The sequence below is a fragment of the Roseomonas sp. TF40 genome (genome assembly GCF_057219975.1).
This window is the reverse complement of the sequence record NZ_JBXVVR010000003.1, coordinates 222,841-441,615: the sequence shown is the minus strand read 5'-3', so window position 1 is coordinate 441,615 and position 218,775 is coordinate 222,841. Positions and strand designations below refer to the sequence as shown.

Sequence of the window (218,775 nt, the reverse complement as noted above, 5' to 3'; positions counted from 1 at the left end):
GCCGGCCCGGCTGCAGCCCCGCGACCTCGACATGCACGGCATGGCCGAGCTCGGGCCGGGCGAGCGCGGTGCCGCGCGCCACCACCTCGCGCATCTGCGGATCGGTCGCGACCTCCCAGCCCACCTCCATCGCCACCCGCGGCAGGCCGCCGCCGGCCAGCGGCTCGGGGGCGAGGCGCGTCCAGATCACAAAGCCATCGGGCAGGGGATCGCCGGAGGCCACGCCGAGGGTGAAGGGATAGGCCCGGAACACGGGCTGGGCGAGCACGCTGCGGCTGAAGGCCGGCTGCAGCGCCGCCAGCGCCGCCGCCGCCGTACCGCCGCGCAGCAGGCCGCGGCGCGAGAGATCGAGGATGTGGCGTCGCACGCTGTCCATGGCGGTTCCCCCTGAGGCGCGCCAGGATAGCGCGGCCCGCTCGCGGCGGGATGACGTCCTGATGATGCCGCGGGTGGCGGGGCGGCCAGCCGTGGCCTATCTGTGCGCCACCATGCGCATGCCTTTCCTCGCCCTCCCGGTCCTGCTGGCGCCCCTGGTCCTGCTCGCAGGCTGCGGCCAGCGCTTCTCGCCCGACGCCTACGCCACCGGCGCCGTGCAGCAGGTGAACCGCGTCGAGCAGGGGGTGGTCGTGGGGCTGCGCCGGGTCGTGGTGCAGGCCGATGGCGCCACCGGCGCGGCCACGGGCGGTGCGGCAGGCGGCATCGTCGGCTCCCAGACGCCGGGCGGCAACATGGCGGGCGCCATCGGCGCGGTCGGCGGGGCGCTGGTCGGCGGGCTGATCGGCAGCGCGACCGAGCGCGTGGCGGGCGACACCACGGCCATCGAATACATCGTGCGCCGGACGGATGGCACCCTGGTCTCGGTGACGCAGCGCGACGCCACGCCGCTGGGTCTCGGCACGCGGGTGCTGGTCATTGCCGGCACCCAGGCGCGGATCGTGCCGGACTACACGCGTGAGCCGGAGCCGCCCGCCGCCCCGGCCTCTACCCCGGCCCCTACACCGGCCCCTACCCTTGCGCCCAGCCCGGCGGGCGCCGCGCCGGCCGAGCCGCCCACCCCGGCCCCTGCCCCCGCCGAGGCACCCGCCGAGCCGCCGGCCAGCCTGCCGGTGCCCTGATCTGGCATGGCGCTTGCGCCAGAGAGCGCATGCGCCCTTTGCTGACCGCCCTGATCCTCCTGCTGTCCGCCCCCGCCGCCGCCGAACCCGGCCGGCTCTGCCGCGCCGCGATCCAGGCCGCGGAGCGCGCCGCGAACCTGCCCGCGCATCTGCTGAGCGCCATCGCCCGCGTCGAATCCGGCCGCCGCGACCCCGAGACAGGGGCCTTCCACCCCTGGCCCTGGACCATCAATGCCGAGGGGCGCGGGCAGTTCTTTCCCACCAAGGCGGCAGCGATTGCCGCGGTGCAGGCCGAACAGGCGCGCGGCGTGCGCTCCATCGATGTCGGCTGCATGCAGATCAATCTGCGCCACCATCCCAACGCCTTCGCCTCGCTGGAGGAGGCCTTCGACCCGGCGGCGAATGCCCGCTACGCCGCGCGCTTCCTCACCGAATTGAACGCCACGCGCAACGACTGGCCGCGCGCCGCCAGCGCCTATCACTCCCAGACCCCCGAATTCGCCGAGCCCTACCGCGCCCGCGTCATGGCCGCCTGGGCCGAGGAACAGGCCCGGCCGCACCCGCCCCTCGCCCTGCCCGCACCGCCGGTGCTGGCCCGCGGCGGCGGCGGGGCATTCCTCAACAACGGGGCGGAGCGCGCCGCGACCATCGCCGCGCCGCCGGGCAGCACCGGGCGGGGCCTCGACGCCTATCGCAGCCTGCCCGTGCCCATCGCCGGCCGTGGCGGGGCGGGGCGCATGGCGCTGCTCGCCGCCCGCTGACCGGAGCCCGCTGCGTTCTGATGAACGCAGCTTGTGCTCTGGAAATCATTGAATCTAGAGCAGGAAATGCGTTCAGCGTCGCGGCGGCGCCGCGACCCATCTGAACGCATATTGCTCTAGCCACGCCAGGCGGGGTCCGGCGCGGCGAGGCCGCCATGCGCGGCCGACCAGGCGATGGGATCCGCCAGGTAGCGGCGCAGCGCCGCCAGCGACGCCTCCGGCAGCGTGCCGCGCGCGGTCGCGACCGGCAGCACATCCTCCCAGGTGGCGAGCGCGAAGAGCCGCGCGCCGAGGTCCTGCTCCGCCGTCACCACCTGGTCGAAGACGCCGTACTTGAACAGCACGAAGATGTGCGAGACCGTCGCCCCGGCCCGGCGCAGCGCGCGGCAATAGGCGATCTTGCTGCGCCCGTCGGTGGTCACGTCGCTGACCAGCAGGCAGCGGCTGCCGGGGCGGAGCGCGCCCTCGATATGCGCATCCGCGCCGAAGCCCTGCGGGCGGCGGCGCACCGTGACGAAGGGCAGGTGGAAGCGCGCGGCGAGCATGGCGGCCACCGCCACGCCGCCCTGCTCGGTCGCCGCCACGGCGTCGAAGCCGTCGAAGCCCACCGAGGCCAGGATCCGCGCCTCCGCCCCTTCCAGCAGCGCGCCGCGCGCCAGCGGGAAGGAGAGCGCGCGATGCACGTCGACATAGACAGGGCTGGCCCAGCCGGAGCTGAACATGAAGGGCCGCTCGGGGCGCAGCAGGATCGCGCCCGTGTCGAGCAGGATCTGCGCGGCGCGCGCGCCATGGTCGTTCATCGGTCGAGTTCCTCCGCGCCCTGCAGCAGCAGCCCCGTGAGCACCCGCGCCCCTTCCAGGAAATCCGCCATCGCCATCGCCTCATGCGGGTTGTGGCTGCCATGCTCGTTGCGCACGAAGACCATGGCGGCGGGCACGCCGGCATTGGCGAAGATCGCCGCGTCATGGCCGGCGCCGCTGGCCAGCACCTCATGCGCCAGGCCCGCCCCGGCGCAGAGCCGCTGGCCGAGCGCGAGCAGGCGCGGATCCATGCGCGCGGGTGGCGTGCGCACCGGCGCGCCGAGGCTGATCCGCACGCCGCGCTCGCGCGCGATCTCGCCGGCCTCGGTCTGCGCGAGGGCGAGGAAATCCTCCAGCGTCGCCTCGCTCTCGGAGCGGTATTCCAGGCTGAAGCGCACCTCGCCGGGCACGCGCGTCATGGCATGTTCGCGCGGGTCGGTGGTGAAGATGCCCAAGGTCATCACCAGATCCTCGCCGCGTTCCAGCAGCACGCGCCAGCTTGCATCCAGCCGCATGGCGAAATCCGCCGCCGCCAGCACCGCGTCGCGGCGCAGCCAGCGCGGCACCGCGCCGGAATGCGCGGCCTCGCCGAGCGCCCGGGCCTGCGGGTGGCGATGATTGCCGCGGATGCCCGAGACCAGGCCCACCGGCACGCCGCGCGCCACCATCACCGGGCCCTGCTCGATATGCAGTTCGACGAAATGCGAGACCTCCTCGGGCCGGAGCAGCGCCTGCCCGGCGGCGAGGGCGGCGACATCCGCGCCCTCCCGCGCCATGGCGGCGCGCAGCGTCAGGGCAGGATCCTGCAGGCAGGGCAGGTCGAGCCAGGCCGGATCGAAGGCGCCGAACAGCGCGGAAGACCCCAGATAGGGCCGGCCATACCAGGCGCTCTCCTCGCCGCGCATCACCAGCAGCATCAGCCCGCGCGGTCGCGGCCCCGCGCGCTGGGCGGTGAGCAGCGCCATCAGCCCCGCGATCACCCCCGCCGCGCCGTCGAAATTGCCGCCCTGGGGCACGCTGTCGAGATGCGACCCGCAACAGGCGAGCGGCAAGGCGGGGTCGGTGCCCGGCAAGGTCACACGCAGATTGGCCGCTGCATCCCAGGCGGTGTGCAAGCCATGCGCCTGCGCCACCGCGGCGATCCGCTGCATCGCGGCGGTCTCGCCGGCGCCATAGGTCTCGCGCGTGATGCCCACGCCATCGTGATGCGCGGCGCGCAAATCCGCGAACAGCGTTTCGGCGAGATGCGCGAGGTCGGGCGCGAGGGGCGGCAGGGTCATGCGGTGATGCTCGCCCGACCGCCCGCGCAGGTCCATGCTTGACTTCGCCCGCCCGCCCGCAAACATCTGTCACAACCCTGACGGAACCGGACCATGGATCTCGGCGCGGCCGCCTTTCCGGTGGCCGAGGACAGCCTGACGGTGCTGGAAAGCGCCCCCGTCGGCCGGCGCTATCACCGGCTGCTGCTGGAGGCGCCAGCCCTCTCGGCGCGCGCCCGGCCGGGGCAATTCTTCCACCTGCTCTGCCGCGACGGCGCGGGCAACGGCCCCTATCTGCGCCGGCCGATGAGCATCTGGCGCTGCGGCGTGGGCGAGCCGCTGGGCTTTCTCTTCCATGTGAAGGGCAAGGGCACCGCCGCGCTGGCACGGCTGCGCGCCGGCGATACGCTTTCGGTCGTCGGGCCGCTCGGCGTGGGTTTCACCCTCGACCCGTCCTGGCGGCGCATCCTGATCCTGGCGCGCGGCGTGGGCCTCGCCACCCTCGCGCCGCTGACCGAGGCGGCCGCCGCGCAGGGCATCGCGGTGCAGGCGGTGCTTTCGGCGCAAGCGCCCAAGGATCTGATGGCAGAGGAATTCGCGGGCCGCTCCGGCGCCACGGTCACTTCGGTGTTCGATGAGGATGGCAGCAGCGATGTCGCGCGCGTCGAGGCGCTGCTGCGCGCGCAATGGCGCGCGGCACGGCCCGATGCGGTCTTCACCTGCGGCTCCAACCGGCTGTTCCTGATGCTCCAGCGCCTCGCCGCCGAATACGGCATACCGGGGCAGATCGCGCTCGAGCAGCAGATGGGCTGCGGGTTGGGCATGTGCTTCTGCTGCGTGCGCCAGATCCGCGATGCGCAGGGCAAGGTCGTGAATCTGCGCGTCTGCGCCGAGGGACCGGTCTTCGACCTGCAGGCCGCGCTGGCATGGTAGATCTCACCACGCGCATCGGGGCGCTGACGCTGGCCAACCCGGTGATGCCCGCCTCGGGCACTTTCGGGCCGGAACTCGCGCAGGTCTTCGACCTCGATGCGCTGGGCGCGCTGGTGACGAAATCCATCACGCCCGAACCCCGTACCGGCAACCCGCTGCCAAGGCTTTGCGAGACCGAGGCGGGGGTGCTGAATTCCATCGGCATCCCGGGCAAGGGGCTCGCGCATTTCTGCGCCGTCGCGATGCCGGAGTGGCGGCGCTTCCGCGCGCCGCTGGTCGTCTCCCTCTCCGCGCCGAGCGTCGCGTCCTTCGCCGAGGCGGCCGCGACGCTGGCGGCGACGCCGGGCATCGCGGCGATCGAGGCCAACATCTCCTGCCCCAATCTGGAGGAGGATGGCCGCGCCTTCGCGATGCATCCGCACAGCGCGGCCGCCGCCATCGCGGCGATGCGCGCGGCCTGCGCGCTGCCGCTCTGGGCGAAGCTCTCGCCCAACACCGCCGACATCGCCGCGGTGGCGCGCGCGGTCGAGGATGCCGGGGCGGATGCGGTGGTGGTGGCGAACACGATCCTCGGCCTCGCCATCGATATCGAGCGCGCGACACCCCGGCTCGGCTCCGGCATGGGCGGCTTCTCGGGCCCGGGCTTCAAGCCCATCGCGCTGCGCCTGGTCTGGCAATGCGCGCAGGCGGTGCGCGTGCCGGTGATCGGCGTAGGCGGCATCGCCACCGCCGAGGATGCGGTGGAGTTCCTGATGGCCGGCGCCTGCGCGGTGCAGGTGGGCACGGCGAGCTTCATCAGCCCGAAGGCGATGATGAACGTTCTCGACGGCATCCGTGATTTCTGCGCCCGGCGCGGCTTCGCCCGCAGCGCGGACCTCACCGGCCTCGCCCTGCCCCGGCCCGACCGCGCGGCGGCGGAATAGGCGTGGCCCTCGACTTCCTCGGGCTGGAGGCCTTCCTCTCGATCGCCGAGCGCGGCTCCTTCCGCAAGGCGGCGGCGCATCTGAACCTGTCGCAGACGGCGCTCTCCCATCGCATCCGGAAGTTCGAGGAAGGGCTCGGCCTGCGGCTGCTGGCACGCACCACGCGGCAGGTCACGCTCACGCCCGCGGGGCTCGACCTTGCAGCCCGGGCGCGTGGGCCGGTGGAGACGCTCACCGATGCGCTGGCGGAGCTGCGCGCGCGCGTCGGCGCGGGGCAGCAGAGTGTCGCCATCGGCTGCCTGCCCACCATCGCCGTGCACCATGTGCCGAAGCTGCTGGGCGAATTCGCGCGGCTGCATCCGGGCGTGACCGTGAAGGTCTTCGACAATTCCGCCAACGAGATCGCCGAGCGCGTGGCCCGCGGCGAGGCCGAGTTCGGCATCACCATCGTCAGCGCCAATCGCTGGGACCTCGACATCACGCCGCTGCTGACCGAGGCCTTCGTGCTGGCCTGTCCCGCCGGCCACCCTTTCGCGAAGCGCGCGCATCTGGCCTGGGACGAGCTGCAGGGCGTGGCGCTGGTGCGCGTCGCCCCCCACACCGGCAACCGCGCCCTGATCGATGAGGCGCTGGGCGCGCGGCGGGAGGCGATGGATTGGCGCTTCGAGGTGCAGCACCTGGCGACCGCGATTTCCATGGTCGAGGCCGGCATCGCGCTCGCCGTCGTGCCACGCCTGGCCGTGGATGCCGCCGGCTCGCCCGGCGTGGTGGCGGTGGCGCTGCGCGACCCGGGGGTGGTGCGGCGCCTGGGCGTGGTCTCGCGCCGCGGCGTGCCGCTGGGCCCGGCGGCGGAAGCGCTGATGGGGCTGCTGCGGCGGCACTTCCGGCAGCAGGCCGCACCGGTCCGGATGAGAAAAACGGCACAATCCGGTTAATTTTTCCATTTGTCACATGACGCAGCGGCGCTAGGTATCGCGCCCAAGGCTCAGAGGATCGCCCATGCCCAAATCAGGTCTCGTCGTCACCGCCCATCCGGGTGATTTCGTCTGGCGCGCCGGCGGCGCCATTGCGCTGCATGCCAAGCGCGGCTGGCGCATGAAGATCCTCTGCCTGTCCTTCGGCGAGCGCGGCGAGAGCCAGTTCGCGTGGAAGGAGCCCGGCGCCACGCTCGAAGGCGTGAAGGCCGCGCGCAAGGCGGAGGCCGAGGCGGCCGCCGCGATCCTCGGCGCGGAGATCGAATTCATGGATGCCGGCGACTACCCGCTGGTCACCACGCCCGCGATGATGGACCGCGCCATCGACATCTTCCGGGAGATGAACCCGTCCTTCGTGCTGACGCACTCCTTGAACGATCCCTACAACCTGGATCACCCGGAGGCGACGCGCTTCGCCCAGGCCGCGCGCATCGTCGCCCAGGCGATGGGGCACAAGCCCGGCCCGAACTACAGCTACGCCGCGCCGCCGGTCTTCCTGTTCGAGCCGCACCAGCCCGAGCAGTGCAACTTCCAGCCCAACGTCATCCTCAACATCGATGAGGTGTGGGAGACCAAGTACAAGGCCTTCCAGTGCCTGCCGGCGCAGAAGCACCTCTGGGCCTATTATGAGCGCGTGGCGCTGAACCGCGGCATGCAGGGCGGGCGCAACTCCGGCAAGAACATGATCCATGGCGAGGCCTATCAGCGCCTCTTCCCCATGATCCTGGACGAGCTGGCCTGAGGCAGCCCATGCAGGATCTCGCCGGCTGGATCGGGCGGGCGCGTGAGGTGGCGGATGAGATGACCGCGCCCGCGGCGCGGCGTCTTTGCGCGATGCTCGATCGCGATCCACCCGACCTGTCGGCAGGGGCGGAAGTGCCGGCGCATTGGCTCGCGCTCCTGTTCGACGACGCGCAGCGCCAGTCGCTGCTCGGCCCCGATGGGCACCCGGCGAAGGGCGAGTTCCTGCCGCCCATCGACCTGCCGCGCCGGATGCTGGCGGGCCGGCGCATCAATTATGCCGGGGCCCTGCGGATCGGCGATGCGCTGCGCCGGCGTTCGGAGATCGCGGCCATCACACCGAAGGAAGGGCGCAGCGGGCGGCTGTGCTTCGTGACCGTCCGCCACAGCATCACCGGCCCGCAGGGGCTGGTCGCGGTGGAGGAGCAGGACATCGCCTATCGCGAGGCCGCGACGGGCGAGGCCGCGCCGAAACCCGCGCCCGCGCCGCTGCCCGAGGCCGCCTGGCGCGAGAGCCTCACCCCGGACACCGTGCTGCTGTTCCGCTACTCGGCGCTGACCTTCAACGGCCATCGCATCCATTACGATGTCGATTACGCCCGCGATGCGGAGAGCTATCCGGGTCTCGTCGTGAATGGCGGGCTGTCCACCATGCTGCTGCTCGACGCCGCGCTGCGCCACGCCCCCAGCGCGCGGCTGCGCGACGCCCCCAGCGCGCGGCTGCGGAGCGCCGAAATCCGCACCTTGAAGCCACTGATCTGCGGCCGCCCCCTGACGCTAGCGGGCACCGCCCCGGATGAAAAGGGCCAGCGCCTGCTCTGGGTGGAAGACGAAACGGGTGCGATGGCGCTGCGCATCCAGGCGAGGATCGACTGATGGCCGGACCGCTCGCGGGCCTTCGTGTGCTCGATCTCTCCTCCGTCGTCGTCGGCCCGGTCTGCACCGGCGTGCTGGCGGAACAGGGTGCGGAGGTCATCAAGCTCGAGGCGCCGGAAGGCGATCTGCTGCGCAAGCTCGGCGGCAAGGGGCGCAACCCCGGCATGTCCGGCAAGTTCCTCAACTTCAACCGCGGCAAGCGCTCGATCTGCCTCGACCTCAAGCATCCGCGCGCAAAGGCCGTGCTCGCGCGCATCGCCGCGCGCTGCGACATCCTGGTGACCAACATCCGCCCCGACGCGCAGGCGCGGCTCGGCGTCGATGCGGCGAGCATGGCGCAGGCCGCCCCGCGCCTGATCCATTGCTCCATCGTCGGCTTCCGCACCGATGGGCCTTATGCGGGCAAGCCGGCCTATGACACGGTGATCCAGGGTGTCTCCGGCATCGCCGGCTGCTTCGAGGCGAGCACGGGCGAGCCGCGCTACGTGCCCATGCTCATCGCGGACCATGTGTGCGGGCTGATCGCCGCCCAGCAGATCGGCTTCGCACTCTATCGGCGCGAGAAGACCGGGCGCGGCGAGAGCCTCGAGATCCCGATGTTCGAGAACATGGCCGCCTTCGTGCTGCAGGAGCATCTGGGAGCCATGTCCTTCCGCCCCGCGCTCGGCCCGCCCGGCGATGCGCGCGTGCTGAGCCCCGAGGCGCGCCCGCTCAAGACCGCGGATGGCTTCATCGCCGTATCTGCCAACACGGATGCGCAGGCGCATGGCTTCTTCCGCGCCATCGGCCGGCCCGAGCTGATCACCGATCCGCGCTTCGCCACCGTCGCCGCGCGCACCGCCCACACCAAGGACTACTTCGCTTTGCGCGCCACCGCGCTGGGCGGCCGGACCACGGCGGAATGGCTTGATCTCTTCGCGCGGGAAGACGTGCCCGCCATGCCCTACAACACCATCGAGGGCCTTCTGCGCGACCCGCATCTGCGCGCTACCGGCATGGTGCGTGAGGAAGACCACCCCAGCGAGGGCCCGACCTTCGCCATCGGCGCGCCCAACATCCTCTCGGGCGGCATGGCACCAAGCCTGCCGCCGGCCTCGCGCCTGGGCGCCGATGGGTGCCGCGTGCTGGCGGATGCCGGGCTCGACGCAGGCGAGATCGACGAATTGGCGCGGAACGGCGCGCTGCTGCAACCGGGAGAAACGACATGACCATCCTCACCCGCCGCCTGCTGCTCGGCACCGGCACGGCGCTGCTCGCTGCCCCATCCATCGCCCGCGCCCAGGCCGCCTGGCCGGATCGGCCGGTGCGTGTGGTGGTGCCCTTCACGCCGGGCGGCACCACGGACATCCTCGCCCGCGCGCTGAGCGGCGAGTTGCAGGAGGTCTTCGGCCAGCCCTTCGTGGTCGAGAACCGCCCCGGCGCCGGCGGCACGCTGGGCAGCGAGCTGGTGGCGCGCGCCGCACCCGATGGCCACACGCTGATGATGGGCCATATCGGCACGCTCGCCGTGAATCCCGGCCTCTACCGCAACCTCAGCTTCGACACCGTCACCTCCTTCCAGCCGATCGGCCTCGCGGCCATCGTGCCGAACATCCTGGTGGTGAATCCGCGCAAGGTGCCGGCGACCAACGTGCAGGAGCTGATCGCGCTGGCGAAGGCGCGGCCGAACGCGCTTTCCTACGGCTCGGGCGGCAATGGCTCGGCGGCGCATATCGCCATGGTCGCCTTCAACGTCGCGACCGGCACGCAGATGGAGCACATCCCCTATCGCGGCACCGGCCCGATGGTGAATGACCTGATCGCCGGCACCATCGACCTGACGCTGACCGGCGGCCCCGCCGCGCTGCCGCCAGCCCGCGCGGGGCTGGTGCGGGCGCTGGGCGTCTCTTCGCTCACGCGCCTGTCGAGCGCGGCCGACATCCCGACCATCGCCGAGCAGGGCGTGCCGGGCTTCGACGCGACGCAATGGTACGGCTTCGTCGCCCCGGCCGGCACGCCGCGACCGATCGTCGATCGCCTGAACGCCGAATGCGCGCGCATTCTGAATGGCGACAAGCTGCGCCCGCGCCTGGCCGGCGAAGGGGCCGAGGCCGCGACCGGCACGCCCGAACAGTTCCGCGACTTCATCATCGCCGAGCGGGCGCGCTGGGCGGAGCTGATCCGCCGCGCCAATGTGCGGGCCGACTGAGCAACAAACAGGGAGGACAACGAAGATGAGCATCATCACACGTCGCGGCGCCGGGCTTGCCGCCCTCGCCGCCGCCACGCTGCCAGGTGCAGCCCTGGCCCAGGCGCTGGCCCCGGCGGCCGCGCCGGCGCCGGTGGGCTTCCACCGCTTCAAGGTCGGCAGCTTCACCGTGACCACGCTGTTCGACGGCACGGCGCGGCTGAACCTGCCGGGCTTCGTGGCCAACGCCACGCTCGAGCAGGTGCAGGCGGTGCTGGCGGAGAGCTTCCTGCCGACCGACCACTACCTCACGCCCTATACCGTCACCGTCGTCGACACGGGCCGCGCGCTGGTGATGTTCGATGCCGGCACGGGCGGGCAACTCTCCCCCCAGGCCGGGCGCATGGCGGCGAACATGGCGGCTGCCGGCATCGACCCGGCGCGCATCACCCATGTGGTGTTCACGCATTTCCACGGCGACCACATCACGGGCCTCACCACGCGCGAGAATGCGGCGGTGTTCCCGAACGCCGAGATCGTCGTGCCGGAAGGCGAGTGGCGCTACTGGACCGACCGCAGCAATGAGGGCGCCGCGCCCGAGCGCCAGAAGCCCAATTTCGCCAATACCGCGCGCCGCTTCGGCCCCTATGCCGGCCGCGTGCGCCAGGTGCAGGACGGGCAGGAGGCCGTGCCCGGCATCCGCGCCGTGCTCGCGGCCGGCCATTCGCCCGGCCATACCTGCTACCACATCGCCGATGGCCCCGCGCAGTTCATGGTGGTGGGCGACATCACCCACCGGCCCGAGCTGTTTGCCCGTCGCCCGGATTTCCAGGTGATGTTCGACTTCGACCCGGTGGCCGCCGCCGCCACGCGCGTGCGCCTGCTCGACCGCATCGCCGCCGAGCGCATGCATGTCAGCGGCTACCACTTCCCCTTCCCCGCGCATGGCTTCTTCGCGCGCGAGGGCAATGGCTTCCGCTACGTGCCCGCGGATTGGGCGGCATGAGCATGACCACCCGCCGGCTTCTCCTCGGCGCGGCGCTGGCGATGCCGGCGCTGCGCGGCGCGCGCGCCCAGGCCTTCCCGGCGCGCCCCATCCGCATGATCGTGCCCTTCGGCGCGGGCGGCGTGGCGGACCTCACGGCGCGCGCCGTGGGCAGCCGCATCGCTGAAACACTCGGCCAGCCCGTGGTGATCGACAACCGCCCCGGCGCGGGCGGCATCGTCGCGGGCCAGCAATTGATGGCCGCACCGGCGGATGGCCACACGCTGCTGGTCGCCTCGAACGGCACGGCGATCAGCCGCGGGCTGTTCCGCACCCTGCCCTTCGACCCGCTGCGCGATTTCGCGCCGGTGGTGACGATGGGCGCCTTCCCCATCGCGGTCGTCGTCGCGCCGAATTCGCCGGACCGCGACATGGCCGGGCTGCTCGCGCGGCTGCGCGCCAATCCGGGACGGCTGAACATCGGCACCATCACGGCCGGCAGCACGCAGAACCTCTCGGCGGAGCTGTTCAAGATCCGCAGCAACACCCGCTTCGAGACGGTGGCCTTCCCCGGCACGCCGGCGCTGATCACCGCGCTGCTGCGCGGCGATGTCGATGCCGCCTTCGAGATCACCGGCCCCATCGCGGGCCAGATCAGCAGCGGAAATCTGCGCCTGCTGGCCGTGACCTCCGCGCGGCGCGCCGAGGCCTATCCGCAGGTGCCGACGGTGCAGGAGGCCGGCGTGGCGGATTACGACGTCGCCTCCTGGAACGCCCTCGTCGCCCGTGCGGGTACCCCGCCCGAGGCCATCACGGCCATCAACGCGGCGGTGAACCGCGCGCTGGCCACGGCGGAACTCCGCGCCGCGCTGACGGCGGTGGGCGTGGAGCCCCGCGGCGGCACGCCCGCCGAGATGGGCGCGCTGCTCACCGCCGATACGGCCCGTTGGACCGAGACCATCGAGAAGGCAGGAATCGAACGCCAGTGACCATCCCCACCTGCAAGGGCCCCGATCCCGATACCCGCACGCCGAAGCTGAAGCTGCCGCCCGGGGCCTGCGACGCGCATTGCCACATCTTCGGCCCCGACGCGGTGTTTCCCTATGCGCCGGACCGGTCCTACACGCCGCCCGACAGCCCCTATGAGGGGCTGGTGAAGCTGCACGCGACGCTGGGCATCGAGCGCGCCGTCATCGTCCATGCCTCCTGCCATGGCAGCGACATGCGGGTGACGCTGGATGGCATCGCGCGCTCCAACGGGGCCATGCGCGGCGTCGCGGTGGTGGATCCCGGCGTCACCGATGCCGAGCTCGCGCGGCTGGATGTGGGCGGCATCCGCGGCGTGCGCTTCAACTTCGTGAAGCATCTGGGCGGCATGCCGGACATGGCCTTCTTCCACCGCGTGCTGGCGCAGGTGGAGCCGCTCGGCTGGCATGTCGTGCTGCACCTGGATGCGGAGGACATCGTGCCCCTCGCCCCGGTGATCGAGGCCATCCGCATCCCCTTCGTCATCGACCATATGGGCCGGGTGAAGGCGAAGAACGGCGTCGGCCAGCCGGCCTTCCGGCAATTGCTGGAGCTGATGAAGAACCCGCTCGCCTGGGTGAAGATCTGCGGCTCCGAGCGCGTATCCTCGGCCGGCGCGCCCTTCCATGATTCGGTGCCCTTCGCCCAGGCGCTGCTGGCCGCCGCGCCCGATCGCTGCCTCTGGGGCACGGATTGGCCGCACCCGAACATCGCCGGCGACATGCCCAATGACGGCGATCTGGTCGATCTGCTCGGCGTGATCACCTCCGACGCGGCGTTGATCCGCCAGGTGACCGTGGAGAACCCGACCCGGCTCTACTGGGCGCGCTGAGCGCGTGCCGCCGCGCGGGCCTGGGCGGAGGGCGAGGGCGCCTTCAACTCCGCCCAGGTGATGAGCGGGTGCGGGCCGGGGTTGAGCCGCCAGACCGCACCGTTCAGCACCACCGCGAAGCTCACCCAGAGCAGATAGGGCACCATCAGCCAGGCGGCCAACTCGCTGACCGGCATGAACAGCACCACGCAGGCGAGGATGGAGGCCCAGAGCATCCCGGCCTCGGCCATCGCCAGTTCCAGCCGCCGCACGCCGAAGAAGATCACCGACCACAGCGCGTTCAGCACCAGCTGAAGCCCCCAGACCGCCAGCGCGAGGCCGATGCCCTGCGCCCGCCAGACCAGCCAGCCGGCGATGGCGATCATCAGGTAGAGCGCCGCCCAGGCGACCGGGAACAGCCAGTTCGGCGGGTTCCAGCTCGGCTTGGCCAGGCCCTCATACCAGGCGCCGGGCTTGAAGACGGCGCCCGTCGTCGCCGCGGCGAAGCAGGCAGCGAAGCAGGCGACAAGGCCGAGGATCGCGGACCATTCCATGCGCCCCTAGATGGACGCTCGGGCCGCGCCTGTCCACCATTGATCGCCTGTTGCGCGGGCGGGCCAACCCTCCGCACTCTTGGCCCGAGCTTCGGAGTCGCATGATGTCCCCCGTTCTCTATCTCGGCAGCGCCTGGTCCTCCTCCTGGTCGGTGGTGGGCTGGATGGCCTGCCGGCTCGGCGGGCTGGCGGTGGAGGAAAGGCGCATCTTCCTCTCCCGCCCGGACAGCCCGGCGAAGCTGAAGGCGATCTCCCCCAGCGGGCGCGTGCCGGCGCTGCATGTGGAGGGCATGGTGCTGTGGGACAGCCTCGCCATCGCGGAATGGCTGTGGGAGCGCGATCCGGGCTGCGGCATCTGGCCGCAGGACCCCGTGCGCCGCGCCTATGCGCGCTGCGTCGCCGCTGAGGTGCACAGCCATTTCGACGAGGTGCGCAACGGCTTGCCGATGAACCTCATCAAGCGCTGGCCGGTGCGTGATGGCCTGCCGAGCCACGTCAAGCTGATGAACCGCCCCGGCGTGCGTGCGGGCACGGAACGCATGGAGGCGATGTGGCGCGACGCCCGCGCCCGGTATGGCGGGCCCTACATCGCCGGCGCGCAATTCTGCTTCGCCGACGCTGCCTTCGCGCCGATGTGCAGCCGCTATGTCACCTATGGCGTGGAACTGGCACCCGACAGCATGGAATTCATCGCGACCCAGATGGAAAGCCCCTTGATGCGCGAATGGCGCGCGCGCGCCGAAGCGGAGGCCGATGAGGTGGGGCGCGACATCGTGCTGCAATATCCATGAGCCCGCTTGATCCGGCACTGATCGCCACCCTCTCCGGCGTGGCGGTGCCCACCATCTCGGCCGTGCTCTATGCGCGTGGCCTGCGCAGCCGCTTCCTGCACGGCGTGGCGCCGGCCAACCCGGCCGGCCCGCGCATGATCGGCCCGGCCTTCACGCTGCGCTGCATCCCGGTGCGCGAGGATCTGCGCGATGCCGTGGCCGCCGGCCGCGCGCCGAACCTGCACCGGCAATTCCTGGGCGCGGTGCCGGAAGGCGCGGTGCTGGTCGCGGCGGTGGGGGCGGGGCATGTCTCCGTGCTGGGCGACATCATCGCCACCGCCCTGCATCGCCGCGGCGTGGCCGGCGTGGTGATGGATGGCGGCGTCTCCGACCTGCCGATCGTGGCGCGGATGGAGTTTCCGGTGTTCCATGGCGGCGGCTCCGCCCCGGTGCCCTCGGGGGCGGCGACGATGGTGGTGGACCATTCGCTGCCCATCGGCGTCGCCAATGTCGCGATCTTCCCCGACGACGTGATGGTGGGCGATGCCTCGGGCGTGATCTGCATCCCCCGCGCCATCGCCGCCGAGATCGCCGAGGAAGCGGCGGAGAAGGAACGGCTGGAGGAATGGATCCTGGCCGAGATCAATGCCGGCGCGCCGCTCGAGGGCACCTACCCGCCCGATGCCGCGACCAAGGCTCGCTACAAGGCGATGCAGAGGGGTGACCGCGGCGGATGAAGCCACGCGCCGCCCCCCTGCCGCTGGAAGACAGCCTGGGCTTCCAGATCCGCGACCTGAACCGCGCCATGCAACGCGCGCTTCAGCAATTGATCCAGCCGGGCGGCGTGACGCTCGGCGCCTGGTATTTCCTGCGCGTGCTGTGGGAGGAAGACAGCCTCACGCAGCGCGAACTCGCCAGCCGCACCGGCATGCAGGAGCCCACCGCCGTCATCGCGCTGCGCGGCATGGAGCAGGCGGGCTGGATCACGCGCGAAAGAAGCACGGATGACCGGCGGAAGGTGCATATCCGCCTGACGGACTCAGGCCGCGCCCTGCGCGAGACCATGCTGCCCGCCCCGCGTGCCGTGATCGCCCAGGCAACCGCCGGGATGAGCGCGGAGGAAGTCGCGACCCTGCTGCGCCTGTTGCGCCAGGCCCGCGCCAACCTCGCCGCGGCGGATCAGCCCAGCAGGCGCTGAGCGGCCGCCGCCACGCAGCGCTCGAACACCGCCAGCGAATCGAAGGGCAGGTCGCCCGCCTCGGGCAGGAAGATCGGCAGCCCGCCGCCCTGCTCCACCGCGCCGGGGATCATGAGGTTGTCCGGCAGGCCGAAGCCGCCGACCGTCAGCCCCGGCATCGGGTCCGGCTGCACGGCGAGCAGCGCGGCGCTGCGGGCGGCGAAATTCGTGGCCGTGTTGGAATAGGCGAAGATCGGCCGCCCGCGCCCGAGGAACCAGCCGAGTTCCACCAGCGTGCCCGAATCGGCCGAGGCGCCGCGAAAGGGGGTGAGGTTGGCGATGACGAGATCCGCCTGCTCCATCATCGCCAGATCCTTGGCGTAGATGACGCGCCAAGCCTCTTCCTCGGGCATGGCGGCGAGGCTTGCGACATCCTCGTTCAGCGGCGGCAGGGCATGGATGCCGTGGTGCGCGCAGATCGCCGCCTTGCGCGCCGCCTGGGCGGGCGCATCGGGCAGGAAGACGTCGGGGCCGGCGAGGTAGGCGCGGGGGGGCATGGGCCGAGGTGACCATGCGGGCAGCAGGCTGCGCAAGCCGGGGGCAGCAGCCTGCTAGGCGGGCGCGAGCGCCCCGAATCCCCCCCTGTTCGCACCGGCCCCTGATCTGCCACCCTGCCGCGCATGAGGAGCCCCGCGTGAAGCCCGCCCCCTTCGATTGGCACGCCCCCGCAACGCTGGCCGAGGCGCTGGCCCTGAAGGCCGCGCATGGGGAGGCCGCACGCTTCCTCGCGGGCGGGCAATCCCTGGTGCCGGCGATGAATTTCCGCGTCGCCCAGCCCGAGGTGCTGGTCGATCTCAACCGCGTCAACGGCCTCGCCGGCCTCACCTGGGACGCGGACGGCACGCTTCGCATCGGCGCGATGACGCGCTACCGCGAGATCGAGCGCAGCGCCGAGGTCGCGCAGCGCCTCCCCTTGCTGGTCGAGGCGCTGGCCGAGGTTGCGCATCCGCAGATCCGCAGCCGCGGCACGCTGGGCGGCAACCTCTGCCATGCCGATCCGGCGAGCGAGATGCCTGCCGTGATGCTGGCGCTGGAGGCGCGCTTCCGCCTGGCGAGCCTGCGCGGCACGCGCGAGGTCGCGGCCGCGGATTTCTTCGCCGGCCCGCTGACCACCATCCTCGAACCGGACGAGATGCTGGCGGAGATCCGCATCCCGCCCCTGCCGGCGCCGAGCGGCACGGCCTTCCTGGAAGTCGCGCGCCGGCGCGGCGACTATGCGATGCTCGGCGCCGCCGCGGTGGTGCGGCGCGATGCGGCGGGGCGCTGCGCCGAGGCGCGCCTCGCCTTCCTCAGCGCCGGGCCAACGCCGCTGCGCACGCCGCGCGCGGAGGCGCTGCTGCGGGGCAGGACGCTCGACGACGCCACGCTGGAAGACGCCGCCGCGCTGGTGCGGCAGGAGGTCGAGCCGATGGGCAGCGTGCAGGCCAACCCCGCCTATCAGCGCCACCTTGCCGGCGTGCTCGCGCACCGCGCCCTCGCCCTCGCCTGGAGTCGCGCATGAGCCAGCGCATCGCCATCACGCTCGAGGTCAATGGCACGGCATATCGGCGCGAGGTCGAGCCGCGCCTGCTGCTGAGCGACTTCCTGCGCCATGAAATCGGCCTGACCGGCACGCATGTCGGCTGCGAGCACGGCGTGTGCGGCGCCTGCACCATCCTGTGGGATGGCGTGCCCGCCCGCGCCTGCCTCGTCTTCGCCGTGCAGGCCGAGGGCCACGCGATCCGCACCGTCGAAGGACTCGCCCCCGCGCCGGGGCAGTTGAACCCCTTGCAGCAGGCCTTCCAGGACGCGCATGCGCTGCAATGCGGCTATTGCACGCCGGGAATCCTGATGACGATGACGGCCTTCCTCGCGGAGAATCCGGCGCCCAGCGAGCATGAGGTGCGCGACGCGCTCTCGGGCAATCTCTGCCGCTGCACGGGCTATCAGCACATCGTCGATGCGGTGCTGTTGGCGGCGGAGCGCATGCGACAGGGCGAAGGTGAGCGGATGCGATGACAAGCTTCGGCCGCCCCCTGACGCGCAACGAGGATCCGCGCCTGCTGCGCGGCGAGGCGCTGTTCGTCGATGATGTCGAACTGCCCGGCCTGCTGCACGCGGCCTTCCTGCGCAGCCCGCATGCCCATGCGCGCATCCTTTCGGTGGATTTCACCGCCGCGCGGGCGCGGCCGGGCGTGCTGGCGGTCTACGCCGCCGCTGATCTCGGCGATTACTGGAAGCCGGGCCCGCTGCTGGTGCCGCCGCCGCCCATCGCGGGGATGGAGTTCCACCAGCGCTGCCAGGTGCCCCTCGCGCACGACAAGGTGCGCCATGTCGGCGAACCAGTCGTGATGGTGGTGGCGGAGAGCCGCTACATCGCCGAGGACGCGCTGGGCGACATCGCGATCGAGTGGGAGATGCTCGACGCCGTCGGCGATCTGGAAGCCGCGCTCGCGCCGGGCAGCGTGAAGGTGCATGACGACCTCGAGAGCAACGTGGCCTCCAAGGTGCGCCAGGCGCGCGGCGACTACGCGGCCGCCGCCGCCGCCGCGCATCGCGTCATCGCGCGGCGCTTCGTCTATGACCGCGGGGCCTCCATCCCGATGGAGACGCGCGGCGTCGTCGCGCAATGGGACCCGCGCGCGGACAGGCTGACGGTGTGGGATACGACGCAGGCGCCGGTCGTCATCCGCAACGGCCTCGCCGCCATGCTCGGGCTGAGCGAGCGGCAGGTGCGCGTGGTCGCGCCCAATATCGGCGGCGGCTTCGGGCCGAAGATGATGATGTTCTACCCGGAGGAGGTGCTGGTGCCCTGGGCGGCGATGCGCCTCGGCCGCCCGGTGAAATGGATCGAGGACCGGCTGGAGCATTTCTTCGCCACCACGCATGAACGCGCGCAGATCCACGATGCCGAGATCGCGCTGGATGCGCAGGGCCGCATCCTCGGCGTGCGCGATGTCTTCCTGCACGACACGGGCGCCTATGATCCCTATGGGCTGACCGTGCCGATCAACAGCCAGTGCACGCTGCTCGGCTGCTATGTCGTGCCCGCCTATGACAGCACCTTCACCGCCGTCTTCACCAACCGCACGCTGGTGACCCCCTATCGTGGCGCGGGGCGGCAGCATGGTGTCTTCGTGATGGAGAGGCTGCTCGACATCGCGGCACGCGAATTGGGGCTGGACCGCGCCGAAATCCGGCGGCGGAACTTCATCCCCGCCGATGCCTTTCCCTACGACCAGAACGTGATCTACCAGGATTTCTCGCGCCTTTCCTATGACAGCGGCAATTACGCGCCGATCCTGGAGAAGGCGCTCACCGCCATCGGCTACGAGCATTTCATCACGGTCGAGCAGCCCAAGGCGCGCGCCGAAGGCCGCGCGCTCGGCCTCGGCGTGGTCTGCTATGTCGAGGGCACGGGCATCGGCCCCTATGAGGGCGCGCGCGTGCAGGTGCAATCGAGCGGGCGTGTCAGCCTCGCCACCGGCATCGGCAGCCAGGGCCAGGGGCATGGCACGACCTTCGCGCAGGTGGTGGCGGAGCAGCTCGGCGTGGATATCCGCGACATCGATGTCACCACCGGCGACACGGACCAGTTCTACTGGGGCGTGGGCACCTTCGCGAGCCGCGGTGCCGTGGTCGCCGGCAGCGCGACGCATGAGGCGGCGAAGCTCGTGCGCGCGAAGATCCTCAAGACGGCGGCCCAGCATTTCGAATGCGCGGAGGAAGACCTCGTGCTGGCCGATGGCCGCGTGCACATCGCGGGCGTCGAAGAACGGAGCATCACGCTCGGCGCGCTCGCGGGTCTCGCCAACCCGATGCGCGGCGCGGTGACGCCGGGCACGGAGCCAGGGCTGGAAGCCACCAGCTATTTCGGCCCCGCCAGCGGCGCGACCGCGAGCGGCGTGCACGCCATGATCCTCGAGGTCGATCCCGAGACGCTGCGCCCGACCATCCGCGACTATGTCGTGGTGCATGATTGCGGAGTCGTGATCAATCCGCTGATCCTGGCGGGGCAGATCCATGGCGGCGTCGCGCAGGGCATCGGCAACGCCTTCTTCGAGAAGCTGGCCTGGGACGAGCAAGGCCAGTTGATGAATGCGAGCCTCGCCGACTACCTGCTGCCCACCGCGCTCGACGTGCCGCGCATGGTGCTGGATCACACCGTGACCCCCTCACCGCTCAACCCGCTCGGCGTGAAGGGCGCGGGCGAGGCGGGGGCCATTCCCGTCGGCGCGCTCTTCGCCCAGGCGCTGGAGGACGCGCTGCAGCTGCCCGAGAAGGGCATCGAGATCCGGGAGATTCCGCTGAGCCCCTCGCGCCTGTGGGAGTTGCTGCATGAGCGCGATTGAGGCGCGCGGCCTGTCGCTGACCTTCCGCACCAATGACGGCCCGGTGCAGGCGCTCTCCGACATCAACATCAGCATCGCCCCCGGCGAGTTCATCTCGCTGATCGGCCCCTCGGGCTGCGGCAAGACGACACTGCTGCGCGTCATCGCCGACCTCGAACGCCCGACGGGCGGCGAGATCCGCGTCAATGGCGCCACGCCGGAAGCGGCAAGGCTGCGGCGCGACTATGGCTATGTCTTCCAGGCGCCCGCCCTGTTCCCCTGGCGGACCATCGAGGGCAACGTGATGCTGCCCCTGCAGATCATGGGCCTGTCCAAGGCCGAACGGCGCGAGCGCGCGCGCAAACAGCTCGCGCTGGTGAACCTCGAAGGTTTCGCCCGCAAGTTTCCCTGGCAGCTCTCGGGTGGGATGCAGCAGCGCGCCTCCATCGCCCGCGCGCTCGCCTTCGAGCCGCAATTGCTGCTGATGGACGAACCCTTCGGCGCGCTGGACGAAATCGTGCGCGACCACCTCAACGAGCAATTGCTGAAGCTCTGGGCGGCGACGCGCAAGACGGTGGTCTTCGTCACGCACTCCATCCCCGAGGCGGTGTTCCTCTCGACGCGCATCGTGGTGATGTCGCCGCGCCCCGGGCGCATCCAGGACATCATCGATTGCGACCTCGGCCCCGACCGCCCGCTCGAGATCCGCGAGACGCCCGAATTCCTACGCATCGCGCAGCGCGTGCGCGAGGGGCTGCGCGCGGGCCATTCCTATGAGGGCTAGCGCCGCGCTGCCGGTGGCGGTGGTGTCGCTGGGCATCGTCGCGCTCTGGTATCTCGCCGCCATCGGCCTGAACTGGCAGGTGGTGGCGGATATGCAGGCGCGCGCCGGCGCGACGCCGGGCCTGGCGGAGATGCTCACGCTCACCCTCTCGCACAACCGCCCGCTGCTGCCCGCGCCGCACCAGATCCTGGTCGAATTGTGGAACACCACCGCGGCGCTGCCCGTCACCTCGCGCCGCAGCCTGGTGCATCATGCCGGCATCACGCTCTCCGCCGCGCTGACCGGCTTCGCGATGGGCTCGGCGCTCGGCATCCTGCTGGCCATCGCCATCGTGCATCTGCGCGCGCTCGAGCGCAGCCTGATGCCCTGGATCATCGCCTCCCAGGCGATCCCGGTGCTGGCCCTCGCCCCCATCGTCATCGTCGCGCTGGGCAGCCTCGACCTGCCCGATGTCATGCCCAAGGCGATCATCAGCGCCTATCTCTGCTTCTTCCCGGTCACCATCGGCATGGTGAAGGGATTGGCCGCGCCCGACCGGCTCGCGCTCGACCTGCTGCGCACCTATTCGGCGACGCGCGCGCAGGTGTTCTGGACGCTGCGGCTGCCGACCTCCCTGCCCTATCTCTTCGCCGGGCTGAAGGTGGCGGTGGCGGCCTCCATCGTCGGCGCCATCGTCGCGGAACTGCCGACCGGCGCGCAGGCGGGGCTCGGCGCGCGGCTGCTCGCGGGCTCCTATTTCGGGCAGACGATCCAGATCTGGTCGGCGCTGACCGCGGCCGCCATCGTCTCGGCCAGCCTCGTCGGGCTGCTCGGCGCGCTGGAGCGGCTGGTGGCGCGGCGCATGGGCGCGCGCGCATGAGCCCCGGCCTGCTCGCATTGCTGGTCGCCGGTATCGGCATCCTGCTGATGCAGCGCACGGCGCGCTTCACCGGCGGCTGGCGCGGCCTGCTCGCGCCGCTGATCTTCGGCGCGACTCTGCTCGCGCTGTGGGAGATCCTGGTGGTGGGCTATGCGGTACCGATGGTGCTGCTGCCCGCGCCCTCCGCCATCGCCGCGCGCATGGTGGCTTCCTGGCCCGTGCTTGCGCAGGACTTCACGCAGACATTCCTGAAGGCCGTGCTCGCCGGCTACGTCATGGGCTGCGGGGCGGGCTTCGCGCTGGCGCTACTGGCGGACCGCGTGCCCTTCCTGCGCCAGGGGCTGCTGCCGATCGGCAATCTCGTCGCCGCCCTGCCGGTGATCGGCATCGCGCCGATCATGGTGATGTGGTTCGGCTTCGACTGGCAGAGCAAGGCCGCCGTCGTCGTCGCCATGACCTTCTTCCCCATGCTGGTGAACACCGTCACCGGCCTTGCCGCCGCCGGCGCGCTGGAGCGCGATCTGATGCGCAGCTATGCGGCGAGCCACCGGCAGAGCCTGCTGCTGCTGCGCCTGCCGGCGGCGCTGCCCTTCATCTTCACCGGTCTGAAGGTGAACGCCCCGCTCGCGCTGATCGGCGCGATCGTGGCGGAGTTCTTCGGCTCGCCCACCCATGGCATGGGCTTCCGCATCGCCACCGAGGCGGCGCGGCTGGCGCTGGACATGGTCTGGGCGGAAATCATTGTCGCGGCGGTCGCGGGTTCGGCATTCTATGGCCTGCTGGTGCTCGCCGAGCGCGCCGCGACCTTCTGGCACCCTTCCATCCGCGGCTGAGGCCGCCCAACGCAGGAGCTTCGCATGCAGACGACACGACGTGGGGTAATTGGCGGCGCCATGGCGCTCGCGAGCGCGCCGGTGCTCGCCCAGGGGCTCGAACGCGTGACGCTGCAGCTGAAATGGGTCACGCAGGCGCAGTTCGCGGGCTACTACGTGGCGCAGGCGCGCGGCTTCTACCGTGCCGCCGGGCTCGATGTGCGGATCCAGCCCGGCGGGCCGGATGTGGCCCCGCCGCAGGTCATCGCCGGCAACCGCGCCGATGTGGTGGTGGAGTGGATGCCCGCCGCGCTCGCCGCCCGCGAACGCGGCGTGCCGCTGGTCAACATCGCGCAGCCCTTCAAGCGCTCGGGCCTCATGCTCACCTGCCGGGCGGAGACGGGCATCCGCACGCCGGCGGATCTGCGCGGGCGCACGCTCGGCGTGTGGTTCTCGGGCAATGAATACCCCTTCCTCGCCTGGATGGCGCGGCTGGGCCTGCGCACCGATGGCTCGGCGCAGGGCGTGCGCGTGCTGCGGCAGGGCTTCAACGTGGATCCGCTGCTGCAGCGCCAGGCGGATTGCGTCTCCACCATGACCTACAATGAATATTGGCAGGTCATCGATGGCGGCTTCCGGCCCGAGCAACTCACCGTCTTCCGCTATGAGGAACAGGGCGTGGCCACGCTGGAGGATGGCCTCTACGTGCTGGAAAGCCGCCTGGCGGATGCCGCCTTCGTGGCGCGCATGGCGCGCTTCGTGAAGGCCTCGATGGAAGGCTGGGCCTGGGCGCGGGCGAACCCGGACGCGGCGGCGCAGATCGTGCTCGACAACGATGCCTCGGGCGCGCAGACGGCCGCGCATCAGCGCCGCATGATGGGCGAGATCGCGCGGCTGCTCGACACGGAGAGCAATGGCCGCCTCGCGGTCGCGGATTACGAGCGCACGGTGCAGACGCTGCTCTCCTCGGGCGGCGATTCGCCCGTGATCAGCCGCCCGCCGACCGGCGCCTGGAGCCACGCCGTGATGGACGCGATCCGGTAGAGCAATTTCCGATCAGATGGAATCATCTGATCGGAATTCTTGCTCTAGAAACAATAAGTTATAGAGCACGAAATCCGTCCGAGAGGACGGATAGTGCTCTAAACCGCGCGCGAGAACACGCACACCAACCCGCCGCCCGGCGGGCCCTGGTGTTCCGCCCCGCCGGAGACGAAGACGCGCCCGTCTCCGGCGACCGCGGCCACGATGGCACCCAGCGCGCCGCGCAGATGGCGCTGCGCATCGATATCGGTATCGCCGAGCATGGTGTGGCGATGCCCGCGGATGTGGCCCGAGACATCCGGCTCGCCCTTCGCGATCACGCCCAGTACCTCGCCCGGTGCGGCGGCGAAGGCGGCCTGCACGCCGGCGAGGTCGAGCAGGTCGCGCATCGGCGCCACGCCCGCGGTGAGGCCCGCCGCCCAGCCCGGCGCGCGTCCGAAGACGATCACCTCATTGCACACCACCTCGACGCCGGAGGAGATGCTCGCGCGGTTGCTGTAGAGCGCGTAGTCGCTGAGCAGCGCTTCCTCCCGCCCCGCCTCGGGCGCGATGTCGCCCAGCGCGCGGGCCACGCCGAAGGCCGCCGCCGCACGGCTGAGGGCCATCAGCAGCTTCGCATCGCGCGTGCGCGCCCCCGCATCGCCGCCGCGCCCGGCCGGCGCCTTCACCTGCACCAGCGCGACATCCTCGGCGCGCGCGATCCCGGCATCGGCCATCGCGGCACGCACGGCCCCGGCCACGGCGGCGATCTGCGCCTCCCGCCCGATCGCGGCATTGGGCATGACGGGGCTGAAGGCGGTGCCGAGCGCGAGGCCGGTCTCCGCCGTCGTCGCCTCCGCCACGCTGAACACCATGTAGTGCGGGCAGAGCGCGCCCTCCGTCCCGCCCGAGAGCACGCAGGGCAGCCGCGCGGCCAGCGCCGCCGGATCCTCGCCCGTCGCGCGGCCGAGCAGCAGCATGAGGGACTGCGTGAAGAAGCCCCGCGTGAAATCGTTCAGCCCGCCATTGCCCTCGGTCTTGCCGATCACGGCGCGCACATCCCCGGCGCGCAATCGCCCGGAGTCGATCAGCGCGGCCAGCGCGGAGAGGTCGCCCGGATGGGCCATGGGCAGGCGGTGGATGGCAAGGCTCGGCATGGGCGCAGCATAGTGCGGCTGGCGCGCGGCTTGCACGGATTCGCGCGGCGGAGACAGGAGATCCTGATGCGGATCGGCATCATCGGCACGGGCGTGGCCGGCAGCCTGCTGGCGGAGGCGCTGCTGGGCGTGCCCGGCCATGCGGTGACGGCCTTCGAGCGCGTCGCCCCCGGCGACCATGCGGAGGCCGGCACGGGGCTCAACATCGGCCCCAATGCGCTGAAGGCGCTGCGCCTGCACATGCCCGCGCGCCACGCCGCGCTGCGCGCCGCTTCCCTGCCCTGGCAGCGCTGGTTCGTGGATCTCACCGACGGCACGCGGCTGTTCGACCTCGACATGCTCGAGGTGGCGGAGGAGCCGGGCGTGCGCATCCGCTGGTCGGAACTCTATGCGCTGCTGCGCGCGCCACTGGCCGAGTGCACGCGCCATGGGCATCTGCTGGAGGCGCTGGAGGAGGATGCGGCCGGGCGCCTCGTGCCCGTCTTCCGCACTGCCTCGGGCCTGCAGCGGGATGGCGGCTTCGACCTGCTGGTGGGGGCGGATGGGCGCTACAGCCAGCTCCGCGCGCTGACGGCCGGCACGCCGGAGAGCACGCCGCTCGGCGTTTGCATCTGGCGGCTGCTGGTCACGGCGGCGGAGGACTGCCCCTATGATGATTACGGGCAATGGTTCAACGGCAATGCGCGGCTGCTTTCCTTCCGCGTGCCGGGCGGGGCCGTCTACATCGCCGGCACCTTCCCCCTTTTCGGCGCCGAGCAGATCCCCGAGGCTGTGAAGACCGCCGCCGCCCAGCGCGCCCTGTTCACGCCGCAGGGCGCGCCGCCCTGCCCCGCCGTGGCCTGGATGCTCGACAAGATCGAGGCGCATGTCGCGGACATCCACTGGGCGCGCAGCGCGACCGCGCCGATGCTGCGCCAGGCGGCCGGCGGACGCGCGCTGTTCCTGGGCGATGCGGCGCAAGCGATGGTGCCCACGCTCGGCCAGGGCGCCACGCAGGCGGTGGAATGCGGCGTGGTGGCCGCGCAGGTGCTGCGCCGCGGCGGCAGCGTGGCGGAGATCGCCGCGCTCCGCGATCCGCGCGTCGCCTTCGTGCGCGACTTCTCCTGGGAGGCCTCGGACACGCTCGTGCCGCCCTGCGACGTCGTCGCCGCCACGCGGGCCAAGGCCGAGCCGCCCTTCCTGGCGAAGCTGCGGCGCCTCTACACGGACCTTGCCTGACGGCGCAGTCTCCTCGCCGCCATGCCCGAGATCCGCAGCCTCGAGATCTTCTACTGGACCGCCCGGCTCCGCTCCTTCCGCGGCGCGGCGGAGCGGCTGAACACGACCCAGCCCGCCGTCTCCCAGCGCATCGCGGCGCTGGAGGCAGAGCTGCAGGTGCGGCTGTTCGAGCGCGGCGCGCGGCAGGTCACCGCCACGGCGGCCGGGCGGCGGCTGCTGGACTATGCCGAGCGCATGCTGCGCCTGCGCGCCGAGATGCTGGCCGAGATCGCCGGCGGGGCGGCCAGCGGCGTGCTGCGCCTGGGCGTGGCGGAGACCATCGTGCACACATGGCTCTCCGCCTTCATCGAGCGCGCCCATGCCGCCCTGCCGGGTGTGACCATCGACATCGAGGTCGATGTCTCCCGCAACCTGCGGGAGGCGCTTGTGGGCCAGGCGCTCGACCTCGCCTTCCTGATGGGCCCGGTGGCGGAGCCGAGCATCGCGAACCTGCCGCTCTGCCGCTACGACATGGCCTTCGCCGCGAGCCCCGCCCTGGCTTTGCCGGCCGAGCCGCTGCCGGTCGCCGCCCTGCTCGACCTGCCCATCATCACCTATCCGCGCAGCACGCGGCCCACCATGGCCCTGCTGGCGGCGCTGCGCGGGGCGGATCATGCGGCGCCGCGCCTGTTCGGCAGCGCCTCGCTCTCCACCATCCTGCGCATGGCGCGCGACGGCATCGGCCTTGCGGTGATCCCGCCCGTCGTCGCCACGCGCGAACTGCATGAGGGCACGCTGCGCCTGGTGCGCACCGCGCTGGCGCCGCCCGAACTCGCCTTCACCGCCTGCTGGCCGATCGGGCCGGAGGATGCGCTGGCACAGCGCCTGGCCGGCCTTGCGCAGCAGGTCGCCGCCGAGGCCGGCCACGCATAACGCTGGCTTATCGAAGCGCATTCGGAATCACGATTGGCGCGGCCGGTGGCGCTGGTCATCATGGGGGGAGAAGCAGGGACCAGCCGATGCCCGATGATGCCGTGCCGCGCGAAACCGCCCCGCCGCCGCCCACCGGCCTCACGGTGCGCCAGGCGGCGCGGGCCGGGCGGCTCGCGGCCCATAGCGCGGGACTCGCGCCGGGCTTCGTGCAGGGCAACCTCGTCATCCTGCCAGAGGCGCAGGCCGGCGATTTCCTGCGCTTCTGCCAGCGCAACCCCAAGCCCTGCCCGGTGCTGGGGGTGAGCGAGCCGGGCAGCCCGCATATCCCGGAACTGGGCCTCGATCTCGACCTGCGCACGGATCTGCCGCGCTACCGGGTCTGGCGGCAGGGGGCGCTGGCGGCGGAGCCCACCGACATCCGCGCCCAGTGGCGCGACGACCTGGTTGCCTTCGTGCTCGGCTGTTCCTTCACCTTCGAGCACGCGCTGCTGGAGGCCGGCATCCCGCTGCGCCATGTGGCGCAGGGCCGCAACGTGGCGATGTGGCGCACGAACATCGCCTGCGCGCCGGCCGGGCGCTTCGCCGGGCCGATGGTGGTCTCGATGCGCCCCTTCGCGCCGGCGGATGCGATCCGCGCCATCCAGATCACCTCCCGCTTCCCGGCCGTGCATGGCGCGCCGGTGCATCTGGGCGACCCCGCGCTGATCGGCATCACCGACCTGACCCGGCCGGATTACGGCGATGCGGTGGAAGTGGCGCCCGGGGAGGTGCCGCTCTTCTGGGCGTGTGGCGTCACGCCCCAGGCTGTGATCTCATCGGCCAAGATCGATTTCGCCATCACCCACGCACCGGGCGCGATGCTGGTGACCGACCTCCGCAACAGCGACCTCGCGGTGCTGTAGCGGCCACGACCACGCCGTTTGGCACACAGGGAGAGACAGAGAGATGACGCGTTTCGCAACCATGGGGCGTGCCCTGCTCGGCGCGCTGGCCGGCGCCGGCATGGCGATCGGCGGCGCCCAGGCGCAGGGGCCGCAGGTGAACATCCAGGCGGTGACCCAGCCCTCGCCCGCCATCCCGCAGTATACGCGCGTGGACATCCCGCTGCTGCGCGATGGCCTTGCCGCGCGCAGCAACGGGCGCTTCCGCGTCACGCTGTCGAGCTGGCCGGAGCGCAACCTGAACGGCCCCGAGATCGTGCGCCTGGTGCGCTCCGGCCAGGTCGAGATCGGCGCCGTGCCGCTGAACACGGTGGCGGGCGACGTGCCGATGCTCGACATGGTGGACCTCGCCGGCCTGAACCCCACCATCGGCCAGGCACGCCGCGTGGCGGAGGCGCTGACGCCCGAGCTGAACCGCGCGCTTGAGCGCTTCGGCGTGCGCATCGTCGCCATGGCGCCCTATCCGGCGCAGGTGCTGTTCTGCCGCGAGCGCGCGAATTCGCTGGCCGATCTGCGCGGCCGGCGCATCCGCACCGGTGGCGGCAGCATCAACGACTTCGTCTCCGCCATCGGCGGCCAGGCGGTGGGCATCGGCTTCCCCGAGGTCTATGCGGCGCTCGAGCGTGGCGTGACGGATTGCGCCATCACCGGCACCGGCTCGGGCAATGGCGCGCGCTGGTATGAGGTGACGACGCACATGTATGCGCTGCCCGTCGCCTGGAGCACCTATGGCTACTTCGTGAACCTCGCCTGGTGGAACCGCCTGGACGCGCCGGCGCGCGACATGATCACCGCGACCTTCGCGGAGCTGATGGACCAGCAGTGGAAGCTCGGCGAGGACGCCAGCGAGGACGGCATCGCCTGCAACACGGGTGATCGCGCCGGCTGCTCGATCGGCCGCCTGGTGGAGAACCGGCCGATGACCGTCTCGCGCCCCACGCCGGCGGACCTCGCCTCGCTGCGCACCATCCTGACGGACAACGTGCTGCCCGCCTTCGTGCGGCGCTGCGGGGCGAATTGCGGCGAGACCTACAACCGCGTCGTCGCGCCGATCTCGGGCGTGCGGTTCGAGGCGCGGTGACGTGTGCGATGACAGAAGGACGCAGGGGCGAAGCGCCCCGGGCACCGCATGTCTGAACCGGACATGCCCATGATGCTCCTGCGCGCGGCCACCGGCCTGAGGCGTGCCGTCGCGGCGCTCGCCACCGTGATGGGCATCGTCGCCGGCTGGGGCTTCGTGCTCTGCGCCTTCTTCATCGCCTTCGAGGTGCTGGCGCGGTCCATCTTCCGCGTCAGCACGCAATCCACCACCGAGATCACCGGCTACATGCTGGCCTTCGGGCTCTCCTGGGGGCTGGCGCACGGCCTCGCGACCCGCAGCCATGTGCGGATCGACATGCTGGTGAACCGCCTGCCACAGCGCGCGCGGGTGCCGCTGCACCTGATCGCGCTGGCCTTGCTGGGCATCTTCGTGGGCTTCCTCGCCAAGGGTGCCTATGACCTCGTGGATGAATCGCTGCTGTTCAACGCCACGGACATCAGCCTGCTGCGCACGCCGCTCGCCATCCCGCAGGGGCTCTGGGCGGCGGGGCTGGTGGTCTTCCTGGTGCTGATCGTCGCCATGCTGCTCGAGAACCTGCTGCTGGCGCTGCACGGCCAGGCACAACAGGTGGAGCGCAACCTCTCCTCGCGCGGCTATGACGAGGAAGCGCAGGAAGCGCTGGAAGCGCTCGGCATCGCGGCCGGCAAGGAGGGCGGCCGGTGATCGCCGTCGTCTTCATCCTCATCCTGCTGGCCGTCTTCCTCGGCCTGTCGCTGAGCGGCATGGGCGGCGGCACCGAGATCCCGATCGTGCCGATCCTGGTGCTGCTGGGCGTCTTCGGCGCCTTCTTCGCGGCCGGCATCTATATCGGCGCCGCACTCGGCGTGCTCGGCCTGCTGGCCGGCTTCGCCTTCTCCGACCGGCCCTTCTGGCTGTTCCTCGGCCAGACCGTGTGGGGGCCTTCATCCTCCTTCGTGCTGGTGGCGGTGCCGCTCTTCCTGCTGATGGGCGAGATCCTGCTGCGCGCAGGGCTTTCGGAGCGGCTCTACCACGCGCTGAACGTCTGGCTGAACCGCATGCCCGGCGGCCTGCTGCACACCAACATCGTGGCCTCGGGCGTGTTCTCCGCCATCAGCGGCTCCTCCGTGGCGACGGCGGCGACCATGGGCTCGGTCGCCATGCCCTTCTTCCAGGGGCGCGGCTATGATCCGCGCATGGTGATGGGCTCGCTCGCCGCCGGCGGGGCGCTGGGCAACCTGATCCCGCCGGGCATCACCTTCATCATCTATGCGCTGATCACGGAGACCTCGGTCGGCGCGCTCTACCTCGCCGCGGTCGGGCCGAGCCTGCTGGTGATGGGGCTCTTCATCCTGGTGATCCTGTTCAAGCGCGGCGCGGCGCCACCGCCGGGGCCGCCGATCCCGCTGGGCGAGAAGCTGCGCGCGCTCTGGGGCCTGCTGCCGACGCTGATCCTGATCCTGGTCGTGCTCGGCACGATCTATGCGGGCCTTGCCACGCCGACGGAATCGGCCGCGCTCGGCGTGGTGGCGGCGCTGTTCATCGCTGTCGTGGAAGGGCGCTTCTCACTGCGCATGTTGCATGCCTGCGCCGAGGCCACGGCACGCAACACGGCGCTGATCGGCCTGATCCTGCTCGGCGCCTATGTGCTGAACTACGTCATCACGCTGCTCGGCGTGCCACAGATGATGGCGGGCCTTGTCGGCGGGCTGCCGCTGCCGCCCTGGGTCATCATGGCGCTGATCATCGGATTCTACCTGGCGCTCGGCACCTTCATGGAGGGCTTCTCCATGATCATCACCACCATCCCCGTGATCTTCCCGGTGGTGACGGCGCTGGGCTACGACCCGATCTGGTTCGGCGTGGTCGTCACCATGCTGGTCGAGATCGCGCTGATCAGCCCGCCGGACGGCACCGTGCTCTATGTGCTGCAGGGCATGCGCAAGGATGGCGGGCCGATCGGCGACGTCTTCGCCGGCGTGCTGCCCTTCGTGCTGGTCTACATCCTGGCGATCGTGCTGCTGATGATCATGCCCGGCATCGCCCTGTGGCTGCCCGGCGCGGTGGGGCCATGACCATGCTGACCTTCGAGCGCCACGCCGCGGCGGGCCGTGACAACGTGGCTGTCGCGGTCACGGATCTCATCATCGCCGGCTGGGCCGCGCGGGATGAGGCCGCGGTGCGCCACCATATCGAGGAGCTCGCGGCCATCGGCGTGCCGCCCCCCTCTTCGGTCCCGGTCTACTACCGCGCCGCCGCCGCGAACCTCACCCAGGCGCCGGTGCTGGAGGTGCTGGGCCCCGACACCTCGGGCGAGGTCGAGCCGGTGCTGCTGGCGATGGCGGACGGGCTGTGGCTCGGCCTCGGCTCGGACCATACGGACCGCAAGGCGGAGGCAACCGGCATCGCGCTGTCCAAGCAGCTCTGCGGCAAGCCCGTGGGCACCGCGCTGTGGCGCTTCGAGGAGGTGGAGGCGCATTGGGATGCGCTGACGCTCACCGCCCATGCCACGATCGAGGGCAAGGAAGTGCTCTACCAGCAGGGCGCGCTCGCCACGCTGCGCCACCCGCGGGACCTGATGGCGCGCCGGCCGGGCGGCCCCGCCCTGGCGCCGGGCACGCTGATGTTCTGCGGCACGCTGGGCGCCCTGGGCGGCATCCGCCCCGCCACGCGCTTCCGCATGAGCCTGCACGACCCGGTGCGCGGCCGCACCCTGCGCCACGCCTATGACATCCGCGACCTGCCCGTGGTGAGCTGACCAAGGCCGCAGTTGTCCGGACAAACCGAAGAGGCTAGCCTGCCCGCCTTCGCGGAGGATGGCATGACGGACAGTCTCGGCTGGCGGCACAAATTCGGCGTGATCGCCCCTTCGACCAACACCTCGGTGCAGCCGGAATTCGACGCGATGCGCCCGGTGGGCGTCACCAACCATTTCTCGCGCATCGTCATCCCCAACATGAAGATCGCCGGCGACGACGACTTCAACCGCCTGATGGACGCGATCCGCGGCACCATCATGGATGCCGTGGACAGCGTGATGTCGGCCGAGCCCGACTACCTCGTGATGGGCATGTCGGCCGAGACCTTCTGGGACGGGCTCGAGGGTTCGGTCGAGCTCGAGCGCCGGATCGAGGCGCGCGCCGGGGTGAAGGTGGCCATGGGCAGCGATGCCTGCCGCGCCGCGCTGCGCACCCTCGGCCCCTCGATCCGCCGCATCGCCGTCATCACCCCCTACCAGCCGGTGGGCGACCGGCAGGTGGTCCGCTTCTTCAACGATTGCGGCTATGAGGTCGCGGCGCTGAAGGGGCTGAAATGCGAAAGCCCCGTCGCCATCGCCCATGTCAGCGAACGCACGCTGCGCGATGCGATCATGGAGCTGAACGATTCCTCGGTCGACGCCATCGTGCAGGTCGGCACCAACCTTGCCATGGCGCGCCTGGCCGCCATCGCGGAATTCTGGCTCGACAAGCCGGTGATCGCCATCAACACGGCCACCTATTGGTGGGCGCTGCGCCAGAACGGCATCCAGGACCGCGTGCAGGGCTTCGGCGCGCTGCTGGAACGCCATTGAGCGGAGCCGCGCCCAAGGCGCCGCTCTACGCGCGCATCGAATCGCTCCTCCGCGACGCGATCGCGGAAGGGCGCTATGCCGTGGGCGCGCTGCTGCCGACCGAGGCCGAGCTGTGCGAAACGCTGCGCGTCTCCCGCCACACCATCCGCGAAGCCCTGCGCCGCCTGGTGGAGGCCGGGCTGGTCGAGCGCCGCCAGGGGGCGGGCACCGTCGTCGTCTCGCGTGAGCCGGTGCGTGGCATGGTGCAGTCGCTGCGCAGCATCGAGGCGCTGTTCCAATACGCCGCCGATACGCGGCTGAAATCCACCAGCCGCCGCCTGCGCGCGCTGAGTGTCGAGGATGCAGCGCAGATCCCCGCCGAACCGGGCGCCCGGTGGCTGCACATCGAAGGCCTGCGGGTGGACGAGGCCAACCGCCCCATCGCCGCCGCCGAGGTCTTCGTCCATCCGCGCTTCGCCGCCATCGCCCTGCCGGCCCAGGGCGCGATCTACGCCGCCATCGAGGCGCGCTTCAATGTCGAGGTGACCGAGGTGGTGCAGGAGATCTCGGCCGGCGCCATGCCGCCCGCGGTCGCCGCCGCGCTCGGCCGCAAGCCGCGCGCCATCGGCCTGCGCTTCCTGCGCCGCTACCTGCTGGCCGATGGCAGCACCATGCTGGTCTCCCGCAACTGGCACCCGGCGGAGCTGTTCACCTACACCACCAAGCTGAGGCGCGCGGCGGAGAGGTAGCCAGCCGCGACGCGCCGGTTTATGCATTTGTCCGGACAAAGGAAGGGACGACCCATGCCCGGCATCTGGCCGCAGGATGCGCGCCTTGCGCTCTCGATCGTCGTCAATGTCGAGGAAGGGGCCGAGATGTCGGTGGCCGAGGGCGACAAGGGCCCGGAGCCGGTCGATGAACTCGGCGTTTCCCTGAAGATCCCGATCCGCAATTTCGGCAATGAGAGCAACTACCTCTACGGCATCCGCGCCGGCGCGCCGCGGGTGCTCGGCCTGCTCGACCGCCATGGCGTGCGCGCCACCTTCACCGCCGCCGCCGTCGCGCTGGAACGCGCGCCCGAGATCGGGCAGGCGATCCGCGCCGGCGGGCATGAGCCCTGCAGCCATGGCTGGCGCTGGGTGCACCAATTCTCCTTCGACGCGGCGCGCGAACGCGACTTCGTGCGCAAGGCCGTGAGCAGCATCGCCACCACCACCGGCACGCGCCCGCTCGGCTGGCTGTCGCGCTACCTGCACACGCCGCGGCTGCGCGCCGTGCTGGCGGAAGAGGGCTTCCTCTACCACATGGACGACTACGCCGATGACCAGCCACGCTGGGATGTGGTGGAGACCGAGGCCGGCCCGCGCGCCATCGTCATCGTGCCCTATGCGCTCGACACCAACGACATGAAGTTCTGGCTCGCACCCGGCTACACGCCGCAGCAATGGCTGGACTACGCCATCGAGACCTTCGAGGTGCTCTACGAGGAAGGTGCCGCTGCGCCGCGCATGATGTCGCTGGGCCTGCATCTGCGCATCATCGGCCGCCCCGGGCGCATCCGCGCCTTCGAACGCTTCCTGCAGCATGTGCAGGGCAAGCGCGGCGTCTGGTGCGCGACGCGCGCCGAGATCGCGCGCGCCTTCGCCGCGCACAACCCCGCCCCCGCCGAACCCGCTGCACGCTGAGGACCACGCGCATGACCTTCGACATCGCCGAGGCCTTCGCCGCCCACGCCGTGCGCGTGCGCCATGCCGACCTCTCGCCCGGCGCCATCGCCGCGGCGAAGACCTTCCTGCTCGACACGATCGGCGTCGCCATCGCCGGCAGCAGCGGCGCGAATGTGGAGACGGTGCGCGACCTCGCCGCGAATTGGGGACCCGGCGAGGAGGCGACGGAATGGCTCGGCGGGCGGCGCATTTCGGCCGGCAGTGCGGCCATCGTCAACGCCTATCTGATCCACTGCCTGGAATTCGACTGCGTGCATGAGGGCGCGGTGGTGCACCCCATGGCCACGCTGCTCTCGGCACTCTTCGCCTGGAGCGAACGCGCGGCGATGCGCGGTGCGCCGGTCAGCGGCGAGCGCTTCCTCGCCGCCATGGCGGTGGGCGTGGATGTGGCGGGGCTGCTCGGCGTGGCGACGGATGGCGCGCTGCGCTTCTTCCGCCCCGCGACGGCCGGCGGCTTCGGTGCGACGGCGGCGATCGCCAACCTTGCGGGCTTCGACATCGCCACCACGCGCAGCGCCTTCGGCCACATGTATGGCCAGACCAGCGGCACCCTGCAGCCGCATCTGGAGGGCTCGCCGCTGCTCGGCCTGCAGATCGGCTTCAATGCGCGCGGCGCCATCGCCGCCTGCGATCTTGCGGCTGCCGGCATGCAGGGGCCGGTCGATGTCTTCACCGGCCGCTACGGCTACTACAAGCTGATCGAGGAGGAAGGCCCCCATGCCGAGCGCATCGCGCGCGCGCTGGGCACCGAGTGGCAGATCGAGAAACTGTCGCACAAGCCCTTCCCCTCCGGGCGCCTCACCCATGGCGTCGTGCATGGCCTGCGCGACCTGATGGCACGGCACGGCTTCGCCGCCGATGCGGTGGCGGAGGTGGTCTGCCGCGTGCCGCCGCTGGTGCGCCGTCTCGTCGGGCGGCCCGACATCGCAGAGCCTGCCTCGAACTATGCGAAGCTCTGCCTGCCCTTCGTCGCCGGCGTCTGGTTGGCGAAGGGCGGCTGCGACGTGCCGGATTTCCGCGGTGAGGCGCTGCGCGACCCGCGCGTGCACGCCTTCGCCGCGAAGGTGCGGATCGAACCCGACGGCAACACCAACGAGAACGCGCTCGACCCGCAGGAGATCAGCGTCACGCTGACCAGCGGCACGACGCACAGCATCCACCTGCCGCACACCTACGGCCACCCCGCGGTCCCGCTCACCGCCGCGGAGAACGAGGACAAGTTCCGCCGCTGCTGCGCGAATGCCGTGCCGCCCCGCCCCGCCACCACGGTCGAGCGCCTGCTGTCGCTGGTCGCCGACATGCAGGGCCTGCCCGATATCGCCGTGCTGGTGCGCGCCATGGCCGGGAAAGATTGACGGGGCGGCGCAAGCCCCCTTATTTGTCCGGACAAATCCCTGGAGAGCGCCCGATGAGCACGCCCACCGCCGACTCCGATGCCGAGATGCTCGATGCGGTCGAGAAGTGGCTGGCGCGGGACGTTCGGCCGCATGTGCTGAAGTTCGACCATGCGGATGAATATCCGCATGAGATGGTCGAGCAGATGAAGGAACTCGGCCTCTTCGGCTCGACCATCCCGGCCGAGTATGGCGGGCTCGGCCTCTCCGCCACCACCTACGCCAAGATCGTCGAGAAGATCGCCGAGACCTGGATGTCGCTGACCGGCATCTTCAACAGCCACCTCATCATGGCGGCCTGCGTCTCCCGCATGGGGACCGAGGCGCAGAAGCGCGCCTGGCTGCCGAAATTCGCGAGCGGCGAGATCCGCGGCGGCCTCGCCCTCACGGAGCCCGATTGCGGCACGGACCTGCAGGCCATCCGCACCCGCGCGCGGCGGGAAGGCGACCACTACATCGTCAACGGCACCAAGACCTGGATCAGCAACGGCATCCAGGGCAGCTGCTTCGCCCTGCTCGTGAAGACCGACATGGACGCGCAGCCGCGCCACAAGGGCATGTCCATGCTGCTCGCCCCCAAGGGGCCGGGCTTCACCGTCAGCCGCAAGCTCGAGAAGCTGGGCTACAAGGGCATCGACAGTGCCGAACTCGTCTTCGAGGATTACCGGGTGCCGGCCGAGAACCTGATCGGCGGCGTCGAGGGCCAGGGCCTGCAGGCCGCGCTCGGAGGGCTGGAACTCGGGCGCATCAACATCGCCGCGCGCGGCTGTGGCCTCGCGGCGGCGGCGCTGAAGGATTCAGTGCGCTACAGCCAGATCCGCCGCACCATGGGCAAGCCGATCTGCGAGCACCAGGCGATCCAGCTCAAGCTCGGCGAGATGGCCACGCGCCACCAGGCCGCGCGCCTTCTGACCTATGACGCCGCCCGCGCCTATGACGCCGGCGAGCGCTGCGACATGGAGGCCGGCATGGCGAAGTTCTTCGCCAGCGAAGCCGCGGTGGACAACGCGCTCGATGCCATGCGCATCCATGGCGGCTACGGCTATTCGAAGGAATACCATGTGGAGCGCTACTTCCGCGACGCGCCCCTGATGTGCATCGGCGAGGGCACGAACGAGATCCAGCGCATGATCATCGCCAAGCAGCTCATCGCGCGGAATCCCGCATGAGCCTGCCGCTGCAGGGCCTGCGGATCCTCAGCTTCGAGCAGTTCGGCGCCGGCCCCTTCGCGACCATGCACCTCGCCGATCTCGGCGCCGAGGTCATCAAGATCGAGCCACCCGCGACCGAGGGCGAGCCGCCCGGCGACATCGCCCGCCACACCGGCGGCTTCGCGCTCGGGGAGAATGACAGCCAGTATTTCCAGTCCTTCAACCGCAACAAGCGCAGCCTCACGCTCGATGTGCGCAAGCCCGAGGCGCGGGCGGCGCTGCATCGCCTCGTGCGCCAGGCCGATGCGGTGGCGAACAATCTGCGCGGCGACCTGCCGGCGCGGCTCGGCCTCGATTACGCCGCACTTTCGGCGGTGAATCCCGCGATCGTCTGCGTGCATCTCTCCGGCTATGGCCGCAGCGGCGAGCGCGCGGCCTGGCCGGCCTATGACTATCTCGCCCAGGCCGAGGCCGGCTTCTGCGCGCTGACCGGCGAACCCGAGGCCCCGCCCACGCGCGCCGGCCTCTCGCTGGTCGATTTCATGTCCGGCCTGACCGCCGCCACGGCGCTGCTCGCCGGCGTCATGGGCGCGCGCGCCAGTGGCAAGGGCTGCGATCTCGATGTCTCGCTCTACGATGTCGCGATGCACAGCCTGACCTATGTGGCGAGCTGGTACCTCAACGATTCGCACGAAGTGCCGCGACGCCCGCGTGGCGGCCACCCCTTCGTCGTGCCCTGCGAGATGTTCCCCACGCGCGACGGGCATGTCTTCGTCATGTGCATCAAGCCCGCCTTCTGGAAGCGCTTCTGCGAGGCCGCCGGCCTGCCCGAACTGCTCGCCGATCCGCGCTTCCGCGGCTTCGAGGCCAGGCTGGCAAATCGCGCGGCGCTGATGACGCTGCTCGACCCCGCGATGCGCGCGCGCAGCTCCGCCGAATGGGTGGCGCTGCTCGCGGGCAAGGTGCCCGTCGCGCCGGTGCTGAGCCTCGCCCAGGCGCTCGACAATCCCTATTTCCGCGCGCAGGGCGGCGTGCTGGACCTGCCGCATCCGGCGCGGCCCGACCTCAAGGTGATGGCGAGCCCGATCCGCCTCAACGGCGCGCGGCTCGCCGGGCGCGCAGGCCCCGCCTATGGCGCGGATACGGCGGCGATCCTGGCCGAGAATGGCTACACGGTGGATGAAATCGCGCAGCTGCGCGCGTTGGGGGCGGTGTAGCGGCATGAAGCTCGATGGCGTGCGGGTGCTCGATCTCTCGCTGTTCCTGCCGGGGCCCTACCTCACCACGGTGATGGCCGATCACGGTGCGGAGGTCATCAAGCTCGAACCGCCGACCGGCGAGCCGGTGCGCAACATCGGCCCGCGCGCGCAGGGCGAGAGCGTGTGGTTCCGCAACACGCATCGCGGCAAGAAGTCGATCGTGCTCGACCTCAAGAGTGCCGAAGGACTCGCCGCCTTCCACGATGTCGCCGCGACCTGCGACGTGATCGTCGAGGCCTTCCGGCCCGGCGTCGCCGATCGGCTCGGCATCGGCGCCGCGGCGATGACGGCGCGCGACCCGTGCCTCGTCTACTGCTCCATCTCCGCCTTCGGCCATACCGGGCCGCTGCGCAACAAGCCCGCGCATGATCTGGCGGTGGAGGCGCTGGCGGGGACGCTCTCGGTCAATCTCGGCCAGGATGGCAAGCCGACGCATCCGGCGGTGCCTGTCGCCGATGTCACGGCCTCGCTCCTCGCGCTGAGCGCCATCCTGATGGCGCTGCTGCGGCGCGAGCGCACGGGGCGGGGCGATGTGATCGACATGGCGATGCTCGACGCCACGCTCTCCTGGCTGCCGAACGCCACGGGCCTCGTCTTCGCCGAGGACCGCATGCCGGTGGTGAAGCAGGAACGCCAATGGGGCGGCGGCGCCTTCTACGGCATCTACGACACCGCCGATGGCAGGCAAGTCGTGCTCGGCGGCAGCGAGCACAAATTCGTCGAGACGCTGCTGCATGCGCTGGGAAGGCCGGACCTGATCGCCGCGGCCTCCGGCCCGCCGGGCCCCGCCCATGCACCCGTGCAGGACTTCCTGCGCGCCACCTTCGCCACGCGCACGCGCGCCGAGTGGGAGGCCTGGTTCGAAGGCCGCGATGTGTGCTTCGCGCCGCTGCTGGACCTGAAGGAGGCCTTCGCGCAGCCGCAGGCGGCCGCGCGCGAGATGCTCGTCCGCGACGAGGCGGGCAATCTGCATATCGGCCTGCCGATCAAGTTCCGCGACGAACCCGGCCGGCTGGATCCGCGCCTGCCGGGCCTGGGCGAGCATACGCAAGCCGTCGTCGCCGAGGCGCGCCGCAGGAAGGCCCGATAGGGCTACATCCGCCGTCGCATCGCCACCCAGGCCTCTGCAAGTCCCTCGCGGAAGGCGGGCGCCGCGATGGCGATCAACCGCGCCGCGCGCTGGTCGAGATCGGCATGGCGCAGTTCCGCCGCGCCGAATTCCGTGACCACGACATCGACATCCGCGCGCGTCAGCGCCACCGGCGTGCCCGGCGCGAGCATCGGCACGATTCGCGAGACGCTGCCGCCCCGCCCGGTGGCGAGCAGCACCGTCACGCCGCGCCCGCCCGCACTGCGGCGCGCGCCGCGCATGAAATCCGCCATGCCGCCATGGCCCGAGACCTGGCGCCCTTCCACCATCTCGGCATTCACCTGGCCCAGCAGATCGACCTCCACCGCGCCATTCACCGCGACCAGGCGCGGCAGCCCGGCGAGGACCGCGGCGTCATGGGTGTGTGAGACGGGGCGGAAGGCAAGGTTGCGCATCGCGGCGAGCCGCGCATAGAGCGAAGAACTGCCGAGTGCCACGCCCGTGGTCGCGCGCGTGATGACACCCGAATCGACCAGCGCCATCGCCGCGTCCCCGATCATGCCCGTGTGCAGCGTGAGGTCGCGATGCGTGCCGAGCGCGCCGAGCACGGCATTCACCGCCGCACCGATGCCCGCCTGCAGCGTATCGCCCGGCCGTACGAAAGCCGCCGCCGCCTGGCCCAGCGCCGCCAATGCCGGGTCGGCCTTGTCCGGCGGCATCTCGGGCGAGGCCGAGGGCCCATCGACCAGCGCCTGCAGATCCGACACGGCGAAGGTCACGCCATCCGCAACGAAAGGCAGGTTCGGGTCCACCACACCCACCAGCGCCGCGCCCGACCCTGCCAGCACCGGCACGAAATCATGCGCCAGCGCCAGCGAGACCCGCCCGGCGACCGGCGCGCTGCAGCGGAACCATGCCATGTCGCAGCGGGCCTCGCCGGCGAGGAAGGCGGCGCTCGCGCTGTAGTGCAGCGGGCGGTAGCGCACGCGGCCGGCGGCGAGGCCCTCACGCAATTCCGGCGTCATGAACAGCGCCTCCAGCGGCGCGAGGTGCGACAGGTCGCGGCGATTCACGCCGGCGATGGGCAGTTGCACGAAGGAAGCCCCCGCCAGCGCCGCGGGCTGCGCTGCCGCCGCATCGAGCAGGGCGAGTGGCTCGCCCGCGCAGCCTGCGACGAAGATGCGCAGGCCCGGGCGCAGACCGCGCAGAAAGGCGGCGGGCGAGAGCATCGGAACGGCTTGCGCGCGGGACATGCTTCCGTTGATATGTCCGGACAAGTTTCGTGGCAAATGGAACCGCGCTTGGGCTCGCTGACCGAGGACCTCACGTCGCTGCTGGCGCGGCCGATCAACACCGGCGATCGGCGCCGCGCCGCGTTGCATCTGCTCGACTGGCTCGGCTGTGCGACGGCCGGCGCGGCGAGCGAGGTGGGCGGGGTTTTCCGCCGCCATGCCGCGCAACAACCGACGGGGCCCGCGCGCGTGCTGCGCGGCGGCGCGCATGGGGCGCGCGATGCGGCTTTCGCCAATGGCGCCTTCGGCAATGTGCTCGAGATGGATGACGTGCATCGCGCCGCGATCCTGCATCCGGGCCCGGTCGTTGTGCCCGCCGCGCTCGCCCTCGCCACGGCGCGCGCCGCTTCGGGCACTGCGCTGCTCGATGCCATCCTGCGCGGCTATGAGGCGGAGATCCGCATCGGCCGCGCCATGGGTCCGGCGCATTACCGGCAATTCCACCCGACGGCGAGTTGCGGCCCCTTCGGTGCGGCGGCGGCCGCCGCCTCGCTGCTGGGGCTCGATGCCACGGCGACGGCCTGGGCGCTGGGCAATGCGGGCACGCAGGCGGGCGGCGTGTGGCAATGCCGGGCCGAGCCGGTGATGACCAAGCAGTTGCACACGGCGCGCGCCGCTGTGATGGGGCTGGAGGCCGCGCTGCTGGCGGCGGAGGGGCTGAGTGGCCCGCGCTTCATCCTGGAAGGCGCGCTTGGCTTTTTCGCTGGCCTCGCCCCGGATGCGCGGCCGGAGCGCGTGCTGGCTGCGCCCGAGGCACCCTGGCTCATGCATGAGACGAGCTTCAAGCCCTGGCCTGCCTGCCGCCATTGCCATGCGGCGATCGATGCCGCCCTCGCGCTGCGCGACCCCGCCGCCGCGCCGATCACGGCCATCACCGTCGCGACCTATGCCGATGCCGTCGCCTTCTGCGATCGCCTGACGCCAACGACGACGATCGAGGCGAAGTTCTCGCTGCAGCACGCGGTGGCCGTGGCGCTGCAGGATGGCCCGCCACCGCTCGACGCCTTCGATCCGCCGGCCCTGTCGCGGCCCGATCTCGCGGCGCTGCGTGGCGTCATCCGCGTGGAGGCCTCGGGCGACTTCACCGCGCGCTACCCGGCGCGGTTCGGCGCCGCCGTCACCCTCACCCATGCGGATGGCGCGGTGCGGCGCGCGGAGATTCCCGATGCGCTCGGCGACCCGGAGAACCCGCTCGCCGAGGCCGCGCTGGTCGAGAAGGCGCGCCTGCTGATGGCGAGCGCCGGCGTTGCGGCCCCGCAGATCGAGACGGTGATCGCGGCCACGCTCGCCCTTGCCGAGGGCGCGCCGCTCAGCGCCCTCAACGCCGCCCTGCCCTGAGGAGCCCGGCCATGCCCGCCTTCGACTACTTCACCGCGATGGATCATGCCGCGCTGGTGCGGGATTTCCCGATCGGCGCGGATTTCCCGCGCGCCCTGCAGGGGCTCTCCCGCGATGCGTTGCGGGCGCGGCAGGAACGCGATTTCGCGGCGGTGATGGCATTCGCCTGGAAGGTGCCCTTCTACCAGCGCCTCTGGGGGGCGAAGGGCATCGAGCCGGGCGACATACGCGGTCTCGACGACCTCGCGAAGCTGCCGAGCTACGACAAGTCGGATCTGATGGACAGCGTCGCGCGCTTCCCGCCGCTCGGCGATTTCCATGGACAGGAAGCGCACCGGCCGGAGCGCCGCCCGCAGATCATCTTCCAGACCACGAGCGGCACCACTGGCAAGCCGCAACCCCTGCTCTTCGGGCCGAAGAGCCGCGAGGTACAGAACCGCCTGCTCGCGCGCATGTACCTCATGGCCGGCATGACTCGCGACGACGTGGTGCACAGCGTCTATGGCCACGGCCTGATCAATGGTGGCCATTACGTGCGCGAGACGGTGACGCATTGGGTCGGCGCGCGCTTCATGAGCGCGGGCACGGGGGTGGAGACGCGCAGCGCGCAGCAGGTCTTCATGATGCGCGAATTCGGCGCCACCGCCATCGTCGGCTTTGCCGACTACATCAAGCGTCTCTCTGACGTGGCGCGGGAAGAAGGCTTCACCCCCGGGCGCGACATCCCCATCCGCCTGATCTGCGCACATCTGGGCAGCGAGAGCCAGGCGAGCCTCTCCGCCGCCTGGGGCGGTGCCGCCGTCTATGACTGGTACGGCGTGGGCGATACCGGGATCATCGCCGGCGAAGGCCCCGATCGCGGCGGCATGCATGTGATGGAGGACGCGCATCTGCTGGAGATCGCCGATCCCGACACGGGCCTGCCCGTGCCGCAGGGCACGCTTGGCGACATGGTCTGCACCTGCCTCTTCAAGGACGACGTCTTCCCGATCATCCGCTTCAACACGCATGACGTGACGGAGGAGGTGATCGGCGCCAACCCGCTCGGCATTCCCTTCCGCCGGATCCGCGGCTTCCTCGGGCGCAGCGACAACATGGTGAAGCTGCGCGGCATCAACCTCTTCCCCACCGGCATCGGCGCGCTGCTCGTGGAGCACTGCGCGGACGCCACGGGCGAGTTCATCTGCCGCGTGCACCGCGACGGCCCGCGCGATGCGATGACGGTGCATCTGGAGCATCGCGGCACGCCGGAGGCAGGGCTGCAGGCGCGGCTCGAAGGCGCGCTGCGCACGCGGCTCGGTGTCGAGATCACGGTGGCGCTCGAAGCCCCCGGCGCACTCGCGGCGCTGACGCAGGTGGAGAGCCGGCAGAAGCCGATCCGCCTGCTGGACGAGCGCAAGGCATGAGCACGGAGATCGCCGCGCGCCTCGCGAAGATCGCGCGCGAGGATGGCGCCATCGGCGCCTTCTGGGCGATCGATCCGCAGGCGGCCGCGCAGGTGCCGCCGGATGGCCCGCTCCGCGGTGTCGCGCTCGGGGTGAAGGACAATCTCGACGTTGCCGGCCTGCCGACCACGGCGGGCATCGCGGCTTTGCGGGGCCGCATCGCCACCGCGGATGCGCCCGCCGTGGCGGGGCTGCGCCGCGCCGGGGCGGTGATCCTCGGCAAGCTCGCGATGCATGAGGGCGCGCTGGGCGCGACGACCGACACACCCGGCTTCGGCCGCTGCATGAACCCGCTGCGTCCCGGCTACACGCCGGGCGGTTCCTCCGGCGGTTCGGGCGCGGCGGTGGCTGCGGGCTTCGTCACCCTCGCCATCGGCACGGACACGATGGGCAGCGTGCGCATCCCGGCAGCCTATTGCGGCGTGGTCGGGCTGAAGCCGACGGCCGGCCTCGTCTCGCGCCACGGCGTGGTGCCACTTTCGCCGAGCCTCGATCATGTCGGCATGCTCGCAGCCACGCCGCGCCTCGCCGCGCAGGGGCTGGAGGCGATGGTGGGCGAGGACCCCGCCGATCCGATGAGCCGCCCCACGCCGCCCGGCTGGCACGCCGTGCCGCGTGCGGCGCTGCACCACGCCACGCTGCGCCTTGGCCTGCCGCGCCCCGTGCAGGCCGCGCCGATGGAGCCCGCGATCCGCGAGGCCTGGGACGCGGCCATCGCCACCGCGCGCGGGCTGGGCATCGCCGTGTCGGAACTGGCGCTCGAGGGTTGGGATCCGGGCGCCGCGCGGCGCGCCGGCCTGCTGCTGATCGAGGCGGAGGCCGCCGCGCTGCATCCGGCCCTGATCGAGGATCCGCATGCCGCCTCGCCCGGCTTCCGGGCGGCCCTCGCCTATGGGCGCGATGCCCGCACCACGCGGCTGATGCGCGCCCTGTTCCGGCTCGCGGAAGTGCGCGCCGCGATGCTGCGCGCCCTCGATGCCTGCGACGCGCTGCTGCTGCCGACCGCACCGCAACGCGCCTTCGCGCATGGCACGCCCGCGCCGGCCGACCAGGCGGATTTCTGCGCGCCGGCCAATATCGCCGGCCTGCCCGCCATCGCCTTTCCCTGGCCCGCCGCCGATGGCGGCCTGCCCTGCTCGATGCAGCTCATCGGCCGCCCGCATGAGGAGGCGAAGCTAGTGGCGCTGGCGGAGGCGCTTGGAGCACTATCCGTCCAAATGGACGGATCTCGTGCTCCACCGGTTATCGATGCTAACGCGCGGTGAAGCGCGGCGGGCGCTTCTCGAGGAAGGCGCGGTAGCCCTCGGCGAAGTCCTCGCCGGCGAAGAGATCCTCGAAGAGCGCACGCGTTGCCGCGTTCTCCTCGGCCTCGCCCTGCGCGATCGCGGCGAGCATGCCCTTCACATGCCGCAGCGCGGGGCGCGAGGTCGCGGCGATGGCGGCGAGGCCCTCGGCGCAATCGGCCTCGAAGGACTCGACCGGCCAGAGCCGCTCGATGAGGCCAAGCCGAAGTGCCTCCGCGGCATCGATGGCGCGCGCGGTGAACAGCAGGTCGCGCGCCGGCCCCAGCCCGATGGCGCGCGCCAGGCGCTGCGTATCGGCATGGCTGTAGGCCAGGCCGAGGCGCACGGGCGTGACAGCGAAGCGCGCATCCGCCGCGGCGAAGCGCAGATCGCAGGCCAGGGCGAGCGCGACGCCGCCACCGACGCAAGCACCACGGATCACCGCCACGATCGGCTTCGGAAAGGCGGCCACGGCCTCCACCGCGCCTCGGATCGCGGCGTTGGTCGCCGCGCTGGCCTCGGGCGTGGCGTAGGACTCCGCGAATTCGGCGATGTCGGCGCCGCCGCAGAAATGCCCGCCCGCACCCTCGAGCCGCAGCAGGGCGATGGCCTCATCCGCCGCGGCCTCGGCGAGGAGAGCGGGAAGGGCGAGCCACATGGCCCGAGTCATGGCGTTGCGCCGGGCAGGACGGTCAAGCAGCAGCGTGGCCTGGGAGCCATCGCGAATCAGGCGGAGCGGCGCGGTCATGGGTGCAGCATAGCGCCACGCCTCGATTTGTCCGTACAAATTCCTTGTCGGACCTCGCGACCCGTGCTTGGCTTGCGCCCCACGATACCGAAACTGAGGAGTCTGGCGGCATGCAGCGACGCGACGTGATGCGGATGGCGGGCGGTCTCGCCCTGGCAGGTGCGGCCGGCGGTGCGGCGCGGGCGCAGGCGCCGACGCGCTGGGACGTCTCCATCCCCTGGGGACCCAGCGAATTCCACACCGTCAACGCGCAGCGCTTCGCGACCGAGGTGCGCAATGCGACCAATGGCGCGGTGCAGATGACCGTGCATCCGGGCGGCTCGCTCGGCGTGCGCGCCAATGAGACGGTGCGCGCGGTGGGCGACGGCGTGGTGCCGATGGCCGAATTTGCCGCCTTCCAGAATGTCGGCGACCTGCCGCTGCTCGGCATCGAGAGCATCCCCTTCCTCATCGCCAACTACGATGAGCTCGCGATCATGCACTCGATCGTGCGCGCGACCTGGGAGCGCGAGCTGGAGCGGCGCAACCAGCTGGTGCTCTACATCGTGCCCTGGCCGACGCAGAACTTCTACTTCAAGCGCCCGATCGCCACGGCCGCCGATCTGCGCGGCATCCGCATGCGCACCTATGACCGTGTGACGGCGGACATGGTGACGCGCCTGGGCATGGTGCCGCAGCAGCTGACCAACCCCGATGTCGTGCCCGCGCTGGCCTCCGGCCGCGTCGATGCGGTGATGACCAGCGGCACGACGGCGGTGGCGCAGCGCTACTGGGAGTTCCTGCGCCACACCTACACGACGAACCATTTGTGGGCGTCGAACCTGATGGTGGTGAACCTCGAAGCCTGGCGCCGCCTGCCGGCCGCCACGCGCACCCAGATCCAGGAGATCGGCAAGCGGCTCGAGCCGGAATTCTGGAACGTGTCGAAGGGCGAGCACACCACGCGCATGAACGAGCTGCGCCAGAACGGCATGACGGTGGATGAGCCCACGCCCGCGCTGGTGCAGGCGATGCGGGCCGCGACGGCCACGATGACGGATGAGTTCATCCGCACCAACCCGGCCGCAGGTCCGATCATCCAGGAATTCCGCCGCCGCGTCGGCCGCGGCTGACGGCGCGTCAGCCCGGCGGGGTGGTGAGGCGCTCGACATGGCGCATCACCGCCGCGCCGGCCCGCGCCCAGCATTGATGCCCATGCACCAGGATCGCGATGCCCAGCGCCTCCATGATCTGGCCCGCGGTGAGGCCGGCGCGCAGCCCGGCTTCCGCATGCGCGATGGCGCCCTCCACATGCCCCGCCGCCACGTCGAGCACGATGAAGACCAGCTCCTTGCTCGCCAGCGGAAGATGACCCTCCGGCGGCAGGCGATAGGCGGCCTCGCGCGCGGCGAGATAGGCAGCGAAGGCCTCGGGCGCATGGCGGGCGAGCAAGGCCACGCTCTCCGGCACGGTCCCGAGCGTGGATTCGAAATGCGCATCCGCTTCAGCCATCACGAACTCCTCTTCTGCCGCAAGCAGGCGATGTCGCCGCCGGGCAAGGCTCGCGCCGCCTGGGCTGCGAGCGCAAGTCCCCACACCATGGTGAAGGATCCGAGATGAACGGCATGGTCGAACGCCCGCCGGCCCCGGCCGCCTTGGCGGCTGCGCTGCGCGGCATCGATGCGGCCTGCGCGCTCGGCGCCTGGGTCGCGGCAATCGCCGCAGGGCTGCTGGCGGTGATCCTGATCGTCGAGGTCATCGTCACCTCCTTCTTCGCCTGGTCGCAGCCCTGGGCCGTGGAGTATGCGATCTACCTGCAGGGCATCGTGCTGTTCTGCGGCGCGGGCTGGACGCTGCGCCAGGGCGGGCATATCCGCGTGGCGATCCTGCTGCAGGGGCTGCCCGCGCCGGCGGCGCGCGTGCTCGACATGATCGGCTGCGCCTTCGCCATCGGCGTGCTCGGCTACGCGACCCATGCGCTCTGGCAGCAATGGTTCCGCACCTATGATTTCGGCTCGACCTCCTTCTACCCGATGGGGACGCCGCTCTGGATTCCGCAGGGCCTGCTGACGCTGGGCGTCACCCTGCTGCTGCTGGCCTTCGTTGCCCGGCTGGTGCGCCTGTTCCTGCGCGAGCAGGTGGAAGCCGTGCCGGGCGGCATCAGTGGCGGAGGGCATGAGTGATGACCGGCCCCGTCACCCTCGTCCTCGGCATGCTCTTCGTCACCCTTGCGGGTGGCGTCTGGGTGGGCATCGGGCTGATGTCGATCGGCATCGTGGCGCTCGAGGTCTTCCGCGACATGCGCGTGGATCGCTTCCTCGCCGGCGACATCTGGTCGAGCGTCACGGCGGTGGAGCTCATCACCCTGCCGCTCTTCATCCTGATGGGCGAGATCCTGTTCCACACGCGGCTGAGTGAAAATCTCTTCCGCGGCCTCTCGCCCTGGACGCGCCGGCTGCCGGGGCGGCTGGTGCATGTGAACGTGATGGGGTGCACGCTCTTCGCCGCCGTCTCGGGCAGCAGCGCGGCAACCACCGCAACGGTGGGGCGCATCACGCTGCAGGAATTGCTCGGGCGCGGCTATGACCGACGCCTTGCGGTGGGGTCGCTGGCCGGGGCGGGCACGCTCGGCTTCCTGATCCCGCCTTCGATTCCGATGATCGTCTATGGCGTGGTCGCCGACGTATCGATTCTTGAACTGTTCATGGCGGGCATCGTGCCGGGGCTCGGTCTCGCTGCGCTGTTCATGGGCTACATCGCCTGGCGTGCCTGGCGCGACCCCTCGCTGGTGCCGCCGCAGGAACCCGCCATTCCGCGCGCCGAGGCGATCCGCGCCCTGGGGCAATTGGCGCCGATCGTCTTCCTGATTCTCTTCGTCATGGGCAGCCTGTATTTCGGCTTCGCGAGCATCACCGAGGCGGCGGCGATTGGCGTGCTCGGCGCGCTGATGGTCGCCATCGGGCAGCGGACCCTGACGCTGGCGGGGATGTGGCAGGCGCTGCTGGGCACGGTCCGCACCTGCTCGATGATCGGGCTGATCCTGGTGGGCGCGCTGTTCCTCTCCAAGGCCATGGCGCGGCTCGGCCTGCCGGCGGAGATCGCGGGCGCCATCGAATCCTGGGGCCTGCATCCCTGGATGCTGATCTTCGTGCTGCTGCTGTTCTATCTCGCGCTCGGTTGCGTGCTGGATGGGCTGTCCGCCATCGTGATGACGCTGCCGGTGACGCTGCCGCTGGTGGTCGCCGCGGGCTTCGACCCTATCTGGTTCGGCGTCTTCCTCATCATCACCATCGAGATGGCGCAGATCACGCCGCCGGTCGGCTTCAACCTCTTCGTCATCCAGGGGCTGACGAAGGAGGGAATCTTCAAGATTGCCGGCTACGCTTGGCCTTTCTGCGTGCTGATGATGGTCTTCACGGCGCTGGTCACGGTGTTCCCCGAGATCGTCACCGCCCTGCCGCGCTCCATGCGCGGATGATGCGGGCGCTCGGCGCGGCGATCCGCCGGCACGGCCTGCTGCTGATCGCGCTGGGCGCGGGCATCGGCATCCTGCTGCCGGAGCTTGCCGCAATGACGCGGCCCTGGCTGCTGCTGCTGTCGATCCTGACCATGCTGCTCGCGCTGCTGCGCGTGGAGCCCGCCGCCTTCGGCGCGGTGTTGCGCCAGCCGCTGCACGCGCTGCTCATCCTGGCCTGGGTGACGCTGGGCGTGCCGCTGCTCATCTGGCTTGTGCTGTCGCCGATCCTGCCGGCGGGCTCCGCCTGGCTCGATGCGGCGGTGCTCATCGGCGCGACGCCGGCGCTGATGTCGGCGGCGGCCTTCGCGCTGCTGCTGGGCGCGGATGCGGCACTGCTGACCGTGGTGGCGCTGCCTTCCAACGCGCTCGCACCCGTCTGGCTGCCGAGCGTGGCGGCGATGCTCGGCGTCGGCGCGCAGGTGGAGCCCTGGGCCATGGCGCAGCGCCTGGGGCTGCTTGTCGGCGCGAGCTTCGCCGGGGCGGCGCTGGTCGCCCGCCTGGCCGGGCGCGCAAGGCTGCGCCGGGCGGCACCGGAGATCGACGCGCTGCTGGTGCTCTTCGTCTCGGCCTCCGCCATTCCCTGCATGGATGGCGTGGGTCTCGCGCTGCGGGCGCGCCCGCTGGACTTCCTCGGCATGCTGGCCTTCGCCCTGGTGCTCAACCTCATGCTTCAGGTGCTGGGCTACCTCGTGTTCCGACCCGCACCGGGCCGCACCGCGCTTTCGGCGGGGCTCGTCTCCGGCACACGCAACAACGTGCTGCTGCTGGCAGCGATCGGCCCGCCGGGCGAGAGCGATCTCGGCCTGCTGATCGCGGCCGCGCAGCTCACGCTTTTCGTGACGCCGATCCTGACCGCGCCCGCCTACCGGCGCCTGCGCCCGGCGCATGGTTGAGCGGGCAGGCGCCGCGCGATAGAGGATTGTCCGGACAAGGAAAGGAAGGCCAGATGGTCCAGACCCATGCGGCGATCGGCCCGCAGCGCTACCGCGAGAGCTTCGGCCGGTATTTCGAGGACTTCACCGTGGGCGACATCTATGAGCATCGCCCGAACCGCACGATCACCGAGACCGAGAACACCTGGTTCACGCTGCTGACGATGAACCAGCACCCGATGCATTTCGACGCCGAATACGCAAAGCACAGCGAGTTCGGCCGCTGCATCATCTGCTCACCCTTCACCGTGGCGCTGCTGGTGGGCATGAGCGTGTCCGACGTCTCGCAGAAGGCGATCGCCAATCTCGGCTGGAAGGAGATCAAGCTCACCTTCCCGCTCTTCGCCGGCGACACGCTGCGCGGCGAAAGCGAAGTGCTGGACAAGCGCGAATCGAAATCCCGCCCCAATGCCGGGATCGTCGGCGTGCGCACGCGCGGCTACAACCAGGATGGGAAGATGGTCTGCGAGTTCGACCGCACCATGCTGATCGCCAAGCGCGGCTTCGATGTGGAGCAGAAGGCCGGCTACTAGTCTGATGATCGCGAAATTCGCCTGTGAATTCCGCAATCTGAATCACACCGGTTTCGATAGGGTAGTGGCCTGCTCCTTGCGGGATTTCACAGGCGAATCTCAGGAGCAGGACACCAGAGCATTTCCCGATCCGATGGGAACATCCGATCGGAATTCTTTCCATGGAATCCGCATCCTATGGGGCAGGACATCCCTCTGACAGGACGGATAGTGCCCTGGGCGGCGGCACCGGCATCATCATCGACGCTGATGGTCACCATCCACGCGCCGTGATGGTGCGGCGGCCGCGCCATCCCCACCTTCGGGGGCAACGGCGTTCCGCCGCCCCGCACAAGGATAGCTCAGATGTCGCAGGACAGCCCGCTCTTCGCCCCGACCCAGCTTGGCCGCATCACGCTTGCCAACCGCATCGTCATGGCGCCGATGACGCGCAACCGCTCGCCCGGCCTCGTGCCCAACGCGCTGAACGCCGAATACTACGCCCAGCGCGCCTCGGCGGGCCTGATCATCACCGAAGGCACGGCGCCCGAGCGCATGGGCCATGGCTATATCGACATCCCCGGCCTCTACAACTCCGCGCAGGTCGAAGGCTGGCGCGCCGTGGCGGCCGCCGTGCACGCCAAGGGCGGCAAGATCGCCGCTCAGCTCATGCATGTCGGGCGCATCTCGCATCCGGACCTGCTGGAGGGCGAGACGCCCATCGCGCCTTCCGCCATCGCCGCCCAGGGCGAGATGTACACGCATGCCGGCCCCAAGCCGCTGCCCGTGCCCCGCGCCATGACCGAGGCCGAGATCGCGCGCGCCATCGCCAGCTATGGCAGCGCGGCGAAGAACGCCATCGCCGCGGGCCTCGACGGCATCGAGATTCATGCCGCCAATGGCTACCTGCCGAGCCAGTTCCTGGCCACCAACGCCAACCAGCGCAGCGATGCCTGGGGGGGGTCGATCCCGAACCGCGCGCGCTTCGCGCTGGCCGCCGTGGATGCGGCGGTGGCTGCGATCGGCGCCGACCGCGTGGGCATCCGCGTCAGCCCCGGCGGCACCTTCAACGACATCCAGGATGACGATGTCGAAGGCACCTACACGCATCTGTTCAAGGCGCTGGCGCCGAAGGGCCTGGCCTGGCTGCACATCATGGGCACGCCGAAGGACCTCGACATCGCGGCCCTGGCGCAGAAGCACTATGGCGGCAAGGTGATCCTCGCCGCGGGCTATGACCGCGCGAAGGCCGAGGCCGATATCGGCGCGGGCCGCGCCGAGGCCATCGCCTTCGGCGTGCCCTTCCTCGCGAACCCGGACCTGCCCGCGCGGCTGCGTGCCAATGCCACTCTGAACGCACCGGATGTCGGCAAGTTCTACGGCGGCGGCGCGGCCGGCTACACGGACTACCCCACGCTCGCCGCTTGAGTCTGGCGGCGTGCACGCCGCTCCCCTAGGCTGGACGCCAAGGCAGGGGGAGCGGCGCGTGCGCTTGGACGACCGGAATGCAGCCGTCTGGGCACCGCCCCTGGCAGAGGCCGCGCCGCGCGGTCTCTGCACCGATTGCGGCGTCTCGCGCATGGCGAACGCGAAGGCCTGCGGCCAGGCCTGCCAGTTCATCAAGCCGGACTACCCCGCGCTCGAGACACAGGTGCATGGCCGCGCGCGCGATCCGGCGCGGCCGGATGAGCTGCATTTCGGCCCCTTCCGCCGGATGCTGCGCGCCGCGCTGACGCCACCGCTTGAAGGCGCGCAATGGACCGGCATCGCCACACGCCTTGGCGAGAAACTGCTCGCAACCGGCGCGGTGCAGGCGGTGCTCACCATGGCGCCGCACCCCGAGGATCGCTGGCGGCCCGTGCCCGTGCTCGTCACCAAGCCCGAGGGCATGGCGGAATGCCGCGGCATGCGCATGGGCTACGCGCCGCTGCTCGCCCTTCTTGAGCCGGCGCGCGCGCAGGGCTTCACGCGCCTCGCCATCATCGGCATCCCCTGCCAGGTTTATGCGCTGCGCGCGCTGGAGAAGGAACTCGGGCTCGAGCGGCTCTACGTCATCGGCACGCCGTGCTCGGACAACACGACCACCGAGAACTTCCATCACTTCCTCGCCCTGCTCGACGAGGATCCCGACAGCATCACCTATCTCGAATTCCGCGCCGACTTCCATGTCGAGCTGCGCTTCGCCGATGGCCGCCGGCGCGAGATTCCCTTCCTGCAGCTGCCGATCAGCCAGCTGCCGCCCGACTTCTTCCCCCTCACCTGCCGCAGCTGCGTGGACTATACCAACGTGCTGGCCGACATCACCGTCGGCTACATGGGCGGCCAGGGCGCGCAATGGCTGCTGGTGCGCAATGAGCGCGGCGAGGAACTGCTCTCCCTGCTCGGCGCCGAGGTGCAACTGAGCGAACCGGGCAGCGCCGGCAAGCGTGACGGCGCGGTGAAGGGCTTCCTGGCGAACACCGAACGCGCCGCGGGCGGGCTGCCGCTGCGCCGCATGCCGAACTGGCTGCGCCCGATCGTCGGCTGGCTGATGCCGCGCATCGGTCCCCGCGGTCTCGAATTCGCGCGCGCCCGCGTGGAGATGAAGGCCGTGGAGACGGTGCTGCACCTTCGCCGACAACAACCGCGCCGCATGAAATCGATGATCCCCGCGCATATCTGGCACCTCGTCGCGCGCTACGGGCTGGCGCCACGCGAGGGCGAGCGACGGTGACTTGCGGGGGCGTTGCCCCCGCACCCCCACCAGAGGGCCAGTGGGCCCTCTGGACTCCCTTTATGTCAGAAGAGGGAGGGGCGCTTCGGCCCCTCCCTCTTCTGACATGAACGAATGGGTTCAAAGGGTCCACCGACCCTTTGCGGGGTGCGCGAGGGGCAGCGCCCCTCGCAGCGCCACCCCGCTCACACCGCGTCGCGCACCAATGGGCTCGTCGAGCAGTGGATGCCGCCGCCGCCGAGGCCGACCTTGTCGTAGGCGACCAGCCGGATCGTGATGCCCGCTTTGTCGAGTGCATCCTGTGTGCGTGGGCTGACCTGGTCGCTCATCAGCACGCGGCCCGGCGCGACGGCCAGGCAGTTCACGGCCCAGGAAGGATCCTCGTGGTTCAGCGTGATGAGGCGGATGCCGAGGCGCTTGAGTTCCTCCATGAAGACGAAGGGAAGGGTCGAGGGATTCACGATGGCGACGTCGTGGTGGATCATCACGAAAGCGCCGTCGATATGCAGCCGGAATCCCGGGATCTGCACGCGGATCAGGCGCGTGCCCTGCACGGCGAGCACCTCTTCCAACTGGCGCGCGCCTTCCTCATTCACCCGCGAGGAGACGCCCACCACCGCCACGTCGGGTCGGATATAGGCGAAGCTGCCGCCCTCGAGCAGGCCGGTGCCGTGGATGGTGCGCAGGATCGGCATGCCGAGCGCGCCAAGGGTCTCGGTGACCGGCGCTTCCTCGCCGCGGCGGATGCGCGGGCCCATGCGGGTGACGATGGCCCCGCCCTGGATCGCAATGCAGGAATCGCGCGTGTAGATGGATTTGTGCCGGCCCGCGGCGGCGCGCTTCAGGTAGATGACCTCCACCCCTTCCTCACGCAGCGCGGCGGCCAGGGCATCATGCTGCGCCTGCTGCTCGGCGAGGGTCGGGCGGACATTGCCGCGCCAATAGGCGCCCGTGGCGGGATCACCGAAGGCATTGAGTTCAGGGATGTGCGGCAGCGTGTCCACCACGCGCATCTCCTCGCCGGGACGGTGCATCAGCACGGCGCGCAGCCGCCCGACATCGGAGTTGCAGCCCCAGGCGCGGCCCCAGACGAAGCGCTGCTCGGAATCGGATTCGAAGCCGGGCGCGGGCTCGCTCGCGAAGCGTTCGATGAGCATGTTGTAGCGGTGGTCGAACTCGCTCATGGCGAAGGACATCGGCCTGTCTCCGTTCAACGGTCGCGTCGGCCGCGCAAAGCGAGGTCGGCGACGAGCAGCAGGATGGTGAAGACCACCATCAGCACGGCCACGGCGGCCATGGTGGGGTCGAGGTTCTCGTTGATGCCGTCCCAGATCCGGCGCGGCAGGGTGAAGACGTCGCGCGAGGCGATGAAGAGCACGATCACCAACTCATCCCAGCTGTGGATGAAGGCGAAGATCGCGCCGGAGACGATGCCCGGCGCGATGCGCGGCAGGATCACCCAGCGCAAGGTCTGGCCGAGGCTCGCCCCCATGCCGCGCGCCGCCTGCTCGAGCCGCGGATCGAAGGCCGCGAGCGCGGTGGCGACCGTGATCACCACATAGGGAATGCCGGTGACGCCATGCGCGATGGCAACGCCCAGGAAGCGATCCAGCAGGTCGAGCTTCGCGAAGTAGCGATAGAGCCCGATGGCGTAGACGATGGAGGGAATGATGATCGGCAGCAGCATCAGCGCACGCAGGATATCCGTGCTGCGCCGGCCGATGCGCCAGCAGCCGATGGCACAGAGCGTGCCGGCGACCACCGAGATCAGCGTCGCCGCCACTGCGATGGCGAGGCTCTGCCCGATCGAGGCCAGCCATTCGGGCGAGGCGATGAGATTCGCGTAGTGGCGCAGGCTCAGCCCGTCCTTGGGCAGGGAGAGGAAGCGCTGGTCCGTGAGCGAGACGGGCAGGATGATGCTGATCGGCAGCACGAGATACAGCGCCACCGCCCAGGCAAGGCCATTGGCGAAGGGGCCGGGCTTGTGCGTGCCCTCCATCAGGCGCCCGATCCGAAGATGCGCCGCAGATCGACGATGCGCGAGAAGATCGCGAGCGTGGCGAGGATGGCGACCACCAGCATCGTCGCCATCATCGTGCCCAGCCCCCAGCGGATGAGGTCGAGGATCTGCAGCCCGATCCACTCCGCCACCATCAGCGTCTTGCCGCCGCCGAGGATGGCGGGCGTGATGTAGAAGCCGAGCGAGAAGATGAAGACCAGCACGCCCGCAGCGATCAGCCCCGGCAGCGAGAGCGGCAGGAAGATGCGGAAGAACACAGCACCGCGCGCAGCCCCCAGCCCGCGCGCCGCGGCGAGCAGCCGCGGGTCGATCTCGCGCATGCTGGCCAGCATAGGCAGCACGGCATAGGGCACCATGTAGTGCACCATGCCGACGATGATGCCGAACTCGTTCCAGACCAGCGCGAGCGGTTCGCTGATCAGTCCGGCCTCGATCAGCGTGTTGTTCACCAGCCCCTGCCGGCGCAGCAGCGTGACCCAGGCGAAGGCGCGCACCAGCACGCTGATCCACAGCGGCACCAGCACGACCAGGATCCACCACCGCTGTGCGCGCGGGCTCGACAGCGCGATGCGATAGGACAGCGCATAGCCCAGCAGCAGCGCGAGCGCGGTGGTGATGACGCAGATGCGCAGCGTGGTCAGGATCACGCGCTGGATGCTCTCCGAGGTGAAGAGCCGTTCGTAATTGCCCAGGCCCGGCTGCGGCTCGGTGAAGGAGATGGCAAGAACCTGCAGGATCGGCGCGATGTAGAAGACGCTCATCAGCAGGAAGGCAGGCAGGATCAGCGCATACCAGCCGCCATCCCGCCGCAGCGCGTTCACGCCGCGTCGTCCATCACCGGCACGGAGGCATCGGCCGCCCAGCCGAGACGCACCGTCAGCCCCTCGACCGGCGCGATCGGCGCACGCCAGGTCGGCAGCACGATGCGGATCGCGCCGAGATCCGGCGTCTCCACCACCAGCGAGAAGCCGGCGCCGAGATAGGACCAGGTGGCGATGCGGCCCACCGCCTCATTCTCCGCGCTCTCGCCCTCGGCCAGCAGCGCGATCTTCTCAGGGCGCAGCGAGAGCAGCGCGGGCGTGCCGAGCGCCGGGCGTGGCGCTGAATCGGGAACCATCTGCATCAGCCGCGTGCCGCCGGCGGCGATGCCGATGCGCCCCGGCGCCATCTCGCGCACCGTGCCGCGCAGGAAGTTGGACTTGCCGAGGAAGTCGGCCACGAAGCGCGTGCGCGGCCGCTCATAGAGTTCGGCCGGCGCGCCCTGCTGCACCAGCCTGCCATGGTTGAGAATCGCCACGCGGTCGGAGAGCGCCAGCGCCTCCTCCTGGTCATGCGTGACGTTGACGAAGGTACGCCCGACGCGCCGATGCAGCGCGCGCAGCTCCTCCTGCAATTCGGCGCGCAGCTTCTTGTCGAGGGCCGAAAGCGGCTCATCCAGCAGCAGCAGCGCCGGGTCGAACACCAGCGCGCGGGCGAGCGCCACGCGTTGCTGCTGCCCGCCGGAAAGCTGGCGCGGCAGGCGATCGCCGAATTGCGAAAGCTGCACCAGATCGAGCGCGGCGCGGACCTTCGCCTCGCGCTCCGCCTGGCCCATGCGGCGCACGCGGAGCGGAAAGGCCACGTTCTCCGCCACGCTCATATGCGGGAACAGCGCATAGCCCTGGAAGACCATGCCGAAATCGCGCTTCTCGGGCGGCAGGGCGGTGATGTCGCGCCCATCGAGCAGGATCGCGCCCTCGCTCGGCGCGACGAAGCCCGCCACGCACATCAGGATCGTCGTCTTGCCGCTGCCCGAGGGGCCGAGCAGCGTCAGGAACTCACCCTGTTCCACCGCGAGGGAGACATCCTCCACCGCGGTGAAACTGCCATAGCGTTTCGTCAGGCCCCGGAAGGCAAGCGCGTGTCCCGTGATCGACATGCGCGATACGTAACCTCAGCCCGTGACCATGTCGATGTAGTCGGCATTCGCCTGCGCGTAGTTCTGGCCCCACCAGCGCCCATCCTGCGCCACCTGCACCGCGGCATTGGCGGGCTCGGTCGGGTTGAAGCGCTTGAACTCGGCCGGCACCAGCGCCGCGGCGCGCGGGTTGGTCGGGCCATTGCCGAGGAACTTCAGCAGCTCCACCTGCCCCGCCGCGTTGGAGAGCATGGAGGCGAGCAGTTGCTGCACCAGCGCCCCGCCGGGATTGCCGCGCGGGCTGACGAAGATGCCCGGCTGCAGGATCCCCTGGTTCCAGATGAACTTGAAGCGGCCATTGCTCTCGGCCTCCAGCACCTTCGCGCGGGTGTGCCAGATCTGGCCCATCACCGCCTCACCGGTGCGGATGAATTGTTCCGATTCCGATCCGCTGCTCCAGAACACCGTGTTGCGCCGGATCTCGCGCACCCGCGCGAGGCTCGCGCGGATGTCGAGCGGGTAGAGATTGGCGGGCGACTTGCCGAGCGACATCTGCGCCGCATCCAGCGCGCCGGCGGCGTCGCGGCGCAGCAGGCGCGTGCCGGGGAAGCGGCGGAGGTCCCAGAAATCCGCCCAGCTGGTCGGCCCGCCCTGCGGGAATTTGCTGCTGTCGTAGACCAGCACGTTGCTGAAGGAATAGGGCGCCGCGCCATGTTCCAGCGCGAAGGTCGGCCCGATCACGTCGTCGCGCTTCACCACGCTGTAGTCGATGGCGTTCAGCAGGTTCAGCCCGCCGAGCAGGAAGGCGGAGGTGGCGGAACTGTCGCAGATGTCCCAGGTCACGCGCCCGCTCTCGACCATGGAGCGGATGCGCCCCGCGGAAGGCCCGGTGCTGTCCTGCACCACGCGCACGCCCGGATTGGCAGCGGTGAAGGGGTCGCCATAGAACTGGCCGAAGCCCTGGTTGGCGATGCCGCCCCAATTGACCATCACAAGCTGCCGCACCGTCTGCGCCGCGGCCTCACCACCCAGCAGCGGCGAGGCGCCCAGCGCGGCCAGGCCGGCGAGCAGGGTGCGACGGCTGACGCCGCCCGCCCGGTACTTCTCGAAGGCCAGCTCGACGCAATCCTGCTGGAAGCTCTGAATCTCGCGCATCGCCCGATATCTCCCGACCTGGTTGCCCTGGTCCCTTGATCGGATCCGCGTCCGGCAGGAACCTACGCCGGCAAGTGAACAGCGGGATGCCGGCGACGGCAATGCAGGAAATGCAGGAACTCTTCGCGCCGGGCTTCAAGGCCCGTCCCTGGTGGTGGGAAGCAGCCGAACCCGAGGGCCGGGACACCCCCCTGCCCGACCGCGTGGCGGTGGCCGTGGTGGGCGGCGGCTATGCCGGCCTCTCCGCCGCGCTCACGCTGCGCCGGCTCGGCCATGAGGTGGCGGTGCTGGATGCCGAGCGCATCGGCTGGGGGGCGTCCTCGCGTAATGGCGGCATGGTCTCGGGCGGGCTGAAGGTGGCCTCGGCCGGACTCGCGCAGCGCTATGGCGAGGAGAAGGCGCGCCACATCACCCAGGCCGCCGCGGCCTCCTTCCCCTTCATCGAGGAGACCATCGCGCGCGAGGGCATCGCGTGCGACTATGTCCGCTGCGGGCGCTATGTGGGCGCCTGGTCGCGCGGCCACCATGCGGCGATGGCGAAGAAGGCGGAGTGGATCGCCGAGCTCACCGGCCTGCCGACGGAGATGATCCCGAAGTCGCGCCAGCGCGAGTTCCTCGGCTCGGATCATTACGAGGGCGGCATGGCGGCGGCGGCCACGGGCAGCCTGCATCCGGGCAAGTATGCGCGCGGCCTGGCGGCGGCGGCTTCGCGCGCGGGGGCGATCCTGGTCGATGGCGTGCGCGTGCAGGGCATCAAGCATGAGGGCAGCGGCGTGCGGCTTGCCACGGACAAGGGCGAGTTGCGCGCCGATGCCGTGCTGGTCGCGACCAATGGCTATTCGCTCGACAAGCGCGGAACGGCGATGCCCTGGCTGGCGCGGCGACTGGTGCCGCTCAACTCCTACATCATCGCCACCGAGGAATTGCCGCCCGAGACGATGGACCGGCTGTTCCCGGGCCGGCGCATGATCAGCGACAGCAAGCTCGTGCTGAACTATTTCCGCCCCTCCCCGGATGGCAAGCGCGTGCTCTGGGGCGGGCGCGCGAGCTTCCGCAGCGCGACCGCCGAGCAGAGCGCGCCGGCGCTGCATGCGATGATGTCGGCGGTGTTCCCCGAATTGGCGAAGACGCGCATCACCCATGCCTGGACGGGCAATGTCGCCTTCACCTTCGACTATCTGCCGCATATCGGCGTGCAGGATGGCGTGCATTTCGCGGCCGGCTGCCAGGGCAGCGGCGTGGCGATGGCCACCTGGCTTGGCCACAATGTCGCGCTGAAACTGGCGGGCGCGGCGAATGAGAAATTTGCGCTGGACGGGCTCGATTTCCCGACGCGGCCCTTCTACTTGGGCAACCCATGGTTCCTGCCGATCGTGGGCGGTTGGTACAAGCTGCGCGATGCGTTTGATCGGAGGGCGGCGTGACACCTTGCGTCAGCGCAGCGCCTCATTCTGGCGCCGTGTGCTTCGGCAGGCGCGCGACAACGGGGTCGGCATTAATCGAAGGGAAGCCAAAATGTTCAGACTGCCCATCCCATGAAAGCCGCTTCGTCAGGTTTTCCTCGGACACATCGGCTTCAGTGCCCAGAATGTAGATGACGTTCAACAGCGCCTGCATGCTGTCACCACCACAAAGGCTTCCCACATGCCGCGTCAGTGGTCCGTCCACTTCATACCGGCACCGCCAATAGCTTCCATCATCTTCGGGGACGGGGCGAAAAACCCGGAGCCTGAAGCGTGGTTCGCCGTCGACATCCAGCGTGCGCGAAACGATGACATCATCAGCATCACTCTGGCTCATGGCTAGCGTCCTGTGAACAGCGGTACGACGGGAACGCCACGCATGCATTGTTCGAGGCGCGTCATGGCGCTTTGCCAACATGCCTTCAAGCCAAGCGTCCTACAGCGCATTTCGTCAATATAAAGCTGTCGTTCGCAGGCCGCGCGTCGGCGCTCTGACCATACCGCGTACGACTGAGCCGGCGCCTGTGAGGGCGGAGGGGCATCAAACCCGCCGCCGAGCGCTGGAGATGATGTTGGCGCTTCGTCACCGCCGGGCGGGTCACTTCTCGAATGGGCAGCAACCTGGACAGGGGTGTCCATTGACCAGACGCGTGTAACTTCGCACCCTGACCACGCTTCCTGTCGGGGATTGGTGATTGAGGAGAGCCTGGGACATTGGGATATCTGCCTTTGTCTGATTAAGCCGCTTTTATTCCTATTGCCGCTGAAAGTCAATGGAATTCCCCCCGGTTCATCGCCGTCTTGATGTCGCAAGGAATCGCATGAACGCCGATTTCGTCCTGTTGAACGGCCGCGTCGCGACGATGGATGCGGCGAACACCCAATGCAGCGCCCTCGCCGCGCTGCATGGCCGCATCGTCGCCCTCGGCGATGATGCCGCGATCCGCGACCATATCGGTCCCACCACGCGCGTGCTGAATGCGGAGGGCCAGCGCGTCATTCCCGGCATCGTGGACAGCCACGCCCATCCGGATGCCTACGCCATCCGCCTGCGCGCCTGGACGCTGGTCTCGCCTGACCATGTGCGAACGCGCGACGAATTGCTCGCCACCATCCGCACGCGCTGCGCGGCCCTGCCGCCGGGACGTTGGGGCGCCTTCTACCGGCTGAATGAACGGCAATCGGGCGGCTATCCCACGCTCGCGGAACTCGACGCGGCCAGCCTCGGCCGGCCGATCTTCATCCTGCGCACCGATGGGCATCTCGGCCTCGCGAACAGCGCGGCCTTCGCCGCCTGCGGCATCACCGCCGATACGCCGGACCCCGCCTTCGGGCGCTTCGACCGGCTCGACGACGGCGCCTTCACCGGCCTGGTGCGGGAGACGGCGGCGCATGTCTTCCTCAACGCCGTGCACGGCCAGGACAGCGAGGCCGACATCGCCGAGGGCATGGAACTGGTGCAGGACCAGTGCCTCGCGCAGGGCATCACCTCGGTGGCGAATTCGCTCACCCCCTCGAAGGCCATCCGCGCCTATCAGCGCATGAAGCGCGAGGGACGGTGGCGGATGCGCATGGGCATTATCGCGAGCGGGCGCGACGAACCGCTCATCCCGCACCTCATCGGCGCGGGCATCCAATCCGGCTTCGGCGATGAATGGCTGCGCCTGATCGGCGTGGAATGGTGCCCCGACTGCTCCACTTCTGGCCGCACTGCCGCCTATTGGGACCCCTATCTCGGCACCCCCGTGCCCGGCGAGCCCGTGCCCAACACCGGCATGCTGCTCTACGAGAAGGAGGATCTGACGCGGCGCGCCACCGCCGCGCACCAGGCCGGCCTGCAGGTGATGATCGAGGGCGTGGGCGATCGCGGGATCGATTTCGCGCTCGACGTGATGGAGGCCGCCCTGGCCGCGCATCCCGTGGCCGATCACCGCATGCGCGTCGAGCATTGCTGCTACGTCACGCCGCCGATCCTGGCGCGCCTCAAGCGCGGCGGCTTCGTCGATTCCTCCGCCACCGGCTTCATGGACGAACTCGGCGAGGCCTATGCCGCCAATCGCGGGCAGGAGGCGATGCGCTGGATGTGGCCGCATCGCAGCCTGATCGATGCCGGCGTGCCCGCGCCCGGCCATTCCGATTTCGCCGTCTGCCGCGTCTCGCCCTGGACGGCGCTCGCCGCCATGGTCACGCGCCGCACCACGACCGGTGCGGATCTCGATGCGCGGGAGGCGATCTCGGCCCTGGAGGCGCTGCACGCCTACACCACGCTCGGCGCCTGGGCGCAGCGCGAGGAGCAGGAGAAGGGTTCGCTCGAGATCGGCAAGCTGTGCGACCTGGCGGTGCTGGACAGGGATATCCTCACCATCGACCCCGCCGGCATCGCCGAGACGAAGCTGCGCGCCACCGTGGTCGGCGGCGTGGAGCGCCACCGCGCATGAGCTTCGACCTCGTCCTGGCCGATCTGCGGATCGCGGGCGCGGCAAGGGATGTCGGCATCACCAATGGCCGCATCGCGCGCATCGGCGCGGCGGGCACGCTCACCGGGCCGGTGGTGGAATCCTGCGGCGGGCTGCTCGCCCTGCCGGGGCTGGTCGATGGGCATATCCATCTCGACAAGACCTTCCTCGGCCTGCCCTGGATTGCGCATCGCCCGGATGCGAGCATCGCCGGACGCATCGCCGCGGAACGCGCGCAACGCCGCGCGATCGGCGAACCCATGGCCGTGCGCGCCCGCCGCCTGGTGGAGCGCGTCGCCGCACAGGGCACGACGGCGATCCGCACCCATGTCGACATCGATGCCGATGTCGGCCTTGCAGGGCTGGAGGCACTGCTCGCGCTGCGCCATGAGGTGGCGCATCTGCTCGACATGCAGATCGTCGCCTTCCCGCAATCGGGCGTGGTGATCCTGCCCGGCGGCGCGGCGCTGCTCGAGGAGGCGGTGCGCGCCGGCGCCGATGTGGTGGGCGGGCTCGACCCCGCCTGCATCGACGACGACGTCGAAGGCCAGCTCGGCATCGTCTTCGGCATCGCGGAACGCCACGGCGTGCCGATCGACATCCATCTGCACGATCCGGGCGAGCTGGGTGCCTGGGAACTGCGCCGTATCGCCGCGCGGAGCAAGGCGGCGGGGTTGCAGGGGCGCGTGGCCGTCAGCCATGCCTATGCGCTGGGCGAGGTGCCGGAGGCGACGCTCGCGCGCACCGCCGCCGCGCTGGCCGAAGGCGGGGTCGCGATCATGACCAACGGCCCCGGCACCGCCGCCATGCCGCCGGTCCAGCGCCTGCTGGCGGAAGGCGTGCAGGTGTTCTGCGGCTCCGACAACATCCGCGACGCCTGGTCGCCCTATGGCGATGGCGACATGCTGCGCCGCGCCGGCATCGTCGGCTATCGCGCCGGGCTCGTGACCGATGCTGAGCTGCAGCTCGCGCTCGATCTCGTCACCCTGGCCCCCGCGCGCGTGCTGGGACGCGCGGCGCAGGGAATCGCGGAGGGCGCGCCGGCCGATCTCGTGCTGGTCGCGGCCGAGGGCGTGGCGGAAGCCGTGGCCACCGCCCCGCCGCGCGCGCTGGTGGTGAAGGCAGGGCGCATCACCGCCCGCCAGGGCGTGCTGGCATGAGGCGTGCGCCGCCCCTAAGCACTATCGACAACCACGCCGCGGCAGCGCCGCGACCAGCGTTTGTCGATTTTCTATTGTAGATTCAATATGTTCTGGAACACGCGATGGATCCATCAGGATCGATCGCGCTCTGGATGTCGTTGCCATGGAGGTTGTTCCTCCGGGGCTGAGGTGGCTGGTGATGGTTGCGAAGCCGACACCCAAAGGTTCGGCAGGGAAGGCGGCTGGCGCTGTCGCCGCCGTCGCGGGGCTGCACGCCGGGACGGCCGGCGAATGGCGCAGCAGCCATCCAGGTCGGCCGAGCGCCGGGAACCTACGCCTAAGATCTTGAAAAGAATGGTGCCGACTCGGGGAATTGAACCCCGGACCTACTGATTACGAATCAGTTGCTCTACCCCTGAGCTAAGTCGGCCCGCCAGGAGCGGCGCTATAGCGCCGACCGGGCGCGCGCACAACCCGCCTCCTGCACCCGCCCCTCTCGCCCCAGGCCGGAGCGTGCTAGCCTCTCCCGCATGGTGCGTCGTCTCCTTCTTCTGCTGGTGCTTCTCGCCCTCGCCGGCGGCGGGGGATGGGCCTGGTTCGCCATCCCGCCGAGCCTGCGCATCACCACCGCCACCCAGGGCCCGGCGCTGGAGGCGGTCTATGCCACCGGCGCCGTCGAACCCGTGAACTGGGCCCGCGTCGGCCCCGCCGTGCGCGCCCGCGTCACCCAGGTGCTGGTCGAGGAAGGTGCCCGCGTCACCGAAGGCCAGCCCATGGCGCGGCTCGACGACCGGCAGTCCCGCTCCCTGGCCGAGGAGGCCGAGGCGCGCGCCCGCTTCGCGCTGGAGGACCTCACCCGCACCCGCACCCTGGTGGCGCGCGACATCGCCGCCCGCGCCACGCTCGAGCGCGCCGAGCGCGATGCCCGCGCCGCGCGCGCGCTGGCCGATGTCGCCGTGCAGCGCCTGGACGACTACGTCGTGCGCGCCCCCAGCGATGGCCTCGTGCTGCGCCGCGACGTCGAGGTGGGCGAGGTGGTGGACACCCCCGCGAGCCTGTTCTGGATCGGCGAGCCGCGCCCCTTGCGCATCACCGCCGAGGTGGATGAGGAGGACATCGCCCGCATCGCCATCGGCCAGCGCGTGCTGCTGCGCGCCGATGCCTTCGCCGGCCAGGTGCTGCACGCCACCGTCGCGCAGATCACGCCCAAGGGCGACACCACCCGCAAGGCCTATCGCGTGCGCCTCGCTTTGCCCGACGACACGCCGCTGCTGATCGGCATGACGGTCGAGGCCAATATCGTGCTGCGCGACATCCCCGACGCCGTGCTGCTGCCACCCGCGGCCGTGGTGCTGCCCGCCGCCCCGCGCGGCGTGGCCCAGGCGCCGGGCCAGACCCGCCGTGGCCTCGTCTGGGTCCTGCAGGGCGAGGAAGTGCGCGCGCGGGAGGTCGAGATCGGCGTCCAGGCGCCGCGCGCCACCGAGATCCGCCAGGGCCTCGCCGCCGGGGAGGTGGTGGTACTGAACCCGCCCGCCGGGCTGCGGGAGGGCCAGACCATCCGCGCCCAGGCCGAGAGCACGGGCGCGCGCGCGGCCCCCACAAGGTGAGGCTCATCCTCGACCTCGCCGCGGGCATGCTCGGCAAGCGGCGGCGCCAGACGCTGGTCTCGGTGCTCGGTGTCGCGCTCGGCGTCGCCTTCTTCATCGCCATCGCGGCACTGATGCGCGGCTTCCAGACCTATTTCGTCAACCAGATCATCGATGTCGCCCCGCACATCACGGTGAAGGACGAAACGCGCTCGCCCCCCGCCCAGGCGGCGGAGGAGCTGCACCCGGCCGGCGCGGTGCTGGTGCATGGCGTGAAGCCGCGCGACCGCATCCGCGGCATCCGCGCCGCCGGCGACAAGGTGGCGATGCTCGAGGCGATGGAGGGCGTCGCCGCCGCGCCCGTGCTGCAGGGCCAGGCGCTGCTGCGCTACGGCGCGCGCGATGTCTCGGGCGTCATCACCGGGATCGAGCCGGCGCGGCATGTGCGCGTCTCCAACATCGCGAAGGACATGATCGCGGGGCGGCTCGAGGATCTGCGCAGTTCGGCCAATGGGCTGATCATCGGCGAGGGGCTCGCGCTGCGGCTCGGCGTGGGCATGGGCGATACGCTGACGGCCATCTCGCCGGCCGGGGTGGTGCTCTCGATGAAGGTGGTGGGCATGTTCCGCACCGGCATCCAGGTGGTGGACCAGGGGCATGGCTTCGCGCTGCTCAAGGTGGCGCAGGTGCTGCAGAACCGGCCCAACGTCGTGAACCAGATCCTGATCCGCCTCAACGACGTCACCCAGGCCGAACCCATGGCGCGCGCGATCGAGGCGCGCTTCGGCGACCGCTCCGAAAGCTGGGAGGAGCAGAGTGCCAACATCCTCACCGTCTTCATCATCCAGAACGCGATCATGTATTCGGTGACGGGGGCGATCCTGCTGGTCGCCGCCTTCGGCATCTACAACATCATCTCGACCGTGGTGTTCGAGAAGATCCGCGACATCGCCATCATGAAGTCGCTCGGCTTCACCGAGCGCGACATCCAGTTGCTGTTCCTGGTGCAGGGGCTGGCCGCCGGGCTGCTCGGCGCGATCCTCGGCAGCCTGCTGGGCGCGGGGATGATCGAGGGGCTGGCGCAGATCCGCTTCGGCACCGAGACGCCGGCCGGGCAGGACCGCTTCCTGATGGACCGCGACTGGCGGATCTACGCCGCCGCCTGCATCTTCGCGCTGCTCTCGGCGGGCATCGCCAGCGTCATCCCCGCCCGGCGCGCCAGCCGGCTCGATCCCGTGCAGGTGGTGCGTGGCGCTGCTTGAACCTGCGTCCGGTGGCCGCGCCGCCGAAGGGCGCGAAGGTCCGGATCGGCCGGGCCAGGCCCCGCTTCTCGAGGCGCGCGCGGTCACGCGGCAATTGCCCGAGGGCGCGATCCTGGTGCGCGACATCAACCTCAGCTTCGCGCCGGGCGAGTTCGTGGCCATCACCGGGCCATCGGGCTCGGGCAAATCCTCGCTGCTCTATCTGCTCGGGCTGCTCGACCGGCCGAGCAGCGGGGCGGTGCTGCTGGAGGGCGCGGATACCGCGCGGCTCACCGCGGCGCAGTTGGCGGCGCTGCGGCTTCGACGGCTGGGCTTCGTGTTCCAGTTCCATTTCCTGCTGCCGGAGTTCAGCGCACTCGACAATGTGCTGATCCCGATCCGGCGGCTGGGCGCGCTCGAGGGCCGTGCCGCCACGGCGAAGGCGATGGCGCTGCTGGACTCGCTCGGCCTCGGCCCGGCCGCGGCGAAGCTGCCGGAGCAACTCTCGGGCGGCATGCGCCAGCGCACGGCGATCGCGCGCGCGCTCGCGAACGATCCGGCCCTGATCCTGGCGGATGAGCCGACGGGGAACCTCGACACGGCGAACGCCGCGGCGGTGTTCGACATCTTCGAACGCCTGACGCGGGAGGAAGGGCGGACGGTGATCGTGGTGACGCATGACGCGGATCTGGCGCGACGGGCGACGCGACGGGTGCACCTGGTGGATGGACGGGTGGTGGAAGTGCCGGGGGCGCCGCCCCCGGGCCCCCGCCGGGGAGCCTGAGGCTCCCCGGACCCCACCATCTGTTTTCAACGCCGAAGGGGGTGGGGGGCACTTCGTCCCCCCACCCCCTTCGGCGTTAAACAGGATCGAGGTCCAGGAGGCTAAGCCTCCTGGCGGGGTCCAGGGGCAGCGCCCCTGGCCTACCCTACCGTCGCCGGCAGCTGCTGCGGGCTCGTCCACCCGATCGTGCCCACCGACTGGCACGACCCGCAGATCGGCGCCCAGGCCTCATGTTCCGTCCCGCAATGGCTGCAGCGCCAGCGGGCCTCGGGTGCCGCGGTGGCCGCGCTGCGCAGCCAGCGCGCCTGGGCAGCGCGGCCTTCGGGCGTATCGCCCTTCTCCTGCTCCTCCAGGTCGGCCAGCGCGAGGTAGGCGCGGCGGTCCGCCTGGCCGGTCGCCACCAGCGCGTCCAGTTCCTGGCGCGCGCGGCCGGTGAGCCCCGCCTCCAGCGCCGCGCGGGCCACCAGCAAATGGCTTTCCGGGTGGCGCGGCTTGCCCTGCACCAGCGTCTCCGCCGCCTTCATGCGCGGCAGCGGCTCGGTGATACCGTCCAGATAGGCCACGGCGAGGTCCGGGTGCGGCTGCTTCGCCCAGCCTTCCTCCAGCGTCGCCTTGGCGCGGCGCGGGCTGCCCTGTGCCTTGTGCCGCGCGGCGACGGCCAGCGCCGCCGGGGCGAAGCCGGGATCGGCGCGGAAGGCCTGGCGCTCGAGGTCGGTCGCCTTGCGCTCATCCTCCTCCTGCCCGGCGGCAGCCAGGGCGAGGCCGGCCTGCGCGGCGCCGGGCGGGGAGAGCGCCAGGGCCTCCCGCCAGTCGCGGGTGCGGATGGCCAGCGTCTCGCGCTCCTGGCGCAGCCAGGCGGCGCCGGGCTGGGCGGCCTCCGCCTCGCGCGCGAGGCGCTGGGCGGTGGGCCAATCCTGGCGCTGGATCGCCTGGCGCAGCAGGCCGCGCAGGCCGAGGAAACGCGCATCGGGCAGCTGGGCCAGCTTCTCGAAGGCGGCCGAGGCCGCGTCCTCGCGCCCGGCGAGGCGCTCGGCCTCCGCCACCAGCATCAGGGTCTGCGGCGTGTCGCCCAGGCCGATGCGGGCGCGCCCGGCCTCGAGCCGCGCGAGGTCCGGCGCGCCGGCGGCCAGCGCGATCAGGGTGCGGGTGACGGCGGCCTCGCCCTGGGCGTGTCGCTTGGCGGCGCTGCGGGCACGCAGCCGCGCCGGCCAGCGGCGCATCGCCGCGATGCCGACCAGCAGCAGGTGGCCCGCCAGGAACAGCACCGCCGCCAGCACCAGGGCGACCGGCAGGGTGATGGCGATCTCGGCATCGCCGACCCGCATCTCCACGATGCCGTCGAGGCGCACGAGCCAGAGCACGCCGGCCACGCCGGCGGCCAGCAGGACCAGATAGAGAAGGGCGCTGCGCATGGCTCTCCCCTCAGCCCGCGGCCAGAGCGCGCAACGCGGCGCGGGCCGCGACCAGCGCCTCGGCATCGCCGATCCAGGCCTTCATCGCCTCCTTCGCCGGGGGGGCGAGGCGGGCGAGGCGCGCCAGGGCGCCTTCCAGGTCGCCGGCCTCGACGGCGCGGCGGGCGCGCTCGATCTCGGCCAGGGCGGCGTCGCCCCAGACCACTTCCTCACCGCGGCGGATGGTCACCATGTTGCCCAGGCGGGCGAGCGCGGCGTCGAGGGTCGAGGCCCCTTCCCGCGCGCCGTCGCTGGCGGCGCGGCCGGCGCGGGCGGCTTCCTCGAAACCGAGGCGCAGCGCGGCCTCGGTGGTCGGCGCGGCGGTGGCGAAGCGGGCGAGCGCGGCGGGCGCGTTCGGCAGCGCGGCCAGCGCCGGGCCAAGCGCGCGGCCGGCCTCCAGGTTGCTGCGCAGCGTGTCGAGCGCGGCGAGGCGCGCCGCGCGGGCCTCGAGCGCGGTCAGGCGCTGGGCCATGGCTTCCAGCGCGGCGAGGCGCGCGGCCTGGGCCTGGGCCTGGGCTTCCGCGGCGGCGCTCCGCTGGGCGAGGGCGGCTTCCAGGGCCGTCAGGCGCCCGGCCTGCGCCTCGGCAGCGGCGGCGCGCTGGGCCAGGGTGGCCTCGGCGGCGGCGAGGCGCGCGGTCAGCGGGCCGAGATCGGTGGCGGGCGGGATCACTGGGGCGGGGCGCCCCTCCAGCGCGGCGATCCGCGCGGCGAGCGGGCCGAGATCCGGCGCGGCGGCGGCAGCCGGCCGGGCTTCCAGCGCGGCGAGGCGGGCGGTGAGCGGGGCGAGGTTCGGCGCGGGCGGGATCTCGGGCGCCGGGCGGGATTCGAGCGCGGCGACCCGCGCGGCCAGCGCGGCGTCCTGCGCCGGGGCGGGCGCGGGCATCGGCCGGCCGAGCAGCCAGAGGACGGCGCCCACCAGCACCAGGCCGGCGACCGCGATCGGCAGGGCGGCGGGGTCCAGGCGGAAGGCCTTGGGGCCCTCGCCGCGAGGGGATGGGGTCGGCTGGCTCATGGCTCTCCTGACACGTTTGGGCGGCCTGTCCGGTTGGCCCGGCCAAGCAGCGCCAGCAGCGCATCCTCCCCCGGGGATTCGGCGATGCGGATCTCCCGCCAGGTCAACGGCGCCAAGGACTTGGCGGCCGTAGCTGCGACCCGGGGCGAGATCACGACCGCCGCCAGCCGCGCGAGGGAGGCTGCGAGGCCGGCGGTTCGGAACAGGGTGATGGCACAGGCGGCGGAGCGTGGCGAGTGAAACAGGATTTGGCTGACGCCGCCTTGGGCCAGCGCGGTGAGGGCCGAGTCGGGCAGGGCGGTGGCCGGCGCGGCGGCATAGGCGATGCGCCGGATCACCCGGAAACCGCGCGCGCGCAGGGCCTCGGCGAGGTCCAGCGCATAGCCCTGCCCCACCGCCAGCAGCAGCGGCGGCCCCGCGGGGTCGAGCCGGGCGGCGGCCAGCACGGCGAGGCTCTCGGCCGTGCCCCCGGCAGCCTGGACATCCGCCCAGCCAGCCGCCCGCGCGACCTCGGCCGTGGCCGCGCCCACCGCCAGCACGGGCAGGCCGGGGATGGGCGGCGGCAAGGCGCGCGCCCCGGCGCGGCTCGTGACCAGCACGGCCTGGCAGCGGGGCATCGCAAATCGCCGGGGGGTCAGCACCAGGGCCGGGGCGAGGATCGGCGTGAAGCCCCGGGAGGCGAGCCGGGCCGCGGTCTCCGCCCCGCCGGGTTCGGGCCGGGTCACCAGGATGCCGGCCGCCTCGCTCATGCCGGGGTGCTCACCCGAAGATGTCGGCCGGGCTGTCGCGGCGCAGCCCCTCGCCCAGCTCGCGGCCGAGGGCGCGGGCATCGGTGGCGAGGCCCACGGCGCTGCGCTTGAGCAGGAAGCTGCCATCGGCGCGCGCCACCAGCCCGGTCAGGTGCAGCCGCCCATCGGGCAGCAGCCGGGCATGACCGCCGATCGGCGTGCGGCAGGAGCCATCGAGCGCGGCCAGCAGCGCGCGCTCGGCGCTGGAGACCGCCGCCGCCTCGCGGTCCTCGATGGCCGAGAGCAGGTCGAGCAGTTCGACGTCATCGGCCCGCACGGTCACGCCGACAATGCCCTGGCCGGCGGCGGGGACCATCGCCTCGGGGTCCAGCACCACCGCGGCCTCGGCTTCCAGGCCGAGCCGGCGCAGTCCCGCCAGGGCCAGCAGCGAGGCGGCGGGGCCGGTGCCGGCGCGCACCTTGTCGAGCCGCGACTGGACATTGCCGCGGATGATCTCGACGCGCAGATCCGGCCGCGCCGCCAGGATCTGGCTCTGCCGGCGAAGCGAGGCGGTGCCGATCACCGCGCCCGCGGGCAGGCAGGCATAGGGGTCGGCCGGGTCGGGGGCGTGGCAGTCGGGGCCCAGGATCAGCGCGTCGCGCGCATCCTCGCGCCGCAGCGTGCAGGCCAGGACGATGCCGGGCGGCAGCTCGGTCTCGAGGTCCTTGAGGCTGTGCACGGCGAAGTCGATCCGCCGGTCGAGCAGCGCCTCATGGATCTCCTTCGCGAACAGCCCCTTGCCGCCGATATCGGCCAGACGCTTGTCCTGGATCCGGTCGCCGGAGGTGGCGATGGCGTGTTCCTCGAAGGCCTTGGCGTCGCGCAGCACCGGGCAGAAATGCGTGATGATGCTGAGGAAATGCCGTGTCTGCCACAGCGCCAGCGGGCTGCCGCGGGTGCCCACGCGCAGCGGCAGGGCGCGGATATGCGCCTTCACGGCGCCGTGCGGCGGCGCATGGCCGTGTCCCGGGCCGGCGGGGTGGGAAGATGCGTGGGGATGGGCTACCGACATGGGGGCGGGACATAGGGCCTGCCTCGAAACTGCGGAAGTGGGCGAAGACCGGAATAGCATGCGCGCATTGCAGGACAGCGACCTCGTGCTCGGCATCGAATCCTCCTGCGACGAGACCGCCGCCGCCCTGCTGCGCGCCGATGGCACCATCCTGGCCGAGGCGGTGCTGAGCCAGCTGGCCGAGCACACGCCCTATGGCGGCGTGGTGCCCGAGATCGCGGCCCGGTCGCACCTCGCGCATCTGCCCGCTTTGGTGCGCCGCGTGCTGGATCAGGCGGGCCAGCGCCCCGCGGATCTCACGGCCGTGGCGGCGACGGCGGGGCCGGGGCTGATCGGCGGGCTGATCGTGGGGGCGACGCTCGGCAAGGGAATCGCCCTGGCGAACGGCATCCCCTACCTCGCCATCAACCATCTGGAGGGGCATGCGCTGACGCCCCGGCTGCCGGGCGTGCATCCCGGCGGGCTGGCATTTCCCTATCTGCTGCTGCTGCTCTCGGGCGGGCATTGCCAATGCGTGGCGGTGCTGGGGGTGGGGCGGCATGAACGGCTGGGCAGCACGCTCGACGACGCGGTGGGCGAGGCCTTCGACAAATCGGCCAAGCTGCTCGGCCTGCCCTGGCCGGGGGGGCCGCATCTGGAGCGCCTCGCGGCCACGGGCGATGCGTCGCGCTTCGCCCTGCCCCGGCCGCTGCTGGGCCGCGCGGGCTGCGATTTCTCCTTCTCCGGGCTGAAGACGGCCGTGGCGCAGATCGTGGCGAAGGGGCTGGATGAGCGCGGCCGCGCCGACCTCGCCGCGAGCTTCCAGGCGGCGGTGGCGGCGACGCTGGCGGATCGCGCCACCCATGCGCTGGCCATGGCGCCGGCCTCCACCGCACTGGTCGTGGCCGGCGGCGTGGCGGCGAACCAGGCGGTCCGCAAGGCGCTGGAGGGCGTGGCGCAGCGGGCGGGCCTGCCCCTGGTCGCGCCGCCGATCCGGCTGTGCACCGACAACGCCGTGATGATCGCCTGGGCGGGGATCGAGCGGTTGCGCGCGGGGCTGACCGACCCGCTCGACCACGCCCCCCGGCCGCGCTGGCCGCTGGCGGAGCTCGCAGGATGAGCACCCACCCCAGCCCCCAGGGCCGCGAATGCGGCCCCGCGCGCCGTGAAACCGCCTGGCCCGGTGCCCCAGCGCGTCGGCGCGCAGGCAAGGGCGCGGATGCGCCCGCCCGCCGCTTGAGGGCCAGGTAAGTGAACTACCGCCATGCGTTTCACGCCGGCAATTTCTGCGACGTGGTGAAGCACGCGCTGCTGGTCGCGCTGCTGCGGGGCCTGGGCGCGAAGGACAAGCCCCTCCGGGTGCTCGACACCCATGCCGGGATCGGCAGCTACGACCTGACCGCCACGCCGGCCACCCGCACCCAGGAAGCCGCCGAGGGCATTCATCGCCTCGCCACCATCACCGAAGGCCCGCTGGCGGATTACCTCGCTTTGGTCCGGGCCGAGGGCTATCCGCGCCACTACCCCGGCTCGCCCGCCCTGGCGCGCGCGCTGCTGCGCCCGCAGGACCGGCTGGTGCTCTGCGAACTGCACCCGGAGGACCACGCGACGCTCAAGGCCCGCTATGCGCGCGACCCGCAGGTGGCGGTGCATCGGCGCGATGCCTGGGAGGCGATCCAGGCCCTGACCCCCTTCCCCGAGCGGCGGGGCCTCGTGCTGATCGACCCGCCCTTCGAGCAGGAGGGCGAGTTCAACCGCCTTGCCACCGCGCTCGCCACGCTGCGGCATCGCTTCCGCGCCGGGGTGCTGGCGGCCTGGTATCCGATCAAGCACCGGACCCCGGTGCGCGGCTTCCACCAGGCGCTGGTCGATGCCGGGGTGGCGGATTGCCTCGCCGCCGAATTCACCCTGCGTGAACCGACCGATCCTACACGGCTGAATGGCTGCGGCCTGCTGGTGGCCAACGCGCCCTTCGGCTTCGAGACCCAGGGGCGTGACATCCTCGCCGCCTTGCTGCCCGCCCTTTCCCGTGGCGAGGATGGCGCCAGCGCCAGCCTCACCCGACTCACGGCCGAGTAGGAAACCCCCATGCCGCCACGCCGTTCCAGACGCATCGCCGTGCTCGGGGCCGGGGCCTGGGGCACGGCGCTGGCTGTGCAGGCGGCGCGGGCGGGCAATGCGGTGGGGCTCTGGGCGCGCGACCCGGCCCGCGCCGCCGCCCTCGCCGCGGCGCAGCAGAACGAGACCTACCTGCCCGGCATCCCGCTCTCCGGCGCCATCACCCCCACCGCCGAGGCCGCCGCCGCGCTGGAGGGCGCGCTCTTCACCCTGCTCGTCGTGCCCGTGCAGCATCTGCGCGGCGTGGTCGCCGCGCTGCCCGAGACCCAGGCGCCGCTGGTGGTCTGCGCCAAGGGCGTGGAGCAGGGCAGCCTGCTGCTGCCGCTCGAGATCCTGGCGGAACTCCGCCCCGGCCAGCCCGCCGCCGTACTCTCGGGGCCGAATTTCGCGCATGAGGTGGCCAAGGGCCTGCCCGCCGCCGCCGTGGTGGCCAGCGCGGATGCGGGGCTGCGCAACATGGTGGCCGAACTGCTCGGCAGCACCGGCTTCCGGCTCTATGGCGGGGATGACCCGGTGGGCGTGCAGGTGGGCGGGGCGGCCAAGAACGTCATCGCCATCGCCGCCGGCGCGGTAATCGGCGCCGGGCTCGGCGAGAATGCCCGCGCCGCGCTGGTGACGCGCGGCCTCGCGGAGCTGTCGCGCCTGACCGTGGCCCTCGGCGGCCGGGCGGAGACGGCGGCCGGGCTCTCGGGCCTGGGCGATCTGCTGCTGACCACCACGGGGCCGGGCAGCCGCAACACCTCGCTCGGCCATGCGCTGGGCCAGGGGGCGAGCCTCGATCACGCGCTGGCCGGGCGCGTCGGCGTGGCCGAGGGCGTGGCCACCGCCCCCGCTTTGGTCGCGCGCGCCGCCGCGCTGGGCGTCGAACTGCCGATCTGCCACGCCGTCGCGCAGCTCCTGGCCGGGGAGGCCACGCTGGGCGAGGCGATGGGAAGGCTGCTCGCCCGTCCGCGGCGTGACGAATAGGCGAATTGCCGCTTTCCCGCTGGACGCCACGGCGCGGGGCAGGATAGGCGAAGGGACATGGATACCTCGCCCCCCGCCTTCCCCGCCGGCCTGCGCCACGCCGTGCCGCACCGCGTCACCGCCGCCGAACTCGCCCCCGTCGCCGCGCTGATCGGCTCGGACGACCCGGCGCTGGCCGTGCGCTCGGCCGCCACGCTGATGACGCGCCTGCTGGTCAGCCGCTTCCCCGGCCCGGGCACGCGGCTGCTGCGGGAGGATTTCTCCTTCGACGGCACCCTGGCCGAGGGCGACGCCATCGAACTCGCCGCCGAGGTGGTGGAGAGCGGCAAGGGGCTGCTCACGCTGCGCTGCACGGTGCGGCACGCCGATGGCCGCGCCATCCTGGATGGGCTGGCGGAGGTTGTGCCCCCGGCCAAGGCGCCGGGCGGGCTCGACCAGCCCTTCGGCACGCATCCGCGCCGGCTGCTGAGCCTGCTGCTCGGCCAGGCCAAGGGCCTTGCCCCGACGCCGGTGGCGGTGGTGCATCCCTGCGATGTCGGCAGCCTGCATGGCGCGATGCTGGCGCGCGACCATGGGCTGATCGTCCCGATCCTGGTCGGCCCCGCGGCGCGCATCCAGGCGGCGGCGCGAGAGGGCGGCTTCGACCTCGGGGGCATCGAGCTGGTGGACACGCCGCACAGCCATGCCGCGGCGGAGGAAGCCGTGGCCCTGGTCGGCGCCGGGCGGGCCGAGGGCCTGATGAAGGGCAGCCTGCACACGGATGAGCTGATGGCCGCCGCCCTGCCCCGCGCCGCCGGGCTGCGCACGGAGCGCCGCGTGAGCCACGCCTTCGTGCTGGATGCGCCGCTCTACCCGCGGCCGCTGATCATCACCGATGCGGCGATCAACATCGCCCCGGACCTGGACGCGAAGGCCGACATCACGCGCAACGCCATCCGCCTGGCGCAGGCGATCGGCATCGCGCTGCCGAAGGTGGCGATCCTCTCGGCGGTGGAGACGGTGACGGCGAAGATGCCCTCGACCCTGGAGGCCGCCGCACTCTGCAAGATGGCCGATCGCGGCCAGATCCAGGGCGGCGTGCTGGACGGGCCGCTGGCCTTCGACAATGCCGTGAGCCCGGCCGCCGCGAAGGCCAAGGGCATCGCGAGCGCGGTGGCGGGCCAGGCCGATGTGCTGGTCTGCCCGGATATCGAGAGTGCGAACATGCTCGCCAAGCAGCTTGCGCATCTGGGCGGGGCGGAAAGCGCCGGGATCGTGCTCGGGCTACGCGTGCCCATCGCGCTCACCAGCCGCAGCGATGGCGCGACGGCGCGGCTGGCGTCAGCGGCGCTGCTGCGCCTGCTCGCGCCGCGCTGAAAAGCCGCGCAGCACCACAACCGCCAGCAGCAGCGCCGCCACCCACCAGGGCTGCCAGACGCCGAAGGAGAGCTGGCCGGTGACGCTGGCCGAGGCCACGGCGCCGATGCCCGCCGCCGCCACGGGCGAAGCGCCGGCCGCCAGCAGCACCGCGGCGGCGAGCGCGGCCGCCAGCGCCGCGCCCACCACGCCAAGCTCCAGCCAGAGCTGCAGCGCGGCATTGTGCGGGTGCAGCGGCAAGCGCTGCACGGCGCTCTGCGAGAACCAGGCGCGATCCTCGGGCGAGGTCAGGCCGAAGCGGGTCAGCGTCTCCGGGCTGGGCGGGCGCGTGCCCTCGGGCATGGCGCGGCTGGTCTCCATCCCCCAGCCGAGAATCGGGCGCTCGGCGATGCGGTCGGTGACGAAATCCCAGATCAGCACGCGATGCGCGGCTGAGTTCGGCAGGCCCGAGATGTCCGGCCCGCGCGCCGTGACGGCGCCGATGAGCGCGGGGGCGAGCAGGATGAACCCCGCCAGCGCCGCGGCGGCGAGGCGCGCGACGAGGCGCGGCGCGAGGCTCGCCACCCCCGCCGCGACCAGCCCGCCGACCAGCGCGTAGCGCGCCGCATCGCCCGGCAGCCAGGCCGCCAGCGCGAGGCCAGCGCCGATCAGCACCGCGCGCGGCAGCGCCGGCACGCCGGGGGCCGCCAGCACCAGCGGCAGCAGCAGCGCGAGGAAGGAGACGGCCGGCTTCAGCCCAAAGGCGATGAAGGGCATGTCCTTCGGGAAGCCGCGCACGGCGAGGCGAAAGGCGTTGCCACTCGCATGGTCGAAGGCCATCAGCGCCGCCCCGATCGCGAGCCCCGCCACCAGCGCCGGGCCGAGCCGGCGCAGCGCCGCCGGCGTGTCCTCGGACACGGCCCGCGCCGCCATCGCCCCCAGCAGGACCAGCACGGCGAGGCTCGCCGTGCTCTGCAGCGCGCGCATGCCTTCCGAGGACCACACCGCGCTCACCGCGCACCATCCCAGTAGCGCGAGCGCGAGGCCGAGCATCGGCGTTGGCGCCGGCCAGGGCAGGCGGCGATGCGCGCGGAGATGCGCCACGATGGTCAGCAGGAATGTCAGGGTGATCGCCACCGCCAGGGCGCGGAACTGCGCGACCGCGAGGCCGGGTGCGATCACCAGCAGCACCGCGATGGGAAAGCTCGACGCCTTCACCGCCGATGCTTCTCCGGCTCCAGCCGCGCCTTGAGGTAGGACAGCAAGGGAAAGGCCCCCGTGCAGAAGGCCAGCAGCACGCCCCAAGCGCCCTCCCGATACCCCTTGCGCGAGACATAGGATTTGAAGGCGCGCGAGACGAAGCGCCGCAGATTGCCCGCGAGCGAGCCGATATCGCCGCTCGCCAGCAGATCCGCCGCCTTGGCGGAGGAATACTTGTCCAGCCGCTTCAGCATGTCGGCGATGTCGCGATCCACCAGATGCACCAAGGCACCTTCCGTGATCTTCGGCCCCTCCTGCCCCACCCAATCGAGGCCCGGATGCACGCGCTGCGCGCGCCAGCTCTTCGCCCCGCGCCGGAACAGACGCGGCACGGAGGTGGTGCCGAAGCTGCCGGCCCAGCCATGCTTGAGCAGCTTGTCACCGACGTAATTGTCCACCGGCACCTGGTGCCAGGCGAAGCTGGACTCCCCGATCACGCGCCGCACCGCCACCGCCAGCGGCGGGCTGACCCGCTCATCGGCGTCGACCTCGAGGATCCAATCGCCCGTGCAGGCGGCGATGCCGGTATTCCGGCGCTCCCCTTCCAGCTCCCAGGCGCCCTCGACCACGCGCGCCCCTGCGGCTGCGCCGATCTGCGCACTCGCATCGGTGCTGCGATCGAGCACGACGACGATCTCATCGGCAAAAGCCACCGAGGCGAGGCAATCGGGCAGACGCTCAGCCTCGTTGCGGGCGACGATGAGGGCGGAGAGGCGGGGGGAGGTCAGGGCACGTGACGCAGGGGAGGCCTTGCCTCCCCCGCACCCCCTCCACCAAGGGCCAGTGGGCCCTTGGAACCCATGACATGGCTGAAAAAGGGAGGGGTAAAGCCCCTCCCTTTTTCAGCCATATGCCGGCGGTCCAGGGCACCCTGTGCCCTGGTGGGGGGTGCAGGGGGGCAAAGCCCCCCTGCGACCACGCGCCCCAACCTCACGCCGTCCTGTCTGTGCCGCCGCCCGACAGCGCCGCCTGTGCCGCCGCGAGGCGTGCGACCGGCACGCGGTAGGGCGAGCAGGAGACGTAGTCGAGCCCGACCTTGCCGCAGAAATGGATCGAGGCCGGGTCGCCGCCATGTTCGCCGCAGATGCCCAGCTTCAGCCCGTTCTTGGTCTTGCGGCCCTTCTGCGCGGCGATCTCCACCAGCGCGCCCACGCCTTCGAGGTCCATGGAGACGAAGGGATCGCGGGCGAGGATGCCCTTCTCGACGTAGAAGGGCAGGAACTTCCCGGCATCGTCGCGCGACAGGCCGAAGACGGTCTGGGTCAGGTCGTTGGTGCCGAAGCTGAAGAAATCGGCGCTCTCGGCGATGCTGTCGGCGGTCAGCGCGGCGCGCGGCAGTTCGATCATCGTGCCGACCTGATAGACGATATGGTAGTTGCTCTCGGCGAAGACTTCGCCGGCGATGCGGTCCACCAGCGCCTTGGAGATCTCGAGCTCGCGCTTGGTCATCACCAGCGGGATCATGATCTCGGGCACCGGCGCGGCGCCGGTTTCCTGCCCCGTGGCAACAGCGGCCTCGAAGATCGCGCGCACCTGCATCTCATAGATCTCGGGGAAGGTCATGCCGAGCCGGCAGCCGCGATGGCCGAGCATCGGGTTGGCTTCGGAGAGATCGGCCACGCGGCGCTTCATCGCGTTCACATCGGCGCCGAGGCTCTCGGCCACTTCCTCGATCTCGCTGTCCTTGTGGGGCAGGAATTCGTGCAGCGGCGGGTCGAGCAGGCGGATGGTGACCGGCAGCCCCGCCATGATGCGGAAGAGGTCGAGGAAATCCTTGCGCTGGAAGGGCAGCAGGCGGGAGAGCGCGTCGCGCCGGCCTTCCTCGGTCTCGGCCATGATCATCTGGCGCACGGCGCCGATGCGCTCGGGGTCGAAGAACATGTGCTCGGTGCGGCACAGGCCGATGCCCTCGGCGCCGAACTTGCGCGCCGTCTCGGCATCCAGCGGCGTCTCGGCATTGGCGCGCACCTTCATCTTGCGCACGCCATCCGCCCATTCCATCAGCGTCGCGAAATCGCCAGAGAGCTGCGGCTCGATCATCGGGACCGTGCCGACGAAGACCTCGCCCGTCGCGCCGTCGAGGGTGATGGTCTCACCCGCATGCACGATCTTGCCGCCGGCGGAGAGCGCCTGCGCGACATAGTCCACGGTGATGGAGCCCGCCCCGGCCACGCAGGGCCGGCCCATGCCGCGGGCGACGACGGCGGCGTGGCTGGTCATGCCGCCGCGCGTGGTGAGGATGCCCTTCGCGGCGTGCATGCCGTGGATGTCCTCGGGGCTCGTCTCGATGCGCACGAGGATGACGGATTCACCCTTCTGCGCGCGCGCCTCCGCATCCTCGGAGGTGAAGACGACGACGCCGCAGGCGGCACCGGGGCTGGCGGGCAGGCCCTTGGCCATCGCCTTGCGCGGCGCCTTGGGGTCGAGGGTCGGGTGCAGCAGCTGGTCGAGCGCCTTGGGATCGACGCGCTTGATCGCCTCGGTCTGGTCGATCAGCCCCTCGCGCGCCATGTCCACCGCGATCTTGAGGCTGGCGGCGGCGGTGCGCTTTCCGTTGCGGGTCTGCAGCATGTACAGCTTGTTCTGCTGCACCGTGAACTCGATGTCCTGCATGTCCCGGTAGTGCTTCTCGAGCTTGGCGCGGACCTCGATGAGTTCCGCGTAAGCCTTGGGCATCACCGTTTCCATCGACTTCTCGCCGGGCTTGGCGCGGGCCTCGGCCATGGGCTGGGGCGTGCGGATGCCCGCCACCACGTCCTCGCCCTGCGCGTTCACCAGGTATTCGCCGTAGAAGAAGTTCTCGCCGGTGGAAGGGTCGCGCGTGAAGCACACGCCGGTCGCGCAATCCTCGCCCATATTGCCGAAGACCATGGCCTGGACGTTCACCGCCGTGCCCCAGCTGGCCGGGATGTCGTGCAGGCGGCGATAGGTGTTGGCGCGAGGGTTCATCCAGCTGCCGAAGACCGCGCCGATCGCACCCCAGAGCTGGGCGTGCGGGTCCTGCGGGAAAGGATTGCCCGTGACCTCCTCGACCATGTCCTTGTAGCCGGCGACGACGCGGTGCCAGTCCTGCGCGGTGAGCTGCGTGTCCTCATCCACCCCGGCATCGAGCTTCACATGCTCGATGATCTCCTCGAAGCGGTGATGGTCCACGCCGAGCACGACGGAGCCGAACATCTGGATGAAGCGGCGATAGCTGTCCCAGGCGAAGCGGGCATCGCCCGAGGCCGCGGCCAGGCCATCCACCGTCCGGTCGTTGAGGCCGAGGTTGAGCACCGTGTCCATCATGCCGGGCATGGAGACGCGCGCGCCCGAGCGCACGGAAACCAGCAGCGGCTTGTGCGTGTCGCCGAACTTCATGCCCACCGCGGCCTCGACCCGGGCGAGGCCCTCGGCCACCTGGTCGCGCAGCACGGCGGGGTAGGTCTGCTTGTGCTCGTAGTAATAGGTGCAGACTTCGGTGGTGATGGTGAAGCCGGGCGGCACGGGCAGGCCGATGCTGGCCATCTCGGCCAGGTTCGCCCCCTTGCCGCCGAGCAGGTTGCGCATATCCGCGCGGCCCTCATTGTGGCCGGCGCCGAAGGAGTAGACCCACTTCGTCATTGGACGGCGTTCTCCTGCAAACTGGGGTGGCCGAGGGGCGGGATGGCGCTCAGCCTTCGATCTTGGAAAAGTCTGCAACGCCATCCATGGCGCCGCGCAGCCTTGCAAGCAAGCGCAGCCGGTTCAGGCGCAGCGAATTGTCGGCGTCGTTGACGATAACGCGGTCGAAAAATGCGTCCAAGGGGGGGCGGAGGGCGGCCAGCGCCGACATGGCCGAAGCGTAATCTTCCGCAGCCAGCGCGGTCGCCACGGCCGGCTCGGCCGAATCGAGCGCGGCGGCCAGGGCCTTTTCCTCGGGCAGGGCCAGCAGGGCCGGGTCCACGGCGCCGGTGTGGGGCCCGTCCTTCTTGTCCTCGATGCGCAGGATGTTCTGGGCGCGCTTGTAGGCGGCGAGGAGATTCTGGCCGTCGCTGCCCTCCACCAGCGTCTTCAGCGCCTCGGCCCGGGCGAGAATTCGGAGAATATCGTCATCGGCGCCGATGGAGGCGGCGACGAGGTCGTGGCGCCCGCCCTCGGCGCGAAGCTGCACGCGCAGGCGTTCGAGGAGGAAGTCGATGACATCGGAGGTCATAGCCGAACGAAAATTCGGGAAATTAAGCTTCACAAGGGGAACAAGAGCTTCATAGGCACCCCAAGGTGATCCATCATAAACAATTGAACCCTGCTCAGCGGTCGTCTGCTGCACGCTCGCAATCCATTTTGTAACAAAGACGCCCAGTTCAGCACCAACCTCGAGTGATGCGACCTGTTTTCCAGATTTTTGTTCAATCGTAACAGATAGATGGCTCGTCAAAATATCGAAGAAACCGTCCAATACAAAATCCGTTGCGAATTGCAGCAAAATTCGAAGCCCGTTTCCTCTCACTAAGCGAATGATGCCTAAAGCAGCACGTCTCAATGCGAAGGGATCACCACTACCGGTCGGGCGCTCATCCACGGTAAAGAAGCCCGCCAACGTGTCGAGCTTATCCGCTAGCGCGACCGCGATCGCCACCGGCTCGCTCGGCACCGAATCCACTGGCCCCACCGGCTTGTAATGCGCGGCGATGGCCTCCGCGACGCGCGGATCCTCGCCATCCTTCTTTGCGTAGTAGCGGCCAATGATGCCCTGCAATTCAGGGAATTCGCCGACGAGGCCGGTCGAGAGATCGGCCTTGGCCAGCTTCGCCGCGCGCGCCGCCAGATCGGGATCGGCGCCGACCAGCGGGGCGAGGAAACGCGCGAGGCGCTCCAGCCGCGCCACGCGCTGCCCCTGCGTGCCGAGCTTCGCGTGGAACACCACGGAATCGAGCTTCGGCAGATAGCTCTCCAGCGCATGCTTCCGGTCCTGGTCCCAGAAGAAACGCGCATCGGAGAGGCGCGCGCGCAGCACGCGCTCATTGCCCGCGATCAGCGTGGCGCCGCCATCGCTCGGCACGATGTTCGCCACCAGCCCGAAGAAGGGCGCGGCGCTGCCATCGGGCTTCACCATCGTGAAATAGCGCTGGTTCACGCGCATCGTCGTGCGCATCAGCTCGGGCGGGAGGTCCATGAAGGCCTCGTCGATGCGCCCCAGCAACGGCACCGGCCATTCCACCAGCCCGGCCACTTCCTCGAGCAGGCCCCGGTCCGGCACCACCGCCACGCCCTGCGCGGCGGCAAGGGCGGCGAGGCCTTCCTCGATGATCCGCATCCGCTCGGCCGCGTCCACCAGCACATGGCGCGCGCGCAGTCCGGACTCGTAGCCGGCGAAATCGCGCACGGCGAAGGCGCCCGGCGCGTGGATGCGGTGGCCCTCCGTCAGGTCGGCGCTGACCAGGCCCGGCACTTCCTCGATGCCGAAGGGCACCACCGCGCCGTCCAGCACGCAGAGGATGCGATGCAGCGGCCGCACCCAGGTGAAGGGGCCGTTCCAGCGCATGGATTTCGGCCAGCCGAAGCCGCGGATCAGCCCGGGCATGGCGCGCGCGACGAGGTCGCGCGCCGTGACACTTTCACCCGGCTTCTGCAGCACCCAGAAATCGCCCTGCTGCACCAGCATGTCCTTCGTCGCGCCATGCTTGCGCAGGAAGCCGGTGAGCGCGGCCTCGGGCGCGCTGGTGCGCGGGCCGCGTTCCTCCTTGCCCTCGGTGGTCACGCTGTCGCGCAGCGTGGCGACCAGGCCGATGCGGCGCGGGCCATGGAAGGCTCGCGGCGTGCCCTCCAGAACCGGCGCCACAGCGGCAGCGAAGGCACGGGACAGGTCCTCGGCGCCGCGCGCCTGCATGCGCGCGGGGATTTCCTCGCTGAAGAGTTCGAGCAGGATCTCGGGCATCAGCCGCGCTCCCCCGCCACCCAGGCTTCGCAACAGGCCTTCGCGAGTGCGCGCACGCGCCCGATATAGGCGGCGCGCTCGGTCACGCTGATCGCGCCCCGCGCATCGAGCAGGTTGAAGCGGTGGCTCGCCTTGATGCACTGGTCATAGGCCGGCAGCGCGAGAGGCGGGTCATGCGCCAGCAGCGACTGGCACTCGGCCTCGGCATCGGCGAAGTGGCGGAACAGCATCGCGGTGTCGGCGCCGGTGAAATTGTGGTGGCTGTACTCCACCTCGGCGCGATGGAAGACGTCGCGGTAGCGCACGCCCTTGCCGTTGAAGTCGAGCTCGTACACGTCATCCTTGTTCTGGATGAACATGGCGAGGCGTTCCAGCCCATAGGTCATCTCGAAGCTCGGCACCTCGCAGGCGATGCCGCCGACCTGCTGGAAATAGGTGAACTGGCCGACCTCCATGCCGTCGCACCAGACCTCCCAGCCCAGGCCCCAGGCGCCCAGCGTGGGGCTTTCCCAGTCATCCTCGACGAAGCGGAAATCATGCTTCAGCGGATCGAGGCCGAGGTCGCGGTAGCTCGCGATCAGCAGATCCTGCGCGTCGCGCGGGGAAGGCTTCATGATCACCTGGTACTGGTAGTAGTGCTGCAGCCGGTTCGGGTTCTCCCCGAAGCGCCCGTCGGAGGGCCGGCGCGAGGGCTGCACATAGGCCGCCGCCCAGGGCTTGGCGCCCAGCGCGCGCAGCGTGGTGGCCGGGTGGAAGGTGCCCGCACCGACCTCCATGTCATAGGGCTGGAGGATCAGGCAGCCCTGCGCGCTCCAGAAGCGGTGCAGGCGCAGGATGATCTCCTGGAAGCTGGGCGGCGTTTCGGTCATGCTCGGTCTTGCGATGAGGGGGCGTGCGGCCTCAATACCGCCGCTCACGAGCACCCCACAAGCCGCGGGACCACCCGATGACCGAGACCGAGCGCCTGATCCGCGCCTATTACGCCGCCTTCGCCGCCGGCGACCGGGAGACGATGTTCGCCCTGGTCGCCGAGGACATCGCCCATGACGTGAACCAGGGCGGCCGGCGCCGGGGCAAGCCCGCCTTCCGCGCCTTCCTCGCGCAGATGGACGCCGCCTATGAGGAGCGGATCGAGGATCTGGTGGTGATGGTGGATGCCGCCGGCACCCGCGCGGCGGCGGAATTCATCGTGGTCGGCCGGTATCTGCGCACCGATCCCGGCCTGCCCGAGGCGCGCGGCCAGGAATACCGCCTGCCGGCCGGCGCCTTCTTCGAGGTGCGGGACGGGCGGATCGGCCGCGTCAGCACGCATTACAACCTGAATGACTGGATCGCCCAGGTCAGCGGCTGACAGGTTTTCAGCGCGCGGCGGCCTCGATCTGCGCGCGGGTCATGAGGTCCGCGTATTTCTGGCCCATGTCGAAGAGGTTCGCCTCATGCGGGCCGAGCGCGCGGTCGCCCACGCAATCGGTCGCGACGATGGTGCGGAAATTGTGCTGCATCGAATCCACCACCGTCGCGCGCACGCAGCCCGAGGTGGTGCAGCCCGCCACCACCACCGTATCCGCGCGCTGCTGCTGCAACCACATGGCGAGGTTGGTGGCGAAGAAGCCAGACGCCCCCTGCTTGCGCACGATCAGCTCGCCCTTCACCGGGGTGAGCTGCGGGACGATCTGCGACAGCTTGCTGGCCTCCGTCAGCTTCAGCAGCGAGGGCGCCTTCAGGGTGAACACGCCCGCATCCGCGCCGTCATCGGCATAGACCACGCGGGTATGCGCCACCGGCCAGTGGTGGCGGCGCGCGAAGGCCAGCAGATGCACCGTCTGCTCGATCGCCGGGCCGATATTGCCCCCGCCGAAATGCGCCGGATCGGCGAAGCCCTCGACGAAATCGACGATGACCAGCGCCGGCCGCACGCCCATCCCGGCGGTCTGGCCCATGCCCTGGCGGTGATAGATCTCGGCCTCGGGGTGCCCGCTCATGCCACGTTCTCCAGATCGCGCAGCGACTGGATCATCGCGCTGCGCAGCAGATAGGCGCGGTGCCGCACCGGGTCGGCGACCGTGGCGCGCAGCTCGTCGTGATAGGCCGCGCGCGTCGCCGGGTCGCGCTGGTTGAGCAGCTGGCGGTTGCGCAAGGTCTGCGCCTGCACGACATCCAGCGCCACCTTGCGCCGCTGCCGGCCGTAGCGGCCCATGATGGCGATGTCCTCGCCCTTCCACACCCGCGTCAGCTTCTCGGCCAGGTTGAAGGCGTCGTGGATGCCGCCATTCATGCCCATGCCGCCGAGCGGGTTGTTGATGTGCGCGGCATCGCCGGCGAGGAAGACGCGGCCATGCACATACTCATCCGCCACGCGCTCATGCACCCGGTAGCCGGTGCGGTGCACCACGGTGTAGCCGGACGGGTTGGGCACCACGGATTGCAGCCGCTCCTCCAGCCGCGCGGGCGCCATCATCCGCTCTTCCGGCTCGGTCGGGTCGGTGGGGAACAGCACCCGCCAGAGCGAGGCGGTGCGCAGCAGCACGAACCATTCCTCGGGGTCCGAGATGTAGGCGATGTTGGAAAGCTGCTGGATGTGCTCGTGGAAGGGGAAGGTGGTGGAGAGCGAGAGGAAGATCTCCGGGATGGTCTGGCCGCGGAACTCCACGCCGATGGTCCGCCGCACGGCGGAACGCGCGCCATCCGCGCCGATCAGGTAGCGCCCCGCGAGTTCCTCCTTCGATCCGTCCGGCCGCTCGATCGTCAGCCGCACGCCATCTTCGTCCTGCACGAAGGACTCCACCTTGGCGTCGTAGAGGAAGGTGACGGCCGGATTGGCCGAGAGCCGGTCGCGCAGCATGCGCGTCAGGCGCCATTGCTCGCATTGCAGACGGAAGGGATAGGCCGTGTCGTCCTTCAGCCGCGCCATCTCGAAGGTGGCGATGACGCCCGTGTGGCGGTCGCGGAACTGCCAATAGGGGCAGACCAGGCCCTGTTCGATCAGCGCCTCCACCACCCCGAAGCGGGCGAGCATGTCGAGCGTGGGCGGGTGGAAGGTGGAAGCGCGCAGATCATCGGGCAGGTCCTGCGCCTGCTCGACGATCGTCACCGGAATGCCCTCACCCGCCAGATAGGCGGCGGCCACCATGCCGACCGGCCCGGCGCCGGCGATGAGGACTCGGTTCGCGTTGGGCATGCTGTTCCTCGATAGAAGCTGAGGCCCCTTCATGCCCCCGGCGCGGCGGCGGGGGAAGCCCGCACCACGGTGCGCTTGCCCGCGCGCTTCGCGGCATAGAGCGCCTCATCGGCCAGGGCACGGGCGGCGGAGAAGCTCGCCGCATCCTCCGGCACCAGGGCGACGCCGGCCGAGGCCCCCACGGGCAGGTTGCCGGCGGAGGTCTCCACCCCCTCGGCCAGCACATGGATCAGCCGCCAGGCAACCGATTCCGCGCTGGCCGCGGCGTCCTCCCCGGCGCGGGGCAGCAGCGCGAAGAGGAATTCGTCACCGCCGAGCCGCACCGCCGCATCGCCGGGGCGCAGCCGCGCCTGCATGGCGGTGGCGACGCCGCGCAGCACCTCATCGCCCACCGCATGGCCATGCGTGTCGTTGATCGGCTTGAAGCCATCGAGGTCGAGTGCCACCACCGCCACGCGCTGCCCTTTCGCGGCGGCTTCCCATACGGCGAGGCCGGCGCGGTTGCGCAGGCCCGTCAGCGGGTCGGTCTCGGCGCGCTGGCGGCTTTCGGACATCACGCGCTGCGCCAGATGCGCCAGCACCGCGGCCAGCATGCCCACCGCCAGCGAGATCACCAGGATGCCGATGCCGAGCCGCCAGGCGAAGGGGCGCAGCGGCGCGCGCACCGCGCTTTCCTCCAGGCTGGCGCGCACGGTGTAGCGGCGGCCCGGGATGGTGCCGGTGGCGGTGAGCACCGGGCCCTGCAGCCGCGGGGCCTCCTGCGGCAGCAGCAACTCCCCATCGGCGCCATGCACGGTGATGGTCGCGCCATCCAGGCTGTGCGCCTGGTGCGACGCCCGCAGGTTCTCCGCCCAGGCCAGCGACATCTGCGCGGCCAGCAGGCGCGTGGAGGTCAGCGGCACGGCGATGTCCACCACGAGGCCGGACGGCGAGTGCCGCGGCCCGGCATAGGCGACCCGGGCGCTCTGCCGGATCTGTGCCGCCATGTCCGCCCGCGCCGGCATGGCGTCGAAGACGTCGGAGGCGCGGATCACCGCGCCGTCATTGTCCAGCAGGCCGAGCCAGAGGATGTCCGAATTGGCGCCGGCAAGCTCGCCCAGCGCCGTGCGCAGCGTCTCGTTGTCGCCCTGGTCCGCGCGCATCGCATCCAGCGCACCGACGAAATACAGCAGGTCGCGCCAGGTCTCGAGCCGGCGATCGATCCGCTCGGCCATGAGGTCCGCCTGGTATTGCAGGATCGCCTGGGCGTCGCGGCGATGGATCGCGTCCTGCTCTCGGAACAGCAGGAGGGAATCCCCGCCGGCGACCAGGCCGGTGACGCCGGCACCCAGCAGGAAACCGAGCAGCCGCGCGGGCAGGCGGGGAAAGGGCATGCGCGAGATTAGGCAGTGTCGGCGCGGCATCGCAACAGGCGCGGGCTTGCCCCGGACGCGGCGGCACGCATCTATCCGCCATGGCCTTCTCGCTCTTCACCCGCCCGCCCCGCATCGCGCTGCTGCGCCTCAACGGCCTCATCGCCGCGCGCCCCGCCGGCTTCGCCGCGCCCGGCATCTCGGCCGCCACGACCGGGCCGCTCATCACCCGCGCCTTCGGGCTGAAGCGGCTCGCCGGCGTGGTGCTGGTGATCAACTCGCCCGGCGGCTCGCCCGTGCAATCGAGCCTGGTCGCCGCGCAGATCCGCCGCCTGGCCGACGAGAAGAAGGTGCCTGTCATTGCCTGCGTCGAGGATGCGGCGGCCTCGGGCGGCTATTGGCTGGCCTGCGCGGCGGATGAGATCGTGGCCGATGCCAGCTCGATCCTCGGCTCGATCGGCGTGATCAGCGCGGGCTTCGGCCTGGAAGGGGCGATCGGCAAGCTCGGCGTGCAGCGCCGCCTGCATACGGCGGGCGAGCAGAAGAGCTTCCTCGACCCCTTCGGCCCGGAACGCCCCGAAGACGTGGAAAGGCTGCGCGGCCTGCTCGGCCAACTCCACACCACCTTCCAGGACCATGTGCGTGCCCGGCGCGGGCCGAGGCTGCGCGCGCCCGAGGCCGAACTCTTCACCGGCCGCTTCTGGACGGGCACCAAGGCGGTGGAACTCGGCCTGGCGGATCGGCTCGGCGACGCCGCCACCGAGATCAGGAACCGTTGGGGCGAGAAGGCGCGGGTGATCACCATCGGCGAACGCCGCCCGCCCTGGCCGCTGCGCCTGCTCTCCGGCGCGGCCCTGGCGGAGGGCGCGCTGGCGGCCGTCGAAGAACGGGCGGCCTGGGCGAGGCTGGGGCTGTAGTTGTTGAGGGGGGCGTTGTCCTCCTCAAGCTCCCCCTACCAAGGGCCAGTGGGCCCTTGGAACCCATGACATGGCTGGGCAAGGGAGGGGTAAGACCCCTCCCTTGCCCGGCCATATATAACGGCGGTCCAGGGCACCCTGTGCCCTGGTGGGTGGGGTTTGGGGAGGGCAACGCCCTCCCCAACAACCACCAGCCCCAACCTCAGCCTCAGGCTGCCGCCTTCGGCAGGATCCGCCAGGTCGCCTCCGCCCAGTCGAAGTAGAGTTGCCGTGCCTTGGTGGCCAGCGGCCCGGGCTGCATGGCGCGGCCTTCGTAGTTCGTGCAGGGCAGCACCTTGCCGTAGTTGCCAGTGGAGAAGATCTCGTCCGCCGTCAGCAGTTCTTCCGGCCGCACGGCGCGTTCCTCCACCGGCACGCCGGCCTCGCGCAGCAGGCCCAGGATGCGCTGGCGGGTGATGCCGTTGAGGAAGGTGTGGTTCACCGCCGGCGTCACCACCACGCCATCCTTGGCGAACATCAGGTTGGCCGAGGCGAATTCCGCCACCATGCCGTTGGAATCGCACATTACCGCCTGGTCGAAGCCCTTCTGCGCGGCATAGGCGTTGGCGCGCGCGCCATTGGGGTAGAGGCAGGCGGCCTTGGCGTCGGTCGGCGCCTGATCCACCGCCGGCTTGCGGAAGGGCGTCATGCAGGCCGAGAAGCCGGTGAAGGCCGGCAGCGGGCTGTCATAGATCGAGAGGATGAAGTCGGTACTGTCCGGGTCCGGCCGGGCGCTGCCGATGCCCTTGCGGATGAAGAACATGGGGCGGATGTAGGTCACGGCCTCCGGGCCCATGCGGGTCAGGCCCTCACGGCACAGATCCTCGATCTGCTTGGCGGTGAGCTTGGGCTTCATCAGCATCTTCACCGCGCTGTCCACGCAGCGCGCGCAGTGCCGGTCGAGGTCCGGCGCGACGCCGCCGAAGGAGCGCCCGCCGTCGAAGATCACGCTGCCGAGCCAGAATGCGTGGTCCATGGGGCCGAGGATCTTGGGTTCCTCGGTCATCCACTTGCCGTCGTACCAGAACACCCCGGCCATGTGCCTGCTCCTCAAATCCTGGGCACCTTCATGCCACCGAAGCGGGGGGCGTTGAAGGGGGCGCGGGCGGCGGGCAGGTCCGGAGTTTTCTGAAAATTTCTGAAAATTCGCCCATGCCTCCCGCTGCCGATTACCACGCCGCCCCGAGTGCGGTAGGACTGCGCCGTTTCATAACCTCGAGGGGGAAAGCGATGACGATCCATTTCGTCGTCCATGATGAGGGCGACAGCGTGGGCGTTGTGGTGGTGGAAGGCCTGAAGGCCGGCGCCACGCTGAATGGCTGGATCATGGACCAGGACAAGATGATGACGTTCGACGCCAAGTCGGACATCCCCATCGGCCACAAGCTGGCCATCCGCGCCATCGCCAAGGGCGACACCATCATCAAGTACGGGGTCGATATCGGCCGCGCGATCGCCGACATCGCGCCGGGTGCCCATCTGCACGTGCACAACGTCAAGACGAAGCGCTGGTAAGGGGAAGGCGATCATGGGCATCAATCTGAAGAGCGCCACCTTCGAAGGCTGGCGCCGCGAGAACGGCCGCATGGGCGTGCGCAACCACGTCATCATCCTGCCGGTGGACGACCTGTCCAACGCCGCCGCCCAGGCGGTGGCCAACAACATCCAGGGTGCGATGGCGATCCCGCATTCCTATGGCCGCCTGCAGTTCGGCGCGGATCTCGATCTGCACTTCCTCACCCTCATCGGCACGGGCTGCAACCCGAACGTGGCCGGCGTGGTGGTGATCGGCATCGAGCCGGGCTGGACCGGCAAGATCGTCGAGGGCATCGCCAAGTCGGGCAAGCCGGTGGAGGGTTTCGCCATCGAGCAGAATGGCGACATCAACACCATCGCCTCCGCCTCGCGCGCCGCCTATCGCATGGTCAAGCACGCCTCGAAGCTGAAGAAGACCCGCGCGCCGATGGTCGATCTGTGGGTCAGCACGAAGTGCGGCGAGTCCGACACCACCTCGGGCCTGGCGTCCTGCCCCACCGTCGGCAACTCCTTCGACAAGCTCTGGGAGAACGGCAACACGCTGGTCTTCGGCGAGACGTCCGAGATCACGGGTGGTGAGCATCTGGTGGCGGCACGCTGCCGCACGCCTGAGATCCGCGCGCAGTTCATGGCGATGTTCGACCGCTACCAGGCGATGATCGAGCGCCACAAGACCTCCGACCTCTCCGACAGCCAGCCCACCAAGGGCAACATCGAGGGTGGCCTGACCACCATCGAGGAGAAGGCGCTCGGCAACATCCAGAAGATCGGCAAGAAGTGCCTGGTCGATGGCGTGCTGGACAAGGCCGAGGCGCCCACGCATTCGGGCCTGTGGTTCATGGATTCGTCCTCCGCGGCGGCCGAGATGGTGACGCTCTGCGCGGCCTCGGGCTTCGCGGTGCACACCTTCCCGACCGGGCAGGGCAACGTCATCGGCAACCCGATCGTCCCCGTGATCAAGCTGACCGCGAACCCGCGCACCATGCGCACCATGAGCGAGCATATCGACGTGGACGTGACCGGCCTGCTGCAGAAGCAGATGAACATGGACGATGCCGGCGAGGCGCTGATCGACTGCATCATCCGCACCGCCGATGGCGAGCTGACGGCGGCCGAACTGCTCGGCCATCGCGAGTTCAGCCTGACGCGCCTCTACGAGAGCGCCTGACGCGAGCCGGGGGCCGGCGCGGGCCGGCCCCCATCGCGGCGGCGTAGCGGCGAAACAGCGCGAAACCGAAGGAAGCGGGGCGGCAACATCGACCGGGCAGGGTGGCCTTGTCGCAACCGCCCCCCGACGGAGCCGCCGCCATGATCCGCACCGCCTTCCTCGCCGCCGCCGCCCTCGCCGCCCTGCTCGCCGCCGTACCGGCCGAAGCCGGGAACAAGCGCAATGGTGTCAGCATCAACGGCACTGGCACGAACGGCATTACCTACCAGGGCCTGAGCCTTCAGGGCCTGAGCTTGAACGGGCTTTGGCTCAACGGCCTCAAGAACAATGGCCTTGAGCCCAACGGCATCCGCCCGAACGGCACCACGGCTGAGAGCGCGGCGCCGATGCTCGAAAGCGTGATCCTGCCCTCCGGCGTCATCCTGCTGGCGCGCTGAGCGCGCCATGCACCGGGCCCTGCCGCTGCTGCTGCTCACACTGACAACCCCGGCGGCGGCGCAGCCGCGGCTGCTCGGGCTCAACGCCGAGGGCGGCGATTTCCGCGCCGAGCTCTCGGATGGCACCCATCTGCGCGGCGCCGACCTCGTCGGCGCCGTGCTGCGTTTCGACGGGATCGAGCTGCGGCTGGACACGGCCCGGCGCGACGCCGAGGTGCCGCAGGCGGGCGGCGGCCAAGCCACCGATGTCTGGCTCTTCGGCATGAGCGCGCGGGCCACGGGCGAGACCGCCTGGCAGCCCTATTGCAGCCCCGATCCGCAGGGCGAGAGGCTCGCCATGCCCTATCCGGGCGAGGATGGGTCACTGCGCCTGACCTGCTCCTCGGGTGCCATCGGCAAATGCATCCGCTTCGGCTACCGCCCCTGGGCGCGGCTGCCCGATGGAAGGTCGCTCGCGCCCTTCCACGCCGCCTGCGTCAACATGCTCCGCGGCGCCTATGGCGGGCCGGAGCGCGCCTGGACGCGCGATGGCATGTCGATCGACCTCTATGACCATGTCGGCATCCAGGATCCCGCGAATGATCCCGACCAGGAATTCGAAGCCGGCTGGACGCCCGAGGGCGCGGTCTGCCTCGCGCATGTGCGGGTGCCGGAGAATGGCGCGCTGGCCGAGGTGCTGGCCGCCCATCCCGGCCTCGCGGGGCGCAGCGGGCCGGCAGCCTGCACCGAGGATGCCGCGGCGGCGCAGGGTGCGCTGGTCTTCAACCGGTCGCGCCGCGGGTCGTGAAACAGACGCAATGCTGCGCGCAACGCGGCGCGACAGAACGATATCGGGCTGCAAACTTCGCCTGCGAGAACATCCCCACACGGCGCCACCCCCGACGCCCCCACCCAGGAGACCGCCCCATGTTCCGCACCGCCCTGATCGCCGCCGCTGCCTTCGCCACCCTGGCCGCGGCCCCCGCCTTCGCTGGCCCGGGCCTGGTGCTGCAGGGCGTCAGCCTGAATGGGGAGGCCCTCAACGGCCTGCAGCTCCAGGGCGTCAGCTTCAACGGCACGGGCACCAATGGCCTGACCTTGCAGGGCATCCGCCTGCAGGGCGTCAGCATCAACGGCGCCACCTGGAATGGCCGCGGGAAGAATGGCGGCCAGGCCGGTGAGGCGCTGGCGCCGGCCCTGCGCAGCATCACGCTCGGTGGCGGCGCCACGCTCTCCGTCACCGCCGACTGAAATCGACGCCAGCGGCGGGCCGGTCTATAGCGGCCCGCATGTCTGCCGCCCCTCCCCGCGACTGGATCATCCCCCCCGGCTATGCCGCCGGCGCGCCGGTGCCCTGGTGGGTGAAGTTCGGCGTGAAGCTGGCACTCGGCGGCCTGCCCGTGCCCCCCGCGCTGTGGCGCGCGCTCGGCCTGCGGCGCCACTCCTTCGAGGCCGAGAGCGCAGCCAAGCTGCTCGATCCGCTGGCCAGCCGCGCCCGGCTTTTCGAAACCCGCAGGGGCCATCCGGCGCGCAGCCTGCTCGAAGTGGGGCCCGGCGCCATGGTCTCCCGCGCCCCGGTCGCCGCCGCGCTGGGCTTCGGGCCGATCTGGTTCCTCGATGTCGAGGATGCGGCACCGCGCGACCTCGCCCCCTATCAACGCGCCGCGCAGGTGGCGCGCGAGGCCGGGCTCTCGCCGCCCGACATCGCCGGCTGCACCACGCGCGAAGAGGTGCTCGCCGCCTGCGGCGCCACCTATCTGGTTGGCGGCACCGAGCAACTTGCGAAGATCCCGCCCGGCAGCGTCGATCTCGTGATTTCCGAAGCGGTGCTCGAGCATGTGCGGCGCGACGCCATGGCCGGGCTGCTCGCGGGCCTGGCCGGGGTGATGGCGCCGGGCGGGCTGGCGCTGCACGCGATCGACTTCCACGACCATCTCGGCGGGCGGCTGCGCCACCTGACCTTCGCGCCCGACTTCTGGGAGGGCCCGGCCGTGGGCCGCGCCGGGCTCTACTGCAACCGGCTCGGCCTGTCGCAGCTGATGGACCTGTTCACGGCGGCCGGGCTGCACGCCGTGGTGACCGAGCGCGGGCTGTTTCCCGAGATCCCGCGCGACGGGCGCGGCCCGCACCCGGCCCTGGCCTGGCGCGCGGAGGACAGCCGCATCTGCTGCGCAGCGGTCGAGGCCACGCACGCCTCGACGGCCCATCCCTGAACTGGACGACGGGCTTCGCCTGCTGCCACTCTCCCGCCAACGACACCGAACGGGAGGTCTCCATGCTGCATCGTCGCACAACGCTTGGCCTCATGGCGGGGCTATCCCTGCCGGGCCTCGCGCAGGCCCAGACGCCCTTCCCGGATCGCAACCCGCGCTACATCGTGCCCTTCCCGCCCGGCGGGCTCACCGACATCATGGCGCGCTTCGTCGGCCAGAAGCTGAGCGAGATCTGGGGCCGCGCGGTGCTGATCGACAACCGCGCCGGCGGCAATGCGCTGATCGGCGCGGACCTTGCCGCCAAGGCGCCGCCCGATGGGCATACGCTGCTGGCGATCACCCTGACGCACGCCGTCAACGCCACGCTCTTCCCCAACGCGCCCTATGATTTCCGGCGCGATTTCTCGGTCATTTCGGTGCTGGGCTCGCTGCCGCTGGTCGTGGTGGTGAATGCCGAGAAAAGCCCGGCGCGGACGCTCGCGGACCTGCTGCAGCTGGCGCGCACGCGCTCGCTCTCCGGCGGCACCTCGGGCAATGGCTCGCCGCCGCATCTGGGGCTGGAACTGCTGCGCCGCGTGTCGCGCGCGGGCGAGAACATCGTCCACGTCCCCTATCGCGGCGGCGCGCCGAGTGTCACGGACCTCGCCGGCGGCAATCTCGACGTGATGGTGAGCAATCTGCCCGAATGCCTCGCGCAGATCCGCGGCGGGCGGCTGCGCCCGCTGGCCATCACCTCCGCCGAGCGCCACCCGCTGGTTCCCGATGTGCCGACGGTGCGCGAGCAGGGCGTGCCGGAGCTTGAGATCACCAACTGGACCGCGGTGCTGACCCAGGCGGCCGTGCCCGCGCCGATCCTGGCCCGGCTGGAGCGCGACGTGCAGGCCGCGATCCACGACGCCGAGGTCACCCGCCGCGCGCGGGAGGGCGGCTTCCAGGTGCTCGGCTGGGATGCCGCGCGCTCCACGCAATTCGTGCGCGCCGAGACCGATCGCTGGGCCACGCTGGTCACCGAAGCCCAGATCCGGCCCGACGCCTGATGCCGCGCTTGAGTCTGGCGGAGGCCGAGCGCCTCGTTCGCGATGCCCTGGCCCGCGCCGGCGCCAATGCCGCCATGGCGGAGGCCACCGCCCGTGCGCTGGTGGCCGGCGAGGCCGAGGGCCAGTCCGGCCACGGCCTTTCCCGGGTTGCGCAATATGCCGGCTTCCTCGCCAATGGGCGGGCCGATGGCGCGGCCGCACCCACCATCATCGCGCAGCGGGGCGGGGCGGCGCTGATCGATGCCGGGCACGGTCTCGCCTATCCGGCGGTGGAACTAGCCGTGGCCGAGGCCGCGACGCGTGCGGCGGCGCAGGGCGTGGCCTTCCTCGGCATCACCAACAGCCATCATGCGGGTGCGATGGGCCTGCCCGTCGCGGCCCTCGCGCGGCAGGGCTTCGTCGCGCTCGCCTTCACCAACTCGCCCGCCGCCATGCCGGTGCCGGGCGGGCGGCGCGCGCTGATGGGCACCAACCCGGTCGCCGCCGCCTTCCCCCGCCGCGACGCGCCGCCGCTGGTGATCGACATGGCGCTCTCCGAAGTGGCGCGCGGCAAGATCATGGTCGCGGCCAAGGCGGGAAAGCCCATCCCGCTCGGCTGGGCGGTGGATGCCGAAGGGCAGCCGACCACCGATGCCGAGGCCGCGCTGGGCGGCGCGATGCTCGCCATGGGCGGCACCAAGGGCGCGCTGCTGGCGCTGATCGTGGAACTGCTCTGCTGCGCGGTCACCGGTGCCGCTTTCGGCTTCGAGGCCGACAGTTTCTTCGAGGCCGAGGGCAACCGCCCGCGCCTCGGCCACGCGCTGATCGCCATCGACCCCGGCGCCCTGGCGGGGCGCGAGGCCTTCCTCGATCGTGTCGAATTCCTGCTTGCCGCCATGCAGGCTGACCCGGGCGTGCGCCTGCCCGGCGAACGCCGCCAAGGGCTCGCCGGGCGCGCCGCGACCGAGGGGCTCGACATCCCCCAGCCGCTGCTCGACCAGCTGCGCGCGCTGGCGGCCAGCGGGGTTTCCGTGGCATGACAGGAACGCAACAATCTGACGGGAGCCCGACCATGCGACCCCCCGCCTATACCCCCGGCGAGCCGATCCCGGCCTTCCACAGCCGCTCGGCCACCAATCCGCGCTTCGCCTTCGACACCACCGCGGGGCGCTGGCTGATGGTGCTGATCCCGGGCTCACTGGGCGAGCCGGGCAAGGCGGAACGGCTCGCCGCCATGGTCGGCCCGCATGCGGGGCTGCTCGACATCGACAACCGCTTCATGATCGTGATCGGCACCGACCCGGAGGATGAGGCCAAGGGCCGGCTGAAGGACGGGCATGGCCGCCGCGTGCTGTGGGACGACAGCCGCACCGCGCGCGAGGCCTTCCGCGCCGAGGAACCGGACGGCACGCTGCGCCCGGGCTGGGTGCTGCTCGACCCGTCCTTGCGCGTCTTCGGCGTCTGGCCGCTGGAGCAGGGCGCGCAGGCGATGGCCACCATGGCCGCCCTGCCGCCGCCCGCCGACCATGCCGGCGTCGAGCTGCACGCCCCCGTGCTGATCGTCCCGCGGCTCTTCGAGCCCGCCTTCTGCCGCAAGCTGATCCAGCACTACGAAAGCGTGGGCGGGGGCGTCAGCGGCTTCATGCGCGACGAGGGCGGCAAGACGGTGGGCGTGAACGACCCGAGCCACAAGCGGCGCAAGGACGTCTTCATCGAGGATGACACGCTGCAATCCGCCATCCGCGCCCGGCTGAACGCGCGGCTGGTGCCCGAGATCAAGCGCGCCTTTCAGTACAAGGTCACACGGCTCGAGCGTTATGTGGTGGCCTGCTACGACGCCGCCGATCGCGGCTTCTTCCGCGCCCATCGCGACAACACCACCAAGGCCACCGCACATCGCCGCTTCGCGGTCACCATCAACCTCAACACGGGCGAGTATGAGGGCGGCGATCTGTGCTTCCCCGAATTCGGGCCGAAGACCTATCGCGCACCGGCAGGGGGCGCGGTTGTCTTCTCCTGCTCCCTGCTGCATGAGGCGCGCCCGGTGACGCGCGGGCGGCGCTATGCCTGCCTGCCGTTCCTCTATGACGACGAAGCGGCCGCGATCCGCGAAGAAGGTGCCAAATTCCTCAGCAACAACGACGCTTTGCCGGAGCGCATGCGCCAGGCGGCGGAAGCCTGAAGCCGGTCGCAGCACCGAACCCTCTCCCCCTCTCGGGGGGAGAGGGCAGGGTGAGGGGGGAAGCGGCATGACCGAAGCTCCCCCCCGCCCGCGCCAGATGATGCGCGACGATGAACTCGACCGGCTTTGCGGCGCCGGTGCCGTCTCGGCCGCCTTCGCCGTGCGGCCCGACAGCATCCTGCGCCTGTTCTATACCTCCGCCCGCCGGCGGGAGGCCGGGCCGCATTGCCTGCTCATGGCCAAGCTCCGCCGCCCCTATCGCGAGGTGGAGACCGAGGAACTCAACCGGATCGCCGGCACCACGCATCATGGCGGGCTCTGCGCCATCGCCATCCCGCGCAGCGTGGCGAAACTCGGCGCCGGGCCCTTCCCGCCCGCCCTGCTCGGCGCGCCGGTGCTGCCGCTGCTGGATGGCATCGGCAACCCGCACAACCTTGGCGCCATCGCCCGCTCGGCCGCCTTCTTCGGCTGCAAGGGGCTGCTGCTCTCGGCCGATCCGCGCCAGGCGGGGCTGTCCGACGCCGCCTATCGCGTGGCGGAGGGGGGGCTCGAGCACCTGACGCTGCTCGACATCGGCAATCCGGCGGTCACACTTCGCGCGCTCGCGCCGCGTTTCACCACGGTGGCCGCCGTGGCCGCGGGTGGCGTCGCCCCCTCGGCTTTGCCGCGCACGAAACCCTTCGTGCTGGTGCTGGGCAATGAGGAGGTCGGGCTGCCCGGCCTGACCATCGCCGCCTGCCAGCACCGCGTGACGCTGCCCGCCGCCGGGCCGGTGGAGAGCCTGAACGTCTCGGTCGCCGCCGCGGTGCTGATCCACGCCATGGCCCAGCCCACGAGCTAGGCGATGGGCGACGGGGTGCTCGCCGATGTCGATGTGCTGGTGGTGGGCGCCGGCGCGGCCGGCATCGCCGCCGCACGAGCCCTGCAGGGGCACGGCCTGCGCCTGCTGCTGCTCGAGGCGCGCGACCGGCCGGGCGGGCGCGCCTGGACGGAGTCCGAGAGCCTCGGCAGCCCCTTCGACCACGGCGCCACCTGGCTGCACGATGCCGACCGCAACCCGCTGCGCCCGCTGGCGGAGGCCCAGGGCTTCGCGCTGATCGACTCCGATGCGGTGCGCCAGGAGATCACCTTCCAGGGCGAGCGCCGGCTGGAGGGGCCCGCGATGCGCGCCTGGGACGCCGCCTGGCGCGCCTTCGAGGCGCGCATCCACGCCCGCGCCGCGCATCCCGGCCCGGACATCCCGGCCAGCGAGGCCGCCCCTCGCCCCGGCCCCTATGAGGCCTCCATCGCCTATTGGCAGGGCGAGATCATCGCCGCCGCGCCCCTGGCCGAGATCAGCCTGCGCGACTTCGCCGCCACGCTGCTGCCCGGGCGCAACCTGCTGCCCGAGGCCGGGCTCGGCACGCTGCTCGCGCACACCGCGCAGGGCCTGCCCATCGCCCATGGCGCCGCCGTCACGCGCCTCGCCTGGGGGGGCGATGGCGTGGTGGCGGAGGGCGCCTTCGGCCGGATCCGCGCCCGCGCCGCCATCCTGACCCTGCCGACCAGCCTGATCGCGGCGGAGGCGATCCGCTTCGACCCGCCCTTGCCGGCCGAGACCCTGCAGGCGGCAGCCGACCTGCCGATGGGGGCGGGGGTGAAGGTGGCGCTGCGCGCCGCCGGGGCGGATCGGCTGGGCCTTGCCCCCTTCACCTCGATCGACCGCGTCATCGCCCCGGGCGAGACGATGGTGACGCTGCGCGCCTGGCCCTTCGGGCGGGACCACCTGATCGGCCATGTGGGGGGGCCGCACGCCGCGGAACTCGACGCCGCCGGCCCCGCCGCGCTGCACGATGCCGTGATGGCCGAGATCGTGCGCTGCTTCGGCGCGGATGCGCGGCGCGCCTTCCGCCCCGGCGCGGTGACCACCGCCTGGCTGCGCGACCCCTGGACGCGCGGCCTCTACAGCCATGCGAAGCCCGGCGCCGCCGGGGCGCGCGCCATTCTGGCGAGGCCCCTGGCCGAGGGGCGGCTCTGCTTCGCGGGCGAGGCCTGCCACCCCACCTTGGCGGGCACGGTGGGCGGCGCCTGGTTCTCGGGCGAGGCCGCTGCCGCAACGGTCCGGCGGGCGATTGCTTGATCTCGCGCCCCCAGGCGGGGTCTAGTGCTGCGGTGCAAGATTCCCCGCCCCCGGCGGCCCTCGAGTCCCGGCAGGAGGGCCAGGCCGCCATCCTCGCCCTCACCGGCCGGCTCGACACCGCCGCCGCCGCCGATCTCTGGTCGCCCTTGACCAAGGCGGCGCGGGAGGCCGGCGCGGCGGGCGTGCTCGACCTGCGCGGGCTGACCGCGCTGGACACCACGGGCGCGACCCTGCTGCTGACCGCCGCCGCGCTCGGCCCGCGGATCGAAGGGGCCAATCCCGGTGTGGCCGCGGTGCTGGATCGCGTGCGGGACGCCCTGGCCGCGCCGCGCCCGAAGCTCGAGCCCGGCCTGCCCTTCCTGGCCGCGATCGGCCGCGGCACGGTCGGGCTCTGGCACGGCTTCCTCGACGCCATGGCCTTCCTGGGCGAGTTGCTGGCGACCCTGGTGCTGACCCTGCTGCGCCCGGGCCGGCTGCGCTTCAAGGAGGTGCTGCGCTTCCTCGATGAGGCCGGCACGCGCGCCTTCCCGCTCACCATCCTGCTCGGCTCGCTGCTCGGCGTGATCCTGGCCTTCCAATCGGCGATCCCGCTGCGCCGCTTCGGCGGCGAGATCTTCGTGCCCTCCCTGGTCGGCATCTCGCTGCTGCGCGAATTGGGCCCGCTGATGGCGGGCGTGATCCTGGCCGGGCGCACCGGCAGCGCCTATGCCGCCGAGCTCGGCACCATGACGGTGAATGAGGAAGTGGCCGCGCTGCGCGTGATGGGCATGGACCCGATGGCGATCCTGGTGCTGCCGCGCGTGCTGGCGGGGCTGCTGGTGATGCCGGTGCTGGCCCTGCTGCTGACGCTTTCGGGCCTCGCTGGCATGACGCTGATCATGGGCATGCTCGGCTTCCCGCTGGTGACGGTGACGACGCAGCTCTCGGCCTGGCTGTCGCTCAAGGACCTGTTCGGCGGGCTGTTCAAGGCGGCGGTCTTCGGGCTGGCCATCGCCACCATCGGCTGCCGCGCCGGGCTGGGCGCGGGGCGCGGGCCGCGCGCGGTGGGCGATGCGGCGACCGCGGCCGTGGTGGGCGGCATCGTCGCCATCGTGGTGCTGGACGGCATGTTCGCCGTGGCCTTCGAGAGGCTGGGCCTGTGAGCCCCGAGCCCCAGCCTGCCGCGCCCGTCATCACCGCGCGGCACCTGACCGCGCGCTTCGGCACCAACACGCTGTTCCGCGATGTCTCCTTCACCGTGGATCGCGGCGAGGTCTTCGTGATCCTGGGCGGGTCGGGCTGCGGCAAATCGACGCTGCTGAAGCTGATGATCGGCCTGGTGGCGCCGGCGGAGGGCGACATCGCCATCCTCGGCACCGATGTCTGGTCGGCCGAGGGCGCGGACCGGCTGGCGCTGTTGAAGCGCATCGGCGTGATGTGGCAGCAGGGCGCGCTGTTCGGTTCCCAGACCCTGCAGGAGAATGTCGAGATGCCGCTGGCCGAGCACACGAGCCTGCCGCGCGAGGCCCGCGCCGAGGTGGCGCGCGCCAAGCTCGGCCTGGTCGGGCTGTCGGAGGCGGCGAACCGCCTGCCCTCCGAGGTCTCGGGCGGCATGCTCAAGCGCGCGGGCATCGCGCGTGCCCTGGCGCTCGACCCGCCGATCCTGTTCCTGGACGAACCCTCGGCGGGGCTCGACCCCATCACCTCGGCGGGGCTGGATGCGCTGATCAAGGACCTGGCGAAGTCGCTGGGATCCACCTTCGTGGTGGTGACGCATGAACTGGCCTCGATCCTCGAGATCGGCGACCGCTGCATCATGCTCGACAAGGCGGAGAAGGGCATGATCGCCACGGGCAGCCCGCGCGACCTGCGCGACCACGCGACACACCCCACGGTGCGCGCCTTCTTCCGGCGGGAGGCCGCGTGATGGCTGCCAGTCGGGCGCTCTATGTGCGGGTCGGCGTGCTGGTGCTGGCCGGGCTCGCACTCGGCTTCGCCTTCATCGTCTTTCTTGCCGGCCATTCGCGCAGCACGCAGCTCGTGACTTTCGAGACCTATACGCAGGAATCGGTGCAGGGCCTGGATGTGGGCGCCGCCGTGCGCTACCGCGGCGTGCGGATCGGCCGGGTGACGCAGATCGCGCTGGCCAGCGCCGAGTACCGCCGCCCGGAGGGCCGCCCCTTCACCGAGGCCTTCCAGCTCGTCGTCGTGCGCTTCGCGGTGGACCAGGCCTCGCTGGGCGAGACGCCCTCGCTGGAAGAAGCCATCCGGCTCGGCCTGCGCGCACGGATCACGAGCCAGGGCATCACCGGCGTGAACTATGTGGAGCTGGATTTCGCGCGCAACCCGCCGCCCTTCGAACGCCCCCCCTGGACGCCGCGCTTCGCCGTCGTGCCCTCGATCCCCTCCACCGTCGCGCAGGCGCGCGAGGCGGCGGAGGTGCTCATCGCGCGCATCTCCGAGATCCCGATCGAGCAGATGGCGCAGGACGTGGCCAACCTGCTCAGCAATGTGGACCGCCAGGTCGGCGAGGGTGACATCGCCATCGCACTGCGCGAGGCGGCAGCAAGCATGACACTGGTGCGCGCCGCGCTCGAACAGGGCGACATCGCCGGCTCGCTCGCCGAATTCCGCGCCGTGGCGACCGACCTGCGCGCCACGCTCTCGGGACCCGAGATGCGCGCCGCGCTGGCCAATACCTCGGCCGCCGCCGCCGAGTTGCGGCGCACCGCGCAGCGCCTGCCCGGCGCGGTGGACGGCTTCGAACGCACCATGCGCAGCGCGAGGGAAACCACCGTGGACGTCCAGGCCGAATTGCTGCCGATCCTGATGGATCTGCGCGCCACCACCGCCAGCCTGCGCGCCACGGCCGAGCAGTTGCGCGCCTCGCCCAGCCAGACGCTGTTCGGGGCACCGCCCACGCCGGACAGGCGTCGATGAGCGGGTTCGGATCGCCGCCGATGAATCGCCGCACGCTGCTGCTGGCCCCGCTGCTGCTCGGCGCCTGCTCGGTGCTGCCGGACCGGCCGCATGTGCCGGCACGGCGCTACATGCTCGACCCGCAACGCCCCACGCGGAACACGCCCGCGCCCGGCGCGCCGGTGCTGCTGGTGCGCCGGCTGCGCGCCGTGCCCGGCTTGCAGGATGTGGCACTGCGCCGCCGCCGGACCGATGGTGCCTATGAGGTCGCGGCCTTCGAGGAATGGATCGCCCCGCCGGCCGATCTGGCCGAGGCCGCGCTGCGTGCCTGGATGCAGGCCACCGGCCGCTTCGCCGCCGTGGTGGCCCCGGGCAGCCGGGCCGATGCCGACCTGGTGCTGGAGGCCCAGCTCACCGTGCTGGAGGCCGGGCCCGGCGAAGCGCGGGCGGGCATTGCCGGCGTGCTGCTGCGGGAGGTGGGGCTGGGCTCGCGCGTGCTGATCGCCTTCGAGATCACCGAAACCGCCCCCCTGCCCAGCCCGGCGACGCCGCCGCAGGAGGCCGCGGCCATGGCGGCCGCGCTCGGCGCCTGCTTCGGGCGACTGGAAGCGGTGCTCTCGCCACATCTGCGGGGCTGATCCCACGCGTCCCAGAAATTCGACGAACCACCAAGTCCCGTTAACCTTTCTCCCACCAATCGAGGCGCATTCTCGGTTTCAAGAACGAGGGCGCGCCCCGTCTCATTCCTGACCCGGCTGACACAGCCGTCGCCAGGATCCAGACCCCCGCGCCCCGTCGCCGAAATCGTGTTGTCGCTGCCCACCAGGAGGGTCGGGCACGCAACCTTGTCGACTGGAGCGCAAGGTGTCGTCTCGAACTGCACAGGCTTACGACGACCGGGAGTGGGACCGGGTCTGGGACGCCTATGACGCCCGCCAGGCACGCCGACAGCCGCCCGCACCCCGCAGCGCCGCGCCGCCGCGCCCGACTCTCACCCGCACCACCACCGTGGTCATTGCCCGCCCGCGCCGCCGGCGCGGCTGGCTGGCCCTGCTGCTCGCCGCGCCCGTCCTGGGCGGGGCGGCGCAGTGGATCGGCGCACCGCTCAGCGCCGCACGGCAAACGGGCGAGGCCATCGCGACGCGCGACGCCGCCGCCCTTGCCCCGCTGCTCGACCAGGAAGCCGTGCAGGCGACCGCCCGCGCCGCCCTGGCACAGGCCGCCGCGCGCGGCCCGTCCGGCGCCCAGGCGCAGGCCTTCCTCGCCAGCATGGCGGCCGAGATGGGCGAGGCCTGGGGCTCGCCGAAGGCGCTCGCCGAGGTCGCGCGCGCCCGCGGCGTGGCGCAGGGCGCGGCCAGCGAGGCGCTGCGCAACCTACGCCCGCAGGGGGTGACGGCGGTGGAATTCCCGCTCGGCGGCGCGGCGCCGCTGACGCTGCGGCTGGAATTGCGGGAGGCCGGGCTGGCGCCGCTCTGGCAGGTGACGGAGGTGCGCATGGAAGGGGGCGCGCCGCCGGTGGCGCCGGCGCCGATGATGCGGCTCAGCGCGCTGCGGTGATCCCCGCGCGCGCCAGGGCGATGGCAGCGCGCAGCACATCCATGTCGCCGATGTGGTTGGCCAGGAGCAGCACGAGTTTCGCGTCCAGCCGGCGGGATTCCGCCTCCGGCAGGTCGCGATGGGCCTCGACGAGAAGCGCGAAAAGCGCGTCGGGGTCGGAGAGACGGGGCGTTGTATCGAGCGTCATGGGACGCCTCCCAGAAGGCGCGCATGGCAAGCCGCGATCGCGGCGGGGTCGGGGGAGTCGAGACGGGCGGCGATGTGCTGGTCGGGGCGCAGCAGGATGGCGGCCCCGACCGGCGCCGCATAGCGCGCGCGGGCGAGGCCGCTATGGTCCCACAGCGCGCCGGGGATCGGCGCCTCGGTGACGAAGACCGCGCGCACGCCAGGGGGCAGCGCCAGCGGCCTCGGCGGGCCGAAGACGAGCAGCGTGCAGCCGGCCCCGCCAAGATGGCGCAGCAGCCAATCCGGTGCGTCCTCGCGCATCACCGGCGCGTCGGGTGCCGGCGCGCCGGGGGCGGCGTGGGGCGGCGGGTCCCCCGTGCAGGGCGTGTTGAGCGGGCTGTCGGCCAGCAGCGCGGGGCGCGAGAGGCGGCCCGAATTCACCAGCGGACGCGCAAAGGCGTGGTCGCGCGCCAGTTCCAGCACCGCATCGCGATAGGCGCGCGCGGCCGCGCTTTTGGGCGTGATGAAATCCGTGCTGCGGGTGGAGTTGAGGATGTTCTCCTCCGCCGCCGCGATGCGCTCGGCATCATAGCTGTCGAGCAGCGACTCCGGCGCGGTGTCGGCCAGCACGGCGGCGAGTTTCCAGGCGAGGTTGTCGGCATCCTGCACGCCGCCATTGCCGCCGCGCGCGCCGAAGGGGCTGACCTGGTGCGCGGAATCGCCCAGGAAGATCACGCGCCCCTGGCGGAACTTCTCGAGCCGCCGGCAGCGGAAGGTGTAGACGCTGACCCATTCCAGCGCGAAGAGCGTCTGGGGGCCGAGCATGGCGCGCACGCGCGGGATCACGCGCTCAGGCTCGCGCTCGGCCTCCGGGTCGGCATCCCAGCCGAGCTGGAAGTCGATGCGCCAGACCTCGTCCGGCTGCTTGTGCAGCAGCACCGACTGGCCGGGATGGAAGGGCGGGTCGAACCAGAACCAGCGCTCGGTCGGGAAGGCGACATCGCCCTTGATGACCACATCGGCGATCAGGAAGCGGTCGCGGAAGACCTGGCCCAGGAAGGGCAGGCCCATGCTCTCCCGCACGAAGCTGCGCGCGCCGTCGCAGGCGAGCAGCCAATCGGCGTGCAGCGTGTAGTCGCCCACCGGCGTGGTGACGGAGAGCCACGCGCCATCGGGACCAGGGGCCACCGCGGTCACCTTGTGCCGCCAGCGCAGCTCGACGCCGGCGGCGAGGCAGGCCTCCACCAGCCATTGCTCGACATAGTATTGCTGCAGGTTCACGAAGGCGGGGTATTCGTGCCCTTCCTCGGGCAGCAGGTCGAAGGCGAAGGCCTCGTGGTCCTGGTGGAAGACGCGGCCCTTGCGCCAGGTGATGCCCTTCTCGCGCAGCTTCGCCCCGAGCCCGAGCCGGCCGAAGATCTCCAGCGTGCGCTTGGCGAAGCAGATGGCGCGCGAACCGACCGAGACCGTGTCGTCATCATCGAGCACCACCACCGCGATGCCGCGCTGCGCGAGGTCGAGTGCCACGGTCAGCCCGACCAGGCCGCCGCCGACCACCACCACCGGATGCCGCAGCCCAGCGGCGGGCGGCGGTGGCGCGGCGTAGCGCGGATTGGCGTAGGTGGTGGGCATGGCGGTGCTAGCCGTTCACTTCCGCGCTCTTCATCGCCGTGCCGTGTTCCAGCGCCTTCCACATCGCCACATCGCGCTCGGCCGTCCAGATGCGCGGGTGCGACAGGCCACCGGCCTCGTCGAAGGCGCGGGTGACGTTGAAGGGCATGCAATGCTCGAAGATCACCCACTTGCCGTATTTCGGGCGCATGAAGCCCATGGCGTCGTCGTAGATCGCCTTGAGGTCCCAGCCCTTCGCCACGCCGGCCTGCACGCGGGTGAAGAGGTCGGTGGTGAAGGCGCGCGTGCCGGCGATCGCCTCGGCGCAATCGGCCTTGGTCATCAGGGCGCGGCCGCGGCCCGGCACCATCTTCTCCGCGCCCAGCGCGGCCACGACATCGAGGGTCGCCGACCAATCGGCGAAATGCGCGTCGCCGCAATAGGGGGTGGCGCCGAACTCCACCGTGTCGCCGGCGAAGAGCACCTTCTCCTTCGGCAGCCAGACCACCGTGTCGCCCGCCGTGTGGCTGCGCCCGACATGGATCACCTGCGCCTCGCGATCGCCGAGCCAGAGCGTCATGCGCTTCTCGAAGGTGTGGGTCGGCCAGGTGAGGCCCGGGATGCTCTCCCGCCCCCGGAACAGGCGGGGGAAGCGGCCGATCTCGCTGTCCATGTCCTGCTGGCCACGCTCGACGATCAGGTCGCGCGTCGCATTGCTCGCGATGATGGTCGGGTTGCCATAGCCCGAGGCGCCCAGCACGCGCACCGCATGGTAGTGGCTGAGCACCACCTGCGTGACCTTCTGCGCCGTCACCCCCGCGATGCGGCGGATCACATCCTGCGCCATGGCGGGCGTGGCCTGCGCATCCACCACCACCACGCCGTCGGGGCCAACGATCACGCCGGAATTCGGGTCGCCCTCCGCCGTATAGGCGTAGAGCCCCACGCCGAGCTCATCGAAGGAGACGGCCTTGTCGGCCAGGTCATTGGCCGAGGCGAATCCGGACATGGCTGCTTTCCCCGTTGCTGCGGGCGGCAGTTTCGCATGCCGCGCGGCCTGACCGGAAGATGAGCGCCACAAGACTAGTCACGGATGGGGAAAGACCTGTACCCTGCCGGAAGAGGAGGGCGGCCGACACGCCCCCCTGGGTGGGGACCCTGGACTACATGTCGCGTGCCAATGGTTTGACTCCCTTGCCTGGTGCCTGTGCGGCCTGTGCCGTCCGGCCCTTCGCCTTGTTCCGCGTGGTGCCGCAGGCGCGTATCGCCGAGGTGGCGCGGACCCGCACCGGGGTGCGCCTGGTGCGCGCCGCCGATGCCATCCGCGACAGCGTCTTCACCCTCTACGCCGGCTGGGCCTTCTCCTGGACCGCGACGCCCGAGGGACGACGCCAGATCCTGGATTTCCACCTGCCCGGCGACCTGATCGAACGCGCGGAAGACGGTGCGGAGGTCGAGGCGCTGACCGATGCCTCCTTCTGCGTGCTCTCGCGCGACCGGCTCTGCGAGTTCATGGGGCGCGAGCCCGGCCTCGCCATGGCCTATGCCGACAACCTCAACCGCGACCGCGCACGTCTGCGCGAGCGCCTGACCAGCCTGGGCCGGCGCGATGCGGCGGGGCGCGTGGCGCATCTGCTGCTCGAACTGCATGGCCGGCTCTCGCGCCGCGGGGGTGCGGATGCGCGTGGCGCGGCGCTGCCACTGAAGCAGGCGCATCTGGCCGATGCGCTCGGCCTGTCGGTGGAGCATGTGAACCGCGCCCTGGCCTCCTTGCGCCGCGACGGCGTGGCGAGCCTGCAGAAGGGGCGGCTCGACATCCTCGACCGCGCCGCGCTGGAAGAGGTGGCCGGCTGGTCCGCGCCCCCGGCCCCGCCCAGCATGGCGCCGCAAAGCCTGGTGGGCTGATCCGCCCGGTTGAGGAAAGCGCGCGCAACGGGATAGGCTCGCCTATCGACCCAGGGATGCCCTCCATGCGCGCGCGCCTGCTGCTGCTGCCGATCCTCGCCGCCCTGCTGGGCGCGCTGCCGCTGTCCGCCAAGGCCCAGGGCGGCGACCCGTCCTTCAACCTCGTCAACCGCTCCGGCCAGGCGATCAACGAGATCTACGTCTCCGCGACGCGCGAGCAGTTCTGGGGCCGCGACCTGCTGGGCAACGACACGCTGGCCAATGGCCGTGCCTTTCCCGTGCGCATCGCCCCCGCCGCCGGCTGCCGGCAGGATGTGCGCGTGGTCTATGCCGATGGCCGCAATGAGGAACGGCGCAACCAGGACACCTGCGCCATCGCCGAGATGGTCTTCGGCACCGCCGCCGCGCCGCAGCCCGCGCAGGGCGGCGGCAATCCGAGCTTCAACCTGGTGAATCACGGCCGCGCGCCGATCCGCGAGGTCTATGTCTCCTCCGCCCGCGACACGCATTGGGGCGAGGACCGGCTCGGGGCGGACATCCTGCCCCCCGGCCGCCACCTGGAGGTGCGCCTGCCGCAGGGCGATTGCGTGAACGATGTGCGCATCGTCTGGATGGATGGCCGCAACGAGGAAAGGCGGGCGACGGATACCTGCCGCCTCACCAACCTCGTCTTCCAGTAGGGCCCGAGCGGCGCTCGGGCCGGCTTCAGGCCGCGTTCAGCGCCTTCCACACCACTTCCGGCGTCGCCGGCATGTCGATGCTGATCACGCCCGAGGATGCCAGAGCATCGACCAGCGCGTTGATCGCGGCCGGCGGCGAGCCCACCGCGCCGGCCTCGCCCGCGCCCTTCACGCCGAGCGGGTTGGTCTCGCAGGTCACCTCGATGAGATCGACATCGATGTCGGGCAGGTCGTCGGCGCGCGGCAGGGCGTAGTCCATGAAGGAGGCCGAGAGCAGCTGCCCGCTGCCGGCATCATAGCTCGTGCGCTCGAACAGCGCCTGGCCCAGGCCCTGCGCCACGCCGCCATGCACCTGGCCGCGCACGATCAGCGGGTTCAGCGCGTGGCCCACATCATCCACCACGATGTAGCGCGGGACGGAGACGATGCCGGTCTCGGGATCCACCTCCACCTCGGCCACATGGCAGCCATTGGGGAAGGTGTGCGCCTCGATCTTCGCGGTCTCCATCGCGTCGAGCAGCGTCACGCTCTGCCCGGCGGCGGCGCGCCGGCGCTGCGCGGCGGCGAGATCGAGGATCCCCACGCCGCGATCCGTGCCGGCGACATCGAAGCGGCCCTTGGCGGAGGAGAACTCGATGTCGGCGACCGAGGTCTCCAGGTGCTCGGCCGCGGCCTGCTTGCCCTTCTCGATCACGCTGGCGGTGGTGACGAGAATCGCCTGGCCCTCGGAATAGAGGCTGCGCGCACCGCCGGTGCCGCCGCCCGCGGGCAGGGTCTCGCTGTCGCCCTGGCGAACACGGATCTTCTCCATCGGCACGCCCAGCTCATGGCTGGTCAGCATCGCATAGGCCGTCTCATGGCCCTGGCCGGTCGATTGCGTGCCGACATAGACATCGACGAAGCCATCCTCGGCGAATTCCACCTTGGCGTTCTCGGTCGGCCCGCCGCCGGTGGCCTCAAGATAGTAGGCGAGGCCGATGCCGCGCTTCTTGCCGCGCGCGGCCGCTGCCGCCTGCCGGGCGGGGAAGCCGGCCCAGTCGATCTTCTCGAGCGCGCTGTCCATCAGCTTCAGGAAATCGCCGCTGTCGTAGCGCTGGCCCATGGCGGTGACGAAGGGCATCGCGGCCTGGGGCACCATGTTGCGCCGGCGCAGCTCGATGCGGTCGATCTTCAGCTCGCGCGCCGCCGTGTCGATCAGGCGTTCGACCAGGTAATTGCTCTCCGGCCGGCCAGCGCCGCGATAGGCATCGACCGGCACGGTGTTGGTGATCACGCCGATGACGTTCGCGTGGATCGCCTCGAAGCCATAGACACTGGCCAGCACCTTGGTGCCCGCCCCGGTCGGGATGAAGGGCGCGAAGGTGGAGAGATAGGCGCCCATATTGGCGTAGTTGCGCGTGCGCAACGCCAGGAACTTGCCGTTGGCGTCGAGGGCCAGCTCGCCCTGCGTGATGTTGTCGCGGCCATGCGTGTCGGAGAGGAAGGCCTCGGTCCGCTCGCTGTTCCACTTCACGGGCCGGCCGAGCTGCCGCGCGGCGAAGGCCACCATCACATGCTCGGCATAGAGGTAGAGCTTCATGCCGAAGCCGCCGCCGACATCGGGCGTGACCACGCGCACATCCTCGGGCGGGATGTTGAAGACGTTGCCCGCGATGAGGTTCTTCAGCAGCCAGGAGCCCTGGGTGTTGGTCTGCAGCGTGAGCTTGGCGCCCTCCCAGGCCGCGACCGCGGCGCGCGCCTCCATGCTGGCCACGACGACGCGGTTGTTCACCACGGTCAGGCGCGTGACATGCGCGGCGCGGGCGAAGGCGGCGTCGGTCCTGGCACGGTCGCCGGCTTCCCAGTCGAAGCAGGTGTTGTTGGGCGCGCTTGCCCAGACCTGCGGCTGGCCGGGCAGATGCGCGGTGGCGAGGTCGGTGACCGCGGGCAGGGGCTCGTACTCCACCACCACGGCCTCGGCGCCGTCGCGCGCGGCCTGCAGCGTCTCGGCCACGATGAAGGCCACGGGGTCGCCGACATGGCGCACCACGCCCTCGGCCAAGGCGAGGCGCGGCGTCTCGCTGCGCGGCGTGCCGTCGCGGTTCTTCAGCGGGATGACGCAGGGCACCTCGCCCAGCCCCGCCGCGCGCATGTCGGCGCCGGTGATCACCGCCAGCACGCCGGGCACGGCGAGCGCGGGGCCGGTGTCCAGCTTCGCGATGCGCGCATGGGCCTGCGGGCTGCGCAGCACCACGCCCTGCGCCTGGCCCGGCATGGCGATGTCATCCGTGTAGCGGCCCTCGCCTTTCAGCAGGCGGGGATCCTCGACGCGACGAACCGACTGGCTCAACCCGAACTTCGCCATGACGCTCACTCCGAACCTGTTTCGACCATCATCTGCGCATCCCGGCCCCGACGAAAAGAGGGGGGGCCGCTATTCCGCGGCCGGCAGATGCGCCGGCGCCCCCTTGCCGCCAACCAGCGCCTTCGCCTTCTCCCGCACCGTCTGGAACACGACATAGAGCATCGGGATCATGAAGATGCCGAAGGCGGAGGCGAACAACATGCCGCCGAAGACCGGCGTGCCGACCGCGGTGCGGGAGGCCGAGGCCGCGCCCGTCGCGATCACCAGCGGCACCAGGCCGAGGATGAAGGCGACCGAGGTCATCATCACCGCGCGGAAGCGCAGCCGCGCGCCGGTCACCGCCGCGTCGCGGATGGACATGCCGGCCTCGCGCTGCTCCTTCGCGAATTCCACGATCAGGATGCCGTTCTTGGCGGCGAGTGCGATCAGCACGATCAACCCGACCTGCGCATAGACATCGAGCGCGAGGTTGCCGATGCCGATGGCGACGAAGGAGCCGAGCACGCCGACCGCGATGGAGAGCAGCACCGGCACCGGGATCATCCAGCTCTCATACAGCGCCACCAGGAAGAGGTAGGCGAAGAGGATGGCCAAAGCGAGGATGATGCCGGTCTGCCCGCTGGCCTGCTTCTCCTGGAAGGCGGTGCCGGTCCATTCGAAGCTGTAGCCCTGCGGCAGCACGCGCGCGGAGAGTTCCTCCATCGCCAGCAGCGCCGCACCGGAAGAGACACCCGGCGCGGGCGCGCCCTGGATCGCCACCGAGCGGACATTGTTGAAGCGGTTGATGGTCTGCGGGCCCAGCACGATCCGCACATCGGCCACCGAGCGCAGCGGCACCATCTCGTTCTTGTTGTTGCGCACATGGATGCGCCACAGGTCGGGGATGTCGTCGCGATCCGTGCCCTCGGCCTGGATGTTCACCTGCCAGGAACGGCCGAAGGCGTTGAAGTCATTCACGTAGAAGCCGCCCAGCGTGGCCTGCAGCGCGGTGAAGATGTCGCTGATCCGCACGCCCAGCGCCTGCGCCTTCTCCCGGTCCACATCGAGGAAGAGCGAGGGCGTATTGGCCGCGAAGGTCGAGAAGACGCGCGTCAGCCGCGGATCCTGGTTGGCCGCGACGATCAGGCCGAGCATGGCCGAGGCCATCTCCTCCGGCGGCCGGCCCTCGAGGTTCTGCAGCTGGTACTGGAAGCCCGCCCCCGTGCCGAGGCCGGCGATGGGCGGGATGTTGAAGGAGAAGGTATTGGCCGTGAGCACCTGCTGCGTCGCGCCGAAGACCCGGCCGATCGCGGCGAAGACGCTCTGCTGCGCCTCGGTCCGGTCGGCGAAGGGCTTCATGCGGACCACGAGGAAGGCCGCGTTGGATTGCGCGCCGCCATCGACCAGCGAGAAGCCGACGATGGAAAGCACGCGCTCCACCCCCGGCACCGGGGCGATGATCGCCTCCACCTGCTCCACCGCCGCGCGGGTGCGCGACAGGCTCGCCCCTTGCGGCAGCTGCATCTGCACGAAGAAGGCGCCCTGATCCTCTTCCGGCAGGAAGCCCTGCGGCGTGCGCTCGGACAGCGCGTAGATGCCGCCCGCGAACAGCGCGGTCAGCAGGATGGACAGGCTCGAGACCCGCACCAGCCGGGCCACGATGTCGCCATAGCGGTCGCGCACCCAGTCGATGCCGCGCATCACCGCGGCCAGCACGCCCTTGCGCGGGCCGTGATGCGGGCGCAGCAGCACGCCGCACAGCGCGGGCGAGAGGGTCAGCGCATTGATCGCCGAGATGATCATGGCGACCGAGACGGTGACCGCGAACTGCGCGAACAGCATGCCCGACAGGCCCGGGATGAAGCCCACCGGCACGAAGACCGAGAGCAGCACCAGCGTGATCGCGATGATCGGCCCGGTGATCTGCGACATCGCCTTCTTGGTCGCCTCGGCGGGGGTGAGGTGCGGTTCCTCCTCCATCACGCGCTCGACATTCTCGACCACCACGATGGCGTCATCGACGACGATGCCGATCGCCAGCACCATCGCCAGCAGCGAGACGGTGTTGGCCGAGAAGCCCAGCACCAGCAGCACCGCGAAGGTGCCGATCAGGCTGACCGGCACGGCGATGACCGGGATGATGGTGGCGCGCACGCTGCCCAGGAAGAGCAGCACCACGATCACCACCAGCACGAAGGCCTCGAGCAGCGTCTTGATGACCTCGTGCATCGTCTCGAGCACGAAGGTGGAGGTGTCGTAGAACACCTCGGTGCGCATGCCCTCGGGGAAGCGCCGCGCCAGGTCCTCCAGCGTCGCGGTCAGGTTGGCGGCGGCGGTGACGGCATTGGCCCCGGGTGCCAGGTAGGTCGCGACCGTGATGGCGGGCTTGCCGTTCAGCCGGCTCTCCTGGTCCATGCGCGCCGCGCCGAGTTCGATCCGCGCCACGTCGCGCACGCGCAGCAGCGAGCCATCCACATTGGCGCGGATGACGATGGCGCCGAACTGCTCGGGCGTGACCAGCCGCCCCTGGGTCTGCAGGTTGATCTGGAATTGCTGGTCGTCGGAGATCGGCCGCGCGCCGATGCGCCCCACCGCCGCCTGCACGTTCTGCGACTGGATCGCCGCGATGATGTCGGAGGGCGTGAGGTTGAGGCTGATCAGGCGATCGACCTCGAACCAGATGCGCATGGAGTAGTCCATCGCGCCGAAGATCGAGACCGAGCCGATGCCGGGCACGCGCGCCAGGCGGTCCAGCATGTTGATGGTGATGTAGTTGGACAGGAACAGCCCGTCATGCTGCGGGTTCTCGGAGGTCACCGTGATGAACTGCAGGATCGCCGAGGATTGCTTGCGCACTGTGACACCGTTGCGCTGCACTTCCTGCGGCAATCGGGCGAGCGCCGATTGCACGCGGTTGTTCACGTTGACGGTCGCGATGTCCGCATTGGTGCCCAGCGCGAAGGAGACGGAGAGCGCGTAGGTGCCGTCATTGGCGCTGTTCGAGGACATGTAGATCATGCCCTCCACGCCGTTCACCGCGCTTTCGATCACCTGCGCCACGGTGGATTCCACCACCGCCGCCGAGGCGCCCGGATAGACGGCGGAAACGCTGACCTGCGGCGGCACGATGTCGGGGAATTGCGCCACCGGGATGCGCAGCAGCGCCAGCGCGCCGGCCAGCGTCAGCACGATCGAGATGACGATGGCAAGCCTGGGGCGATCGACGAAGACGGCGGAGATCATGGTCCCTCAGCCCCGCCCGCCGCCGGCCGGCGCCCCACCCGGGGGCGGGGCGCGCAGCGGCGCGTTGGCGGGCCCGGGCGTGACCGGCTGGCCGGGGCGCACGCGCTGCACGCCCTCGACCACCACGCGCTCCCCGCCATCGAGGCCGCGCTCGATCACCACCTGATCGGCCAGGGAGCGCCCGAGCGTGACGGGGCGGCGCTGGGCGCGGTTCTGATCGTCCAGCGCGAAGACGAAATTCCCCTGCTGGTCCTGCAGCACGGCCGAGCGCGGGATGACCACCGCCTGCACCGGCTCCGCGCCCTCGACCAGCACGGCGACGAACATGCCATCGATCAGCGCGCGGTCGCCGCTCTGCCCGCCGGGCAACGGCGGGTTGGGGATGGAGGCGCGGACCAGGATGGTGTCCGTCGCGCGGTCCACCTGCGGGTCGATGAAGTCGATCTGCCCGGCCTGGCCGTAGATCGTGTCGCCGCCGCCCAGGCGGATGCGCACGCGCACCGCATTCGGCCCGCCCCGCGTCGCGTAGCGTTCGCGCAGCTCGGCGCCGAGGCGCAGGCTGACGGGGAAGGAGACGCGCATCGGATCCTGGCTGACGATGGTGGCCAGGGCGGCGCTGGAGGGGCCGACCACCGCGCCCACCGAGAAGGCAGCCGCGCCGACCTTGCCGGCGAAGGGGGCGGCGATCTCCGTATAACCCAGGTTGATCTGCGCCACGCGCAGCTGCGCCTGGGCCGCCAGGACGCTGGCCTGGGCGCTGCGCTGGTTGGCCGTCGCGTCATCCACGCGCACCTGCGTGCCGGCCTGGGTGCGCACCAGCTCGCGGGCGCGGGCGAGGCTGATATTGGCGTTGGCGAGCTCGGCCTCGGCGGCGGCGACCTGCGCCTGGGCGCGCGCCACCTCGGCTTCGAAGGGCGGACGCTCCAGGCGGAACAGCACGGCCCCGGCCGGCACCTCCTGCCCCTCCCGGAACAGGCGCTCCTCGAGGAAGCCGGTGACGCGGGCGCGCAGCTCCACGCGGTCCGGCGCCTCGATCCGGCCGACGAAATCGGTGGTTTCGGTCACGGGTCGCTTCGCCGCGGTGATGATGCCCACGGCGGGCGGGCCGGCCGGGCCGGGCTGGGCCAAGGCGGGGCCGGACAGCAGGAGAAGGCCGACCAGCAGGAGTCGGGGCAGGGGAGAGCTCATGCGGGGCATCCAATGATTGCAGGCACTCAACCGCGCCGCGGCGGCGCAGGTCAAGGCGAGGCTGTGTGACCGCCCCTGGCGGCGGGCGCGTGGCGCGCCTCGAAGGCGGCGATGGCCTCGGCCAGGGTGAGGGTCAGGCCGATCTCGTCCAGTCCGCGCAACAAACAGTCGCGCGCGAAGGCTGGCACGGTGAAGGCATGGGTGCCGCCATCGGGTGCGGTCAATCGCTGCGTGGTGAGGTCCACGGTGATCCGCGCGCCAGGGGCGGCCAGCAGGGCGGTGCGCAGCGCGGTGCAGACGGCCTCGGGCAGGGCGACGGGCAGCAGGCCGTTCTTCAGCGCGTTGGAGTGGAAGATGTCGCCGAAGCTTTCCGCGACCACGCAGCGATAGCCCATGGCGAGCAGCGCATAGACCGCCGCCTCGCGCGAGGAGCCGACGCCGAAATTGCGCGCGGCGACAAGGATGCCGGCCGCATCGAAGGGCGGCTGGTTGAGGATGAAGTCATCGCGCCGCTTGCCCTCGGCATCGAAGCGCTGGTCGTGGAAGCCATAGGTCGGGTAGCGTTCGTCGCGCGGGCGGCGGAGGTAGCGCGCGGGCAGGATCTGGTCGGTATCGACATTGTTCATGTCGAGCGGCGCGGCGATCGCGGTGAGCGTCGTGAAGGGTTCCATCAGATTCCTCGCGTAAGGAGCGTGACCGGCGACGCCTGCGGGTGCTCGGCCCCTGCGGGGCCTGCGCCCTGCGGCTGCCGGATCACGCCGCACTCACCAGGCGGCCGGCCAGGGCCGAGGCGGCCGCGGAAGCGGGCGAGACCAGATGCGTGCGCGCCCCCCTGCCCTGCCGGCCCGCGAAGTTGCGGTTGGAGGTAGAGGCGCAGCGCGCGCCTTCCGCCACGGTCTCGCCATTCATGGCCACGCAGAGGGAGCAGGCGCTTTCCTCCCACCGCGCCCCGGCCTCGATGAAGATGCGGTCCAGCCCCTCGGCCTCGGCCGCGCGCTTCACCGGGGTGGAGCCGGGCGAGACCAGCATCGGCACGGCGATTCGCCTGCCGCGCAGCACATCGGCCGCCGCACGCAGATCCTCGAGCCGCGAATTGGTGCAGGAGCCGAGGAAGACGCGATCCAGCCGCACATCGGCCAGCGCCTCGCCGCCCTTGAGACCCATGTAGTCCAGGCTGCGCGCCCAGGCCTTGCGGCGGGCCTCGTCGGGCGCTTCCTCCGGGCGGGGGACGCGGCCCGAGAGGGGGGCGGCCTCCTCCGGGCTGGTGCCCCAGGTGGCCATGGGCGGGATGGCGGCGGCGTCGAGCGTCACCTCGGTGTCGAAGCGGGCTTCGGCATCGCTGTGCAGATCGGCGATGTCCACCGGCGCGGCGAAGGGCCGGCCCGCGAGCCAGGCGAGCGTCGTGGCGTCGGGCGCGACCATGCCGGTCCGCGCGCCCGCCTCGATCGCCATGTTGCACAGGGTCAGGCGGGCCTCGACCGAAAGCGCGCGCACCGCGCTGCCGGCGAATTCGATGGCCGCACCCAGCCCGCCGCCCGTGCCGATGCGCGCGATGAGCGCGAGCGCCATGTCCTTGCTGGTGGAGGCCCTGGGCAGCGTGCCCTCGAAGCGCACGCGCATCTGCTTCGGGCGCATCTGCCAGATGGTCTGGGTCGCGAGCACATGCGCGACCTCGCTCGCGCCGATGCCGAAGGCGAGCGCGCCGAGCGCGCCATGGGTGGAGGTGTGGCTGTCGCCGCAGACCACCGTCATGCCCGGCAGCGTCAGCCCCTGCTCGGGGGCGGCGACATGCACGATGCCCTGCTCGGGATCAGCGAGTTCGAAGGCGCGAATCCGGTTGGCGCGCGCATTGCCCTCGAAGGTCTCGATGATGCCGCGGATCTCGGGATCGGCGATGGTCGCGGTCGCGCGCGCGGTGGTGGGCGCGTAATGGTCGCCGAAGCCGAAGGTCAGGTCGGGCCGGCGCACGGGCAGGCCGCGGGCCTTGAGCATGTTGAAGGCGTGAAAACTGCCCTCGTGGAAATAGTGCCGGTCGATGTAGAGCAGGCAGAGCCCATCCTCGCGCGCCTGCACGATGTGGGCATCCCAGATCTTCTGGAAAAGCGTTCGTCCCATGGGTCCGGACCTTGCGTCCTTCGCGGCCCCGCCGCAAGGCTTGACGGATGTGGACCGAAGCCCCGCGCGTGATCGCGCCCGCCCTGCTCTCCCGCCTGCCTGACGCGCTGCGCAGGCCGCAGCGTTCCGCCTGGGGCGATGCGAATCGCGGCGGCGCGCCGGTCGATTCCTTCCTCGAGGGGCCGTGCTTCGACGCGGCGGGGAACCTCTTCTGCACCGACATCCCGCATGGCCGCATCTTCCGCGTGGCCGGGACGCATTGGGAGGCCATCGCCACCTATGAGGGCTGGCCGAACGGCCTGGCCGCGCGGGGCGATGACCTGCTGGTGGCGGATTACCGCCACGGGCTGCTCACCCTCGACCCGCGCAGCGGGGCCATGGCGCCGGTGCTGGAGACGGTGCTCTCCGAGGGGTTCAAGGGACTCAACGACCTGGTGTTGCACCCGGATGGCTCGGTGCTGTTCACCGACCAGGGACAGACCGGGCTGCAGGATCCCTCGGGCCGGGTCTATCGGCTGCATCCCGATGGGCGGCTCGACCGGCTGATCGGCAACGGGCCGAGCCCGAACGGGCTCGTGCTCAACCGCGGGGCGACGCATCTGCATGTGGCGATGACGCGCGCCTGCGAGGTCTGGCGCTTCGCGCTGCGCCCCGATGCGCTGGTGGCCAAGGCCAATCTGTTCTTCCGCACCCCGGCCGGGACCTCGGGGCCGGACGGCATGGCGATGGACGCGCATGACCGGCTCTTCGTCGCCAATCCGGGCCATGGGCAGGTCTGGGTGGTCGATCCGCACGGGGTGGCGACGCACCGCATCGACTGTACCGGCTTCGGGCGCATGCCCACCAACTGCGCCTTCGCCCCGGATGGGCGCACGCTGGTGATCACGGAGAGCCACTCCGGCAGCCTGCTCGCGGCCGATATCCCGCCGCCCTGAGCGAAGTTGTGCTTGACGGCGAAAACCCGCCCGGCGCAAACAGCACCTACAAATAGAACGACATTCTGTCTGACAGAACACGCTGAGGAAACCGCCATGGCCCTGCCCCGCCGCGCCCTGCTCGCCACCCCCGCCCTGCTGCTGGCCGCCCCGGCCCGCGCGCAGGAGCCCTGGCCGAGCCGGCCCATCCGCATGGTCCTGCCCTATGCCGCCGGGGGTGCGACGGATGTCATCGGCCGGCTGGTGGCGGACCGGCTCTCCCAGCGCCTGCCGCAGCGCGTGGTGATGGAGAACCGCACCGGCGCGGGCGGGGCGATCGGCAGTTCCTTCGTCGCGAAATCGGCCGGCGACGGCCACACCCTGCTGTTCCACAACATCGGCCATGCCGTGACCAAGGCGCTCTACCCGCAGCTGGACTACGACCCGGCGGCGGATCTGCGCGCCGTCACCATCGTGGCGGAAAGCCCGATGGTGCTGCTGGTGCCGCCCAACTCGCCCCACCGCACGCTGGCCGATCTGGTCGCCTTCGCCCGCGCCAACCCCGAGCGCCTGACCTATGGCAGCACCGGCGGCGGCGGGGCGCTGCAGCTTGTGGCGCTGCTCTTCCTGCGCGCGGCGGGGCTGAAGATGACCGAGGTGCCCTATCGCGGCGGCGCGCCCGCGGCGCTCGACCTCGCCGCCGGCACGCTCGACATGCTCTACGATGCCGGGCTGACCGGCTTCGCCCTGGCGCAGGGCGGCCGTGCCCGCGCACTCGCCGTCTCCGGCCCCGCGCGCAGCCCGGTGATGCCGGAGGTGCCGACCATGGCGGAGCTTGGCTTCCCCGACGCCACCTTCATGGTCTGGCAGGCCATCCTCGCCCCCGCCACCACCCCCGCGCCGCTGCTGGCCCGCATCCAGCAGGAGGTCGCGGCCGTGCTGGCCGAACCCGCCACGCGCACGCGGCTGCTGGAACTTGGCGCCGAGCGGCTGGTGGGCAACAGCCCGGCCGAGGCGCAGGAATTCATCGCCGCCGAGATGGCGAAATGGGCCGTGATCCTGCGCGAGGCCGGGGTGCGGGCCGGCTGATGAATGAGGGTGTCGCCGCCGTGGATCGCGCGCTCTCGATCCTCGGCGCCTTCCGGGAGGGCGAGGCCGCGCTCAGCCTCGCCGAACTCGCGGCCCGCACGGGGCTCTACAAGAGCACCATCCTGCGGCTGCTCGGCTCGCTGGAGAAATCGCGCTGCGCCGCGCGCCTGCCCGATGGGCGCTGGGCGCTCGGGCCGATGCTGTTCCGCTGGGGCGCGCTCTATGCCCGGGCGCAGCCGGTGGAGGCGCATCTGCCCGGGCTGCTGCAGAACCTCGCCCTCGCCACCGGGGAGACGGCCTCCTTCTGGGTGCGCCACGCGACGCACCGGCTGTGCCTGGCGCGCGTGCGCTCGCCGAGCCCGATCCGCGACGACCTCTCGGCCGGCGACCTGGTGGCCCTGCCGGAAGGCGCGGGCGGGCGGGTGCTGACGGCGGAGGACCCGCGCGCGCTCGGCGCCGTGGTGACGCTGGGCGAGCGCAATCCCGAGACGGCGGCGGTCGCCTGCGCCGTCTTCGGCCCCGGCGGCAGCCTCGCCGGGGCGCTCGGCGTCTCGGGCCCGCGGGCGCGAATTGCGCAAGCCGCGCCCGACCATCTTGCGGCCGTCGCCAAGGCGGCGTCCGATCTGTCACGACGCTTGGGTGGAGACCTCTAGGATGTTCGGCTTTGCCACGGCCCGCGACGTGCTGGTCAGCGAGGTGGGCCCGCGCGACGGCCTGCAGATGGTGGAGACGGTGGTACCCACCGCCACCAAGAAGCGCCTGATCGCGGCCCTGGCCGCCGCCGGTCTCGCAGAGATCGAGGTGGCGTCCTTCGTGCCCGCGCGCCTCGTGCCGCAGATGGCCGATGCGGCGGAGGTGACGCGCTATGCCGCCGGGCTGCAGGGGCTGAACGTGGCGGTGCTGGTGCCCAACCTGCGCGGCGCCGAATCGGCCGTCGCGGCGGGCGCGCACAAGGTCACGCTGACCCTCTCGGCCAGCGAGGCGCACAGCCAGGCCAATCTGCGCCGTTCGCGCGCCGAGCAGATCGAGGAAGCGCGCAACGTCGCCGTCTATCTGCGCTCGCGCGATGCGCAGACGCGCCCGAAGCTGGAAGGGGCGATCAGCACTGCCTTCGGCTGCTCCCTGCAGGGCGAGGTGCCGGTCGCCGATGTCGTGTCCATGGCCGTGCAACTGGCACAGATGGGCTGCGATTCGGTGGGGCTGTCGGACACCGCCGGCTATGCCAACCCCGCCCATCTGCGCCGCGTGCTGCGCGCCGTGCAGGCCGAGATCGGCGGGCTGTGCGACAGCCTGCACCTGCATGACACGATGGGCCTGGGGCTGGCCAATGTGACGGTCGGCGTGGAGGAGGGGATCCGGGTGTTCGACGGCGCGCTGGCGGGGCTGGGCGGGTGTCCCTTCGCGCCGGGCGCCTCGGGCAACATCGTGACGGAGGATCTGGTGTTCCTGCTGGAATCGCTCGGGCTGCGCACGGGGGTGGACCTGGACGCGCTGGTCGCCGCGCGGGCCATCCTGGCCGAGGCACTGCCCGAAGAGAGCCTGCATGGCGCCTTCGCCCGCGCCGGCCGGCCCACCGGCTGGCAGCCCGCCGGCGTGGGAGCCTATTGATGACGAGCCCCACGCCCCTCAGCGGCCTGCGCGTCGTCGAATTCACCCACATGGTCATGGGCCCGACAGCCGGCATGGTGCTGGCCGATCTCGGGGCCGAGGTGGTGAAGGTGGAACCCGCCCCCGCGGGGGATTCCACGCGCCACCTCACGGGTTCAGGCACCGGCTTCTACGCCGCCTTCGGGCGCGGCCGGCGCAGCCTCTGCGTCGACATGAAGAAGCCCGAGGGGCTCGCTTTGGTGCATCGGCTGGTCGCGAAGGCCGATGTGCTGATCGAGAATTTCCGGCCCGGCGCCATGGCCAAGCTCGGGCTCGGCTACGCACAGCTGGCGCAGATCAACCCGCGGCTCGTCTATTGCTCCTGCAAGGGCTTCCTGCCTGGCCCCTATGAGCACCGCACGGCGCTCGATGAGGTCGTGCAGATGATGGGCGGGCTTGCCTACATGACCGGGCTCGAGGGGCGGCCGCTGCGCGCGGGCTCCTCGGTGATCGACATCATGGGTGGGCTCTCCGCCGTCATCGGCATCCAGGCCGCCCTCGCCGAGCGCGCGCGCACCGGCAAGGGCGGCGAAATCCAGGCCGGGCTGTTCGAGACGGTGGCCCTGCTGATGGCGCAGCACATGGCCCAGACGGTGATCACCGGCGTGGCGCCCCCGCCCATGTCCACGCGCCTGCCGGCCTGGCCGGTCTATGACGTGTTCGAGACGGCCGATGGCGGGCAGGTCTTCGTGGGTGTGGTCACCGACACCTCCTGGCCCGCCTTCTGCGCCGCCTTCGGGCTGGAGGATCTGGCCGCCGACCCCACCCTCGCCACCAAGCAGCAGCGCGTGACCGAGCGCGCGCGCACCATCCCGCGCGTCGCGCAGGCCTTGCGCGCCTATACCAAGGCGGAGCTCATGGCGAAGTGCGAGGCGCTGGGCCTGCCCTTCGCGCCCATCGGCAAGCCGGCCGACCTGTTCGACGACGTGCACCTGAACGGCTCGGGCGGGTTGGTGCCCATGACCCTGCCCGATGGCCGCCCGATCAAGCTGCCGGCCCTGCCCGTCACGCTCGACGGGGCGCGCCCCGGCGGGGCGGGCGAGCTGCACGCGCCGGGCAGCGCGGGCGCGGCGCTGGCGGCGGAGCTGGGCTACAGCGAAGACGAGATCGCGGCCTTGCAGAAGGCGGGCGTGCTGGCGGGCTGAGACGCCGCCACCGCTTCGGCCGCGGAAGCGGCCGCGCGCGCAGAGGATGCTTCGCAACCCGCGCCACAGCGCGTCGGCGCGCAGCCAAGCGGCCGGAGGCCGCGCCCGGCGACTGAGGGCGCCGCTACCGGTGGATGAAGACCGGCACCCGCGCCTCGCGCAGCAGCACATGGGTGGCGCTGCCGAGCAGGCGGCGGCGCAGGCCGCCGACCTCGAAGGCCCCCAGCACCATCATGCGCACGCCCAAGGCCTCGGCCTGGGCCAGCAGCAGGTCCGCGGGCCGGTCGCCCAGCATCGCCAGCGGGGTGGCGGTGATGCCGTGGTGGCGCAGATAGGCGCAGCCCTCCTCCGCCAGGGCGAGCGCTTCCTCGCGCGTCGCGGCGGCACTCGCCACCTGCACGGGTGCGCCCTCGGCCAGGCCCATCAGCGCGAAAAGCTGAAGCGCCGCCATGATGGGGATGGACCCGTCATAGCCGACCAGGATCGGCCCATCGGCGCGGCCCGCCATCACCTCCGGCACCACCAGCAGCGGGCGCGCGCCATCCTTCAGCAGCGCCTCGATCACCGGGGCCACGCCATCATCGAGCTGCTCCAGCCCCAGCGTGCTGTCGCGGCCGATCACCACCAGATCATGCGTCGCCCCGGCCTTGAGCAAAGCGGGCTCCGGGGCGTCGGGCAGACGCAGCTCCGTATAGGGCGTGTCCGCCGCCGCGGCGGCGCAGGCGCCGAAGGCGGCGGCGGCCTCGGCATCGGCGCGCGCGGCCAGCGCCGCATCGCGCCGCGCCTTGAAGGCGGCCCCGCCAAGCGGCACCACCTCATGCTCGCTGTGCGTGTGGGGGTGATCGAGCACCACGGCCGCGCTCAGCGCCGCGCCATGCCGGCGCGCCAGCGCGAAGGCCAGGTCGCGCGCCGCATGGGCGCCGGGCGTGTCATCAAGGGCGACCAGGATCGAACGCAGCATCGGGAACTCCTCCGAAGGGCGAGTGTAGCCGCTCAGCGGCGCGGCGTCAGGGCCATGAAGCCCGCGCTGCACAGGATCAGCGCCACGGCGAAGGTCGCCAGCGCCGCCGCCACGCCACTCAGCCCCGCCATCACGCCCGAGCCCGCCTGCAGCAGCGCCGCGCCGAGGAAGAAGGAGACATTCATGGCCGAGAGCGCGCGCCCCGCCTGCTCGGGCGGCACGGCGGCGCGGACGATGGAGAAACCCAGCACCTGGAAGGAGATGACCAGCCCGAAGGCCGAGAGCATCAGCGTGTCCCACCAGATCGGCAGCGCCCCGAAGGGCCCCGCTGGCCCGCCGGCGATCACCGCGAGAATCAACGTGGCGGCGAGCAGATGGCTGCCGGCCAGCAGCACCGGCGCACGCCCGACGCGCCGGAGCACCAGCCCGGCCAGGGCAGGGCCGGCCGCGAGCGCGAAGGTGCAGGCGAGCAGCACATTGCCCGCCGCGATGCGATCAAGCCCCTTCACCTCCATCAGCCAGGGCCCGCCCCAGAGCCCGCGCAGCCCGAGCACCGAAGCGAAGGAGGCCAGGGCCAGCACCATCACGCCGCGCATGGCGGGCAGGAAGGCGATGCGCACCAGCTCGCGCGCATCCTGCATCGGGCTGCGCGCGGGGCGCGATTCGGGCCGGTCATTCGGCACCAGGAGCAGGACGGCGGGAATGGCGATGGCGGCGATGGCGGCGCAGGCCAGGTAGCCCGCGCGCCAATCCACCGCCTCGATCAGCGCGGCGAGGGGGCTGGCGGAGAGCAGCATGCCGGTATTGCCCACCGCCTGGATCACGCCCGACCAGACCGCGAAGCGCGCGGTGGACAGGCCGCGCGCGGCGAAGGTGATGGGGCACATCAGCATGCCCGAGCAGCCAGCCCCCAGCACCGCCTGCGCCAGCAGCATCGACCATGGCCCGCTCGCCAGCGCACCGAGCACCGCGCCGCTGCCCGCGACGATCAGCAGGCCGAGCGAAACCCGCTTCACCCCGTAGCGATCGAGCGCCACGCCCACGGGAATCATCACCGCGGCGAAGGCGAAGGGAAAGACGCCGGTGAGCTGCGCGAGCATATCGGCGGAGATGCCCAGGTCGCGCGTCAGCACATCCACCGCGATCGCCGGGATGGTGCGCACGGCGTTGGAGAAGATGTGGCCGAGGCACAGCACGAGAATCGCGATCGTGACGCCCCGGGCGGAGGCGGTCACGCTCAATTCCTGAAGATCTTCCCCGGATTCAGGATGCCCTTCGGGTCGAGCGCCACTTTCAGGCTGCGCATCACATCCATCGCCCCCGTGCCGTGCTCCTGTTCCAGGAACTCCCGCTTGCCGAGCCCGATGCCGTGCTCGCCCGAACAGGTGCCGCCCAGCGCCAGGCCGCGCGCGACGATGCGCTTGTCCATGTCCCAGGCGCGCTCGAGCCCCTGCGGATCATTGGGGTCGTAGAGCACCATCTGGTGGAAATTGCCGTCGCCGACATGGCCCACGATGCAGGTGGTGTGGCCCAGCGCGCGGGCTTCCTCCTTCGCGCCGACGATCGCCTCGGCGAGGCGTGAGATGGGAACGCAGACATCAGTGGTCAGCGCCTTGTGCCCCGGCTTCCAGGCGACGCCGGCCCAGTAGGAATCATGCCGCGCCTTCCACAGTTTTGCGCGTTCCGCCGGATCGGTCGCCCACCGAAAACCCTCCGCGCCATGCTCGGCGGTGATGGCTTCCACCAGTTCGGCCTGTTCCTTCACGCCGGCCTCCGTGCCGTGGAATTCCAGGAACAGCGTGGTGGTGCGCGAAAACCCTTCGAGCTTCGAGAAGGCGATGGCGGCTTCCATCATGTCCTCGTCCAGCAACTCGATCCGCGCCACCGGCACGCCGATCTGCATCACCTGGATCACGCTCTCCACCGCCGCGCCCAGCGAAGGAAATTGCACCACCGCGCTGCTCATCGCCTCGGGGATGCCGTGCAGGCGGAGCCGGATCTTCGTGACGATGCCGAGCGTGCCCTCCGAGCCGACGAAGAGCCGCGTCAAATCATAGCCGTTGGAGGCCTTGCGCGTGCGCCCGCCGGTGGTGATGACGCGCCCATCGGCCAGCACGACCTCCAGCCCCAGCGTGTTCTCGCGGATCGTGCCATAGCGCACCGCATTGGTGCCCGAGGCGCGCGTGGCGACCATGCCGCCCAGCGTGCAATGGCTGCCCGGATCGACCGGGAAGAACAGCCCCTTGTCGCGCAGGAATTCGTTCAACTGCTGGCGCGTCACGCCCGGCTCGATCAGGACATCCATGTCCTGCTCATTGAGTTCGAGAATCGCCGTCATGCGCGAGAGGTCGAGGCTGATGCCCGCGCGCACCGGATTCACATGCCCCTCCAGCGAGGTGCCGGCGCCGAAGGGCACCAGGGGCACGCCGTGCTGGTGGCAGAGTGCGGCGATGCGCGCGACCTCCGCGGTGGTTTCCACGAAGGCGACGGCATCGGGCAGGGTCGGCGCGGAACTGTCCTCGCCACGGCTGTGCTGCTCGCGGATGGCGGCGTTGGTGGTCATGCGCTCGCCGAGGAAGTCCCGGGCCGCGGCGATCACGGCATCCACGGGGCGGGCTGCGATGGTGTTCATGGCGTCTTTTCCTCGCGCACCAGCGGACAGGTCAGGCAATGCGGCCCGCCGCCGCCGGCGGTGAACAGGGACAAGTCGGGGTCGAGCACGTCGAGCCCCTCGGCACGCAGCGCGGCGTTGAGATCGGTGCTCGCGCGGGCCGAGATCACGCGGTCCCCGCCCAGGGCGAGGATGTTGCAACCCAATTGCATCACCTGGCGGTAGGGCACGGGAATGCAACGGATGCGATGACCCGTGAGCCAGGCCAGGAAATCGGGCTCCAGCACGTCGAGGCACGCCACGGCCAGGCCCGGGGCAGCCATGCAGAAGAGCAGGTCGAAATGCAGGAAATGCTCGTCGAAGGGCTCGATCCGGCATTCCCAGCCTTCGGCGCGCAGCCACCGCGCGAGTTGCTCCGCCCCGGCGGCGTCGGTGCGCCCGCCGCTCATGCCGATGACGGCGAGGCCAGGGCGGATGAGGTGCACATCGCCGCCTTCCAGCGTGCCGGCATCGCCCATGCGCCAGAAATCGCTGCCCTGCGCGGCGTGCCAGGCGATGGCGCGGGCCTGCTCGCCGCGCCGCTGCGGGCGTTCGAGCTGGCCGAGCAGCGGGCCCCAGGGCGTGACCACCACCGGGTCGCGCGTATAGGCCATGTAGGGCAGGTGCGCGGCGGGCGGCTGGGCGTGCACGCGCACGCCAGCCTGCTCGAGCGCGGCCACCAACTCGTCATGCTGGGCGGCGAGGTCCGTCGGCGCGGGCATCCCATGGCTCGCCAGGGTGCGGCGCGCGACGGCGTTGGTGGGAATCCAGCGGTAATGCTCGGGCGGGCAGACCAGCACCTCGGTCAGGCGGCCGGTCTCGCTGGCGACTTGGAAGCGGGGCATGGCGGACAAGGTGCCTTGGGCAGGGTTGCGCGACAAGCACGCCCAAAGGGAGGCAGGGGCGCGTTGACGCTCCGCAAGGTGGGGCCTAGCGTCGGTCATACGACAACTGACGTCGCATGAGAGCGTGAGGAAACCAGATCCAATGGCAAATGGCGTGAAGGCGGCCTGGGCGGCCGGGAAACCTGTGGTCAATGGGTGGCTCGCCATCCCCTCCGGCTTCACCGCCGAGGTCATGGCGCAGGCGGGCTGGGACAGCCTGACCGTGGACATCCAGCACGGCGTGCAGGACTACATGTCCATGGTCGCCTGCTTCCAGGGCATGCAGCCGCATGGCGTGACACCCATGGTGCGCGTGCCGTGGAACGAGCCCGGGATCATCGGCAAGGTGCTGGATGGCGGGGCGAAGGGCGTGATCTGCCCGATGGTGAACACCGAGGCCGAGGCCCGCGCCCTGGTCTCCGCCTGCCGCTACCCGCCGCATGGCACCCGCAGCTTCGGCCCGATCCGCAGCGGCATCTACGGCGCGGCCGGCGACACGGCGGCGGCGAATGAGGATGTGCTGGTCATCCCGATGATCGAGACCAAGACCGCGGTCGAGAACCTCGAGGCGATCGTTGCCGTGCCGGGCGTGGACGCGATCTATATCGGCCCCTCGGACCTCTCGCTCAGCTACGGCATGAAGCCGCTGCAGGACCGGCAGGAGCCGGAATTCCTGGCGATCCTGGATCACATCCGCAACACGGCCCAGAAGGCCGGCGTGAAGGTGGGCATCCACACCATGACGGGTGCCTATTCGAAGCAGATGTTCGAGCGCGGCTTCAACCTGGCCACCATCATGAACGACAGCGGGTTGATGCTGACCGCCGCCCGCGCCCAGGTCGCCATCGCCAAGGGCTGAACGCCACCACAAGGAGAGCGCCCGGCGATGGACAAGGACGAACTGACACGCTGGGCGCTCGCCAATGGCTGGCAGATGATCGCCGGCATGCCGAGCCTGACCAAGCCGCGCGCGCCGAAAGAGGCCATCGTGCGGCTGGTCTTCAAGGCGACGGTGGTGAATGTCGAGGTGAAGAAGCCGGCCGGGAAGTGGGAGAAGGTCTCGGGTGCGGCCTATGGCGCCGTGCAGACGGACCCCGATACCGGCCTGCCGATCGGCCTCGGCCTCGACAGCATCACCGGCTTCACCATGCTCATGCAGGCCAATCGCGATGCGATGGTGTTTTCGCGCATGGGCGGAGGGTAGCCGCCTCCCGTCCCAGGGTGCATAGGGGGCGCCGCTTTTCGCAAATTGGAGTTGTTCCCGGATGAAGCCCGCCGAGATCCTGCGCGTTCAGACCTATCTCCAGCGCCTGCTGGGGTCGGACAAGGTGCGCCTGGTCGCCCCGCCCCGCGCCGGGCTGACGGTGGAGGTCGCGGTGGATGGCGAGGTGATCGGCACGGTGCATCGCGACGATGAGGAGGGCGAGGTCTCCTACGCCGTCACGCTGACGGTGCTGGAGGAAGACCTGCCCCCCGCCGACGCCCCGCCCCCGCCGGCCGCGCGCGGCCGTCGCTGAGCGCAGGCTTTAATCGGGCGCCCCGATGGGCCATCTGAAGGTCATGGATCGTCGTCGCCTGCTGCTGCTGCCCCTGGGGCTTGTCGCCACTGTGCCGGCGCTGGCCCAGCCCGCGCCACGCCCGCCCGCCCCTGCCCCGGCCGCCATCGACCGGGCGGCGGTGCAGCGGGTGGAGGCCTATCTCAACGCCATGCGCACGCTCCGCGCGCGCTTCCTGCAGATCGGCCAGAACGGCGCCTCGGCCGAGGGCGTGGCCTGGATCAGCCGGCCGGGCCGCATGCGCTTCGACTATGACCCGCCGGAGCCGATCCTGCTGGTCGCCTCGGGTGGGCAGGTGATGATGCTGGACCGGCAGCTCGGCCAGCCCAACATCGTCCCGGCCGCCTCCACCCCGCTCGGCCTGCTGCTGCGCGACGAGATCCGCCTCTCCGGCGACATCACCGTGACCGCGACCGAGCGATCGGGCGGGTTGCTGCGAATCGCGCTCTCCCGCACCGGCCAGCCGGCGGAGGGGCGCCTGACGCTGGTCTTCGACGAGAACCCGATGCAGCTGCGCCAATGGGCGGTGCTGGATGCGCAGGGGCGGCAGACCACGGTGACGCTCTCGGCCATCGACACCAGCGTGCGGCCCGACAACCGCATCTTCGACTTCAACGACCCGCGCTTCCTGGAAGCCGAGGGGATCCGCCGGTAAAGGCGCGGGCCAGCAGAGAGACTACTGCCCGCCGGCCTGCAGCACATTGCCCTGGCTGGTGCCCTGAACCGTGCGCAGCGCGCGGCGCAGCTTGGCGATGCCGGTGCGGGTATGGCCCGTGTCACACAGCCGCACGCCCTCGGCGGCCAGGGTCTGCACGCTGGGCTGGCTGGCGCCCGGCTGGCTGGACAGCCGTGCGGCGAGGAGCCCGCAATACTCTGCCGTGTCGGTGGTCACCCGGATCGGCTGTTCGGCAAGGGTTGCCTCGGCCAACAGGGGGGTGGCGAGCAGAGGCACGATCAGCAGGCGGGCAAGGCGCATCCCCGGACCATGCACCGGGGCAGTGATCGCCGCCGTGTCCATACCATGAATGTCAGGTCATTCGGCGAAATCACACACTCGGCAGGCGCAACGTCACCGCCAGCCCCGGCGGGTCGCGCCCGGCCACGGCGTCCCGGAACCCGGCCTCCCCGCCATGCAGCGCCGCCACCGCCCGCACCAGGGAAAGGCCCAGCCCCGATCCCGGCGTGCTGCGCGCCGCATCGGCGCGGAAGAAGCGCTCGCCCACCCGCTCGCGATCCGCGGCGGTAAGGCCCGGCCCGTCATCCGCCACGGTGATGGTGATGAAGCCGCCCGCACTGTCCGCGGAAAGCCGCACGCTGCCCCCCGAGGGGGTGAATTTCAGCGCATTGTCCAACAGGTTCGCCACCGCCTGCAGCAGCAGGTCCCGGTCCCCGACCAGGGGCAGGCTCTCGGGCACGTCAACCAGCAGCGCTTGCCCCCCGACCTCGGCCGAGGCCTCATAGAGTTCCGCTGCATCGCGCAAGGCGGGGGCGAGGTCGAGCGGCGCGAAGGCGGCGCGGCGCGAGCCCGCCTCCACCTCCGCGATGCGCAGCACCGCCTTGAAGATGCGCGCGATGTTGTCGAGATCGGCTATCCCCTGCTCCACCGCCGCGCGCAGGGCTTCCTCGTCCTGCGCCGAGACCAGCGCCTCTTCCAGCTTGGCGCGGGCGCGGGCGATGGGGGTGCGCAGATCATGCGCGATGGCGTCGGAGACGCCGCGCACGCCCTCCATCAACTGCGCGATGCGGTCGAGCATGGCGTTCATCGTCCCGCCCAGGCGGTCGAACTCGTCCTTGCGGTCGGAGAGCGGGACGCGGCGCGTGAGGTCCCCCGCACCGATCGCCGCCGCCGTGCCATAGACCGGGCGCAGCCGGTGCTCGAGCGCGCGGCGCAGCATCCAGGCCCCGAGCAGCGCGATGGCGGCGGAGGAGGACGCCGCCCAGGCGATGCCCTCCGACAGCAGGGCGCGCAGCCGCAGCTTCTCCGCCACGTCGCGCCCGACGAGCAGGATCGCGCTGCCGCCGAGGTCGATGCGCAGCAGCCGCGCCTCGCTCGCCGCGCCGTCGCGCAGCAGGGGCATGCGGATCCAGGGCTGGTCAGAGGCCGCCTCGGCCGGCCAGGCGTCGAGGTTGCCGGCCAGCAGCTTCCCCGCCGGATCGACCAGCAGATAGAGCGACTCGTTCTGCACATCGAGCGCGAGCCGGTCCTCGATCGCCGCCACCACCGCGGGCACGCCGTCATTGCGGTGGCGCTCGACCAGGGCGACGCCATCCGCACGGATCGCGGCATCCACCTGCCGGTCGAGCGCGCCGGCGGTGTTCCACCACAGCACCACCGCGGCCGCGGTGGCGGCGGTGGCGAAAAGCGCGGTGAAGAGCAGTGCGAATCGGCCCGAGGCGCTTCGCAACAGGCCGATCAGCGGCGGCTCCGACCCCGGCGGCGTCATGCCGAGCGGCGGTGCGGGCGGGGGGGACACGGCCTGCGGCCCCGGGCCGTCAGGCCTCGGCGCGGATCATGTAGCCGGCGTTGCGCACCGTGTGGATCAGCGGCTTGTCGAAGCCCTTGTCGAGCTTGTGGCGCAGCCGGCTGACATGCACGTCGATCACGTTGGTCTGCGGATCGAAATGGTAGTCCCACACCTTCTCAAGCAGCATGGTGCGCGTCACCACCTGCCCGGCATGGCGCATCAGGTGTTCCAGCAGGCGGAATTCGCGCGGCTGGACATCGATCTTCTTGCCCGCGCGCGTCACCGTGCGGCTCAGCAGGTCGAGCTCGAGATCCGCCACCTTCAGCCGCGTGGTCGGCGCCTCGGCGGCCGGGCGGCGGCCCAGCGCCTCGACACGGGCCAGCAGCTCGGCGAAGGCGAAGGGCTTGGTGAGGTAGTCGTCGCCGCCGGCCTTGAGGCCCTTCACCCGCTCATCCACCGCACTCAGAGCGGAGAGGAACAGCACGGGCGTGCGGTTGCCCTGGCCGCGCAGAGTCTCGACCAGGCGCACGCCATCCACGCCGCCGGGCAGCATCCGGTCCAGCACCAGGATGTCGAAGCCCTCGGAGGCCGCCATGAACAGCCCGTCGCGGCCGTTCGGCGCGTGCTCCACCGTATGCCCGGCCTCATGCAGCCCCTTCTTCACGAAACGGGCGACCTCGGCATCGTCCTCGACCAGCAGGATTCGCATGGGGTTTTTCCAGTTCGACTCGGCCGGCCGAGATTACGGCGCGGGCAGGGCCACCTCAACCCTGACGAAACGCCGGCCTCACCCCTGGGGCTGCACGGGCCGGCGGCCGACCTGCACGGGCACGTCGGTGGGCCGGCCCTCCCGCAGGATGGACAGGCGCACGGTCTGGCCCGGCGGCACGGCGGCGATGGTGCGCACCAGGGCGCGGGAGGTATCCACCCGGTCGCCATTGATCGAGAGCACCACGTCGCCCTGGCGCAGCCCTGCCCGCGCCGCGGGGCTGCCGCGCTCGACGCCGGCCACCAGAACGCCGCGTGCCGCCGGCGCGCTGCCGCGACGGCCGACATCCTCGGGCGGCATGTCCTGCACCGCCACGCCCAGCCAGCCGCGCTCGACCCGCCCGCCATTGCGCAGCTGCTCGATCACGCCGCGCGCCATGTCGGAAGGCACGGCGAAGCCGATGCCGGCCGAGGCGCCGGAAGGCGAGTAGATCGCCGTGTTGATGCCGATCACCTCGCCCGCCATGTTGAACAGCGGCCCGCCGGAATTGCCCGGGTTGATCGGCGCATCGGTCTGGATGAAGTCGTCGAAGGGCCCGGCGCCGATCTCACGCCCGCGCGCCGAGATGATGCCGACCGTGATGGACCCGCCAAGGCCGAAGGGGTTGCCCGCCGCGAGCACCCAATTGCCCACCCGCATGGCGGCGGAGGAGCCGAGCGGCACGGAAGGGAGCGCGGTGCGTTCCTCGATGCGCAGCAGCGCGAGGTCCGTCAGCTCGTCCACGCCGACCACGCGCGCCTGGTATTCGCGCCCGTTCTGGAGTGCCACCAGCACGCGGGTGGCGTTGCCGATGACGTGGTTGTTGGTCACCACCAGTCCGCTCGGGTCGATGATGAAGCCCGAGCCCGCGCCCTGCATCTGCGGCCCCCGGCCACGCCGGTCGCGGAAGAAGCGTTCGAAGGGCGTGCCACGCATCTCGGGCGGGATCTCGGCACGGGCCTCGCCACTCACGGCGATATTCACCACGGCGGGCAGCACGCGCTCGGCGAGGTCCGCGAAATCCGGCAGGCCGCCAAGGGCGGCGCGCTGGGCGGTGGCGGGCGGCGCGGCGCAGCCGGTCAGCGGCAGCAGGGCAAGCAGGCCAAGGTCGCGGCGGCTGAGCGGACGGGACATGGAAGCTCCGGGTTCGGCGGACTGCTAAAGTGTCGCCGGAAGGCCCGGGCTTCAACCATCCGGGCGCGAAGGATCCTCCGGCCAGGCATGTTTCGGGTAGCGGCCGCGCATTTCCTTGCGCACCTCGGCCCAGCCGCCCTTCCAGAAACCGGCGAGGTCGCCCGTGACGGCGATGGGCCGCCCCGCCGGGCTCAGCAGCGCCACCTGCAGCGCGAGCCGCCCGCCGGCCAGCGGCGGCATGGCCGCGAGGCCGAACAGATGCTGCGCCCGGGCCTCGAGGGTCGGCGTCTCGCGGTCATAGTCGATGGCGGCCGAGCGCCCGCCGGGCAACTCGACCCGCGCGGGCATGCTGGCGTCGAGCCGGCGTTGCAGCTCATGCGGCAGCAGGGCGCGCAGCATCGCCGTGACGTCCAGCGCCTTCGCCTCGGTCAATTTCGTGCGGCCGGCGAGAAAGGGGGCGAGCCATTCCTGCACGCTCGCGCTGAGCGCGGCGTCGCTGACATCGGGCCAGGGCGCGCCTTCCAGCCGGTGCAGCCAGCGCAGCCGGGCGCGGAGTTGCTGCGCGGCTTGTGTCCAATCCAGCTCGCGGAAGCCCCGCTCGGCGAGCGCGGTGGCCAGGGCGGCGGCGATGGTGGCGGGGTCGGGCGTGGGCAGGATCTGCTCTTCCAGCACCAGCGGGCCGAAGCGCCGGCGCCGGCGCGCCAGCACCGCCCCGGCGCGGGCATCGAAGGCGGCGCTTTCCTCCCAGCGGAGACGCTCGGGGAAGCGCGCCTCCAGCGTGGCAAGGTCGAGGGGCGCGGCCATGCGGATGCGCGCCTCGGTGCCCTGGAGCTCCAGGTCGGCCACAGCCAGCAAAGGCGACTTGCCGAGCGGATCGGTCGCGGGCAGCCGGGCACCTTGGCCTGAAGCCAGACGAAACGCGCCATCCATCGTGCCGCGCCTGGCCGCGATGCGGTCCGGAAAGCCCGCGGCGAGCAAGGGCCCGGCCTCGCCCCCCGGCAGCGCATTGCCATGCAGGCGCAGCCGGCGCCGGTGCAGGGCGGCGGCGCGGCGGATGCGGTGGATGGTCGCGCCATCGGCGTTGGGGTGATCCGCGCCATGCAGCAATTCCAGGCGCAGATTGATGTCGGCCGGCGCCTCCCGCCCCCGGATGGGGTCGCGTTCCTCCAGCAGCGCGGCGAGGTCGGCGGCCAGCGCGGCCTCGCCCTCATCGGTCGCGGCCAGCATCATGCGCGCGAGGCGCGGATGCGTGCCCATCCGCGCCATGCCGCGCCCCATGGCGGTGATACGCCCATCACCATCCAGCGCATCGAGGTCGCGCAGCAGGCCGCGCGCGGCGGCCAGCGCCCCGGAAGGCGGGGGGTCGAGGAAGGGAAGGTCAGCCGGGGCCGCGCCCCAGGCGGCGCAATCGAGCGCGAGACCGGAGAGTTCGGCCTCCAGGATCTCGGGCCGGTCCTGCAGCGCGAGGCCGCGGTGCAGCGCCTCCGACCACAGGCGGATCGCGACCCCCGGCGCGGTGCGCCCCGCGCGGCCGGCGCGCTGCTCGGCCGCGGCCCGGCTGATCCGCACCGTCACCAGCCGCGACAGGCCCGAGGCCGGGTCGAGCCGCGGCGTGCGGCGGAAGCCCCCATCCACCACGATCCGCACGCCGGGGACGGTCAGCGAGGTCTCGGCGATCGAGGTCGCCAGCACGACCTTTCTTCTATCGGACGGATTCAAGGCCCGATCCTGCTCGGCAGGCGGCAATTCGCCGTGCAGCGGCAGCACCTCGGCGGCGATGCCCGAAAGCCGTTCGGCGGTGCGACGGATCTCGCCCCAGCCGGGCAGGAAGGCGAGCACATCGCCCGGATATTGCCCCAGCGCGGCCCGGATGGCGCCGGCCATGGCCTCGGGCAGGTCGCGCGGATCGGCGAGGTCGCGCGCGCGGTGCTCGACCTGCACGGGATAGGCGCGGCCGAGGCTCTCGATCACGGGCCCGCCCAGCAGATCCCGGAACCGGCCCACATCCAGCGTGGCCGACATCGCCAGCAGCCGCAGCTCGGGCCGCAGCGCCCGTTGGAGATCCAGGCAGAAGGCGAGCGCGAGGTCGGTGTCGAGGTTGCGCTCATGCGCCTCGTCGAAGAGCACGCCGGCCACGCCCTCCAGCCCCGGATCGGATTGCAGGCGGCGCACGAGCAGCCCCTCGGTCACCACCTCCACCCGCGTGCGGTCGGAGAAGGCGCGATCCAGCCGCGTGGCGAGGCCGATGGTCCCACCCGGCGCGGGCTCGCCCAGCAGATCCGCCATGCGGCGCGCGGCGGCGCGGGCGGCGACGCGGCGGGGCTCCAGCACCAGGATCCGGCCCTGCGCCGCCCAGGGCTCCGCCATCAGGGCGAGGGGTGCGAGCGTGGTCTTGCCCGCGCCCGGCGGGGCGACGAGCACGGCGTTGGAGCCCTCGGCCAGGGCGGCGCTCAGGCGCGGCAGGGCCTCGGAGACGGGCAGGTCGGGCAGTTCCATGTTGCGTGTCGTAGGGCACGGGGCGCGGCGAGGAAACAAAGCCCGGCAATGTTTCACCCGCGGTGAAATACGGCGCGACCCGCGACGTTATCGCCCCGGATGTTGCCGATACCCTGAAACCGTCGCCCGCCGCGCGACATTCGCGTGCAAGACAACACGGCGAAAACGCTTCCACGACGAGGCGCCCGACCGGGTGCCTCCCCCCCAAGGAAGCAGGAACCACCCCGATGCGCCCGATCTTCACCGCCGCCGCCGCCGCCCTGATGACCCTGGTGGCGCTGCCCGCCCTGGCCGCCCCCTCCGCCACCCGCGCCACCCAGGCCCAGGCCGCCAACATGTGCCGCAGCACCTGCGCCGCCGAGGCGATGAGCCGCCCGGGTGGCGCCACGCAGCAGGCCCTGGCCGCCTGCACCGTGCGCTGCGCCGCCGCGGCCTCCTTCGTCACGCAGCAGAACCGCAGCGGCACCGCCGAGGCGACCGGCCGCGGCCGCAGCGCCGCCCCGCTCGCCGCGCCCGTGGTGGCCGCCGCGCCGGCCGCCCCGGTTGCCCGGCCGGTGTCGATGAACACCGCCGCCCCCGCCGGCGGCGCCCGCCAGTCCATCGCGGTGATCTATGCCGGCCGCGCCCCCTCGGCCTCCTTCGGCATCTCGGCCGGCGGGACGGACCGCATGGCCGCCCACCAGATGGCCGAGCGCCAGTGCGCCGCCCGCGGCCAGGGCTGCCGGGTGGTGGCCGAATTCGCCGCTGCCTGCGGCGCGGTGGCGCATGGCATCCTGCGCAGCCCGCATGCGCTGTTCATCACCTCCGACCCCAACTCCTACGTCGTGACCTCGGCCTCGGGCGGCGCCGGTGCGACGCAGCAGGCCGCCGAGCAGCAGGCGATGGCCGAGTGCCGCTCCAAGGACCCCCGCGCCACCTGCCGCATCACCGCCGCGACCTGCGGCAGCCGCGGCTGACGCCTGGTGCCCTCAAGCGCCGGGCGCCCGCTCCGCGGGCTTGGCTCGCCGGACAGCCGGCGGGCGCCAGTCGGCGCCTCGGTCGGCTTCGCCGCCCGCCAGTGTTTCACACTTCGTCACTTCCGAAGGCACAGGAGGGGGGCGCCCAAGGGCGCCCCCTTCGTGCTATGAGGCGCGGGTGATGTTGCGTGCCCTGCCCCTGCTGCTCGGCCTGACCCTGGCCCTTCCCGCCCAGCTCTCTCCCGCCTTGGCGGTGGAAAGCCCGGCCGTGCGCTCGCCCCAGGCCAGCGCCACGCTGCTCGCCGATGTCGCCGCCATCGCCCCCGGCGAAAGCTTCCGCCTCGGGCTGCGGCTGCGGCTCGCGGAGGGTTGGCACAGCTACTGGCGCAATGCCGGCGATGCGGGCGCGCCGCCCGAGATCACCCTGACCCTGCCGGAAGGGGCCAGCGCCAGCGGCTTCCAGTGGCCCGCGCCCGAGCGCATCGCCTACGGGCCGCTGGTGAATTTCGGCTACAAGAACGAGGTCCTGCTGCCGTTGCCGGTCAGCGTGCCGGCCAGCCTGCGCCCCGGCGACAGCTTCGCGATCAGCGCCGAAGCCACCTGGCTGGTCTGCGCCGAGGTCTGCATCCCCGAGACGGGCAGCTTCACGCTCACCCTGCCGGTCGCCGCCCGCGCCGTCCCCTCGCCGCTGGCCGCGCCGCTCTTCGAGGCGGCGGAGGATCGCCTGCCGCGGCCCTGGATCGGCACCGCCCAGGCCGGCGCCAGCGCCGGGCGCGCCTCGCTCAGCCTGGGCGCGCCGCTGCTCGGCCCCGCCACGGTGCGCGACGCCTTCTTCTTCCCCGATGATCCGGGGGTGATCGACAACACCGCGCCGCAGCCGATCCGCGTGTCGCAGGGCGCGCTGACGCTGGGGCTGAGCCTCGCGCCGGGCGCCACCCCGGCGGCGCTGTCCGGCACACTGGTGCTGCGCGATGGCGGCGGGCAGCGGGCGGCCTTCACGCTCGAGGCCGGCATCGCGGGCCCCGCCCAGGGCATCGCCGAGACCTCCTTCCTGCTCGCCATCGGCCTCGCGCTGCTGGGCGGGCTGATCCTGAACCTGATGCCCTGCGTCTTCCCGGTGCTGGCGATGAAGGCGCTGGCGCTGGCCCGGCTGTCGGGCGGGGCGCGGGCCGAGGTGCGCGCCCATGCGGCGAGCTACACGGCCGGCGTGCTGCTGAGCTTCGCGGCGATCGGCGGGCTGCTGCTGGGCCTGCGCGCAGGCGGCAGCGCGGCGGGCTGGGGCTTCCAGTTCACCGAGCCCGCCTTCGTCGCGGGCATGGCCTGGCTGGTCATGGCGGTGGGGTTGAACCTGTCCGGCGTCTTCGCCATGGGCGGGCCGGTGGGCGCGGGGCAATCCCTCGCCGCACGGGGCGGGCATCTGGGCGCCTTCGCCACGGGCGGGCTGGCCGTGCTGCTCGCCACGCCCTGCACCGCGCCCTTCATGGCGGCCGCGCTGGGGGCGGCGCTGGTCATGCCCGCGCCGCAGACGATGGCGGTGTTCCTCGCCCTCGGGGCGGGGATGGCGGCCCCCTATGCGCTGCTGGGCGTCTTTCCCGCCCTGGCCGCGCGGCTGCCCCGGCCGGGACGCTGGATGGAGATCCTGCGCCAGGGCCTGGCTTTCCCGATGTATGCCACGGCCGCCTGGCTGGTCTGGGTGTTGGCGCAGCAATCCGGGCCGGAGGGCGTGATGTTCGGCCTGGCCGGCGCGGTGCTGCTCGCCGCCGGGCTCTGGGCGCTGGGCCAGGCGCAGCGGGCCGGGGCCGGGCGCGGGCGGATCGCCGGCGTGGCGGCGGCGGGGGTGGCGCTGCTCGCGGCGCTGGCGCTGCTGCCGCGCCTCTCCGCCGCGCCGGCCGTGGCCGCTGCGGCCGAGACGGGCGCCGAGCCCTGGTCCGAGGCACGGGTCGCCGCCCTGGTGGCCGAGGGCCGGCCGGTCTTCGTCAACGCCACCGCCGCCTGGTGCATCACCTGCAAGGTGAATGAGCGCGTGGCGCTCCGCACCGCGGCGGTGCAGGACGCCTTCGCGGCACGCGGAATCGCCTATCTCATGGCGGATTGGACGCGCGGCGACGCCGCCATTGGCGCCATGCTGCGCGCGCAGGGGCGCGATGGCGTGCCGCTCTACCTCTACTACGCGCCCGGATCGGCCGTGCCGGTGGTGCTGCCGCAGATCCTGACGGAATCGCTGCTGCTCGAGGCGCTGGGCGGGTAAACGCCGCGTTCACCTGTTGCGGCCCATCCTCGCGCGATGAAGCGCGCCCTGCTGTTTCTGTTGGCGAGCCTGCCCGCCGCGGCGCAGGAGCCCCCTGCCTGCACCCCGGCCCGCGCCGGCGCGGTGGCCTGCATGGCGGGCACGCTCTGCGAATGTCGCTTCGAGCGCGGCGGCAGCATCACCGGCACGGCGGATGGGCATCGCTGGAACTGCGGGATCCTTCGCCCCGCCTGCGGGGAGGCGGTGAACCCACCCGCCAACCTGCACCCGCAATCGCCCTGGATGATCCAGCCCGAGATCCTGGTGCAGCCGCAGATCATGCCACCGCCGGACCGGCGGCTGCGCGACTTCAGATGACCTGGTAGCGCGCCTTGGCCGCGCGCTCGATGGCGCCGGCGATCAGGCGATCGAGGTCGAGGCCGATGCGCAGATCCTGCAGGAATTCCAGCTCGGCCTGCGTCGCCTCGCCATCCGCGGCGCAGACCTCGCAGGCCAGCAGATAGGCGGTCTCGCGCAGGCGCATCGGCAGGGCGGCGTGGATCAGCGTCACGGCCTGGTCGATGCCATCCGCGCGGCGCAGCAGCTTGGCCACCGCATCGGTCACCGTCTCGATCCCCGTGCTGTTGAAGTCGGAGAAGGCCGGCAGTTCCTGCACCAGGCGCGACATCATCGCGAGTTCGGCATCCGACATCGGCCCATCCGCCACCGACATCAGCACCATGGCGCAGACCAGCGCCTCCTGCACGTTGAAGGGCGAGACATGAAGGTCGGCGCGGCTGGTCATGGCGGGTACTCCGAGGATGGCGCGGGTGTTCACTGGCAGGGGGCGCGGGTCAAGCGTCCGGCGTCTCGAGGAAGGCGCGGGTCTGGGCCACCGCCTCGGCCAGGCCCATCCGGTGCACCACCACCCCGGCCGGCAGCCCGGCCAGCAGGCGCGAGGGGCAGGAGCGGTCGAGCAGCACGAAGACGCCCTTGTCGTCGGCGCGGCGGATCAGTCGCCCGAAGGCCTGGCGCAGCCGGTAGCGGGCGATGGCGTCGTCATGCGCCTTGGGCTGGCCCTCGGAGAGATGCGTCCGGCGCTCCCGGTGCAGGATGGAGGGGCGCGGCCAGGGCACGCGGTCGAAGACCAGCAAACGCAGGGAGCGGCCGGGCACGTCCACGCCATCGCGCATCGCATCCGTGCCGAGCAGGCAGGAATGTTCCTCGGCGCGGAACACATCGACCAGCGTCGCATTGTCCATGGCGTCGAGATGCTGCGCGTAGAGTGGGATGCCGCGCTCCGCCAGCGGCTGGGCGATGCGCCCATGCACGTCGCGCAGCCGCCGCACGGCGGTGAACAGGCCGAGCCCCCCGCCGCCGGCCGCCAGGAACAGCGCGCGATAGGCAGAGGCGACCTGCGCCGGGTCCGCCTTGTTCACGTCATCCACCACGAAGGCGCGGGTATGGGTGGCATAGTCGAAGGGCGAGGCGACGGCGGCGCGGATGGCCGGGCTGGGCAGATGCGCCGCCCCGGTGCGGGATTCGGCGGCGCGCCAGACGGCTTCGGGGTCATCGTCAGTCGCGTCGGCCGCATCCCGCAGCGTGGCGGAGGTCACCAGCACGCCATGGGCGGGGGCGGCGACCACGGTGGCGAAGGGCTCGGTGGGGTCGAGGCTGTGGCGGTGCATGCCGCAATCCACCTCCCGCCCCTCGCGCCGGTCGAGCGCGAACCAATCGACATGTTGCGGGCGCATCCCCGGCGGGCGGGGCGATTCCTCGAGCATTCCCAGCATCGCGCCCCAGGCGGCGAGCGGGACCAAAGCGCGGCGCTCGATGCCGCGGCAGGCGGCCTCGATGCGGATGCGCAGGCCGACTTCCAGCTCCTCGGCCTCATCCTCCAGACGCGCCTGAAGCCGGTCATGCAACGCCTTGAGGGGCGTGTGCAGGGCAGAGAGCTTCTGGCGCAGCGTCGCACCAGCCGCGATCACCTCGGGGGCGAGGGGGTGGAGGTCGCATTCCAGCCCATAGCCGGCCTCCTCATCGCGCGCCCTGGCCAGGACCTGGCGCCGGGCAGCTCGTAAAAAGGTCTCGGTGGCGCCGTGCGGGTCCTCCTGCCGGTCATCGCCGAGGCGCGCGGCCCAGTTCGGCCCGGGCAGGGCGCGCGCGGCCTGCAGCGCTTCCTCCAGCGGCAGCAGCAGGTCGGCGCGGTCGCCGATGAGTTCCTCCAGCCGCCGTGCCAGGCCCCGCGCGCGGGAACGCCCGCCCTCCGCGCCCAGCAGCCAGCGGCGCAGCTCGGCCGTCTCGGCGCCGGTGAGTTCGGCGGAAAAGGCGGCGTCGGCGGCGTCGAACAGATGGTGCCCCTCATCGAAGACGAGGCGCAGCGGGCGGCCATCCTCGCCACCGCCGAGGGCGGCCTGGATCATCACCAGCGCATGGTTGGCGATGACCAGCGTGGCGCCGCGCGCGCGACGGATGGAGTGCTCGACGAAGCATTGCTTGTAGTGGCCGCAGGCGGAGTGGATGCACTCGCCGCGCCGGTCGGCCAGCGGCCAGACGGCATGCGCGCCGAAGAGTTCCACCAGCCAGCCGGGAAAATCCCCGCCCTGGAGGTCGCCATCGCGCGTCGCCAGCGCCCAGCGCGAAACCAGGGCGAGCGGCAGCAGCATGCCGGCCAGGGCGGCGCCGCCGGCCGCTTCCTCCATGTTCAGCAGGCAGAGGTAGTTCTCCCGCCCCTTGCGGACCACGACGCGGCGGCGGCGCTCCACCGGGTCGGGGTAGAGGCGCGCGGTTTCCTGGTCGATCTGGCGCTGGAGGTTGCGGGTGAAGGTGGAGATCCAGACCGGCGTCCCGTTGCGCTCCGCCCAGAGGCTGGCGGGGGCGACATAGCCGAGCGTCTTGCCCGTGCCGGTGCCGGCCTCGGCGAGGACGAAATGCGGCGTGCCGGGGGCTTCCCGCGCCTGGAAAGCGGCGGCGACGGCGGAGGCGTAGTCGGCCTGTTGCGGGCGTTGCTCGGCGCCCTCGCCCAGGATCTCGGCCAGGCGCCGGCGGGCCTCGGCGGGGGAGATGGGGTGGTGCGCGGGCGGGGGCGGGGGTGCCTCATCCTCCCAGTCCGGCAGGCGGCGCCAGACCTTCAGCGCATCGAGGGAGGGCTTGGCCTCGGGTTGGCCGAGGGCGGCGAGCACGCTCTCTGCCCAGGGCCAGCCGGATTCGGCGCCGAGCTTGGCGGCCAGCGCGGCGGCGTCCCGGTTCAGGGGCGCGTTGCGCCCGGCGGCGAGGTGCCGCAGCAGGGTGGTGGCGATCTCGGGCAGGAGCGCGGCGGCGGCCTCGTCATCCGCGGGCAAGGGCAGGTCGAGTGCGAGGGCCAGGCCGCGCGGCGTGGGCGCGGCGGGGCGGGCGGGCAGGCAGAAGGCGAAGAGTTCAAGCAGGTCGCAGGCCGGAAATCCGCCGATGCCCAGGCGCTTCGCGGTGGCCGGCGCGTGCACCACCATCGGCGGCGGCATCTCCCGCAACCGGCGCCCGAGTTGCAGCGCGGGCTCGGCGAAGATCTCGCCGTCAGGGGTCAGCAGCGTGCCGCGCCCGAAGCCCGCGATGAGGGCGGGGCTGTCGGGCAGCAGCAGGCGGGGCGCTTTGAGGGATTCGCTCGGGCGACTCATGCCGCCCTTATGGCAGCATGAGTCCCGTGAACAAACCGCGAAATAAGAAGAATGTTGTAGAGCACGAAATCCGTCCAAAAGGACGGATAGTGCTCTATGCGGGAACCTGCAGGGCCGGCATGCGCTCGGCGATCTGCACGGCGTTCAGCGCCGCACCCTTCAGCAGCTGGTCGCCGCAGACGAAGAGATCGAGGCCGTGATCGCCGAAGACGAGGCTCTGGCGGATGCGGCCCACTTCCACATCGTCCTTGCCGGTGGCGGAGAGCGCCATCGGGTAGCGCTTGGCCGCAGGCTCATCCACCACCACCACGCCGGCGGCGCGGGCCAGCACGGCGCGCGCGGCCTCGGGCGTGATCGGGCGCTCGGTCTCGATGGTGATGCTCTCGGCATGCACGCGCATGGTCGGGATGCGCACCGCGGTGCAGGAGATGGCGAGGCCCGGCAGACCCATGATCTTCCGGCTCTCCCAGGTCACCTTCATCTCTTCCTTGGTGTAGCCGTTGGGCTGGAAGACATCGATGTGCGGGATGACGTTGAAGGCGATGGGGTGGGCGAAGACCTCGTTGCGGGCGGGCTCGCCCTCATTCAGCACGCGCTTCGTCTCACGTTCGAGTTCGGCCATGCCCTCGGCCCCGGCGCCGGAGGTCGCCTGGTAGGAGGAGACGATGACGCGCTTGAGCCCGAAGGCCGCGTGCAGCGGCGCGAGGGCGACCACGGCGATGGCGGTGGTGCAGTTCGGGTTGGCGATCAGGCGGGACTCGCCGATGGCGTGCGCATTCACCTCGGGCACAACCAGCGGCACGTCATCCTCGAGCCGGAAGGCGGAGGAATTGTCCACCACCGCCACACCGGCCTCGACCAGCTTGCGGGCATATTGCTTGGCGAAATCGCCCGAGACGGCGAGCAGCGCGAGATCGAGGTCGCGCGCGCGCTCGAGGGTGAATTCCTCGATCGTCACGGCGCCGAAGGGGGTCTGCACGACCGTGCCGGCGCTGCGGCCCGAGGCGAAGAGGCGGAGTTTCGTCACCGGGAAGCGCCGCCGCCCCAGGACCTCCACCAGCTCCCGCCCCACCGCCCCGGTGGCACCGATCACGCCGACCCGCATTGTCCTCGTTCCTTGTTGAGGTTCATCGAAAGCGGGCGTGTAGCGCGAAACGGCGCGGCGCGAAACTGCCGCGCCCGCATGGCCGCGCTGCGCCTTCAGCCCAGCAGCACGACCTCGCCACTGTCGAGATCGTACTGCGCGGCGACGATGCGCAGCCTGCCCTGGCGGAGATGATCCGCGAGCACGGTGCTGGCGCTGCCGAGATGCGCGGCCACCCGGCGGGCATTGCCGCGCACCGCGAGGTCCATGCGCTGCTCCTCGGGCGCGGCCAGGGCGGCGATGGCGGCGGGCAGGATGGGCTGCACCATCTCGCCAATCCGTCCGGGCAGGTCCGCCCCCCCCTTGGCGAGGCCGAGCGCGGCCTCCACCGCGCCACAGCGCTCATGGCCCAGCACCATGACCAGCGGCGTGCCGAGCGCGGCCACGCCGTATTCCAGGCTGCCGATGGCGGCCGTATCGGCCGTGTTGCCGGCGTTGCGCACCACGAACAACTCGCCCAGCCCCGCGCTGAACACCAGTTCGGGCGCCACACGGCTGTCGGCGCAGGTCAGGATGGAGACGATGGGCGCCTGGCCCGCCGCGACCTGCGTGCGCCTGGCTTCGCCGAGCGAGGCGGAAGGCGGCGCATCGCCGGCGAGGAAACGCCGATTGCCCTCGGCCAGGCGGCGCAGCACCTCATCGGCGGTCAGCGCCGTCGGCGCGGTGCCGCCGGAGGCACGGGCTGGACCAAGCGGGGCGCAACACAGCGCGCCGAGCCCGGCGATCAGGCCGCGGCGGGAAAGGCCGAAGCGGGGCGTCGGGGCACCACACAGGCAGGCGGACATGGGCAATTGCTCCTCCACAGGGTGCCACTTGGCCACGAAATCCTTGCACGAAAGGTGAATTCGACGCCATGCGCGGCCGGGGTCGCCTGCGCCGCGGCGCGCACCTATAAGGGGGCACGCCCGCCACAACGGAGTTCCCGCCCCTCATGTCCTCCCCGATGCACGACCTCTCCACCGTGAAGGCCTGGCCCTTCGAGGAGGCGCGCAAAGTGGCCGAGCGCGTGCGGGAGAGCGGCAAGCAGGTGGCGCTGTTCGAGACCGGCTACGGCCCCTCCGGCCTGCCGCATATCGGCACCTTCGGGGAGGTCGCGCGCACCAGCTGGGTGCGCCACGCCTTCGGCCAGCTCACGGGCCTCTCCTCGCGCCTGCTCGCCTTCAGCGACGACATGGACGGGCTGCGCAAGGTCCCGGACAACGTGCCGAACAAGGAGATGCTGGCCCAGCATATCGGCCGGCCGGTGACGGCCATCCCCGACCCCTTCGGCACGCATGAAAGCTTCGGTCACCACAACAACGCAAGGCTGCGCGCCTTCCTGGACCGTTTCGGATTCGACTACGAATTCGCCTCCTCCTCCGACTATTACCGCTCGGGCCGTTTCGATGCCGCGCTGCTGGCGATGGCCGAGCGGCACGACGCCGTGCTGAAGGTGATCCTGCCCACGCTGGGCCCCGATCGCCGCGCCACCTACTCGCCCTTCCTGCCGATCCACCCGAAGACCGGCGTGGTCATGCAGGTGCCGATGGAAGAGGTCCGCGCCGCCGAGGACCTGCTGGTCTGGCGCGATCCCGAGAGCGGCGAGCGCTTCGGCACGCGCATCACCGGCGGGCATTGCAAGGCGCAGTGGAAGGCGGATTGGGCGCTGCGCTGGTATGCGCTCGGCGTGGATTACGAGATGTCGGGCAAGGATCTGATCGACAGCGTGCGCCTGTCCTCCGCCATCTGCCGCGTGCTGGGTGCCGCGCCGCCGGTCGGCTTCACCTATGAGCATTTCCTCGATGAGGAAGGCGGGAAGATCAGCAAGTCCAAGGGCAACGGGCTGACGGTGGAGGAATGGCTGCATTACGCGCCGGAGCAGAGCCTCAGCCAGTTCATGTACAACCAGCCCGGGCGCGCGAAGCGGCTGTTCTTCGATGTCATCCCGCGCGCCGTCGATGAATACCTGCAGAACCTGGAGAAGCTGCGCGCCGCGCCCTCGCCCGAGAACCCCGCCTGGCACATCCATGGCGGGGCGACGAACGACCCGGGTTCGCCGGTCTCCTTCGTCATGCTGCTCAACCTCGCCAGCGTCATCAACGCCACGCATCCCGACATGCTCTGGGGGTTCCTGCGCCGCTATGCGCCGGGGGCGAATGGGCAGACGCATCCGCTGCTGGCGCGGCTGGTGGAATATGCGGTCATCTACTACCGCGACCGCGTCGCGCCCACGAAGCAGCACCGCGCCGCCACGCCCCCCGAACGCGCCGCCTTCGAGGCGCTGGCCGCCGCGCTGCGCGAGCAGATCGGCAATCTCGAGGCCCTGCCGGTCGAGGAGCAGGCCCGCGCGATCCAGGACCTGGTCTATGATGCCGGGCGGCGCGAGCCGTTCCTGGTGCCCGGCAAGGATGGCCGGCCGGGCGTGGCCAAGGCCTGGTTCGACGCGCTCTACCAGGTGCTGCTCGGCCAGCCCGAGGGGCCGCGCTTCGGCGGCTTCGTGGCGCTGTACGGCATCGAGGCGACCATCGCGCTGATCGAGACCTCCCTCGCCCGGGACGCCGCCGCCGCATGATCGCCCTGCTGCGCCGCTATGGCATGACGGCGTTCGGGCTGCTGCTGCTCGGCGCCGCCGTGTGGGTGGTGCAGAAGGAATTCCGCAACCTCTCGGTGGCGGATGTGCGCGCCGCCCTCGATGCGATCCCGAACCAGACACTCTGGATCGCCGCCGGCTGGACGGTGCTCGCCTATGCGGTGCTGACCATCTACGACCGGCTGGGCAGCGTCTATGCCGGGCATCCGGTGAGCTACGGGCGAACCTCGCTCGCCTCCTTCTGCGCCTATACGCTGGCGCATAATCTCGGCTTCGCGGCGGTCTCGGGGGCGGCGGTGCGCTACCGCTTCTATGCCGCCTGGGGCCTGGCGCCGGTCGCGATCGCGAAGGTCGTTGCCTTCACCAGCCTGACCTTCGGCCTGGGCGGCTTCGCGCTGGGTGGCATGGTGCTGCTGATCGAGCCCGAGGTCGTGCCCGGCCTGGGCGAGCATGTGCCGCATTGGGTGATGCAGGGCCTTGGCCTGGTCATGTGGGGCCTGGTCATCGCCTACATCACGCTGTCGCGCATCAAGTCGCACATCACGGTGTTCCGCCACCGCATCGACCTGCCGGGCTTCCGCATGGCGCTCGCGCAGACGGTGCTGGCGAGCGTCGATGTCGCGATCACGGCGATGATCTTCTATTCGCTGCTGCCCGCGGCCGAAGGCCTGACCTTCGTGAAGTTCCTGGGCATCTACATCGCCGCCTATGTGGCGGGCATCGCGGCGAGCCTGCCGGGCGGCATCGGCGTCTTCGACGGCGCCATCCTGATCGGCCTGCAACCCTGGCTGAGCCCCGCGCAGGTGGTCGGCGCGCTGCTGGTCTTCCGGCTTTACTACTACATCATCCCGCTGTTCCTCGCGGGCATCCTGTTCGCGGGCTTCGAGATCGCGCAGCGCAAACATGTGCTGGTCCGCTTCGCCGCCGAGCAGCGCGTGGCGGATTCGCTGGAGGTGCCGGCCATCGCCGGGCTGGTGGGGCTGGGGGGCACGCTGCTGCTCTTCCTCGGCGCGCTGCCCTTCAAGCCCGCGGCGGTGGCCGATTGGGCGGGGGCGGAGGCCGCGCTCGCCTCGCAATTTGCGGCCTCGCTGATCGGCTCGCTGCTGCTGGTGATGGGCTATGGGCTGTTGCGCCGGCTCCGCCTGGCCTGGGGCGCGGGGGTGGCGCTGCTGCTGCTGGGCGCGCTGATCTGCTGGATGCGCGCCGATGCCTGGTGGCTCTGGTCGGCCTATCTGCTGGTGGCCGCCATGCTGGCGGGGCTGCGCAGCGCCTTCTACCGCCGCGCGCGGCTGGTGCGCGAACCGCTGGCGGCGGAAAGCGCCATTCCACTCGCCGTGGTGGCGACCTGCGCGCTGCTGCTGGCGAGTGTCTCCCTCGGCGGGCGGGTGGCGGAGGAGAGCTGGGTCGAGGTCGTCTTCTCCGAACAGGTGCCGGGCAACATGCGCTTCGCGGTCGGCCTCGCCGCCGTGCTGCTGCTGATCGGCGTGGTGCGGCTGCTGCGCCCCGTGCGCCTCCGCCCCGAACCCTGGACGGCGCAATCGCGCGCGCGGGTGAAGCGGCTCGGCGCCACCGCGCCCGAGATCGCCGATGGCGCGGTGTTCGGCGAGGCCGGGCGGGCCGGCTTCGCCTTCGTGAAGCGCGACGGCGTCTGGCTCGGCCTGGGCGACCCGGCGGGGGAGGAGGCGGACCGCGTCTCCGCCATCTGGCGCTTCCGCGACATGTGCGACCGCGCCGGCGTGGATGCGGCCTTCATGCGGGTCGGTACGGGGCTGCTGCGCGTCTATGGCGATATCGGGCTGACCGCCTTCGCGATGGAGGCCCCGCGCGATGGCTCCGCGCCGCGCTACCTGGTCTGCCGCGCCGAGCGCGACCTGGAGATCCTGCTGCCGCTGCTGCCGCAGGGCGAGGCGAGTTCAGCCGGGCGACGCTGACCTACTGGCTCGCCCAGACGATGCGGTGGATCCAGGCGAGTTCCGACAGGTCGAAGGCGTAGTTCGGATGCGCCGGGTTGAGCGAGGCCAGCTCCACCCGCCGGGCCGATTGGCGCAGCAGCTGCTTGGCCATCACCTCGCCCGCGCGGGTGCGCACCACCACGCGGTCGCCGCGCCGCACCGGCGCCCCGGGCGAGACGATCACCACATCGCCGTCGCGGAAGACGGGTTCCATGCTCTCGCCGCTGATCTCGAGCGCATAGGCGTTGGGGTCGGGTACGTCGGGCACCGAGATCTCGTCCCAGCCGCCGCCCACCGGATAGCCGCCATCGTCGAAGAAGCCATCGCTGCCCGCCTGGGCCAGGCCGATCAGCGGAATGCGCCGGGCGGCCGCCGTGCGCCCACCGCGCGGCATGGCGGGGGCGCCAGTGACCAGGGCGGAGAAGGTATCGAGACCCGCGCCCGTGGCCTCCAGCACCTTGGCGATGCTCTCGGTGGAGGGCCAGCGCGGGCGCCCATCCACGCCCTTGCGCTTGGAGGGGTTGAAGGCGGTGGCGTCGAGCTTGGCCCGGCGGGCGAGGCCCGAGGCCGAGAGCCCGTTCTCGGCGGCGAGCGCATCGATGGCGCGCCAGACATCCTCATGTCGCATGGAAGCCGGCCTCCCGAATGGCTGGGGTTGGGGTCGATTCGCGGTGAATTCCTATCCGCAGGACATCCTAGGTTTCGAGTCGCGATGCAATAGGAACTATTGCCTTGCAACCTAGACGCGAAATTGGTAAATCGGCGTTGTTCCTGATTTGTTCGCATCCGAGCAGGTCAACAGCGCAGAAGGACCCCCCGCCCCATGCCGCCTCTCACCGCCAACCGCACCCCCCTCCTCGTCAGCCTCGACCGCGCCCAGCCCTTCGCCTCGGCCGAGGAAGCCTGGTTCTGGACCATGGCCGCCCTGATCGCCCGGCGTGAGGGGGCCCGCCTCTCGGCCGGCAAGGGCGAGACCATCCGCCCCTGCGAGCCCGACGACGTGATCAAATGCCTCGACCGGCTCTACCGCCAGCGCCGGATCGAACTCAGCCACGCCCGCATCCTGCGCATCTGGGGCGAGCGCAACTGCACCCCCAATCCGCGCCTGCCCGGCGAGGGCGGCGACCACCGGCTGTGGGAGGAGGCGATGGAGCGGCTGGACTATCCGCTGCGCGCCAAGGGCATCGTCGCCGGGCCGCCGCGCGGCCTGGAAGCCCTTGCCGAAGCCAGCCACGCCGCCGGAACGCTCTCCATGGGCCGGGCCTGACCGTGACCCGCGGGCGCGTGACGCATCGGCACTTGGCCGCGCCGGAAGCCGGCCAGAAGCTCTGGATCGCCTTCGGCGGCGTGGCCGACCAGCCCTGGCTTCGGCTGCTCCGCCCGGGCTTCCGGCACTGCTTCGCGGCCCTGCAGGACGAAGCGGGCTGGACGGTGCTGGAGCCCCTCTCCGGCCGGCTGATGGTGGCGCGCCTGCCCGTCGCGCCCGGCTTCGACCTGCCGCTCTTCTACCGCCGGGCGGGGCTGCGCGTGCTCGGCCCCTTCGCCGCCGGCGAGCCCCGCGGCGCCAGCCTGCCCGCCTTCGCCCCGTTCAGCTGCGTCACGCTCTGCCGCGCGCTGATCGGGCCGGAGGCGCCCTTCGCCGTCACCCCCTTCGGCCTGTTCCGCGCCCTGGGGGGCGAGGCTGTTACAAAAGAATCTCCGGGAATTAGGAATAAAATCTTGACGCGGGTCGGCAACCCGCGCTAAGACACCCCTGCCACGGGGTGAGTTGCGCCCCGCGGTCTTCTCCCTCCCTGACCTCCTCCCGCCTTGAAGGCCCGTCCGGCATCCCCGGACGGGCCTTTCCTTTTGCCGGGCCGGTCAGCGGGAGCCCTTTCCAGCCGAAGGAGACGCGCATGGGTGGCCTGCTCAAGGCGCCGAAGCCCCAACCCGCGCCGGCCGCCGCCGCCCCCGACCCGGCCCCGGCCGCCGAGGCCACCGCCACCGCCGCCGAGACGGCAACGCGCGAGGCCCAGGCCCGCGCCACCGAACGTGCCCGCCGATCGCTGGCCGGCACCATCGTCACCTCCCCGCGCGGCGTGCTCGACCCCGCCCCCGCCTTCGCCGCCCGCAAGACCCTGCTGGGTGAATAGGCCCGCAGGCGCCGGGCGCGCGCTCTGCGCGGTCCGGCTGCAACCAGCGCCCGCCCCTTCGTCCGCTCCACGCCGCACAAGGACACCCGCATGACCCCCGAGGACGTGCTGAGCCGCCACGCCCGCGCGGCCGCCCGCCGGCGCCCGCTCGAGAGCACCTGGCAGGATTGCTACGACCACGCCCTGCCGCCGGTCGGCACCGCGCCGCTGTTCGACGCCACGGCGGCGGATGCGGCCGAGCAGCTGGCCTCCTCCCTGCTCGCCGAACTCACCCCGCCCTGGTCGCGCTGGTTCGGCCTGGCCCCCGCTCGGCACCTGCCCGATGCGCTGGCGGCGGAGATGGCGGCCGATCTGGAGATCGCCGCCGACACGCTGCAGGGGCATCTCGACCGCTCGAACTTCGCGCTCGAGATCCACCAGGCCTTCCTCGACCTCGTCGTCGCCGGCACCGGCGTGCTGATGGTGGAGGAAGCGCCCCCGGGCGAGGCCTCGGCGCTGCGCTTCCACGCCGTGCCGCTGCGCGACGCGGTGCTCGAGGAAGGCGCCTCCGGCCGGCTCGACACGGTGTTCCGCGTGCTGCGCCTCACCCCCGCCGAGCTGCTCGCCCGCTGGCCCGGTGCGAACATCGTGGTGCCGCGCGAGGAGACCGAGGCAGCGCGCAAGCTGCGCCTGGTCGAGGCCGCCTGGCCCGACCCGCGGCACGGGCACCGCTACGCCGTGGTCGTGGAGAGGGAAGAGGGCATCCCCGAACTGCTCGCCGAGGGGCTGTTCGCGGAGAATCCCTTCGTCGCCTTCCGCTGGCTGAAGGTGCCCGGCGAGACCTATGGCCGCGGCCCGGTGCAGAAGGCGCTGCCGGACATCCGCACCGCCAACAAGGTGGTCGAGCTGATTCTGAAGAACGCCTCCATCGCCGCCACCGGCATGTGGATGGCCGAGGATGACGGGGTGCTGAACCCCGCCACGATCCGCCTCGTCCCCGGGGCGATCATCCCCAAGGCGCCCGGTTCCTCCGGCCTCACGCCGCTGGCGGCGGCGGGGGATTTCGACGTCTCGCAGCTGGTGCTGGACGATCTGCGCGCGCGCATCCGCGCCGCCCTGCTCGCCGACCGCATCGCGGCCTCCGAGAAGCCGGGCATGACGGCGACCGAGGTGCTGGAACGCGGCGCGCAGGCGGCGCGGCTGCTGGGGGCCACCTATGGCCGCCTGCAGGCCGAGCTGCTGAGCCCGCTGGTGGCGCGCTGCCTCGCCATCCTGCGCCGGCGGGGCGAGATCGGCTGCGGGGCGGAGGCGGCGCGCCTGACCTACGCCTCGCCGCTCGCCCGCGTGCAGGCCCGCGCCGATGCGGCCGAGACGCTGCTCTTCCTCCAGGCCGTGGGTGGCCTGGGGGCGGAGGCGAAGGCGGTGCTCGACGGCCCCGCCGCCGTGCGGCTGCTCGCCCGCACCCTCGGCGTGCCGGGCGAGATTCTCCGTGCGCCCGAAACCCTCCCCGCAACCCCGATTGAGGAGTGAGCCCCGCTCATGCCCGAGGATCTGTTGACTGCCGCGGCCGAGCCGCAAGCCCGCACGGCCCGCCCGGCCGAAATCCCGCAGAAATTCTGGGACGAGGTGGCGGGCGAGCTGCGCGTGGACGCGCTGCTGAAATCCTACATCGAGCTGGAGCGCCGCCTCTCCCAGCGCGTGACCCCGCCGGGCGACGACGCGCCGGAGGAGGACCGCAGCCGCTGGCGCCAGATGCTGGGCATCCCCGACAGCCCCGAAGGCTATGCGCTGACGCCGCCGAGCGAGATCCTGACCCCCGATCCGGAGGTGAACAAGCGCCTGCACGAGGCCGGCTTCACGCCGCGCCAGGCGCAGCTGGTCTACGACCTGGCCGCCGAGCGGCTGCTGCCGCTGATCGCCGAGGCCGCCGCCGAGTTCGAGGCCGGCAAGCAGCTGGAGAAGCTGCGCGCGCATTTCGGCGGCGAGGAACGCTTCCGTCGCATCGCCGGGCAGATCTCGACCTGGGGCCGCGCCAACCTCCCCGACGCCGTCTTCACCGCGCTGTCCAGCACGGCCGAAGGCGTGGTCGCCATGTCGCGCATGATGGAGGCGAAGGAGCCGCCCTTGTCGCGCGAGGCGGAGGTGGAGCGCGGCCCCGATGAGGCCGAGCTGCGCCGGATGATGCGCGACCCGCGCTACTGGCGCTCACGCGACCCGGCCTTCGTCAACCGCGTGACCGAGGGCTTTCGCAGGCTGGTCGGTTCCTGAGCTGCCGGCCGTGCGTCGCCGCGTGATGGCGGCCTGAGACGCCCGGCTGGCCGGGCGGGTGGTTGAGCGTCCCCGGCTCCCACCCGCCCCACGACTTCGCCCGCGAACAACCGGCCCGCCGGCCGCGGGACCCTGAGGCGCGCACCGGCCCGTGAGGGAGAACCGGGCGCGCGCATCGCCTCCCTTGAACCCCACGCACACAGGAGGGCGCCATGCCCACCAGCACCCAGATCGACGCCGTCTTCACCGCCCAGTTCCAGGCCGAAGTGCATGAGGCCTATCAGCGCCAGGGCAGCAAGCTGCGCCCCACCGTGCGCTCCAAGACCGGCATCGCCGGCTCCTCCACCTTCTTCCCGAAGGTCGGCAAGGGCACGGCCCAGGCCAAGACGCGCCACGGCGCCGTGCCGGTGATGAACCTCGAGCACGCGCAGGTGGAATGCGTGCTGCAGGACTACTACGCCGGCGACTGGATCGACCGGCTCGATGAGCTCAAGACCAACCTCGATGAGCGCAGCGTCATCGCCAATGCCGGCGCCTTCGCGCTGGGGCGCAAGACCGATGAGCTGATCATCGCGGCCCTCGACACCGCGACGCGCGAGGCGATCGGCACCGCCGCCGGCACCACGGACTCTGACCGCCTGACGAAGGAGAAGGTGCTGCTCGCCTTCGAGATGATGGGCGCGGCCGACGTGCCCGATGACGGCAACCGTTTCGCCGTCGTCGGCTGGAAGCAGTGGAGCGACCTCCTGGCGATCGACGAGTTCAGCTCGGCCGACTTCATCGGCGACGACGCGCTGCCCTGGAAGGGGACGCAGGCGAAGCGCTGGCTGGGCGCGACCTGGATGCCGCATTCCGGCCTGACCAAGTCGGGCGCGCTGCGCTACTGCTACTTCTACCACAAGACCGCGATCGGCCACGCCGCCGCGGCCGAGGTGGAAAGCGACATCACCTGGCATGGCGACCGTGCGGCGCATTTCGTCGCCAACATGATGAGCCAGGGCGCGGTGCTGGTCGATGACCTCGGTGTCGTGCGGATGCGCGCGGCGGAATAGTCGCGGATGCGCGCGGCCGAGTGAGGTGTGAAAGCCCTCTCCCCCTGCTTGGGGGAGAGGGTTGGGTGAGGGGGCTAGCTGCGTCCCCCGCCTCGAAGCCCCCTCACCCTGCCCTCTCCCCCATGCGGGGGAGAGGGTTCTTCATTTCCATTCTCCCCAGATACGGACGGACAAGATGGCCCTCACCGCCCTCGCGCTCTGCTCGCGCGCCCTGCTGCGCATCGGCGCCCAGCCCGTGGCCTCGCTCGACGAAGGCACGGCGGAGGCGGAGGTGGCAGCCAACCTCTATGCGCCGATCCGCGACGCACTGCTCTCCGCCCATCCCTGGTCCTTCGCCACCGGCCAGGCCGCGCTGCCGCGCCTGGTCGCGCGCCCGCAGGCAGACATGGCCTATGCCTTCCAGCTGCCGCCGGGCTTCCTGCGCGCGCTCTCCGCCGGCACGGGCGATCGCGGCCGCGGCGTGCCCTATCGCATCCAGGAAGATCGCCTCCACGCGGATGCCGAAGCCGTGGTGCTGACCTACATCTTCCGCCCCGACGAAAGCGCCTTCCCGCCCTTCTTCGCGCAGGCGCTGGCCGCGCGCCTCGCTGCCGAATTCTGCCTGCCGCTGACCGAAAGCGCCTCGCGCGCCGAGATGCTGTTCCGCCTGGCGGAGAGCGAGCTGCGAAGCGCGCGCCAGATCGACAGCCAGCAGGACACGCCGCGCGGCATCGAGGACTTCCCCCTTGTCTCGGTGCGGGGCTGACGCGCCATGCCCGTCGCGACCCGTCGCACCAAATCCTCCTTCGCCGCCGGCGAACTCGCACCCGAGCTGCTCGGGCGCGGCGATCTGCGCGCCTTCGAGAATGGCGCGCGCCGTCTGCGCAACGTGGTGATCCAACCGACCGGCGGCGTGGCCCGCCGCGCGGGGCTGCTGCACCTCGCCACCCTGCCGGGCCCGGCGCGCCTGATCGCCTTCGAGTTCAACACGGAACAGACCTACCTGATCGTGCTGAATGCCGGGCGGCTCGCGGTGTTCCTCAACGATGCCGAGGTCGCGGTGCTGGGCGCGCCCTGGAGCGAGGCCATGCTGCCGCAGATCGCGCATACGCAGAGCGCGGATACGCTGCTGCTGTTCCACCCGGACATGCCGCCGCAGCGCCTGACGCGCAGCAGCCACACCGCCTGGTCGCTCTCACCCTTCCCCTTCTCGCGGGAGCCGCTGCACCCCTACACCTCCGGCACCAGCCTGACGCCCTCGGCCACCAGCGGGGCGATCACGCTCACCGCCTCAGCGGGCCTGTTCCAGCCGGGCCATGTCGGCGCGCGCTTCGCGCTGGCGGGGCGGCGCGTGCGGATCACCGCCGTGCTCTCCGCCACGCAGGCGAATGCGATGGTGGAAGAGGCACTCACCGATACCGCGCCGACCACCGACATCCGCGAGAGCGCCTTCAGCAGCGTCCATGGCTGGCCCGTCAGCGGCTGCTTCCACCAGGCGCGCCTCGTGCTCGGCGGCTCGCGCGACCTGCCGAACCGGCTCTGGCTGTCGCGCACCGGCGATCTCGGCAATTTCGATCCCGGCACGGGTTTGGATGATGAAGGCATCGACTTCGCGCTGATGTCCGACCAGGTGAATGCGATCCGCGCCGTCTTCTCCGGCCGTCATCTGCAGGTCTTCACCAGCGGCGCGGAATGGATGGTGACGGGCGATCCGCTGACCCCCGCCTCCATCCAGCTCAACCGCCAGACGCGGGTGGGCAGCCCGGTGGACCGGATGGTGCCGCCCGTCGATGTCGATGGCGCCACGGTCTTCGTCGCGCGCAGCGGGCAGGGTCTCTACGAATTCGCCTATACCGACGTGGCCGACACCTACCAGGCGAACGATCTCGCGCTGGTGGCCCGCCACCTCGTGCGCGGCGCTGTCTCCATGGCCTATGACCAGGCCAGCCGGCTGCTGCACACGGCGATGGCGGATGGCAGCCTGGTCACGCTCACGCTCTATCGCGCCGAGCAGGTCATGGCCTGGACGCGCTTCGAGACCGCGGGCGCCTTCCGCGCCGTGGCGGAGAGCGAGGGGCGCGTCTATGCCGCGGTGGAGCGGCTCGGCACGCTGCGGCTCGAACGTTTCGATGCCGGCATCGGCCTCGACGCTGCCATGACCGGCAGCGCCATCGCACCACAGGACGAATGGAGCGGCCTCGCCCATCTCGAGGGCCAGAGCGTCGGCGTGCTGGCCGATGGCGCACCGCGCGCCGCCGCGGTGGTGCAGGGCGGGCGTGTCACGCTCGATCCGCCGGCGCGCAGCGTGCAGATCGGCCTGCCCTTCCGGCATGTCATCGAACCGCTGCCGCCGGCGCTGAACACGGCCTCCGGCGCGGCCAGCGCGCCGCTGCGCCTTGTGCGCGCCACCTTCCGGATCCTGGCGACGCCGGCGCTGGCGGTGGATCTGGGCCGCGGCGTGCAGCCGGTCTCCTTCCGCCGCTTCGACACGGCGGTGCTGGATGCCGCGCCGCTGCCCTTCACCGGCGATGTCGCGCTGCGCGGCCTGGGCTGGTCGCGCGATGCCTTGGCCCCCCTCTGGCGCGTGGAGGGCGACACGCCGCTGCCCCTCACGCTGCTTTCCGTCACGACCGATACGAGGATGACCGACTGATGGCCCAGCTCGCCCCCATCGCGACCGCCATCGGCGCGGGCGCGTCGCTCTACGCCACGGCGCGCCAGGCGCAGGCGCAATCCGCGCAATCCCGCGCCCAGGCGCAGCAGGCGGAGGCGCAGGATCGCGCGCGCACCGAGCAGGCCGCGGTCGAACGTGCCGCCGCCGAGCGTGCGCGGGAAGCGCGCCTCGCCGGCACCATCGCCTCGGCCCGCGCGCGGCTCGCCGCCGGCGGCGTCGCGCCGGATGAAGGCTCGGCCGCTGCCCTCACCGCCGGGCTGCAGCGCGATTCCGCCGCCGCGGCGGCGGATAGCGAGGCGCTGTCGAATGCGCGCCTCGCCGCCGGGCGGCGCAGCCTGCTCAACCCGGATGGCTCGCTCACCACCTGGCTGCGCGCCGGGGCGAGCTTCGGCAATTCGTTGCGCAACCTGCTGGACTGACGCCCCGCGTCCCGCCCCCTTCCTTCCCTCATTCCTGTGGAGCCCACGATGGCCGAGCACATCCGCATCGGCGACGTCGCGCCGCGCGTCCAGTACGTGGGCGACGGCGCCCGACTCGCCTTCACCTACCCCTTCCCGATCTTCCAGGAGGATGAGCTGGAAGTGCGCGTCGATGGGTTGGTGCTGCATGGCGGCGTCAGCGTCTCCGGCGCGGGCAGCAGCGAGGGCGGCACCGCCACCCTCGCCACGCCGCCCGCCATCGGCAGCACCGTGACGCTGCGCCGGCGCATCCGCATCGAGCGCAGCACGGATTTCCAGGACAATGGGGTGCTGCGCGCGCGCACGCTCAATGACGAGCTCGACCGCCTGGTCGCCGTGCTGCAGGAACAGCAGGAAGTGCTGGACGGCACGCTGCGCCAGGACCCGGCCGAGGTCGGCGGGCAGTTCGTGCTGCCGCTGCGCCCCACGCGCGCCAACCGCCTGCTCGGCTTCGATTCGACCGGCAATGCGGTGGTCTTCCCGCGCGATTCCGGCCTGCTGACCGCGCCCTTCCCGGGCGCCGTGCCGCGCACGGTGGAGGACAAGCTGGCGGAGCATCTCTCGGCGCGCGATTTCGGCGCGACCGGCGATGGCGTGAATGATGACGGCCCCGCGCTGCAGGCCGCGATGAACGCGGCCGGCGCTTCGGGCAAGCGGCTGCTGATCGGCGAGGGCAGCTATCGCACGCTGCAGCCGCTGAGCATGCCTGGCGCCTCGCCGGGCCTGACCATGCGCGGCGCCATTCTCTATGCCGGCCCGGCCGGCCAGGTGGCGCTGACCATCGGCGATGGCGGCACGGCGCGCAACGCGAACAAGTCCCATGAGGGGCTGACCGTGCTGCGCGCCACGCAGTCCGACTGGAGCAGCGAGGGCGATATCGGCCTGCTGCTGCGCAACCACGATGCCTCGGTGATCGAGATCCGCGAGGTCACGGGCTTCACGCTCGGCATCCGCACGCTCGGCGATGAGCGGGGCTTCGAGGACACGACGCTGATCCTCAACCGCATCGTCAACAACAAGATCGGGCTCGACGTGCATTGCGCGACGGCGGGGGCGTGGAACACCTCGATCCGCTACTATGGCGGGCATGTCGCGGTGGGCTCGACCGTGCATACCGACAAGGACCGTTTCGGCATCCGCTTCTCCGCCGCGCCGGGCGCCTATGTCGCGCATAACCGCCACGTCTTCGACGGCACGAATTTCGAACTCAACGCGAAGGACCGCCCGATCACGGGCATCCCCTTCCTCTGCGAGGTGAATTCGCGCGCCGTGGTGGCGCGCGCCATCCGCATGGAAGGCTGCTCGGGCTTCGTTGCGCGGCACACGGCCGGCGCGCAGGACCATCTCTACGAGGTGGCCTGGGCCAGCCAGGGCTATGCGGTGGAGATCGAGCACGCCACCACGGCGACGCGGCTCGGCGGCGTGGTGCGCGCCTGGCACCAGGCGCTGGCGCATCGCGAAGCGACGCGCGAGGTCGCTGCCGTGCCCTCGCTGCGCGCCGCCGCCATCCGCTGGAACGCGACCGAGACGGGCTTCGAGAAGCTCGCCTGCCTGTCCTCCAATGTCGGCGGCAACCCTTCGACCATCGCGGATTTCGCCTTTCCCGCGCTCGATTCCTTCACGCTCACCAATCGCGGCGTGATGCTGACCGGTGGGCGCGCGCTGGGCTTCGTGGTGGATGCGCGCGGCTGCCGCGATTTCGCGCTCGCGGTCGATGCGGATGCGCCGCGGCTGATGGTGATGACCTTCGATGCCGCCGGCAACCTGCTGACCAATGCGGGCGGCGCGCTGGTGCTGGCCTCGGGCCAGTCCATGGCCTGGAACGCCGATGCGCGCTGGTGGCAGGGCGCGGCCGACATGACCGATGAGGGGCTGACGCGGCTGCAGAGCCTGCGGCTCGCCCCCTCGGTCGCCACCGCGATCATCGGCGTGGCGCGTGTGCAGCAGGATTACGAGCTGCGCGCCATGCGCCTGTCCTGCGACCCGCGCCACGCGCCGGCGCTGCTCTATGGCCTGCCGGATCTCCGGCATGGCGTGCGCGAATTGCTCGCCGAACAGGCCTGGGACCCGGCCTCGATCGCCGCCGGCGCCAGCGCGCAGACCAATGTGCCGGTGGCCGGCGCGCGGCCGGGCGATTTCGTGCAGGCCGCCTTTTCCCTCTCCACCTCGGGAGTCGTCTTCATGGCCCAGATCGGCGCGCAGGATACGGTGACGGTGACGGCGTGGAACCGCAGCGGGGCGCCCGTGGATCTCAACCCCGGCACGGTGCGCGTGCGGGTGCTGAAGGCATGAGCACGCCCAAACGCCCGCGCCGCAAATCGCCCTCCGGCGATCCCGGCGCCATCCCCGAGCATACGATCGAACACGCGCTGCCGCTGGTGGCGGAGGACTACGCGGCGCTGATCGCCAACAGCCCGAAGGGCGAACCCGCGCCGGATCCGAAGCAGGTGGTGGCGCATTACGCGGCCGCGCATGCGGTGCTCGCGCATCTCGTCGAACTGTCCGAACTCGCGGGCCGCAAGAGCGAGGAGCCGAGCGCCGGCGCGACCGCCGACGCGGCGCTGGTGCAGGCGCGCGCCGGCATGAAGCGGGAGGCCGATGAATCGCCGTCCGGCGAAGAGGCTTGAGCGAACGCCCCGCCGACCTGCTGGAATTCGCCTGGATCTGGAACAACCTCGCCGGGCTCGCCACGCCCACGGTGCACCGGCGGATGCTGCGCTGGCTGGCTGCGCGCGTGGCGGCGGAGGATCATCGGCTGCTGCTGATGGCCTTCCGCGGCTGCGGCAAATCCACGCTGGTCGGGCTGTTCTGCGCCTGGACGCTGTACCGCGCGCCGCAGACGCGCATCCTGGTGCTGGCCGCCGACCTCGCCCTGGCCACGCGCATGGTGGCGACGGTGCGGCGCATCCTGGGCCGGCATCCGCTCTGCGGTTCGCTGTTGCCGGACCATAACGAAGGATCCTGGGCGGCGGATCGCTTCACCGTGGCGCGGCAGGCGGTGCTGCGCGACGCCTCCATGCTCGCGGCCGGGATCAGCGGCAACATCACCGGCGCGCGCGCCGACCTCATCATCTGCGACGATGTCGAGGTCGCGGGCAATTGCGACACGCCCAGCAAGCGCGAGGCGCTGCGCGAGCACCTGACCGAGGCCGAATTCGTGCTCGTCCCCGGCGGCACCATGCTCTTCGTCGGCACGCCGCACACGAATGAGAGCCTCTATGCGGAGGGACCGGAGGGTTTCCTCGCCGGCTATCACCGCCTGGTGCTGCCGCTGCTCGACGCGGCCGGCAATTCCGCCTGGCCGGAGCGCTTCCCGGCGCATCTGGTCACGGCGCTGCGCGACCGTGTCGGGCCGCTCGCCTTCAAGCGGCAGATGCTGCTGCAGCCGGTGGCGGAGGAGGCCGCGCGGCTCGACCCTTCCGCCATCGCGCGCTACGCCGCCGAGCCCGACTACCGCGAGGCGAATGGCCGCGGCGTGCTGACGCTGCTCGGCCAGCGCATCGTCTCGGGCGGGGCCTGGTGGGACCCGGCCTATGGGCGGCCGGGCAGCGGCGATGCCTCCGTGCTGGCCTGCACCTATGCCGATGCGCAAGGCCGGCACTACCTGCATCGCCTGGCCTATCTGCTGCACGATCCGAATGCGGCCGAGGACCCGGCGACGCAGCAATGCCGCGCCGTGGCGCAGCTCGCGCAGGATCTTCTGCTGCCGGTCGTGCGCGTCGAGACCAATGGGCTGGGCCGCTTCCTGCCCGCGCTGCTGCGGCGCGAAGTCGCGAAGATCGGCGCCGCTTGCACGGTGCAGGAAGTCGCGAGCCATCGTTCCAAGACCGAACGCATCCTCGCCGCCCTCGATCCCGTGCTCGCCGCGCGGCGCCTCTCCGCGCATGAGAGCATCTGGCGCACGCCCTTCCCACGCGAGATGGCGGAGTGGCGCCCCGGCGCGTCGGGCGTGCGCGACGATGCGCTGGACGCCGTGGCCGGCTGCCTGCTGGCCGAGCCGGTGCGCCTGCCCTCCGTGATCGCCGCGCGGCCCGGCACGCTGCCCTGGCGCGGCGGCTGATTCCCCGTTCCGAGACCGAGATTTTTCCCTTCCTCGCAAGGAGTAGATGCGATGCTGCCCGAAATCCCGCCCCAGCTGCTGGCGGCCGCGGCGGATGCGCCGCTCGCGCTGCTGATCCTGTGGATGATGCATGTGCTGCGGCGCGACCTCGCCCAGCGCCCCGAGCGCGAGGCACCGCCGCCCATGGCCGCGCCGGCGCGCGACGAGCTGGCCGAGTTCAAGCTGGAAGTGGCGCGCACCTATGTGCCGCTGTCGCTGATCCGCGACCTCGATTCGCGGCTCTCGCTGCACCTGATGCGCATCGAGGAGAAGCTCGACGAGGTGAGCCGCGCGGCGACCACCGCGGCGGCCGTCTCCGGCCAGGCGCTGCCGAACCGCAAGATGGGCTTCGCCACGCGCGGCCAGGGAGAAGAGGCATGAGTGCGGCCCTTCAGCACACGCCGCTCGGCGTGCAGGATATCCTCGCCCTCACGCTCTGGGGCGAGGCCGGTGAGCGCCCGGTGCGCGGCATGGAGGCGGTGGCCGCGGTGGTGATGACGCGCGTGCGCCTCGCCCTGCAGGCGGGCGGCCCGCAGCATCTGGGGCGCGGCGTGGTGGGCGTATGCCGCGCGCCCTTCCAGTTCGCCTGCTGGCACCCGCGCAGCCCGCGCCACGCGCTGCTGAACCTGGCGGCGACGCTGGCGGATCCGGGCTTCGAGGCCGCGCGCCGCATCGCCGCGCGCGCCCTGGCCGGGGCGCTGCCGGACCCGACGAAGGGGGCGACGCATTACCACGCCGCGGAGCGCCTGCCGCGCTGGGCGCTCGGCCTCGTGCCCTGTGCCGCGCTGGGCGGGCTGGTCTTCTATCGCCTGCAAGGGTGATAAGGCGCCCCGAGTGCAGGAGGCGCAGCATGGAAAGCCGGATCTACACCCTGGTGCTGGGCGCGGAGTGGCGCGCGGCGGAACTGGCCGGCGCCTACAAAGGCAGCGCGCATGACCAGCGCGACGGCTTCCTGCATTTCTCCACCGCGGCGCAGCTGCGCGCCACGGCGGCGAAGCATCGGCGCGGCGTGGCGGACCTGGTGATGGTAGAGGTCGATGCGGCGCGGCTGGGCGAAGCACTGAAATGGGAGCCGGCCGCGGGCTCCTCGCGGCCCGGGTTGTTCCCGCATCTCTACGCCGCGTTGCCGTTGAGTGCGGTCCTGTCAGCCACGCGGCTGACGCTGGGCGAAGACGGGCTTCACGTCTTTCCCGACGAGGTGCCGTAGCCGTCCGATCGGCGGAAGGGCGCAGGCGCAGCCAAGCACCGGGCGCCGTGAATCGGCCGGCCTATTTGTCTGTGGCACGCTCGCTCATCACGCAGGCAAACACCACCACCGCCGCCCCCGCCAGCGTCGCCAGCGCCGGCACCACGCCCCAGATGGCGAGGTCGAAGGTCAGGCTCCAGACCAGCCCCGAATAGCCGAAGGGGGCGAGGCGCGCGGCACTCGCATGGCGAAACGCCTCGGCCAGCGCGATGGTCGCCAGCGCCACCATGAAGGCGTTGAGCAGCATCTGCGCCAGCGTCACCGCCGAGGGCGTCACCCATTGGCTCAGGCCCAGCGGCAGGCAGACCACCGCCCCCAGCACCGCCGGCCAGACCAACACGCGCGCCATGCCCGGCTCGCCGCGCAATTGCCGGTTCAGGACGAAGACGGCCGAGTAGCAGAAGGTGCCGAGCAGCGCGTAGAGATACCCCAGCAGCGGCGCCCCCGCCGCGCCGGAAGCGAGCCCGGGTGCCAGCCCCAGCGCCACGCCCGCGAAGCCCACCGCGCACCAGGCCCAGGCGATGGCCGGTGGCGGTTCGCGCAGCAGCAGCGCCGCCAGTGCGAGCACGATGAAGGGCGAGGTGAAGAACACCAGATAGCCCTGCGCCAGCGGCAGGTGGCTGAAGGCGAGGAAGAAGAACATCGCGCTGCCCAGCATCACCGCCGCGCGCGCCGCATGCAGGCGCGGATAGCGCGTGCTGAGCGCCCCGCCCCAGCCCGGCCGCAGCGCGCGCAGCAGGGCCACGCCCGCCAGGATGGCGAGGAAGCGCACCAGCAGCACCTGCCAGACGCCATGCGTCTCCGACAGCAGCTTGCTGTTCGCGTCCAGCAGGCCGAACAGGCCGATCCCCGCCAGCATCAGCGCCGGGCCTAACAGAGCACCCTCCCCAGAATGGTCGCGCCTTGTGGCGAGGCCCCCTCACCCGGTCAATGGCTTCCCAGCGCCCCCGGTTCGGGGCACAAGCGCGCGACCATGACCCCCCGCCTTGCCTCCGTGCTGATGCCGCTGATGCGCGGCATGGACCCCGAACGCGCGCATGACCTCGCGCTGCGCGCGCTGCGCTTCGGCCTGGCCGGGGCTGATCGTTCGGCGGATGACCCGATCCTGGCGATTCGCGCGCTCGGCCTCGATTTCCGCAACCCGATCGGCCTCGCCGCCGGCTTCGACAAATCCGCGGTCGCCCTGCCGGCGCTGATGCGCCTGGGCTTCGGGCTGGTGGAGGCGGGCTCGGTCACGCCGCGCCCGCAATTCGGCAACCCCAAGCCGCGCCTGTTCCGCCTGACCGAGGACCGCGCGGTGATCAACCGCATGGGCATGAACAATGCCGGCCTGCCCGCCTTCTGCGCGCGGCTCGGCCGGCTGGCGCGCCCCCATCCGGCGGTACTCGGCGCCAATATCGCGATCAACAAGGAAGGCGCGGCCCCGCTCGGCGACTATCCGGCGATGTATGCCGCCGTCGCCCCCTTCGCGGATTACGTCGCCATCAACGTCTCCTCCCCCAATACGCCCGGGCTGCGCGATTTGCAGGGCGAGCGGCAATTGGCCGAGATCCTCGCCGCCGTCGCGGCGACGCGCGATTCGCTCACCGGCCCCCGCCCGCCCGTGCTGGTGAAGATCGCCCCGGACCTCGCCCCCGCCGCGGTCGAGACGCTGGTGGAGACGGTGCTGGCGCAGGGTGTCGCCGGGCTGATCGTCACCAACACGACCATCGCCCGCCCGGCGCTGCGCTCGGCCGCGCGCAGCCAGGCGGGGGGGCTTTCCGGCCCGCCGCTCTTCGGCCCCGCCACGGAATTGCTGCGCCGCGTGGCGCGCCTCGCCAAAGGGCGCGACCTCACGCTGATCGGCTGCGGCGGCGTGGGCAGCGGCGAGCAGGCGCTGGCGAAGATCAAGGCGGGGGCCAGCCTCGTGCAGCTCTACGCCGCCTTCGCCTATGACGGGCCGGCGCTGATCCCGCGGATGAAGCGCGAATTGGCGGCGGCGTTGCGGCGCGAGGGCTTCGGCTCGGTACAGGAAGCGGTGGGAGCCGATCTGCGATGATGATGCTGGACGGGATCGCGGGGCTCGCCGAGCGCTATGACGGCTTCATCCTCGACCTCTGGGGCGTGGTGCATGACGGCCATAAGCCCTACCCCGAGGTGGCGGATGCGCTGGGCCGACTGAAGGCGCGCGGCAAGCGCATCGCCTTCCTCTCCAACGCGCCGCGGCGGGCCTCGGTGGTGGACAAGCTGCTGACCGGCATGGGTCTCGACCGCGCGCTGTGGGACGGCACCATGACCTCGGGCGAGCTGGCCTGGCGGCACCTCAAGCGCCGTGACCGCGCGGATTTCGCCGCGCTCGGCACCCGCGCCCTGCATATTGGCCCCGAGCGCGACCTCTCCGTCGCCGCCGACACGGGCGTGACGCTGATGCCGGACGTGGCCGAGGCCGAGTTCGTGCTGAACACCGGGCCCGAGCCCGCGCGCGGCAATGGTGATGTCGGCCCCTATCGCCCGGCGCTGGAGGCCTGCGCCGCCCGCCGCCTGCCCATGGTCTGCGTCAACCCCGACCGTTTCGTGATGGTGGGCGATGAGCGCGTGATCTGCGCCGGCGCGCTGGCGGACCTTTATGTCGAGCTCGGCGGGCCGCGCGCCATCGAGATCGGCAAGCCGGACCCGACCGCCTATCCGCCCGTGCTCGAACTGCTGGGCATCACCGACCGCGCCCGGGTGCTGGCGATCGGCGACAGCCCGCACACCGACCTTGCCGGCGCGCAGGCGGCCGGCATCGATTCGCTCTGGGCGCTGACGGGCCTTGCCGCCCATGCCCATGGCGATGCCCCCGACCCGGCCCGGCTTATGGCGGAGGCCGCGGCCGAGGGCGTGCGCCCGATCGGGACGCTCAGCGCGCTGCGCTGGTAGGCGTCACGCCGCCAGCGCCCGCAGCCGCGCGCGGCGCTTCATCCGCTGCCGCCGCAGCCAGATCCAGACGCCCGTCCCGGTCAGGCCGAGCAGAGCCACCGAGACCAGCAGATTCACGGCCGAGCCCAGCAGGCCCAGCCAGGTGCCCTCATGCAGCAGCCGCACCCAGGGGCGCGGCTGCGCCACAAGCCCCTCGGCCCCCACGCGATACATTTGGGTCGTGCCGGAGCCATCCAGCACCCGCACCATCGGCGCCCCGCCCAGCGGGCGCACCCAGTCGAGCCCGGCGATGTCGTGCCGTTCCGCCACCAGGCGCAGCGTGGTGCGCAAATCGGGCGCGGGGCCGGGGGCGGGGATGCCGGGCGCGGACAGGCTCAGCCCCAAGGCGAGGAACAGCCCGGTCAGCGGGCTGCCGACCAGCAACGGCAGCAGCGCCCAGCCGGTGACGCGGTGCCAGCCCCCCACCGTGTTACGCAGCTTCGGCCAGCCGAGCAGCAGCCCGAGCGGCGCCAGCGCCACCAGCGCCGCGGTGCTCAACGTCACCAGCCAGCCGAGGTCGAGCAGCAGCGTCTCATGCGCCCGCCGCGCGGTGAGGAAGATGCCCGGCCAGGCGCCCGGCGTGGCGGGGGTGGCGGTGGCGATGTCGAAGACGCGCTGCGCGCCCCGCCCGCCGATCACCGCCGTGCCGTCATAGGCGCGGAGCATCAGCCCGGCATTGGGCGGCAGCGGCCCGGCGGCATCCAGCACGGCCTCGAGCCGCGGCAGGGTGACGAGGCCCGGCGCGGCGAGCTGCTTGGCCGCGGGCTCGAAGGAGAGGATCAGCCCGGTCAGCATCACCGCCAGCAGCGGCAGGGAGAATCCCAGCGCGATCCAGCGGTGGAGACGGAGCAGGAGAGGCTTGTTCATCATCGGGGTCCGGCGTGCTGCGATGCACAAACCTAGACCTGCCGCGCGCGGCTGCGGATGACGAAGGGTGACGGGGCTTGGCGCCCCGGGGTCGCAGAAACGCCGCATTCCGGCCCGGTCCCTGCCGGGCCGCAACGCGGCGTCACATTTTGCGCGGGATCGTCGGGGAAGGCCCGCGGGCCTCAGCCCTCTTCCTCGCGGTCGCTCTCGACCTCGATCTCGGCGTCGATCGCCTCATCGGCGTCGTCGAGCTCCTCGGCGTCCTCGATCGCCTCGTCGCCCTCGGCCTCCTCGACCTCCACGCCGTCCTCGGCATCGGCCTCGGCGGGCACGGCGCGCTTCTTTAGCCGGTCATCGGCGGGAATGGGCGAGCGTTTCAGCTTGGGCTGCTCCGCCGGCTGCTCCGTGCCGCATTTCGGGCAGACCGCCGGCGTGCGGGTCATGTCGTAGAACTTCGCGCCGCAGGAGACGCAGACGCGTTTCAGGCCGAGCTCAGGCTTCACCATGGCGATAGGGCGCCTCGTATCGGGCCGTGGCCCGCGGGTGAGCCGCGGGGCCATGGCGTTTGGGGTGCGCGCGATTGCCACTTCGCGCCCTGCATGTCAAACGCCCGCGCATGGAAGATGCCAAATCCCAGCCCGTCCGCGCCCGCGCGGCCGCGCAAGCCCTGACCGGCACGGCCGGCGTGCCGGGCGACAAGTCGATCAGCCACCGCGCGCTGATGTTCGGCGCCCTGGCCGTCGGCACCACCGAGATCTCCGGCCTGCTGGAGGGCGAGGACGTGCTGCGCACCGCCGCCGCCATGCGCGCCTTGGGGGCGGAGGTCGCCAATCTCGGCGGCGGGCGCTGGCGCGTGGCCGGCCAGGGCATCGGCGGGCTGACGGAGCCCGCGGATGTGCTCGACATGGGCAATTCCGGCACGGCGGCGCGGCTGCTCTGCGGCCTGCTGGCGGGGCACCCGATCTTCGCGGTGATGACGGGCGATGCCAGCCTGCGCAAGCGCCCGATGAAGCGCGTGACCGAGCCGCTCTCGGCCACCGGGGCCCGCTTCACGACGCGCGGCGGCGGGCGGCTGCCGCTGGCGGTGGAAGGGGCGGCGGACCCGCTCTGCCTGGACTACAAGGTGCCGGTGCCCTCGGCACAGGTGAAATCCGCCGTGCTGCTGGCGGGCCTGTGCGCGCGCGGCGTCACGCGGGTGATCGAGGCCGAGGCCACGCGCGACCACACCGAGAACATGCTGCGCCATTTCGGCGCCGTGGTGGACGTGGCCGAGGAAGGTGCCGGCCGCGTCATCGAGCTGCTCGGCCAGCCGGAGCTTTTCGCCGCCCCCGTGGTGGTGCCGGGCGACCCCTCTTCCGCCGCCTTCCCGGCCGTGGCGGCCACACTTGTGCCGGGCTCTTCCATCACGCTCACGGGGGTGGGCCTCAACCCGCTGCGCGCCGGCATCTTCCTGACGCTGCGCGAGATGGGCGCCGACATCACCGAGACCAACCGCCGGATCGAGGGCGGCGAGCCGGTGGCCGACCTCGTCATCCGCGCCGCGTCCCTGCGCGGCATCGCCGTGCCGGCCGCACGCGCGCCCTCGATGATCGACGAATACCCGGTCCTGGCCGTGGCCGCGGCCTGTGCGAGCGGCATCACCCGCATGCAGGGGCTGAAGGAGCTGCGGGTGAAGGAGAGCGACCGCCTGGCCGCCACCGCCGCGCTGCTGGCCGAGAACGGCGTGCGCGCCGAGATCGAGGGCGACGACCTGATCGTGCATGGCGCGGGCGGCCCGCCACCCGGCGGCGGCTTCGTGGCGACGCATATGGACCACCGCATCGCCATGTCGGCGCTGGTGCTGGGCCTGGCGGCGCAGGCGGCCGTGACGGTGGACGACGCCGCCTTCATCGAGACCTCCTTCCCCGGCTTCGCCGCGCTGATGAACCGCCTGGCCGGCGGGGAGGCCATCGGGCCGGCATGAGCGGCGCGGTCGTCATCGCCATCGACGGGCCGGCGGCGGCGGGCAAGGGCACGCTGGCACGGCGCCTCGCGGCGCATCTCGGCCTGCCCTATCTGGATACCGGCCTGCTCTACCGTGCCGTGGGCCGGCGCGTGCTGGAGGCGGGCGGCGAGCCCACCGACCCGGCCGCCGCCGAATCCGCCGCCCGCAGCCTGGCCCCGGCGGATCTCGACCGGACCGATTTGCGCGGCCCGGCGGCGGATCGCGCGGCCTCGGCAGTCGCGGCCATTCCCGGCGTGCGCGCGGCGCTGGTCGATTGGCAGCGCGATTTCGGCCGCCGCCAGGGCGCGGTGCTGGACGGGCGGGACATCGGCACGGTGATCTTTCCCGACGCCACGGCCAAGCTCTTCGTCACCGCGAGCGTCGAGGCCCGCGCGGCGCGCCGCCATGCGGAGCTGCAGGGCCGCGGCGTGGCCATCGGGCTCGACCAGGTCATGGCCGAGATGCGCGCGCGCGACGCGCAGGATGCCGGCCGCGCCGTGGCGCCCATGCAGGCCGCCCCGGATGCGATGACGCTCGACACCTCCGATCTTGATGCCGAAGCCAGCTTCCAGGCGGCGCTGGCGCTGCTCGCCGGGCGAATTCCACGGGATTCCGCTTGACTCGCCGGGTCCGGCAGCGTTAACGCCCCCCCCGGAACGTCGCGCCGCAAGGCCGGCGGTGTCCTCATTGGCACGGTTTCGGGGCGGTTTCCTGCCCCGCGCGCGCCGCAGGGGACCGGGACCGGCGGACCGCCTTCCGCTTTCATCCGAAGGGTGAAGTTCACTCCGCCAGGGGGTCTTCGCCACGTCGTGTCCGAGGCCCCCGGCAGCGCCGGCCCGCGGAGGCGCATACCCAGTGCCCCCCAGGGGCAGCTCCGGGAAACAGATACTGCATGGCAAACGCCAACCCCCTCGCCGCGCTTGAAGCCGGTGAGGATTTCGCCGCGATGCTCGACGCGACCCTCGGCGAGAACTCCTCCTTCCACGGCTCGGTCATCACCGGCAAGGTGATCCGCCTGGATGACGATTTCGCCGTCGTCGATGTCGGCCTGAAGTCGGAAGGCCGCGTCCCCCTCAAGGAATTCGCCCCCCAGGGCATGAAGCCCGAAGTCCAGGTCGGTGACGTCATCGAGCTGTTCGTCGAGCGCTACGAGGACCGCGACGGCTCCATCGTGCTGAGCCGCGAGAAGGCCCGCCGCGAGGAGGCCTGGACCAACCTCGAGAAGCAGTTCACCGCCCAGACGCGCGTCAACGGCGTGATCTTCGGCCGCGTGAAGGGTGGCTTCACCGTCGATCTCGGCGGCGCCGTGGCCTTCCTGCCGGGCAGCCAGGTCGATATCCGCCCGGTGCGCGACGTGACGCCCCTGATGGGCAGCCCGCAGCCCTTCCAGATCCTCAAGATGGACCGCGCCCGCGGCAACATCGTGGTCTCCCGCCGCGCGGTGCTGGAAGAGACCCGCGCCGAGCAGCGCAGCGAGCTGATCCAGGGCCTCAAGGAAGGCATGATCCTGGACGGCGTGGTGAAGAACATCACCGACTACGGCGCCTTCGTGGACCTCGGCGGCGTGGACGGCCTGCTGCATGTCACCGACATCGCCTGGCGCCGCATCAACCACCCCTCCGAGGCGCTCACCATCGGCCAGCAGGTCAAGGTGCAGGTCATCCGCTTCAACAGCGAGACGCAGCGCATCAGCCTCGGCATGAAGCAGCTGATGGCCGATCCCTGGGATGGCGTGGCGATCAAGTACCCGGTCAACGGCAAGTTCTCGGGCCGCGTGACCAACATCACCGACTACGGCGCCTTCGTGGAGCTGGAGCCGGGCGTCGAGGGCCTCGTGCATGTGTCCGAGATGTCCTGGACGAAGAAGAACGTGCATCCGGGCAAGATCGTCGCCACCTCGCAGGAAGTGGACGTGATGATCCTGGATGTGGACGGCCCGAAGCGCCGCATCTCGCTCGGCCTGAAGCAGGCCCAGGGCAACCCCTGGGAGCTCTTCGCCGAGGCGCACCCGCCCGGCAGCACGATCGAGGGCGAGATCCGCAACATCACCGAGTTCGGCCTGTTCATCGGCCTCGGCCCGGATCTCGATGGCATGGTGCACATGTCCGACCTCAGCTGGGACCTGCCCGGCGAGCAGGCCATGGCCAATTTCCGCAAGGGCGAGACGGTCTCCGCCAAGGTGCTCGACGTCGATGTGGAGAAGGAGCGCATCTCGCTCGGCATCAAGCAGCTTGCCGCCGACCCGGCGGCCGAGGTGCTCGATCGCATCCGCAAGGGCGACATCGTGACCACGGTCGTGACCAAGATCGAGGCCAATGGCATCGAGGTGAAGGTCGATGAGGTCCTGACCGGCTTCATCCGCCGCGCCGAGCTGGCGCGCGACCGCGCCGACCAGCGCCCCGACAAGTTCGCCATCGGCGAGAAGGTCGATGCGAAGATCACCGCCGTCGACCGCGCCGGCCGCCGCCTGGCCCTGACCATCAAGGGCAAGGAAGTGGAGGAGGAGCGCGAGGCGATGAAGGAGTTCGGCTCGACCGACTCCGGCGCCTCGCTGGGCGACATCCTGGGTGCGGCCATCCGCCGCCGCAACCAGAACCTGGACGAGTAAGCGGCCCTCCCTCACCCGGAAGGCTTGGGGAACCCCCGGAAGGCGCAGGCCTTCCGGGGTTTTTTCTTGGCCCGGATCGGGCCACATAGGCGCCATGGCCCTCGAACCCGATCTGCTGCTCGACCGCCGACGCCTCAAGCGCCGGCTTTCCCTCTGGCGGGCTGCCGCGGTACTGGCGGTGGCTGGCCTCGCCATGGCGCTCGCCCTGTTCCGGGAGGAGACGCGCGGCTTCCTGCCCGGCGGCGGGCCGGAGATCGCGCGGCTCAACGTCACGGGCTTCATCGGCGACGACCGCAAGGTGGTCGAGGCGCTGGAGCGCCTCGGCAAGGATGCGGAGATCCGCGCGGTGATCCTCGCCATCGACAGCCCCGGCGGCTCCGTCGCGGGGGGCGAGGCGCTGCACCATGCCCTCGCACGGGTCGCCGCGCTCAAGCCGGTGGTGGCGGTGATGGGCGGCACGGCGACCTCCGCCGGCTACATGGTCGCCCTGCCCGCCGCCCGCATCTTCGCGCGCGACTCCACCGTCACCGGCTCGATCGGCGTGATCCTGCAGAGCTTCGACGTCTCCTCCCTGCTCGCCTGGCTCGGCGTGCGGGCGGAGAGCCTGGCCTCGGGCCCCTTCAAGGCGAATCCCAGCCCCTTCGCCCCGATGACCGAGGCCGGGCGCGCCGAGCTGATGCGCGTGGTCAACGACCTGCATGAGCAATTCGTCGCGATGGTCGCCGCCGGGCGCCGCATGGAGCCCGAGGCGGTGCGCGCCCTGGCCGATGGGCGCGTCTTCACCGGCCGGCAGGCCCAGCACCTGGGCCTGGTGGACGCGATCGGCGGCGAGGCCGAGGCGCGCGCCTGGCTGGTGGCCGAGCGCGGCCTGCCCGAGGGCCTGCCCGTGCGCGACGTGGAGACGCGCAGCCTGGCTGAGCGCAGCTTCGGCGCCTTCTGGGGCGCGCTCACGAAAAACATTATGGATGAATGGGTTGGCGTTGACCGGCTGCGCGCCCTTTGGCAGCCTGTCGGCCCATGAACCGAGGATGGCGGGTGTCCCATGACCCGATCTGAACTGATTGCCCAATTGGCCGCCGCCAACCCGCATCTGCGCCAGCCGGATGTGGAGCTGATCGTGACCACCATCTTCGACGAGATCATCGCCGCCCTGTCGCGCGGCGACCGGGTGGAGCTGCGCGGCTTCGGCGCCTTCTCGACCAAGCGGCGCGACCCGCGCACCGGGCGCAACCCGCGCACCGGCACCGCCGTGGCGGTGGAGGGCAAGGCCGTGCCCTATTTCAAGCCGGGCAAGGAGTTGCGGGAACGCGTGAATGGCGGGCCCCTGCAGGAATCCACCCGCCGCGCGCGCAGCGCCTGAGGCACCTTCCGCCGACCGCTTGCGCGTCGTAAATCAGCCGCCCGATCCGGAGGCGACGCCATGCGCTGGCTCATGTTCCTGCCCCTTGTCCTGCTGCTCTCGCTGTTCGCCCTGTCGAACACGGCGGAGGTCGAGCTCACGCTCTGGCCCTTCGACCTCGCCTGGGCGGCGCCGCTCGGCATCGCCGTGCTGGTGCTCTGCGCCGTTTCCTTCCTGGTCGGCGCCCTGCTGGCCTGGGGGGCGAGCTTCAGCGCGCGCCGCCGCGCCCGTGAGGTGGAGGCCGCCGCGCGGCTGCTGGAAGCCGAACTCGCCACGCTGAAGGCGCGTGAGGCCGAGCGGCAGCGCGCCGCCAATCTCGGGCGCCTGCCCGCCCCAGTCGCGTGACGGGCCAAGTCGCGTGACGGGCCTCTGCGTCGCGCTCGACGCGCCGGACCTCGCCACCGCCGAGGCCTGGGCGCGCGCCACCGCGCCCCATGCCGGGCTGCTGAAGGTGGGGCTGGAGCTGTTCTCGGCCGAGGGCGGGGCCGCCGTGCGGCGCATTGCGCAGCACCGGCCGGTCTTCCTGGATGTAAAGCTGCACGACATCCCCAACACCGTCGCCGGGGCGATCCGCTCCCTCGCCCCCCTGGGCGCGGCCTGGATCACCATCCACGCCGCGGGCGGGCCGGCCATGGTGGCGGCGGCGCGCGCGGCGGCGGAGCAGGCGGGTGGCGCGGCGCGGCCGAAGATCCTGGCCGTGACCGTGCTGACCAGTATCGACGCTTCCACCCTGGCCGAGACCGGCGTGGCGGGCGGGACGGTGCAGCAGGTGCTGCGCCTCGCGCGGCTGGCGGTGGCGGCGGGCGCGGATGGGCTGGTCTGCTCGCCGCGCGAGGTCGCGCCGATCCGCGATGCGCTCGGCGCGGGCCCGGCGCTGGTCGTGCCCGGGGTGCGTCCCGCGGGCAGTGCCGCCGATGACCAGGCGCGCACCGCGACGCCGGAGGAGATGAAGGCGGCCGGGGCGAGCTGGGTCGTGGTGGGCCGCCCCATCACGCGCGCCCCCGATCCCGCCGCCGCAGCGCGTGACATCGCGGCGGCGTTGGCGTGAAGCAGACGAAAATCTGCGGGATCAACGACCCCGCGGCGATGCAGGCGGCGGCCGCGGCGGGGGCGGATTTCATCGGCTTCGTCTTCTTCCCGCCCTCGCCGCGCGCCGTGACACCCACGCAGGCCGCCGCGCTGTCCGGCCTGATCACAGGCGGGCCGCTGCGCGTGGGGCTCTTCGTCGATGCCCCGGACGCGCTGATCGAGGCGGTGCTGGCCGCCCTGCCGCTCGACATCCTGCAATTGCATGGCGAGGAGACGCCCGCGCGCTGCGCCGCATTGCGCGCGCGCTTCGGTCGGCCTGTGATGAAGGCGCTGGGCATCGCTCAGCCCGCGGATTTCGCCGCGCTCGATGCCTATGCCCCCGTGGTGGATCGCTTCCTGCTCGACGCCAAGGCCCCGCCCGGCGCGCCTTTGCCCGGCGGCAATGCCGCGCCCTTCGACTGGACGCTCACCAAGGGTCGCGCCATCGCCCGCCCCTGGCTGCTCGCGGGCGGGCTCACGCCGGGCAATGTGGCCGAGGCCATCGCGGTGTCGGGCGCGCCGGGCGTCGATGTCTCCTCCGGCGTCGAGCGCGCGCGGGGCGTGAAGGATCCGGCGCTGATCGCCGCCTTCGTCGCGGCGGCACAGGCGGCGTGATCCGCGCGGCCACCCGCGCGGACGCAGCCGCGCTCGGCGAGATGCACGCCCAGGCCTGGGAAGAGACCTATGCCGGCCTGGTGCCGGACGACCTCTTCGCCGAGATGACCGACCCCGCCCGGCGCCGCGCCGCCTGGGCGCGCAACCTGGCCGAACCACCCCTGCCCGGCGGCGTGCTGCTGGCGATGGAGGGGCCGGCGATCCTGGGCTTCATCGCCGTCTGCCGCGCGCGGGATCCGGGGCTGGGCACGCAGGGCGAGGTCTCGGGGCTCTACCTGCTGCAGCGCGCGCAGCGCCGGGGGATCGGCCGCGCCCTGCTGGCCGAGGGTGCGGCCCTGCTGCTGGCCACGGGCTGCGCGGATGGCGGGGCCTGGGCGCTGGATGCCAATGCGCCGGCGCGCGCCTTCTACGTCGCCACTGGCGCAATCGAAGGCCGGCGCCAGATCGGGCATCGCGGGCCCTTCTCCATGCCCGAGACGGCCTTCGTGTGGGGTGATCTTCGCGCCCTGCTGCGCTAAGAGACGTTCAAATCAGGACAACGCCCGTGAACAAGCCCCTTCCCAATTCCCTTCGCCCCAATTCCTTCAAGCAGGGTCCCGATGCGCGCGGCCGCTTCGGCGATTTCGGCGGCCGTTTCGTTGCCGAAACTCTCATGCCCCTCATCCTCGAGGTCGAGGCCGCCTATGAGGCGAGCAAGAAGGATGCGGCCTTCCAGGCCGAGTGGCGCCGGCTTCTGACGCATTATGTCGGCCGCCCCAGCCCGCTCTGGTATGCCGAGCGCCTGACCGCGCATCTGCGCAAATCCGCCGCGCCCGGCCTGGGCGCCAAGGTCTATTTCAAGCGCGACGAGCTGAACCACACCGGCGCGCACAAGATCAACGCCGTGCTCGGCCAGATCCTGCTCGCGAAGAAGATGGGCAAGACGCGCATCATCGCCGAGACCGGGGCGGGCCAGCATGGCGTGGCCACCGCCACCGCCTGCGCGCTCATGGACCTGCCCTGCGTGGTCTACATGGGTGCGACCGATGTCGAGCGGCAGCAGCCCAACGTCTTCCGCATGAAGCTGCTGGGTGCGGAGGTCGTGCCCGTGACCTCGGGTGCCGCCACGCTGAAGGACGCGATGAACGAAGGCCTGCGCGACTGGGTCGCGAATGTGCACGACACCTACTACTGCATCGGCACCGTCGCCGGCCCGCACCCCTACCCCGCCATGGTGCGCGACTTCCAATCCGTGATCGGCACCGAGGCGCGCGCGCAGATGCTCGAGGCCGAGGGCCGCCTGCCGGATACGCTGATCGCCGCCGTGGGCGGTGGCTCCAACGCCATGGGCCTGTTCTACCCCTTCCTCGACGACAAGGATGTCGCGATGGTGGGCGTGGAGGCGGCGGGCCGTGGCCTCGATACGCATGAGCATGCGGCGGCGCTCTCGCGCGGCCGGCCGGGCGTGCTGCATGGCAACCGCACCTATCTGCTGCAGGATGGCGACGGCCAGATCACCGAGGCGCATTCCATCTCCGCCGGGCTCGACTATCCGGGCGTGGGGCCGGAGCATTCCTGGCTGCATGAGATCGGCCGCGTGCAATATGTCGGCGCCACGGATGACGAGGCGCTGGAAGCCTTCCAGCTCTGCTCGCGGCAGGAGGGGATCATCCCCGCACTCGAGCCCGCGCACGCTCTGGCGCATGTGATGAAGATCGCCCCCACCCTGCCGGCCGAGCACATCCTGCTGATGAATCTCTGTGGCCGCGGGGACAAGGACATCTTCACGGTCGCGAAGCACCTGGGCGAGAAGATCTGAGATGAGCCGCATTGCCACCCGTTTCGCGGCGCTCAAGGCTGAGGGGCGCGGCGCGCTCGTCACCTATCTCCAGGCCTTCGATCCCGACCGCGAGACCTCGCTCGCCATCCTCTCGGGCCTGCCCGGCGCCGGGGCCGACGTGATCGAGATCGGCGTGCCCTTCACCGATCCGATGGCCGATGGCCCCTCCATCCAGAAGGCCGGGCAGCGCGCGCTGAAGGCGGGTGCGACGGTGGTCGGCGTGCTGGAGATGGTGCGCCGCATCCGCGCGACGGAAGCCGACACGCCGATCGTGCTGATGGGCTACTACAACCCGATCCTGACCCATGGCGTCGAACGCTTCTGCGCCGAGGCCGCCGCCGCGGGCGTCGATGGCCTCATCATCGTCGATGTGCCGCCCGAGGAAGCCGATGAGGTCGAGCCCCATGCCCGCGCGCAGGGCCTCGATCTGATCCGCCTGGTCGCGCCCACCACGGAGGAAGCGCGGCTGCCGCGCGTGCTCGGCGCCACCACGGGCTTCATCTACTACGTCTCGATCACCGGCATCACCGGCACGCGCAGCGCGGACTACGCCTCGCTCGCGCCCGCCATCGCCGCGCTGAAGCGCCACACCGACCTGCCGGTGGCGATCGGCTTCGGCATCCGCACGCCCGAGCAGGCGGCGGTCGCGGCCGCGGTCGCGGATGGCGCGGTGGTGGGCACGGCGCTGGTCGACACGCTGGCCGCGACGCTGGACGCCGAGGGCCGCGCCACGCCCGCCACCGTGGGCGCCGTGCTCGACAAGGTGCGCGGCCTGGCCGCGGCGGTACACGCCACGCCCCGAATCCCTGCCTGAAGGAGAGCGCCATGGCCCGCCAGCTCTACGAACTCTGCGGCCGCGACCCGGCCCTGGTGTTCAGCCCCTATTGCTGGCGATCGCGCATGGCCCTGGCACATAAGGGGATCGACTTCGTCTCGGTGCCCTGGCGCTTCACGGAGGTCGAGAAGCTGGCCTTCGCCAAGCACGACAAGGTGCCGGTGCTGGTCGATGGCACGACGGTGGTGCCCGACAGCTGGGCCATCGCGCAGCACCTGGACGCCGCCTATCCCGAAACGCCCGCCATCCTGCATGGCCGGCCCGCGAGCTACCGCTTCATCACCGCCTGGACCGATGCCGTGGTGAGTGCGGGGCTGGTGCGCTTCATCGTCAGCGACATTCCCGCGCTGCTGGATCCGAAGGACCGCGCCTATTTCATCGCGAGCCGCGAGAAGCGCTTCGGCAAGCCGCTGGCCGAGGTCACCGCCGACCGCGAGGCGCAGCTTCCTGCCTTCCGCGCCAGCCTGCAGCCGCTGCGCATGACGCTGAAGCTGCAGGCCTATCTCGGCGGCGAGGAGCCCGACTACGCCGACTACATCGTCTTCGGCAGCTTCATGTGGGCGCGCTGCGTGAGCCCGCTGCGCATCCTGGAACCGGACGACGCGATCCATGCCTGGCATGAGCGGATGCTCGACCTGCATGGTGGCGTCGCGCGCAGCGCGCCGGCTGTGGGCGCCTAACCCAGCCCGTCGCGCTTCAACTGACGCAGATTCGCCGCCACCCGGCGGCGTGAGGGGCGCAGCGCGGCGGCGGCCACCACATCGGGCCGGCTGCCGAGCAGCGCGGCCTTGCCCGCGGCCATCATGCCATCGGCGAAGGCCCGCTGCTTCTCCGCCACCATCTCGGCCAGCGAGCCGGCCGCATTGCCCGGCTGCAGCGCGAGTTGCGCGCTGCGCAGCGTGAAGACCCAGCCCGACTGCCAGGCGAACATCGCAATGGCAGCCGGGCCGAAGGGGTCCCGCGCCATCAAAGCGCGGCCAGCACGGCCTCCGCCTTGGAGACCTCGAAGGCGCCCGGCGCCTCGACGGCGACATGCGTCACCTTGCCGTCCTTCGCCACCAGGGCGAAGCGCTGGCAACGCAGGCCGAGGCCGCGCGCCGTCAGGTCGAATTCCAGGCCCATCGCCTTGGTGAGGTCGGCCGAGCCATCGGCCAGCAGCAGCACCTCATCCGTGATGCCCTGGTCCTTGCCCCAGGCGCCCATCACGAAGGCGTCGTTCACCGACATGCAGGCGATCAGGTCCACGCCCTTGGCCTTCAGCGCGGCGGCGTTCTGCACGAAGCCGGGCAGGTGCTTGGCCGAGCAGGTCGGGGTGAAGGCGCCGGGCACGCCGAACAGCACCACGGTCTTGCCCGCGAAGATCTCGCCGATCGCGGCTTCCTTCGGCCCCTCTGCCGTCGCCTGCATGATCTTCACCGCAGGCATGCTGTCACCGACCTTGATCGTCATCTCAACTCTCTCCCGTTGGGTGGGTCTCCATAGGGCAGAATCCGCCCTGCCGTCCATGCGGGCGATACGCTTGCGGGCGCGGCCCGGCACCGCCATCTTTCCCGCATGGCCCGACGCGCCCCGAAACCCTTTCCTGCCTCCACCACGATCCTGGAGGGCTATCTCTCCGGCCAATTGCTGGTGGCCATGCCCAACATGCAGGACCCGCGCTTCGCCCGCACGGTGATCTGCCTCTGCGCGCATTCGCCCGATGGCGCGATGGGCCTCGTGCTGAACAAGCCGATGCCGGGCATGACCTTCGATGATCTGATGAAGCAGCTCGATGTCGCCCCCACGCCGCCGGCGCGGCGCATCCGGCTGATGCAGGGCGGGCCGGTGGAGGGCGGGCGCGGCTTCGTGCTGCACACCGCCGATTGGGAGACCGAGGGCAGCCTGCGCGTGAGCGGCGAGATTGCGCTGACCGCGAGCGTGGACATCCTCAAGGCCATCGCTGGCGGCGGCGGGCCGACCGAGGGGCTGCTCGCTCTCGGCTATGCCGGCTGGGGTCCCGGCCAGCTGGAGGATGAGATCCAGCGCAACGCCTGGCTCTCCGTCCCCGCCGACCGCGCGCTGCTGTTCGAGGAAGCGCCCGAGCGGCTGTGGCGCGAGGCCCTGGCCCGGCTGCGCATCGACCCCGCCGCGCTCTCGGTCAACGCCGGCCGGGCTTAAGCCAGAAGCCTGTCGAAGGCGGCGCGCCATTGGGCGTCGTCGCCCTCATGGTCCGTCGCATCGGGTTCCAGCACCGCCAGCGGAAAGCCCGCCTTGTGCGCATCGGGCGTGAGCCGGCTGGCATAGGCGAGGAAGAGCAGCGTGTTGCCGTCCCGCCCGAAGCGCCCGGCGATGGCCGCCGCGATCGCGCCCATGCGCTGCGCGCTCAGCCGGAAATCGAGCCGCTGCGGCGCGGCATGGGCAACGCGCAGCAGGTTGTTCTGCGTGTTCGCCACCACGAAGACCCGCCGCTTGAGGCTCGCCAGCGCGTCGAAGCGCGCCCAGCGCCGCGCCTGGCGGTCCTGCATCGCGGCGAAATCGGCGTCGGACGCGATCGGGTCGTGCCAGAGCCACAGCCCATGCCGAGCCCAGAAAGGCTGCTCGGCACGGATCAACTCGCCCCGCTGGGGCGGCACCCGCACCGGGGCGGCGATGACCCGCGCCGCGGCATCGGGGGGCGCGAACATCCAGTCCAGCGGCAGGGTCTGGGGATGCAGCGCATCGCCCAGCCGGGCCGAAAGCAGATCCTGGTTCAGCCGGATCTGCCGCGCCGGCTGGCAGGAGGCGCCGAGCGAGACCACGGCGCTATGCGCGCCGATCAGCGACATGCAGGGCGGGGCGAGATGCTCATGCCCCGTCCGTTATCACGCCGCACGCGGGGCAGCCATCGGCCCTGCGTCTGCACGCCGCAGCGCGATGGCCTGGAGCAACGCGAAGCCCAGCACCAGCGCCGCCTGCCCCAGCACGAAGGCGATTCCGAGCGCGCCGGGGGCGAGCCCCAGCAGCGGCCGGGCGAAGGCCGCGAACAGCAGGCTGTCCACCACCCAGATCAGGTTGAGCAGGATCACCGCCTGCACCGCGCGCCGCGCCGGGGCCGGGCGGGTGCCGAGATAGGCCACGCCCGCCGCATAGGGCAGGAAGAACAGCCCCACCCCCTGCACCAGCCCCGGCGGCAGGCCGAACAGCCCGCCGAGCGGCCCGGGCAGGGCGGCCATGAGCAGGCCGGTGGCGCCACTCGCCACGGCATCGATCATCAGGGACAGGCGCAGCAGGGGGGTGGCGGGAAGACGGTCCATCGGGGCTCTCCTTCTCGGTTCCGATGGCCGGAGCATCCGCCCGGCGCGTCAGCGGCGCGATGACCTCCGAGGTCATGGCGGCGCCGCGCCGGCGCGGCCTATCCTCCCCGCATGGCCAGCCTGACCCTTCCCTCCCCCGCCGCGCCGGTCGGCGAGTTGCTGCGCGCCTGGCGGCAGCGGCGCCGGCGCAGCCAGCTCGACCTCTCGCTGGCGGCCGAGGTCTCGCAGCGCCATCTGAGCTGGATCGAGAGCGGCCGCGCCGTGCCGAGCCGCGAGATGGTGCTGCGCCTCTCCCGCCACCTGGAGGTGCCGCTGCGCGAGCGCAACGCGCTGCTGGTCGCCGCCGGCCATGCCCCGGTCTTTCCCCGCCGGGCGCTGAGCGACCCGGCGCTGCAGGCGGCGCGGGCGGCGGTGGAGCAGGTGCTGGCGGCGCACATGCCCTTCCCGGCCCTCGCCCTGGATCGCGGCTGGCACATGGTGGCGGCGAATGGCGCGGTGGCGCCGCTGCTGGCCGGCGTCGATCCGGCGCTGCTCGCCCCGCCGGTGAATGTGCTGCGCCTGTCGCTGCACCCGCGCGGCCTGGCGCCGATGGTCGTGAACCTGCCGGAGTGGCGCGCGCATATCCTCGAACGGCTCGCGCAGCAGGCGGCGCTGAGCGCGGATGCCGAGCTGCTGGCCCTGCTCGAGGAGCTGCGCGGCTATCCCGGCCCGCTCGGCCACGCGACGGTGGACGCCAACGCCGTGGCACTTGCCTTCCGGCTGCGCGTGCCGGGGGTGGGGGAACTCGCCTTCCTGACCACGACCACCGTCTTCGGCACGCCGGTGGATGTCACGCTGTCGGAGATCTTCGTCGAGGCGCTGCTGCCCGCCGATGCCGCCACCGCCGCGGCGCTGCGGCGGATGGCGGAGAGCCTCAGCCCACCGTGATGCGCGTGCTGGCGCGCGCGCTGCGCCCGGCCTCGTCGGTCCAGGTGAAGTCGATCTCGCTGGTGCGATCGAGGCGAAGGAAGAAGACGTGATAGGGGTTGGCGGCGGTGCCGTTGCGCAGCTCCGCCTGCAAGGCGACCGCGCCATTCACCCGCACGGTGAGGCGGTTGAGCATGTCCCGCGGGACGGGGCGCGCACCCTGCTGGCGCAGGCCGGTTTCCATCGGGTGCTCGATGAGGGTGCGGATCTCCACCACCTCGCCTGGCCGGGCGGAGCGCGGCGCGCGGATGCGTGGCGTGGCGAGCGACCCGCTCATGTCAGGCACCCGCCGGTCGTCACGCGGATCTCGGCACTCGCCTGCCGCACGCGGCCATCGTTGAACTGGGCCAGCACGATCAGCCGCTGTTCCTCCGCGAGGCGGATGCGCGTCTGCACCTCCGCGCGGGCGAGCAAGGGCGTCAGCCGGAAACTCGCCACCCCGGCGGTCGGGTTGCGCGGGGTGAAGAGATGGATGGCGGTGACGTGATTGGCCTCGGTCTGCGGGCTGTCCACCAGCACCGTCACCGGCACCTGCCCGCCATTCTCCGCCACCACCGGCACGCGCAGCGTGATGCCACCCTCTTCCGGCACGGCATCGCCGATCTGCTCACGGATCGCGGCGGCGAGCTCGGCCTCGGTCGGCATGGCCGCCGCCGCGACGGGCATCAGGGCCAGGGCAAGCACGGCACGGCGGCCAGGCCGGAAGCTCACGCAAACATGTCCTTCGTGATGGAGGCGTACCAGGCATCGGCGTAGAGCGCTTCCAGCCGCCGCTGCTCCGGCAGGTTTCCGCGCGGCGAGACGCCGCCCGAATTCGCGACCTCGACGATGGCATTGCCCTCCGCATTCGGGCGGAAGATGCCGACCACCGAGATCCCGTATTCGTCGCCCACATGGGAATAGCAGGTGTTGTAGTAAACCCCGGCCGAGGGGGCGGTGCCCCGCAGCGAGGCCGCGGCCGAGGCCACCGCCTGCTTCGCCGTGGAATTGGCGATGTAGCCGGATTTCGGCATGGGGCCGGGGATGTTCGCATCGCCGACGACATGGATGCCCGGCGCGGCGCGGCTCTCGAAGGTGATGGGGTTCACCGGCACCCAGCCGGAATTGTCGGCGAGCCCTGAATCGATCGCGATGCGGGCAGCCGATTGCGGCGGGATGACATTGGCCACCGCCACCTTGTGCTTCTCGCCGAACTCGCTCTCCAGCACGCGCTCGGTGGCGTCCACCTTCACGATGCGCCCGTCGCGGCTGGCCGGCACCCACTCCACCAGGCCGGGATAGAGCGCCGCCCAGCCATCCTGGAACAGGCCCTGCTTGCTGAAGGCCTCCTTCGCGTCGAAGGCCAGGATCTTGGAGCGCGGCTTGTGGCGCTTGAGGTAGGCCGCGATCATGCTGATGCGTTCATAGGGGCCCGGCGGGCAACGGAAGGGGTTGGCCGGGATCGCCATGCCCACCACGCCGCCATCGGGCATTTCCTCAAGCTGGCGGCGCAGCAGCAGGGTCTGCGCGCCGTCGCCGGGGACCCAGGCATGGGGCATGATCTCGGCGGCGGCCTCGGTATAGCCCTCCAGCGCGCCCCAGCGCAGCGCGATGCCCGGCGAGAGGATCAGCCGGTCATAGCCCAGCGTCTCGCCGCCCTGCAGGCGGACGGTGCGGGCCGTGGGGTCGATGCCCGTGGCCCAGTCATGCACCACCCGCACGCCGCGCGCGCGCAGCCCGTCATAGCTGTGCGTGATCTCGCCGATCTGGCGCTTCCCGGCGAGCACGAGGTTGCCATAGGGGCAGGTGACGAAGCGCGTCTTGGGCTCGACGAGCGTGACCTCGAGCCAGGGATAGGTGCGGCGCGCGAAATTCGCCGCCGAGGCGCCGCCGAAGCCGCCGCCGATGACGAGCAGGCGGGCGGTGCTGCCCTGGGCGCGCAGCGTGGCCGGGGCGGCGAGGAGAGCGGCGGCGCCGAGCAGCGCGCGGCGGGAGAGATGGTGCGTCATGATCCGGCTCCTCAGCGCGGCAGTCGGGAAAAATGCGCGGCGATGGCGGCGATCTCGGCCTCGGTGTAGCCGCGGGCGACGCGGCCCATGATGGTCCCGGCGCGCTCATTGCTGCGGAAGGCGGCCATGGCGGCGACGAGTTCGGTCTGGTCGCGCCCGGCCAGCGACACGATGGGGCCCATCCCGGTCCCACCCGGGCCGTGGCAGCCGAGGCATCCCTCGGCGGCGATCGGGCCCGGCGTCTGGGCGAGCGCGGGGGCGCCGAGCGCGAGCAGGGCGGCGGTGAACAGGGCGCGGATGGTCATCTCTGGCGTCTCCGGCAAGGCGGGAGCGCGTGGCTAATCGCTGCGCCCACCGCCGTCAAACGAACCCAGGGCGGGCGCAAGCGCCTCTCCGGGCGGCTTCGGCAAGGCCATGCCAAGCGGGCAAGGTAGGGGAGGATGGCATGGCAGGGCGGCCCGGCGCCACAGGAGGAATTCGCCTCGGCGCCCCCCGAAAAAATTTACGCGGGCCGGCCGAGCCCGAAGGCCGGGCGCAGCTTCAGCCCCACCCAATTGCCGATCAAGGCAGGCACGATCCAGACCCAGCCATGCAGGCTGCCCGAGGCGATGCCGCCGAAATAGGCACTGACATTGCAGCCGAAGGCCAGCGTCGCCCCAACCCCAAGCAACACGCCCCCGACCACCGAGCCCGCCAGCGGCCCGAAGCCCGGCCAGCGCCACTCCGCGGCCCGCCCCGCCAGCGCGGCGGCCAGGAAGGCGCCCGCCATCAGCCCCAGATCCATCACCGTGATGCGGTCCGCCAGCAGGGGGCGGAGCAGCGCCTCGGTGCGGGTCGGGTCCTCCCAGAAGGGCCAGAAGGCGGGGTCGTCCAGGCCGAGCGCCTCGATCCCACGCGAGCCCCAGAGCGGGAAGGCCGCGGTGATGGCCCAGGGCCGCCCGGCCACGGCCAGGGTCGCGAAGTTGAGCAGCGCGAGCGCGACCGCGCCCCAGACCAACGGCCAGGGCCCGCGCAGCAGCGCCCCGCCGCGCCATTCCAGCCGCTCCACCCCGCCCGTCGCGCGGCGCTCGAGGACGACGGAGACCGCCCAGACCAGCGCGAAGACGCCAAGGCTCAGGCCCAGCGCCGGCCAGGTGCCGAGCCTCGCGGGCAGTGAGACCGCCGGCAGCGCCGGCCAGGCGCTCCAGGATTCGGAGAGATAGGCCGCCAGCGTGGCCCCGGCGATGAAGCTCGCCAGCGTCACCCACATCCGCGCCCCCTGCCCGCCCGCCGCCGTGTAGAGCGTGCCGGAGCCGCAGCCCCCGCCGAGTTGCATGCCGATGCCGAACAGGAAGGCGCCCACCAGCAGCCCGATTCCGACCGGAAAGACGAAGCCGCGCACCGGCTGGCCGAACAGGCTGCCGGCCTCGAGCGCCGGGAAGAACAGCAGCACGGCCAGGCCGAGCATCACCATCTGCGCCCGCAGCCCCACGCCGCGCCCCTCGCCCAGCAGGCGCCGGAAGGCGCCGGCGAAGCCGAAGGCGGCGTGGAACAGGCTCAGCCCGAGCGCGGCGCCCAGCCCCCAGAGCAGCGCCATCCGCCCGCCCTGCTCGGCCAGCAACCAGCCCGCGCCGCCGAGCAGCAGCGCGAGGGCAAGGGCGATGCGCAGGGTCGGGCCGGCCATGCCGGCGCGATAGCCGAAACGCTGGCGCGCGGAAAGCGCCGCTCAGACCGTCTTGCGGATGTTCCAGGGATAGGGCGCGGCCCCCTCCATCGGCGGGCTCATGCTGCGGCGGAAGGCGGTGCGGTTGAACACGATGCCGAGCGGCAGGGTCGAGACCTCATCCATCGCGATCCGCCCCGCGGTATCCGCGGCCGCGCGGCGCGAGGCCTCGTCCGGCGCGTCGAGCCAGGCGGTGACGGCGGCCTCGACCTCGGCGTTCTGGTACCAGCCGGGCCAGCCGCGCTCGCCCGTGCCGCGGACCAGCAGATTCACCAGCGGATTGGCGAAGAGCCCGCTGGCGCCGAAGGTGTGGAAGGCGCTCCAGCCGCCGCGCTCGGGGATCTCGCGGTTGGTGCGGCGCTGCACCACCGTGCCCCAGTCGCTCTCCGCCAATTCGCTGTTCAGGCCGAGCCGGCGGAACAGGTCGTGCGTGACCACGCCCAGCGGCTGGATCAGCGGAAAGTCGGAGGGGTTGAGCACCACGATGCGCTCGCCCGCATAGCCGCTGGCGCGGATCGCGGCGCGCGCGGCATCGAGGTTGCGCGGCGCCTGCATGCGCGCGAGGCCCGGCCCGGCCTTGGTCTCATAGGTGGTGCCGCAGGGGAACAGGCTCATGCATTCGCGCCAGGCATCGGCCTCTTGCCCCGCCGAGGCGCGGAGATAGTCGGGCTGGCTGACCGCCATCTGGATCGCCTGGCGCAGCGCCTTGTTGGCGAAGGGGCCGGAGAGGCTGTTCATGCGCATGAACACGAGCTGCCCCGTGGGATCGATGACGCGCACGGCGATGTTGCGGTCGCGCTGCAGGGCAGCGAGCAGGTCCACCTGCGGCAATTCCCACCAATCGACCTCGCCGGTGCGCAGCGCGGCGGCGGCGGTGGCGGCATCGGGGATGATCTGCCACTCGATCCGATCCACCATCGCCACCTTGCCGCCCGCCCCCCAGGAGGGCGCCTCGGCGCGCGGGCGATAGCCCTCGAAGCGCTGATAGGCCACGCGGCTGCCGGAGACGTATTCATTGGCCAGGAAGCGATAGGGGCCGCTGCCGATCACCTCGGTGATGGCGGTGTTGGGATCGGTGCGCGCGATGCGCTCGGGCATGATGAAGGGGATGCCGGCATAGGCCTTGCCCAGCGCGGCGAGCATCAGCGGGAAGGGCCGGTTGAGCCGGATCTCCAGCACCCGGTCCTCGGGCGCGGCCCATTCCGCCACGCGCCCGGCCAGCACCTGGCCCAGCCCGTCGCGCGCCGACCAGCGGCGCAGGCTGGCCGCGCAATCCACGCCGCGCACCGGCGTGCCGTCATGGAAGGTCAGGCCCTCACGCAGGGTGATGCGCCAGGTCAGGCCATCGGCGGAGACGCTGTGCCCCTCGGCCATCTGCGGCTGGTAGGCGCCCTGCGCATCCTGCGCGAAGAGCGTGTCGTAGACGTAGTAGCCATGGTTGGAGGTGACCGTCGCCGTGGTCCAGACCGGGTCGAGGCTGGCGAGGTTGGCCTGCGGCACATAGCGCAGCACGCGCGGGTCCTGGCGCTGCGCGCGGGCGGTGGCGACGCCGAGGAAGGGGGCGGCAACCGCGCCGGCCATCAGGGCGCGTCGGGGCAGGGTGGGACGGTACGACATGGCATTCCTCCTGTTTTCTTGGGCGCGAGGCTAGCGCAGGATGGTTCCATGTGGAACCAAGATTCCGGCCCGCTCGACCGCATGCTCGCCACAGCCCCGGTGCTGGCGGGCTACCGGATTTCCTGGCTGGCGAACACGCTGACCGGCCCGCTCTACCGCGCCTGGGAAGCGCGGGAGGGGCTGAGCCGGCCGGAATTCGTGGTGATGCTCTGGCTGGCGGAGATGCCGGGGCTGACCGCGCAGCAGATCGCGGGGCCTTCGAGCCTGCCCAAGAACAGCATCAGCCGCGCCGTGGGGCGGCTGATCCGGGCCGGGCGCGTGCGCCGCCGCCCGCACCCGGAGGACAGCCGTGCCGCGATCCTCGACCTGACCGAGGCCGGCCAGGCGCTGCTGGCCCGGCTGCTGCCCGAATTGCAGGCGCGCGAGGCGGCGATGCTGGCGCCACTGTCGTCAAGGGAACGAACGCAACTGCTCGCGCTGCTCGGCAAGCTGACGCTGCGCGACGATGGCTGGGGCCGCGGCGAGGGCACATGAAAAAACCCGCCGGCTTGCGCCGGCGGGTTCTCCAGACCAACCGTCCGAAGGACGATCAGACCGAGTAGTACATCTCGAACTCGACCGGGTGCGGCGTGTGCTCGAACTTGTAGACTTCCGTCCACTTCAGCTCGATGTAGCTCTCGATCTGGTCCTTGGTGAACACGTCGCCGGCGAGCAGGAACTCGTGGTCGGCGGCGAGCGCACCCAGCGCCTCACGCAGCGAGCCGCACACCGTCGGGATGCCCTTCAGCTCCTCGGGGGGCAGGTCGTAGAGATCCTTGTCCATGGCGTCGCCCGGGTGGATCTTGTTCTTGATGCCGTCGAGGCCGGCCATCAGCATCGCCGCGAAGGCGAGGTAGGGGTTCGCACCCGGATCCGGGAAGCGCACCTCGACGCGCTTGGCCTTCGGGCTCGTCGCGTAGGGGATGCGGCAGGAGGCCGAGCGGTTGCGGGCCGAATAGGCCAGCAGCACGGGGGCCTCGAAGCCCGGGATCAGGCGCTTGTAGCTATTGGTCAGCGGGTTCGTGAAGGCGTTCAGCGCCTTCGCGTGCTTGATGATGCCGCCGATGTAGTGCAGCGCCATCTCGCTGAGGTCCGCATAGCCATTGCCCGCGAACATCGGCTTGCCGGCCTTCCAGATCGACTGGTGCACATGCATGCCCGAGCCGTTGTCGCCATAGATCGGCTTCGGCATGAAGGTCGCCGTCTTGCCGTAGCTGTGGGCAACGTTGTGCACGCAGTACTTGTAGATCTGCATGAAGTCCGCCTGCTGCACGAGCGGGCCGAACTTGGTGCCGAGCTCATGCTGGCTCTGCGCCACCTCATGGTGGTGCTTCTCGATGGGCAGGCCCATCTCGCCCATGGTGGAGAGCATCTCGGCGCGCAGGTCGCTCTCGCTGTCCACCGGCGGAACCGGGAAGTAGCCACCCTTGACGACCGGGCGATGACCCATGTTGCCCTCGGGGTAGTCCTTCATGTTCGCACCCGGGCCCTCGATGCTGTCGAGGGAGAAGTGGCCGAAATTGCCGCCCGTGCCGAACTTCACGCTGTCGAACACGAAGAACTCGGCCTCGGGGCCGAAGAACGCCGTGTCGCCGATGCCCGTGCTCTTCAGGTAGGCCTCGGCGCGCTTGGCCGTGCTGCGCGGGTCGCGCGAATACATCTGGCCGGTCGAGGGCTCGACGATGTCGCAGAACAGGATCATCTGCGGCTTGGCCGAGAAGGGATCCATCACCGCGGTCGCGGCATCCGGCATCAGGATCATGTCGGACTCGTTGATCGCCTTCCAGCCGGCGATCGACGAACCGTCGAACATGATGCCGTCGGAGAACACGTCCTCATCGATGGTGGAGACGTGCTGCGCGGTGTGCTGCCACTTGCCGCGCGGATCGGTGAAACGGAAATCGACGTATTCGACGCTGTGCTCCTTGATCATTTCCATGACCTTGGAGACGGCGGCGTTGCTGCCCCCGGCTGCCGGCTTCTTCGCCATCGTGTGCGGTCCTGTTCCCTGCTCGTCCCGGTCCAAGTGCCGCGCGACGGAGACCGGCCTCCGCCACGCGCCCGGATGCCGGCGACCCTCCCGCTGCGGGAGACGCCCTGCATCCAGCCAGCCTTCCCCGGCCCATGCCGGTCCGGCCCGTCTCGCGCTGCCGCCACGATGCGTGGCGGCAACGTGAAGCTTGCGCCTGCGATTCAGACCTCCGGGTGCTCGCGGCCCCTGGCCGCTGCGCCCCTTCGGTCATCGCCGGCGGTGCCGCCCTCAGACGGCGTCGTCGCCCCGCTCGCCCGTGCGGATGCGGATCACTTCCTGCACGTCACTGACGAAGATCTTGCCATCGCCGATGCGCCCGGTGCGCGCCGCGGCGGTGATCGCCTCGATCGCGCGCTCGCAAAGCTCATCGGGGCAGACCACCTCGATCTTCACCTTCGGCAGGAAATCCACGACGTATTCGGCGCCGCGGTACAGCTCCGTATGGCCCTTCTGCCGGCCGAACCCCTTCGCCTCCACCACCGTCAGGCCCTGCAGCCCGATCTCGTGCAGCGCGTCCTTCACCTCGTCGAGCTTGAAGGGCTTGATGATCGCCTCGATCTTTTTCATCGGCTCCGTCACTCCGCCTGCTGCTTCGAAACCCTGGCCCGGATGGCCAGGGCCCGCGCGCAAGCCTGTCTCCTGCCCGCAACCCACTCGGTTCACGCCTCTCGGCGCGGGAGGGGTTTTGCATGGGCCATGCCAGGACGGCAACGCCACCGGCCGCGGATTCTGACAGGCCCGCCACGCAATTCTGCCATAAATCGTGCAAACTGCCAAAATCATGGGCAGATGCGCGAAACGCCCCGGGGCCAGAGGTTGCGCCCCCCGGCCTCCCCCCCCATTGTCTGGCGCTGCGATCGAAAACTGCGCCCAAGGCCCCGCCCGTGAAGCCCCAGAACGACCTGCTCTCCGCCACCGGCACCACCATCTTCACCGTGATGTCGGCGCTGGCCGTCGAACACGGCGCCATCAATCTCGGCCAGGGCTTCCCCGATTATGACGGGCCGGAAGACGTGATCGAGGCCGCCGCCGCCGCGCTGAAGGACGGGCGCAACCAATACCCGCCCATGCCCGGCCTGCCCGAGCTGCGCCAGGCCGTCGCCGCCGCCAACAAGCGCTTCTACGGGCTCGAGGTGGATGCGATGCGCGAGGTGATCGTCACCTCGGGTGCGACCGAAGCCATCACCGCCTGCCTCATGGCCGTGCTGAACCCCGGCGATGAATGCGTGCTGATCGAGCCGCTCTACGACACCTACCTGCCGGTGGTGAAGCTGCTGGGCGCCATCCCCAAACTGGTGCGCCTCAGCCCGCCGAAATGGGAGCTGCCGCGCGCCGAGCTCGCCGCCGCCTTCGGGCCGAAGACCAAGGCGATCCTGCTCAACACGCCGATGAACCCGGCCTCCAAGGTCTTCACCGCCGCGGAGCTCGCCTACATCGCGGAGCTTGTGCAGAAGCACGACTGCTACGCGATCTGCGACGAGGTCTATGAGCACCTGACCTTCGACGGCTGGAAGCACATCCCGCTGATGACGCTGCCCGGCATGCGCGAACGCTGCATGCGCGTGGGCTCGGCGGGCAAGACCTTCAGCCTCACGGGCTGGAAGATCGGCTACATCACCTGCGATGCCGGGCTCTATCCCAACGTGCTGAAGGCGCACCAGAACCTGACCTTCACCACGCCACCCAACCTGCAGCGCGGCATCGCGGTGGGCCTCGCCAAGGACGACGCCTATTTCGCCGGCCTCGCCAGCAGCCTGCAGGCCAAGCGCGACCTGTTGGCGAACGGGCTGGCGCGCTTGGGTTTCGGCGTGCTGCCGACCCAGGGCAGCTACTTCATCACCACCGATTTCCGCCCCCTCGGCTTCACCGGCGACGATGTCGCCTTCTGCCGCACGCTGACCACCGAGGCGAAGGTCACGGCGATTCCTGTCACGGCCTTCTATGCCAGCGCCGACGCGCCCAACCACTACGCCCGCTTCGCCTTCTGCAAGAACGAGGCGGTGCTGACGGCAGCACTCGAGCGGCTCGAGGCCTGGCTCGCACGCCGCGCCGGCACGCCGCGCGCGGCGGCGGGCTGAGTGACGGGTTGACGCCAAGGCCGCGCCCGCCCTATCCAGCGCCTCCGATGTGGCGGTCGTAGCTCAGCTGGTAGAGCGCCAGGTTGTGGTCTTGGATGTCGCGGGTTCGAGCCCCGTCGATCGCCCCATCGGAAGCCTTTCCAGCCCTCAGACGCCGGGCGCCGGCATCCGCCGGCATGGCTTCGCGGCATAGGCCGCGGGCCGCGTTCGCGGCCTCGCCCCGCCAGACAGGCGGCGGGGCGCCTGTCGCGGGCGGCCGGTCCCCGCGAAGGACGCCCCCATGCAGATCCGCCTCGATGGCCACACCGCCCTGATCACCGGCGGCTCCAAGGGCCTTGGCCTCGCCATCGCCGATAGCTTCGTCGAGTCCGGCGCCAGGGTCGCCCTCGTCGCGCGCGGGGCCGAGGCGCTGGACGCCGCGCGGGCCCGGATCGCCGGGCGCTTCCAGGGCGCGCAGGTCATCGCCATCCCGGCCGACATCGCGACCGCCGAGGGCTGCGCCCATGCCGTCGCCACCGCCACCGCCGCGCTCGGGCCCATCGACATCCTGGTGAACAACGCCGGCACCAGCCAGCGCGGCCCCTTCATGGAGGTGGACGACGCGCTCTGGCAGGCCGATCTCGACCTCAAGCTTTTCGCCGCCATCCGCCTGATCCGCGCCGTCTGGCCGGGCATGCAGGCGAAGAAATGGGGCCGCATCATCAACGTGCTGAGCACCCAGGCGAAGACGCCCGGCCCCGCCGGCGCGCCCACCGCCGTCTCCCGCGCCGCCGGCATGGCACTGACCAAGATCCTGGCCGGCGAGGGCGCGCCGCATGGCATCCTGGTGAATGGCATGATGGTCGGCATCATCGAATCCGACCAATGGGTGCGTCGCCACGCCGCCGATCCGCGCGGCATCACCTGGGAGGAATGGAAGGCTGAGCAGGGCAAGGGCGTGCCGCTCGGGCGGATCGGCAAGGCCGAGGAATTCGCGGCGCTGGCCACCTTCCTCGCCTCCGACCAGGGCGGCTACATCACCGGCACCGCCATCAATGTCGATGGTGGCCGCAGCCCAGCGATGTGACGGGCGTCCCGCCACGCCGCCACCCGGCTTGCCATCGCCTCTCCCAGCCTTTCCAGTTCCATCGAGGTCTCGACACATGCGTGAAATGACGGTTGCCATCGGCGGTCTCGGCGCCATCGGCCTGCATCTGGCCCGTGCGCTCGACCAGGGCGTGCAGGGGCTGCGCCTGGTTGCCGTCAGCGCGCGCGACGAAGCCAAGGCGCGGGCCAACATGGCCGGCTTCCGCAGCATGCCTGACTTGGTCGACCTGCCGAGCCTCGCCCAGCGCGCCGACATCGTGGTGGAGGCGGCGCCCGCCGCCGTCTTCGAGCAGATCGCCACCAGCGCCATCGGTCTGGGCAAGATCTTCGTGCCCTCTTCCGTGGGCGCGCTGCTGCCGCGCATGCATCTGGTGGAGGCCGCGCGCCAATCCGGCGCGCGCATCATCGTCCCCACTGGCGCGCTGCTCGGCCTCGATGCCGTGCGCGCGGCGGCCGAGGGCGAGGTCGCCTCCGTCACCATCGAGACGCGCAAGCCGCCGCGCGGCCTGGTCGGTGCGCCCTATCTCGAGCAGCACAGGATCGACGTTACGACCATCACCGCCGCCACGCTGGTCTTCAAGGGCAATGCCTTCGACGCCGCGCAGGGCTTCCCGGCCAATGTGAACGTGGCCGCCGCCCTGGCGCTGGCCGGCATCGGGCCGGAGCGCACGATGGTCGAGATCTGGGCCGATCCCGGGGTCACCCGCAACACCCACACCATCCGCGTCGAGGCCGCTGCAGCGCGCCTGACCATGACGATCGAGAACGTGCCGAGCGAGGAGAACCCGCGCACCGGCAAGATCACGCCGCTCTCCATCCTCGCCTGCCTGCGCGGCCTGACCAGCACGCTGAAAGTGGGAAGCTAGCGGGATGTTGGAGAGCTTCGGCTTCACCCTCGTCGCATTGCTGGTGATCATCGATCCGCTGGGCACGGCGGTCATCTTCGCCTCGATGACGACGAACAACACCGAGGCCGAACGCCGCCGCCAGGCGATCCGCGCGACCATCATCGCCTCCATCATCCTCGTCGCCTTCTCGATCGCCGGCGGCTGGCTGCTGCGCGCCTTGGGCATCGGCCTGCCGGCGATGAAGGTGGCGGGCGGGTTGCTGCTCTTCCTGCTCGCCGCCGACATGGTGATGGGCCAGACCTTCCTGCGCGCCACGCCCGATGAGCAGAAGGCCGGCGCGGAGGAGAACGACATCTCCGTCTTCCCGCTCGCCATCCCGCTGCTGGCCGGCCCCGGCGGCATGACCAGCATGATCCTGATGCGCGAGCAGGCGCGCGGCAGCGTCGAGGAATACCTTGCCGTCATCGCCGCGCTGGTGGTGGTGCTGGTGCTGACGCTGGTCTGCCTGCTCGGCGCGGGCACGGTGGCGCGGCTGCTCGGCAAGACCGGCGGGCATGTGATCGGCCGCGTGCTCGGCGTGCTGCTGGCGGCCCTCGCCGCGCAGATCGCCCTCGACGGCGTGCGGCAGAGCTTCGCGGCTACCTGATACTGCCGAAGCCGGGCGTCTGGTTCAGCGCGCCGGCATTCGGATCGAGCCCCCCGGCGATGCCGCCGAGGCGGCTGCGGCTCAGCGCCTCCACCTCCTCCCGCACCAGGGAGGTTGCGTTGCGGGTCTGCGGCAGGCTGCCCGGCTGGGCGAGCCGCGCGAGCGTCACATTGCCGCCGGGCTCGAACAGCGCCGCGTCCAGCGCCGCGGCGGCGGCGGCCGTATCCGCACGCTCCAGCGCCACCAGCACCCCGGCCAGGGCGCGCACCACGGCGTCGGGATCGGCATTGGCGCGGGTGCCGAGTGCGGCGCGCAGTTCGGTCCGCGCCGCGCGCAGTTCGAAGCGCACGCCCCCCGGCAGTGCCGCCCAGCGCGGGTCACGGGCGAATTCCACGCCGAGCAACTCCACCTGCGCCACGGCGCGCGCGGTGCGGGCGGGCTGGTTGTTGAGGCTGCGCCCGGCATCGGCGAAGGCCTCCGCCGCCTGGTCCACGGCGAGGCGCACGGGATCGGCGCTGCCCGCCACCAGCGCGGCCGGGATGCGCGTGGCCGGCGCGGGGCCGCGCAGCTCCGCGCAGCCGGCCAGGGCCAGGAAAGCAAGGCAGCACAGGCCGGCGCGCATGGCGGTATCCCTTGCCAGGAAGCGGGTCAGGAGAGGGGGTCGTCCTGCATCAGGCGCAGCATCTCGCGATCCGCGAGCGAGGTGGCCTCGGCCGCGCGGGGCAGGCGGGGCAGCGCCTCGAGCACGCGCAGCGCGCCATCGGCGCCGCCCGGTGCGACGGGGGCGAGCGCCCCGGCCGCCGCGGCGCGATCCTGCCGATCCAGCGCCACCGCGGCCTGGCCGAGCGCGGCGGCGACGCGGTGCGGCGGCGCCGCGCCGTCCAGCCCGAGGGCCGCGCGCACCTCATCCCGGCCGAGGGCGAGCTGGCTGAAGGTGGCCGGGTTGGCGGCGATCCATTGCTGCTCGAAGGGCAGGGTCGCGGCCATCCATTCCAGATCGGCCACGGCACGGGCGGCCGCGGCGGGGTTGCCGTGCAGGCGCTCAGGCCGGGTGAAGGCGTAGACGGCGGCGAGCACCGCCCCGCGCCCCGGATCACCGGCGGTGCTCGGCGTGCCGGGCGGTGGCGGCGGCAACGGCACCGCGGGCCCCTGCACGAGGCGCGGCGCGCCGGTGCAGGCACCGACCGCGAGCAGGGCCAACAGCGCGAAGCGTCGGAGATGGTCAGAACAACGGGCGGCGGCCATTGCCTCGATCCCTCTGCATCAGCGCGCGGTTCGCCCGCGCCGTGGCCTGGGCTGTGCGCGGCAGGGGCGGCAGGGCGGCCAGGCGCGCCAGCGTCGCCGCTTCCGCCCCCGGTGCCAAGGGGGAAAGGGCGCGCAGCGCCGCCTCCCGGTCGTTCCGCCGCAGCGCGGCGGCCGCGCCGAACAGCGCATCGATCGCGCCCTGGGGCGGCAGCAGCGGCGCGAAGCCGAGCGCGGCGCGGAGTTCCGCCCGCGCCTCGGAGAGCATCGGCACCACCAGCGGATCGAAGCCGATCCAGCGCGGGCCGGCGAGTTCCACCGCCAGGAACTCCACCTGGCCCAGCGCCGTGGCGCCGGCGGCCGCGTCACCGGCGATGCTGGCAGGCTGCGCGAAGGCGAAGGCGCTGCCCAGGATCGCCGCGCGCACCGGGTCGCCGATCCCCTCCGGCAGCGCGCTGTCGGGCAGGGTGACGGGGGTGGGCGGCGGCGGAACGGCGCAGGCGGCGAGCAGCGGCAGCGCCAGAAGGGCGCGGCGCCTCACGTCGCGCTGAGGCTGGCCCGGTGGCGCCGGGCCAGCTCCACATAGTGCACGGCGGTCTTGTCGAAGCGCGCGCGCTCCTCCGGCGTCATCACCCGCACCAGCTTGGCGGGGGATCCGGTCCAGAGCTCATTGGGGCCGATCACCTTGCCGGGGGTGAGCAGCCCGCCCGCGCCGAGCATGCCACCTTCCTCGATCACCGCGCGGTCGAGCACGGTGGCCCCCATGCCGACGAAGGCGCGGTTCTTCAGCGTGCAGGCATGCACGATGCAGGCATGACCGATGGTGACGTCGTCGCCGATGATCAGCGGCTCGGCGCCGGCGTTCAGGTGCAGGATCGAGCCGTCCTGGATGTTGGTGCGCGCGCCGATGCGCATGATGTTCGTGTCGCCGCGCAGCACGCAGTGATACCAGACCGAGCTGTCGGGCCCGATCTCGACATCGCCGACGACGACCGCGGTGGGCGCGACCCAGGCGGTCTCGTGGATGGCGGGCAGCTTGCCTTCGAAGGGGTAGGTTGACAAAGGTGGTTACTCCGCTGCGAGCGGCAGGGCCGCGTTGATGTCCAGGCCGAGCATCAGCCCGATATTCTGCACGGCGGCACCCGAGGCACCCTTGCCCAGATTGTCGAGCCGCGCCACCAGCACCGCCTGGCCGTGCTTGTCGGAGCCGAAGACGCGCAGCTCCAGCCAGTTGCTGCCGTTGAGATCCTCGGGCGCGAGCCGCGCCTTGCCATCCGCGGCCTCCACGCGCACCCAGCCCGAACCCGCATAGGCGGCACGCAGGCAGGCCTCGATATCCGCCACGCGCGGGCTGCCGTTCAGCGTGGCGAGGTGCAGCGGCACGCTCACCAGCATGCCCTGCGCGAAGGCGCCGACGCTGGGGACGAAGATCGGCCGGCGCGTCAGCCCGCTGTATTTCTGCAGCTCCGGCACATGCTTGTGCTCGAGCGTCAGGCCGTAGAGGAAGAAGGGCGCCGCGCTGCGCGTGGGCTCGAACTCCGCGATCATCGCCTTGCCGCCGCCGCTATAGCCCGAGACGGCGTTGACGGTGACCGGATGGTCCGGCGCCATGATCCCGGCCTCGACCAGCGGGCGGATCAGCGCGATGCCGCCGGTGGGGTAGCAGCCCGGATTGGCGACGCGCATCGCCCCCGCGACGGCGGCGGCCTGCGCCGCGCTCAATTCGGGGAAGCCATAGACCCAGGCGGGATCGGTGCGGTGCGCGGTGGAGGCGTCGATCAGCTTGGGCGCGGCGGCGCCGAGGCTCGCGGCCATGGCCGCACTCTCCTTCGCCGCGTCATCGGGCAGGCAGAGAACGACCAGATCGACTTCCGCCATCAGCGCGCGCTTGGCCTCCGCGTTCTTGCGATCGGCATCGGCGATGGAGCGCAGGACGAGGCCCGGAAAGCGGGCGAGGCGCTCACGGATCTGCAGGCCGGTGGTGCCGGCTTCGCCATCGATGAAGACGGAGGGGATGGGTCCCTTGGGCATGGTCATGCTCCTGTCGCGGAGGGCCAAGATAGCAAAAGGGGCGGGTCCCTGCGGACCCGCCCCCTTCGGAAAAACGTGAAGGTATGACGACGCAGGTCAGCGCTTGCTGAACTGGAAGCTGCGTCGCGCCTTCGCCTTGCCGTACTTCTTGCGCTCGACCACGCGGGGGTCGCGCGTCAGGAAGCCGGCCTTCTTCAGGATGCCGCGCAGGCCGGGCTCGTAGTAGGTGAGCGCGCGGGAGATGCCGTGGCGCAGCGCGCCGGCCTGGCCGGAGAGGCCACCCCCGACGACGGTCGCGAAGACATCGAACTGCTGGTAGCGGTCGGCCACCAGGAAGGGCTGGGTGATCAGCATGCGCAGCACGGGGCGGGCGAAATACTTCGCCGCCGGCTTGCCGTTGATCTCGATGCTGCCCTTGCCGGGCTTCACCCAGACGCGGGCCACGGCGTTCTTGCGGCGGCCGGTGGCGTAGGAACGGCCCAGCGCGTCGCGCTTGGGCTCGACGGGCAGGGCGGCGGGCGCGGCGGCGGGGCCACCGGCGGCGTTCACCAGGTCCTTGAGCTCAGCCAGGGAGCCGCCGGTCCGCGGGGTCGAGGTCTCGCTCATCTCAGGCAACCTTCTTGGCCGGGCCACCGGCCACGTTCTTGCGGTTCAGCGCGCCGACATCGAGCAGCGCCGGGGTGTTGCCGGCATGCGGATGCTCGGGGCCCGCATAGACGTGCAGGTTGCGCATCTGCGCGCGGCCGAGCGGGCCGCGCGTGATCATGCGCTCCACCGCCTTCTCGATCACCCGCTCGGGGTGCGGGCTGGCCAGGCGTTCGGCCACGGTGCGGCCCTTGATGCCGCCGGGGTAGCCGGTGTGCCAGTAGAACACGGACTGCTCCGCCTTCTGGCCGGTCACCTTCACCTTCTTCGCGTTGATGACGACGACATGGTCGCCGCAATCGACATGCGGGGTGAAGGTGGCCTTGTGCTTGCCGCGCAGGCGGTTGGCGATGAGCGCCGCGAGGCGACCGAGCACCAGGCCGTCGGCGTCGATCAGCACCCAGCCCTTGGTGACGTCCGCCGGCTTCACCGAGGTTGTCTGTCTCGTCAACATGGTCTTGTCAGGCTTCCGAATGAAAGGTCGCGCTGTATCGCGGCGAGGCGCGGGAAAGTCAAGCACGGACATGGGTTTTCCGGTGACGGTAACCCGATACCGCAACCCCGCCCCGCCCCCCTGGACAAGCCGGCCCGGGTAGCCTTCGCTGCACCCATGACCGATGTCCCAAAGCCCCCCGCCCCTTTCGGCCTCGCCCGGAACAGCTCCAACTACGGCGATCGCGACTTCGCGCTCTATCTGCGGCGCTCCTTCGCGAAATCCATGGGCTATTCCCAGGCCATGCTCGACAAGCCGGTGGTGGGCATCGCGGATACCGCCAGCGACTACAACAACTGCCACCGCACCATCCCCGAGCTGATCGAGGCGGTGAAACGCGGCGTGCTGGCGGCCGGCGGCCTGCCGCTGAGTTTCCCCACCGTGTCGCTCTGCGAGCCCTCGCTCAGCCCCTGCTCCATGCACTACCGCAACCTCATGGCGCTCGACACCGAGGCGATGCTGGCGAACCAGCCGATGGACGCCGCGGTGCTGGTCGGCGGCTGCGACAAGACCGTGCCGGCGCAGCTCATGGCCGCGATCAGCGCGGGCACGCCCAGCGTCATGCTCGTGGTCGGCCCCATGCTGGCCCAGGCCTTCGAGGGCGAGCGGCTCTCCGCCTGCACCGATTGCCGGCGCTACTGGGCGCGCTATCGCGCGGGTGACGTGTCCGCCGAGAAGATCAGCACCCTGGAGGGCAAGCTCGCCACCACGGCGGGCACCTGCGGGGTGATGGGCACGGCCTCGACCATGGCCTGCCTTGCCGCCACGCTGGGCTTCATGCCGCTCGACGCCGCCTCCGCCCCCGCCGTGCATGCCGACCGGCTGCGCATCGCGGAGGAAGCGGGCGCGCAGGCGGTGCGGCTGATCGGCAAGCCGGTCAGCCCGCTCTCGCTGATGACGCAGGGCAACCTCGACAACGCCACGCGCGTGCTGCTGGCGCTGGGTGGTTCGACCAATGCGGTGGTGCATCTGGCGGCGATCGCGGGCCGGGCGGGCCTGACCCTCGACCTCGCGCGGCTGGACGCGCTGAGCGAAACCACGCCCGTGCTGGTGGACCTCAAGCCGACCGGCGAGGGCTACATGGAGGATTTCCACGCGGCGGGCGGCATGCGCGCCCTGCTGTGGGAATTGCGGGACCTGCTGGACCTCGACACCCTTGATCTGGATGGCGTGACGCTGCGGGATCGGATCGGGGACGGATCGCATTTCGTGGACCGGAAGATCATCCGCGCCCGGAGCGAGCCGGTGAGCCCGGTGGGCGGCCTGGTGACGCTGCGCGGCTCCCTCGCGCCCGATGGCGCCATCCTCAAGCGCAGCGCCGCCACGCCCGGGCTCTTCGAGACCGAGGCGCGCTGCCTGGTGTTCGACGGCCTCGCCGACCTCGCCAATCGGATCGACGACCCGGATCTGGACGTGCTGCCGACCGACATCCTGGTGCTGAAGGGGGCCGGCCCGCGCAGCCCCGCCGGCATGCCGGAGGCCGGCTACCTGCCCATCCCCAAGAAGCTCGCCCGCCAGGGCGTGAAGGACATGGTGCGCATCAGCGATTGCCGCATGTCCGGCACCGCCTTCGGCACCATCGTGCTGCATGTCGCCCCCGAGGCCGCGGTGGGCGGGCCGCTCGCCCTGGCGCAGACGGGCGACCGCATCCGGCTCAGCGTGAAGGACCGCCGGCTCGATCTGCTGGTGGATGACGCCACGCTCGCCGCCCGCCGCGCCGCCTGGGCGCCCGCCCCCGCCCCGGCGCGCGGCTGGGACCGGCTGGTGCATGAGCAGGTGACCCAGGCGCCGGAAGGGGCGGATCTGCGCTTCCTTCAAGCAGCGCCATGATCGCTGTCCTGGGTGCCGCCAGCCCGGCCGGGGCGGCGCTCTGCCGGGCGCTGAAGGCGCAAGGGCGGCCCTTCCTGCCCGTGGTGCGCAACGCCGCGCATTGGATTTTCACCTCCATCACCACCGAGGCGGTCTTCGCCGACCTGGAGGATGCGCCGACGCTCGCGAAACGCCTGGAGGGCGCGGAGATCGTCGTGCATTGCGGGCCCGCGCGCTTCGTGCCGGAGGTGCTGGCCGCCGCCCCCGCCGCGGCGCGCTTCCTGCTGCTTGGCTGCGTGAAGGAGGATGCCGCCGCCTTCGTCGCCAGCGGCCGCGCGGGCCTGCTGCTGCGGAGCAGCGCCATCCACGGTTTCCCGGGCGATGGGGTCGCCGCGCTGGCCAACGCGCTCAAGGCGAATCCGCTGGTGCTCCTGCCGCCCGGCGTGGCGCAGCCGATCCATCTGGCCGACCTCACCACCTGCCTCCTCGCCGGGCTCGACAGCCTGGGCGATGCGCCGGAGGTGATCGACATCGCCGGGCCCACCGCGATGCCGGCGCTGGACTTACTCGCCGCCATCGCCCGCGCCGCCGGCGCCCCGGCCCCGCGCACCGAGGCCGGGCTGCTGGATCGCCTGCCCTTCCGCAAGCCACTGCAGGCCGCCACCATCGCCCCCTTGCTGCAACCGGGCGCCATCGATATCGCGCCCCTGGTCGCGCGCTTCGGCCTGACCCCTCGTCCCTTCGCCGCCTGACCGGCGCGCCGCCCCGGAGATCCCCATGCCCATCGTCAACCGCATCGCCGAATTCCACCCCGACATGACCGCCTGGCGGCAGGATTTCCACCAGCACCCGGAGCTCGGCTTCGAGGAGGTGCGGACCTCCGCCATCGTCGCCGCCAAGCTGCGCGAGTTCGGCTGCGACGAGGTCATCACCGGCATCGCCAAGACCGGCGTGGTCGGCGTGATCCGCGGCACGGGCAATTCCACCCGTGCCATCGGCTTCCGCGCCGACATGGACGCGCTGCCGATCACCGAGGAGACGGGCAAGCCCTATGCCTCGCAGACACCGGGGCTGATGCATGCCTGCGGCCATGACGGCCACACCACCATGCTGCTCGGCGCGGCGCGCTACCTGGCCGAGACGCGCAATTTCGACGGCACCGTCTACCTGATCTTCCAGCCGGCCGAGGAGAACCTCGCGGGGGGCGAGGTGATGGTGAAGGAAGGCCTGTTCCAGCGCTTCCCGATGCAGCGCGTCTTCGGCATGCACAACTGGCCCGGCGCGCCGGCCGGCATCTTCCTGCACGCGCCGGGGCCGGTGATGGCGGCGGTGGCCAATCTGGAGGCCACCATCACCGGGCGCGGCGCGCATGGCGCCATGCCGCATAACGGTGTCGATCCCATCGTCATCGCCGCGCAGATCGTCTCCGCCTTGCAGAGTGTCGTCGCGCGCAATGTCAGCCCGCTGGAATCGGGCGTGCTGACCATCGCCCACATCACCGGCGGGCATACCTTCAACGTGATCCCCGAGACGGTGTCACTGCGCGGCACGGCGCGCTGGTTCCTGCCCGAAGTGGGCGACCTGCTGGAGAAGCGCTTCACCGAGACGGTGAAGGGCATCGCCAGCGCCATGGGCGGCGCTGCCACCTGCAGCTTCACCCGCGCCTATCCGGCGACGGTGAATGAGGCGGAGAGCACCGCCATCGCCGCGCGCGCCGCCGCGGCCGTGGTGGGCGACTCCCGCGCCCGACCCCTGCCCCAGCCCACCATGGGCGGTGAGGATTTCAGCTTCATGCTGAACGAATGCCCCGGCGCCTATCTGTTCCTGGGCGGCGGCAAGGGTGAGGGCGACGCCATGGTCCACCACCCGAAATACGACTTCAACGACGAGATCCTGCCCATCGGCGCCTCCTGGTTCGCCACCCTGGCGGAGCAGGAACTGCCGCGCGGATAGCCGGCCCGCCCTTGCCTTGCGGCAGGGGCGCTTCCCGCTAGAGCACGCTGCGTTCTGATGAACGCAGCTCGTGCTCTGCAAATCATTGAATCTAGAGCAAGAAATGCGTTCAGATGATTCCATCTGAACGCATATTGCTCTAAGCTTCGCGGGACGGTCGCAGAGCCGTTCGCAAAAGAAGCCACGAGGAAGCCCCATGTACCCGACGCGCCGCACGCTGCTGGCCAGCGCGCTTGCCACGCCCTTCATCGGCACGCGCGCCGGCGCACAGGGTGTGCCGGCGCGGCCCATCACCATCCTGATCCCCTTCGCCCCCGGCGGCGGGACGGACATGATCGGCCGCCTGATCGCGGACGGCATGGCGCGCGACCTCGGCCAATCCGTGGTGGTGGAGAACGTGACCGGCGCCGGTGGCACCATCGCCGCCGCGCGCGTCGCGCAATCCCGCCCCGATGGGCAGACGTTGCTGATCCACCATATCGGCCTCGCCGCCGCGGCGACGCTCTATCGCCAGCTGCCCTTCAACATCGAGCGCAGCCTCGCGCCGCTCGGCCTCGTCTCGCACACCGGCATGGCGATCGTCGCCCGGCCCGACTTCCCGGCGCGTGACCTGCCCAGCTACCTCGCCGTGATGCGCGAGCAGGGAGACCGGCTCAACCTCGGCCATGCCGGGCTCGGCGGGTCGAACCAGCTCTGCGGGATGCTCTTGCAGGCTGCCGCCGGGCGCAACGCCACCACCATCGTCTATCGCGGCAGCGCGCCCGCCATGACCGAGATGATGGCCGGGCGGCTCGACATCTCCTGCGACCAGGCGACCATCGCCGCGCCCTTCGCGCGCGACGGGCGGATCAGGGCCTTCGCCGTGACCACCACCGAGCGCATCCCGGGCTTCGACGTGCCGACCGCGCGCGAGCAGGGTGTGGATCTGGTGATGTCCGCCTGGCACGGGCTCTACGCCGCCGCCGGCACGCCGGCCGAGATCCAGCAGCGCCTGGCCCAGGCGATGCGCGCGGCGATGCGCGAGGACAGGCTGCGCCAGCGCTACGCGGAAACCCTCACCACCACGGCCACGGATGCGGAGGCGACGCCGGACTACCACACCCGCTTCCTGGCCAGCGAGATCGCGCGGCTGCGCCCGCTGATCGTCGCCGCGGGGCAGTTCGCGGATTGAAGCGCCCTACCGCCTGAGCCCCGGCGCCTCCACCGGGAGGCCCGTGGCCCGGGCGGCGAGGAACAACTCCAGGGCGAGGTATTCCGGCCCGCCAAGCTGGAACTGCGTCGCCCGCACGCCGAGCGAACAGGCGCGCAGCCGGCGGTGCAGCGAGCCCATGCCGTTCCATTCCAGCCGATAGGCCGGATAGCCGGTGCCGAGCCCGTTGGAGATCACATCGCCGCGCAGCCGCCGCCCGGCATTGTCGTCATGGCATTGCCCGCAGGCGAGGTTGAGCTGGCCCTGGCGCGTCTCGTAGAGCCGCCGCCCCTCGGCGAGGAAGGCGGCCGCCGGGCCGTCGGTGGGCACCGACATCGGCATCCCGCGCGAACGCTGCGCGATGGCGGCGGTGAGCGAGAGCAGGGGCTCGCTTTCATAGCCGAAGGGCGCCTCGTTCTGCTGCTCGGTGCGGCAGCGCTCGATCCGCGCCTCGAGGTTCAGCAGCGCGCCATCGGCGGCGACGGCCGGGTAGCGCGTGGCAACGCCGGCCATGCGTTCGATGCCGCCGTGGCAGGATTGGCAGGATCTGGCGCCGCGCTGCCACAGCGCCTCGCCCTCATCCACAAAGAGCCAGCCCGGATGGCGGGTCGGGTCCTCCTGCTGGGCGCGCATCGTGGGGGGCAGGAAGTCGCGGCTGGGGCGGAGGTCGGCGGCGACGGCGGCGGTGCACAGGCCGAGCACGAGCGCCACGAGCGCAGCCTGGAACCCTCTCCCCCCCTTGGGGGGAGAGGGCTGGGTGAGGGGGGAGCGTCGGGCGATGAACGCCTTCAGCTTCCGGGACGTCCCCCTCACCCAGCCCTCTCCCCCATCAGCGGGGGAGAGGGTTTCCCGATCGCTCACGTCACAACCAGCCGCGCGCTGCGCTGATAGACCGCGCCGCCATCCTCGACCCATTCGAAGACCATGTCGCCGGTCTCGACCGCGACGGTGGTGAAGGCGATGTAGGGGTTGGCGGTGATGCCGGTGGAGAGCGCCATGCGGAACACCTCCGCCCCCGCATAGGTCACGCGCATGCTGTGCAGGATCCTGCGCGGCACGCGCACCAGGCCGGGCGCGTCGATGCCGCGCTCCATGTCGTGGCGCACCAGCACGCGCACGGGCACGACCTCCCCACGCTTCGCGCTGGCGGGCAGGGTGATGCGGGCGGTGATCGGGTTCACTTGGCGTGCGCGAAGGATAAACCTTCGCGCCCCTCAGACGCCGGGCGCCGCGCATCCGCGCGGCTTGGCTTCGCCGCATCAGCGGCGGGCGCCGTTCGGCGCCTCGGCCCTGCGGGCCGCAGGCAGGACTCTTCGATACGCCTTTGCATATCAACCTCCGTCCACGCAGGCGCCGAGGATCACGATGACCTCCTGCGACGCGCGATGCACCTCGCCCCGGCTGGTCTCGGCCAGCACCACGATGCTCTGGGTGGTGGCGAGGCGGATGCGGGTCGCCACCGCCGCCTGGCCGGCGCGCGGCGTGAGGTCGAAGCGCGCCACCCGCGCCACCGGGTTCTTCTCGGCCAGGATATGGATGGCGGTGACGTGGTCGGCCGGCGTGGTCGGGCTGTCCACGCTGAGTGCGATGTCCACCGAATTGCCGTTCTCCGAAAGCTGCGCCATGTCGATGGTGATGCCATCGGCGCGCGGCCTGCGCCCGGCGAGGATGGCGCGCTGGGCAGCCTCGAAGCTCTCCTCCGGCTCGCTCGCCCCCGCCACGGCGGGCAGGGCGGCCAGCGCCAGGGCGGCGCGGCGGGTGATCGCGTGCATCCCCTTACTCCTTCAGCGTCGCGAGATAGGCGACGACATCCTCGATCTCCTGCGCGCCCAGCACCGGGCGGCCCGCGAAGCGCGCATCGACACGGACCAGGCCCTCGGTGCGGTGATAGGCGGGCATCACCGCGCCCGGATTCAGCAGCGTTGCATCCACCAGGCGCAGGCGCATCTGGCCCGGCGTGAGCCGATCCGCAACGCCCGCCAGGGCCGGGCCGACATCGCCCATGAAGCGCTCAGCCGTGCCGGGGATGCTGTGGCAGATCAGGCAATTGGCAGTCTCGCGGTTGCGCACCACGGCCTCGCCCCGCCGCGCATCGCCGATGAGGCCCGCGAGCGGGGCCTCGATGGCATCGCCCGTGACGGTGAAGGGCGCCACCTCGCTCGCCGCAACCGGTGCGGCGAGCAGCAGCAGCGCCCACCAATGCCTCACGCCCGGCGCAGATCCTGGTCCTTGATCGGCAGGTTGCGGATGCGCTTGCCGGTGGCCGCGAAGATGGCGTTCAGCACCGCCGGCGCCGCCACCATGATCGTGGGCTCACCCACCCCGCCCCAGAACCCGCCGGAGGGCATGACGATGCTCTCGACCTTCGGCATCTCCTCCATGTGCAGGACGCGGTAGGTGTCGAAATTCGTCTGCTCGATGGCGCCGTCCTTCACCGTGCACTCGCCATGCAGCAGCGCGGAGAGGCCATAGACGAAGGAGCCCTCGATCTGCATCGCGATCTGCTGCGGATTGACGGCCACACCGCAATCCGTGGCGGCGACGATGCGATGGATCTTGAGCTCGCCGCGCGCGCTGACGGAAACCTCCGCCGCCGCCGCGACATAGCTGCCGAAGCCCATCTGCTGCGCGATGCCGCGGAACACGCCCGCCGGGGCGGGGCTGCCCCAGCCGATCCTCTCCGCCACCGCATTCAGCACCGCCAGATGCTTCGGGTGGTTGCCCATCAGCTTGCGGCGCAGCGCGAGCGGATCCTGGTTGGTGGCGTGCGCCACCTCGTCGAGGAAGCACTCCAGATAGACCGCGTTCTGGTTGTGATTCACGCCGCGCCAGAAATGCGGCGGCACATGCGTGTTGCGCATCGCATGGTCGATCAGCAGGTTCGGGAAGGTGTAGCCGATCGCGCTCTCCGCCCCCGAGGCGTTGAGCCCCTGGAACTGCACCGGATCGCGCCCGTTCTGCAGCGCGGTGGGGAAGACGAAGGACAGGATCGACTGGCCGGAGATGCGCATGTGCAGCCCGGTGATCTCGCCATTCGCATCGATGCCGGCGGTCATCTTCGCCTTGGTGACGGGGTGGTAGCGCCCCTGCACCATGTCCTCCTCGCGCGTCCACTGCGTCTTCACCGGGATGCCGGGAAGCTGCTTGGCGATGAGCACGGCGTCGATCAGCCAGTCATGCGTGGTGCGCCGGCCAAAGCCGCCGCCGAGATCCATGCGGTGGATGTCGCAGGCGGTCTGCGGCAGGCCGGCCGCCCCGGCGGCGGCGACCAGCGCGGCCTCGCCATTCTGGGTCGGGCACCAGACGTCACACCGTGTCGGCGTCCAGACCACGGTCGCGTTCATCGGCTCCATCGGCGCGTGGTTCTGGAAGGGGTAGGAGTAGACCGCCTCCACCTTGCGCGGCGCGGCGGCGATGGCCGCGCGCGCATCGCCGTTCTGGTTGCCGATGAAGGCTTCCGCCGCATCCAGCCCCTCGGTCAGGCGGGCATCGATGGTGGCGGAGGAGACCCGCGCATTCTCGCCGCCATCCCAGACGATGGGCAGCGCATCCAGCGCCTTCTTGGCCTGCCAGAAGGTGTCGCCCACCACGGCCACGGCGCCGTCATTCACGCGCAGCACATGGCGCACGCCGGGCATGCCGCTGATCTTCGCCGCATCGAAGGAGACCAGCTTGCCGCCGAAGACCGGGCAGCGCCGCGGCACCGCCACGAGCATCCCCGGCATCTTGAGGTCCGAGCCGTAGATCAGCTTGCCCGTGGTCTTCTCCGCCGTGTCGAGCCGAGGCTTGTTGGTGCCGATCACGGTCCATTCGGACGGTGCCTTCAGCGCCACCTCGGCGGGGGGCGAGAGGCGCGCGGCCGCGCCCGCGACCTCGCCATAGCGCAGCGTGCGCCCGGTCGGGCGATGGGTGATCACGCTGTCCTTCGCCACGCATTCGCCCACCGGCACGCCCCATTGCGCGGCCGCCGCCTGGACCAGCATGGTGCGCGCCACCGCCCCGCCGCGGCGCACATAGTCCTGGCTCTGGCGGATGCCCTGGCTGCCCGCGGTCAGGAAATTCCCCCAGGCGCGGTTGCGCGCCAGGCTCTGGCCGGGGGTGACGTATTCGGTCGTGATCTTCGACCAGTCGCAATGCAGCTCCTCGGCGATCATCTGCGCGAGGCCGGTGCGCGTGCCCTGGCCCATCTCGGCGCGCGCCATGCGCAGCACCACGCGGTCATCCGGGTGGATCACCACCCAGGCATTGATCTCGGGCGTCGCGCTCGGTGCGGCCGCCTGCGCCAGCGCGCCGCGCGGGGCGAGGTGGAAGCCCACCGCGAGCGCGCCGGCGGCCTTGAGAACGCCACGGCGCGAGGCGCGCAGATCCTGGTGCATGGTCATGGTCCTGCCCCCCTCAGCCCGTGATGCCGCCGGCGGCGCGGTGGATGCCCGCCCGCACACGGCTATAGGTGCCACAACGGCAGATGTTGCTCATCGCCGCGTCGATGTCGGCGTCGGTGGGGCGCGGCTTCTCGGCCAGCAGGGCGGCCGCCGCCATGATCATGCCGGACTGGCAGAAGCCGCATTGCGGCACATCCAGTGCGCGCCAGGCGACCTGCACGGGGTGGTTGCCCTCGGGCGAGAGGCCCTCGATGGTCACGATCTGCTGGCTTTCCGTCACCGCCGAGACCGGCAGGGAGCAGGAGCGCACGGCCTGGCCATCGATATGCACGGTGCAGGCGCCGCAGGCGCCCACACCGCAGCCATATTTCGTGCCGGTGACGCCGACATGGTCGCGCAGCGCCCAGAGCAGGGGCGTGTCGGGGTCGATGTTCAACTCCACGGCACGGCCGTTCACGTTGAGCTTCTGCATCTCGGATGTCTCCCTGGGGGGCGCCTTGGGCGGGGCTGCGCTTATGCCAAGCATGGGAGGGTCGCGGCCGCGCGGTCAAGCGCCGCGCAGCGCGGCCGCTGGCCAGCGGATCACGGATCGGCGATAGGCTCGCGGCCATGAGCACCCGTCCCATCCCCCGCCTGATCGCCCTCGGCGCCGTCTGCGCCAGCACGATCTACCGCATCGACGCCATCCCGCCCCTGCCCGCCAAGGTGCTGGCGCGGGAGGGCTGCCGGCTGGTCGATGGCATGGCGATCTCCGCCGCCTGCGCCTTCCGGAAGCTGGGCGGGCAGGCCGCCGTCTGGGCGCGGATCGGCGCGGATGCGCCGGGTGGGCAGATCCGTGCCGAGCTTGCGGCGGAGGGGCTCGACGTCACCGGGCTGCACGCCATCCCCGGCGCCGCCTCCTCCCACGCCACCATCCTGGTGGACGCCACGGGCAACCGCCTGGTCGTGCCCTTCCACGATGCATCGGTGGACGCATCCCCCGCCTGGCTGCCGCTGGAGCGCCTGCGCCAGGCCGATTTCCTGCATTGCGACGTGCGCTGGCCCGAAGGTGCGGAGGCCGCGCTGCTGGAGGCCGCGCGCCTCGGCCTGCCGCGCATGGTCGATGGCGACGTTGCCCCGGTGGAGATCCTGCGCCGGCTGGTCCCGCTCGCCGACCATGCCGTGTTCTCCGATGCCGGGCTGCTCGCCTATACCGGCGAGGCCGCGGTGGAGCCCGCCCTGCGCCGCGTGAGCGCGCAGCAACAGGGCCATGTGGGCGCAAGCTGCGGGCCGGATGGCTATCTCTGGATCGAAGGCGGCGCGCTGCGCCACATTCCCGCGCCGAAGGTCGAGGTGGTGGATACGCTCGCGGCCGGCGACGTCTTCCACGGCGCCCTCGCCCTCGCCCTGGCCGAGGGTCGGCCGACAGAGGCCGCCATCGCCTTCGCCATCGCGGCGGCGAGCCTGAAATGCACGCGCTTCGGCGGCAGGCTCGGCTGCCCGGACCGCGCCGAGGTCACGGCGCTGCTGGCGGCCGGATGGCCGGGCTCTATTCCGCGTTGAGGGCGGCGCGACGGGCGGCGAAGCCCTCCGGGTCGGTCGTGGCGGCGAGGCGCGTGGCGGCGACCATCGCATAGCGCAGCGTCAGCGCCCGCCGGCGCGCCGGCGGCAGGGGATGGCCCGGCGCCTCGCGCAGCAGGGCGCTGTCCTCGGCGGAGGCGACCAGGAGGCCGACATCCTCGGGGAGCAATTCCTGCGGGAAATCGGGATCGACGGCGAAGTAGAGCGCATCGCAATAGTCGCGATAGTCGGGCCATTTGCGGTCGGCGAGGAAATCCCGCGCGCAGGATTTCACCTCCAGGATCAGCAGCCGGCCCTCTTGGGTCAGCGCCAGGATGTCGGCCCGCCTGCCATTCGGCAGCGTGACCTCGCTGAGCGGCGCCCAGCCGAGTTCCGCGCAGAAGCGCGCGGCGGCGCGATGGATGGCGAAGGTGCGCTCGGGGGCGGTAAGGCTGGCGGACATGCCGCCATGTTCATGCTGTGTTCAGGGTCGCGTCAAGCAACCTGGTCAAGGCCCGCGCGCAGCCGCGCGGCGGCCGCCTCGCCCGGGGCGATCACGCCGTGGCGGAGGAAGAAGTCGATCAGCACGAGGTTCACGTTGAACTTCACGCGGCTGCCCTCCAGCACCTCGTCCAGCACATCGGCGACCGGGCGCAGTTCGAAGCGCTCGACCTCGTCGTCATTCGGCCGCGGCGTGAAGCCCTCCGGCAGTTCGAGGTCGTAGCAGTGCAGCACGTCGCGCCGCAGCCCCTCCTCATTCGCCATGACATAGGAGACGCGGCCAACGGGGCGCGCCTGCACGGCGAGTTCGGCGGGCAGCGAGGCCTCCTCCGCCGCCTCCTTCACCAGGCATTCGGCCGGGGTCAGCCCGGCGGGGATGCCGCCGGCGATGATGTTGTCCATCTGCCCCGGCGCCACCGGCTTGGCGCGGGAGCGCCAGCCGCACCACAGATGCAGGCCCCCTGGCCGGCGCACGAAGCCGTTCACATGCACGCCCTGGGAGATGACGCCGAAGGCCGGCAGCGCGCCGCGATCCAGCGTGGCGAGGACGGGGCCGTCGGGGGTGGCGCGCACATCGAAGGCCTCATTGCGATGGCGCAGCGCGCCCTGCGCGGCCAGCGCCTTCACCGCCGAATCGAGCGCCAGGCTGCGCGCGTCCGCGGCACGCAACCGCCCGGCCATGGCCACGCCCGCCGCGTCGAAATGGAAGTCGCGCGGGCGGAAGGCGAGCCAGCGCGCCAGTTCGAGGCCCAGCCAGCCGACCTGCTCGGCGCCGAGCCGGAAGGCGATGAGGTGCGCGGGCGAGGCGATGTTGTTGCAGGCGCGGATATGCGCCTCGAGCCGGTCGAGGAGGGTGTCACCCAGGGTCATGCAGCCCTGTAGCGCGCTGGGGACATACCTAGGAAGCCGGCGCGGCTTTGCGGCGCGGCCATCAGGCCCCATTTTGTGGGCAACCCGTTCTGGAGTCCGCCTTGTCCCCCCCTGCCCCGACGGCCGCCGCCAAGGCGGGCGAGCAGAATCACCTCCGCACCCTGATCACCCTGCTTCCCTATCTCTGGCCCGAGGGCGAGGCCGGGCTGCGCTTCCGCGTGGTCGCCAGCCTCTCGCTGCTGGTGGTGGCCAAGGCGGTGAACGTGCTGGTGCCCATCGCCTTCGCCCGCGCGGTGGATGCGCTGGCACCCCAGGACGGCGCGGGCGCGATGCTCGCCATCCCGATCGCCCTGGTGCTGGCCTATGGCCTGATGCGCCTGACGGCCAGCGGGCTGAACGAATTGCGCGACGCGATCTTCGCCAAGGTGCAGGCCCGCGCCTCGCGCCGCATCGGGCTGCGGGTGTTCCAGCACCTGCACGCGCTGAGTCTCCGCTTCCACCTGGACCGGCAGACCGGCGGGCTTTCGCGGGTGCTGGAGCGCGGCACGCGCGGCATCATCTTCGTGCTCGACTTCCTGCTGTTCAACATCATCCCCACGATCTTCGAGATCCTGCTGGTCTCGGCGATCCTGTGGTGGATGTTCGAGATCTCCTTCAGCCTGATCGTGCTGGTGACGATCGGCATCTACATCACCTTCACGCTGATGTTCACCAATTGGCGCCTGCGCTTCCGCCGCGCGATGAACGAGCAGGACACGGAAGCCAACAACCGCGCCGTGGACAGCCTGCTGAACTACGAGACGGTGAAGTATTTCGGCAATGAGGCGCATGAGGCGCGGCGCTACGATGCCAGCCTCGAACGCTATGAGCGCGCCTATGTGCGCAGCGAGATCAGCCTGAACGGGCTGAACTTCGGCCAGCAATCGATCATCGCCTTCGGCCTGACCGCGGTGATGATGCTCGCCGCCGGGCGCGTGACGGGCGGGACGATGAGCGTGGGCGATTTCGTGCTGGTCAACACCTACATGATCCAGCTCTCGCTGCCGCTGAACATCCTCGGTTTCGCCTATCGCGAGATCAAGCAGGGCCTGACCGACATGGAGGCGATGTTCCGCCTGCTGGGCGAGGGCGCGGAAGTGGCCGACAAGCCCGGCGCGCCGCCGCTCAAGGTCACCGAGGGCACGATCGCCTTCGAGGATGTGCGCTTCGGCTACCGGCCCGACCGCACCATCCTCAAGGGCGTGAGCTTCGCCGTGCCGGCGGGCGGCACGCTCGCCATCGTCGGGCCGACGGGGGCGGGGAAATCCACCATCTCGCGCCTGCTGTTCCGCTTCTACGACACGCAGTCGGGCCGCGTGCTGATCGACGGGCAGGATGTGCGCGACGTGCAGCAGGGCAGCGTGCGCGCCGCCATCGGCGTGGTGCCGCAGGACACGGTGCTGTTCAACGACACGATCCGCTACAACATCGCCTATGGCCGCCCCGGCGCGACGCAGGAGGAGGTCGAGGCCGCGGCGAAGCTCGCCCAGGTGCATGACTTCGTGCTGCGCCTGCCCGATGGCTACGACACGCGGGTGGGTGAGCGTGGCCTGAAGCTCTCGGGCGGCGAGAAGCAGCGCGTGGCCATCGCGCGCACGCTGCTCAAGGACCCGAAGCTGCTGATCCTGGACGAGGCGACCAGCGCGCTGGACACCCGCACGGAGCAGGAGATCCAGTCCGCGCTGCGCGACGCGGCGCGCGGGCGCACCACGCTGGTGATCGCCCACCGCCTGTCCACCGTGGTCGATGCCGATGAGATCATCGTGCTGCAGGACGGGCTGGTGGCCGAGCGCGGCAACCACGCCGCGCTGATCGCCGCCGATGGCCTCTACGCCGCCATGTGGCGCCGGCAGTCGGAGGCCGTGGCGGCGGCGGAGGAAGCGGCCCGACTCGCGGCCGCCGCGGCGGAATAGGGGCTTTCCCTGCGCGCCCGCGCAACCTAAATGCCCGAGGACAGGAGTACGGCATATGCAATTCGACCCCGAGGGCATGGCCCCCGAAGATCTGAGCCATGCCGGCTCGGTGGTGGACAAGGCGATCGAGTACATGCTCGAGCAGGGGATCATGCCGATCTCGGTCGCCTCTGCCCTGCTGGGCGGTGCGCTGGGCATGCTCAGCCGCACCATGAACGACCAGGCCGTGGCGCAGGTGCTGCGCAGCGCCCTCGCCTCGGTCGAGGCCGGCGAACTGGCGGCGATGCGCGAGGCCCAGGGCGGCGCCCCGGGCCCCGGCGGCAGCCCGGGCTGAGGCCGCCGCCGCCCATCCAAGCCTTGACGCGCCGCGCGCTTTCCGCGATACGGCGCCCCTTCGGATCACACTGCGAACGGCATTCGGGGCGGTCTCTTCCCCCTCTGTCGGCTGCTTTTTCGGGAATTGAGCATCATGGCCCGCCGCTGCGGTATCACCGGCAAGGGCGTGCTGACGGGCAACAACGTCAGCCACGCCAACAACAAGACGCGCCGCCGCTACCTGCCGAACCTGCAGGATGCGTCCTTCTTCTCCGAGATCCTGGGCACCCCGGTGCGCATGCGTCTGACGGTGAACGGCATGCGCACGGTGGAGCACAATGGCGGGCTCGACGCCTTCCTGCTCGGCACGCCGGATCGCCGCCTGCCGACCGAGGCGAAGCTGCTGAAGCGCCGCCTGGAAAAGGCGCAGGAAAAGCGCGCCGCGGGCTGAACCCCGCGCTGTCAGGCCGGGCTGACAGGGGTTGACGAGGGTTACCGTCGCCCCTGTTTTTTTGTCCAGCGCCGGCGGCACAACGATGCGGCGTTAACCTTTCCGCAAGAGATTCGGCGCCATCATCCCTCACATGATGGATGGCTCGATTCCCCTCATTGTTCTTCAGCTTGCCGTTGTGCTGCTCGCGGCCCTGGCCTGGCACCAGCGCGCCTCCCTGCGCGCAGCGCGGGACCAGGTGGCCGCGGCGGAACGGCTGGCCGCGGCGCGCGGGCGCTGCCTCTCCCTTGCCGCGCAGGAGTTGCGCGGGCCCGGCCTGGTGCTGATGGGCCAGCTCGACCTGCTGCCCCCCGAACGCCGGCTGGAACGCGAAGCGGCGACGCTCGATTCGGTCGCCCAGCAATTGCTCCGCCTCGCCGACGACCTCGCCGACTTCGCCACCGAGGCCACGGCGCGCAGCCTGCATGACGCCCCCGCCCAGCTCGGCCCGCTGATCGACGCCGCCGTCGCCTCCGTCGCCGCGCAGATCCGGCCCGGCCGTCGCCATTGGCAGGTCGACCCGGCCCTGCGCACCTTGACCGTGCGCGCCGATCGCCGCGCGCTGGAAGGGGCCATCGGCGCCCTGCTGCGCCGCGCCGCCCGCCACTCCCGCGAGAATGACGTGATCGCGCTGCGCCACGTCATGGCGGCCGAGACGGTGGCGATCATCGTGGAGGATGAGGGCGACGGCATGCCGAGCCAGGACCTCGTCGCCGAGACCGCGGGGCCGGTCAGCGGCACGCGGGGACTCGACCTCGGGCTCAGCCTCGCGCGGTCGCTGGCGGCGGCGCATGGCGGGGATATCCGGCTGGAGAGTGCGCCCGGGATCGGCGCCCGCGCCTGGCTCACCCTGCCACGGGCGCGGCTGCTGGAAGCCTACTGACCCCGCAACTCCAGCAGCAGGAACAGGCTGCGCTGGAAGAGGCTCTCATTGTCGTCGGAGACCAGCGCCACCAGCCGCCGGCCGCGATAGTCCAGCACCGCCACGCCCTCCCAATTCTCCGCCGGCAGGGGGTCGCTGAGCGAAAGCAGTTCCTCCCCCTCGGCCAGGGCGCCGGGGCGCAGGGCAGCTTGCGGCACGCGGACCAGCCGGGCGCGGAAGCCGCCGAGCAGGGAGAAGGCGCGCTCCAGCACCAGGGCACCGCCCTCCGACAGGCCCGCCGCATCCACCGGCGCCATCTCGGGGCCGGCGCGCCAGGCGAGGGGGCCCCAGGCGCCCGGGGCGCCGATCCAGCCCCGTGTCGCGCCGGGATGCTCGGGGGCGGGCAGCGCCTCAGCCAACGCCAGGAAGCGCCCATCGGCGAGCAGCGCCAGCGCCTCCAGCCCGCCATTGCGCGGCGCGGCCTCAAGCCCCTCCGGCGCGGCGACATAGGCGCCCGGGCCGGCGAGGTCCTGGTAGCGGCGGATGCGGTGCCAGCGCTCGAAGCCCACCAGCCAGCCATCGGCCAGCCGCACCAGGGATTCGGCATCGCCCGCATGGCCACGCGCCAGCGGCCGGCCCCGCCCATCGCCAAGCCCCCCGCGCCGCAGCAGGTCGAGCCCCTGCGGCCGCAGCGCCGCATCCAGCCGCAGCCGGAATTGCGCGAACTGCGCGAGGTCGCTGATCACCGTCACGGTCAGGTCGGGGGCGAGGTGCAGCCCCGACAGCCCGCCGAAGCCCAGGCCCGCCCGGTCGATCTCCAGCCCGCCCAGCAGTCGCAGCGCCCCGCCCTCCGGCAGGGGCGCCAGCGGCAGCGGGCGGGTGAGCGGCGTCTCCGCCGCCGCGCAGCCCGGCAGGGCCGCGAAGAGGCCGAGCAGCCCGCGCCGTGTGAGCGCCCGGCTCAGCCGATCGCGGGCGCGCGTTCGGCGGCGGCCCTTTGCGTCATGCCGAAGGCATGCGGGCAATGCGTGCCGAAGGCATGCGGGAAACAGCCGCGTGGCAAGGGGCCGCGGCTAGTCATCCGATCGCAGGCGCGCGTTCGGCGGCGGCCCTTTGCCACGCCATGCCGGCATCCTCGTCGAAGAGCTCGGCGAGCTTCTTCATCATCGTGCCGCCCAGCTCCTCGGCATCCACGATGGTGACCGCGCGGCGGTAGTAGCGCGTGACGTCATGGCCGATGCCGATCGCGATCAGCTCCACCGCCTCGCGCCCCTCGATCTCGCCGATCACCTTGCGCAGATGGCGTTCGAGGTAGTTGCCCGGGTTCACGCTGAGCGTCGAATCATCCACCGGCGCGCCGTCGGAGATCACCATCAGGATGCGGCGATGCTCGGTGCGCGTCAGCAGCCGGCGATACGCCCATTCCAGCGCCTCGCCGTCGATATTCTCCTTCAGCAGCCCCTCGCGCAGCATCAGGCCGAGATTCTTCCGCGCGCGCCGCCAGGGGGCGTCGGCCGCCTTGTAGACCACGTGCCGCAGATCGTTCAGCCGCCCCGGATTGCGCGGCTTGCCTTCCGCCACCCAGCGCTCGCGCGATTGCCCGCCCTTCCAGGCGCGGGTGGTGAAGCCCAGGATCTCCACCTTCACCGAGCAGCGTTCCAGCGTGCGCGCCAGGATGTCGCAGCACATCGCCGCCACCGTGATCGGCCTTCCGCGCATCGAGCCCGAATTGTCGATCAGCAGGGAGACCACCGTGTCGCGGAAATCCGCCTCGCGCTCATGCTTGTAGGAGAGCGACTGCATCGGGTTGACGACGACGCGGGCGAGGCGCGCGACATCGAGCAGCCCTTCCTCGAGGTCGAATTCCCAGGCGCGCTGCTGCTGCGCCATCAGGCGGCGCTGCAGCCGGTTCGCGAGCTTCGAGACCACGCCCTGCAGGTGGGACAGCTGCTGGTCGAGCTGCTGGCGCAGCCGGGCGAGTTCCTCGGCGTCGCAGAGATCGTCGGCCTCCACCACCTCGTCGAAATTCTTCGTGAAGGCGCGATAGACCGAGGCATCGTCCACGGGCGGCGTGTCGCGGCGCTGCTGCGGCCCGCCGGGGCGGTCATCGCCCTCGGCCGCGGCGCCGTCCTCCTCGCCCTGGTCGGTCTCTTCCTCCGAGGCGTCGCCCTGCATGGTCTCGGGCTGGGCGCCGAGCATGCTCTCCTGGTCCTGCGCCTGGGCCTCGCCCTCGCCGGACTGGTCCTGCTGGCTCGAGGTCTCGCCACCCTCGCCCTCTTCCTCGTCCTGTTCGGATTCGGCCTCGACCTCGGCTTCCGCCAGGTCGAGCGCGGCGAGCAGCTTGCGCGCGGCGCGGCCGAAGGCGTCCTGGTCGGCGCGGGCCTCGGCCATCTCGGCCAGGGCAAGCTCGCCCTTCTCGCCGAGGGAATCGCGCCACAGCTCCAGGATGCGCTGCGCCGCGGCGGGCACGGCCTCACCGGAGATACGCTCGCGCGCCAGCAGGCCGAGTGCCGCGGCCAGCGGCAGCTGGTCCTTGCGCGTCATCCGGTCATAGCCCTCGGCCTCGCATTGCTCGGCGAGGCGGGCGCGCAGATTGGCGGCGACCCCGGACATGTGCTGGCTGCCGACGACCTCGACGCGCACATCCTCCAGCGCGTCGAAGACCTCCTTGGCCTCGCGTCGGGCCGGCAGGCGCGCGGCGTGCACGCCCTCATCATGGTGGCGCAGCTTGAGCGCGATGGCATCCGCCGCGCCGCGCAGCTTCGCCATCTCGGCGGGCGGCAAGGCGCGGGTGGGCAGCGGCAGGCGCGCGCGCTTGCCGGCGAGGCCCGAAGGGCCGGGCTGGTAGGCGACCTGCACCTCGGGCTGGCGCGCGATGGCGCGCAGCACGCCGGCGGTGGCGCGCTTGAACTCTTCCTGCCGCGTCTGGTCCTTCGGGTTCGCCATCGGCGGGCTCAGCCCGCCTTGCGCAGCAGGCTGCCCGTGTTCAGCTCCTCGTTGAAGCAGCGCTGGTAGTATTCCGCCACCGTCGAGCGCTCGGCCTCATCGCACTTGTTCAGGAAGGACATGCGGAAGGCGAAGCCGAGATCGCCGAAGATGCGCGCATTCTCGGCCCAGGTGATGACCGTGCGCGGGCTCATCACGGTGGAGATGTCGCCGGCGATGAAGCCCGCGCGGGTGAGGTCGGCCAGGGCCACCATCGCCTCGGTCTGGCGCTTCAGCTTCGCATCCTTCTCGTCGAGGCCGAGCTTGGCCATGACGATCGCCGTCTCCTGCGCATGCGGCAGGTAGTTCAGCGTGGCCACGATGTTCCAGCGGTCCATCTGGCCCTGGTTGATCTGCTGCGTGCCATGATAGAGGCCCGTCGTGTCGCCCAGGCCCACCGTGTTCGCCGTGGCGAAGAGGCGGAACTGCCTGTGCGGGCGGATCACGCGGTTCTGGTCGAGCAGGGTGAGCTTGCCCTCCACCTCCAGCACGCGCTGGATCACGAACATCACGTCCGGGCGGCCGGCATCGTACTCGTCGAAGACCAGCGCGCAGGGGTGCTGCAGCGCCCAGGGCAGGATGCCCTCGCGGAATTCGGTGATCTGCTTGCCGTCCTTGAGGACGATGGCGTCCTTGCCGATCAGGTCGATGCGGCTGATGTGGCTGTCGAGGTTCACGCGGATGCAGGGCCAGTTCAGCCGTGCGGCCACCTGCTCGATATGCGTGGACTTGCCGGTGCCGTGATAGCCCTGGACCATCACGCGGCGGTTGAAGGCGAAGCCGGCCAGAATCGCCAGCGTCGTGTCGCGGTCGAACTTGTAGGAGCTGTCGAGCTCCGGCACATGTTCGGTGCGCACCGAATAGGCGGGCACGACCATGTCGCTGTCGATGCCGAAGACGTCGCGCACGACGACCTTGGTATCGGGCATGTCGATCGCGCTGGTCGGCTGGATCTCGGCAACACTGGCGAGCTTGGTCATCTCTCAGTCCGTCTGTGGCTTGGGGGGCAATCTAAGGCGGCTCGGCGAACCCGGCTACCCGGGCGCGCGCAATTACGCGGAGGCCGCGGCGCGGGCGCGTTCGGACAGCGCGGCGGGCAGGCTGCGGCGCAGCAGGCTGTAGGCGCGGTTGATGTCCTTCAGCTTTTCCTCGGCCGAGCGGTCCCCGCCATTCGCATCCGGGTGGTAGCGCTTGGCAAGCTCCTTGTAGCGGTCGCGCAGCATCGTCGCATCCAGCGGCCAGGCCAGGCCGAGCAGGTCGAGGGCGGCGCGCAGCTCGGCCGGGGGTTCGTCCGGCCGCTTCTGGCGCTCGCGCCGCGCCTGGTGCAGGGGGGTGGCCCCCAGCACGCCCAGCGGGTCCACCAGGTGTTCGCTGTCGAAGGGGTTGGCGCCGCCAAGGCGCCCGAGCGGCCAGGTCGGGCGCTGCCAGCCGGCATCGGCGCGCAGATTGGCCTCGATCTCGCCCGGGCCCATGCCCTTGTAGTAGTCCCAGGCGCGGTTGTAGGCGCGCACATGCTCCAGGCAGAACCAGCGATACTCGTTCAGCGCCCTGCGGTCGCGCGGGGCGCGATACTCGCCGGCGAGGCCACAGCCCGGTTCCTCACAGAACCGTGTCGGGGCTTCGGGCGCGCTCGCCGCCAAGCCGATCCTCTCGCCCTTTCGTGCCATCGCGCGGTTATGGCCACGCTCCGGCAGGTGCGCAAGGCAAAGGGGCGTGCGGAATCTGGCGCCGCGGCGCGATCTGGGCGAAACAGCAAGACATGAGCCCGACCTCCTCGATTTCCCGCGCCGACCGCATCGCCGCCCTGCTGCGCGCCCATTTCGGGCCCGCCGAGATCCAGGTGGTGGATGACAGCCATCGCCATGCCGGCCATGCCGGCGCCGCGCCGGGGGGCGAGACGCACTACACCATCACGGTGGTGAGCAAATCCTTCGCGGGGCTCGGGCGCGTGGCCCGGCAGCGCGCGGTGAACACCGCCCTGGCCCATGAATTCGCCACCGGGCTGCACGCGCTCTCGATGAAGCTCCTCGCCCCCGGCGAGGGCTGAGGCCGGGCGCCGCGCGGGACCCGCCGCCGCATCCTCATCGCCCGGGCGGGGGACCACCGCCCGCTCGCCCTGCCCAGGATTGGTGACAGCGCCCTCACGCCGACGGCGTGCGGCAAGGCGAGCCGATGCGCCACGCCATCGCGGGGTCACGCCATCACGGGGGCGGCGCTGTCCTGTCTGCGCCCAAAATATTGCGGGCGCAGACCGCAGGACCGATCACGATCATCGTACCTTTTGCCTCTGGTGGGCAAATTGATTTCGTTGGGCGTCTGCTCGCCGGCCGTCTCGCGCGCATCCTGGGCGAGCCTGTGGTGGTGCGGAACCTGCCCGGGCAGGGCGGCCTGGCGGGCAGCTGCCTGGCCGGGGAGGCCGCCCCCGATGGGCGCACGCTGCTGCTCGCCCCCAACGGCGTCTATGCCGTCGCGCTGAAGATTGCCTCCTGCCGCTTCGGCTTCCGGGACACCTTCGCCCCCCTCGGCCTGCTGGCGACCACGCCGCTGGTGCTCTGCGTCTCGGCCGAGTCCGGCCTGCGCAGCCTCGGGGCGCTGACCCGCGCCGCCCGCACCGCCCCCGGCGCGCTGCGCTACATCACCACGCAGCGCCACCACCTGCCCATGCTGCTGCTGGCGGACACTCTCGAGATCAGCCTGACCGGCGTCTTGGTCGGCGGCGCCCAGGCCGGGCTTGAGGCGATGGCCAGGGGCGAGGCGCAGCTTGCCCTGCTGGAACTGGGGGCGGCGATGCCGAATGTGAGCTCCGATCGCCTGCGCGCCCTGGGCATTGCGGCGGCGGCGCGCGTGCCGCAACCGCCGGAAGTGCCCGCGCTGGGCGAGGTCGGCCTGCCCGGCTTCGAGGTCGCGACCGACTACGCGCTCTTCACCCGCGCCGGCACGCCCGAGGCCATCCTCGATCGCCTGGAACGGGCCAGCATCGCCGCCTTCGCCGGCCCGGATGTCCAGGAACTGCTCTCCCCGATCGGCGTGCAGGTGCTGGGCGGCAATCGCGCCGGCTTTCCGGCCTATTTCGAGGCAGAGAACAGCCGATGGCTGGCCCTGATCCAGCAATTCGACATCACCTCCATGGAGCAACCGCGATGAGTGGCGCGGCACACGCGGCCCTGGGCGACCTGATCCGGCGCCGGTCGGCACTGCGGGGGGGCGGGCTGCTGGTGCTTTCGACCGCGATGGCCGGCGGCGCCGCAACATCCCAGCCGGTACCCTCCGCCGCGCCACCCGGCACGGCCCGCGACCCCGCCGCCATCGCCGCGCGCCTTGCGGCGCTGCTCGACCGGCAATGGGACCACCTGCAATGGGTCGCCCGCGCGGTGCAGGAATTCTGGCCGCCCCAGGATGCGGAGGAACTGCGCTTCATCGTCGAGACGGCGCATTACAACGCCCCGCACATCGTCTGGATCGGCGTGGCGACCGTCGCCGATGGCCGGGTCTTCGCCGCCATCCAGAATCTGCTGGAGGGCATGGATGTCACCCAGCGCCCCTGGTTCATCGAAGGCACGCGCCACAACGCGGCCGTCGATGTGCACGATGCCGTCCTGCTGCAGCGCGCGCTCAATCGCGACCCCGCCCTGGGCATGCTGCGGCTGATCGACTTCGTCAGCCCGATCCGCGACCGCGCCGGGAACATCGTGGCGATGATCGGCTGGCACATCCTCTGGGACTGGGTGGTGGAGGCGATCCGGCGCGAGGAAGCGCAGTCGGGCCTGCGCCTCGGCCTCGTCGCGGCGAGCGGCGAGGTGCTGCTCGCCCCGCGCGGCGTGCCGGAGGCGCGGCTGCGCGACGCCCCGCGCTTTGCCGTGCGCCAGCGCGGCGACACGCCCTCTTTCGGCTGGCAGATCATGGTGGTCGGCGATGCATAGGCGCAGCGACATGCTTCAGCCCCTGGAGCGCCGGGGGCTGCTGGGCCTCGCTGCCCTGCCATGGATCCGCCCGGCGCGCGCCGCGGCGACCTATCCCGATCACCCGGTGCGCCTGGTTGTGCCCTTCGCGGTCGGCGGATCGACACATTTCGTGGCGCAGCTCCTGGCCCGCCGCCTCGGCGCCGCCCTGGGCCAGCCCTTCACCCTCGAGGTCATGACCGGGGAGAGCGGGCTGCTCGCCATGGCGGATGTGGCGCGTGCCGCACCCGATGGCTATCGGCTGGTGCTCAGCCCGAACAGCACCTTCGCCATCGCCGTGCACTATCACCGCACGCCGCTGCGCATCGTGCGCGACTTCGCGCCGATCGGGCTGGTCGCCAGCAACCCGATGGTGCTCTGCGTGCATGCCGATTCCGGCTACCGGGCCTTGCCGGACCTGATCGAGGCGGCGCGGCACGCGCCGGGGCGCATCCGCTACGCCATGGCCGGCGCCGGCGTGTCCAACCACCTGGCGGTGGAGCTGTTCGCGCGGGGCTTCGGCCTCAGCTTCCAGGCCGTGGGCTTCAGCGGCGGCGCGCCGGCCATGCACGCCCTGCTGCTGGACCAGGTGCAGTTCTCCTTCGTGGACCTCGTCACCGCCATTCCGCGCGTCGCGGGCGGCCAGTTGCGGCCGCTTGCCCTCACTTCGGCGCGCCGCGCGGCGCAGATGCCCGATGTGCCGACCATCGCGGAGTCCGGGCTGGAGGGCTTCAGCGCCACCACGGATTTCGCGCTCTTCGCGCCGGCGGGCACGCCCG

General features: G+C 71.4%; 223 protein-coding genes and 2 tRNA genes (2 of these 225 cut by a window edge). 140 read left to right on the top strand and 85 right to left on the bottom strand.

Annotated elements, in window-relative coordinates:
- Positions 1-376, bottom strand: the 5' portion of a protein-coding gene (locus AC2D9U_RS12020; protein WP_484749214.1) for an alkaline phosphatase D family protein. Its footprint begins 1,232 nt before the window's first position; only the first 376 of its 1,608 coding nucleotides appear in the window; it begins with the start codon at positions 374-376; its stop codon lies beyond the left edge, outside the window.
- Between the two features lie 61 nt (positions 377-437).
- On the opposite strand from AC2D9U_RS12020, the gene AC2D9U_RS12015 reads away from it, so the two are divergent.
- Both AC2D9U_RS12015 and AC2D9U_RS12010 read left to right on the top strand, forming a co-directional pair.
- Positions 438-1,115, top strand: coding sequence for a glycine zipper 2TM domain-containing protein (locus AC2D9U_RS12015; RefSeq protein WP_484749212.1), 678 nt, complete (start codon positions 438-440; stop codon positions 1,113-1,115).
- A gap of 29 nt (positions 1,116-1,144) precedes the next feature.
- Positions 1,145-1,876 carry a lytic transglycosylase domain-containing protein gene (locus AC2D9U_RS12010; protein ID WP_484749210.1) on the top strand — a complete coding sequence of 244 codons (732 nt, stop codon included), beginning with the start codon at positions 1,145-1,147 and terminating at the stop codon, positions 1,874-1,876.
- Positions 1,877-1,992: 116 nt separating this feature from the next.
- Here the strand turns inward: AC2D9U_RS12010 and AC2D9U_RS12005 are convergent, their stop codons facing one another.
- Positions 1,993-2,676: an orotate phosphoribosyltransferase gene (locus AC2D9U_RS12005; RefSeq protein WP_484749209.1), complete on the bottom strand. Its 684-nt coding sequence runs from the start codon at positions 2,674-2,676 to the stop codon at positions 1,993-1,995.
- Positions 2,673-3,956 carry a hydantoinase/carbamoylase family amidase gene (locus tag AC2D9U_RS12000; protein WP_484749207.1) on the bottom strand — a complete coding sequence of 428 codons (1,284 nt, stop codon included), beginning with the start codon at positions 3,954-3,956 and terminating at the stop codon, positions 2,673-2,675. Before AC2D9U_RS12000 ends, AC2D9U_RS12005 begins: the two co-directional genes overlap by 4 nt.
- Before the next feature lie 93 nt (positions 3,957-4,049).
- Between AC2D9U_RS12000 and AC2D9U_RS11995 the strand changes: the two genes are divergently transcribed.
- From AC2D9U_RS11995 to AC2D9U_RS11950, 10 genes are all read left to right on the top strand, one after another.
- Positions 4,050-4,868, top strand: a complete 819-nt coding sequence (locus tag AC2D9U_RS11995; protein ID WP_484749206.1) for a dihydroorotate dehydrogenase electron transfer subunit — start codon at positions 4,050-4,052, stop codon at positions 4,866-4,868.
- Entirely contained in the window at positions 4,862-5,791 is a 930-nt protein-coding gene (locus AC2D9U_RS11990) for a dihydroorotate dehydrogenase (RefSeq protein WP_484749205.1), read from the top strand. Before AC2D9U_RS11995 ends, AC2D9U_RS11990 begins: the two co-directional genes overlap by 7 nt.
- Before the next feature lie 2 nt (positions 5,792-5,793).
- Positions 5,794-6,726 (top strand): LysR family transcriptional regulator, encoded by a 933-nt coding sequence (locus AC2D9U_RS11985; RefSeq protein WP_484749203.1) that lies wholly within the window; start codon positions 5,794-5,796, stop codon positions 6,724-6,726.
- Between the two features lie 64 nt (positions 6,727-6,790).
- Positions 6,791-7,507, top strand: a complete 717-nt coding sequence (locus AC2D9U_RS11980; RefSeq protein WP_484749201.1) for a PIG-L deacetylase family protein — start codon at positions 6,791-6,793, stop codon at positions 7,505-7,507.
- 8 nt (positions 7,508-7,515) lie between these two features.
- On the top strand, positions 7,516-8,382 hold the full coding sequence (locus AC2D9U_RS11975; protein WP_484749200.1) for an HTD2 family dehydratase: 867 nt from the start codon (positions 7,516-7,518) through the stop codon (positions 8,380-8,382).
- Positions 8,382-9,590, top strand: a complete 1,209-nt coding sequence (locus AC2D9U_RS11970) for a CaiB/BaiF CoA transferase family protein (protein ID WP_484749199.1) — start codon at positions 8,382-8,384, stop codon at positions 9,588-9,590. Before AC2D9U_RS11975 ends, AC2D9U_RS11970 begins: the two co-directional genes overlap by 1 nt.
- Entirely contained in the window at positions 9,587-10,570 is a 984-nt protein-coding gene (locus AC2D9U_RS11965; protein ID WP_484749197.1) for a Bug family tripartite tricarboxylate transporter substrate binding protein, read from the top strand. The genes AC2D9U_RS11970 and AC2D9U_RS11965 overlap by 4 nt, the downstream gene beginning before the upstream one ends.
- A gap of 25 nt (positions 10,571-10,595) precedes the next feature.
- Positions 10,596-11,555, top strand: a complete 960-nt coding sequence (locus AC2D9U_RS11960) for an MBL fold metallo-hydrolase (protein ID WP_484749196.1) — start codon at positions 10,596-10,598, stop codon at positions 11,553-11,555.
- Positions 11,552-12,523, top strand: a complete 972-nt coding sequence (locus tag AC2D9U_RS11955) for a Bug family tripartite tricarboxylate transporter substrate binding protein (RefSeq protein ID WP_484749194.1) — start codon at positions 11,552-11,554, stop codon at positions 12,521-12,523. Before AC2D9U_RS11960 ends, AC2D9U_RS11955 begins: the two co-directional genes overlap by 4 nt.
- Positions 12,520-13,392 carry an amidohydrolase family protein gene (locus AC2D9U_RS11950; RefSeq protein ID WP_484749193.1) on the top strand — a complete coding sequence of 291 codons (873 nt, stop codon included), beginning with the start codon at positions 12,520-12,522 and terminating at the stop codon, positions 13,390-13,392. The genes AC2D9U_RS11955 and AC2D9U_RS11950 overlap by 4 nt, the downstream gene beginning before the upstream one ends.
- On the opposite strand, the gene AC2D9U_RS11945 is transcribed toward AC2D9U_RS11950, so the two are convergent.
- Complete coding sequence (locus AC2D9U_RS11945; RefSeq protein WP_484749191.1) at positions 13,377-13,925, bottom strand: TspO/MBR family protein; 549 nt, start codon at positions 13,923-13,925, stop codon at positions 13,377-13,379. The genes AC2D9U_RS11950 and AC2D9U_RS11945 overlap by 16 nt on opposite strands.
- A gap of 104 nt (positions 13,926-14,029) precedes the next feature.
- Here AC2D9U_RS11945 and AC2D9U_RS11940 point away from each other — a divergent pair, with 104 nt between their 5' ends.
- From AC2D9U_RS11940 to AC2D9U_RS11930, 3 genes are read left to right on the top strand one after another with little or no spacing between them, the layout of a single operon-like run.
- Entirely contained in the window at positions 14,030-14,716 is a 687-nt protein-coding gene (locus AC2D9U_RS11940; RefSeq protein ID WP_484749189.1) for a glutathione S-transferase family protein, read from the top strand.
- On the top strand, positions 14,713-15,432 hold the full coding sequence (locus AC2D9U_RS11935) for an RraA family protein (RefSeq protein WP_484749188.1): 720 nt from the start codon (positions 14,713-14,715) through the stop codon (positions 15,430-15,432). The genes AC2D9U_RS11940 and AC2D9U_RS11935 overlap by 4 nt, the downstream gene beginning before the upstream one ends.
- Entirely contained in the window at positions 15,429-15,893 is a 465-nt protein-coding gene (locus AC2D9U_RS11930; RefSeq protein ID WP_484749186.1) for a MarR family winged helix-turn-helix transcriptional regulator, read from the top strand. The genes AC2D9U_RS11935 and AC2D9U_RS11930 overlap by 4 nt, the downstream gene beginning before the upstream one ends.
- On the opposite strand, the gene AC2D9U_RS11925 is transcribed toward AC2D9U_RS11930, so the two are convergent.
- Positions 15,875-16,429 (bottom strand): nucleoside 2-deoxyribosyltransferase, encoded by a 555-nt coding sequence (locus AC2D9U_RS11925; RefSeq protein WP_484749185.1) that lies wholly within the window; start codon positions 16,427-16,429, stop codon positions 15,875-15,877. The two genes, AC2D9U_RS11930 and AC2D9U_RS11925, sit on opposite strands and share 19 nt — an antisense overlap.
- Positions 16,430-16,566: 137 nt before the next feature.
- On the opposite strand from AC2D9U_RS11925, the gene AC2D9U_RS11920 reads away from it, so the two are divergent.
- From AC2D9U_RS11920 to AC2D9U_RS11890, 7 genes are read left to right on the top strand one after another with little or no spacing between them, the layout of a single operon-like run.
- Positions 16,567-17,433, top strand: a complete 867-nt coding sequence (locus AC2D9U_RS11920) for an FAD binding domain-containing protein (RefSeq protein WP_484749183.1) — start codon at positions 16,567-16,569, stop codon at positions 17,431-17,433.
- Positions 17,430-17,930: a (2Fe-2S)-binding protein gene (locus tag AC2D9U_RS11915; protein WP_484749182.1), complete on the top strand. Its 501-nt coding sequence runs from the start codon at positions 17,430-17,432 to the stop codon at positions 17,928-17,930. The genes AC2D9U_RS11920 and AC2D9U_RS11915 overlap by 4 nt, the downstream gene beginning before the upstream one ends.
- Positions 17,927-20,263 carry a molybdopterin cofactor-binding domain-containing protein gene (locus AC2D9U_RS11910; RefSeq protein WP_484749180.1) on the top strand — a complete coding sequence of 779 codons (2,337 nt, stop codon included), beginning with the start codon at positions 17,927-17,929 and terminating at the stop codon, positions 20,261-20,263. The genes AC2D9U_RS11915 and AC2D9U_RS11910 overlap by 4 nt, the downstream gene beginning before the upstream one ends.
- On the top strand, positions 20,250-21,026 hold the full coding sequence (locus AC2D9U_RS11905) for an ABC transporter ATP-binding protein (RefSeq protein WP_484749177.1): 777 nt from the start codon (positions 20,250-20,252) through the stop codon (positions 21,024-21,026). The genes AC2D9U_RS11910 and AC2D9U_RS11905 overlap by 14 nt, the downstream gene beginning before the upstream one ends.
- Positions 21,016-21,885, top strand: a complete 870-nt coding sequence (locus AC2D9U_RS11900) for an ABC transporter permease (RefSeq protein ID WP_484749174.1) — start codon at positions 21,016-21,018, stop codon at positions 21,883-21,885. The genes AC2D9U_RS11905 and AC2D9U_RS11900 overlap by 11 nt, the downstream gene beginning before the upstream one ends.
- Positions 21,882-22,718 (top strand): ABC transporter permease, encoded by an 837-nt coding sequence (locus AC2D9U_RS11895; protein ID WP_484749171.1) that lies wholly within the window; start codon positions 21,882-21,884, stop codon positions 22,716-22,718. Before AC2D9U_RS11900 ends, AC2D9U_RS11895 begins: the two co-directional genes overlap by 4 nt.
- Before the next feature lie 60 nt (positions 22,719-22,778).
- Complete coding sequence (locus tag AC2D9U_RS11890) at positions 22,779-23,741, top strand: ABC transporter substrate-binding protein (protein ID WP_484749170.1); 963 nt, start codon at positions 22,779-22,781, stop codon at positions 23,739-23,741.
- Between the two features lie 98 nt (positions 23,742-23,839).
- Here the strand turns inward: AC2D9U_RS11890 and atzD are convergent, their stop codons facing one another.
- Positions 23,840-24,877: a cyanuric acid amidohydrolase gene (atzD, locus tag AC2D9U_RS11885; RefSeq protein ID WP_484749168.1), complete on the bottom strand. Its 1,038-nt coding sequence runs from the start codon at positions 24,875-24,877 to the stop codon at positions 23,840-23,842.
- A gap of 66 nt (positions 24,878-24,943) precedes the next feature.
- Here atzD and AC2D9U_RS11880 point away from each other — a divergent pair, with 66 nt between their 5' ends.
- The 14 genes from AC2D9U_RS11880 to AC2D9U_RS11815 all read left to right on the top strand — a co-directional run bounded on the left by AC2D9U_RS11880 (position 24,944) and on the right by AC2D9U_RS11815 (position 39,179).
- Positions 24,944-26,095 (top strand): FAD-dependent oxidoreductase, encoded by a 1,152-nt coding sequence (locus AC2D9U_RS11880; protein ID WP_484749167.1) that lies wholly within the window; start codon positions 24,944-24,946, stop codon positions 26,093-26,095.
- Between the two features lie 21 nt (positions 26,096-26,116).
- On the top strand, positions 26,117-27,007 hold the full coding sequence (locus AC2D9U_RS11875) for a LysR family transcriptional regulator (RefSeq protein WP_484749165.1): 891 nt from the start codon (positions 26,117-26,119) through the stop codon (positions 27,005-27,007).
- Positions 27,008-27,093: 86 nt separating this feature from the next.
- On the top strand, positions 27,094-27,909 hold the full coding sequence (locus AC2D9U_RS11870) for a putative hydro-lyase (protein ID WP_484749163.1): 816 nt from the start codon (positions 27,094-27,096) through the stop codon (positions 27,907-27,909).
- A gap of 43 nt (positions 27,910-27,952) precedes the next feature.
- The gene (locus AC2D9U_RS11865) at positions 27,953-29,029 is read left to right on the top strand and encodes a TRAP transporter substrate-binding protein (protein ID WP_484749161.1); all 1,077 of its coding nucleotides are present in this window, start codon (positions 27,953-27,955) and stop codon (positions 29,027-29,029) included.
- Positions 29,030-29,092: 63 nt separating this feature from the next.
- Positions 29,093-29,713 carry a TRAP transporter small permease subunit gene (locus tag AC2D9U_RS11860; RefSeq protein WP_484749160.1) on the top strand — a complete coding sequence of 207 codons (621 nt, stop codon included), beginning with the start codon at positions 29,093-29,095 and terminating at the stop codon, positions 29,711-29,713.
- Entirely contained in the window at positions 29,710-31,083 is a 1,374-nt protein-coding gene (locus tag AC2D9U_RS11855) for a TRAP transporter large permease (protein WP_484749158.1), read from the top strand. Before AC2D9U_RS11860 ends, AC2D9U_RS11855 begins: the two co-directional genes overlap by 4 nt.
- Positions 31,080-31,766 (top strand): DUF2848 domain-containing protein, encoded by a 687-nt coding sequence (locus tag AC2D9U_RS11850; RefSeq protein ID WP_484749157.1) that lies wholly within the window; start codon positions 31,080-31,082, stop codon positions 31,764-31,766. Before AC2D9U_RS11855 ends, AC2D9U_RS11850 begins: the two co-directional genes overlap by 4 nt.
- A 63-nt stretch (positions 31,767-31,829) precedes the next feature.
- Positions 31,830-32,579: a maleate cis-trans isomerase family protein gene (locus AC2D9U_RS11845; RefSeq protein ID WP_484749154.1), complete on the top strand. Its 750-nt coding sequence runs from the start codon at positions 31,830-31,832 to the stop codon at positions 32,577-32,579.
- A complete protein-coding gene (locus tag AC2D9U_RS11840; protein ID WP_484749152.1) occupies positions 32,576-33,307 on the top strand; it encodes a GntR family transcriptional regulator in 732 nt (243 codons plus the stop codon). The genes AC2D9U_RS11845 and AC2D9U_RS11840 overlap by 4 nt, the downstream gene beginning before the upstream one ends.
- A 54-nt stretch (positions 33,308-33,361) precedes the next feature.
- Positions 33,362-34,243: a polysaccharide deacetylase family protein gene (locus AC2D9U_RS11835; protein ID WP_484749151.1), complete on the top strand. Its 882-nt coding sequence runs from the start codon at positions 33,362-33,364 to the stop codon at positions 34,241-34,243.
- A gap of 11 nt (positions 34,244-34,254) precedes the next feature.
- The gene (locus AC2D9U_RS11830) at positions 34,255-35,640 is read left to right on the top strand and encodes an MmgE/PrpD family protein (protein ID WP_484749149.1); all 1,386 of its coding nucleotides are present in this window, start codon (positions 34,255-34,257) and stop codon (positions 35,638-35,640) included.
- 53 nt (positions 35,641-35,693) lie between these two features.
- The gene (locus tag AC2D9U_RS11825) at positions 35,694-36,848 is read left to right on the top strand and encodes an acyl-CoA dehydrogenase family protein (protein ID WP_484749148.1); all 1,155 of its coding nucleotides are present in this window, start codon (positions 35,694-35,696) and stop codon (positions 36,846-36,848) included.
- Positions 36,845-38,047 (top strand): CaiB/BaiF CoA transferase family protein, encoded by a 1,203-nt coding sequence (locus tag AC2D9U_RS11820; protein WP_484749145.1) that lies wholly within the window; start codon positions 36,845-36,847, stop codon positions 38,045-38,047. The genes AC2D9U_RS11825 and AC2D9U_RS11820 overlap by 4 nt, the downstream gene beginning before the upstream one ends.
- Positions 38,048-38,051: 4 nt before the next feature.
- Positions 38,052-39,179: a CaiB/BaiF CoA transferase family protein gene (locus tag AC2D9U_RS11815; protein ID WP_484749144.1), complete on the top strand. Its 1,128-nt coding sequence runs from the start codon at positions 38,052-38,054 to the stop codon at positions 39,177-39,179.
- 2 nt (positions 39,180-39,181) lie between these two features.
- Here the strand turns inward: AC2D9U_RS11815 and AC2D9U_RS11810 are convergent, their stop codons facing one another.
- Entirely contained in the window at positions 39,182-40,432 is a 1,251-nt protein-coding gene (locus AC2D9U_RS11810) for an acetyl-CoA hydrolase/transferase C-terminal domain-containing protein (protein ID WP_484749143.1), read from the bottom strand.
- 36 nt (positions 40,433-40,468) lie between these two features.
- On the opposite strand from AC2D9U_RS11810, the gene AC2D9U_RS11805 reads away from it, so the two are divergent.
- The 3 genes from AC2D9U_RS11805 to AC2D9U_RS11795 are packed head-to-tail and all read left to right on the top strand — an operon-like array spanning position 40,469 to position 44,519.
- Positions 40,469-41,809, top strand: coding sequence for an MmgE/PrpD family protein (locus tag AC2D9U_RS11805; protein ID WP_484749141.1), 1,341 nt, complete (start codon positions 40,469-40,471; stop codon positions 41,807-41,809).
- Between the two features lie 11 nt (positions 41,810-41,820).
- A complete protein-coding gene (locus AC2D9U_RS11800; protein ID WP_484749140.1) occupies positions 41,821-43,215 on the top strand; it encodes a phenylacetate--CoA ligase family protein in 1,395 nt (464 codons plus the stop codon).
- A complete protein-coding gene (locus tag AC2D9U_RS11795; protein WP_484749138.1) occupies positions 43,212-44,519 on the top strand; it encodes an amidase in 1,308 nt (435 codons plus the stop codon). Before AC2D9U_RS11800 ends, AC2D9U_RS11795 begins: the two co-directional genes overlap by 4 nt.
- On the opposite strand, the gene AC2D9U_RS11790 is transcribed toward AC2D9U_RS11795, so the two are convergent.
- Positions 44,506-45,285: an enoyl-CoA hydratase-related protein gene (locus AC2D9U_RS11790; protein ID WP_484749137.1), complete on the bottom strand. Its 780-nt coding sequence runs from the start codon at positions 45,283-45,285 to the stop codon at positions 44,506-44,508. The two genes, AC2D9U_RS11795 and AC2D9U_RS11790, sit on opposite strands and share 14 nt — an antisense overlap.
- 110 nt (positions 45,286-45,395) lie before the next feature.
- On the opposite strand from AC2D9U_RS11790, the gene AC2D9U_RS11785 reads away from it, so the two are divergent.
- Positions 45,396-46,397 (top strand): TRAP transporter substrate-binding protein, encoded by a 1,002-nt coding sequence (locus tag AC2D9U_RS11785; RefSeq protein ID WP_484749135.1) that lies wholly within the window; start codon positions 45,396-45,398, stop codon positions 46,395-46,397.
- 7 nt (positions 46,398-46,404) lie between these two features.
- On the opposite strand, the gene AC2D9U_RS11780 is transcribed toward AC2D9U_RS11785, so the two are convergent.
- Positions 46,405-46,776: a carboxymuconolactone decarboxylase family protein gene (locus AC2D9U_RS11780; protein WP_484749134.1), complete on the bottom strand. Its 372-nt coding sequence runs from the start codon at positions 46,774-46,776 to the stop codon at positions 46,405-46,407.
- Between the two features lie 104 nt (positions 46,777-46,880).
- Between AC2D9U_RS11780 and AC2D9U_RS11775 the strand changes: the two genes are divergently transcribed.
- The 6 genes from AC2D9U_RS11775 to AC2D9U_RS11750 all read left to right on the top strand — a co-directional run bounded on the left by AC2D9U_RS11775 (position 46,881) and on the right by AC2D9U_RS11750 (position 52,938).
- Positions 46,881-47,447: a TRAP transporter small permease subunit gene (locus tag AC2D9U_RS11775; RefSeq protein WP_484749133.1), complete on the top strand. Its 567-nt coding sequence runs from the start codon at positions 46,881-46,883 to the stop codon at positions 47,445-47,447.
- Positions 47,447-48,742, top strand: a complete 1,296-nt coding sequence (locus AC2D9U_RS11770) for a TRAP transporter large permease (protein ID WP_484749131.1) — start codon at positions 47,447-47,449, stop codon at positions 48,740-48,742. The genes AC2D9U_RS11775 and AC2D9U_RS11770 overlap by 1 nt, the downstream gene beginning before the upstream one ends.
- A complete protein-coding gene (locus AC2D9U_RS11765; RefSeq protein ID WP_484749130.1) occupies positions 48,742-49,674 on the top strand; it encodes a hypothetical protein in 933 nt (310 codons plus the stop codon). Before AC2D9U_RS11770 ends, AC2D9U_RS11765 begins: the two co-directional genes overlap by 1 nt.
- Positions 49,675-49,727: 53 nt before the next feature.
- Positions 49,728-50,246 (top strand): MaoC family dehydratase, encoded by a 519-nt coding sequence (locus tag AC2D9U_RS11760; RefSeq protein WP_484749128.1) that lies wholly within the window; start codon positions 49,728-49,730, stop codon positions 50,244-50,246.
- Between the two features lie 345 nt (positions 50,247-50,591).
- Positions 50,592-51,653: an alkene reductase gene (locus tag AC2D9U_RS11755; RefSeq protein WP_484749127.1), complete on the top strand. Its 1,062-nt coding sequence runs from the start codon at positions 50,592-50,594 to the stop codon at positions 51,651-51,653.
- Positions 51,654-51,804: 151 nt separating this feature from the next.
- Positions 51,805-52,938: a Coenzyme F420 hydrogenase/dehydrogenase, beta subunit C-terminal domain gene (locus AC2D9U_RS11750; protein WP_484749125.1), complete on the top strand. Its 1,134-nt coding sequence runs from the start codon at positions 51,805-51,807 to the stop codon at positions 52,936-52,938.
- A 185-nt stretch (positions 52,939-53,123) separates the two neighbouring features.
- Here the strand turns inward: AC2D9U_RS11750 and AC2D9U_RS11745 are convergent, their stop codons facing one another.
- From AC2D9U_RS11745 to AC2D9U_RS11725, 5 genes are read right to left on the bottom strand one after another with little or no spacing between them, the layout of a single operon-like run.
- Positions 53,124-54,134, bottom strand: a complete 1,011-nt coding sequence (locus AC2D9U_RS11745; protein WP_484749121.1) for a dimethylarginine dimethylaminohydrolase family protein — start codon at positions 54,132-54,134, stop codon at positions 53,124-53,126.
- A gap of 14 nt (positions 54,135-54,148) precedes the next feature.
- The gene (locus AC2D9U_RS11740) at positions 54,149-54,937 is read right to left on the bottom strand and encodes an ABC transporter permease (protein WP_484749118.1); all 789 of its coding nucleotides are present in this window, start codon (positions 54,935-54,937) and stop codon (positions 54,149-54,151) included.
- On the bottom strand, positions 54,937-55,779 hold the full coding sequence (locus AC2D9U_RS11735) for an ABC transporter permease (protein WP_484749116.1): 843 nt from the start codon (positions 55,777-55,779) through the stop codon (positions 54,937-54,939). The genes AC2D9U_RS11740 and AC2D9U_RS11735 overlap by 1 nt, the downstream gene beginning before the upstream one ends.
- The gene (locus AC2D9U_RS11730) at positions 55,776-56,876 is read right to left on the bottom strand and encodes an ABC transporter ATP-binding protein (RefSeq protein ID WP_484749113.1); all 1,101 of its coding nucleotides are present in this window, start codon (positions 56,874-56,876) and stop codon (positions 55,776-55,778) included. Before AC2D9U_RS11730 ends, AC2D9U_RS11735 begins: the two co-directional genes overlap by 4 nt.
- A gap of 15 nt (positions 56,877-56,891) precedes the next feature.
- Entirely contained in the window at positions 56,892-58,010 is a 1,119-nt protein-coding gene (locus AC2D9U_RS11725) for an extracellular solute-binding protein (RefSeq protein ID WP_484749110.1), read from the bottom strand.
- 86 nt (positions 58,011-58,096) lie between these two features.
- On the opposite strand from AC2D9U_RS11725, the gene AC2D9U_RS11720 reads away from it, so the two are divergent.
- Positions 58,097-59,434, top strand: coding sequence for an NAD(P)/FAD-dependent oxidoreductase (locus AC2D9U_RS11720; RefSeq protein ID WP_484749108.1), 1,338 nt, complete (start codon positions 58,097-58,099; stop codon positions 59,432-59,434).
- Between the two features lie 22 nt (positions 59,435-59,456).
- On the opposite strand, the gene AC2D9U_RS11715 is transcribed toward AC2D9U_RS11720, so the two are convergent.
- A complete protein-coding gene (locus AC2D9U_RS11715; RefSeq protein WP_484749106.1) occupies positions 59,457-59,810 on the bottom strand; it encodes a DUF6968 family protein in 354 nt (117 codons plus the stop codon).
- A 484-nt stretch (positions 59,811-60,294) separates the two neighbouring features.
- Between AC2D9U_RS11715 and AC2D9U_RS11710 the strand changes: the two genes are divergently transcribed.
- Together AC2D9U_RS11710 and AC2D9U_RS11705 are read left to right on the top strand one after the other, a co-directional pair.
- Positions 60,295-61,911, top strand: coding sequence for an amidohydrolase (locus AC2D9U_RS11710; RefSeq protein ID WP_484749104.1), 1,617 nt, complete (start codon positions 60,295-60,297; stop codon positions 61,909-61,911).
- Complete coding sequence (locus tag AC2D9U_RS11705; protein WP_484749103.1) at positions 61,908-63,089, top strand: amidohydrolase; 1,182 nt, start codon at positions 61,908-61,910, stop codon at positions 63,087-63,089. The genes AC2D9U_RS11710 and AC2D9U_RS11705 overlap by 4 nt, the downstream gene beginning before the upstream one ends.
- A 337-nt stretch (positions 63,090-63,426) precedes the next feature.
- Here the strand turns inward: AC2D9U_RS11705 and AC2D9U_RS11700 are convergent.
- A tRNA-Thr gene (locus AC2D9U_RS11700) sits at positions 63,427-63,501 on the bottom strand.
- Positions 63,502-63,601: 100 nt separating this feature from the next.
- On the opposite strand from AC2D9U_RS11700, the gene AC2D9U_RS11695 reads away from it, so the two are divergent.
- Genes AC2D9U_RS11695 through AC2D9U_RS11685 form a run of 3 tightly spaced genes read left to right on the top strand, consistent with a single transcriptional unit; the run spans position 63,602 to position 66,682 of the window.
- Entirely contained in the window at positions 63,602-64,678 is a 1,077-nt protein-coding gene (locus AC2D9U_RS11695; protein ID WP_484749102.1) for an efflux RND transporter periplasmic adaptor subunit, read from the top strand.
- The gene (locus AC2D9U_RS11690; RefSeq protein ID WP_484749100.1) at positions 64,675-65,919 is read left to right on the top strand and encodes an ABC transporter permease; all 1,245 of its coding nucleotides are present in this window, start codon (positions 64,675-64,677) and stop codon (positions 65,917-65,919) included. The genes AC2D9U_RS11695 and AC2D9U_RS11690 overlap by 4 nt, the downstream gene beginning before the upstream one ends.
- A complete protein-coding gene (locus tag AC2D9U_RS11685; RefSeq protein WP_484749099.1) occupies positions 65,906-66,682 on the top strand; it encodes an ABC transporter ATP-binding protein in 777 nt (258 codons plus the stop codon). The genes AC2D9U_RS11690 and AC2D9U_RS11685 overlap by 14 nt, the downstream gene beginning before the upstream one ends.
- 140 nt (positions 66,683-66,822) lie before the next feature.
- Here AC2D9U_RS11685 and AC2D9U_RS11680 read toward each other — a convergent pair whose 3' ends face one another.
- The 4 genes from AC2D9U_RS11680 to hemC are packed head-to-tail and all read right to left on the bottom strand — an operon-like array spanning position 66,823 to position 70,945.
- Complete coding sequence (locus AC2D9U_RS11680; RefSeq protein ID WP_484749097.1) at positions 66,823-68,094, bottom strand: heme biosynthesis HemY N-terminal domain-containing protein; 1,272 nt, start codon at positions 68,092-68,094, stop codon at positions 66,823-66,825.
- Between the two features lie 10 nt (positions 68,095-68,104).
- Positions 68,105-69,145, bottom strand: a complete 1,041-nt coding sequence (locus tag AC2D9U_RS11675) for a hypothetical protein (RefSeq protein ID WP_484749096.1) — start codon at positions 69,143-69,145, stop codon at positions 68,105-68,107.
- Entirely contained in the window at positions 69,142-69,894 is a 753-nt protein-coding gene (locus AC2D9U_RS11670; RefSeq protein WP_484749094.1) for a uroporphyrinogen-III synthase, read from the bottom strand. The genes AC2D9U_RS11675 and AC2D9U_RS11670 overlap by 4 nt, the downstream gene beginning before the upstream one ends.
- 10 nt (positions 69,895-69,904) lie before the next feature.
- Complete coding sequence (hemC, locus tag AC2D9U_RS11665; protein WP_484749093.1) at positions 69,905-70,945, bottom strand: hydroxymethylbilane synthase; 1,041 nt, start codon at positions 70,943-70,945, stop codon at positions 69,905-69,907.
- A gap of 58 nt (positions 70,946-71,003) precedes the next feature.
- Here hemC and tsaD point away from each other — a divergent pair, with 58 nt between their 5' ends.
- The 4 genes from tsaD (at position 71,004) to AC2D9U_RS11645 (ending at position 75,364) form a co-directional block, all read left to right on the top strand.
- Positions 71,004-72,044: a tRNA (adenosine(37)-N6)-threonylcarbamoyltransferase complex transferase subunit TsaD gene (gene tsaD / locus AC2D9U_RS11660; protein ID WP_484749092.1), complete on the top strand. Its 1,041-nt coding sequence runs from the start codon at positions 71,004-71,006 to the stop codon at positions 72,042-72,044.
- A 131-nt stretch (positions 72,045-72,175) separates the two neighbouring features.
- Entirely contained in the window at positions 72,176-73,003 is an 828-nt protein-coding gene (locus AC2D9U_RS11655) for a 23S rRNA (adenine(2030)-N(6))-methyltransferase RlmJ (protein WP_484749091.1), read from the top strand.
- A 9-nt stretch (positions 73,004-73,012) separates the two neighbouring features.
- On the top strand, positions 73,013-74,008 hold the full coding sequence (locus AC2D9U_RS11650; protein ID WP_484749089.1) for an NAD(P)H-dependent glycerol-3-phosphate dehydrogenase: 996 nt from the start codon (positions 73,013-73,015) through the stop codon (positions 74,006-74,008).
- A gap of 57 nt (positions 74,009-74,065) precedes the next feature.
- Positions 74,066-75,364 carry a bifunctional enoyl-CoA hydratase/phosphate acetyltransferase gene (locus tag AC2D9U_RS11645; RefSeq protein ID WP_484749088.1) on the top strand — a complete coding sequence of 433 codons (1,299 nt, stop codon included), beginning with the start codon at positions 74,066-74,068 and terminating at the stop codon, positions 75,362-75,364.
- Here AC2D9U_RS11645 and AC2D9U_RS11640 read toward each other — a convergent pair.
- The 5 genes from AC2D9U_RS11640 to AC2D9U_RS11620 form a co-directional block, all read right to left on the bottom strand.
- Positions 75,329-76,561, bottom strand: a complete 1,233-nt coding sequence (locus AC2D9U_RS11640) for an O-antigen ligase family protein (RefSeq protein ID WP_484749087.1) — start codon at positions 76,559-76,561, stop codon at positions 75,329-75,331. The genes AC2D9U_RS11645 and AC2D9U_RS11640 overlap by 36 nt on opposite strands.
- The gene (locus tag AC2D9U_RS11635; protein ID WP_484749688.1) at positions 76,558-77,304 is read right to left on the bottom strand and encodes a glycosyltransferase family 2 protein; all 747 of its coding nucleotides are present in this window, start codon (positions 77,302-77,304) and stop codon (positions 76,558-76,560) included. Before AC2D9U_RS11635 ends, AC2D9U_RS11640 begins: the two co-directional genes overlap by 4 nt.
- Positions 77,305-77,533: 229 nt before the next feature.
- Positions 77,534-80,206, bottom strand: coding sequence for a pyruvate, phosphate dikinase (gene ppdK, locus AC2D9U_RS11630; RefSeq protein ID WP_484749085.1), 2,673 nt, complete (start codon positions 80,204-80,206; stop codon positions 77,534-77,536).
- A 49-nt stretch (positions 80,207-80,255) separates the two neighbouring features.
- Positions 80,256-82,499 (bottom strand): glycine--tRNA ligase subunit beta, encoded by a 2,244-nt coding sequence (gene glyS, locus AC2D9U_RS11625; protein ID WP_484749083.1) that lies wholly within the window; start codon positions 82,497-82,499, stop codon positions 80,256-80,258.
- Entirely contained in the window at positions 82,499-83,368 is an 870-nt protein-coding gene (locus AC2D9U_RS11620) for a glycine--tRNA ligase subunit alpha (protein ID WP_484749080.1), read from the bottom strand. Before AC2D9U_RS11620 ends, glyS begins: the two co-directional genes overlap by 1 nt.
- A 77-nt stretch (positions 83,369-83,445) precedes the next feature.
- Here AC2D9U_RS11620 and AC2D9U_RS11615 point away from each other — a divergent pair, with 77 nt between their 5' ends.
- Positions 83,446-83,850: a ketosteroid isomerase-related protein gene (locus tag AC2D9U_RS11615; protein WP_484749078.1), complete on the top strand. Its 405-nt coding sequence runs from the start codon at positions 83,446-83,448 to the stop codon at positions 83,848-83,850.
- 7 nt (positions 83,851-83,857) lie between these two features.
- Here AC2D9U_RS11615 and AC2D9U_RS11610 read toward each other — a convergent pair whose 3' ends face one another.
- The 3 genes from AC2D9U_RS11610 to AC2D9U_RS11600 are packed head-to-tail and all read right to left on the bottom strand — an operon-like array spanning position 83,858 to position 87,050.
- Positions 83,858-84,481, bottom strand: coding sequence for an isochorismatase family protein (locus AC2D9U_RS11610; RefSeq protein ID WP_484749076.1), 624 nt, complete (start codon positions 84,479-84,481; stop codon positions 83,858-83,860).
- Positions 84,478-85,677, bottom strand: a complete 1,200-nt coding sequence (locus tag AC2D9U_RS11605) for an FAD-dependent oxidoreductase (protein ID WP_484749074.1) — start codon at positions 85,675-85,677, stop codon at positions 84,478-84,480. The genes AC2D9U_RS11610 and AC2D9U_RS11605 overlap by 4 nt, the downstream gene beginning before the upstream one ends.
- Before the next feature lie 29 nt (positions 85,678-85,706).
- Positions 85,707-87,050, bottom strand: coding sequence for a GGDEF domain-containing protein (locus tag AC2D9U_RS11600; protein ID WP_484749072.1), 1,344 nt, complete (start codon positions 87,048-87,050; stop codon positions 85,707-85,709).
- Positions 87,051-87,130: 80 nt separating this feature from the next.
- On the opposite strand from AC2D9U_RS11600, the gene AC2D9U_RS11595 reads away from it, so the two are divergent.
- Positions 87,131-87,946: a S49 family peptidase gene (locus AC2D9U_RS11595; protein WP_484749071.1), complete on the top strand. Its 816-nt coding sequence runs from the start codon at positions 87,131-87,133 to the stop codon at positions 87,944-87,946.
- Between the two features lie 208 nt (positions 87,947-88,154).
- On the opposite strand, the gene AC2D9U_RS11590 is transcribed toward AC2D9U_RS11595, so the two are convergent.
- A complete protein-coding gene (locus AC2D9U_RS11590) occupies positions 88,155-89,024 on the bottom strand; it encodes a branched-chain amino acid aminotransferase (protein ID WP_484749069.1) in 870 nt (289 codons plus the stop codon).
- A gap of 191 nt (positions 89,025-89,215) precedes the next feature.
- On the opposite strand from AC2D9U_RS11590, the gene AC2D9U_RS11585 reads away from it, so the two are divergent.
- From AC2D9U_RS11585 to AC2D9U_RS11510, 16 genes are all read left to right on the top strand, one after another.
- Positions 89,216-89,500: a UxaA family hydrolase gene (locus AC2D9U_RS11585; protein ID WP_484749066.1), complete on the top strand. Its 285-nt coding sequence runs from the start codon at positions 89,216-89,218 to the stop codon at positions 89,498-89,500.
- A gap of 13 nt (positions 89,501-89,513) precedes the next feature.
- A complete protein-coding gene (locus AC2D9U_RS11580; protein ID WP_484749063.1) occupies positions 89,514-90,689 on the top strand; it encodes a UxaA family hydrolase in 1,176 nt (391 codons plus the stop codon).
- Positions 90,690-90,829: 140 nt separating this feature from the next.
- Entirely contained in the window at positions 90,830-91,126 is a 297-nt protein-coding gene (locus tag AC2D9U_RS11575; protein ID WP_484749061.1) for a hypothetical protein, read from the top strand.
- Positions 91,127-91,133: 7 nt separating this feature from the next.
- Entirely contained in the window at positions 91,134-91,913 is a 780-nt protein-coding gene (locus tag AC2D9U_RS11570; RefSeq protein ID WP_484749058.1) for an ADYC domain-containing protein, read from the top strand.
- Positions 91,914-92,032: 119 nt separating this feature from the next.
- The gene (locus AC2D9U_RS11565) at positions 92,033-92,356 is read left to right on the top strand and encodes a hypothetical protein (protein WP_484749055.1); all 324 of its coding nucleotides are present in this window, start codon (positions 92,033-92,035) and stop codon (positions 92,354-92,356) included.
- Positions 92,357-92,394: 38 nt separating this feature from the next.
- Positions 92,395-93,318 (top strand): methyltransferase domain-containing protein, encoded by a 924-nt coding sequence (locus AC2D9U_RS11560; RefSeq protein WP_484749052.1) that lies wholly within the window; start codon positions 92,395-92,397, stop codon positions 93,316-93,318.
- Positions 93,319-93,380: 62 nt separating this feature from the next.
- Positions 93,381-94,355, top strand: coding sequence for a Bug family tripartite tricarboxylate transporter substrate binding protein (locus tag AC2D9U_RS11555; RefSeq protein ID WP_484749048.1), 975 nt, complete (start codon positions 93,381-93,383; stop codon positions 94,353-94,355).
- Positions 94,355-95,374 carry an Ldh family oxidoreductase gene (locus AC2D9U_RS11550; protein WP_484749044.1) on the top strand — a complete coding sequence of 340 codons (1,020 nt, stop codon included), beginning with the start codon at positions 94,355-94,357 and terminating at the stop codon, positions 95,372-95,374. The genes AC2D9U_RS11555 and AC2D9U_RS11550 overlap by 1 nt, the downstream gene beginning before the upstream one ends.
- A gap of 32 nt (positions 95,375-95,406) precedes the next feature.
- Entirely contained in the window at positions 95,407-96,516 is a 1,110-nt protein-coding gene (locus tag AC2D9U_RS11545; protein ID WP_484749041.1) for a 2OG-Fe(II) oxygenase, read from the top strand.
- 67 nt (positions 96,517-96,583) lie between these two features.
- Positions 96,584-97,357 carry a TrmH family RNA methyltransferase gene (locus AC2D9U_RS11540; RefSeq protein WP_484749036.1) on the top strand — a complete coding sequence of 258 codons (774 nt, stop codon included), beginning with the start codon at positions 96,584-96,586 and terminating at the stop codon, positions 97,355-97,357.
- A gap of 3 nt (positions 97,358-97,360) precedes the next feature.
- Entirely contained in the window at positions 97,361-98,635 is a 1,275-nt protein-coding gene (locus AC2D9U_RS11535) for a flavin monoamine oxidase family protein (RefSeq protein WP_484749033.1), read from the top strand.
- Positions 98,636-98,667: 32 nt separating this feature from the next.
- Positions 98,668-99,777 carry an ABC transporter permease gene (locus tag AC2D9U_RS11530; protein WP_484749031.1) on the top strand — a complete coding sequence of 370 codons (1,110 nt, stop codon included), beginning with the start codon at positions 98,668-98,670 and terminating at the stop codon, positions 99,775-99,777.
- Positions 99,774-100,541 (top strand): ABC transporter ATP-binding protein, encoded by a 768-nt coding sequence (locus AC2D9U_RS11525; protein ID WP_484749029.1) that lies wholly within the window; start codon positions 99,774-99,776, stop codon positions 100,539-100,541. Before AC2D9U_RS11530 ends, AC2D9U_RS11525 begins: the two co-directional genes overlap by 4 nt.
- Positions 100,541-101,554 (top strand): MlaD family protein, encoded by a 1,014-nt coding sequence (locus AC2D9U_RS11520; protein ID WP_484749027.1) that lies wholly within the window; start codon positions 100,541-100,543, stop codon positions 101,552-101,554. The genes AC2D9U_RS11525 and AC2D9U_RS11520 overlap by 1 nt, the downstream gene beginning before the upstream one ends.
- Before the next feature lie 20 nt (positions 101,555-101,574).
- On the top strand, positions 101,575-102,171 hold the full coding sequence (locus tag AC2D9U_RS11515) for an ABC-type transport auxiliary lipoprotein family protein (protein ID WP_484749026.1): 597 nt from the start codon (positions 101,575-101,577) through the stop codon (positions 102,169-102,171).
- 226 nt (positions 102,172-102,397) lie between these two features.
- Complete coding sequence (locus tag AC2D9U_RS11510) at positions 102,398-103,090, top strand: DUF2939 domain-containing protein (RefSeq protein ID WP_484749024.1); 693 nt, start codon at positions 102,398-102,400, stop codon at positions 103,088-103,090.
- Here the strand turns inward: AC2D9U_RS11510 and AC2D9U_RS11505 are convergent.
- From AC2D9U_RS11505 to AC2D9U_RS11495, 3 genes are read right to left on the bottom strand one after another with little or no spacing between them, the layout of a single operon-like run.
- Entirely contained in the window at positions 103,074-103,277 is a 204-nt protein-coding gene (locus AC2D9U_RS11505) for a DUF2783 domain-containing protein (protein WP_484749022.1), read from the bottom strand. The genes AC2D9U_RS11510 and AC2D9U_RS11505 overlap by 17 nt on opposite strands.
- The gene (locus AC2D9U_RS11500; protein WP_484749020.1) at positions 103,274-104,887 is read right to left on the bottom strand and encodes an FAD-dependent oxidoreductase; all 1,614 of its coding nucleotides are present in this window, start codon (positions 104,885-104,887) and stop codon (positions 103,274-103,276) included. The genes AC2D9U_RS11505 and AC2D9U_RS11500 overlap by 4 nt, the downstream gene beginning before the upstream one ends.
- A gap of 7 nt (positions 104,888-104,894) precedes the next feature.
- Positions 104,895-105,875 (bottom strand): MBL fold metallo-hydrolase, encoded by a 981-nt coding sequence (locus tag AC2D9U_RS11495; protein ID WP_484749018.1) that lies wholly within the window; start codon positions 105,873-105,875, stop codon positions 104,895-104,897.
- Between the two features lie 239 nt (positions 105,876-106,114).
- Between AC2D9U_RS11495 and AC2D9U_RS11490 the strand changes: the two genes are divergently transcribed.
- Both AC2D9U_RS11490 and AC2D9U_RS11485 read left to right on the top strand, forming a co-directional pair.
- Positions 106,115-106,771: a Crp/Fnr family transcriptional regulator gene (locus tag AC2D9U_RS11490; RefSeq protein ID WP_484749016.1), complete on the top strand. Its 657-nt coding sequence runs from the start codon at positions 106,115-106,117 to the stop codon at positions 106,769-106,771.
- Between the two features lie 65 nt (positions 106,772-106,836).
- Positions 106,837-107,451, top strand: coding sequence for a hypothetical protein (locus AC2D9U_RS11485; protein ID WP_484749014.1), 615 nt, complete (start codon positions 106,837-106,839; stop codon positions 107,449-107,451).
- Between the two features lie 25 nt (positions 107,452-107,476).
- Here the strand turns inward: AC2D9U_RS11485 and AC2D9U_RS11480 are convergent, their stop codons facing one another.
- The 5 genes from AC2D9U_RS11480 to leuC form a co-directional block, all read right to left on the bottom strand.
- Positions 107,477-109,795 (bottom strand): xanthine dehydrogenase family protein molybdopterin-binding subunit, encoded by a 2,319-nt coding sequence (locus AC2D9U_RS11480; protein ID WP_484749011.1) that lies wholly within the window; start codon positions 109,793-109,795, stop codon positions 107,477-107,479.
- Positions 109,796-109,864: 69 nt separating this feature from the next.
- Positions 109,865-113,017 (bottom strand): efflux RND transporter permease subunit, encoded by a 3,153-nt coding sequence (locus AC2D9U_RS11475; protein WP_484749009.1) that lies wholly within the window; start codon positions 113,015-113,017, stop codon positions 109,865-109,867.
- Positions 113,018-113,023: 6 nt separating this feature from the next.
- Positions 113,024-114,205, bottom strand: coding sequence for an efflux RND transporter periplasmic adaptor subunit (locus tag AC2D9U_RS11470; protein WP_484749007.1), 1,182 nt, complete (start codon positions 114,203-114,205; stop codon positions 113,024-113,026).
- 50 nt (positions 114,206-114,255) lie between these two features.
- Complete coding sequence (gene leuD, locus AC2D9U_RS11465) at positions 114,256-114,876, bottom strand: 3-isopropylmalate dehydratase small subunit (RefSeq protein ID WP_484749005.1); 621 nt, start codon at positions 114,874-114,876, stop codon at positions 114,256-114,258.
- An 82-nt stretch (positions 114,877-114,958) separates the two neighbouring features.
- Positions 114,959-116,320 carry a 3-isopropylmalate dehydratase large subunit gene (leuC, locus tag AC2D9U_RS11460; protein WP_484749002.1) on the bottom strand — a complete coding sequence of 454 codons (1,362 nt, stop codon included), beginning with the start codon at positions 116,318-116,320 and terminating at the stop codon, positions 114,959-114,961.
- A gap of 47 nt (positions 116,321-116,367) precedes the next feature.
- On the opposite strand from leuC, the gene AC2D9U_RS11455 reads away from it, so the two are divergent.
- The 5 genes from AC2D9U_RS11455 (at position 116,368) to AC2D9U_RS11435 (ending at position 121,115) form a co-directional block, all read left to right on the top strand.
- Complete coding sequence (locus tag AC2D9U_RS11455) at positions 116,368-117,255, top strand: SMP-30/gluconolactonase/LRE family protein (protein ID WP_484748999.1); 888 nt, start codon at positions 116,368-116,370, stop codon at positions 117,253-117,255.
- A gap of 96 nt (positions 117,256-117,351) precedes the next feature.
- Complete coding sequence (locus AC2D9U_RS11450) at positions 117,352-118,323, top strand: Bug family tripartite tricarboxylate transporter substrate binding protein (RefSeq protein ID WP_484748997.1); 972 nt, start codon at positions 117,352-117,354, stop codon at positions 118,321-118,323.
- The gene (locus AC2D9U_RS11445; protein ID WP_484748994.1) at positions 118,323-118,976 is read left to right on the top strand and encodes an IclR family transcriptional regulator; all 654 of its coding nucleotides are present in this window, start codon (positions 118,323-118,325) and stop codon (positions 118,974-118,976) included. The genes AC2D9U_RS11450 and AC2D9U_RS11445 overlap by 1 nt, the downstream gene beginning before the upstream one ends.
- 1 nt (position 118,977) lies before the next feature.
- Complete coding sequence (locus AC2D9U_RS11440; RefSeq protein ID WP_484748990.1) at positions 118,978-119,931, top strand: hydroxymethylglutaryl-CoA lyase; 954 nt, start codon at positions 118,978-118,980, stop codon at positions 119,929-119,931.
- Complete coding sequence (locus AC2D9U_RS11435; RefSeq protein WP_484748989.1) at positions 119,931-121,115, top strand: CaiB/BaiF CoA transferase family protein; 1,185 nt, start codon at positions 119,931-119,933, stop codon at positions 121,113-121,115. Before AC2D9U_RS11440 ends, AC2D9U_RS11435 begins: the two co-directional genes overlap by 1 nt.
- A 124-nt stretch (positions 121,116-121,239) precedes the next feature.
- Here AC2D9U_RS11435 and AC2D9U_RS11430 read toward each other — a convergent pair whose 3' ends face one another.
- The 4 genes from AC2D9U_RS11430 to AC2D9U_RS11415 are packed head-to-tail and all read right to left on the bottom strand — an operon-like array spanning position 121,240 to position 125,571.
- The gene (locus AC2D9U_RS11430) at positions 121,240-122,076 is read right to left on the bottom strand and encodes a universal stress protein (protein WP_484748987.1); all 837 of its coding nucleotides are present in this window, start codon (positions 122,074-122,076) and stop codon (positions 121,240-121,242) included.
- Positions 122,077-122,108: 32 nt separating this feature from the next.
- The gene (locus tag AC2D9U_RS11425; RefSeq protein WP_484748984.1) at positions 122,109-123,311 is read right to left on the bottom strand and encodes an MFS transporter; all 1,203 of its coding nucleotides are present in this window, start codon (positions 123,309-123,311) and stop codon (positions 122,109-122,111) included.
- 2 nt (positions 123,312-123,313) lie between these two features.
- Complete coding sequence (locus AC2D9U_RS11420; protein ID WP_484748980.1) at positions 123,314-124,708, bottom strand: FAD-binding oxidoreductase; 1,395 nt, start codon at positions 124,706-124,708, stop codon at positions 123,314-123,316.
- On the bottom strand, positions 124,705-125,571 hold the full coding sequence (locus AC2D9U_RS11415) for a dimethylarginine dimethylaminohydrolase family protein (protein WP_484748977.1): 867 nt from the start codon (positions 125,569-125,571) through the stop codon (positions 124,705-124,707). The genes AC2D9U_RS11420 and AC2D9U_RS11415 overlap by 4 nt, the downstream gene beginning before the upstream one ends.
- Positions 125,572-125,713: 142 nt before the next feature.
- On the opposite strand from AC2D9U_RS11415, the gene AC2D9U_RS11410 reads away from it, so the two are divergent.
- The 4 genes from AC2D9U_RS11410 to AC2D9U_RS11395 all read left to right on the top strand — a co-directional run bounded on the left by AC2D9U_RS11410 (position 125,714) and on the right by AC2D9U_RS11395 (position 127,821).
- Positions 125,714-126,469 (top strand): HpcH/HpaI aldolase family protein, encoded by a 756-nt coding sequence (locus AC2D9U_RS11410; RefSeq protein ID WP_484748975.1) that lies wholly within the window; start codon positions 125,714-125,716, stop codon positions 126,467-126,469.
- Positions 126,470-126,496: 27 nt separating this feature from the next.
- A complete protein-coding gene (locus AC2D9U_RS11405) occupies positions 126,497-126,814 on the top strand; it encodes a hypothetical protein (RefSeq protein ID WP_484748973.1) in 318 nt (105 codons plus the stop codon).
- Positions 126,815-126,875: 61 nt separating this feature from the next.
- Positions 126,876-127,127, top strand: coding sequence for a DUF3126 family protein (locus AC2D9U_RS11400; RefSeq protein ID WP_484748972.1), 252 nt, complete (start codon positions 126,876-126,878; stop codon positions 127,125-127,127).
- Between the two features lie 43 nt (positions 127,128-127,170).
- Positions 127,171-127,821, top strand: a complete 651-nt coding sequence (locus AC2D9U_RS11395) for a LolA family protein (RefSeq protein WP_484748970.1) — start codon at positions 127,171-127,173, stop codon at positions 127,819-127,821.
- Between the two features lie 21 nt (positions 127,822-127,842).
- On the opposite strand, the gene AC2D9U_RS11390 is transcribed toward AC2D9U_RS11395, so the two are convergent.
- The 5 genes from AC2D9U_RS11390 to hrpB form a co-directional block, all read right to left on the bottom strand.
- Positions 127,843-128,142 carry a hypothetical protein gene (locus tag AC2D9U_RS11390; RefSeq protein WP_484748969.1) on the bottom strand — a complete coding sequence of 100 codons (300 nt, stop codon included), beginning with the start codon at positions 128,140-128,142 and terminating at the stop codon, positions 127,843-127,845.
- Between the two features lie 70 nt (positions 128,143-128,212).
- Entirely contained in the window at positions 128,213-129,640 is a 1,428-nt protein-coding gene (locus AC2D9U_RS11385; protein ID WP_484748968.1) for a sensor histidine kinase, read from the bottom strand.
- A gap of 19 nt (positions 129,641-129,659) precedes the next feature.
- On the bottom strand, positions 129,660-130,340 hold the full coding sequence (locus tag AC2D9U_RS11380; protein WP_484748965.1) for a winged helix-turn-helix domain-containing protein: 681 nt from the start codon (positions 130,338-130,340) through the stop codon (positions 129,660-129,662).
- Between the two features lie 78 nt (positions 130,341-130,418).
- Entirely contained in the window at positions 130,419-131,513 is a 1,095-nt protein-coding gene (locus AC2D9U_RS11375; RefSeq protein WP_484748961.1) for a S1C family serine protease, read from the bottom strand.
- A gap of 51 nt (positions 131,514-131,564) precedes the next feature.
- A complete protein-coding gene (hrpB, locus tag AC2D9U_RS11370; protein WP_484748957.1) occupies positions 131,565-134,009 on the bottom strand; it encodes an ATP-dependent helicase HrpB in 2,445 nt (814 codons plus the stop codon).
- A gap of 227 nt (positions 134,010-134,236) precedes the next feature.
- Here hrpB and AC2D9U_RS11365 point away from each other — a divergent pair, with 227 nt between their 5' ends.
- The 3 genes from AC2D9U_RS11365 (at position 134,237) to AC2D9U_RS11355 (ending at position 137,570) form a co-directional block, all read left to right on the top strand.
- Entirely contained in the window at positions 134,237-134,965 is a 729-nt protein-coding gene (locus AC2D9U_RS11365) for a DUF4189 domain-containing protein (RefSeq protein WP_484748954.1), read from the top strand.
- Between the two features lie 181 nt (positions 134,966-135,146).
- Positions 135,147-137,213: a protein-disulfide reductase DsbD family protein gene (locus AC2D9U_RS11360; RefSeq protein WP_484748950.1), complete on the top strand. Its 2,067-nt coding sequence runs from the start codon at positions 135,147-135,149 to the stop codon at positions 137,211-137,213.
- Positions 137,214-137,249: 36 nt separating this feature from the next.
- Positions 137,250-137,570, top strand: a complete 321-nt coding sequence (locus AC2D9U_RS11355; protein WP_484748947.1) for a hypothetical protein — start codon at positions 137,250-137,252, stop codon at positions 137,568-137,570.
- Here the strand turns inward: AC2D9U_RS11355 and AC2D9U_RS11350 are convergent.
- The 4 genes from AC2D9U_RS11350 to AC2D9U_RS11335 form a co-directional block, all read right to left on the bottom strand.
- Positions 137,563-137,997 carry a tellurite resistance TerB family protein gene (locus AC2D9U_RS11350; protein ID WP_484748944.1) on the bottom strand — a complete coding sequence of 145 codons (435 nt, stop codon included), beginning with the start codon at positions 137,995-137,997 and terminating at the stop codon, positions 137,563-137,565. The genes AC2D9U_RS11355 and AC2D9U_RS11350 overlap by 8 nt on opposite strands.
- A 49-nt stretch (positions 137,998-138,046) precedes the next feature.
- Positions 138,047-140,845 carry an ATP-dependent DNA helicase gene (locus tag AC2D9U_RS11345; protein ID WP_484748941.1) on the bottom strand — a complete coding sequence of 933 codons (2,799 nt, stop codon included), beginning with the start codon at positions 140,843-140,845 and terminating at the stop codon, positions 138,047-138,049.
- 94 nt (positions 140,846-140,939) lie between these two features.
- On the bottom strand, positions 140,940-141,950 hold the full coding sequence (locus AC2D9U_RS11340; protein ID WP_484748938.1) for an aspartate-semialdehyde dehydrogenase: 1,011 nt from the start codon (positions 141,948-141,950) through the stop codon (positions 140,940-140,942).
- A 95-nt stretch (positions 141,951-142,045) separates the two neighbouring features.
- The gene (locus AC2D9U_RS11335; RefSeq protein WP_484748935.1) at positions 142,046-142,774 is read right to left on the bottom strand and encodes a carbonic anhydrase; all 729 of its coding nucleotides are present in this window, start codon (positions 142,772-142,774) and stop codon (positions 142,046-142,048) included.
- A gap of 158 nt (positions 142,775-142,932) precedes the next feature.
- Between AC2D9U_RS11335 and AC2D9U_RS11330 the strand changes: the two genes are divergently transcribed.
- The gene (locus AC2D9U_RS11330) at positions 142,933-144,540 is read left to right on the top strand and encodes a lysine--tRNA ligase (protein ID WP_484748933.1); all 1,608 of its coding nucleotides are present in this window, start codon (positions 142,933-142,935) and stop codon (positions 144,538-144,540) included.
- Positions 144,537-146,489 carry a lysylphosphatidylglycerol synthase domain-containing protein gene (locus AC2D9U_RS11325; RefSeq protein ID WP_484748930.1) on the top strand — a complete coding sequence of 651 codons (1,953 nt, stop codon included), beginning with the start codon at positions 144,537-144,539 and terminating at the stop codon, positions 146,487-146,489. The genes AC2D9U_RS11330 and AC2D9U_RS11325 overlap by 4 nt, the downstream gene beginning before the upstream one ends.
- Before the next feature lies 1 nt (position 146,490).
- Here the strand turns inward: AC2D9U_RS11325 and AC2D9U_RS11320 are convergent, their stop codons facing one another.
- Positions 146,491-147,138, bottom strand: coding sequence for a S24 family peptidase (locus tag AC2D9U_RS11320; RefSeq protein WP_484748928.1), 648 nt, complete (start codon positions 147,136-147,138; stop codon positions 146,491-146,493).
- Between the two features lie 195 nt (positions 147,139-147,333).
- Between AC2D9U_RS11320 and AC2D9U_RS11315 the strand changes: the two genes are divergently transcribed.
- The 15 genes from AC2D9U_RS11315 to AC2D9U_RS11245 all read left to right on the top strand — a co-directional run bounded on the left by AC2D9U_RS11315 (position 147,334) and on the right by AC2D9U_RS11245 (position 160,358).
- A complete protein-coding gene (locus tag AC2D9U_RS11315) occupies positions 147,334-147,777 on the top strand; it encodes a hypothetical protein (RefSeq protein WP_484748926.1) in 444 nt (147 codons plus the stop codon).
- Positions 147,778-147,779: 2 nt separating this feature from the next.
- The gene (locus tag AC2D9U_RS11310; RefSeq protein ID WP_484748925.1) at positions 147,780-148,256 is read left to right on the top strand and encodes a hypothetical protein; all 477 of its coding nucleotides are present in this window, start codon (positions 147,780-147,782) and stop codon (positions 148,254-148,256) included.
- Between the two features lie 149 nt (positions 148,257-148,405).
- Entirely contained in the window at positions 148,406-148,642 is a 237-nt protein-coding gene (locus tag AC2D9U_RS11305) for a hypothetical protein (protein WP_484748922.1), read from the top strand.
- A gap of 90 nt (positions 148,643-148,732) precedes the next feature.
- Positions 148,733-150,151 (top strand): portal protein, encoded by a 1,419-nt coding sequence (locus tag AC2D9U_RS11300; RefSeq protein WP_484748920.1) that lies wholly within the window; start codon positions 148,733-148,735, stop codon positions 150,149-150,151.
- 9 nt (positions 150,152-150,160) lie between these two features.
- A complete protein-coding gene (locus AC2D9U_RS11295) occupies positions 150,161-150,889 on the top strand; it encodes a capsid assembly protein (protein WP_484748918.1) in 729 nt (242 codons plus the stop codon).
- Positions 150,890-151,101: 212 nt separating this feature from the next.
- Positions 151,102-151,941: a phage capsid protein gene (locus AC2D9U_RS11290; protein WP_484748916.1), complete on the top strand. Its 840-nt coding sequence runs from the start codon at positions 151,102-151,104 to the stop codon at positions 151,939-151,941.
- 175 nt (positions 151,942-152,116) lie between these two features.
- A complete protein-coding gene (locus AC2D9U_RS11285; RefSeq protein WP_484748914.1) occupies positions 152,117-152,686 on the top strand; it encodes a phage connector family protein in 570 nt (189 codons plus the stop codon).
- A gap of 6 nt (positions 152,687-152,692) precedes the next feature.
- Positions 152,693-154,573, top strand: a complete 1,881-nt coding sequence (locus AC2D9U_RS11280; RefSeq protein ID WP_484748912.1) for a phage tail protein — start codon at positions 152,693-152,695, stop codon at positions 154,571-154,573.
- Positions 154,573-155,013 carry a hypothetical protein gene (locus AC2D9U_RS11275; protein WP_484748909.1) on the top strand — a complete coding sequence of 147 codons (441 nt, stop codon included), beginning with the start codon at positions 154,573-154,575 and terminating at the stop codon, positions 155,011-155,013. Before AC2D9U_RS11280 ends, AC2D9U_RS11275 begins: the two co-directional genes overlap by 1 nt.
- A gap of 48 nt (positions 155,014-155,061) precedes the next feature.
- Positions 155,062-157,344 carry a phage tail fiber protein gene (locus tag AC2D9U_RS11270; RefSeq protein WP_484748908.1) on the top strand — a complete coding sequence of 761 codons (2,283 nt, stop codon included), beginning with the start codon at positions 155,062-155,064 and terminating at the stop codon, positions 157,342-157,344.
- Positions 157,341-157,679, top strand: coding sequence for a hypothetical protein (locus AC2D9U_RS11265; RefSeq protein WP_484748905.1), 339 nt, complete (start codon positions 157,341-157,343; stop codon positions 157,677-157,679). Before AC2D9U_RS11270 ends, AC2D9U_RS11265 begins: the two co-directional genes overlap by 4 nt.
- Entirely contained in the window at positions 157,676-159,112 is a 1,437-nt protein-coding gene (gene terL, locus AC2D9U_RS11260; protein ID WP_484748904.1) for a phage terminase large subunit, read from the top strand. Before AC2D9U_RS11265 ends, terL begins: the two co-directional genes overlap by 4 nt.
- A gap of 51 nt (positions 159,113-159,163) precedes the next feature.
- Positions 159,164-159,532 (top strand): hypothetical protein, encoded by a 369-nt coding sequence (locus tag AC2D9U_RS11255; protein ID WP_484748902.1) that lies wholly within the window; start codon positions 159,164-159,166, stop codon positions 159,530-159,532.
- A complete protein-coding gene (locus tag AC2D9U_RS11250; RefSeq protein WP_484748899.1) occupies positions 159,529-159,972 on the top strand; it encodes a cell wall hydrolase in 444 nt (147 codons plus the stop codon). The genes AC2D9U_RS11255 and AC2D9U_RS11250 overlap by 4 nt, the downstream gene beginning before the upstream one ends.
- Before the next feature lie 29 nt (positions 159,973-160,001).
- Positions 160,002-160,358, top strand: a complete 357-nt coding sequence (locus AC2D9U_RS11245; protein WP_484748896.1) for a DUF952 domain-containing protein — start codon at positions 160,002-160,004, stop codon at positions 160,356-160,358.
- A gap of 61 nt (positions 160,359-160,419) precedes the next feature.
- On the opposite strand, the gene AC2D9U_RS11240 is transcribed toward AC2D9U_RS11245, so the two are convergent.
- Complete coding sequence (locus AC2D9U_RS11240) at positions 160,420-161,256, bottom strand: DMT family transporter (protein ID WP_484748894.1); 837 nt, start codon at positions 161,254-161,256, stop codon at positions 160,420-160,422.
- Positions 161,257-161,370: 114 nt separating this feature from the next.
- On the opposite strand from AC2D9U_RS11240, the gene AC2D9U_RS11235 reads away from it, so the two are divergent.
- Positions 161,371-162,435, top strand: coding sequence for a quinone-dependent dihydroorotate dehydrogenase (locus AC2D9U_RS11235; RefSeq protein WP_484748891.1), 1,065 nt, complete (start codon positions 161,371-161,373; stop codon positions 162,433-162,435).
- Entirely contained in the window at positions 162,432-163,295 is an 864-nt protein-coding gene (locus AC2D9U_RS11230) for a TIGR01459 family HAD-type hydrolase (RefSeq protein WP_484748888.1), read from the top strand. The genes AC2D9U_RS11235 and AC2D9U_RS11230 overlap by 4 nt, the downstream gene beginning before the upstream one ends.
- 3 nt (positions 163,296-163,298) lie before the next feature.
- Here AC2D9U_RS11230 and AC2D9U_RS11225 read toward each other — a convergent pair whose 3' ends face one another.
- Both AC2D9U_RS11225 and AC2D9U_RS11220 read right to left on the bottom strand, forming a co-directional pair.
- Positions 163,299-164,201 (bottom strand): PepSY domain-containing protein, encoded by a 903-nt coding sequence (locus AC2D9U_RS11225; protein WP_484748885.1) that lies wholly within the window; start codon positions 164,199-164,201, stop codon positions 163,299-163,301.
- Positions 164,202-164,383: 182 nt separating this feature from the next.
- Positions 164,384-164,707, bottom strand: a complete 324-nt coding sequence (locus AC2D9U_RS11220) for a TIGR02300 family protein (RefSeq protein ID WP_484748883.1) — start codon at positions 164,705-164,707, stop codon at positions 164,384-164,386.
- Positions 164,708-164,817: 110 nt separating this feature from the next.
- Here AC2D9U_RS11220 and aroA point away from each other — a divergent pair, with 110 nt between their 5' ends.
- The 12 genes from aroA (at position 164,818) to AC2D9U_RS11160 (ending at position 175,209) form a co-directional block, all read left to right on the top strand.
- Positions 164,818-166,164 carry a 3-phosphoshikimate 1-carboxyvinyltransferase gene (gene aroA, locus AC2D9U_RS11215; RefSeq protein WP_484748881.1) on the top strand — a complete coding sequence of 449 codons (1,347 nt, stop codon included), beginning with the start codon at positions 164,818-164,820 and terminating at the stop codon, positions 166,162-166,164.
- The gene (gene cmk, locus AC2D9U_RS11210; protein ID WP_484748879.1) at positions 166,161-166,805 is read left to right on the top strand and encodes a (d)CMP kinase; all 645 of its coding nucleotides are present in this window, start codon (positions 166,161-166,163) and stop codon (positions 166,803-166,805) included. The genes aroA and cmk overlap by 4 nt, the downstream gene beginning before the upstream one ends.
- A 272-nt stretch (positions 166,806-167,077) precedes the next feature.
- Complete coding sequence (gene rpsA / locus AC2D9U_RS11205; protein ID WP_484748877.1) at positions 167,078-168,793, top strand: 30S ribosomal protein S1; 1,716 nt, start codon at positions 167,078-167,080, stop codon at positions 168,791-168,793.
- A 94-nt stretch (positions 168,794-168,887) separates the two neighbouring features.
- Positions 168,888-169,814: a signal peptide peptidase SppA gene (gene sppA / locus AC2D9U_RS11200; protein WP_484748874.1), complete on the top strand. Its 927-nt coding sequence runs from the start codon at positions 168,888-168,890 to the stop codon at positions 169,812-169,814.
- Between the two features lie 21 nt (positions 169,815-169,835).
- The gene (gene ihfB, locus AC2D9U_RS11195; protein ID WP_484748871.1) at positions 169,836-170,153 is read left to right on the top strand and encodes an integration host factor subunit beta; all 318 of its coding nucleotides are present in this window, start codon (positions 169,836-169,838) and stop codon (positions 170,151-170,153) included.
- Positions 170,154-170,213: 60 nt separating this feature from the next.
- The gene (locus AC2D9U_RS11190) at positions 170,214-170,537 is read left to right on the top strand and encodes a LapA family protein (protein WP_484748868.1); all 324 of its coding nucleotides are present in this window, start codon (positions 170,214-170,216) and stop codon (positions 170,535-170,537) included.
- A gap of 13 nt (positions 170,538-170,550) precedes the next feature.
- Positions 170,551-171,240, top strand: a complete 690-nt coding sequence (gene pyrF / locus AC2D9U_RS11185; protein WP_484748866.1) for an orotidine-5'-phosphate decarboxylase — start codon at positions 170,551-170,553, stop codon at positions 171,238-171,240.
- Positions 171,237-171,875 (top strand): phosphoribosylanthranilate isomerase, encoded by a 639-nt coding sequence (locus tag AC2D9U_RS11180; RefSeq protein ID WP_484748862.1) that lies wholly within the window; start codon positions 171,237-171,239, stop codon positions 171,873-171,875. The genes pyrF and AC2D9U_RS11180 overlap by 4 nt, the downstream gene beginning before the upstream one ends.
- Positions 171,872-172,393: a GNAT family N-acetyltransferase gene (locus tag AC2D9U_RS11175; RefSeq protein ID WP_484748859.1), complete on the top strand. Its 522-nt coding sequence runs from the start codon at positions 171,872-171,874 to the stop codon at positions 172,391-172,393. Before AC2D9U_RS11180 ends, AC2D9U_RS11175 begins: the two co-directional genes overlap by 4 nt.
- 26 nt (positions 172,394-172,419) lie before the next feature.
- A complete protein-coding gene (gene trpB, locus AC2D9U_RS11170) occupies positions 172,420-173,673 on the top strand; it encodes a tryptophan synthase subunit beta (RefSeq protein ID WP_484748857.1) in 1,254 nt (417 codons plus the stop codon).
- Position 173,674: 1 nt separating this feature from the next.
- Positions 173,675-174,508 (top strand): tryptophan synthase subunit alpha, encoded by an 834-nt coding sequence (gene trpA, locus AC2D9U_RS11165; RefSeq protein ID WP_484748853.1) that lies wholly within the window; start codon positions 173,675-173,677, stop codon positions 174,506-174,508.
- An 11-nt stretch (positions 174,509-174,519) separates the two neighbouring features.
- A complete protein-coding gene (locus tag AC2D9U_RS11160; protein WP_484748850.1) occupies positions 174,520-175,209 on the top strand; it encodes a glutathione S-transferase family protein in 690 nt (229 codons plus the stop codon).
- Here the strand turns inward: AC2D9U_RS11160 and AC2D9U_RS11155 are convergent.
- The gene (locus AC2D9U_RS11155) at positions 175,206-175,460 is read right to left on the bottom strand and encodes a hypothetical protein (protein ID WP_484748847.1); all 255 of its coding nucleotides are present in this window, start codon (positions 175,458-175,460) and stop codon (positions 175,206-175,208) included. The genes AC2D9U_RS11160 and AC2D9U_RS11155 overlap by 4 nt on opposite strands.
- A 35-nt stretch (positions 175,461-175,495) precedes the next feature.
- Positions 175,496-175,978 (bottom strand): redoxin family protein, encoded by a 483-nt coding sequence (locus tag AC2D9U_RS11150; RefSeq protein ID WP_484748845.1) that lies wholly within the window; start codon positions 175,976-175,978, stop codon positions 175,496-175,498.
- Positions 175,979-176,083: 105 nt separating this feature from the next.
- Here AC2D9U_RS11150 and AC2D9U_RS11145 point away from each other — a divergent pair, with 105 nt between their 5' ends.
- The gene (locus AC2D9U_RS11145; protein WP_484748842.1) at positions 176,084-176,686 is read left to right on the top strand and encodes a YqgE/AlgH family protein; all 603 of its coding nucleotides are present in this window, start codon (positions 176,084-176,086) and stop codon (positions 176,684-176,686) included.
- On the opposite strand, the gene AC2D9U_RS11140 is transcribed toward AC2D9U_RS11145, so the two are convergent.
- Together AC2D9U_RS11140 and AC2D9U_RS11135 are read right to left on the bottom strand one after the other, a co-directional pair.
- Positions 176,683-177,333 (bottom strand): DUF1796 family putative cysteine peptidase, encoded by a 651-nt coding sequence (locus AC2D9U_RS11140; RefSeq protein WP_484748840.1) that lies wholly within the window; start codon positions 177,331-177,333, stop codon positions 176,683-176,685. The genes AC2D9U_RS11145 and AC2D9U_RS11140 overlap by 4 nt on opposite strands.
- A gap of 36 nt (positions 177,334-177,369) precedes the next feature.
- Positions 177,370-177,801, bottom strand: a complete 432-nt coding sequence (locus AC2D9U_RS11135; RefSeq protein WP_484748838.1) for a hypothetical protein — start codon at positions 177,799-177,801, stop codon at positions 177,370-177,372.
- Between the two features lie 111 nt (positions 177,802-177,912).
- Here AC2D9U_RS11135 and AC2D9U_RS11130 point away from each other — a divergent pair, with 111 nt between their 5' ends.
- Positions 177,913-178,728, top strand: coding sequence for an MmyB family transcriptional regulator (locus AC2D9U_RS11130; RefSeq protein ID WP_484748836.1), 816 nt, complete (start codon positions 177,913-177,915; stop codon positions 178,726-178,728).
- Here the strand turns inward: AC2D9U_RS11130 and AC2D9U_RS11125 are convergent.
- From AC2D9U_RS11125 to AC2D9U_RS11100, 6 genes are all read right to left on the bottom strand, one after another.
- Entirely contained in the window at positions 178,715-179,044 is a 330-nt protein-coding gene (locus AC2D9U_RS11125; RefSeq protein WP_484748833.1) for a thiosulfate oxidation carrier complex protein SoxZ, read from the bottom strand. The genes AC2D9U_RS11130 and AC2D9U_RS11125 overlap by 14 nt on opposite strands.
- The gene (locus AC2D9U_RS11120; RefSeq protein WP_484748831.1) at positions 179,041-179,478 is read right to left on the bottom strand and encodes a thiosulfate oxidation carrier protein SoxY; all 438 of its coding nucleotides are present in this window, start codon (positions 179,476-179,478) and stop codon (positions 179,041-179,043) included. Before AC2D9U_RS11120 ends, AC2D9U_RS11125 begins: the two co-directional genes overlap by 4 nt.
- Positions 179,475-180,755 carry an FCSD flavin-binding domain-containing protein gene (locus AC2D9U_RS11115; protein WP_484748828.1) on the bottom strand — a complete coding sequence of 427 codons (1,281 nt, stop codon included), beginning with the start codon at positions 180,753-180,755 and terminating at the stop codon, positions 179,475-179,477. Before AC2D9U_RS11115 ends, AC2D9U_RS11120 begins: the two co-directional genes overlap by 4 nt.
- A gap of 11 nt (positions 180,756-180,766) precedes the next feature.
- Positions 180,767-181,060, bottom strand: coding sequence for a c-type cytochrome (locus tag AC2D9U_RS11110; RefSeq protein ID WP_484748825.1), 294 nt, complete (start codon positions 181,058-181,060; stop codon positions 180,767-180,769).
- Between the two features lie 197 nt (positions 181,061-181,257).
- Positions 181,258-182,418, bottom strand: a complete 1,161-nt coding sequence (locus tag AC2D9U_RS11105) for a YeeE/YedE family protein (RefSeq protein WP_484748823.1) — start codon at positions 182,416-182,418, stop codon at positions 181,258-181,260.
- A 42-nt stretch (positions 182,419-182,460) separates the two neighbouring features.
- Complete coding sequence (locus AC2D9U_RS11100) at positions 182,461-184,074, bottom strand: ABC transporter substrate-binding protein (protein WP_484748821.1); 1,614 nt, start codon at positions 184,072-184,074, stop codon at positions 182,461-182,463.
- Between the two features lie 48 nt (positions 184,075-184,122).
- On the opposite strand from AC2D9U_RS11100, the gene AC2D9U_RS11095 reads away from it, so the two are divergent.
- A complete protein-coding gene (locus tag AC2D9U_RS11095) occupies positions 184,123-184,608 on the top strand; it encodes a MarR family winged helix-turn-helix transcriptional regulator (RefSeq protein WP_484748819.1) in 486 nt (161 codons plus the stop codon).
- Positions 184,609-184,663: 55 nt separating this feature from the next.
- Here AC2D9U_RS11095 and glnA read toward each other — a convergent pair whose 3' ends face one another.
- Positions 184,664-186,103, bottom strand: coding sequence for a type I glutamate--ammonia ligase (gene glnA / locus AC2D9U_RS11090; protein WP_484748817.1), 1,440 nt, complete (start codon positions 186,101-186,103; stop codon positions 184,664-184,666).
- A gap of 270 nt (positions 186,104-186,373) precedes the next feature.
- Complete coding sequence (locus tag AC2D9U_RS11085) at positions 186,374-186,712, bottom strand: P-II family nitrogen regulator (protein ID WP_482001740.1); 339 nt, start codon at positions 186,710-186,712, stop codon at positions 186,374-186,376.
- 317 nt (positions 186,713-187,029) lie between these two features.
- Between AC2D9U_RS11085 and AC2D9U_RS11080 the strand changes: the two genes are divergently transcribed.
- From AC2D9U_RS11080 to AC2D9U_RS11060, 5 genes are all read left to right on the top strand, one after another.
- Positions 187,030-188,223: an aminotransferase gene (locus AC2D9U_RS11080; RefSeq protein ID WP_484748811.1), complete on the top strand. Its 1,194-nt coding sequence runs from the start codon at positions 187,030-187,032 to the stop codon at positions 188,221-188,223.
- A gap of 52 nt (positions 188,224-188,275) precedes the next feature.
- Positions 188,276-188,351, top strand: a tRNA-His gene (locus AC2D9U_RS11075).
- A gap of 152 nt (positions 188,352-188,503) precedes the next feature.
- The gene (locus AC2D9U_RS11070; protein ID WP_484748809.1) at positions 188,504-189,289 is read left to right on the top strand and encodes an SDR family NAD(P)-dependent oxidoreductase; all 786 of its coding nucleotides are present in this window, start codon (positions 188,504-188,506) and stop codon (positions 189,287-189,289) included.
- An 85-nt stretch (positions 189,290-189,374) separates the two neighbouring features.
- Positions 189,375-190,175 (top strand): aspartate dehydrogenase, encoded by an 801-nt coding sequence (locus tag AC2D9U_RS11065; RefSeq protein WP_484748806.1) that lies wholly within the window; start codon positions 189,375-189,377, stop codon positions 190,173-190,175.
- A gap of 4 nt (positions 190,176-190,179) precedes the next feature.
- Positions 190,180-190,803, top strand: a complete 624-nt coding sequence (locus AC2D9U_RS11060; protein WP_484748804.1) for a MarC family protein — start codon at positions 190,180-190,182, stop codon at positions 190,801-190,803.
- On the opposite strand, the gene AC2D9U_RS11055 is transcribed toward AC2D9U_RS11060, so the two are convergent.
- The 7 genes from AC2D9U_RS11055 to rplM form a co-directional block, all read right to left on the bottom strand.
- The gene (locus AC2D9U_RS11055) at positions 190,796-191,425 is read right to left on the bottom strand and encodes a hypothetical protein (protein WP_484748801.1); all 630 of its coding nucleotides are present in this window, start codon (positions 191,423-191,425) and stop codon (positions 190,796-190,798) included. The genes AC2D9U_RS11060 and AC2D9U_RS11055 overlap by 8 nt on opposite strands.
- A gap of 26 nt (positions 191,426-191,451) precedes the next feature.
- Positions 191,452-192,003 (bottom strand): hypothetical protein, encoded by a 552-nt coding sequence (locus tag AC2D9U_RS11050; protein ID WP_484748798.1) that lies wholly within the window; start codon positions 192,001-192,003, stop codon positions 191,452-191,454.
- A 22-nt stretch (positions 192,004-192,025) separates the two neighbouring features.
- On the bottom strand, positions 192,026-192,586 hold the full coding sequence (locus AC2D9U_RS11045) for a hypothetical protein (RefSeq protein ID WP_484748797.1): 561 nt from the start codon (positions 192,584-192,586) through the stop codon (positions 192,026-192,028).
- Positions 192,583-193,107 carry a gamma carbonic anhydrase family protein gene (locus tag AC2D9U_RS11040; protein WP_484748794.1) on the bottom strand — a complete coding sequence of 175 codons (525 nt, stop codon included), beginning with the start codon at positions 193,105-193,107 and terminating at the stop codon, positions 192,583-192,585. The genes AC2D9U_RS11045 and AC2D9U_RS11040 overlap by 4 nt, the downstream gene beginning before the upstream one ends.
- A gap of 6 nt (positions 193,108-193,113) precedes the next feature.
- Positions 193,114-194,076, bottom strand: coding sequence for an N-acetyl-gamma-glutamyl-phosphate reductase (gene argC / locus AC2D9U_RS11035; protein ID WP_484748791.1), 963 nt, complete (start codon positions 194,074-194,076; stop codon positions 193,114-193,116).
- A 96-nt stretch (positions 194,077-194,172) separates the two neighbouring features.
- Positions 194,173-194,682: a 30S ribosomal protein S9 gene (gene rpsI, locus AC2D9U_RS11030; protein WP_484748790.1), complete on the bottom strand. Its 510-nt coding sequence runs from the start codon at positions 194,680-194,682 to the stop codon at positions 194,173-194,175.
- 1 nt (position 194,683) lies between these two features.
- Positions 194,684-195,175, bottom strand: coding sequence for a 50S ribosomal protein L13 (rplM, locus tag AC2D9U_RS11025; RefSeq protein ID WP_484749686.1), 492 nt, complete (start codon positions 195,173-195,175; stop codon positions 194,684-194,686).
- A 156-nt stretch (positions 195,176-195,331) separates the two neighbouring features.
- On the opposite strand from rplM, the gene AC2D9U_RS11020 reads away from it, so the two are divergent.
- The 4 genes from AC2D9U_RS11020 (at position 195,332) to AC2D9U_RS11005 (ending at position 200,147) form a co-directional block, all read left to right on the top strand.
- A complete protein-coding gene (locus AC2D9U_RS11020) occupies positions 195,332-197,044 on the top strand; it encodes a dihydroxy-acid dehydratase (protein WP_484748788.1) in 1,713 nt (570 codons plus the stop codon).
- On the top strand, positions 197,041-197,775 hold the full coding sequence (locus AC2D9U_RS11015; RefSeq protein ID WP_484748784.1) for an SDR family oxidoreductase: 735 nt from the start codon (positions 197,041-197,043) through the stop codon (positions 197,773-197,775). Before AC2D9U_RS11020 ends, AC2D9U_RS11015 begins: the two co-directional genes overlap by 4 nt.
- A 25-nt stretch (positions 197,776-197,800) precedes the next feature.
- Positions 197,801-198,976, top strand: a complete 1,176-nt coding sequence (locus AC2D9U_RS11010; RefSeq protein WP_484748783.1) for a M20 aminoacylase family protein — start codon at positions 197,801-197,803, stop codon at positions 198,974-198,976.
- A gap of 196 nt (positions 198,977-199,172) precedes the next feature.
- Complete coding sequence (locus AC2D9U_RS11005; protein WP_484748780.1) at positions 199,173-200,147, top strand: Bug family tripartite tricarboxylate transporter substrate binding protein; 975 nt, start codon at positions 199,173-199,175, stop codon at positions 200,145-200,147.
- A 6-nt stretch (positions 200,148-200,153) separates the two neighbouring features.
- Here AC2D9U_RS11005 and soxA read toward each other — a convergent pair whose 3' ends face one another.
- The 6 genes from soxA to AC2D9U_RS10975 all read right to left on the bottom strand — a co-directional run bounded on the left by soxA (position 200,154) and on the right by AC2D9U_RS10975 (position 205,019).
- Complete coding sequence (gene soxA, locus AC2D9U_RS11000; RefSeq protein ID WP_484748777.1) at positions 200,154-200,876, bottom strand: sulfur oxidation c-type cytochrome SoxA; 723 nt, start codon at positions 200,874-200,876, stop codon at positions 200,154-200,156.
- A 146-nt stretch (positions 200,877-201,022) separates the two neighbouring features.
- Positions 201,023-201,346 (bottom strand): thiosulfate oxidation carrier complex protein SoxZ, encoded by a 324-nt coding sequence (locus tag AC2D9U_RS10995; protein ID WP_484748775.1) that lies wholly within the window; start codon positions 201,344-201,346, stop codon positions 201,023-201,025.
- A gap of 150 nt (positions 201,347-201,496) precedes the next feature.
- Positions 201,497-201,937 (bottom strand): thiosulfate oxidation carrier protein SoxY, encoded by a 441-nt coding sequence (locus AC2D9U_RS10990; protein WP_484748772.1) that lies wholly within the window; start codon positions 201,935-201,937, stop codon positions 201,497-201,499.
- A 4-nt stretch (positions 201,938-201,941) separates the two neighbouring features.
- Positions 201,942-202,373, bottom strand: coding sequence for a sulfur oxidation c-type cytochrome SoxX (gene soxX / locus AC2D9U_RS10985; RefSeq protein WP_484748769.1), 432 nt, complete (start codon positions 202,371-202,373; stop codon positions 201,942-201,944).
- Positions 202,370-204,547 carry a xanthine dehydrogenase family protein molybdopterin-binding subunit gene (locus AC2D9U_RS10980; RefSeq protein ID WP_484748767.1) on the bottom strand — a complete coding sequence of 726 codons (2,178 nt, stop codon included), beginning with the start codon at positions 204,545-204,547 and terminating at the stop codon, positions 202,370-202,372. Before AC2D9U_RS10980 ends, soxX begins: the two co-directional genes overlap by 4 nt.
- 13 nt (positions 204,548-204,560) lie before the next feature.
- Positions 204,561-205,019 (bottom strand): (2Fe-2S)-binding protein, encoded by a 459-nt coding sequence (locus tag AC2D9U_RS10975; RefSeq protein WP_484748764.1) that lies wholly within the window; start codon positions 205,017-205,019, stop codon positions 204,561-204,563.
- 137 nt (positions 205,020-205,156) lie between these two features.
- Between AC2D9U_RS10975 and AC2D9U_RS10970 the strand changes: the two genes are divergently transcribed.
- Positions 205,157-206,089, top strand: a complete 933-nt coding sequence (locus tag AC2D9U_RS10970) for a PfkB family carbohydrate kinase (RefSeq protein WP_484748761.1) — start codon at positions 205,157-205,159, stop codon at positions 206,087-206,089.
- Here the strand turns inward: AC2D9U_RS10970 and AC2D9U_RS10965 are convergent.
- Together AC2D9U_RS10965 and AC2D9U_RS10960 are read right to left on the bottom strand one after the other, a co-directional pair.
- The gene (locus AC2D9U_RS10965) at positions 206,076-206,549 is read right to left on the bottom strand and encodes an MmcB family DNA repair protein (protein ID WP_484748758.1); all 474 of its coding nucleotides are present in this window, start codon (positions 206,547-206,549) and stop codon (positions 206,076-206,078) included. The genes AC2D9U_RS10970 and AC2D9U_RS10965 overlap by 14 nt on opposite strands.
- A gap of 32 nt (positions 206,550-206,581) precedes the next feature.
- Positions 206,582-207,457 (bottom strand): NUDIX hydrolase, encoded by an 876-nt coding sequence (locus AC2D9U_RS10960; protein ID WP_484748756.1) that lies wholly within the window; start codon positions 207,455-207,457, stop codon positions 206,582-206,584.
- Between the two features lie 101 nt (positions 207,458-207,558).
- Between AC2D9U_RS10960 and AC2D9U_RS10955 the strand changes: the two genes are divergently transcribed.
- From AC2D9U_RS10955 to AC2D9U_RS10940, 4 genes are all read left to right on the top strand, one after another.
- Positions 207,559-209,409, top strand: a complete 1,851-nt coding sequence (locus AC2D9U_RS10955) for an ABCB family ABC transporter ATP-binding protein/permease (RefSeq protein WP_484748755.1) — start codon at positions 207,559-207,561, stop codon at positions 209,407-209,409.
- Between the two features lie 55 nt (positions 209,410-209,464).
- Positions 209,465-209,743 carry a hypothetical protein gene (locus AC2D9U_RS10950; protein ID WP_484748752.1) on the top strand — a complete coding sequence of 93 codons (279 nt, stop codon included), beginning with the start codon at positions 209,465-209,467 and terminating at the stop codon, positions 209,741-209,743.
- A 135-nt stretch (positions 209,744-209,878) separates the two neighbouring features.
- Entirely contained in the window at positions 209,879-210,175 is a 297-nt protein-coding gene (gene rpmB, locus AC2D9U_RS10945) for a 50S ribosomal protein L28 (protein ID WP_484748750.1), read from the top strand.
- A 133-nt stretch (positions 210,176-210,308) separates the two neighbouring features.
- Positions 210,309-211,097 (top strand): sensor histidine kinase, encoded by a 789-nt coding sequence (locus tag AC2D9U_RS10940; RefSeq protein ID WP_484748748.1) that lies wholly within the window; start codon positions 210,309-210,311, stop codon positions 211,095-211,097.
- Here the strand turns inward: AC2D9U_RS10940 and AC2D9U_RS10935 are convergent.
- From AC2D9U_RS10935 to AC2D9U_RS10920, 4 genes are all read right to left on the bottom strand, one after another.
- Positions 211,091-212,098 (bottom strand): esterase-like activity of phytase family protein, encoded by a 1,008-nt coding sequence (locus tag AC2D9U_RS10935; RefSeq protein WP_484748746.1) that lies wholly within the window; start codon positions 212,096-212,098, stop codon positions 211,091-211,093. The genes AC2D9U_RS10940 and AC2D9U_RS10935 overlap by 7 nt on opposite strands.
- A 52-nt stretch (positions 212,099-212,150) precedes the next feature.
- The gene (gene cobT, locus AC2D9U_RS10930) at positions 212,151-214,019 is read right to left on the bottom strand and encodes a cobaltochelatase subunit CobT (protein ID WP_484748744.1); all 1,869 of its coding nucleotides are present in this window, start codon (positions 214,017-214,019) and stop codon (positions 212,151-212,153) included.
- An 8-nt stretch (positions 214,020-214,027) separates the two neighbouring features.
- On the bottom strand, positions 214,028-215,038 hold the full coding sequence (gene cobS / locus AC2D9U_RS10925) for a cobaltochelatase subunit CobS (RefSeq protein ID WP_484748741.1): 1,011 nt from the start codon (positions 215,036-215,038) through the stop codon (positions 214,028-214,030).
- Positions 215,039-215,110: 72 nt separating this feature from the next.
- Positions 215,111-215,725 (bottom strand): J domain-containing protein, encoded by a 615-nt coding sequence (locus AC2D9U_RS10920; RefSeq protein ID WP_484748739.1) that lies wholly within the window; start codon positions 215,723-215,725, stop codon positions 215,111-215,113.
- A 92-nt stretch (positions 215,726-215,817) separates the two neighbouring features.
- Between AC2D9U_RS10920 and AC2D9U_RS10915 the strand changes: the two genes are divergently transcribed.
- The 4 genes from AC2D9U_RS10915 to AC2D9U_RS10900 all read left to right on the top strand — a co-directional run.
- On the top strand, positions 215,818-216,105 hold the full coding sequence (locus tag AC2D9U_RS10915; RefSeq protein WP_484748736.1) for a BolA family protein: 288 nt from the start codon (positions 215,818-215,820) through the stop codon (positions 216,103-216,105).
- A gap of 125 nt (positions 216,106-216,230) precedes the next feature.
- On the top strand, positions 216,231-217,202 hold the full coding sequence (locus tag AC2D9U_RS10910; RefSeq protein ID WP_484748735.1) for a tripartite tricarboxylate transporter substrate binding protein: 972 nt from the start codon (positions 216,231-216,233) through the stop codon (positions 217,200-217,202).
- Entirely contained in the window at positions 217,199-217,978 is a 780-nt protein-coding gene (locus AC2D9U_RS10905) for a hypothetical protein (protein ID WP_484748733.1), read from the top strand. Before AC2D9U_RS10910 ends, AC2D9U_RS10905 begins: the two co-directional genes overlap by 4 nt.
- Positions 217,979-217,988: 10 nt before the next feature.
- On the top strand, positions 217,989-218,775 hold the beginning of the coding sequence (locus tag AC2D9U_RS10900) for a Bug family tripartite tricarboxylate transporter substrate binding protein (RefSeq protein WP_484748732.1). It continues 1,187 nt past the right edge of the window; only the first 787 of its 1,974 coding nucleotides appear in the window; its start codon is at positions 217,989-217,991; its stop codon lies off the right edge, out of view.

Bases quoted from the DNA above. Each gene is read 5' to 3' on its own strand.
- AC2D9U_RS12015 (WP_484749212.1), top strand. From the start codon at position 438: ATGATGCCGCGGGTGGCGGGGCGGCCAGCCGTGGCCTATCTGTGCGCC.
- AC2D9U_RS12010 (WP_484749210.1), top strand. From the start codon at position 1,145: ATGCGCCCTTTGCTGACCGCCCTGATCCTCCTGCTGTCCGCCCCCGCC.
- AC2D9U_RS12005 (WP_484749209.1), bottom strand. From the start codon at position 2,676: ATGAACGACCATGGCGCGCGCGCCGCGCAGATCCTGCTCGACACGGGC.
- AC2D9U_RS12000 (WP_484749207.1), bottom strand. From the start codon at position 3,956: ATGACCCTGCCGCCCCTCGCGCCCGACCTCGCGCATCTCGCCGAAACG.
- AC2D9U_RS11995 (WP_484749206.1), top strand. From the start codon at position 4,050: ATGGATCTCGGCGCGGCCGCCTTTCCGGTGGCCGAGGACAGCCTGACG.
- AC2D9U_RS11990 (WP_484749205.1), top strand. From the start codon at position 4,862: ATGGTAGATCTCACCACGCGCATCGGGGCGCTGACGCTGGCCAACCCG.
- AC2D9U_RS11980 (WP_484749201.1), top strand. From the start codon at position 6,791: ATGCCCAAATCAGGTCTCGTCGTCACCGCCCATCCGGGTGATTTCGTC.
- AC2D9U_RS11975 (WP_484749200.1), top strand. From the start codon at position 7,516: ATGCAGGATCTCGCCGGCTGGATCGGGCGGGCGCGTGAGGTGGCGGAT.
- AC2D9U_RS11970 (WP_484749199.1), top strand. From the start codon at position 8,382: ATGGCCGGACCGCTCGCGGGCCTTCGTGTGCTCGATCTCTCCTCCGTC.
- AC2D9U_RS11965 (WP_484749197.1), top strand. From the start codon at position 9,587: ATGACCATCCTCACCCGCCGCCTGCTGCTCGGCACCGGCACGGCGCTG.
- AC2D9U_RS11960 (WP_484749196.1), top strand. From the start codon at position 10,596: ATGAGCATCATCACACGTCGCGGCGCCGGGCTTGCCGCCCTCGCCGCC.
- AC2D9U_RS11955 (WP_484749194.1), top strand. From the start codon at position 11,552: ATGAGCATGACCACCCGCCGGCTTCTCCTCGGCGCGGCGCTGGCGATG.
- AC2D9U_RS11945 (WP_484749191.1), bottom strand. From the start codon at position 13,925: ATGGAATGGTCCGCGATCCTCGGCCTTGTCGCCTGCTTCGCTGCCTGC.
- AC2D9U_RS11940 (WP_484749189.1), top strand. From the start codon at position 14,030: ATGTCCCCCGTTCTCTATCTCGGCAGCGCCTGGTCCTCCTCCTGGTCG.
- AC2D9U_RS11935 (WP_484749188.1), top strand. From the start codon at position 14,713: ATGAGCCCGCTTGATCCGGCACTGATCGCCACCCTCTCCGGCGTGGCG.
- AC2D9U_RS11930 (WP_484749186.1), top strand. From the start codon at position 15,429: ATGAAGCCACGCGCCGCCCCCCTGCCGCTGGAAGACAGCCTGGGCTTC.
- AC2D9U_RS11925 (WP_484749185.1), bottom strand. From the start codon at position 16,429: ATGCCCCCCCGCGCCTACCTCGCCGGCCCCGACGTCTTCCTGCCCGAT.
- AC2D9U_RS11915 (WP_484749182.1), top strand. From the start codon at position 17,430: ATGAGCCAGCGCATCGCCATCACGCTCGAGGTCAATGGCACGGCATAT.
- AC2D9U_RS11910 (WP_484749180.1), top strand. From the start codon at position 17,927: ATGACAAGCTTCGGCCGCCCCCTGACGCGCAACGAGGATCCGCGCCTG.
- AC2D9U_RS11905 (WP_484749177.1), top strand. From the start codon at position 20,250: ATGAGCGCGATTGAGGCGCGCGGCCTGTCGCTGACCTTCCGCACCAAT.
- AC2D9U_RS11900 (WP_484749174.1), top strand. From the start codon at position 21,016: ATGAGGGCTAGCGCCGCGCTGCCGGTGGCGGTGGTGTCGCTGGGCATC.
- AC2D9U_RS11895 (WP_484749171.1), top strand. From the start codon at position 21,882: ATGAGCCCCGGCCTGCTCGCATTGCTGGTCGCCGGTATCGGCATCCTG.
- AC2D9U_RS11890 (WP_484749170.1), top strand. From the start codon at position 22,779: ATGGCGCTCGCGAGCGCGCCGGTGCTCGCCCAGGGGCTCGAACGCGTG.
- atzD (WP_484749168.1), bottom strand. From the start codon at position 24,877: ATGCCGAGCCTTGCCATCCACCGCCTGCCCATGGCCCATCCGGGCGAC.
- AC2D9U_RS11880 (WP_484749167.1), top strand. From the start codon at position 24,944: ATGCGGATCGGCATCATCGGCACGGGCGTGGCCGGCAGCCTGCTGGCG.
- AC2D9U_RS11875 (WP_484749165.1), top strand. From the start codon at position 26,117: ATGCCCGAGATCCGCAGCCTCGAGATCTTCTACTGGACCGCCCGGCTC.
- AC2D9U_RS11870 (WP_484749163.1), top strand. From the start codon at position 27,094: ATGCCCGATGATGCCGTGCCGCGCGAAACCGCCCCGCCGCCGCCCACC.
- AC2D9U_RS11865 (WP_484749161.1), top strand. From the start codon at position 27,953: ATGACGCGTTTCGCAACCATGGGGCGTGCCCTGCTCGGCGCGCTGGCC.
- AC2D9U_RS11860 (WP_484749160.1), top strand. From the start codon at position 29,093: ATGCCCATGATGCTCCTGCGCGCGGCCACCGGCCTGAGGCGTGCCGTC.
- AC2D9U_RS11850 (WP_484749157.1), top strand. From the start codon at position 31,080: ATGACCATGCTGACCTTCGAGCGCCACGCCGCGGCGGGCCGTGACAAC.
- AC2D9U_RS11845 (WP_484749154.1), top strand. From the start codon at position 31,830: ATGACGGACAGTCTCGGCTGGCGGCACAAATTCGGCGTGATCGCCCCT.
- AC2D9U_RS11835 (WP_484749151.1), top strand. From the start codon at position 33,362: ATGCCCGGCATCTGGCCGCAGGATGCGCGCCTTGCGCTCTCGATCGTC.
- AC2D9U_RS11830 (WP_484749149.1), top strand. From the start codon at position 34,255: ATGACCTTCGACATCGCCGAGGCCTTCGCCGCCCACGCCGTGCGCGTG.
- AC2D9U_RS11825 (WP_484749148.1), top strand. From the start codon at position 35,694: ATGAGCACGCCCACCGCCGACTCCGATGCCGAGATGCTCGATGCGGTC.
- AC2D9U_RS11820 (WP_484749145.1), top strand. From the start codon at position 36,845: ATGAGCCTGCCGCTGCAGGGCCTGCGGATCCTCAGCTTCGAGCAGTTC.
- AC2D9U_RS11815 (WP_484749144.1), top strand. From the start codon at position 38,052: ATGAAGCTCGATGGCGTGCGGGTGCTCGATCTCTCGCTGTTCCTGCCG.
- AC2D9U_RS11810 (WP_484749143.1), bottom strand. From the start codon at position 40,432: ATGTCCCGCGCGCAAGCCGTTCCGATGCTCTCGCCCGCCGCCTTTCTG.
- AC2D9U_RS11805 (WP_484749141.1), top strand. From the start codon at position 40,469: ATGGAACCGCGCTTGGGCTCGCTGACCGAGGACCTCACGTCGCTGCTG.
- AC2D9U_RS11800 (WP_484749140.1), top strand. From the start codon at position 41,821: ATGCCCGCCTTCGACTACTTCACCGCGATGGATCATGCCGCGCTGGTG.
- AC2D9U_RS11795 (WP_484749138.1), top strand. From the start codon at position 43,212: ATGAGCACGGAGATCGCCGCGCGCCTCGCGAAGATCGCGCGCGAGGAT.
- AC2D9U_RS11790 (WP_484749137.1), bottom strand. From the start codon at position 45,285: ATGACCGCGCCGCTCCGCCTGATTCGCGATGGCTCCCAGGCCACGCTG.
- AC2D9U_RS11785 (WP_484749135.1), top strand. From the start codon at position 45,396: ATGCAGCGACGCGACGTGATGCGGATGGCGGGCGGTCTCGCCCTGGCA.
- AC2D9U_RS11780 (WP_484749134.1), bottom strand. From the start codon at position 46,776: ATGGCTGAAGCGGATGCGCATTTCGAATCCACGCTCGGGACCGTGCCG.
- AC2D9U_RS11775 (WP_484749133.1), top strand. From the start codon at position 46,881: ATGAACGGCATGGTCGAACGCCCGCCGGCCCCGGCCGCCTTGGCGGCT.
- AC2D9U_RS11770 (WP_484749131.1), top strand. From the start codon at position 47,447: ATGACCGGCCCCGTCACCCTCGTCCTCGGCATGCTCTTCGTCACCCTT.
- AC2D9U_RS11765 (WP_484749130.1), top strand. From the start codon at position 48,742: ATGCGGGCGCTCGGCGCGGCGATCCGCCGGCACGGCCTGCTGCTGATC.
- AC2D9U_RS11760 (WP_484749128.1), top strand. From the start codon at position 49,728: ATGGTCCAGACCCATGCGGCGATCGGCCCGCAGCGCTACCGCGAGAGC.
- AC2D9U_RS11755 (WP_484749127.1), top strand. From the start codon at position 50,592: ATGTCGCAGGACAGCCCGCTCTTCGCCCCGACCCAGCTTGGCCGCATC.
- AC2D9U_RS11750 (WP_484749125.1), top strand. From the start codon at position 51,805: ATGGCGAACGCGAAGGCCTGCGGCCAGGCCTGCCAGTTCATCAAGCCG.
- AC2D9U_RS11745 (WP_484749121.1), bottom strand. From the start codon at position 54,134: ATGTCCTTCGCCATGAGCGAGTTCGACCACCGCTACAACATGCTCATC.
- AC2D9U_RS11740 (WP_484749118.1), bottom strand. From the start codon at position 54,937: ATGGAGGGCACGCACAAGCCCGGCCCCTTCGCCAATGGCCTTGCCTGG.
- AC2D9U_RS11730 (WP_484749113.1), bottom strand. From the start codon at position 56,876: ATGTCGATCACGGGACACGCGCTTGCCTTCCGGGGCCTGACGAAACGC.
- AC2D9U_RS11725 (WP_484749110.1), bottom strand. From the start codon at position 58,010: ATGCGCGAGATTCAGAGCTTCCAGCAGGATTGCGTCGAGCTGGCCTTC.
- AC2D9U_RS11720 (WP_484749108.1), top strand. From the start codon at position 58,097: ATGCCGGCGACGGCAATGCAGGAAATGCAGGAACTCTTCGCGCCGGGC.
- AC2D9U_RS11715 (WP_484749106.1), bottom strand. From the start codon at position 59,810: ATGAGCCAGAGTGATGCTGATGATGTCATCGTTTCGCGCACGCTGGAT.
- AC2D9U_RS11710 (WP_484749104.1), top strand. From the start codon at position 60,295: ATGAACGCCGATTTCGTCCTGTTGAACGGCCGCGTCGCGACGATGGAT.
- AC2D9U_RS11705 (WP_484749103.1), top strand. From the start codon at position 61,908: ATGAGCTTCGACCTCGTCCTGGCCGATCTGCGGATCGCGGGCGCGGCA.
- AC2D9U_RS11695 (WP_484749102.1), top strand. From the start codon at position 63,602: ATGGTGCGTCGTCTCCTTCTTCTGCTGGTGCTTCTCGCCCTCGCCGGC.
- AC2D9U_RS11680 (WP_484749097.1), bottom strand. From the start codon at position 68,094: ATGCGCAGCGCCCTTCTCTATCTGGTCCTGCTGGCCGCCGGCGTGGCC.
- AC2D9U_RS11675 (WP_484749096.1), bottom strand. From the start codon at position 69,145: ATGAGCCAGCCGACCCCATCCCCTCGCGGCGAGGGCCCCAAGGCCTTC.
- AC2D9U_RS11670 (WP_484749094.1), bottom strand. From the start codon at position 69,894: ATGAGCGAGGCGGCCGGCATCCTGGTGACCCGGCCCGAACCCGGCGGG.
- hemC (WP_484749093.1), bottom strand. From the start codon at position 70,945: ATGTCGGTAGCCCATCCCCACGCATCTTCCCACCCCGCCGGCCCGGGA.
- tsaD (WP_484749092.1), top strand. From the start codon at position 71,004: ATGCGCGCATTGCAGGACAGCGACCTCGTGCTCGGCATCGAATCCTCC.
- AC2D9U_RS11650 (WP_484749089.1), top strand. From the start codon at position 73,013: ATGCCGCCACGCCGTTCCAGACGCATCGCCGTGCTCGGGGCCGGGGCC.
- AC2D9U_RS11645 (WP_484749088.1), top strand. From the start codon at position 74,066: ATGGATACCTCGCCCCCCGCCTTCCCCGCCGGCCTGCGCCACGCCGTG.
- ppdK (WP_484749085.1), bottom strand. From the start codon at position 80,206: ATGACGAAGTGGGTCTACTCCTTCGGCGCCGGCCACAATGAGGGCCGC.
- glyS (WP_484749083.1), bottom strand. From the start codon at position 82,499: ATGCCCGAGATCCTGCTCGAACTCTTCAGCGAGGAAATCCCCGCGCGC.
- AC2D9U_RS11620 (WP_484749080.1), bottom strand. From the start codon at position 83,368: ATGACCGAAACGCCGCCCAGCTTCCAGGAGATCATCCTGCGCCTGCAC.
- AC2D9U_RS11615 (WP_484749078.1), top strand. From the start codon at position 83,446: ATGACCGAGACCGAGCGCCTGATCCGCGCCTATTACGCCGCCTTCGCC.
- AC2D9U_RS11610 (WP_484749076.1), bottom strand. From the start codon at position 84,481: ATGAGCGGGCACCCCGAGGCCGAGATCTATCACCGCCAGGGCATGGGC.
- AC2D9U_RS11605 (WP_484749074.1), bottom strand. From the start codon at position 85,677: ATGCCCAACGCGAACCGAGTCCTCATCGCCGGCGCCGGGCCGGTCGGC.
- AC2D9U_RS11600 (WP_484749072.1), bottom strand. From the start codon at position 87,050: ATGCCCTTTCCCCGCCTGCCCGCGCGGCTGCTCGGTTTCCTGCTGGGT.
- AC2D9U_RS11595 (WP_484749071.1), top strand. From the start codon at position 87,131: ATGGCCTTCTCGCTCTTCACCCGCCCGCCCCGCATCGCGCTGCTGCGC.
- AC2D9U_RS11590 (WP_484749069.1), bottom strand. From the start codon at position 89,024: ATGGCCGGGGTGTTCTGGTACGACGGCAAGTGGATGACCGAGGAACCC.
- AC2D9U_RS11585 (WP_484749066.1), top strand. From the start codon at position 89,216: ATGACGATCCATTTCGTCGTCCATGATGAGGGCGACAGCGTGGGCGTT.
- AC2D9U_RS11580 (WP_484749063.1), top strand. From the start codon at position 89,514: ATGGGCATCAATCTGAAGAGCGCCACCTTCGAAGGCTGGCGCCGCGAG.
- AC2D9U_RS11575 (WP_484749061.1), top strand. From the start codon at position 90,830: ATGATCCGCACCGCCTTCCTCGCCGCCGCCGCCCTCGCCGCCCTGCTC.
- AC2D9U_RS11570 (WP_484749058.1), top strand. From the start codon at position 91,134: ATGCACCGGGCCCTGCCGCTGCTGCTGCTCACACTGACAACCCCGGCG.
- AC2D9U_RS11565 (WP_484749055.1), top strand. From the start codon at position 92,033: ATGTTCCGCACCGCCCTGATCGCCGCCGCTGCCTTCGCCACCCTGGCC.
- AC2D9U_RS11560 (WP_484749052.1), top strand. From the start codon at position 92,395: ATGTCTGCCGCCCCTCCCCGCGACTGGATCATCCCCCCCGGCTATGCC.
- AC2D9U_RS11555 (WP_484749048.1), top strand. From the start codon at position 93,381: ATGCTGCATCGTCGCACAACGCTTGGCCTCATGGCGGGGCTATCCCTG.
- AC2D9U_RS11550 (WP_484749044.1), top strand. From the start codon at position 94,355: ATGCCGCGCTTGAGTCTGGCGGAGGCCGAGCGCCTCGTTCGCGATGCC.
- AC2D9U_RS11545 (WP_484749041.1), top strand. From the start codon at position 95,407: ATGCGACCCCCCGCCTATACCCCCGGCGAGCCGATCCCGGCCTTCCAC.
- AC2D9U_RS11540 (WP_484749036.1), top strand. From the start codon at position 96,584: ATGACCGAAGCTCCCCCCCGCCCGCGCCAGATGATGCGCGACGATGAA.
- AC2D9U_RS11535 (WP_484749033.1), top strand. From the start codon at position 97,361: ATGGGCGACGGGGTGCTCGCCGATGTCGATGTGCTGGTGGTGGGCGCC.
- AC2D9U_RS11520 (WP_484749027.1), top strand. From the start codon at position 100,541: ATGGCTGCCAGTCGGGCGCTCTATGTGCGGGTCGGCGTGCTGGTGCTG.
- AC2D9U_RS11515 (WP_484749026.1), top strand. From the start codon at position 101,575: ATGAATCGCCGCACGCTGCTGCTGGCCCCGCTGCTGCTCGGCGCCTGC.
- AC2D9U_RS11505 (WP_484749022.1), bottom strand. From the start codon at position 103,277: ATGACGCTCGATACAACGCCCCGTCTCTCCGACCCCGACGCGCTTTTC.
- AC2D9U_RS11500 (WP_484749020.1), bottom strand. From the start codon at position 104,887: ATGCCCACCACCTACGCCAATCCGCGCTACGCCGCGCCACCGCCGCCC.
- AC2D9U_RS11495 (WP_484749018.1), bottom strand. From the start codon at position 105,875: ATGTCCGGATTCGCCTCGGCCAATGACCTGGCCGACAAGGCCGTCTCC.
- AC2D9U_RS11485 (WP_484749014.1), top strand. From the start codon at position 106,837: ATGCGCGCGCGCCTGCTGCTGCTGCCGATCCTCGCCGCCCTGCTGGGC.
- AC2D9U_RS11480 (WP_484749011.1), bottom strand. From the start codon at position 109,795: ATGGCGAAGTTCGGGTTGAGCCAGTCGGTTCGTCGCGTCGAGGATCCC.
- AC2D9U_RS11475 (WP_484749009.1), bottom strand. From the start codon at position 113,017: ATGATCTCCGCCGTCTTCGTCGATCGCCCCAGGCTTGCCATCGTCATC.
- AC2D9U_RS11470 (WP_484749007.1), bottom strand. From the start codon at position 114,205: ATGAGCTCTCCCCTGCCCCGACTCCTGCTGGTCGGCCTTCTCCTGCTG.
- leuD (WP_484749005.1), bottom strand. From the start codon at position 114,876: ATGGAACCCTTCACGACGCTCACCGCGATCGCCGCGCCGCTCGACATG.
- leuC (WP_484749002.1), bottom strand. From the start codon at position 116,320: ATGGGACGAACGCTTTTCCAGAAGATCTGGGATGCCCACATCGTGCAG.
- AC2D9U_RS11455 (WP_484748999.1), top strand. From the start codon at position 116,368: ATGTGGACCGAAGCCCCGCGCGTGATCGCGCCCGCCCTGCTCTCCCGC.
- AC2D9U_RS11450 (WP_484748997.1), top strand. From the start codon at position 117,352: ATGGCCCTGCCCCGCCGCGCCCTGCTCGCCACCCCCGCCCTGCTGCTG.
- AC2D9U_RS11445 (WP_484748994.1), top strand. From the start codon at position 118,323: ATGAATGAGGGTGTCGCCGCCGTGGATCGCGCGCTCTCGATCCTCGGC.
- AC2D9U_RS11440 (WP_484748990.1), top strand. From the start codon at position 118,978: ATGTTCGGCTTTGCCACGGCCCGCGACGTGCTGGTCAGCGAGGTGGGC.
- AC2D9U_RS11435 (WP_484748989.1), top strand. From the start codon at position 119,931: ATGACGAGCCCCACGCCCCTCAGCGGCCTGCGCGTCGTCGAATTCACC.
- AC2D9U_RS11430 (WP_484748987.1), bottom strand. From the start codon at position 122,076: ATGCTGCGTTCGATCCTGGTCGCCCTTGATGACACGCCCGGCGCCCAT.
- AC2D9U_RS11420 (WP_484748980.1), bottom strand. From the start codon at position 124,708: ATGAACACCATCGCAGCCCGCCCCGTGGATGCCGTGATCGCCGCGGCC.
- AC2D9U_RS11415 (WP_484748977.1), bottom strand. From the start codon at position 125,571: ATGCCCCGCTTCCAAGTCGCCAGCGAGACCGGCCGCCTGACCGAGGTG.
- AC2D9U_RS11410 (WP_484748975.1), top strand. From the start codon at position 125,714: ATGGCAAATGGCGTGAAGGCGGCCTGGGCGGCCGGGAAACCTGTGGTC.
- AC2D9U_RS11405 (WP_484748973.1), top strand. From the start codon at position 126,497: ATGGACAAGGACGAACTGACACGCTGGGCGCTCGCCAATGGCTGGCAG.
- AC2D9U_RS11400 (WP_484748972.1), top strand. From the start codon at position 126,876: ATGAAGCCCGCCGAGATCCTGCGCGTTCAGACCTATCTCCAGCGCCTG.
- AC2D9U_RS11395 (WP_484748970.1), top strand. From the start codon at position 127,171: ATGGATCGTCGTCGCCTGCTGCTGCTGCCCCTGGGGCTTGTCGCCACT.
- AC2D9U_RS11390 (WP_484748969.1), bottom strand. From the start codon at position 128,142: ATGCGCCTTGCCCGCCTGCTGATCGTGCCTCTGCTCGCCACCCCCCTG.
- AC2D9U_RS11380 (WP_484748965.1), bottom strand. From the start codon at position 130,340: ATGCGAATCCTGCTGGTCGAGGACGATGCCGAGGTCGCCCGTTTCGTG.
- AC2D9U_RS11375 (WP_484748961.1), bottom strand. From the start codon at position 131,513: ATGTCCCGTCCGCTCAGCCGCCGCGACCTTGGCCTGCTTGCCCTGCTG.
- hrpB (WP_484748957.1), bottom strand. From the start codon at position 134,009: ATGGAACTGCCCGACCTGCCCGTCTCCGAGGCCCTGCCGCGCCTGAGC.
- AC2D9U_RS11365 (WP_484748954.1), top strand. From the start codon at position 134,237: ATGCGCCCGATCTTCACCGCCGCCGCCGCCGCCCTGATGACCCTGGTG.
- AC2D9U_RS11360 (WP_484748950.1), top strand. From the start codon at position 135,147: ATGTTGCGTGCCCTGCCCCTGCTGCTCGGCCTGACCCTGGCCCTTCCC.
- AC2D9U_RS11355 (WP_484748947.1), top strand. From the start codon at position 137,250: ATGAAGCGCGCCCTGCTGTTTCTGTTGGCGAGCCTGCCCGCCGCGGCG.
- AC2D9U_RS11350 (WP_484748944.1), bottom strand. From the start codon at position 137,997: ATGACCAGCCGCGCCGACCTTCATGTCTCGCCCTTCAACGTGCAGGAG.
- AC2D9U_RS11345 (WP_484748941.1), bottom strand. From the start codon at position 140,845: ATGAGTCGCCCGAGCGAATCCCTCAAAGCGCCCCGCCTGCTGCTGCCC.
- AC2D9U_RS11340 (WP_484748938.1), bottom strand. From the start codon at position 141,950: ATGCGGGTCGGCGTGATCGGTGCCACCGGGGCGGTGGGGCGGGAGCTG.
- AC2D9U_RS11335 (WP_484748935.1), bottom strand. From the start codon at position 142,774: ATGTCCGCCTGCCTGTGTGGTGCCCCGACGCCCCGCTTCGGCCTTTCC.
- AC2D9U_RS11330 (WP_484748933.1), top strand. From the start codon at position 142,933: ATGCACGACCTCTCCACCGTGAAGGCCTGGCCCTTCGAGGAGGCGCGC.
- AC2D9U_RS11325 (WP_484748930.1), top strand. From the start codon at position 144,537: ATGATCGCCCTGCTGCGCCGCTATGGCATGACGGCGTTCGGGCTGCTG.
- AC2D9U_RS11320 (WP_484748928.1), bottom strand. From the start codon at position 147,138: ATGCGACATGAGGATGTCTGGCGCGCCATCGATGCGCTCGCCGCCGAG.
- AC2D9U_RS11315 (WP_484748926.1), top strand. From the start codon at position 147,334: ATGCCGCCTCTCACCGCCAACCGCACCCCCCTCCTCGTCAGCCTCGAC.
- AC2D9U_RS11305 (WP_484748922.1), top strand. From the start codon at position 148,406: ATGGGTGGCCTGCTCAAGGCGCCGAAGCCCCAACCCGCGCCGGCCGCC.
- AC2D9U_RS11300 (WP_484748920.1), top strand. From the start codon at position 148,733: ATGACCCCCGAGGACGTGCTGAGCCGCCACGCCCGCGCGGCCGCCCGC.
- AC2D9U_RS11295 (WP_484748918.1), top strand. From the start codon at position 150,161: ATGCCCGAGGATCTGTTGACTGCCGCGGCCGAGCCGCAAGCCCGCACG.
- AC2D9U_RS11290 (WP_484748916.1), top strand. From the start codon at position 151,102: ATGCCCACCAGCACCCAGATCGACGCCGTCTTCACCGCCCAGTTCCAG.
- AC2D9U_RS11285 (WP_484748914.1), top strand. From the start codon at position 152,117: ATGGCCCTCACCGCCCTCGCGCTCTGCTCGCGCGCCCTGCTGCGCATC.
- AC2D9U_RS11280 (WP_484748912.1), top strand. From the start codon at position 152,693: ATGCCCGTCGCGACCCGTCGCACCAAATCCTCCTTCGCCGCCGGCGAA.
- AC2D9U_RS11275 (WP_484748909.1), top strand. From the start codon at position 154,573: ATGGCCCAGCTCGCCCCCATCGCGACCGCCATCGGCGCGGGCGCGTCG.
- AC2D9U_RS11270 (WP_484748908.1), top strand. From the start codon at position 155,062: ATGGCCGAGCACATCCGCATCGGCGACGTCGCGCCGCGCGTCCAGTAC.
- AC2D9U_RS11265 (WP_484748905.1), top strand. From the start codon at position 157,341: ATGAGCACGCCCAAACGCCCGCGCCGCAAATCGCCCTCCGGCGATCCC.
- AC2D9U_RS11255 (WP_484748902.1), top strand. From the start codon at position 159,164: ATGCTGCCCGAAATCCCGCCCCAGCTGCTGGCGGCCGCGGCGGATGCG.
- AC2D9U_RS11250 (WP_484748899.1), top strand. From the start codon at position 159,529: ATGAGTGCGGCCCTTCAGCACACGCCGCTCGGCGTGCAGGATATCCTC.
- AC2D9U_RS11245 (WP_484748896.1), top strand. From the start codon at position 160,002: ATGGAAAGCCGGATCTACACCCTGGTGCTGGGCGCGGAGTGGCGCGCG.
- AC2D9U_RS11240 (WP_484748894.1), bottom strand. From the start codon at position 161,256: ATGCTGGCGGGGATCGGCCTGTTCGGCCTGCTGGACGCGAACAGCAAG.
- AC2D9U_RS11235 (WP_484748891.1), top strand. From the start codon at position 161,371: ATGACCCCCCGCCTTGCCTCCGTGCTGATGCCGCTGATGCGCGGCATG.
- AC2D9U_RS11230 (WP_484748888.1), top strand. From the start codon at position 162,432: ATGATGATGCTGGACGGGATCGCGGGGCTCGCCGAGCGCTATGACGGC.
- AC2D9U_RS11225 (WP_484748885.1), bottom strand. From the start codon at position 164,201: ATGAACAAGCCTCTCCTGCTCCGTCTCCACCGCTGGATCGCGCTGGGA.
- AC2D9U_RS11220 (WP_484748883.1), bottom strand. From the start codon at position 164,707: ATGGTGAAGCCTGAGCTCGGCCTGAAACGCGTCTGCGTCTCCTGCGGC.
- aroA (WP_484748881.1), top strand. From the start codon at position 164,818: ATGGAAGATGCCAAATCCCAGCCCGTCCGCGCCCGCGCGGCCGCGCAA.
- cmk (WP_484748879.1), top strand. From the start codon at position 166,161: ATGAGCGGCGCGGTCGTCATCGCCATCGACGGGCCGGCGGCGGCGGGC.
- rpsA (WP_484748877.1), top strand. From the start codon at position 167,078: ATGGCAAACGCCAACCCCCTCGCCGCGCTTGAAGCCGGTGAGGATTTC.
- sppA (WP_484748874.1), top strand. From the start codon at position 168,888: ATGGCCCTCGAACCCGATCTGCTGCTCGACCGCCGACGCCTCAAGCGC.
- ihfB (WP_484748871.1), top strand. From the start codon at position 169,836: ATGACCCGATCTGAACTGATTGCCCAATTGGCCGCCGCCAACCCGCAT.
- AC2D9U_RS11190 (WP_484748868.1), top strand. From the start codon at position 170,214: ATGCGCTGGCTCATGTTCCTGCCCCTTGTCCTGCTGCTCTCGCTGTTC.
- trpA (WP_484748853.1), top strand. From the start codon at position 173,675: ATGAGCCGCATTGCCACCCGTTTCGCGGCGCTCAAGGCTGAGGGGCGC.
- AC2D9U_RS11160 (WP_484748850.1), top strand. From the start codon at position 174,520: ATGGCCCGCCAGCTCTACGAACTCTGCGGCCGCGACCCGGCCCTGGTG.
- AC2D9U_RS11155 (WP_484748847.1), bottom strand. From the start codon at position 175,460: ATGTTCGCCTGGCAGTCGGGCTGGGTCTTCACGCTGCGCAGCGCGCAA.
- AC2D9U_RS11150 (WP_484748845.1), bottom strand. From the start codon at position 175,978: ATGACGATCAAGGTCGGTGACAGCATGCCTGCGGTGAAGATCATGCAG.
- AC2D9U_RS11145 (WP_484748842.1), top strand. From the start codon at position 176,084: ATGGCCCGACGCGCCCCGAAACCCTTTCCTGCCTCCACCACGATCCTG.
- AC2D9U_RS11140 (WP_484748840.1), bottom strand. From the start codon at position 177,333: ATGTCGCTGATCGGCGCGCATAGCGCCGTGGTCTCGCTCGGCGCCTCC.
- AC2D9U_RS11135 (WP_484748838.1), bottom strand. From the start codon at position 177,801: ATGGACCGTCTTCCCGCCACCCCCCTGCTGCGCCTGTCCCTGATGATC.
- AC2D9U_RS11130 (WP_484748836.1), top strand. From the start codon at position 177,913: ATGGCCAGCCTGACCCTTCCCTCCCCCGCCGCGCCGGTCGGCGAGTTG.
- AC2D9U_RS11125 (WP_484748833.1), bottom strand. From the start codon at position 179,044: ATGAGCGGGTCGCTCGCCACGCCACGCATCCGCGCGCCGCGCTCCGCC.
- AC2D9U_RS11115 (WP_484748828.1), bottom strand. From the start codon at position 180,755: ATGACGCACCATCTCTCCCGCCGCGCGCTGCTCGGCGCCGCCGCTCTC.
- AC2D9U_RS11110 (WP_484748825.1), bottom strand. From the start codon at position 181,060: ATGACCATCCGCGCCCTGTTCACCGCCGCCCTGCTCGCGCTCGGCGCC.
- AC2D9U_RS11105 (WP_484748823.1), bottom strand. From the start codon at position 182,418: ATGGCCGGCCCGACCCTGCGCATCGCCCTTGCCCTCGCGCTGCTGCTC.
- AC2D9U_RS11100 (WP_484748821.1), bottom strand. From the start codon at position 184,074: ATGTCGTACCGTCCCACCCTGCCCCGACGCGCCCTGATGGCCGGCGCG.
- AC2D9U_RS11095 (WP_484748819.1), top strand. From the start codon at position 184,123: ATGTGGAACCAAGATTCCGGCCCGCTCGACCGCATGCTCGCCACAGCC.
- glnA (WP_484748817.1), bottom strand. From the start codon at position 186,103: ATGGCGAAGAAGCCGGCAGCCGGGGGCAGCAACGCCGCCGTCTCCAAG.
- AC2D9U_RS11085 (WP_482001740.1), bottom strand. From the start codon at position 186,712: ATGAAAAAGATCGAGGCGATCATCAAGCCCTTCAAGCTCGACGAGGTG.
- AC2D9U_RS11070 (WP_484748809.1), top strand. From the start codon at position 188,504: ATGCAGATCCGCCTCGATGGCCACACCGCCCTGATCACCGGCGGCTCC.
- AC2D9U_RS11065 (WP_484748806.1), top strand. From the start codon at position 189,375: ATGACGGTTGCCATCGGCGGTCTCGGCGCCATCGGCCTGCATCTGGCC.
- AC2D9U_RS11060 (WP_484748804.1), top strand. From the start codon at position 190,180: ATGTTGGAGAGCTTCGGCTTCACCCTCGTCGCATTGCTGGTGATCATC.
- AC2D9U_RS11055 (WP_484748801.1), bottom strand. From the start codon at position 191,425: ATGCGCGCCGGCCTGTGCTGCCTTGCTTTCCTGGCCCTGGCCGGCTGC.
- argC (WP_484748791.1), bottom strand. From the start codon at position 194,076: ATGCCCAAGGGACCCATCCCCTCCGTCTTCATCGATGGCGAAGCCGGC.
- rpsI (WP_484748790.1), bottom strand. From the start codon at position 194,682: ATGAGCGAGACCTCGACCCCGCGGACCGGCGGCTCCCTGGCTGAGCTC.
- rplM (WP_484749686.1), bottom strand. From the start codon at position 195,175: ATGTTGACGAGACAGACAACCTCGGTGAAGCCGGCGGACGTCACCAAG.
- AC2D9U_RS11020 (WP_484748788.1), top strand. From the start codon at position 195,332: ATGACCGATGTCCCAAAGCCCCCCGCCCCTTTCGGCCTCGCCCGGAAC.
- AC2D9U_RS11015 (WP_484748784.1), top strand. From the start codon at position 197,041: ATGATCGCTGTCCTGGGTGCCGCCAGCCCGGCCGGGGCGGCGCTCTGC.
- AC2D9U_RS11010 (WP_484748783.1), top strand. From the start codon at position 197,801: ATGCCCATCGTCAACCGCATCGCCGAATTCCACCCCGACATGACCGCC.
- AC2D9U_RS11005 (WP_484748780.1), top strand. From the start codon at position 199,173: ATGTACCCGACGCGCCGCACGCTGCTGGCCAGCGCGCTTGCCACGCCC.
- AC2D9U_RS10990 (WP_484748772.1), bottom strand. From the start codon at position 201,937: ATGCACGCGATCACCCGCCGCGCCGCCCTGGCGCTGGCCGCCCTGCCC.
- AC2D9U_RS10980 (WP_484748767.1), bottom strand. From the start codon at position 204,547: ATGACCATGCACCAGGATCTGCGCGCCTCGCGCCGTGGCGTTCTCAAG.
- AC2D9U_RS10975 (WP_484748764.1), bottom strand. From the start codon at position 205,019: ATGCAGAAGCTCAACGTGAACGGCCGTGCCGTGGAGTTGAACATCGAC.
- AC2D9U_RS10970 (WP_484748761.1), top strand. From the start codon at position 205,157: ATGAGCACCCGTCCCATCCCCCGCCTGATCGCCCTCGGCGCCGTCTGC.
- AC2D9U_RS10965 (WP_484748758.1), bottom strand. From the start codon at position 206,549: ATGTCCGCCAGCCTTACCGCCCCCGAGCGCACCTTCGCCATCCATCGC.
- AC2D9U_RS10960 (WP_484748756.1), bottom strand. From the start codon at position 207,457: ATGACCCTGGGTGACACCCTCCTCGACCGGCTCGAGGCGCATATCCGC.
- AC2D9U_RS10950 (WP_484748752.1), top strand. From the start codon at position 209,465: ATGCAATTCGACCCCGAGGGCATGGCCCCCGAAGATCTGAGCCATGCC.
- rpmB (WP_484748750.1), top strand. From the start codon at position 209,879: ATGGCCCGCCGCTGCGGTATCACCGGCAAGGGCGTGCTGACGGGCAAC.
- AC2D9U_RS10940 (WP_484748748.1), top strand. From the start codon at position 210,309: ATGATGGATGGCTCGATTCCCCTCATTGTTCTTCAGCTTGCCGTTGTG.
- cobT (WP_484748744.1), bottom strand. From the start codon at position 214,019: ATGGCGAACCCGAAGGACCAGACGCGGCAGGAAGAGTTCAAGCGCGCC.
- cobS (WP_484748741.1), bottom strand. From the start codon at position 215,038: ATGACCAAGCTCGCCAGTGTTGCCGAGATCCAGCCGACCAGCGCGATC.
- AC2D9U_RS10920 (WP_484748739.1), bottom strand. From the start codon at position 215,725: ATGGCACGAAAGGGCGAGAGGATCGGCTTGGCGGCGAGCGCGCCCGAA.
- AC2D9U_RS10915 (WP_484748736.1), top strand. From the start codon at position 215,818: ATGAGCCCGACCTCCTCGATTTCCCGCGCCGACCGCATCGCCGCCCTG.
- AC2D9U_RS10910 (WP_484748735.1), top strand. From the start codon at position 216,231: ATGCGCCACGCCATCGCGGGGTCACGCCATCACGGGGGCGGCGCTGTC.
- AC2D9U_RS10905 (WP_484748733.1), top strand. From the start codon at position 217,199: ATGAGTGGCGCGGCACACGCGGCCCTGGGCGACCTGATCCGGCGCCGG.